Source organism: Leptospira soteropolitanensis (assembly GCF_026151655.1).
GTDB classification, from domain to species: domain Bacteria; phylum Spirochaetota; class Leptospiria; order Leptospirales; family Leptospiraceae; genus Leptospira_A; species Leptospira_A soteropolitanensis.
Genome location: NZ_JAMQPN010000002.1, coordinates 575436 through 790095, shown reverse-complemented (window position 1 = coordinate 790095; position 214660 = coordinate 575436). Strand labels below are relative to the sequence as shown.

190 protein-coding genes, 3 tRNA genes and 1 pseudogene (1 of these 194 running past the window's edge) are annotated in these 214660 nt (G+C 39.3%); 140 read left to right on the top strand and 54 right to left on the bottom strand.

The window, feature by feature from the left end; genetic code table 11:
- Positions 1-257: 257 nt before the first annotated feature.
- Positions 258-1139 (bottom strand): hypothetical protein, encoded by an 882-nt coding sequence (locus tag ND811_RS08420; RefSeq protein WP_265351600.1) that lies wholly within the window; start codon positions 1137-1139, stop codon positions 258-260.
- Positions 1140-1749: 610 nt separating this feature from the next.
- On the opposite strand from ND811_RS08420, the gene ND811_RS08415 reads away from it, so the two are divergent.
- The 3 genes from ND811_RS08415 to ND811_RS08405 all read left to right on the top strand — a co-directional run bounded on the left by ND811_RS08415 (position 1750) and on the right by ND811_RS08405 (position 3931).
- On the top strand, positions 1750-2091 hold the full coding sequence (locus ND811_RS08415; protein ID WP_265351599.1) for a hypothetical protein: 342 nt from the start codon (positions 1750-1752) through the stop codon (positions 2089-2091).
- A gap of 145 nt (positions 2092-2236) precedes the next feature.
- Entirely contained in the window at positions 2237-3127 is an 891-nt protein-coding gene (locus tag ND811_RS08410) for an LBF_1199 family protein (RefSeq protein WP_265351598.1), read from the top strand.
- Between the two features lie 141 nt (positions 3128-3268).
- Positions 3269-3931 (top strand): LBF_1199 family protein, encoded by a 663-nt coding sequence (locus tag ND811_RS08405; protein WP_265351597.1) that lies wholly within the window; start codon positions 3269-3271, stop codon positions 3929-3931.
- 61 nt (positions 3932-3992) lie between these two features.
- Here ND811_RS08405 and ND811_RS08400 read toward each other — a convergent pair whose 3' ends face one another.
- Genes ND811_RS08400 through ND811_RS08380 form a run of 5 tightly spaced genes read right to left on the bottom strand, consistent with a single transcriptional unit; the run spans position 3993 to position 11637 of the window.
- Positions 3993-6323 (bottom strand): TonB-dependent receptor family protein, encoded by a 2331-nt coding sequence (locus tag ND811_RS08400; protein ID WP_265351596.1) that lies wholly within the window; start codon positions 6321-6323, stop codon positions 3993-3995.
- Between the two features lie 47 nt (positions 6324-6370).
- Positions 6371-7693 (bottom strand): HTTM domain-containing protein, encoded by a 1323-nt coding sequence (locus ND811_RS08395; RefSeq protein ID WP_265351595.1) that lies wholly within the window; start codon positions 7691-7693, stop codon positions 6371-6373.
- On the bottom strand, positions 7683-8819 hold the full coding sequence (locus tag ND811_RS08390; RefSeq protein ID WP_265351594.1) for an imelysin family protein: 1137 nt from the start codon (positions 8817-8819) through the stop codon (positions 7683-7685). Before ND811_RS08390 ends, ND811_RS08395 begins: the two co-directional genes overlap by 11 nt.
- Entirely contained in the window at positions 8816-10342 is a 1527-nt protein-coding gene (locus ND811_RS08385) for a di-heme oxidoreductase family protein (RefSeq protein ID WP_265351593.1), read from the bottom strand. The genes ND811_RS08390 and ND811_RS08385 overlap by 4 nt, the downstream gene beginning before the upstream one ends.
- A 14-nt stretch (positions 10343-10356) precedes the next feature.
- Complete coding sequence (locus ND811_RS08380; protein ID WP_265351592.1) at positions 10357-11637, bottom strand: imelysin family protein; 1281 nt, start codon at positions 11635-11637, stop codon at positions 10357-10359.
- 227 nt (positions 11638-11864) lie between these two features.
- Between ND811_RS08380 and ND811_RS08375 the strand changes: the two genes are divergently transcribed.
- From ND811_RS08375 to ND811_RS08360, 4 genes are all read left to right on the top strand, one after another.
- Positions 11865-13160 carry a hypothetical protein gene (locus tag ND811_RS08375; RefSeq protein ID WP_265351591.1) on the top strand — a complete coding sequence of 432 codons (1296 nt, stop codon included), beginning with the start codon at positions 11865-11867 and terminating at the stop codon, positions 13158-13160.
- An 11-nt stretch (positions 13161-13171) separates the two neighbouring features.
- Complete coding sequence (locus ND811_RS08370) at positions 13172-13849, top strand: hypothetical protein (protein WP_265351590.1); 678 nt, start codon at positions 13172-13174, stop codon at positions 13847-13849.
- 105 nt (positions 13850-13954) lie between these two features.
- Positions 13955-15517, top strand: coding sequence for a HEAT repeat domain-containing protein (locus tag ND811_RS08365; RefSeq protein WP_265351589.1), 1563 nt, complete (start codon positions 13955-13957; stop codon positions 15515-15517).
- Between the two features lie 39 nt (positions 15518-15556).
- A complete protein-coding gene (locus ND811_RS08360) occupies positions 15557-16372 on the top strand; it encodes a type II CAAX endopeptidase family protein (RefSeq protein WP_265351588.1) in 816 nt (271 codons plus the stop codon).
- Between the two features lie 29 nt (positions 16373-16401).
- Here the strand turns inward: ND811_RS08360 and ND811_RS08355 are convergent, their stop codons facing one another.
- From ND811_RS08355 to zigA, 3 genes are read right to left on the bottom strand one after another with little or no spacing between them, the layout of a single operon-like run.
- Complete coding sequence (locus tag ND811_RS08355) at positions 16402-17028, bottom strand: DUF1826 domain-containing protein (protein WP_265351587.1); 627 nt, start codon at positions 17026-17028, stop codon at positions 16402-16404.
- Positions 17025-17561: a hypothetical protein gene (locus ND811_RS08350; protein ID WP_265351586.1), complete on the bottom strand. Its 537-nt coding sequence runs from the start codon at positions 17559-17561 to the stop codon at positions 17025-17027. Before ND811_RS08350 ends, ND811_RS08355 begins: the two co-directional genes overlap by 4 nt.
- Positions 17558-18790: a zinc metallochaperone GTPase ZigA gene (gene zigA, locus ND811_RS08345; RefSeq protein ID WP_265351585.1), complete on the bottom strand. Its 1233-nt coding sequence runs from the start codon at positions 18788-18790 to the stop codon at positions 17558-17560. Before zigA ends, ND811_RS08350 begins: the two co-directional genes overlap by 4 nt.
- Before the next feature lie 167 nt (positions 18791-18957).
- Between zigA and ND811_RS08340 the strand changes: the two genes are divergently transcribed.
- The 9 genes from ND811_RS08340 to ND811_RS08300 all read left to right on the top strand — a co-directional run bounded on the left by ND811_RS08340 (position 18958) and on the right by ND811_RS08300 (position 28947).
- On the top strand, positions 18958-20496 hold the full coding sequence (locus ND811_RS08340) for a methyl-accepting chemotaxis protein (RefSeq protein ID WP_265351584.1): 1539 nt from the start codon (positions 18958-18960) through the stop codon (positions 20494-20496).
- A 126-nt stretch (positions 20497-20622) separates the two neighbouring features.
- Complete coding sequence (locus ND811_RS08335; protein WP_265351583.1) at positions 20623-22380, top strand: acyl-CoA dehydrogenase family protein; 1758 nt, start codon at positions 20623-20625, stop codon at positions 22378-22380.
- Positions 22381-22423: 43 nt separating this feature from the next.
- The gene (locus ND811_RS08330; protein WP_265351629.1) at positions 22424-23380 is read left to right on the top strand and encodes an amidohydrolase family protein; all 957 of its coding nucleotides are present in this window, start codon (positions 22424-22426) and stop codon (positions 23378-23380) included.
- Between the two features lie 53 nt (positions 23381-23433).
- Positions 23434-24192 (top strand): hypothetical protein, encoded by a 759-nt coding sequence (locus ND811_RS08325; protein WP_265351582.1) that lies wholly within the window; start codon positions 23434-23436, stop codon positions 24190-24192.
- A 16-nt stretch (positions 24193-24208) separates the two neighbouring features.
- Complete coding sequence (locus ND811_RS08320; protein WP_265351581.1) at positions 24209-25564, top strand: TonB-dependent receptor; 1356 nt, start codon at positions 24209-24211, stop codon at positions 25562-25564.
- Positions 25565-25587: 23 nt separating this feature from the next.
- Positions 25588-26520 (top strand): metal ABC transporter substrate-binding protein, encoded by a 933-nt coding sequence (locus ND811_RS08315; RefSeq protein WP_265351580.1) that lies wholly within the window; start codon positions 25588-25590, stop codon positions 26518-26520.
- A complete protein-coding gene (locus ND811_RS08310) occupies positions 26498-27211 on the top strand; it encodes a metal ABC transporter ATP-binding protein (protein WP_265351579.1) in 714 nt (237 codons plus the stop codon). The genes ND811_RS08315 and ND811_RS08310 overlap by 23 nt, the downstream gene beginning before the upstream one ends.
- Entirely contained in the window at positions 27204-28058 is an 855-nt protein-coding gene (locus ND811_RS08305) for a metal ABC transporter permease (RefSeq protein ID WP_265351628.1), read from the top strand. Before ND811_RS08310 ends, ND811_RS08305 begins: the two co-directional genes overlap by 8 nt.
- 7 nt (positions 28059-28065) lie before the next feature.
- On the top strand, positions 28066-28947 hold the full coding sequence (locus ND811_RS08300) for a class I SAM-dependent methyltransferase (RefSeq protein ID WP_265351578.1): 882 nt from the start codon (positions 28066-28068) through the stop codon (positions 28945-28947).
- Position 28948: 1 nt separating this feature from the next.
- Here the strand turns inward: ND811_RS08300 and tmk are convergent, their stop codons facing one another.
- Positions 28949-29554, bottom strand: coding sequence for a dTMP kinase (gene tmk, locus ND811_RS08295; RefSeq protein WP_265351577.1), 606 nt, complete (start codon positions 29552-29554; stop codon positions 28949-28951).
- 79 nt (positions 29555-29633) lie between these two features.
- On the opposite strand from tmk, the gene ND811_RS08290 reads away from it, so the two are divergent.
- The 3 genes from ND811_RS08290 to ND811_RS08280 all read left to right on the top strand — a co-directional run bounded on the left by ND811_RS08290 (position 29634) and on the right by ND811_RS08280 (position 33232).
- Entirely contained in the window at positions 29634-29798 is a 165-nt protein-coding gene (locus ND811_RS08290) for a hypothetical protein (RefSeq protein WP_167483347.1), read from the top strand.
- Positions 29799-29989: 191 nt separating this feature from the next.
- Positions 29990-31249, top strand: coding sequence for an EAL domain-containing protein (locus ND811_RS08285; protein ID WP_265351576.1), 1260 nt, complete (start codon positions 29990-29992; stop codon positions 31247-31249).
- Between the two features lie 45 nt (positions 31250-31294).
- A complete protein-coding gene (locus tag ND811_RS08280; RefSeq protein ID WP_265351575.1) occupies positions 31295-33232 on the top strand; it encodes a B12-binding domain-containing radical SAM protein in 1938 nt (645 codons plus the stop codon).
- A gap of 3 nt (positions 33233-33235) precedes the next feature.
- Here ND811_RS08280 and ND811_RS08275 read toward each other — a convergent pair whose 3' ends face one another.
- Positions 33236-34393, bottom strand: coding sequence for a DUF1577 domain-containing protein (locus tag ND811_RS08275; protein ID WP_265351574.1), 1158 nt, complete (start codon positions 34391-34393; stop codon positions 33236-33238).
- A 97-nt stretch (positions 34394-34490) separates the two neighbouring features.
- On the opposite strand from ND811_RS08275, the gene guaB reads away from it, so the two are divergent.
- The 3 genes from guaB to ND811_RS08260 are packed head-to-tail and all read left to right on the top strand — an operon-like array spanning position 34491 to position 37484.
- A complete protein-coding gene (gene guaB, locus ND811_RS08270) occupies positions 34491-36017 on the top strand; it encodes an IMP dehydrogenase (protein WP_265351573.1) in 1527 nt (508 codons plus the stop codon).
- Positions 36018-36025: 8 nt separating this feature from the next.
- Complete coding sequence (locus ND811_RS08265; RefSeq protein ID WP_265351572.1) at positions 36026-36799, top strand: outer membrane lipoprotein-sorting protein; 774 nt, start codon at positions 36026-36028, stop codon at positions 36797-36799.
- A 4-nt stretch (positions 36800-36803) separates the two neighbouring features.
- Positions 36804-37484, top strand: a complete 681-nt coding sequence (locus ND811_RS08260) for a 16S rRNA (uracil(1498)-N(3))-methyltransferase (protein WP_265351571.1) — start codon at positions 36804-36806, stop codon at positions 37482-37484.
- 17 nt (positions 37485-37501) lie between these two features.
- On the opposite strand, the gene ND811_RS08255 is transcribed toward ND811_RS08260, so the two are convergent.
- On the bottom strand, positions 37502-37771 hold the full coding sequence (locus ND811_RS08255; RefSeq protein ID WP_238754669.1) for a hypothetical protein: 270 nt from the start codon (positions 37769-37771) through the stop codon (positions 37502-37504).
- A gap of 93 nt (positions 37772-37864) precedes the next feature.
- On the opposite strand from ND811_RS08255, the gene ND811_RS08250 reads away from it, so the two are divergent.
- The 12 genes from ND811_RS08250 (at position 37865) to carB (ending at position 61722) form a co-directional block, all read left to right on the top strand.
- A complete protein-coding gene (locus tag ND811_RS08250) occupies positions 37865-39334 on the top strand; it encodes a hypothetical protein (protein ID WP_265351570.1) in 1470 nt (489 codons plus the stop codon).
- Positions 39335-39337: 3 nt separating this feature from the next.
- Positions 39338-40486 (top strand): LIC10775 family protein, encoded by a 1149-nt coding sequence (locus tag ND811_RS08245; RefSeq protein ID WP_265351569.1) that lies wholly within the window; start codon positions 39338-39340, stop codon positions 40484-40486.
- A gap of 3 nt (positions 40487-40489) precedes the next feature.
- Positions 40490-41287, top strand: coding sequence for a hypothetical protein (locus ND811_RS08240; RefSeq protein WP_265351568.1), 798 nt, complete (start codon positions 40490-40492; stop codon positions 41285-41287).
- Positions 41288-41365: 78 nt separating this feature from the next.
- The gene (gene kdpA, locus ND811_RS08235) at positions 41366-43003 is read left to right on the top strand and encodes a potassium-transporting ATPase subunit KdpA (RefSeq protein ID WP_100717368.1); all 1638 of its coding nucleotides are present in this window, start codon (positions 41366-41368) and stop codon (positions 43001-43003) included.
- Positions 43004-43015: 12 nt separating this feature from the next.
- A complete protein-coding gene (gene kdpB / locus ND811_RS08230; RefSeq protein ID WP_407658892.1) occupies positions 43016-45067 on the top strand; it encodes a potassium-transporting ATPase subunit KdpB in 2052 nt (683 codons plus the stop codon).
- Entirely contained in the window at positions 45064-45642 is a 579-nt protein-coding gene (locus ND811_RS08225; protein ID WP_265351566.1) for a potassium-transporting ATPase subunit C, read from the top strand. Before kdpB ends, ND811_RS08225 begins: the two co-directional genes overlap by 4 nt.
- A complete protein-coding gene (locus ND811_RS08220; protein WP_265351565.1) occupies positions 45635-48208 on the top strand; it encodes a sensor histidine kinase in 2574 nt (857 codons plus the stop codon). Before ND811_RS08225 ends, ND811_RS08220 begins: the two co-directional genes overlap by 8 nt.
- Positions 48209-48223: 15 nt before the next feature.
- A complete protein-coding gene (locus tag ND811_RS08215; RefSeq protein WP_265351564.1) occupies positions 48224-48907 on the top strand; it encodes a response regulator in 684 nt (227 codons plus the stop codon).
- Positions 48908-49035: 128 nt separating this feature from the next.
- Positions 49036-50298: a porin gene (locus ND811_RS08210; RefSeq protein WP_407658888.1), complete on the top strand. Its 1263-nt coding sequence runs from the start codon at positions 49036-49038 to the stop codon at positions 50296-50298.
- A gap of 182 nt (positions 50299-50480) precedes the next feature.
- Positions 50481-56081 carry an alpha-2-macroglobulin family protein gene (locus ND811_RS08205; RefSeq protein WP_265368905.1) on the top strand — a complete coding sequence of 1867 codons (5601 nt, stop codon included), beginning with the start codon at positions 50481-50483 and terminating at the stop codon, positions 56079-56081.
- A gap of 41 nt (positions 56082-56122) precedes the next feature.
- The gene (locus ND811_RS08200) at positions 56123-58381 is read left to right on the top strand and encodes a sulfatase family protein (RefSeq protein ID WP_265368904.1); all 2259 of its coding nucleotides are present in this window, start codon (positions 56123-56125) and stop codon (positions 58379-58381) included.
- A 20-nt stretch (positions 58382-58401) separates the two neighbouring features.
- Positions 58402-61722 carry a carbamoyl-phosphate synthase large subunit gene (gene carB / locus ND811_RS08195; RefSeq protein WP_265351560.1) on the top strand — a complete coding sequence of 1107 codons (3321 nt, stop codon included), beginning with the start codon at positions 58402-58404 and terminating at the stop codon, positions 61720-61722.
- A 33-nt stretch (positions 61723-61755) separates the two neighbouring features.
- Here the strand turns inward: carB and ND811_RS08190 are convergent, their stop codons facing one another.
- A complete protein-coding gene (locus ND811_RS08190; protein WP_265351559.1) occupies positions 61756-62205 on the bottom strand; it encodes a DUF1499 domain-containing protein in 450 nt (149 codons plus the stop codon).
- Between the two features lie 341 nt (positions 62206-62546).
- On the opposite strand from ND811_RS08190, the gene ND811_RS08185 reads away from it, so the two are divergent.
- Positions 62547-63050: a TetR/AcrR family transcriptional regulator gene (locus tag ND811_RS08185; RefSeq protein WP_265351627.1), complete on the top strand. Its 504-nt coding sequence runs from the start codon at positions 62547-62549 to the stop codon at positions 63048-63050.
- 12 nt (positions 63051-63062) lie between these two features.
- Positions 63063-64145, top strand: a complete 1083-nt coding sequence (locus ND811_RS08180) for an alkane 1-monooxygenase (protein WP_265351558.1) — start codon at positions 63063-63065, stop codon at positions 64143-64145.
- A gap of 103 nt (positions 64146-64248) precedes the next feature.
- On the opposite strand, the gene ND811_RS08175 is transcribed toward ND811_RS08180, so the two are convergent.
- The 3 genes from ND811_RS08175 to ispG are packed head-to-tail and all read right to left on the bottom strand — an operon-like array spanning position 64249 to position 69260.
- Positions 64249-65487: a hypothetical protein gene (locus tag ND811_RS08175; RefSeq protein ID WP_265351557.1), complete on the bottom strand. Its 1239-nt coding sequence runs from the start codon at positions 65485-65487 to the stop codon at positions 64249-64251.
- Positions 65484-67169: a DUF2339 domain-containing protein gene (locus ND811_RS08170; RefSeq protein ID WP_265351556.1), complete on the bottom strand. Its 1686-nt coding sequence runs from the start codon at positions 67167-67169 to the stop codon at positions 65484-65486. The genes ND811_RS08175 and ND811_RS08170 overlap by 4 nt, the downstream gene beginning before the upstream one ends.
- 42 nt (positions 67170-67211) lie before the next feature.
- Positions 67212-69260: a (E)-4-hydroxy-3-methylbut-2-enyl-diphosphate synthase gene (gene ispG, locus ND811_RS08165; RefSeq protein WP_265351555.1), complete on the bottom strand. Its 2049-nt coding sequence runs from the start codon at positions 69258-69260 to the stop codon at positions 67212-67214.
- Between the two features lie 140 nt (positions 69261-69400).
- Between ispG and ND811_RS08160 the strand changes: the two genes are divergently transcribed.
- The 23 genes from ND811_RS08160 to ND811_RS08050 all read left to right on the top strand — a co-directional run bounded on the left by ND811_RS08160 (position 69401) and on the right by ND811_RS08050 (position 90734).
- Complete coding sequence (locus tag ND811_RS08160; protein ID WP_265351554.1) at positions 69401-69685, top strand: hypothetical protein; 285 nt, start codon at positions 69401-69403, stop codon at positions 69683-69685.
- Positions 69682-70752, top strand: a complete 1071-nt coding sequence (gene mutY / locus ND811_RS08155) for an A/G-specific adenine glycosylase (RefSeq protein ID WP_265351553.1) — start codon at positions 69682-69684, stop codon at positions 70750-70752. Before ND811_RS08160 ends, mutY begins: the two co-directional genes overlap by 4 nt.
- 20 nt (positions 70753-70772) lie before the next feature.
- On the top strand, positions 70773-73496 hold the full coding sequence (locus ND811_RS08150) for a HAMP domain-containing sensor histidine kinase (protein WP_265351552.1): 2724 nt from the start codon (positions 70773-70775) through the stop codon (positions 73494-73496).
- Positions 73493-73909, top strand: coding sequence for a response regulator (locus ND811_RS08145; RefSeq protein ID WP_265351551.1), 417 nt, complete (start codon positions 73493-73495; stop codon positions 73907-73909). The genes ND811_RS08150 and ND811_RS08145 overlap by 4 nt, the downstream gene beginning before the upstream one ends.
- A 21-nt stretch (positions 73910-73930) precedes the next feature.
- Complete coding sequence (locus ND811_RS08140; protein ID WP_265351550.1) at positions 73931-74206, top strand: Smr/MutS family protein; 276 nt, start codon at positions 73931-73933, stop codon at positions 74204-74206.
- On the top strand, positions 74203-75738 hold the full coding sequence (gene cimA, locus ND811_RS08135; protein ID WP_265351549.1) for a (R)-citramalate synthase CimA: 1536 nt from the start codon (positions 74203-74205) through the stop codon (positions 75736-75738). Before ND811_RS08140 ends, cimA begins: the two co-directional genes overlap by 4 nt.
- Positions 75735-76301 carry an aminoacyl-tRNA hydrolase gene (pth, locus tag ND811_RS08130; RefSeq protein ID WP_265351548.1) on the top strand — a complete coding sequence of 189 codons (567 nt, stop codon included), beginning with the start codon at positions 75735-75737 and terminating at the stop codon, positions 76299-76301. Before cimA ends, pth begins: the two co-directional genes overlap by 4 nt.
- 51 nt (positions 76302-76352) lie before the next feature.
- A complete protein-coding gene (locus ND811_RS08125; protein ID WP_004788787.1) occupies positions 76353-76937 on the top strand; it encodes a YqaA family protein in 585 nt (194 codons plus the stop codon).
- Positions 76938-77159 (top strand): hypothetical protein, encoded by a 222-nt coding sequence (locus ND811_RS08120; RefSeq protein ID WP_265351547.1) that lies wholly within the window; start codon positions 76938-76940, stop codon positions 77157-77159.
- A gap of 1 nt (position 77160) precedes the next feature.
- Complete coding sequence (locus ND811_RS08115) at positions 77161-78420, top strand: replication-associated recombination protein A (RefSeq protein WP_265351546.1); 1260 nt, start codon at positions 77161-77163, stop codon at positions 78418-78420.
- Between the two features lie 115 nt (positions 78421-78535).
- Positions 78536-78913, top strand: a complete 378-nt coding sequence (locus tag ND811_RS08110) for an NADH-quinone oxidoreductase subunit A (protein WP_004788658.1) — start codon at positions 78536-78538, stop codon at positions 78911-78913.
- Positions 78904-79464 (top strand): NADH-quinone oxidoreductase subunit B, encoded by a 561-nt coding sequence (locus ND811_RS08105; RefSeq protein WP_020777857.1) that lies wholly within the window; start codon positions 78904-78906, stop codon positions 79462-79464. The genes ND811_RS08110 and ND811_RS08105 overlap by 10 nt, the downstream gene beginning before the upstream one ends.
- Complete coding sequence (locus ND811_RS08100) at positions 79461-79982, top strand: NADH-quinone oxidoreductase subunit C (protein WP_265351545.1); 522 nt, start codon at positions 79461-79463, stop codon at positions 79980-79982. The genes ND811_RS08105 and ND811_RS08100 overlap by 4 nt, the downstream gene beginning before the upstream one ends.
- A 16-nt stretch (positions 79983-79998) precedes the next feature.
- Positions 79999-81219, top strand: a complete 1221-nt coding sequence (locus ND811_RS08095; RefSeq protein WP_265351544.1) for an NADH-quinone oxidoreductase subunit D — start codon at positions 79999-80001, stop codon at positions 81217-81219.
- Positions 81219-81707 carry an NADH-quinone oxidoreductase subunit NuoE family protein gene (locus ND811_RS08090; protein WP_265351543.1) on the top strand — a complete coding sequence of 163 codons (489 nt, stop codon included), beginning with the start codon at positions 81219-81221 and terminating at the stop codon, positions 81705-81707. Before ND811_RS08095 ends, ND811_RS08090 begins: the two co-directional genes overlap by 1 nt.
- A gap of 1 nt (position 81708) precedes the next feature.
- A complete protein-coding gene (gene nuoF, locus ND811_RS08085; protein ID WP_265351542.1) occupies positions 81709-82980 on the top strand; it encodes an NADH-quinone oxidoreductase subunit NuoF in 1272 nt (423 codons plus the stop codon).
- A 16-nt stretch (positions 82981-82996) separates the two neighbouring features.
- A complete protein-coding gene (nuoH, locus tag ND811_RS08080; protein ID WP_135632797.1) occupies positions 82997-84067 on the top strand; it encodes an NADH-quinone oxidoreductase subunit NuoH in 1071 nt (356 codons plus the stop codon).
- Positions 84046-84663: an NADH-quinone oxidoreductase subunit J family protein gene (locus ND811_RS08075; RefSeq protein WP_265351541.1), complete on the top strand. Its 618-nt coding sequence runs from the start codon at positions 84046-84048 to the stop codon at positions 84661-84663. The genes nuoH and ND811_RS08075 overlap by 22 nt, the downstream gene beginning before the upstream one ends.
- A complete protein-coding gene (gene nuoK, locus ND811_RS08070; protein ID WP_135743909.1) occupies positions 84660-84980 on the top strand; it encodes an NADH-quinone oxidoreductase subunit NuoK in 321 nt (106 codons plus the stop codon). The genes ND811_RS08075 and nuoK overlap by 4 nt, the downstream gene beginning before the upstream one ends.
- Positions 84981-84984: 4 nt before the next feature.
- Positions 84985-86913, top strand: a complete 1929-nt coding sequence (gene nuoL, locus ND811_RS08065; RefSeq protein WP_265351540.1) for an NADH-quinone oxidoreductase subunit L — start codon at positions 84985-84987, stop codon at positions 86911-86913.
- Position 86914: 1 nt separating this feature from the next.
- Positions 86915-88654 carry a complex I subunit 4 family protein gene (locus ND811_RS08060; protein ID WP_265351539.1) on the top strand — a complete coding sequence of 580 codons (1740 nt, stop codon included), beginning with the start codon at positions 86915-86917 and terminating at the stop codon, positions 88652-88654.
- Between the two features lie 3 nt (positions 88655-88657).
- Positions 88658-90100 carry an NADH-quinone oxidoreductase subunit N gene (locus ND811_RS08055; RefSeq protein WP_135743912.1) on the top strand — a complete coding sequence of 481 codons (1443 nt, stop codon included), beginning with the start codon at positions 88658-88660 and terminating at the stop codon, positions 90098-90100.
- Positions 90101-90200: 100 nt separating this feature from the next.
- The gene (locus tag ND811_RS08050) at positions 90201-90734 is read left to right on the top strand and encodes a cupin domain-containing protein (protein ID WP_135743913.1); all 534 of its coding nucleotides are present in this window, start codon (positions 90201-90203) and stop codon (positions 90732-90734) included.
- A 91-nt stretch (positions 90735-90825) separates the two neighbouring features.
- On the opposite strand, the gene recJ is transcribed toward ND811_RS08050, so the two are convergent.
- Positions 90826-92796, bottom strand: a complete 1971-nt coding sequence (gene recJ, locus ND811_RS08045) for a single-stranded-DNA-specific exonuclease RecJ (RefSeq protein ID WP_265351538.1) — start codon at positions 92794-92796, stop codon at positions 90826-90828.
- Positions 92784-93104: a bactofilin family protein gene (locus ND811_RS08040; RefSeq protein ID WP_135570249.1), complete on the bottom strand. Its 321-nt coding sequence runs from the start codon at positions 93102-93104 to the stop codon at positions 92784-92786. Before ND811_RS08040 ends, recJ begins: the two co-directional genes overlap by 13 nt.
- A 152-nt stretch (positions 93105-93256) precedes the next feature.
- On the opposite strand from ND811_RS08040, the gene ND811_RS08035 reads away from it, so the two are divergent.
- From ND811_RS08035 to ND811_RS07990, 10 genes are all read left to right on the top strand, one after another.
- Entirely contained in the window at positions 93257-93583 is a 327-nt protein-coding gene (locus ND811_RS08035) for a hypothetical protein (protein ID WP_135743915.1), read from the top strand.
- A gap of 75 nt (positions 93584-93658) precedes the next feature.
- Entirely contained in the window at positions 93659-96955 is a 3297-nt protein-coding gene (locus tag ND811_RS08030) for an efflux RND transporter permease subunit (protein WP_265351537.1), read from the top strand.
- Positions 96956-97579 (top strand): inorganic pyrophosphatase, encoded by a 624-nt coding sequence (locus ND811_RS08025; protein WP_135570243.1) that lies wholly within the window; start codon positions 96956-96958, stop codon positions 97577-97579. It abuts the gene before it with no gap.
- A complete protein-coding gene (locus ND811_RS08020; protein WP_265351536.1) occupies positions 97576-98901 on the top strand; it encodes a TolC family protein in 1326 nt (441 codons plus the stop codon). Before ND811_RS08025 ends, ND811_RS08020 begins: the two co-directional genes overlap by 4 nt.
- Positions 98902-98906: 5 nt before the next feature.
- Complete coding sequence (locus ND811_RS08015) at positions 98907-100088, top strand: efflux RND transporter periplasmic adaptor subunit (protein WP_265351535.1); 1182 nt, start codon at positions 98907-98909, stop codon at positions 100086-100088.
- Positions 100089-100138: 50 nt separating this feature from the next.
- Positions 100139-100747, top strand: coding sequence for a transcriptional repressor LexA (gene lexA / locus ND811_RS08010; RefSeq protein WP_265351534.1), 609 nt, complete (start codon positions 100139-100141; stop codon positions 100745-100747).
- 36 nt (positions 100748-100783) lie between these two features.
- Positions 100784-101074, top strand: a complete 291-nt coding sequence (locus ND811_RS08005) for an LA_1448 family UV-C exposure upregulated protein (RefSeq protein ID WP_265351533.1) — start codon at positions 100784-100786, stop codon at positions 101072-101074.
- A 1-nt stretch (position 101075) separates the two neighbouring features.
- A complete protein-coding gene (locus ND811_RS08000) occupies positions 101076-102440 on the top strand; it encodes a S41 family peptidase (protein WP_265351626.1) in 1365 nt (454 codons plus the stop codon).
- On the top strand, positions 102440-103465 hold the full coding sequence (tsaD, locus tag ND811_RS07995; RefSeq protein WP_265351532.1) for a tRNA (adenosine(37)-N6)-threonylcarbamoyltransferase complex transferase subunit TsaD: 1026 nt from the start codon (positions 102440-102442) through the stop codon (positions 103463-103465). The genes ND811_RS08000 and tsaD overlap by 1 nt, the downstream gene beginning before the upstream one ends.
- Complete coding sequence (locus tag ND811_RS07990) at positions 103462-104217, top strand: CDP-alcohol phosphatidyltransferase family protein (protein WP_265351531.1); 756 nt, start codon at positions 103462-103464, stop codon at positions 104215-104217. The genes tsaD and ND811_RS07990 overlap by 4 nt, the downstream gene beginning before the upstream one ends.
- Before the next feature lie 2 nt (positions 104218-104219).
- On the opposite strand, the gene ND811_RS07985 is transcribed toward ND811_RS07990, so the two are convergent.
- Positions 104220-104537, bottom strand: a complete 318-nt coding sequence (locus ND811_RS07985) for an STAS domain-containing protein (protein ID WP_265351530.1) — start codon at positions 104535-104537, stop codon at positions 104220-104222.
- An 85-nt stretch (positions 104538-104622) separates the two neighbouring features.
- Here ND811_RS07985 and ND811_RS07980 point away from each other — a divergent pair, with 85 nt between their 5' ends.
- Positions 104623-105579, top strand: coding sequence for an MBL fold metallo-hydrolase (locus ND811_RS07980; protein ID WP_265351529.1), 957 nt, complete (start codon positions 104623-104625; stop codon positions 105577-105579).
- Position 105580: 1 nt separating this feature from the next.
- Positions 105581-107077 (top strand): glycerol kinase GlpK, encoded by a 1497-nt coding sequence (gene glpK, locus ND811_RS07975; RefSeq protein WP_265351528.1) that lies wholly within the window; start codon positions 105581-105583, stop codon positions 107075-107077.
- Here the strand turns inward: glpK and ND811_RS07970 are convergent.
- From ND811_RS07970 to ND811_RS07940, 7 genes are all read right to left on the bottom strand, one after another.
- Positions 107074-107322: a hypothetical protein gene (locus tag ND811_RS07970; RefSeq protein ID WP_265351527.1), complete on the bottom strand. Its 249-nt coding sequence runs from the start codon at positions 107320-107322 to the stop codon at positions 107074-107076. The two genes, glpK and ND811_RS07970, sit on opposite strands and share 4 nt — an antisense overlap.
- A gap of 99 nt (positions 107323-107421) precedes the next feature.
- Entirely contained in the window at positions 107422-108600 is a 1179-nt protein-coding gene (locus ND811_RS07965) for a FliG C-terminal domain-containing protein (RefSeq protein ID WP_265351526.1), read from the bottom strand.
- Positions 108597-108842, bottom strand: a complete 246-nt coding sequence (locus tag ND811_RS07960; protein ID WP_265351525.1) for a hypothetical protein — start codon at positions 108840-108842, stop codon at positions 108597-108599. The genes ND811_RS07965 and ND811_RS07960 overlap by 4 nt, the downstream gene beginning before the upstream one ends.
- Before the next feature lie 6 nt (positions 108843-108848).
- A complete protein-coding gene (locus ND811_RS07955; protein WP_265351524.1) occupies positions 108849-110015 on the bottom strand; it encodes an iron-containing alcohol dehydrogenase in 1167 nt (388 codons plus the stop codon).
- Positions 110016-110098: 83 nt separating this feature from the next.
- Positions 110099-110425 carry a flagellar biosynthesis anti-sigma factor FlgM gene (locus tag ND811_RS07950; protein WP_265351523.1) on the bottom strand — a complete coding sequence of 109 codons (327 nt, stop codon included), beginning with the start codon at positions 110423-110425 and terminating at the stop codon, positions 110099-110101.
- Between the two features lie 21 nt (positions 110426-110446).
- Positions 110447-111169 (bottom strand): 16S rRNA (cytidine(1402)-2'-O)-methyltransferase, encoded by a 723-nt coding sequence (gene rsmI, locus ND811_RS07945; protein WP_265351522.1) that lies wholly within the window; start codon positions 111167-111169, stop codon positions 110447-110449.
- Entirely contained in the window at positions 111159-111896 is a 738-nt protein-coding gene (locus ND811_RS07940) for an LIC11073 family putative lipoprotein (RefSeq protein WP_265351521.1), read from the bottom strand. The genes rsmI and ND811_RS07940 overlap by 11 nt, the downstream gene beginning before the upstream one ends.
- A 42-nt stretch (positions 111897-111938) precedes the next feature.
- On the opposite strand from ND811_RS07940, the gene ND811_RS07935 reads away from it, so the two are divergent.
- Positions 111939-112628, top strand: coding sequence for an LIC_20245 family lipoprotein (locus tag ND811_RS07935; RefSeq protein WP_265351520.1), 690 nt, complete (start codon positions 111939-111941; stop codon positions 112626-112628).
- Positions 112629-112630: 2 nt separating this feature from the next.
- Here ND811_RS07935 and nadE read toward each other — a convergent pair whose 3' ends face one another.
- Genes nadE through ND811_RS07920 form a run of 3 tightly spaced genes read right to left on the bottom strand, consistent with a single transcriptional unit; the run spans position 112631 to position 116588 of the window.
- Entirely contained in the window at positions 112631-114574 is a 1944-nt protein-coding gene (nadE, locus tag ND811_RS07930; protein WP_265351519.1) for an NAD(+) synthase, read from the bottom strand.
- On the bottom strand, positions 114561-115838 hold the full coding sequence (locus tag ND811_RS07925) for a 3-deoxy-D-manno-octulosonic acid transferase (protein WP_265351518.1): 1278 nt from the start codon (positions 115836-115838) through the stop codon (positions 114561-114563). Before ND811_RS07925 ends, nadE begins: the two co-directional genes overlap by 14 nt.
- Positions 115839-116588, bottom strand: coding sequence for a flagellar filament outer layer protein FlaA (locus tag ND811_RS07920; protein WP_265351517.1), 750 nt, complete (start codon positions 116586-116588; stop codon positions 115839-115841).
- 69 nt (positions 116589-116657) lie between these two features.
- Between ND811_RS07920 and ND811_RS07915 the strand changes: the two genes are divergently transcribed.
- The 3 genes from ND811_RS07915 to proC are packed head-to-tail and all read left to right on the top strand — an operon-like array spanning position 116658 to position 118937.
- Positions 116658-117464, top strand: a complete 807-nt coding sequence (locus tag ND811_RS07915) for a hypothetical protein (protein ID WP_265351516.1) — start codon at positions 116658-116660, stop codon at positions 117462-117464.
- 2 nt (positions 117465-117466) lie between these two features.
- Positions 117467-118147, top strand: coding sequence for a YggS family pyridoxal phosphate-dependent enzyme (locus ND811_RS07910; protein ID WP_265351515.1), 681 nt, complete (start codon positions 117467-117469; stop codon positions 118145-118147).
- Positions 118148-118151: 4 nt separating this feature from the next.
- The gene (gene proC / locus ND811_RS07905) at positions 118152-118937 is read left to right on the top strand and encodes a pyrroline-5-carboxylate reductase (protein WP_265351514.1); all 786 of its coding nucleotides are present in this window, start codon (positions 118152-118154) and stop codon (positions 118935-118937) included.
- A gap of 6 nt (positions 118938-118943) precedes the next feature.
- On the opposite strand, the gene ND811_RS07900 is transcribed toward proC, so the two are convergent.
- Positions 118944-119016 (bottom strand) — tRNA-Met (locus ND811_RS07900).
- 167 nt (positions 119017-119183) lie between these two features.
- Between ND811_RS07900 and ND811_RS07895 the strand changes: the two genes are divergently transcribed.
- From ND811_RS07895 to mpl17, 9 genes are all read left to right on the top strand, one after another.
- Entirely contained in the window at positions 119184-120245 is a 1062-nt protein-coding gene (locus ND811_RS07895; protein ID WP_265351513.1) for a sensor domain-containing diguanylate cyclase, read from the top strand.
- 22 nt (positions 120246-120267) lie between these two features.
- The gene (locus ND811_RS07890; protein ID WP_265351512.1) at positions 120268-120495 is read left to right on the top strand and encodes a hypothetical protein; all 228 of its coding nucleotides are present in this window, start codon (positions 120268-120270) and stop codon (positions 120493-120495) included.
- Entirely contained in the window at positions 120459-121340 is an 882-nt protein-coding gene (locus ND811_RS07885; protein ID WP_265351511.1) for a hypothetical protein, read from the top strand. Before ND811_RS07890 ends, ND811_RS07885 begins: the two co-directional genes overlap by 37 nt.
- A gap of 1 nt (position 121341) precedes the next feature.
- A complete protein-coding gene (gene mnmA / locus ND811_RS07880; RefSeq protein ID WP_265351625.1) occupies positions 121342-122484 on the top strand; it encodes a tRNA 2-thiouridine(34) synthase MnmA in 1143 nt (380 codons plus the stop codon).
- Positions 122481-124733 (top strand): alpha-hydroxy-acid oxidizing protein, encoded by a 2253-nt coding sequence (locus tag ND811_RS07875; protein WP_265351510.1) that lies wholly within the window; start codon positions 122481-122483, stop codon positions 124731-124733. The genes mnmA and ND811_RS07875 overlap by 4 nt, the downstream gene beginning before the upstream one ends.
- Before the next feature lie 2 nt (positions 124734-124735).
- Positions 124736-125953 carry a PilZ domain-containing protein gene (locus ND811_RS07870; protein ID WP_265351509.1) on the top strand — a complete coding sequence of 406 codons (1218 nt, stop codon included), beginning with the start codon at positions 124736-124738 and terminating at the stop codon, positions 125951-125953.
- Positions 125954-125956: 3 nt separating this feature from the next.
- Positions 125957-126913, top strand: coding sequence for an RluA family pseudouridine synthase (locus ND811_RS07865; RefSeq protein WP_265351508.1), 957 nt, complete (start codon positions 125957-125959; stop codon positions 126911-126913).
- A gap of 76 nt (positions 126914-126989) precedes the next feature.
- Positions 126990-128147 carry a DNA methyltransferase gene (locus tag ND811_RS07860; protein ID WP_265351507.1) on the top strand — a complete coding sequence of 386 codons (1158 nt, stop codon included), beginning with the start codon at positions 126990-126992 and terminating at the stop codon, positions 128145-128147.
- A gap of 11 nt (positions 128148-128158) precedes the next feature.
- The gene (mpl17, locus tag ND811_RS07855) at positions 128159-128587 is read left to right on the top strand and encodes a cell surface protein MPL17 (RefSeq protein WP_265351506.1); all 429 of its coding nucleotides are present in this window, start codon (positions 128159-128161) and stop codon (positions 128585-128587) included.
- 14 nt (positions 128588-128601) lie between these two features.
- Here the strand turns inward: mpl17 and ND811_RS07850 are convergent, their stop codons facing one another.
- Positions 128602-129033, bottom strand: coding sequence for a lipoprotein (locus ND811_RS07850; RefSeq protein ID WP_265351505.1), 432 nt, complete (start codon positions 129031-129033; stop codon positions 128602-128604).
- Positions 129034-129723, bottom strand: coding sequence for a hypothetical protein (locus tag ND811_RS07845; RefSeq protein WP_265351504.1), 690 nt, complete (start codon positions 129721-129723; stop codon positions 129034-129036).
- A gap of 21 nt (positions 129724-129744) precedes the next feature.
- Between ND811_RS07845 and ND811_RS07840 the strand changes: the two genes are divergently transcribed.
- From ND811_RS07840 to ND811_RS07810, 7 genes are read left to right on the top strand one after another with little or no spacing between them, the layout of a single operon-like run.
- Positions 129745-131295, top strand: a complete 1551-nt coding sequence (locus ND811_RS07840; RefSeq protein WP_265351503.1) for a M16 family metallopeptidase — start codon at positions 129745-129747, stop codon at positions 131293-131295.
- Positions 131292-132695: a M16 family metallopeptidase gene (locus ND811_RS07835; protein WP_265351502.1), complete on the top strand. Its 1404-nt coding sequence runs from the start codon at positions 131292-131294 to the stop codon at positions 132693-132695. Before ND811_RS07840 ends, ND811_RS07835 begins: the two co-directional genes overlap by 4 nt.
- Positions 132695-133534: an MBL fold metallo-hydrolase gene (locus ND811_RS07830; RefSeq protein ID WP_265351501.1), complete on the top strand. Its 840-nt coding sequence runs from the start codon at positions 132695-132697 to the stop codon at positions 133532-133534. The genes ND811_RS07835 and ND811_RS07830 overlap by 1 nt, the downstream gene beginning before the upstream one ends.
- Positions 133531-134190 (top strand): O-methyltransferase, encoded by a 660-nt coding sequence (locus ND811_RS07825; protein ID WP_265351500.1) that lies wholly within the window; start codon positions 133531-133533, stop codon positions 134188-134190. The genes ND811_RS07830 and ND811_RS07825 overlap by 4 nt, the downstream gene beginning before the upstream one ends.
- A gap of 58 nt (positions 134191-134248) precedes the next feature.
- A complete protein-coding gene (locus ND811_RS07820; protein ID WP_265351499.1) occupies positions 134249-135001 on the top strand; it encodes a hypothetical protein in 753 nt (250 codons plus the stop codon).
- A gap of 51 nt (positions 135002-135052) precedes the next feature.
- Entirely contained in the window at positions 135053-136393 is a 1341-nt protein-coding gene (locus tag ND811_RS07815; protein ID WP_407658891.1) for an N-acetylmuramoyl-L-alanine amidase, read from the top strand.
- 19 nt (positions 136394-136412) lie between these two features.
- The gene (locus ND811_RS07810; protein WP_265351497.1) at positions 136413-137186 is read left to right on the top strand and encodes a hypothetical protein; all 774 of its coding nucleotides are present in this window, start codon (positions 136413-136415) and stop codon (positions 137184-137186) included.
- 8 nt (positions 137187-137194) lie between these two features.
- Here the strand turns inward: ND811_RS07810 and ND811_RS07805 are convergent.
- Both ND811_RS07805 and ND811_RS07800 read right to left on the bottom strand, forming a co-directional pair.
- A tRNA-Leu gene (locus ND811_RS07805) sits at positions 137195-137281 on the bottom strand.
- Positions 137282-137285: 4 nt separating this feature from the next.
- The gene (locus tag ND811_RS07800) at positions 137286-137690 is read right to left on the bottom strand and encodes a PaaI family thioesterase (protein ID WP_002973585.1); all 405 of its coding nucleotides are present in this window, start codon (positions 137688-137690) and stop codon (positions 137286-137288) included.
- Between the two features lie 162 nt (positions 137691-137852).
- Between ND811_RS07800 and ND811_RS07795 the strand changes: the two genes are divergently transcribed.
- From ND811_RS07795 to sufB, 4 genes are all read left to right on the top strand, one after another.
- Positions 137853-140393 (top strand): RAD23 family protein, encoded by a 2541-nt coding sequence (locus ND811_RS07795; RefSeq protein WP_265351496.1) that lies wholly within the window; start codon positions 137853-137855, stop codon positions 140391-140393.
- 181 nt (positions 140394-140574) lie between these two features.
- Positions 140575-142083, top strand: coding sequence for an ATP-binding cassette domain-containing protein (locus ND811_RS07790; protein ID WP_265351624.1), 1509 nt, complete (start codon positions 140575-140577; stop codon positions 142081-142083).
- 35 nt (positions 142084-142118) lie between these two features.
- Positions 142119-142712, top strand: a complete 594-nt coding sequence (locus tag ND811_RS07785; protein ID WP_004788801.1) for a peroxiredoxin — start codon at positions 142119-142121, stop codon at positions 142710-142712.
- A 35-nt stretch (positions 142713-142747) separates the two neighbouring features.
- Positions 142748-144142, top strand: a complete 1395-nt coding sequence (gene sufB, locus ND811_RS07780) for a Fe-S cluster assembly protein SufB (protein ID WP_265351495.1) — start codon at positions 142748-142750, stop codon at positions 144140-144142.
- Between the two features lie 101 nt (positions 144143-144243).
- Here the strand turns inward: sufB and ND811_RS07775 are convergent, their stop codons facing one another.
- The gene (locus ND811_RS07775; protein ID WP_265351494.1) at positions 144244-144546 is read right to left on the bottom strand and encodes a transmembrane 220 family protein; all 303 of its coding nucleotides are present in this window, start codon (positions 144544-144546) and stop codon (positions 144244-144246) included.
- 72 nt (positions 144547-144618) lie between these two features.
- Here ND811_RS07775 and ND811_RS07770 point away from each other — a divergent pair, with 72 nt between their 5' ends.
- Both ND811_RS07770 and ND811_RS07765 read left to right on the top strand, forming a co-directional pair.
- A complete protein-coding gene (locus ND811_RS07770) occupies positions 144619-145854 on the top strand; it encodes a PQQ-dependent sugar dehydrogenase (protein WP_265351493.1) in 1236 nt (411 codons plus the stop codon).
- A 69-nt stretch (positions 145855-145923) separates the two neighbouring features.
- The gene (locus ND811_RS07765) at positions 145924-147918 is read left to right on the top strand and encodes an LTA synthase family protein (RefSeq protein ID WP_265351492.1); all 1995 of its coding nucleotides are present in this window, start codon (positions 145924-145926) and stop codon (positions 147916-147918) included.
- On the opposite strand, the gene ND811_RS07760 is transcribed toward ND811_RS07765, so the two are convergent.
- The gene (locus ND811_RS07760; protein WP_265351491.1) at positions 147902-149221 is read right to left on the bottom strand and encodes a sterol desaturase family protein; all 1320 of its coding nucleotides are present in this window, start codon (positions 149219-149221) and stop codon (positions 147902-147904) included. The two genes, ND811_RS07765 and ND811_RS07760, sit on opposite strands and share 17 nt — an antisense overlap.
- Before the next feature lie 213 nt (positions 149222-149434).
- Here ND811_RS07760 and rlmN point away from each other — a divergent pair, with 213 nt between their 5' ends.
- The 12 genes from rlmN to ND811_RS07700 all read left to right on the top strand — a co-directional run bounded on the left by rlmN (position 149435) and on the right by ND811_RS07700 (position 162060).
- Positions 149435-150493, top strand: coding sequence for a 23S rRNA (adenine(2503)-C(2))-methyltransferase RlmN (rlmN, locus tag ND811_RS07755; protein ID WP_100717381.1), 1059 nt, complete (start codon positions 149435-149437; stop codon positions 150491-150493).
- A complete protein-coding gene (locus tag ND811_RS07750) occupies positions 150480-150764 on the top strand; it encodes a Cys-rich protein (RefSeq protein ID WP_100717253.1) in 285 nt (94 codons plus the stop codon). Before rlmN ends, ND811_RS07750 begins: the two co-directional genes overlap by 14 nt.
- Entirely contained in the window at positions 150761-152467 is a 1707-nt protein-coding gene (locus ND811_RS07745; RefSeq protein ID WP_265351490.1) for an ArnT family glycosyltransferase, read from the top strand. Before ND811_RS07750 ends, ND811_RS07745 begins: the two co-directional genes overlap by 4 nt.
- A gap of 354 nt (positions 152468-152821) precedes the next feature.
- A complete protein-coding gene (locus ND811_RS07740) occupies positions 152822-153544 on the top strand; it encodes a methyl-accepting chemotaxis protein (protein ID WP_265351489.1) in 723 nt (240 codons plus the stop codon).
- 6 nt (positions 153545-153550) lie between these two features.
- Positions 153551-153799 carry a hypothetical protein gene (locus tag ND811_RS07735; protein WP_265351488.1) on the top strand — a complete coding sequence of 83 codons (249 nt, stop codon included), beginning with the start codon at positions 153551-153553 and terminating at the stop codon, positions 153797-153799.
- A gap of 264 nt (positions 153800-154063) precedes the next feature.
- Positions 154064-154576, top strand: coding sequence for a cytochrome c3 family protein (locus ND811_RS07730; RefSeq protein WP_100790351.1), 513 nt, complete (start codon positions 154064-154066; stop codon positions 154574-154576).
- A 24-nt stretch (positions 154577-154600) separates the two neighbouring features.
- Complete coding sequence (locus tag ND811_RS07725) at positions 154601-157729, top strand: TAT-variant-translocated molybdopterin oxidoreductase (protein ID WP_265351623.1); 3129 nt, start codon at positions 154601-154603, stop codon at positions 157727-157729.
- Between the two features lie 20 nt (positions 157730-157749).
- Entirely contained in the window at positions 157750-159123 is a 1374-nt protein-coding gene (gene nrfD / locus ND811_RS07720) for an NrfD/PsrC family molybdoenzyme membrane anchor subunit (protein ID WP_002974485.1), read from the top strand.
- Position 159124: 1 nt separating this feature from the next.
- The gene (locus tag ND811_RS07715; RefSeq protein WP_265351487.1) at positions 159125-159691 is read left to right on the top strand and encodes a DUF3341 domain-containing protein; all 567 of its coding nucleotides are present in this window, start codon (positions 159125-159127) and stop codon (positions 159689-159691) included.
- On the top strand, positions 159688-160275 hold the full coding sequence (locus ND811_RS07710) for a c-type cytochrome (RefSeq protein WP_265351486.1): 588 nt from the start codon (positions 159688-159690) through the stop codon (positions 160273-160275). The genes ND811_RS07715 and ND811_RS07710 overlap by 4 nt, the downstream gene beginning before the upstream one ends.
- 8 nt (positions 160276-160283) lie before the next feature.
- Positions 160284-161534 carry a hypothetical protein gene (locus ND811_RS07705; RefSeq protein WP_135631031.1) on the top strand — a complete coding sequence of 417 codons (1251 nt, stop codon included), beginning with the start codon at positions 160284-160286 and terminating at the stop codon, positions 161532-161534.
- Positions 161535-161544: 10 nt separating this feature from the next.
- On the top strand, positions 161545-162060 hold the full coding sequence (locus ND811_RS07700; protein WP_407658887.1) for an Lsa16 family lipoprotein adhesin: 516 nt from the start codon (positions 161545-161547) through the stop codon (positions 162058-162060).
- A gap of 89 nt (positions 162061-162149) precedes the next feature.
- Here ND811_RS07700 and ND811_RS07695 read toward each other — a convergent pair.
- A pseudogene (locus ND811_RS07695) lies at positions 162150-162515 on the bottom strand (DoxX family protein).
- Here ND811_RS07695 and ND811_RS07690 point away from each other — a divergent pair.
- Positions 162412-163053: a TetR/AcrR family transcriptional regulator gene (locus ND811_RS07690; protein WP_322113454.1), complete on the top strand. Its 642-nt coding sequence runs from the start codon at positions 162412-162414 to the stop codon at positions 163051-163053. The pseudogene ND811_RS07695 and the gene ND811_RS07690 sit on opposite strands and share 104 nt — an antisense overlap.
- Before the next feature lie 31 nt (positions 163054-163084).
- Positions 163085-163738 carry an adenylate/guanylate cyclase domain-containing protein gene (locus ND811_RS07685; protein WP_265351621.1) on the top strand — a complete coding sequence of 218 codons (654 nt, stop codon included), beginning with the start codon at positions 163085-163087 and terminating at the stop codon, positions 163736-163738.
- 82 nt (positions 163739-163820) lie between these two features.
- Here the strand turns inward: ND811_RS07685 and ND811_RS07680 are convergent, their stop codons facing one another.
- Together ND811_RS07680 and ND811_RS07675 are read right to left on the bottom strand one after the other, a co-directional pair.
- Positions 163821-165647 carry an AAA domain-containing protein gene (locus tag ND811_RS07680; protein WP_265351483.1) on the bottom strand — a complete coding sequence of 609 codons (1827 nt, stop codon included), beginning with the start codon at positions 165645-165647 and terminating at the stop codon, positions 163821-163823.
- Positions 165632-166483, bottom strand: coding sequence for a tetratricopeptide repeat protein (locus ND811_RS07675; RefSeq protein ID WP_265351482.1), 852 nt, complete (start codon positions 166481-166483; stop codon positions 165632-165634). The genes ND811_RS07680 and ND811_RS07675 overlap by 16 nt, the downstream gene beginning before the upstream one ends.
- Before the next feature lie 79 nt (positions 166484-166562).
- Between ND811_RS07675 and ND811_RS07670 the strand changes: the two genes are divergently transcribed.
- Positions 166563-166718, top strand: coding sequence for a hypothetical protein (locus ND811_RS07670; RefSeq protein ID WP_165782239.1), 156 nt, complete (start codon positions 166563-166565; stop codon positions 166716-166718).
- Here the strand turns inward: ND811_RS07670 and ND811_RS07665 are convergent, their stop codons facing one another.
- Positions 166719-167549 carry a crotonase/enoyl-CoA hydratase family protein gene (locus ND811_RS07665; protein ID WP_265351481.1) on the bottom strand — a complete coding sequence of 277 codons (831 nt, stop codon included), beginning with the start codon at positions 167547-167549 and terminating at the stop codon, positions 166719-166721.
- Positions 167546-168472, bottom strand: a complete 927-nt coding sequence (locus tag ND811_RS07660; protein WP_265351480.1) for a prolipoprotein diacylglyceryl transferase — start codon at positions 168470-168472, stop codon at positions 167546-167548. The genes ND811_RS07665 and ND811_RS07660 overlap by 4 nt, the downstream gene beginning before the upstream one ends.
- A 137-nt stretch (positions 168473-168609) precedes the next feature.
- On the opposite strand from ND811_RS07660, the gene ND811_RS07655 reads away from it, so the two are divergent.
- Entirely contained in the window at positions 168610-169056 is a 447-nt protein-coding gene (locus ND811_RS07655) for a DoxX family protein (protein WP_265351479.1), read from the top strand.
- Positions 169057-169208: 152 nt separating this feature from the next.
- Here ND811_RS07655 and ND811_RS07650 read toward each other — a convergent pair whose 3' ends face one another.
- Positions 169209-170210: a M23 family metallopeptidase gene (locus tag ND811_RS07650; RefSeq protein WP_265351478.1), complete on the bottom strand. Its 1002-nt coding sequence runs from the start codon at positions 170208-170210 to the stop codon at positions 169209-169211.
- 67 nt (positions 170211-170277) lie between these two features.
- Between ND811_RS07650 and pcnB the strand changes: the two genes are divergently transcribed.
- Together pcnB and ND811_RS07640 are read left to right on the top strand one after the other, a co-directional pair.
- Positions 170278-171756 carry a polynucleotide adenylyltransferase PcnB gene (gene pcnB / locus ND811_RS07645; RefSeq protein WP_265351477.1) on the top strand — a complete coding sequence of 493 codons (1479 nt, stop codon included), beginning with the start codon at positions 170278-170280 and terminating at the stop codon, positions 171754-171756.
- Positions 171757-171820: 64 nt separating this feature from the next.
- Positions 171821-173095, top strand: a complete 1275-nt coding sequence (locus ND811_RS07640; RefSeq protein ID WP_265351476.1) for a response regulator — start codon at positions 171821-171823, stop codon at positions 173093-173095.
- Here ND811_RS07640 and thiL read toward each other — a convergent pair.
- A complete protein-coding gene (gene thiL, locus ND811_RS07635) occupies positions 173074-173982 on the bottom strand; it encodes a thiamine-phosphate kinase (RefSeq protein WP_265351475.1) in 909 nt (302 codons plus the stop codon). The genes ND811_RS07640 and thiL overlap by 22 nt on opposite strands.
- Before the next feature lie 77 nt (positions 173983-174059).
- On the opposite strand from thiL, the gene rplM reads away from it, so the two are divergent.
- The 17 genes from rplM (at position 174060) to ND811_RS07550 (ending at position 193317) form a co-directional block, all read left to right on the top strand.
- Positions 174060-174512, top strand: coding sequence for a 50S ribosomal protein L13 (rplM, locus tag ND811_RS07630; protein WP_002973943.1), 453 nt, complete (start codon positions 174060-174062; stop codon positions 174510-174512).
- Between the two features lies 1 nt (position 174513).
- Positions 174514-174909 carry a 30S ribosomal protein S9 gene (gene rpsI / locus ND811_RS07625; protein WP_015675896.1) on the top strand — a complete coding sequence of 132 codons (396 nt, stop codon included), beginning with the start codon at positions 174514-174516 and terminating at the stop codon, positions 174907-174909.
- 70 nt (positions 174910-174979) lie between these two features.
- The gene (locus tag ND811_RS07620; RefSeq protein WP_265351474.1) at positions 174980-176185 is read left to right on the top strand and encodes an MFS transporter; all 1206 of its coding nucleotides are present in this window, start codon (positions 174980-174982) and stop codon (positions 176183-176185) included.
- A gap of 49 nt (positions 176186-176234) precedes the next feature.
- On the top strand, positions 176235-178994 hold the full coding sequence (gene alaS / locus ND811_RS07615; protein ID WP_265351473.1) for an alanine--tRNA ligase: 2760 nt from the start codon (positions 176235-176237) through the stop codon (positions 178992-178994).
- Positions 178995-179023: 29 nt separating this feature from the next.
- Positions 179024-179521 (top strand): YajQ family cyclic di-GMP-binding protein, encoded by a 498-nt coding sequence (locus ND811_RS07610; RefSeq protein ID WP_265351472.1) that lies wholly within the window; start codon positions 179024-179026, stop codon positions 179519-179521.
- Positions 179522-179597: 76 nt separating this feature from the next.
- Entirely contained in the window at positions 179598-182615 is a 3018-nt protein-coding gene (locus tag ND811_RS07605) for a DNA translocase FtsK (protein WP_265351471.1), read from the top strand.
- 40 nt (positions 182616-182655) lie between these two features.
- Positions 182656-183357: a LolA family protein gene (locus ND811_RS07600; protein WP_004788302.1), complete on the top strand. Its 702-nt coding sequence runs from the start codon at positions 182656-182658 to the stop codon at positions 183355-183357.
- A gap of 17 nt (positions 183358-183374) precedes the next feature.
- Complete coding sequence (locus ND811_RS07595) at positions 183375-184475, top strand: helix-turn-helix domain-containing protein (protein WP_265351470.1); 1101 nt, start codon at positions 183375-183377, stop codon at positions 184473-184475.
- Positions 184475-185821 carry a MiaB/RimO family radical SAM methylthiotransferase gene (locus ND811_RS07590; RefSeq protein ID WP_265351469.1) on the top strand — a complete coding sequence of 449 codons (1347 nt, stop codon included), beginning with the start codon at positions 184475-184477 and terminating at the stop codon, positions 185819-185821. The genes ND811_RS07595 and ND811_RS07590 overlap by 1 nt, the downstream gene beginning before the upstream one ends.
- Positions 185821-186567 (top strand): CDP-diacylglycerol--glycerol-3-phosphate 3-phosphatidyltransferase, encoded by a 747-nt coding sequence (pgsA, locus tag ND811_RS07585; RefSeq protein ID WP_265351468.1) that lies wholly within the window; start codon positions 185821-185823, stop codon positions 186565-186567. The genes ND811_RS07590 and pgsA overlap by 1 nt, the downstream gene beginning before the upstream one ends.
- A complete protein-coding gene (trpD, locus tag ND811_RS07580; RefSeq protein ID WP_265351467.1) occupies positions 186548-187576 on the top strand; it encodes an anthranilate phosphoribosyltransferase in 1029 nt (342 codons plus the stop codon). Before pgsA ends, trpD begins: the two co-directional genes overlap by 20 nt.
- Before the next feature lie 26 nt (positions 187577-187602).
- Positions 187603-187926, top strand: a complete 324-nt coding sequence (gene yajC, locus ND811_RS07575) for a preprotein translocase subunit YajC (protein ID WP_265351466.1) — start codon at positions 187603-187605, stop codon at positions 187924-187926.
- A 1-nt stretch (position 187927) separates the two neighbouring features.
- Positions 187928-188566, top strand: coding sequence for an SRP-less Sec system protein (locus ND811_RS07570; RefSeq protein ID WP_265351465.1), 639 nt, complete (start codon positions 187928-187930; stop codon positions 188564-188566).
- A 21-nt stretch (positions 188567-188587) separates the two neighbouring features.
- Positions 188588-190522: a protein translocase subunit SecD gene (gene secD, locus ND811_RS07565; protein WP_265351464.1), complete on the top strand. Its 1935-nt coding sequence runs from the start codon at positions 188588-188590 to the stop codon at positions 190520-190522.
- Positions 190515-191453 carry a protein translocase subunit SecF gene (gene secF, locus ND811_RS07560; RefSeq protein ID WP_265351463.1) on the top strand — a complete coding sequence of 313 codons (939 nt, stop codon included), beginning with the start codon at positions 190515-190517 and terminating at the stop codon, positions 191451-191453. The genes secD and secF overlap by 8 nt, the downstream gene beginning before the upstream one ends.
- Before the next feature lie 10 nt (positions 191454-191463).
- The gene (locus ND811_RS07555) at positions 191464-192705 is read left to right on the top strand and encodes a bifunctional diaminohydroxyphosphoribosylaminopyrimidine deaminase/5-amino-6-(5-phosphoribosylamino)uracil reductase RibD (RefSeq protein WP_265351462.1); all 1242 of its coding nucleotides are present in this window, start codon (positions 191464-191466) and stop codon (positions 192703-192705) included.
- A gap of 3 nt (positions 192706-192708) precedes the next feature.
- Positions 192709-193317 carry a riboflavin synthase gene (locus ND811_RS07550; RefSeq protein WP_265351461.1) on the top strand — a complete coding sequence of 203 codons (609 nt, stop codon included), beginning with the start codon at positions 192709-192711 and terminating at the stop codon, positions 193315-193317.
- Here the strand turns inward: ND811_RS07550 and ND811_RS07545 are convergent.
- A complete protein-coding gene (locus tag ND811_RS07545; RefSeq protein WP_004788515.1) occupies positions 193314-193694 on the bottom strand; it encodes an STAS domain-containing protein in 381 nt (126 codons plus the stop codon). The genes ND811_RS07550 and ND811_RS07545 overlap by 4 nt on opposite strands.
- A 118-nt stretch (positions 193695-193812) precedes the next feature.
- Between ND811_RS07545 and ND811_RS07540 the strand changes: the two genes are divergently transcribed.
- Positions 193813-195021, top strand: a complete 1209-nt coding sequence (locus ND811_RS07540) for a bifunctional 3,4-dihydroxy-2-butanone-4-phosphate synthase/GTP cyclohydrolase II (protein ID WP_265351460.1) — start codon at positions 193813-193815, stop codon at positions 195019-195021.
- A gap of 113 nt (positions 195022-195134) precedes the next feature.
- Here ND811_RS07540 and pdxH read toward each other — a convergent pair whose 3' ends face one another.
- The 3 genes from pdxH to ND811_RS07525 are packed head-to-tail and all read right to left on the bottom strand — an operon-like array spanning position 195135 to position 197753.
- The gene (gene pdxH, locus ND811_RS07535; protein ID WP_265351620.1) at positions 195135-195773 is read right to left on the bottom strand and encodes a pyridoxamine 5'-phosphate oxidase; all 639 of its coding nucleotides are present in this window, start codon (positions 195771-195773) and stop codon (positions 195135-195137) included.
- A complete protein-coding gene (locus ND811_RS07530) occupies positions 195766-196614 on the bottom strand; it encodes a prepilin peptidase (protein ID WP_265351459.1) in 849 nt (282 codons plus the stop codon). Before ND811_RS07530 ends, pdxH begins: the two co-directional genes overlap by 8 nt.
- A gap of 41 nt (positions 196615-196655) precedes the next feature.
- Positions 196656-197753 (bottom strand): pyridoxal phosphate-dependent aminotransferase, encoded by a 1098-nt coding sequence (locus ND811_RS07525; RefSeq protein ID WP_265351458.1) that lies wholly within the window; start codon positions 197751-197753, stop codon positions 196656-196658.
- Between the two features lie 81 nt (positions 197754-197834).
- Here ND811_RS07525 and ND811_RS07520 point away from each other — a divergent pair, with 81 nt between their 5' ends.
- The 5 genes from ND811_RS07520 to ND811_RS07500 are packed head-to-tail and all read left to right on the top strand — an operon-like array spanning position 197835 to position 203932.
- Entirely contained in the window at positions 197835-200852 is a 3018-nt protein-coding gene (locus ND811_RS07520) for an AAA family ATPase (protein WP_265351619.1), read from the top strand.
- A gap of 5 nt (positions 200853-200857) precedes the next feature.
- The gene (smpB, locus tag ND811_RS07515; RefSeq protein WP_004788614.1) at positions 200858-201346 is read left to right on the top strand and encodes an SsrA-binding protein SmpB; all 489 of its coding nucleotides are present in this window, start codon (positions 200858-200860) and stop codon (positions 201344-201346) included.
- Complete coding sequence (der, locus tag ND811_RS07510) at positions 201343-202695, top strand: ribosome biogenesis GTPase Der (RefSeq protein ID WP_265351457.1); 1353 nt, start codon at positions 201343-201345, stop codon at positions 202693-202695. Before smpB ends, der begins: the two co-directional genes overlap by 4 nt.
- Positions 202692-203300 (top strand): glycerol-3-phosphate 1-O-acyltransferase PlsY, encoded by a 609-nt coding sequence (gene plsY / locus ND811_RS07505; protein ID WP_265351456.1) that lies wholly within the window; start codon positions 202692-202694, stop codon positions 203298-203300. Before der ends, plsY begins: the two co-directional genes overlap by 4 nt.
- 2 nt (positions 203301-203302) lie before the next feature.
- Positions 203303-203932, top strand: coding sequence for a hypothetical protein (locus ND811_RS07500; protein WP_265351455.1), 630 nt, complete (start codon positions 203303-203305; stop codon positions 203930-203932).
- Here ND811_RS07500 and ND811_RS07495 read toward each other — a convergent pair.
- Complete coding sequence (locus ND811_RS07495) at positions 203896-205827, bottom strand: motility associated factor glycosyltransferase family protein (protein ID WP_265351454.1); 1932 nt, start codon at positions 205825-205827, stop codon at positions 203896-203898. The two genes, ND811_RS07500 and ND811_RS07495, sit on opposite strands and share 37 nt — an antisense overlap.
- A 79-nt stretch (positions 205828-205906) precedes the next feature.
- Between ND811_RS07495 and ND811_RS07490 the strand changes: the two genes are divergently transcribed.
- Positions 205907-208690 (top strand): chromosome segregation SMC family protein, encoded by a 2784-nt coding sequence (locus ND811_RS07490; RefSeq protein WP_265351453.1) that lies wholly within the window; start codon positions 205907-205909, stop codon positions 208688-208690.
- A 106-nt stretch (positions 208691-208796) separates the two neighbouring features.
- On the opposite strand, the gene ND811_RS07485 is transcribed toward ND811_RS07490, so the two are convergent.
- The 3 genes from ND811_RS07485 to glnA all read right to left on the bottom strand — a co-directional run bounded on the left by ND811_RS07485 (position 208797) and on the right by glnA (position 210757).
- Positions 208797-209087, bottom strand: coding sequence for a Cys-rich protein (locus ND811_RS07485; RefSeq protein WP_265351452.1), 291 nt, complete (start codon positions 209085-209087; stop codon positions 208797-208799).
- Positions 209088-209106: 19 nt separating this feature from the next.
- Positions 209107-209183, bottom strand: a tRNA-Met gene (locus ND811_RS07480).
- Positions 209184-209296: 113 nt separating this feature from the next.
- Entirely contained in the window at positions 209297-210757 is a 1461-nt protein-coding gene (gene glnA / locus ND811_RS07475) for a type I glutamate--ammonia ligase (RefSeq protein ID WP_265351451.1), read from the bottom strand.
- A 360-nt stretch (positions 210758-211117) separates the two neighbouring features.
- On the opposite strand from glnA, the gene ND811_RS07470 reads away from it, so the two are divergent.
- On the top strand, positions 211118-212857 hold the full coding sequence (locus ND811_RS07470) for a PP2C family protein-serine/threonine phosphatase (protein ID WP_265351450.1): 1740 nt from the start codon (positions 211118-211120) through the stop codon (positions 212855-212857).
- Here ND811_RS07470 and ND811_RS07465 read toward each other — a convergent pair.
- From ND811_RS07465 to ND811_RS07455, 3 genes are all read right to left on the bottom strand, one after another.
- Complete coding sequence (locus ND811_RS07465; protein WP_407658889.1) at positions 212854-213567, bottom strand: hypothetical protein; 714 nt, start codon at positions 213565-213567, stop codon at positions 212854-212856. The two genes, ND811_RS07470 and ND811_RS07465, sit on opposite strands and share 4 nt — an antisense overlap.
- A gap of 61 nt (positions 213568-213628) precedes the next feature.
- The gene (locus tag ND811_RS07460) at positions 213629-214312 is read right to left on the bottom strand and encodes a response regulator transcription factor (protein WP_265351448.1); all 684 of its coding nucleotides are present in this window, start codon (positions 214310-214312) and stop codon (positions 213629-213631) included.
- Positions 214309-214660 carry the 3' portion of a sensor histidine kinase gene (locus ND811_RS07455; protein ID WP_322113446.1) on the bottom strand. It continues 512 nt past the right edge of the window, so the window shows 352 of its 864 coding nt (coding positions 513-864); its start codon lies beyond the right edge, outside the window; it ends in the stop codon at positions 214309-214311. Before ND811_RS07455 ends, ND811_RS07460 begins: the two co-directional genes overlap by 4 nt.

Here is a 214660-nt window from a genome sequence, read left to right as displayed (position 1 = left end):
TAATAAGATGGAATTAGCCTGGATGAAGGATTCATTATAATAAATTGAATTTTACTTTGCCGCATAGGAATTTGGTGAGGGATTTTACAGGATCAATTCCATAATAAAAACTTCCTAGTCTTTGCGACCAGTACCTTATTTAGAAGTTCACTGACCTAAAGGGGACTATATTTTCTATTGGTTAGTCAAATGTTCTGAAATGGGACGGTTTACTTAGAAATTTCACAAGTAATTATCTTAGAAACATTGCTAATCTACTATGAAGCAATGTTTGGATTCATGGCTGACTTTTTTTTCGAAAGATGATTTATGTTTTTGGATATTGCCCTTAAAGCATATCCGATTACAAAAACTTGAATGGGGATGAAAATCATGTCCCATTGATTTTCTTGTAGATTGGTTATATACGGATCCTTAATTTCAAATGGTAGTAAAATCGGATACCGGGTAAGCACAGTCAAAGTTGTGACTACAAGTGTGTCTGCTAAACCAAAATAATAAGGAAGGGGGTAGCGTTTTTTGTGCCATCGATAGAGGACTGTCATCGAAACAAGGCTGAGTGGTTCCAATAGAAGGTATTGGATGCTATCAAAGGTTGGCAGCGATAAGAGGGCAATTCGATAAAGAGCATGGCAATAGATCCATGATAATGGTGAAGAATTAAAAATAAAAAATTTTCTATCAGTCAGAGTCGTTTGGAAACCTACTTTTAACATTTCCTGGATTAACCAAACGAGAAGAGAAAGGCAGGCGAAACGACTGACGATTCCACGATAAGTTCCCGCATCTGGAGAGAAAACCATAACGAAGATATTGGTCAAAACAGCAAAATTGATATAACGGGTAAACCAGATTTGAAACTTTATTTGTTTTAGTTCTGATAGATTAATATATGTTAGCACAGCACCTAAGCCAAAAGGTAGAAGTAAAATTAGTTTGATAAAACCCATGATTGCAATGGAATCATAATTTGATTCAACCGTGAATTGTATGCCAGTGAATAGAGAAAATCCTACGACTAGTATGAAAAGAATCGTTTGGCGAAAACTTGCCAGGTAACAAACAAGAGAAACTGCTAAAATGGCAACAGAGTTGTTCCAAAGGAGTAAAGTGAGGTCCACACCTAGTTCGTTATACATTATAAAAGGCCTGATTGTAACATGATTTTGAAATCGATAAAAAGGGAAGCCATTTTGTATAGCACATAGTAGTGGGACTTTTTAAAAGTTTTCCAAAGTTTAATTTGCAGGGATATCCTTTCGATCCTAACGCTACCATGTCTTAAAATGCAAAGAGGTAGACTCTGATTATTTTCTTAAGAAAATATGTTAGTTTTATAGTCTTTGTATGGGTTTTATATGATGCCGCAGGATCAGGATTTATTGCCAAAGTTTTCATCTTTTAGTTGGATTAGAACCTTATCGTCAAATACTGCAGTGTTTGGGCAATAGGATGTTAAAATTTGTGTATGGTTATGTTTTATTCTAGAGTTTCCATGTTTTGAAAAATCGCACTTTTTATTTGGATCGAATGTAGAGCTAAAAAAGAGTCATATCAAAATTTGGTTCATGGTGTCCTCTTAAGTATTTTAACTTTTAATTGCTCACTTAATGATTAAGATACACTATATCTTGTGAGAAAATTGTAAAAATCAGAAAAGTAAACTCTGTTACCAAATTTGTTTGCGATTGAAAAAAGTTTTTGGCGATTCTCCGAAATAGAGTTTGAATTCTTTTTTTTGTAAAGACAATGAGATTTTTAGATTTTTTAACACCAGTTCCATTTTTTATTTTTTTATTTCTCTGTTCTGTAATTTTATCCTATAAATTCCGAAACCTGAAAACGGATGTGATCCCAAATCCGATTCCTTCCGTTGGGACAAGTGAAACTTCGCAATGGGAGGTTGCTGTTGTGGCGCCTGATGGAAGAATTTATACGATACCCGCCGATTCCGATAATTTCATTGTATTTGATCCAGATAACTTTGTTTCTGCGACCTATAACTCCGGGATATCTGGTTCAAATAAATGGGGTGATGCCGTCTTATCACCTAACGGAAAGATGTATACAATTCCTCATACTAATGATTAGGTTTTCATAATCGATACCGGGGCTAATGGTAAAATTTGCTATAATTTATTACGAAGTAGTTACTGGAATGTGTATTAATATTCACAATTGCGAATATTTCTAAAATTCAATTGACACCTCTTTTCTTTTCACATACAAAATAAATATGCTCTGGAAGAAATCTGAATTTTGGAAAAATGCTTCTCCAAGTGAATTGTTAGACTTCTTTCAATCCATAGACAAAGGCGCTGATCTAAAATCTTTAGCTGATCATATGTTGGCAGAAGAAGAGTTCTGCGATTTGGTTTTTGAATATCTGTGGCTTCTTCGTTCGGAAGAAGGCTCAAAACGTTTTCTTAATGATGAGAACTTAACGCCGGAATTACTAATGAAGTTTGTATATTTCGGATATGGCAAACAATTTTTATCGGGTAATTTTGATTCCAATGCTTATTTTTTGCAAGTGAGATCTTTATTTAATTCAGCACAAAGTTTAAGAATATTGTCTCTTGCTGAAGAAATGGACAGAGATCCAACTTTAAAGATACATTTATTGTCCAACTTGGATCCGCAAACCTGGGAAGCCTATTTTGATATATTAGAAGAAAAAAATATGACAATGCAGGCGCTGCTTGGAATTTTTTCAAACCTAAGAGAAAACGAAATTCGTAAAATTCTTTTGAATAGTCATACACTCTACTATTACCTACGAATGATGATGGTTTCTGGATTTAAAAAGTTTGGCGAAGAAAGTGAAAAAGAATCAGAAAATCGAAAACGATTAGAGTCTATATTGGATTCAATTCATGTATGGGAATCTTTTTGCCAAGGCCTAAGAGACCGATTTGATTTTAAATCAGAAGCAAAACTCGCACCGAATAAAAGAGACCCCAATCGTTTATCTTTAGTATTAAAAGAACTTAAAAAAATTCCTTCACCTGATCGTGGGGATGTTTTAGTGTATATGCGTGGTAACGGTGCCGTTTTGGATCTCTGGGAAGAAACGACGATCCTTTCTGCTTTGGGAAACTTTGATCGTGTGGGCAAATACTTCTAAAAAAAGTTTTGTTCGGATATAGTTCGTACTTAACCTTAATCTATTTTTGAATTCAGAGAAAATCTTATACTTTGTTGCGAATCCGAAACAGAGGTTCGTGTATTCATACATTTCTTTCGTCACCTTCTACTGGCTAGGAACATGAAATGCAAATATTGGTTTATGAGTTTTGGAAAATATATAAAAACCGGAAATATTACACCAGATTATTATTTTTCTATCTGGGCAAAAATTATCAGTTCCGAAAAAAGTTTGGAATTGTTACTTTGCGAGCCATTGGTGGAAAAAGATGTCACTTTCCAGCTGAACTTACTTGGAAACTTAAATGCAAAACAATGGGAAGAATATTTTGAAACTACCATGTCTGATTCTTGTGAGGGTAATACCGAATCTTTTCACGGTATCTTCGAAAAAATAGACTCAATTCACTGCAAAAGACTTCTATATAGAAATCCGAATTTGTATCAATACTTACGAATGTTAGTTGTTTTTGATAAACAAGACTCTGTTCCAAGTTTTTTATTTCAATTAGAGAATAATCTAAGAACTATTCACAGATGGGAAGCTTACGCGAATGCGAAACTTAGGGAGTTTTCTCCTAAAGAGGAAAGGGAAAAATCTCCGAGCGGACGCAATGTCAACAGGTTAACAGATATTCTAAAAGATGGGCTTTTTATTGCCGATGTCTCAGAAAGAGACGATTTCATCGAATACTTAATGATACGTGAAGTCATTGTTGATGAAAAAGAAATGGAAATTGTTCGGCAATATATTAGAATATCCGTTCCAATTCTAATTCACTAAATCACTTTTCTTGTATCTTGTATTGTTCTATTAATTTTCCTAAATCAACTGATGTTCATTATCATAACTCTAGAGTGAAACCAACATTGATTTGACGAAAAGGACCAGGTTGAATACCCGTTGGTAACCTACCTGATACGTATTGTTTATCCTGAATGTTTTTTGCGTTAATAAACACTGACCATTTATCGGGAGAACGATATCCTAAACTTGTGTTCCAGAGTTCTACTTTTGGTATAATCCCTTTGTTTCCATCTTCTGATTCATCTTTGGTATTTAATAGATCAGAATATTGTTTTCCAAAATATTGATATTCTAATCGACCGTAATACCCTTGTGGCGAAGAGACACTAATTGCCGTTGTAATGGTTTCTTTCGGTACGTAAGGTAAATAATTTCCAGTTGTATCTGTCGGTAGATATTGGTAATTATTAATTGTATATGCAGGTAGAAATTCGATTATCTCTTTGCCATCACTTGTTTGTGATACAGGAAACGGATTGAAACTTCTGGATTTTGCCTCTATGCGAGAATAAATAAGCTCAATTGGGACTCTCCATTCCGATTTCTGCATCTTGGCGGGATCCCAAACAATCACAGCTTCTCCACCTGTATGAGTTGAGTATCCAGTATTTGCTGGTCTGATTCCGTTTTCACCGCCCACTTCGTTTACGTTAATAATTTGATCACGGAAATACATTTTGTAACCTACAAGCTCTGTATACAAATAAGAAGTTAAGTCACCTCTCACGCCTGTTTCATAATTTGTGGATGTTTCTGGTTTGAGTCTATAGTCATTGCCTTGTGGACTAAAAGATGTTCCGAAGGTTGGTGGTGAAAATCCTTTGTGAGCTCCAGAAAACCAAATGAATTTTTTGGTAATATCATAAGTGATCCCAAGTCCCGGTAAAATGATATGAGTTCTAGATTCGCTTGAACTTCTTCGATTCACAGAAACATCATTTGGTAAAACAGCACCTAATCGATAATCTTCGGCTGTGGCTTGTCTTCTAGTCGTAATCGCTTTTTGTCTTACTTCTTCATAACGAACACCTGGTATCAGTTTCCAGTTTTCGGAAAGTTGGATTCTATCTTGGAAGTAAGCAGCGAAGGCTTCAATTTTTCTTTCTTGTCTATTCAAGTTAAAGTTTGGAAGAGAAGGTTGCGCCAGGTTATTGATTAAAGATTCTTCTTGAATGATTGCTTTGGAAAGATAACCTAATGGGTCATCTGTTTTTTTTAGGTTGGTTTGGGTTAAATTGTTTTCTCCATGTAATCGCACGCCAAGGTCTGTTTCATGTTTAAGTCCTAAGGTAGAAAACTTAGATTCCAGTTTGGTTTCAATTCCACCTACCATAAAAGATTGATCTCGGCTTGTATATGACTCTCGCATATAAATAGCATCACCCGGACGATTTCCAATAATTCCTGGAGAATACGTACGAAGTGTATCCAGGGGCGCATTCAAATATCCACCGGAGTTGGATTTTCCAGATAAAAAATCTTGCCTTGCCCAGTTCCTTTCTGCTTGAGAAAAATATCCTCGTATTATGAGTGTATGGTCTTCTGCTAATTTCCAATTATGCGATATAATAGTTTGGTTTCGATTTAACTTCTTTTCATCAAACTCCGCTGGGTTGATTTTGGGATCCAATCGAAAAAGGCCTTGCGACAAACCTAAATATGTCGATTGGGCATTTTGCAGGTGATAGCCTAGTTTAATTGTAGTGCTATGGTTTTCGTTCCAATCTTGAATCCATTTGATATTACCTTCCGTGACATCAAAGTTTTGATAATTTCTAAATCCATTTCCTTGTTTTCTAAGTAAAGAAACTTCGAAAGCACTCGATCCAAAACTTTTCCCATAAGAATTGTATGTAGAGAGATAACCATTTTCCCCGCCAACATTTTTGGTATAAAATGTAGATTCTGCAGGGGGACGTTTTGTGACAAAGTTAACAATACCTCCAATGGTATTGGGACCAAATAAAATAGAGCCTGATCCTTTGATGATCTCAATTCTTTCCATTCTTTCGATAGAGGGGGAATAGTAACTTTCTGGTTGTCCATAAGGTGACAGAGAAGTCAGGATTCCGTCTTCCAAAATTAATGTTTTCCTTGATTCTTCGTTACTCACTCCTCTAAAGCCAATGTTAGGTGTTAGTCCTGCGGCATCTTGAAAACGTACACTAGCACCCGGTGCGCGACGTAATGCTTCCATTGGATCCGTAGGTGAGGCTTCTTCTAAATATTTTTTGTCGATAATGTATGCCGAACCTGGGATTTTTTTTAAATCCTCTTTTTTGTTTCCAATGACATGAATTCCTTCATTCTTCGTTGGTTTAGATTCCTTTTCCTCTGACACGTTTTGTGACAGGATTTTTTTGTTCATTGTTAGTATCAGAAAAAAGAGAACCAGGAAACGTAAGTTTTGTAGATTCATCGAAGAAGTCCTTTTAATGGATAGAAGTTTATATCGATCTTTGTCAGATCTTCATTTGGTGAAAAAAGGGGGCGAGCAGGTTTTCCATTGATTGAGACATTGGATTGAACATAAACAGATACTTCCTTTAATCCTGATTGTTCTGCTTCTCTCTTTTGTAAGTATTTAGCAAATTGAAGGATATGTTCTGGTTGGATCGTCATCATTCGGTATTGGTAGTCAGTAAGTATTTCCTTTGGATCAATTGGTTTATTTTGAACCCAAAAGGTTGCAGATCCTACTTTGTCGGCAACCATCACTTGCCACGAATATTTGATAGCCTCTTCGGTCCATATCACTTGTCCTGGATAAAATATATGTCTAAATGGTATTGAGATTTGTAACAAAAGATAGGTGAGTAGAGTGTATTCTTTTAACCCAAATTTTAATTTTTCATTGTTTATATAGGAAATGCTGGTTTCTTCTATTGGTTCTTGTTTTGGTCTGATGATTTTGTATAAAATCGATTTTGGCCAATTCGGTTCAAAGAATATTAAGGAAGAAAGGCTCATAACAATAGGAAAAATTCCAATGGGAAATAAAAATGATGTAAACGTGTGAAAGAAAAGAACAACGAGCCACCCCAAAAATCGAAATCTCTTTGTGCAAAGTAAAAATGGAATCGATAAATCAAAAACTACACCAATCCAAGAGAAAACAAAGGCAGTGACCGGGAGGCCTAAAATCGGGTCTAAAAATGGAATTTTTCCTTCTGATTGGTACAACCAAAGTTTTAGGGGAAGGGCTTCGAACAACCAGTCTGGTTGTAGTTTGGCGATCCCTCCAAAAAAATAAACAAGTCCCATCTGTATTCGAAACGCATATAACCAAAGTTTGGGAATGGATTCTGCTTTTTTCATCCAACTAAAAAAATGAAAGGTAGGATGATTTGAATTACTTACAGGTGATAACCATAATAAAAAACCAAGAAGAGAGACTAGGTAATAATGATTCAGATAAATCGTTGCATCAGAAAAATGAAACCATGTAAATCCAACGGTAAATACGAACAAATTGATTTTTAAATAATAACCTAGAAATATTCCAAAAGCAGTTATGAATAGAATTCCAAATAAAAGATAAGTAAAAATAGGGGGGAGTGGATGAACCCATTCCCAACCAAAATGTTTAAAGAAGAAAGTCGGTTTGATAAAATATGTATGAATCCATCCATAATAAAAATATCGGAAGATTAGAATGGTTGTCGCAAACCCATATCCTATTCTAAAAAAGTGAAGTGAAAGTGATGAAACCGGTTGTAATAAATTTTTAATCGCCATCGTTTGAACTAACTCCGATAGTTCCACCTAGCGAACTGATTACTTCAGTGCTTATTAATATTCTAAGTTTTTTAAATTCATTTAACATAAGTTCTACTTCTGCGCCTCCTGTCGAAATAGCGGTTTGAAATGTGCCATATTTCGATTTTAGAGAATTTACAGATGTTTTTGTGGCTTGAATCTGATCTTTTAATCTTGGAACCACTGTTTCGCTTCTTAAACTCAAGAATTTATAAAATCCAGCTTCACCTATATCCGAAAATCCTTGGAGATTTTGTATTAACGATTCAAAAGATAAATTTGCATAGGGCGTTTCAACCTTCGTGATGTCTTTGACACCTAAGTTCGTTGCCCGTAAACCAGAGGGTTCTGCTATTTTTATATCTATAATAGTATTGCAGAAAAATATCATTTGGTTTGTCAGTTCCGTGAGTCCGTCTTTGGTATTGGGATAGTCGCGACTTCCTTTTCCGGCATTAGTGAAAGAATAATAGAATGAATTACTTCTTGATTTATCCCATTGGAAGGTTAAAAGTCCTGTTTGGTTTTTTATATCTTGGATTAGTTTTGTTAGATAAGTTTTTCTGTTGGCATCCGCAAAAGCAGTGTTTGTTGTGCTTACATTGTCTTTAAAAAGTAAATATTCGACAGCATCCAAACCATCCACTCGTAATCCATTTGGTGGCGAATTAGCAGTGATTTTTGATTCAATGGATGTGGTGTCAATGGGGAAAGCTCTTGAGAAACTATCCAAATATAAGTAAGCATTATTCGGAATGTTGGCCGGTCCAAAATATGCCCATTCTACTTGTTTGTAGGCTAAATAAGTTTCAGTCCAGGCATTCCTGACAGAGGTTAGGTTGGTGGCATCAGGATTTCCTGTATAAGTAGCGGCTGCCGTTTGTAACAAGGAAACTTTGTTATCAAGTTTTGCGTATTTGGGAACCATTAGATTATTGGCTATGTCTAATAACAAATTTGATGTTGTATACGTTTTTAGGTAAGTATCTACTAAGCCGAGGATTTGTGCTTTTTTTGAAGCATTGTCTGAAGGACTTCCGCAGTTAATTAACAGAATGTAAAAACAATATATTAGGAATTTGATTGGGAACTGTTTATTTTTCATAAGGATTTAAGAAAACTAATCATCTTGGTTCTTGACTCTTTGGGCAGTTGTTTGTATTTATTTTTACTCTGTTCTGCTTCGCCACCGTGCCAAAGGATTGCCTCTTGTACCCCTCTTGCTCTTCCGTCATGTAAAAGAAATTCGTGACCATTCACTCGTTCAATCAGACCAAGTCCCCAAAGGGGAGTGGTTCTCCATTCATTTCCTGTCGCTAAAAAATCGGAACGGGAATCACTGAGTCCATCTCCCATATCATGTAATAGCAAATCTGTATAGGGTCTAATTTCCTGGTTGGCAACTTCCTTGATAGAATGATCCCCTGTTTTGATTCTTGGAATGTGACAAGAGGAACATCCAATTTCGATAAACAATTCCTTTCCTTTTTTTACGTCTTCGTTTTTCCAATTCCTTCTGCCAGGAACACTAACTAAACTTGTATAGAAAGTAACTCTCGATAAACGGTCGTTAGATATTTCTGGATTCGACCCATTCCCTGTAGGACTTGCCAAACAAAGTGTTTGTCCAGTGGCACAATTTTCCGAAGGAAAAACAGAAGTAGTGAGTCCTATATCTCCAAGAAAGGCACTCGCATTTTGGTGATTCAAATTTGGTTGGTTTGCTTTCCAACCAAATCTTCCAATAAATGCTTTGGCTTGTGTAGTATCCCATACGAGATTTGGTTTTCCTGAAATCCCATCTCCATTGGAATCGGATACATCGGCAAAAGAACGAATGGTGGATTCGGGAATGGCTTCCAAAAGTCCAAGTCCTGGAACTATTGGGGCGGTTCTTGGAGATATGTAAAAAGTACCTGATGGATTGTTCGTTGGGTGATAAGGTTGTCCTGGGTTTGCAACATTGATTTGTGTCGCCCCCCCTCCCACATTCCAAGTGATCGCATAACTTGGTTTACGCAGAGAATAAGTTTCTCCGTCGGGGAAACTCCCTGCCTCTTCTGTATAAGTAATCGTAACAGTTCCTTCTTTGGGAATTTGTGTCCCTGTTCCGTATTCTAAAATTCCTTCCGTGTTCAGTTGGGTTCCAAAATTTGTCATAGCTACGGGTCCTCCCGTTGTGGGGTTGGAACCTGCTGCACTCAAACGAATGAGCATAGAAGAAAGGGTAGTGCCATCGGCAGGAGGTCTTCCTCGTCCATCTTTGACATGGCAACCTTGGCAGGAACGGTTGTTAAATACGGGACCAAGTCCTGTGACAGACGAGTTCCCCGCAGGAAGCCAAGTGCGATTGAAGTTGGCATTCCCATCTTGGAAGTCGATAGACCTTCGGGAATCCGAAACGTTGGCCGCTTCTAAATCAAAGGCTGATTCGGTAGAGTCAAAGGTAGTCGTATCACCGCCGCTAAACTGTTCACAAGGATCATTTAAAAAATCACCCGAGGAACAAGACGATGAGGATAAAATAGCCGCAAGAATCAGTGCCGTTGTTGTATCATCGTTTGATTTTTTTTTACAATCGAAAACGAGAAGTAAAATCGAAATTAGGATAAGGTGTTTTGATTTCATTTTTATATTTATGTTTATTGTAGAACTAAACCATCGTCTCCAATGGAGAATCCAAAGTTTGCTGCCGAACGTTGGAGGGATTTGGCAATTTCCTGTACGGCGGGTTGGATATCGTATCGAAAGATTTTATAGTCTGCACTTTGTGTTGAATTGACAGTGGCTATCATCGTATCAAAACGGCTGGAAATCTGAGAACTATTGCAGGTTTGGTTGAGTGAAGGGTCTTCATAAAATTCATTCAGACAAAATTGTTCTGCGGTTGTAATCCTTTCTCCGATGTAGTTTGATTCCCCACCGAGTAAATTTTTTAGTCCATTTCCGTTTATGGTTTTTGTACCTTGGTAAGTTCCATAAAAAAGATTTTCGAGTCCTTTGGCATCATAGTAAAAATCATTTTTGGTATTATCTGAGAAACAAGAATGTTCTTCTTCTTGGTCACCGCCAAACACTCCGGTCATCCTTTCTCCTCCCCATTCCCCACCGGACAATCTTGCGATTCCGCGAATGACATTTTCAAAGGATGTGGAACTTGCTTTGAACTTGGAAACATAGGAATTAGAGATAGATGGATCCCATGCATTTTTTAACTGCAAGAGATGAGATTCCAGAATTTCTGTGGCATACAATAGATAAGCGGATTGTTTTGCCTCAGCACTCCCGCTACCATTCGCTGTCGTAAAATTTGCAGCTGTAATTGTACTTCCTGGCGTTGAGTTTCCTGCTGTACCGACTCCCCATAACAGATATTCTATGGCATGCCAACCGACTGAAATGTTTTTGGCTGTATCGCCATCAGGACAAGTTCCCCCGTTACATTCTCCGGCATTTTTGTCAATTAAGTCTTGTTTGGTGATGGTTCCTGCTAGGATCACTGTATCAATATAACCTTCATCGAGAGGCCAGGCATTCATCAGTGGTTCCAATTCCACCCCGCCTGTCAAAGCCGGGTTATCGATCGGGCCTTTGCTAAATCGAAATACCTCTGTTTGTAGATAACTGCGTCTTGCCTTTCTCCAATAAGTTTTGACTTCATTGAGGTCTTGTGCACTCGGGGAAGCTTTGCCAGTAAATGTCGATACCTTTTCTCGTAATGCCACAACATCCGCATAAGCGTCGCTATAGTTTTGGAAGGCAATTTGTGCATACGTTTCTAAGAAGGCTCCTTGGTTCGGTGCGCTTGCGGCGAGGGCCAGTGCGGCTAACATAGCAGTTTCCGAATTGTCCTTTTTCGGAGTACAGAAATTAAGTAAAAGGCCTAGTGTGAGGAAGGAAGTAAGATTTCGCACCCGTGTCATGTTTAGGGATTCTCCTTGCGAATGAGTTTGGTTCTCATTATTATTTAAACAGCGTTCGTGGAGACCATTCTCAGAGCAAATGGTTTTAATTTTCTCTCGGTTGATATTTATCACAAACCAAGGGTGAGATCATACAATGAACTTTGTTCAAAAAATTGCAGAGGTTCGGAAATAAATTATTTGACACTCGTTCAAAAAGTCATGAAACTATGTCAATTGTTTGAAATATGTTAAAAATGTTTCGATTGGGAGGAAATATGAACACAAATAGAATTTTAGGGCTGGCATTGTCCTTGGTTTTCGCAGGATCTCTATCTGCGCAGACACAAAGCCAAATGTTCCAACGAGTAGGGGTTGTCGGGGATTCCCTGAGCCAAGGTTTCTTCGGGGTGACCGTTGAGAAAAAAACACAAGACTGGGCTTACCCTGTCCTTGTTAGTAAACAAGCGGGAGCCTCCGTTTCTTACAACGTTTTAAAAGGACCTTTCGTCAACTTAGAAGATGTTCTGAAATGGGACTGCGGTATTTTTTGTATTGCCGAAAGCATCATTGGTGGAAATAAATCCACTGTTTCTCTCCCTACTCACGCAGGGATTACCGGAGCAGAATACACTACTCTCTTAAAAACTTCTGGTAAATGTGAAGACATCACTGCCACCAAACAGGAAAAAGAATGGTATTGGGCAAAATGGTATTGGTATACTTATCGTTGGGTCACAGTCGCCGATTGTAAAGAACCAGACAAGTTCCATCGATTTGGTCTTCGTGATGCGGGAACACAAACCCAAGTTATGGAAAAAGTAAAACCTACTTTCCTATTTGGATCGGCTGGTGCCAACCATGTTCTTTGTACTGCCCTTCATACATCTACAGACTGTTTAGATGAAACAAGATTCAAAAGAGACATCCGTGAATTTTTCCGCAGAATGTCTGCTATGGGAAGTTTACAAGGGGGAGTTCTTTTTACGGTTCCTAACGTCACAGCGATTGCTTTCCTTGAAAAATATAACGATCCGAATGGACGTGCAAACTACAGTGGACTCAAAGCATTCTTTAGAAATTCTGTTTCCGATCCAAATCAAGTTCTTGATGCAAATGAGATCGCTACTATTTCTACCTTCCTAAGTATGTTGAATAATGAAATCAAAGCACAAGCCGCTACAATGCGTTTTGCCGTTGCAGATTTACGTGTGATTTTTGATGACCTAAAAGAAAATGGAAGACCGATTCGTAGTGCAGATGGTTGGTCTCCAGGAAATGCACGAGCAAACTGGCCTCTTCCAAACCAACCAGGTGTTTTTGGTTTAGATGGTGTTCACCCGAACATGTATGGTCATTCCCTCTTTGCTAACGAATTGATTAAAGCGATTAACTCTCGTTATGGTTATTCTATCCCACAAGTAAGTGAATATACTGCTTGGTATTACGATTCACTCAATAGAAATCCAGTGGACTTAAAGAAATTCTTAACAGAAAACATCTTTGGTCAGGCAATTTCTTGGGTCATTTCTATCTTTACATAAGAGGTTAAACGATGAGCAAACGGTTAATAGGTATCATTTCGGTTTGTGGATTTCTACTTGTGTTGTTTTCGTATGTAGTTTGGAAGTTTTCTTCCCAAAAAACAAATAAACAAGTTGATGTCACCGATTCCAATTTCGGAAAAACAGAAAGTCACGCCAAGTCGTTGTTTGACGATCCAGAATTTGCCGATGCTCCCAATCCAGAAGAATTGGAATTGGCACAGGCTGAGGTACTTTGGCCGTTTGCTTTGGAGAAAAAACCAAATCGTAAGGAAGAGATCAAAGAAGAATGGAGAGATTTTGCGGCAAAATATCCAAAAAATTTCTATATTCCTCGAGAGATCAAAACTCGTATGACAGAAGCAGAAGAGAAGGAACAATTAGAAATGTTGGATTCCTTCACTGCTATGGATGCTAGTTTTTCTGCTTCTATTTCGAAAGAAAAATGGTCGGATAAACCATCCGCTGAAGAACCGAGTTCTACAGAGAGACCTTCTGCAAAAACGCAAAAAGCATACTTTGATTTTAAAATCAATGAATTAGAGTCAAGAATCCAAATGGTTGAGTATTGGATGGAAAATAAACATCCGTCTGGAGAGGTAAAACAATCTGCAGAAAAAGACTTAAACCTTTGGAAAAAAGAACTCGCAAGTTTAAAAGAAGTGAGAAGTCAAGTTCCGAATACTTAAACCACTTTATTGAATTTTATGTTTTTGGAAAAGAGGACTCTTGGTCCTCTTTTTTTTTGAATTAAAACTTGAAGGAAGATTTTTAAATTTATAAATTTGTCTGGCATGCAAAAATTTTGGATTTTTATTTCTCTTTTTTTTACCATCACTCTCCTATTAAATTGTGATCCCGTTCCTCAAAAAGAGGATACAAGTCCCTCAGAGGAAATTGTGTCAGAAGAACAAACCACAAAACAATTGTTAGAGAATCTGGATTCTCCGGACTCTTTTCTTCGCTCCCAAGCTGCCGTACAATTAGGAAGCCGAGATCAAAAATCCGCCATTCCGAAATTAAAAAAACTTTTAAAAGATAAGGAACCAGGTGTTCGCGCAGGTGCTGCCATTGCTCTTGGTGATTTAAAAGATAAATCATCATCTACAGTCATTGCTAATTTGATGTGGTCGGATTCTGAAAATCCTAAAGATGTTTACTTGGATGCCCTCACTCGTATGAAAGACCCATCTGTGGGAAATAGAATTTATCCTTTATTAGGTGACGCTAATCCTACCCTTCGTTTGCAAGTAGTAGACGCACTCGTTCAAGTCGGGGCAAGCTCCGTCGGTCCTCAAATCTTGAGTTTGGCTTTAAAAAATAAAGATCGGGAAAAAGACAAAACTTATGCAATGGCTTTAGGAAAACTAAAAGTTTTTCTTGCCGAATCTTATTTACTGGGACTCACCAAAATCCAGGATGAATCTCCCACCTTAGCCGCTGCTTATTTGGCACTTGGACGAATCAAAGCAAAAAATGCCAATGAAGTGCTTGTGAAAGCTCTAAATCTTCCTTATAGCAAAGGAAAAGAAAATGCGTCTATTGCACTAATTGAAATTGGAAATCCTACAGTGGTTCCCAAGGTTTTTCAACTATTTAGTTCAAATGATCCTGAAACAAAACTCTATGTTACTGATGTCCTTTGTTCAATTCCATCCAAAGAAGCGGCAAAACTCGCATTTGATTTGTTAAATGGAAAAGACACACAGAATTGGGGGAATGCGGCAAAAATTGTCGGTAGACAAAGGTATAAAGAGGGAAGGATCCGTATCGAAGAATTATTAGAAAAACCATCCACACCAGAGCGGGATAGTTTTGCAGAAGCCCTTGGCTGGATTGGAGATAAAGCGTCTGTGCCTGTTCTGCGAAAGGTTTTATTATCTGGTGCAAAAGAAGGACCTTATGGGTCTGCTTGGGCTCTCGGAATCCTTGGTGCAAAGGAAGCAGTTCCTGATCTCATTAAGGCTCTTGATTTGGGAGATGCAAAACTGATGGTTTATTCCTTGGAGGCACTTGGTTCCATAGCCGATCCCTCAAGCCTTCCCAAACTTAAAAGTTTGTTAGCTGAAAGGCCAAAGATGGCTCCTCAAATTCTTTCCACAATTGCCCTCATCCCCTCTGAAGAAGCTCGTATCATCATTGAAGAGGCAACCAAGTCTAAAAATGCCGAAGTATACAGGCCAGCTATGGAAGAGATTGCCAAAAGAAAGGATCAAAAATCGATTCCCCTTTTGTTAACTTATGCAAATGGTGAGGACGCGGAAAAAAGAAAACTTAGTTATTATGCTCTCACTGCTGTGACAGGACAAAAATTCCGTACTGCCAAAGATTGGAATGATTGGGCGAGGGGGAATTGATCATTTTTTTAAAAGATTTTTTGGAGTATTAAGGAACAAGTGAAAGAAACAATAAGACCTATCGTATTATACTTTGTTTTAGCATATCTAATCTCCTGGATGATTTGGCTACCTTTGTATTTACCAAAGTTTGGCATTCATTTTTTACCTGTCCTACCTTTTCACCATGCTTGGGGGGCAATTGGGCCTTTGTCTGCTGCCTTTATTTTAAACAAATTAGAATATGGTGATATTGGAGTAAAAAATTTACTTTCGCGTATGTTTCAGTGGAGAGTCCATTGGTTTTGGTATTTCATTGCGATTTTTAGTCCCTTCGTCCTTTTAGTTTTTGCAACCACACTTAATTATTTTAATAACGGAAAGTTTAGTTTTGATGGATTGGGCAGAAGTTTAGAGTTTCCAAATTTCGGTATAGTTTCTTTCTTTTTATATAATGTTATCATCTATGGATTTGGGGAAGAGACTGGATGGAGAGGATATGCATTGCCCAAGTTACAAAAAAAATGGAATGCTTTCTCTTCGACCGTAATTCTTACTTTTTTGTGGGCCCTTTGGCATGCTCCTCTATTTTTGTATCGACCCAGTTTTATGGCAATGGACGTGTCTGGAATCTTTGGTTGGTTTATGTCTTTGTTTACAGGAGCCATTCTTTTGACTTGGCTGTATAATTCCTCAAGAGGAAGTATACTAATGGTAGCTCTCTTTCACGGAACCATCGATATCGTATTTACATCTGACTCCATCGAAACAAACATAATGAATATCACAGGGTTTTTACTTGTTGTATTTGCCCTAATCGTCCTTGGATTGACGGGTTGTAAAAATTTATCCAAGGTAGATCGGCAAACAAATTAAGTGAAGTGCCAGTTTTGTTAATAATAATTTTAAGTTAAACTTCCATCAATTCTAATAAAAATACGGGAGCCATTAAAGATTTCGGGCGATTTATGAATGCATCCATTGTTAGGGTCATTAGGATGTGTATCTCCTTTCATTAAGATAACATCAAAGTTTTCTGTTTCTCTAACTAATCTAAAATCTTTAACTAAATGATTGTTTCTACCGCAGCCAAGATGGTTTCTATCTGCGTTAAAATTAGGAATCCATTGAGTACCTGGTCCGATATATGTACAGATCATCCGGTAAGACAAAAAATCAACGTGAAATAAAGGACATTGGGTATTTTCTATAGTTGCGATGTGTAAGTTATGTTCTTTTGATCCTGTGATCATCGCAAATAAATTCGAAAGTTGGATCATTTCTTTTGCAAAATCTAATTCAGTATGGTTGTAATGAATCGGAAGATACTTATCAATTGACTCGATTTCTTTAGAGTTGACCTGAAGGGAAAAATTTTTGATTTTTGAAAGAATGTCTAAATAATTTATTATGTTTTTTGAAGGACTTCTTTTCCAAATGGCAATATTGATCCCTTTTCGGTTGATATCAAATAACACTTCTTTATTGTTTGATATGCTAAAGTTTTCTATTACTTCATACGTTGATTTCATATTTGTTTGAAATCCTTTAGATTTTGTAATCGAGTTAAGAATTTTTTTATATTTGGAACTCCATATTGCTGTTTTGGGATCATACTTGAAATTAGGATTCCATCTTGAATGGCAAACAATCCGTGAGCCAATCGATGGGAGCCAATAACTCCAATCCCTAACATATCTTTAAATGCCATAATATCTTCTTCTTTACAGCTCTTCAAAGTATATCCATGAGCTTTTAAATGTGGATGAAGTTTTTTTATGTCATCCCAAGAGGTTTCTCCGTCCGATGCAATATGAATGACCTTAGCCGAGATATTCCTTTTTTTTAATTCATCTTCTAAGTCTAAAACTTGAGTTGAACAAGCATAACTTTTAATATTTGGTAATGTTGATATTAAAAAAAAACCTTTTCTGCGTATCAAATTTGGAAACTTTGAATTTGTATTCAAAACAGGTTTAAATGGAAACGTATAGCTCCATCTAGATCCAATTTTTGGTCTTTTGCCGGTAAGTTCCACCGGCATGTCCCCTAGATAAACCTTCATACGGCTGATTCATCCGCTTTTGCTTCCGACTCCTCTATCATAGAATCCCAATCAGGAAATGGATCTTCGAACTTTGCCCAGGTTTCCGGTCCTTCTTTGTATTCTTTATCATTTAGCAGGCATTGATCGAGAGTTGTTCTCAGTTTTTTTTCATCCATATCTCTTCCTATCAAAACAATCTCTTGTCGTCTATCCCCCCAGGGTTCCAACCAATTTGCCTTTAAATTTTCCAATACATCTGGATCATCAGGAATTTCCTCCTCAGGGATACTGGCCCACCAATATCCTTCCGGTTTATAAGAAGATAAGTTTCCCGCTTGCGAATAAAGGAGCACCCAGTCCATTTTACTGGCAAGCCAGACAAATCCCTTGGCACGTACTACACCAGGTTTTTCAGAATGTAACCAGTTATAGAATCGTTCCGGATGGAAGGGACGTTTGTTTCCATAAACAAAACTTTTGATTCCATATTCTTCTGTCTCTGGCACATGTTCTCCTCGAAGTTCTTTTAACCATAAAGGGGACTGGCTTGCTTTTTCAAAATCAAACCTTCCTGTATTTAAAACTTTCGATAGAGGAACTTTGCTATAATCGGTAGTCAAAATTTCTGCATCGGCATTTAAGGATCGTAAAATGGTAAGGAGCCGATTCTTTTTTTCTTCAGATAACAAACTAATTTTGTTCACGATGATGGTATTACTAAATTCCACTTGGTCCACAAGTAAATCGACAATGTCCCGATCATCTTCATCACCTGCACCTAATTCTCGTTCTTTTAAAGAATCTAAGCTTTGAAAGTCTTTTAAAAAATTAACAGCATCCACAACGGTGATCATGGAATCCAGGTTTACTAAATCTGACAAACTAACGCCCGTCTCGTCTTCAAAAGTAAACGTTTCTGCAATGGGAAGGGGTTCTGAAATTCCCGTGGATTCAATGAGGATGGAATCAAACCTTCCTTCTTTGGCAAGTTTAGTGATTTCAAGTAGTAAATCTTCACGTAAAGTGCAACAAATACAACCGTTAGACATCTCCACTAACTTCTCATTGGTGCGACTGAGACTCCCACCAGAGGCCACAAGCCTTGCATCAATGTTTACTTCGCTCATATCATTGACAATGACTGCCACTCGCAGTCCTTCTCGGTTTGCGAGAATGTGGTTGAGTAGGGTGGTTTTTCCGGCTCCTAAAAAACCTGAGAGAACGGTCACGGGAATTTTTTTTGTCATTCGAATTTCCTTAATGCAATATAGTTGCATTTGCTTTGAACAGGAAATTCTGTCAACCGTAAACGCAATTTTGTTGCATTTGTGGCTTGGGTTCTATTTCCCTAGGTATTTCTCCGTATTCTAGCGAAATCCTTGCATTTTATGAATGAAGTTCAAATTCTTTAGAAATGCAATTGGATCCGTATTACTTAAAGGCCACAAAAACCATCAATTCGATTCGCTCCACTCTACTTGTTATCTTTATTTTAGGAATTCTCGGCAGTCTTGGCTCTCTCCATAAAGACCAACTCATCATGATGCTTTTCACGACCTTCTTTTACGGAATGGTCGCACTGACACAGTTTTTGTTATTAAAAAAAGGGAAAGATCCTCGTGCCTTTTGGTTTGTGCTTGTGGATATCCTGCTCATAGGTTCTAACACCTTAGGACAAAGTATCCTGGATTTGGATATTGCTTCTTCTGCGTTAAAGGACGGTGTGAACTATATCATTTCCTTTTTTATTCTGTTATATTCAGGTTTTCTTTTTTCTTCAAAACAAACCTATATCATTGGATTTTTCTTAACTTTAGTGCAAATCGGATCTTTGGTTTTTGCTGGTATTTCAGGAATGGAGTTTGTGGATCGAAATGATACACATAAAATGGCGTATGCAATTTCTTTACCCGTGGAAATTGTGAAGGTTTTCTTTTTAGGAATGGCTACTGTCGCGATCGCAAAAATGGTGGGTTTACTTACTTCGATTAGAGACGAAGCTGTCCAAGGGAAAAAAACTTCTGAAGAACATTCAAAAGTGATGGAAACACAAAAAGAGGCATTGGTCGAAACTGGCGAAAATTTAAATCAATCTGTTGCCGCCTTGAAAGTGTTTGCTTTTGATTTAAATAGTCTGGTTCAAAACCAAGCTGCTTCCATTGAAGAAATTTCAGCATCGTTAACCAAAATTTCACAGTCCACTGAGAACTCTTTTTCTTTTGTAAAAGATCAATACAATCGAATAGAAACCTTAAATGAAGAAAGCCACACCTTAGAGGGAATCGTCAAATCGGTTCGAGTGGAGATTGATATCATATCTGGTCAAATCAACGAATCCTCTAAGTTTAGTAATTTAGTAACGAACTCTATGGAAAACTTAAATTCTGTTTTAAGTGAGGTAAGTTCTAGTTTCCAAAAGGTGGAAGATGTAAACCAAATCATGAAAGAAATTGCCGACCAAACTAATCTTCTGGCTCTCAATGCTTCCATTGAAGCCGCAAGAGCAGGGGAACATGGCCGAGGTTTTGCCGTTGTCGCCCAAGAAGTTGCAAAACTGGCAGAAAATTCAGCGTTAAACGCAAGTGTTATTTCCAAAACGATTCTTAAATCAAAATCGGATTTATTCAAAGGAAATGCTTCGGCAAAAGAAGCAAACGAAATGGCTTTAAACCAAAAAAATGAAATGAATAAAATTCAAAGTAAGGTGATCAGTTTTAATGAAAAATTTATCGATTTGCAAAGGTTAAATGCTCGTGTTTTAGAATCACAGAAGGAATTAAAAGAGTTGTCCTCCCAGTTGGAATCCATTGCCAAAGATCAAGCCCTTGGAAACAAAGAAGTGATGCGAGCGGCTCAAAGTATAGAAAGAGATGTTCAGGTAGTCGCAGAAAACACTAGAGTCCTTGCAGAGCATATTGAAGACATTCAAGGATTAGCAAACCGTATCAAATGATCCTTGTCTAACACCATTAACTTAACGGCTGCCCATTTCGTTCAGTCGTACCGACGGGAAAACTATTTGTAATTCTTCTCGCTAGTTTGATTTATGAGTGAAAGTCCTGCTTAAGGAGCCGACTGTATGATATCCAATAACTATTTTAACGATAACGATGACCTAATTGATCATTTTGATTCCCTTACTCCTTGGAATGAGGTGGTAGACCAATATGAACAAGGTTTTGAAGACTTTGCAGAATACCAAAAATCGGGAAAGGAAGAACTAGCTTTTGCTCCAGGAAACTACGAAGATGCCATTGAATTTTACCGTTCTACTTTAGAGGCTGGTGGGGATATTGCCGGTAATAATATTTCCCAAATCGCCAAACAAATGGACGAAGAGGGACTCAAATACAAAGACGGGCAAGTCGGATTTCCAAAAGTTATGTTGGATGTGGTTGAAAAAATTAAATCGGCAGGACTTCTTCCTTACGGAATCCACAGACATTATGGTGGACTAGGGTTACCTTCTGTCGTACAATCGATGTTATCTGAATGTGTTTCTCGTGGAGACGGATCCCTTGCCATCACACTTGGTTGTATGAACCTTGCAGAAACTGTCGAACGATTTGGAACCGAAGAGATGATTCACGAATTTGTTCCGAAAATGGCAGCAGGGGAACTTTGTGGAGCGATGGCTCTGACTGAACCAAACTACGGATCGGACCTTCCTAACTTACAAACCAAAGCTGTCAAAGGAGAAGACGGAACTTGGAAGATCACAGGAACCAAACGTTTCATCACTCATGCTTGTGGTTTTGGTAACGCTCCTTCCATCATTCTTACTCTTGCAAGAACAGGAACTACGACAAGTGGTGCTCGCGGACTTTCTTTCTTTTTAGTTCACTCCAAAGATGTATTTGTAGCTTCCATCGAAAAGAAAATGGGACTTCATTGTTCTCCTACTTGCGAAGTAGTTTTTGAAAACAGTCCAGGGATTCTGATTGGGGAAGAAGGAAAAGGCCTTGTCAAATACTCAATGGCTATGATGAACCAAGCTCGCCTCAATATTGCGGCCCAAGCAATGGGGATTGCTACTGCAGCTTACTTCGAAGGGAAAAAATATGCCGAAGAAAGAGTGCAGTTCGGTAAAACCATTAACAACATCACTGCAGTGAAAAAAATGTTGGAACGAATGGAGCGAGAAGTGGCTGCCATGCGTTGTATCTTATACGAAGCTAGTTTTGCCGTAGACCAATATCGTTGGAAAGAAGAACGAGGAAAGATGAAAGGTCTTTCTGAGAAAGACATCAAAAAAGATGAGTCATTCAAAAAATGGGAAAAACTTGCCTCTCTTTTCACTCCACTTTCTAAATACTACATCACAGAAATGGCAAACCTTGTGGCTTATGATGCCATGCAGATCCACGGAGGATCCGGTTATACAGAAGATTATGATGTGGCACGACTTTACCGTGATGTTCGAATCACTAATATCTATGAAGGAACGACACAACTACAAACGGTAGCTTGTATTGGTGGGATCGTTTCTGGGATGACAGAAACAGGAATTTACCGTGAATACTTGAAATCAGAAATGGCAACTTTTGTTTCAAGCCAAGGATTAAACGATCTATTCAAACAATTTGAAACGGTTGTGACTGAATATGCTGAAATCGATTCCACTCCGCTTCGGGAAGAATTGGCTTTTGAAGTTGTAGAGTCGGCAGCGCGTTTCCACAATAGTTTGTTACTCGAAAGAAGTATTGGTCGTTCCAAGGTAGAAAGAAGAAACTATCGTAAATCGATCACGGATGCTTATATCCTTGATAGTTCGGCAATCCTTGCTGCAAACCTAACAAAGATTCGTGGAAAGAAAAAAACACCAGTCACTGCATAAACCAGTAGATACAAATTTCCTTCTTCCCTGTTACGCATGTTTTATGGAAGAAGGGGAAGGTTTGAAGTCTTCCAACAAACCGGACATTCGTCTCTCTTCTCCATTTTCTTGGAGAGGAGATTTATTTCCTCCCATTTTAGATTCCGAAAACCCTGACCACAAAACACGCATTCGTGATTTAGGAATTCCTTATATCTTCGATATCCATACTCATTTTTTTCCAGAAACGGTAATGAAACTCATTTGGCGTTGGTTTGACAATGTGAACTGGGCCATCGGGTACCGGTTACCAGAAAGAGAAAGAGTAGAACGACTTCACCATAATGGGATCGAACGATTTACTACTTTAAATTATGCTCATAAAGCAGGTATGGCTTCTTCATTAAATGATTGGACTTATGCTAATTATAAAAATTGGAAAGGAGCTGTTCCCTTTGGAACTTTTTATCCCGAAGAGGGTGTTCTTAGTTATGTAAAAGAGGCAGTAGAAAAGTATGAATTCTGTGGATTCAAACTCCACTGTGAAGTCTCCAAACTTAACTTAAACAGCCCTGAACTCACTGATACTTTTTTGTATTTGCAAAAAAAACAAATCCCCATCATCATTCACACGGGAACAGCACCCCTTCCTGGTGAATTTACCGGAATCCAATTTTTTAAACCATTTCTTGAATCCTATCCCCAGTTACGAGTCATTGTGGCACATATGGGTGCTCATGAAATTTCCGCCTATGCTTCGTTATTGGAAAGTTATCCAAATCTTGGCCTTGATACTACGATGGTCTTTGTCGATTTTCTTGCGACCGGGAAGGTAGAAGAAATGGACATGGCAATTTCCTATTTAGAAACCTATCAAAACCAAATTTATTTTGGGTCTGACTTTCCGAACATCCCGTACAACCTAAATCACCCAATCGGCCGTCTTTTGGATTTACCCATCAGCGACAGGGCCAAACAAAAAATCCTCTTTCAAAACGCAGAAAACTTATTTTTTAAATGAAACGTGGTTGCATTTGCAACAGTGTTGCAAATGATGGGCCAACAGAGGTATTTATGAAATTTGCTAAAATTCTACTGTTTTCTCTGATTGCATTTTCTTTTGTGAACTGCGTTGAGCTCTTCCAATCCAAAAAGAAAAAGGACAACACGGACGCATTGCTCGCTGCTCTTTTTGTAGCACCTAACTGTGGTTCTGGTTCTGTTTCGGATGCTGCGGGAAAAGGCACTCGTTACCAATTTTCTGGGTGTTCTGGAGATGTTACCGCAACCTTAAGAGCCTTTGGATTTACAGCAAATGGAGTTTCTTTTGGCGGTGGATTACAAGGTACAAGTAATTCTTCGACCATCCTCACCAATGCTTCTAGTCTTTCCGAAACAGGAAATGATTCCAAAGCGGGAATTGAAATTACTTATATCATGAACCAGGCCGATTCCACTGTAGATGCCTTGATTCAATCCACTCCAAGTTTTATAGGTCCGGGGGTTCAGCTTTCGCCGACTGTTGCTAAATGGTTGGATAGTGCGACTGCGGCAGATTTTGTTACCACTGCTAGTAAACCTTGGACTTCTTCTGTGGGAGTTCCGAAAACTGTTTGTTTAGAAGTGCATAAGGAAAATTCGAAAGGACATATTTTTGGATGGTCGATTCCATGTAATTTAGCAAACCGTTCTACTTATGAATTTGAAGAGGAAGATGCAACGATTAAAGGTGGCATCACCGATGGACGTATCGGTTTAAAAATCAATAAAGCAGTGATCCAATCAATCACCATTTATACAACAAAACTTGGCTTAAATAAATCGATTCAGTAATAAAAGATAAAAGAACGTGAAATCAAACTATCGTTTTTCTAAAATGAAGATGGGAGGAGTTTTATTCTCCCTTTTATTTTCCGTTTTCCTTTTTGCCCAAACTTCGGAATGGGAAAAAGAACTGGAAGATCAATCAAGGTCTGGCAAGAAAAATGTGAGTCTTCCTACTGACGCAAATTCATCCACTGTAGATTGGGAAGCCGACTTAGAAAAGGATCTCAAAGACCAAGAAAAACGGGAAAAAGGAACGGAAGGAAGTCGAGGAATCACATCCCCTGTCCAATCCAACCAACAGATCAATCGTTCCGCACAAAATCTCATGATGGATGCCTACGCTGCCATTGATATCGTTGGAGCCTGGGACAGAAACAAACCTCGCGGAACCGGAGAAAGAATCGATAACCAACTAGATATCCGCACCGCCGAATTTGGGTTCAACGGGGCCGTCGACCAATGGATGCGAGCTAATTTTATCGGGGCAGCGCACGGAGAAAATGGTAAATATTTTTTCGAAGTTCATGAAGCATGGGTTCAGTTTCCTTTTTTACCCTTTAACGCTTCACTTAAAGCGGGACAGATGTTTATCGATGTCGGTCGATTGAACAAAATTCATGCTCATGAACGTGCTTTCACAATGACACCCATCGTACATGAAAAATTTATCGGATGGGAGTCTGCCATTGATACCGGAGCAGAGTTAAGTTTTCTTTTTCCTTGGAAATGGATTACTCAGGAACTTGTGCTCGGTGCCACGAACGGTAGAAAATGGGGACATTCCCATGATGGTGGAGTGCAAAAGAACAATCCTCTACTTTATGCTCACCTAAAACATTTTTATTATTTGGGAAATAATTGGGGAACACAGTTTGGATTTTCTGGAATTCGTTTTGAGCCGACTTCGGAAAGAAAAAATCAAAGGTTGTTGTATGGAATGGATGCGGTACTTCGTTGGAACCGTTCCAATTTAAGTGAAATTATGTTAATGGGAGAAGGATGGTACCAACAAGAAGTGTTCCCTTCCAATTTAGATCCTATTACTTTTCAAAAAACAAAATCTCCCACCAAAGACCAATGGGGGGCCTATGCATTTTTAGATTTTAAATTCCATCAGTTATGGTCTGTTGGTGTTCGATATGACTATTTTACCGATAAGTCCCTTGTTGATCAAAATGGGGATCCTGCAAAAAATGCCATTGAGGCGCAATCTTTACAAATGACATTCCATAGTTCCGAATTTGGAAAGGTAAGGGGATCGGTGGAAAGAAGATTTATCCAGGACTATTCACGCACTTCTCAGGAAGAAGTAAGAGAATATCGATTCTATATCCAAACCGTTGCCGTTCTTGGGTCTCATCCAGCACATAGTTATTAAAAAGTTAGAGGGGTTTTAGTCCAATGAGTTCTATTAAGATTCATAAACATTTCCAGTGGATTGTATTGTCTTTCTTATTCGTATTTTCACCCTTGTCAGCTAAGGTTTCTCTTGTCAGTAGTCTTCCCGATATAAAATACATCGCCGAACAAGTCGCAGGTGATAGAGCTGATGTTTATGGAATGATCCGGGGGACAGACGATCCTCATTTTGTGATGACAAGACCAGATTTTCTTGTCAAACTTAGTGAAGCAGATGTTCTTTGTGTGATTGGACTTGATTTAGAAATTGGTTGGATCCCGTATCTCCAACAACAATCCCGAAATATGAAAATCCAAAAGGGGCAACCTGGTTATTGTGATACATCTTTTGGAGTAAAAATTCTTGGGGAACCCACCGTGATGATGGACCGTTCTATGGGAGACATGCATATCTATGGGAATCCCCATTATTGGAATGACCCCATCAATGCCATCCAAATGGCACAGAATATTAAAAATGCTCTCACTCGTGTGGATCCACTCAATGGGGATTATTATGAAGGTAATTTTAGTTCTTTTAAGAAACGACTCATCCAATTGACAAAAGAAGAAATGAAAAAGATGGAACCATACTTTGGATTAAAAGTTGCTGTTTTCCATGACCAATTTGTTTATTTAGCTTCTCGTTTTAAATTTAACGCCAATTTAACCATTGAAGAACGGCCTGGAGTTCCACCTTCTGTTCGTTATATGGATCAGGTCATCAGTTATATGATCGCAGAAAAGATAAAAATTATCTTGATTGGTCCCTATCACAATCCAAAGTATGCAGAGTATGTGTCTTCTAAGGTGCCAGGTTCTGTCGTTGTGACTTTACCTGTATCTGTAGGTGGTTCTTCCGAGGCATCCACATACGAAGACACTTTACGGCTGATGTTACAAAAAATACGTGATGCAAGCGACAAAACCAAATAATATCGAAATTCCTTCTACATTTATCCATACTGAAAATTTGAGTGTGGGATACAGGAAGGAATTTCCTGTAGTGTCCGACATCCATTTGCATATCCTCTCCGGTAAAACCTATGCCTTGGTTGGAGGAAATGGCGCAGGTAAAACGACACTCTTTCGCACCTTAACGGATCTTTTACCTCCTCTTTCTGGTTCCATTTCCTTTTCGAAAGAAATTAAAACTTCTTACGTCCCCCAAGCCAAACGGATGTCCTTAGAATTCCCTCTTCGAGTGGAAGATGTTCTTTTGATGCCAAAAAATATTGGACTTAGTTTTCTTCCCAAAAAGAAATTTTCGAATGAAGATTTGAATCTCATAGAAAGAACAGGTGTTAGTTCTTACTTAAAAAAACAAATTTCACTTTGTAGTGGGGGACAATTACAAAAAGTTTTGATTCTCCGATCTCTTCTCACTAAAGCCAATCTGATTTTTTTAGATGAACCGATGGATTCCTTAGACCATAACGCGAGGGAACTTTTTCAAACTGTTTTATCAGAATACTTAAAGGAAGGAAATCGCTCCCTATTTTTTATCACTCACAGTTTAGAACATGATTGGGGATTTGGTTTTGATGAAATTTTCGAAATAGACGAAGGAAAACTCTATAATATCACTAGTGGAGAAAGGCCACCTAACTGCCACCACCATGACTAATATCCTTTCTAGTTGGAATTTATTTTTACCGCAAATGATAGTGGGCAGTCTTGTTGGTGCCTTATTATCTGTTCTTGGAATTTTAATAGTTCTTCGGGGTATGACTTTCTTTGGGGTAACACTTTCGCAAGCAGTTACCTTTTCTGTCGCCTTATCATTGTTTATGGAATGGCCTGGAGAAATTTTCCCCATTCTATTCTCTTGTGTTTTAGTATTTCCTCTTTTGTATGTAAGAAAATTACGCGGAATGAAAGAAGAGGTCATCCTTGGGATTCTATTTGTATTTTTTTCTGCCGCCTCACAGTTTATGTTGGCTCTCGGTGGTAACGTACAAAATCATTTGATGGCTGCTTTTTTTGGTGATATTCTCACTTCGCAAGTGAGAGCCGATTCCTTTGGCATTTATATCGCTGTTTTCTTTTTTATCCTCTATCTCAGTTTTTTTAGAAGGTTTCTTTTTATCAGTTTTGATCGAGACGAATACAAAATCCAAGTCGGAAATCCTCTTCCTTTTGATCTTTTATTTTATATCATCCTTGCTGCATCACTTACTGTTGCGGTAAACTTACTCGGAACTTTCTATAGCATTGCACATTTGATTTTGCCAGTGTTTGCACTTTTGCCTTTCATCCGTTCTTTAAGACTATTAACCATTGTTTGTGTTTTGTTTTCCGTATTTGCGACTCTTTCCGGCTTTTTAATTTCCCTTATCGGTTTTGAAAAAAATGGAGAATTGATTTATTTTCCTACATCTTCGAGTATTATTTTAGTTCTTTGTTTTTTTGCATTTTTTCTGCATCTGATTCGTTTTCTTACTACTTCCGTTTTTTCGAAATCTGTCCGATAGATATTCTGTGGAACTTATCCCTTGTAATACCTGCGGGCAAAACCGCTTCCGTCCTATTTTTACGAAAGAAAGTCCCCTAGGTGAGTCTTTTTCCATAGTTTCTTGTGAGTTTTGTGGTCTTGTCCAAGTCAATCCGCAACCAGGATTTTTAGAGGTAAAAAAGTATTATGATGATACCTATTTTACCCAAAGGACAGAAAGGGGCTATGATAATTATTATTCGGAAAAGTTGAGAAAAGAAATCGCAAGGGTTTTCCAACTCAATTTGAATGATTTGGATTTTTTCTCTTGGGAAATGGATCGGCTCAAAGAAAAACTTCCAGGGGAAAAACTTTCTTCTTTGGACATAGGGTGTGCGGCTGGTTATTTTGTTTCTTACCTAAAGGCCCGTGGTTATGATGCGTATGGAATAGAAATCGCGGATGGTCCTGTCCGTTTTGCGCGCGAAACATTAAATCTCAATATTTTCCAAGAGAACTTTCTCGATTGGGATACTAAGTTTCAAAAACAATTTGATGTCATCACTCTTTGGGCCACCATTGAACACCTTCATAAACCAAAAGAAACCCTGGAAAAAATCAAATCCCATTTAAAACCAGGAGGAGTTCTTATTTTATCAACTTGTCGTTACGGATTTCTTGCCAAATTGGCGGGACTTAAGTGGCGGTATTTGAATGTTCCAGAACATCTTTATTACTATTCCTACCAAGGTTTAAAAAAACTACTTTTGGACTTGGGTTTTCACAAGCCCGTATCTTTTACTTATGGAAGTGGAATGACCTCTCGTCCCGGAGCTCACTTTTTTTTCAAACTCCGGAAGTGGATTATGGATCGTTTGGTGAAATGGTTTCAGTTAGGCGATATGATGGTCTATATGGTAAAGAAATAACTTAGGTTTCAAGAGACTTTAGTATGTCTTCCACACAAAAGTTTACAACTTCTTCCAGTTCCGCGGTGGCATCCACAAAGATGGTCGATTCCGGTAGGATCGCTAGATAGTTTTGATAAATTCGTTCTTGTTCTGAATCTTCATCAAAAACTTCTTCCTTTCCTCCGCGACTTTTTCTACGGTCTGCAGATTCTTCAGGGGAAAGATCTAAAAAATAAACTCGATTTGGTTCTGGAAATCCTTTGTCTTCATTTTTGTATAAGATTTCAGCAGCATGTTCTTCATCGCGGCCTTGGTAGGCGGCCGTGGAAAAGTAATAACGATCTTGGATGATCGATTTTCCATCCTTTAACGTCGGTAAGATGACCTCGTTTACAGAACACTCCCTATCAGCAATGAATGTTTCAATTTGTTCTTCTTTTGAGAGTTTTAGTTTTCCTAGTAGGAATTCTCTTATTTTTTTTCCGTACACACTGTCCGTTGGTTCTCTATGCCATAAGTTTGGGATGGATTTTGTTAGGAGTGCTTCTGATACCAAACGAGAGACGGTGGTTTTCCCGGATCCATCGATCCCTTCGAATACAAAGAACTGACTATTTTGAGGCATATCCCCTCCATTTTAAGAATGGTCGTTTTTTCCTCGACTTATTTACTAAACTCGGCAATTTAGTCTAAGGAGCAAAAACATGAAAAAAATTTCGTCTATGCTGATCATTGCTTTTTTGGCCGTATTTATGATTAACTGTGCATCCGAAGAAGTTAAACAAACGCCAGTTGTGGAAGAACCAAAACCTTCTAAAAAGCCAAAATTGAATGAAGCATTCAAACCAAGAGCTAGAGACATTAAATAATTTCTACTCAATTCAGAAACCACCTGAGGAAACTTGGGTGGTTTTTTTTATCACCTTGCCTTAAAATTCAGCAAATCTCCAGCTTTTTATTACTCCTTTACCCCTTGTGTCTTTTTTTTAAGCAGAATGCAGTAAAAATCCCTACAGTGCTTACTGGTACCGATCTTGCATTAAGATGGTAGTATCCATCTATGATTACAGAAAGAGAAAGTCATAAATTCCTAAGGGAATGGAAAGAGTGGTTGTCCGGAGGGACTCTTGTTCCCGTTTTCCAACCCATCCTCTCCTCGGAATCGACAGGCATTTACGGTTATGAACTATTAGGGCGTCTTTCCACACCAGAGGGGCTTGTGAGTCTTGGGGAATTCTTTTTGTCCCAAACCTTTGGTTATGATGAGATCTTTTATCTGAAAAAACAAGTCGATGAAGAGATTCGGCTTCTCGCTTTAGAAAAATTCAAAGAGGAAGCGCCACCAGAAACTAAGTTATTTTTAAACATTTCGCCCAATGTAATGTACCATACTCTTTTACAGTTGGAAACTACATTGCCAAAAACCATCCAAATGGTCAGGCAAGTGGGTGTGGATCCAGAACGGATCGTGATTGAAATTACCGAAGAAAGGTTTCCGCATAACTTAGAACTATTGCGACCCGTACTCAACTTATATAGGCAAGAAGGGTTTTCCATCGCAGTGGATGATGCGGGGTCTGAAGCCAGTAATCTGGATCGAATTGGACTTTTCCATCCAGAAATCATCAAAGTGGATTTACAAATGTTGCGTAGGTCTACTTTCTCTCGGAATTTTAAGGAAATTTTGCTCAACTTATCTAAGTTAGGTGAATCTCTTGGAAGTAGTTTGCTTTTTGAGGGAATCGAATCAGAGGATGAACTTTATAATGCCTTGAATTATGGAGCAAGGTACATCCAGGGATTTTATTTTGCCAAACCAGAAACTTTTTTTGCAAAACGATTTGAATACCGGATGGAGATGCAGTCTTCCTTAGAGTATTTTCATGCTCGCAAACAAGCAGAGATGAACCGCCAGATCGAATGGGAAAATCTTTGGAAGGATAAACTTTCGGAAATCATGATGGGGTTTACCGAAGAAAATGGTATTTGGGAATGGAAGGGTGGTTTTGAAACGAGCGTTTTTGGGGATGGGAATTTCTTTCGAATGTACATCACAAATCCACTGGGTTTTCAGGTTTCTCCCAACTATGCAAGAGTCCAGTCGGGACAAATGGAACCAGATTATTCGTTTCTCGGAAAAAACTGGTCGTTTCGGCCTTATTTTTTTGAACATTTACATAAATCCAAAACCAGTCGGGATGCTTGGACCCTTTCCCAAATGTATCATGATATTTCGGAACGAATGATGTTACGGACATTTGCCAGGAACCTTTCCGAAAATCTGATTTTATTTATCGATGTAGTAGCCTCTCGTTCTTGAAAGGTTTTGCGAAAAACCCTCTCTTCGAGGATAGTGACAATACCTATGGCAAAAATACAATTTTTGCAATTACCTGTACCACCACCGTCTTACTACGCAGCCACAGGAAATGTTCCTTTAGCGGCTGCTAGTTTAGCAAGTTGTCTTGCATCCAAAGACGATCCTGTTAAAGGAATCAGTCCCCAAGTTGTTTCTCCAGAAGATACAGATTCCTTAGGGGACAAAGCCCTCATCGATCGAATTGTCAAAGAAGGACCTGATTTTTTGGGACTCTCTCTCTATTTATGGAACACCGAACGAAGTCTTTATATCGCTAAGGAAGTTAAAAAACGTAGTCCCGAAACCACGATCCTCATCGGTGGACCGGAAGTAAACGAAGACAATCCCTATGTCCTCGGAGAAGAAGGTTATGATATCGCTGTATCTGGTGAAGCAGAACATAGTTTTCGAAATTTAATGCGGACATTACTTTCTCGTTCCTCATTAGAGGGATTGGAAAATGTGGCATACCGAAAAGAAAATGGAAATCTCACTTCCTTTGGAAAACCGGTGCCAGCAGATTTCCCACTCACTGATTTTCCGTCTCCTTATACTACTGGACATTTAAAAGTAGATCCCAAACGTTCCACTTATTTGGAAACGGTAAGAGGTTGTAAATCGCAATGTACTTATTGTTTTTATCCTAAATCTTCTCAGAACCTTCGGACACTTGACATTCCAGAAACCATTCGATTGATCTCCCACTTAAAAGAAAAAGGGGCTCGGGAATTAGTTTTTTTAGATCCTACATTTAACCATAGACCGGGGTTTGAAAATTTTTTAGACGCCATTGCCGAAATCAATGCAGACGGTCAGATGTCTATGTTTGCAGAACTTCGATCGGAAGGTGTGACTCCGAAACTTGCAACTAAACTTCGTAAGGCGGGATTTACTCGTGTGGAACTGGGACTCCAATCGGTTAATGAGGAAACTTTAAAACGAGTCAAAAGATATGGTAGCCCACACAAAGTAGCGGAAGTGGCGAAGATGTTAGCTGGTGAAGGGATGGAACTCCTCCTTGATCTCATCATTGGTCTTCCCGGTGACAAACCAGAGGATGTGGAAAGAGGGATACATTTTTTCTTAGAACATGGACTTGGGGAATGGGTACAAGCTTTCCCATTGTCTGTATTGCCGGGAACTGCAATGCGTAGGGATGCCGAAAAAGAAGGTCTTTCTTTTATGCCAACACCTCCCTACAGGATCATTCAGACTCCTACCTTTAGTTCCCGCGATTTAACAGAGTCATTGTATTTTGCAGAGGATCTATTGGAACGTCGTTTGGACGAATTTCCGAGACCTTTTTTATGTAGTGCCGCGCCAGACAAAAATGACCGTATTGATTTGATGTTAGGTGATATAGAAAATTCATCCGTTATGTTGGGATCTAACCCTTGGAAATCTAATTTGTCTGAGTGGTCCGGGAGCCGTCATCACAGTGTTTGGTTTCACACAAAAGATTTATCCAAGGATCTTTCTCGTATCATTGGTTTTATAGAGGAGCGAATCGCTGCGGAACCTTTTTGTACGATTGATTTTGTGATTCCCTTGGTATCTGTTCCGAAATCCAAAGAGATTCAGAAATTGGTGACTCTTTTGGAATCCAAAAGAGAATCCTATCTTTCCCGCACTTTAGCTCATAGGGGTGAGAACCTACAGCATCGATTGGTTTTTGTATTTGATGGGAATCATTTGGAACTAAGGAATTGGCGGAACGAAGAATTGGACTCCACAACATTTTTAGTTTTTGAAAGAGTATCTACTAGTAAAATACAGAGTTTGGATCCTTCGGAAGAAGTATTTTATTTGTTAGAGGGAGAGGAAATAGATCCCAATGACTTTGAATTTTTAAAACAAAATATGGATCCAGAAACCATAACCTTTTTATCAAGGAAACTCGAAGAGAGATGGTCTATGGATGTTTTGGGATACGGAGAACTTTAGATTTTAAGGTTTGTGATTTTGTTTGCGAAAGAATTCCACATTCTCCAAAAATCTCTTTTTTTCACCTGAACGAGAGGAGTGACCTGCAATCGCTAGTCCTACTGTTAGGTGACCTTCTTCGTTTTTGGAAATGGTTTTGATAGTTCCAAAAGCCGTAAGAGGGGATTGCATTTTGAAAAAAAGATCAAATTGAAATCCAGAAAGTTTGGGAAGACTTTTGATTAAATCTGGATGGTCGACGATTACCTTCAATCCTCCTTCAGAAATATCAATCACCGGAAATTTTCCGTCGGATTTAATCATATTAGAATGACGAATACGGTCTACCATTTCAAAACAAACAGTTTTCATTTCCATTGCTTTTAATAAATCAAAGGTTTCTGTTTTACTTTGCATTTGGATATAACCAATCGGAATGGACTCTTCTTCATCGTTTAGGTAAAGAATGGGTAGGATTAGTTCCGATTTAATTTTTTGGTTTCGTTTGTTATTAATTTCTTTATCTACATCATCTTCCACTTCTTCAGAAAAAACTAAAAAGTCTTCGTTTGGTGATGACTCATAACATTTCCGGTCTGTAGCATCCTCTAACAATAGGCCTTTTTTTGTTTTTTTGATTTGGCGGATGACTTCTGAGTCTTCGCTCGAGTTAAAAGTAGATATTTTGATAAAATCAACAGTATTCTTCAGTTTAGTTTCATAGTCCTGAAAGTTTACTTTTACAGCAGTGGGAACATGAAACATATCGGTTTCGATTTTGGCCTTACTAGAAACCACGTTAGTGATCCATGCGGAACCGGGAGGGACAGGAATTCGTGAACTTTCCCTATCTTTTTTGGCAATGGCAATTTTATCTAAGTGGAGAACGTATTGGGATTCCCCTTTTTCCTGTTCGACTGTACATTCCAGGTGGAGGTATCTGCCTAGAATTTTATAGAGGGTTACTTTTTGGCCTACGGACAGGGTCATCGTAGGGCGTACGCTTACTAGAACCTTGTTTCCATCTGCAGATACTTTTTTTAAAAAACAACTCTCCCCTGAATGGATATTGTCCTTTAGACTCAATTCCTGGTTTAATAAAAATTTCGTCAAAACGTGGAGTTTTTTTTCTTTGTCAGAAAAAACATCCAAAGATCGCTTACTTCTTTCTAGTGTTTCCATAAAAGGTCGTGTTACTTACTATTATCGGACGAATTTCTCCTGAAATTCTCTTGCACGGAGAGTTTTCTTGCTTAAAGTAGAAAAAGGAAGGATAATTATGTCAAATCAACCCCTACCAGGATCTGAGCTTTTCGATGGAGTCAGTGGACAAGAGCTCTTCTCGGTCAACATGGGACTCACTTATCGGGACTTTTTAGTTCTGCCCGGATACATCGACTTTAACCCAAGCGATGTTGAACTCGAAACCAAACTTTCCAAAAATATTTCACTCAAAAGACCTCTGATGAGCTCTCCTATGGACACGGTTACAGAGTCAGAAATGGCCATCGCACAAGCACTGATGGGTGGAATCGGAATTATACATTATAACAACAGTATCGATGAACAGGTAGAACTTGTTCGCAAAGTAAAACGCTATGAGAATGGATTTATCAAAGATCCTATTTTACTTTCCCCTGAACATACATTAGCAGATTTAGATGCGGTTAAGGAAAAGTATGGTTTTAGTGGGATTCCCATTACGGAAGATGGGACTGCCCGTACAAAGTTAGTTGGTATTGTTACGAATAGGGATGTCGATTTTGAAAGAGACCGTGGTATCAAACTAGGAAAGGTTATGACAACGGAACTCATTACTGCCAATGTTGGTATTAGTTTGCAAGAAGCGAACAACATCCTTCGCACCAGTAAAAAAGGGAAACTTCCGATTGTTGATAAACAAGGAAAGTTAGTTGCCCTCATTTGTCGTAGCGACTTGAAAAAAAATAAAGAATTCCCTCAATCTTCAAAAGATGATCAAAAAAGATTACGAGTAGGAGCCGCACTCTCCACCTTACCAGAGTCACGTGACCGTATGGCTGCCCTTGCGGGAGTCGGAGTGGATGCTATCATTATTGATTCCGCTCAAGGAAACTCTAGTTACCAAATGGAAATGATCCAATGGATTAAATCAAATTTTCCAAACATTGATGTCATCGGTGGAAACGTAGTCACAAAAGCCCAAGCAGCAAATCTCATTGCCGCAGGTGCCGATGGACTTCGGATAGGAATGGGACCTGGTTCTATTTGTATCACACAAGATACTATGGCAGTGGGAAGAGCGCAAGCTACGGCAGTGTTTAAAACTGCAGAGTATGCTCAGGCACATGGAGTTCCAGTGATTGCCGATGGAGGAATTTCTAATATCGGAGACATTGCCAATGCTCTTGCGATTGGTGCTTCCATGTGTATGATGGGTTCTATGTTTGCCGGAACAAAAGAAGCTCCCGGTGAGTATTTTTATGAAAACGGAATTCGTCTAAAGAAATATAGAGGAATGGCAAGTTTAGAAGCGATGAGTAAAGGTGGAGATAAACGTTATTTCTCGGAATCCCAAAAAATCAAAGTAGCACAGGGTGTTTCTGGATACGTTGTAGATAAAGGATCTGTCCTCAATCTCATTCCTTATCTCGTCCAAGGTCTCAGACAAAGTTTCCAAGATATGGGATTTCGCAATATTCCAGATCTTCATAAGGCATTAAGGGAAGGGAAACTTCGTTTTGAACGTAGAACGGAATCGGCACAGGCACAAGGCAGTGTTCATGGGCTGTATTCTTATACCAAACCATCTATGCGTGCGGAATAAAATCATACATGCTAAGAATTCTCTTCTTCTTCTTTTTCGTGAGTTTTGTTTCTTTAGAGGCGCAAGGGGCAGCTGATACCAGTTTGTCAGCTCAGGAACTTTTGGCAAGGCTTGACCGAGAGATGGATTTTGGAAAAGGCCTTGTCAAAGGGACTTACGTTCTCATTCGTAGGAACGGAACTTCGGAGACATGGAAAATCAATCGATTTTTTAATGGAGAAGATGCGCTTCTTCTTTTTGACAGGAAGGGGCGTGGACTCGAGTCCAAACTTTTGACTAAGGACGAAGGTGAAAATGTATTTTTCTTCAATGTCCTAAGTGCGAAACTTTTTCGAAAAACAGATGATGAGAAATACGAGTCCTTGATGGGGACTGGATTTTTTTATGTAGACCTTTCTGGTTATTCTTATCAGGCCAATTACAACCCACTTGTAAATGCGGATTTGGAAATAGGAGGTGAAGTGTATTACCGAGTTTCTTTAAAACCAATCCTTCCTTATTTTTATAAAAAATTAGTATTACTGGTCGGTAAAAAAGATTTAAAACCATACCGTGTCGACTTTCACGATAGAGACGGAATTTTATTCAAAACTTTGAACTTAAAATATGGCCCCGTGAAAGTGAAAGAAGTTTCCGGAAAAGTAGAAGAGATTCAAAAAGCCTCTAGGCTCGAAATGTTAGATTTGAACACAGGTAGTATCACTGTTTGGGAAATTCAAGAAGTTGACAAATCGGTAAACCCAGATCCTTCTTTGTTTGCCGTCGATAACCTAAGCCGCTAAACACTTGTTAGAACCTGGACTTATACTTTTTCGCACTGGTTTTTTAAAGAAACCTACGATCTCGCTATTTCCTGAAGAATTGGCGCACCTTCGAGCATTGAGACTTAATAAGGAAGACACCATCATCCAAATCCGTGATGGATTTGGTGGTCTTTACGATTACCAATACTCTCCGCATTCCAAAGAATTAAAATTTTTAAAAGAAACCCAAATCCCGAAAAAAATAAAACACAAATCGATTGCCATTGCTTTACCCAAAGGAAACCGGTTTGATTTCTTTTTGCAAAAGGTGACAGAGATTGGCCTGGACTCGGTGGTATTTCTCGTATTTCGCCATTCTATCCGAAAAGAGTTTAATTTGGAGAGAGCAGAAAAGATTGTAAAAGAAGCGGCGGCTCAGTCCAAACAATCGGAGTTACTATCACTTTCGATTGAACCGGCTATGGATTGGATGGAATCACATAAAGAAAGTTTGGTGGTTTTTCATCCTCACCAGTCTGTAGTATTTACTGTGAATCAACTCATGGGAAAAATTCCCGTGGTAGGTCCTGAAGGTGGATTTCATGTTGACGAAGAAAATTGGATGGAAACAAACCAAATCCCTCGGCTGACTTTGCCTGGCGGAGTTCTCCGGACGGAAACGGCAGGCATTGTGGCTGCCAGTTTCCTTGTGTATGGAACTTAATTTTTAGAACGAACTGATTACTTATTCGTAAGTAAAAGTAAGGTAGTGGAGAGATTGCAGTTTGTGGAGCAAGCACTGAAACAAGCGGAAGCAGAAGTGTAATTCACCCCAGTGATGTCTGGGTATTTTGCGGCACAATCTGCGTTACAGGCTTCTAAACTCCCTCCCGTACAACTAATGAGGAAAGTAAATAGGTTTCTTTCCAGGGTTTTGTCTTCTCTCTTTTGGCAAGATGTAGAGAAGATCATGACAAAACACAAAACAACCAAAACTAACAAACGATTCATATTCCTAAACTCCGTTCTCCCTGCATTTCGTCAATCGGTTCGTAAAAATCTTGACCCTTGTGACTTTTCCTATGCATTGGATGTGATCCTATTATGTCAGACGGTTCTAAAAAGGTTTTAGAAAAAAAAGCGCACGGGGAGTATGAATTCACCGCTTATGGGGAATTTCTGTCCTATTTCCACGCACATATCGATATTTTTAAAAAACTCCTCAAAGCCCGTAAAATGGATCCGGCCAAAGTAGAAGAGGTCGCAAAACAAATTAAATCCTACATGACAGGGAACATTAAAAAAACTGACCAGTTTTTTGAACACTTACCTCAATTTGCTACTATGTTAGGTGTTCCGCAGAATGAAGTTTCTACCTATTTAAATTCTAATTTTATCGAAGTTCTGAATAAGGTACAAGAAAAACTAAAAGCGCAGGAGTTGGAAAAAATCAATAATGCTCCTGTTCCTAGTTTTTCTTCAGCAGCGGAAGAAATCGTCGAACGGCTTCAAGTCACCCATCCGAAGGATTTTGTTTTTGTACAAAAAGGGATTTTGACTGTTTTAGAAAATCCTCTTACTGGTGAAATTATAGAGCCGAGAGGTTTAATGGCTGAGTCTGCCAAAGCAGCTCTTTCGATTCCATCTAGTGCTGAGTCAGAAAAAGAACCGGTATCTTTAACAGATGCTCTAGCTGTAGCCAATGCACCTCCTACTCCAGTAGTCAAAAAGCAGTCTCTTATCCCCGAAAGAGACAAATCCATTCTTTTGGAAATTGTGGAAACATTTGGGGAAAACCTCACCGGTGAACTTTTAGATGTAAAAATTGGGCCAGATCCCAAAGACAATCCTCTTCCAGAACCATCTTCAAAGAATCAATCTAATGCTACACAAGAAGAAGAATATGAAATTGAAGATTTAGAATTTGATGATTCTGATTCTTCAGGGGCAACCAACTCTTCTCACTCACAAACAGATGACGCCGATGATTTTTCACAGGACATCGATGTTGATTTTGAAGAAGAGGAACCAGAAACGCCCCTCGATCCCAATCTTGTCAGGTTGGAGAGTTTTAATTTAAAAGAATTTATGGATATGATCCAAACCATCACTGGTTTTCAAACCAAGTCAGATCAGGTTGGATATCAGAACTGGTTACGTGGTCTTTCTGAATTTGAAAAGGCTGTGGTTTCCCTTCGCACGCAAGTTTTGAAAGAACAAAAAAATGAGCCAGTCGATTGGAATGCTGTCTTTCAAATGATGAGTTCAAAATCGGATTTGAGTCGCGAAGTTTTAAGTGGTATTGTTAAAAAAATCAAAAACTTTCAAATCGTTAAACTTACGTTAGATCGTATGATCCAAGAGTTTAAAAAGGGAAGTCCTGAGTTTATGCAAATGGTGAAAATGGCTTGGCCTCATATCCAAAAAGCTTTTTTTGAAGTACCAAATTATACTCAGGTACAAACAATTTTAAAAGGAATACTTTCTCGAGTGAATGATGAAAACCATAAGAGAGATTTTTCAAAAATCTTTACTATGGCACTAAATTTTATCCAATCTAAATTCCAGGCATAACGTATGTTTGGGGAGAAAAACTCTCTTCATTTTCAAATTCTAAAGAGAACAGTAGGAACCCTATTGATTCTAATTTGGTTCTCACTTTTCCCTTTAAATGCACAACCAAACTCTAACATCATCGTAGATCCTTTATTACAAAGACCTTGGATTCCCGATGCAGAAGAAGAGGAGAGTCGAAGTTTTCACCGATTCCTTTCTGAGTTCAAAAACAAACAATCAACGTTGAAAAAAAAGGACATACATGGAAGAAACTATTTAGTTTCACCATCGGGACGTATCCGTTTTCTCATTGATGATGAATACCGAAAAGAATTTCCAGTAGTGGATGAAGCGGATATTGCAGCTAAGGAACTCGAGGCACTGTATGAAGTTCGAAAAGAAAAGGAAGCTGTATTTCTCGGAAAAGGCATTCATCTTTGTTATCGCTTAAAACTAGAAAAGGAACCTGGTTTTTTTCCCACTTGGTTAACAAAATCAAACGAAATTACAAACCGTGCAACTAGTGAATGGTCTGACCAAACCATCCCATTGGATTTGGTGAGCGAACCGTATGGGTGTTATGTGACAAGTTCCGAGAAGGTAGATACTCTTGTTTTGGAGTCGGAATCTTTCCGTTACAGAATTAGGTTCCCTGCAAAACTTCGGTATGAAGGATTATTTGGAAATCGACTTGGGGTTTATGGCGAAAATAAAGATTCTATATATCGAATCGTACGTTTTGTACAATTTTTAGGGAATTATTTGCCTGTTGGCCAAACAGAATGGGAGGAAGCATTAAAGTTACAGACATCTGGAAAAAAAAAGAAAAATCTTCCAAAAATCATTTTGTCTATTGGGTCTAGCTTTGATAAAACGAAACCTCTTCGCGATACAAAAAATTATTTTCGTTTTTGGGATTCAATGCGTTCGCTTACCCCCGGTCTCATGAGAAGGTTGGGATTTAAAAGAACTGAATTCCAATCCGAGTATTTGAGCGAATGGACGGAGGTAGATGAAATTGGTAATTCTGTTGCAATGGAAATGAAAGAGTATTATCTTTATAATGCACCTCGTGGTTATTTTCTTTCTTTGTCTTATCCTAAAAGAGAAAAAGAGACGGCCAACCTTTATTGGCAAACCATTCGGAGTTCATTTGAGGTTAAGGAGTAATGGATGTTTGTTGGGTTTGTTGAAAATCAAAACAGAAAAAAACCGGATCCAAGTGAAGAACCAACTTCTTCCTTTTTTGTCTTCTGGACAGGCCTTTCTTTTATTTGTGGGTTTGGTATATTTTTACTTCCCTTTGGGGCATTTTTTCCACTTTCTGTTTCTGTTTGGGCCATCCTTATTTTATTTTTGCCAGTTCTGTTTTTAGGAATTCTTCTTACTAAAAGAACAGGATTCAAAATCCTATTAGCAGTTTTTTTATCCTTACTTGCAGGAGGAAATTCAGTGTTATTTTTAGGGGACTCTATTGGTTATCACTTTGGTATCACTTCAAAAATGGAAGTTCTTCCAGAAGAGGTGTCCCAATATCTTAATTATCGGTATTTGTTCCTTCGCGATTTTTATTTGGATGATGTAGAAAAGGGCGAGTTTCGTTCCCCGTTACTTGTTCGGCGAAGATCGGGAGGTGCAGTTTATGGGCCGGTCATTCGATTCCATTACAAACGAATTCGATCTATTTCTGGTAAAGAAATCAAACCACCCTTATATGCTATTTGTTATTCGAAAGAAGATATTCAGTGTAACCTTTCCGGATTGTTTTCAGGAGGAGTTGTTCTAAAGGAACCCATATGGGATATGGCCGAGTTGCCATTTGCAAAAGATTCACTTTTTTTGGTTTGGCGAGGTCCCCTGGATGCAGAGATGTTTAACAAGGGAATTTATTCCTGTTTGTTCTTTTTGTTTTTAAACTTAGTTTGGGCAGTTATTGTTTATTTCCCTGGTTTGGGAGAAAAAGAGTCTTAATCTTTTCTTAATCCCGGATTCTTTTCTCTTAAGTAGACGACTCTTTACGGTTTGTTTCAATCGTGAGAGAATGAATCTATGAATGAGTTACTTTATTTTCCTTTTTTTGTTGGGTTACTGGTTCTTCTCTCTCCCTTTGTCGGATACTATATGGCGATCGTTTTAAATGCGAAACGATTGCCACTAGAGTCTTTGTTTCAAAGGTTCTTATTTTCTGGTGAACCACCTTCCCAAACACCAAAACAATATTTAAAAAGTATGTTTGCATTCCATTTGTTTGGAGCAGGAATTTTATTTTTAATCCTCAGATACCAAAACTTACTCCCAAAGAACCCGTTAAAACTGGTGGGAATGAATTGGGATCTGGCACTTAATACAACCATTTCCTTTATTACCAATACCAATTGGCAGGCATATTCTGGTGAAAGTCAACTTAGCTATTTTTCTCAAATGGTGGGACTCACTCCGCAAAATTTCCTGAGCGCTGGAGTTGGAATTTCCGTGTTAATGTTTGTTAGTCGATCCATTGTTTCCTCTAAGGAAACCAAGTTTGGAAATTTTTGGTTGGACTTGTTTCGTTCTACCTTTTATATCCTTCTTCCCATTTCCATAGTCGTTGCGATATTACTTGTGAGCCAAGGTGTTGTACAGTCTTTTCAAGACCCATTGCAGATTGTGGGCTTAGAGGGACAAAACCAAACCATTCCTTTAGGACCTGCTGCTTCTCAAATTGCTATCAAACAAATTGGAACCAATGGAGGAGGATTTTTTGGTGTGAATAGCGCACATCCATTCGAAAACCCAACTCCTATTTCGAACTTCATTCAAATGTTTTCGATTCTCTTTTTGCCTGCTTCCTGTGTATTTTTATACGGAAAAATCACAAACTCATTTCGCCATGCTTGGGTCGTGTTCTTTGTGATGCTGGCTTTTTTTATATTTGGTTTTCTTGGTATTTTTTATTCAGAATGGAACCATCCCGGTTTTTGGGAAGGCAAAGAGACTCGGTTTACTTTGACAGAATCTACTCTTTGGATGTCATCCACAACTGCCGCATCCAACGGATCGGTAAATTCCATGCACGATAGTTACTCGCCACTGGCAGGTGGGATTGCCATTTTTCAGATGATGTTAGGTGAAATCATCTTTGGCGGTGTGGGAACAGGAATGTATGGGATGGTTTTATTTCTAATTCTGACTGTTTTTTTGTCAGGACTCATGACTGGCCGAACCCCTGAATATTTTGGCAAAAAGATCGGGAGTTACGAAATCAAATGGACCCTTTTTGGAATCTTGGCACCAACAGCCTGTATTTTGATTGGAACTATGGCCACTATCTTTTTGGAATCGGGTTATTCCGCAAAAGGCCCACATGCTTTATCTCAGATACTTTATGCATACAGTTCTGCAGCTGGAAACAACGGTTCTGCCTTTGCTGGGTTTGGTGCTGATAATTTATGGGGAAATTTATCTCTCGGTTTATCCATGTTAATTGGTCGTTTTAGCGTGATCTATGCTGTCGTATTGGTTTCAGGTAGTTTAGGTGGGAAGGTGACAACTTTATCTTCAGAAGGGAACTTTAGATTAGATACTGTGTTATTTGGTTTTTTGACATTTAGTGTCATACTCATTGTTTGCGGACTTTCTTTTTTCCCAGTATTAGCACTCGGTCCAATACTTGAACATCTATTAGTTGAAAAAGGAATATTTTTTTAAGAGGAATTTATGGTGAATACTCAAAATTTAATATCGAAAGAACTTCTTCGCATTTCTTTCTGGAGTGCTTTACAAAAGTTTTCTCCTAAAAATGCATTTTCGAATCCAGTGATGGCTACCGTTTGGGTGGGAACACTCATTCTTTTTTTTCAAATCATCTATTACTTGGTATCAGGAACTTCATTTCAAAGTGAACTACCAATATTTTTTTGGTTAATCCTTACTTTATTTTTTGCAAACTTTGCAGAGAGTGTAGCAGAAGGGCGAGGTAAGGCTCGTGCTGATAGTTTACGAAAGACTAGGTCCTCTACAATATCTAAAAAAGTGGATTCAGTCGGGAGCCAAAACTATATGGAAGTTCCTTCCACTGATCTAAAAATCAATGACATTGTTCTTGTGAACGCTGGAGATTCCATTCCCGGTGACGGAGAAGTTGTTTTGGGAATTGCCAGTGTGGATGAGTCTGCGGTTACAGGAGAGTCGGCACCTGTCATTCGGGAAAGTGGTGGAGACCGGTCTGCTGTCACTGGTGGTACAAGAGTGATTTCTGATCATCTCTACATTCGAATCACTTCCAAACCAGGAGAAAGTTTCATCGATAAAATGATCGCGATGATTGAAGGGGCCACAAGACAAAAGACTCCTAATGAAATTGCTTTAGGAATTGTTCTCTTTGCTCTGACTATCCTTTTTTTTCTGGGTGTAGTCTCACTTGTTCCCATTGCAAGCTTTGTTGGAAATCAGATGGGTGAGAATTGGAATTTCTCTTTTTCCGTTTGGCTGGCCCTCTTTGTTTGTTTGATTCCTACTACGATCGCCGCTCTTTTAAGTGCGATAGGAATTTCAGGGATGGAAAGACTGATTCGATGCAATGTGATTGCCAAAAGTGGAAAGGCCGTGGAGGCAGCGGGTGATATTCATGTTTTGTTACTAGACAAAACTGGAACCATCACTCTAGGAAACAGAGAAGCTCATCGGTTCTATCCATCTCATGGGGTTACGGAAGAGCAATTAGCCGATGCAGCCCAGCTTTCTTCACTTTCGGATGAAACACCAGAAGGAAGATCGATTGTCGTTCTCGCAAAACAAAAGTATGCGATAAGAGAAAGAAATTTAAAATCGTTAGATGTTCATTGGATTCCGTTTTCTGCATCGACTAGAATGAGCGGTGTTGAAATTTCTGAAAATGGAAAACAAATTCGTAATATAAGAAAGGGTGCATTTGATGCGATTAGAAAACATATTGAGTCTTTGGGAGGAACTATTCCAAAAACGATGCAAATGGTTTCAGATGATATCGCAAGAAAGGGGAGTACTCCGATATTAGTTTCAGAGGGAAATGAGCTTCTGGGTATCATAGAGTTGAAGGATATTGTTAAGGGTGGACTCAAAGAACGTTTTGCGACTCTGCGTAGGATGGGAATTCGCACAGTAATGATTACCGGTGACAACCCACTAACAGCGGCGGCAATTGCAGCTGAGGCAGGAGTAGATGATTTTATTGCCGAAGCAACACCAGAAGCAAAATTAAAAAGGATTCGGGAAGAACAAGCTAACGGATATTTGGTGGCAATGATCGGCGATGGAACCAATGACGCTCCGGCTCTGGCTCAGTCTGATGTGGGTGTGGCAATGAATACAGGGACCCAAACTGCGAGAGAAGCTGGAAATATGATTGATCTGGACAGTAACCCAAGTAAACTCATCGAGATTGTTGAAATTGGGAAACAACTCCTTATGACAAGGGGTGCTCTCACCACTTTTAGTATCGCTAACGATATTGCAAAATACTTCGCCATTTTACCGGCGTTATTTTTGCCATTGGCACCGTTAAACATTATGCAGCTTTCAAGTCCAGACAATGCCATTCTGTCTGCAGTGATATTCAATGCCCTTGTGATTCCTCTACTCATACCCCTCTCCTTACGTGGAGTAAAGTATATGCCTAAATCTCCCGATGCCGCCTTACTTCGAAATTTTCTTATCTATGGTGGAGGTGGGATGATCTTCCCTTTTTTTGGAATCAAACTCATTGACTTAGTTTTATCTGGAGGTTATTTATGAAATCGAAGGAAACATCCAATCAGTTGGAAATTACAATCCGGTTCTTTTTTTTGTCCTTAGTTATATTGGGTTTTTTGTATCCGTTAGCTGTTACAGGTATCGCTCAAAGTATTTTCCCTTCACAAGCGGGAGGGAGTTTGGTGAGAATGAACGATAAAATTGTCGGTTCTGAACTTTTTTCGCAAGCGCTTAATTCGCAGTTTTTATTTCGGTATCGCCCAAGTGCCGCAAGTTTTGGCACAATACCGAGTGGTGCTTCCAATTTGAGTCCATCCAGTTTGGATTTAAGAACAACGGTAGAGAAGAGGGAAAAAGATTTGGAAAATTTGGGAATTAGCAAAGAAGAATGTTCTGAACTCTTGTATGCTTCGGCTTCCGGTCTCGATCCGCATATTTCTACTCGTTGCGCTTATGAGCAATCAAAATGGATTAGCGGACAAACAAAAATGCCAATAGAAACTATCAATGAGTTGGTTCATAAATATACGGAATATCCATTGTTTGGGTTTATCGGCCGAGAAAGAGTGAACGTAACGAAACTAAATCTTGAATGGAAACAAATGCTCCATGAATGAAGGCAAACGTCCCGAAGATTTTCTATCTCTTGCCAAACAAGAAGAGCCAAAGAAAAAAGGCATCCTGAAAGTATATTTCGGGATGTCTCCTGGTGTAGGAAAAACTTATGCTATGTTAACGGAAGCCCATCATTTAAAAGAAGAAGGAGAAGATGTACGGATTGGTATTGTCGAAAGTCATGGCAGATCAGACACAAAAGCTTTGATGGAAGGTCTAAATTGGATTCCTCTTAAAAAAATCGAGTATCGTGGCAAAGTTTGGGAGGAAATGGATTTAGAGAGTATTCTGAAAGAAAGACCTAGTTATGTACTTGTAGATGAATTAGCACATACAAATATTCCTGGTTCGATCAATAAAAAAAGATATCAGGATATTTTTACCTTACTCGATGCAGGAATCCATGTTTTGTCAACTGTAAATGTACAACATCTAGAAAGCCAAGTTGATTCGATCGAAAAAATCATCAAAAGTCCGGTAAAAGAAACCATTCCTGATAGTATTTTGGAAAGAGCCGATGAACTAGTGTTAATTGATATTATTCCTGATGAATTATTAAAAAGGTTGTCGGAGGGAAAGGTATACATTCCTGAAAAAGTAATTTCAGCAAAAGAAAACTTTTTTCGAAAAGAAAATTTAACATATCTTCGGGAATTATCTTTATCTTATACTGCGAAGTATGTTGAAAAGAGAATGCCCCAAGGTAGGGAGCGGATTATGGTTGCCATCTCAGCAAGTCCTAATTCGAAAACCCTACTCCGAAATGCGAAACGATTGGCTTTAGAAAGAAATTCTGAATTGTATGCATTCTTTTCTGAAAACGAAGAAAATAATAGTCCAGAATCGGCTCAGTCCATTCGTTCCCATATCCGTTTTGCCAAAGAGCTTGGGGCAGAAGTGGTTCATTCTTTTGAGGCTGATCCAGTGATTGGAATTGTCTCCGCTGTGAATGAAAAACGAATCCACCGTTTAGTAATAGGAGGTTCCAAAAGAAATTTATTTTTAGATTTGTTTTATCAAAATATTTCAACAAAAATTATTAAATCTCTTCGAGATGTTGAAATTATAGTAGTGCCATTTCGGGAGGATCATACATTTCATTTTGATTTTTATAAAAAATTAATTCCGTCTTCTAGCGTTCGGCAATATCTTTCGGTATTCGCATTAACTACTTTTGTGACATTCTGTAATCAAGTTTTGAATTCCTATATTGGATATTGGACGATTTCGATTCTATATTTGTTTTATGTAGCGATTCTTGGAATGTTTTTTAGTAGAGGACCAGTGCTTCTTGCTGCAATTCTTTCAGCATCTTTTTGGAATTTTTTATTCATTCCTCCTCTTTACACATTTTATATTTCCAAATTAGAAGATGCATTGATGTTTGTGATTTTTATGTTAATAGCACTCATTAACGGAGGTTTAACGGCAAAACTTAAAAAAAATGAGACAAAATTAAGGTCTAGAGAGGAGAAGTTGTCCATTTTATATGAACTCACTCATGACTTATCAAAGACTTCCTCTGCTTCAGAGATCATTAAAATCGGAGATACCTTTTTTAAAAAGATATTCCCTTTTTCAGTAAAACTTCATTTTTATCAAAATGGAGAATTTGTTCCAGCCATAGAGGATCCTAAAGATTTAGCAGTGGCTACCTGGACGATTAAAAATGGAAAACCTGCCGGTAAAAACACGGAAACTTTATCTTTATCAAATGTAACTTTTTATCCCTTGGTTTCACCGGGGGGAATTTCTGGAGTGATTAATGTTGTATCTTTATTGGAGCCGAGTTTGGAACAAGAAATTCTTCTGAATACAGTCGCCAATCAAGTTGCCTTAGCACTTGATAGAGATACACTTTCTGAAGATTCCCGGAAAAATTTTCTATTAAAAGAATCAGAAAAATTATACAATTTAGTTTTTAATTCTCTCTCTCATGAATTAAAGACACCGCTAACATCCATTCAAGGTTCTGCTTCAGCATTATTGGATCCAGAGATTGATTCTGATCCAACTGCGCGAAAAAATTTGGTTGAAGAGATCCAAGAGAGTTCCTTGGTTCTCAATTTGCTTCTAGGAAATCTTCTTGATATCAGTAGAATTGAATCAGGGTATTTGACTTTAAAAAAAGAAAAAGTACACCCTTCTGAGATCATTCATGATTCGGTATCCTACTTAGGAAAAAATAAAGTAAATCATCTTATAAAAATTCTGATTAATGATTTGGATGAGTCCATTGACCTTGACCGGGTTCTTTTCTCGCACGCCATTTTTAACTTACTCTATAATGCTTGTTTGTATACGCCGAATGGTTCCACGATTTGGATTTCCTTGGAAAAAAAGGATAACAGTCTTCATTGGATTGTGGAAGATAATGGCAATGGTCTTCCGGTAGATTCCTCTAGTATTTTTCAAAAGTTTTACCGGGGTGAATCTTCCGGAAAAATTGGCACGGGTCTTGGGCTTGCTATTTCTAAATCCATCGTAGAGTTACATGGCGGAACCATAGAAGCGATGAACCGCAAGGAAGGAGGGGCTCGCTTTCTCATTGACTTACCTTGCGGATAACGGAATAGATTTTATATGACCAAAGATTTGATTCTTCTTGTGGATGATGATAGTGCCATTCGAAAGATGTTGCGAATTGCGCTCGAAGCCAAAGGTTATGCCACCATCGAAGCGATTTCCAAAAAAGACGCAATTGAGTCTATTGCTTTGCATTCACCCAAGTTAGTTTTGTTAGATTTACAACTTCCTGATGGGAGTGGGTTGGATGTCATTAAAGAAGTCAGATCCTTCTCTGAGATTCCATTCCTTGTTTTATCTGTTATGAATTCGGAAGAAGATAAAATTGCTCTGCTTGATGCTGGTGCGGATGATTACATTACCAAGCCATTCAGTATGGGAGAACTATTGGCAAGGATTCGAACAGCGCTTCGAAGGCTCCCTGCAGAAGAGACACCTGCCAATTGGGAAAGTGGGAATTTGGTGGTGGATTTTGTAAATTACCAAGTCATTAAGAATGGTGCACTGATTCGGTTAACACCTACAGAATTCCAAATCCTTACCTTCCTTATCAAAAATTCCGGCAAAGTGATCACTCATGATGTTTTAATTAAAAAAATCTGGGGCGATCAGGCTTTAAATGAAATGAATTCGCTTCGAGTACATATCACTCAATTACGAAAAAAAATCGAAGATTCACCTAGTAATCCACTCTGGCTCCTTACGGAACCAGGAATTGGTTATCGTTGGGCTCATCATTGATGAAGAATTTAATAAATTTCAGTATTGCATTCCTTTTATTTATCTTAATAAATTCTTAAGACTGATTTCTAAATCATAATCTACGATCCATTGCTTGGAATTTTGAAACATGGTAATTTATAGATATCATGTTGTATCAAGTAAATGTTTTTTGTTTCTTTAATAAATGTCAAATTCGCTTTGTTGGAATTGTATTCTGCATAACTTTGTTTGTTCTAGGTGGAGTTTTTTTCCCGTTGTCGGCTGAAGAGACTCCAGCAGATGAAAATACAAAGAAAAATGATTCGGTTCCAAAGTCTGTTGTTTTGCCAAGTTCGATTCGTTTTGGAGGATATATTGATTCTTATTATCTATACAATCGAAATCTTCCTAAAGACACAGAACGAAATTTTACAACCCAAGGAGTGCGAAACGGCGAGTTTAATATAAACTTGGCCTACATTGACGCCAAGGTGGAAGAAAAAAACTATCGGGGACGAATTGCATTTCAATGGGGAACATCAGTAAACGCAAATTATGCGGCAGAATCCACAACGGAAAAATATTCGAACCAAAATTCTGTCAAGAACATCCAGGAAGCATTTTCAGGATTTAAAATCGGAAAAGATACTTGGCTTGATGCGGGTATTTTTTTTGGAAATATCGGACACGAGTCTTGGATTTCTCAAAACAATGTCAATTATACAAGGGCATTTGCTCTCGATTATGTGCCTTATTATTCTTCCGGAATTCGATTATCCCATAAGTTTACTGAAAAATTCAGTGTTCAATTGCAGATTCTTAATGGATGGCAAAATATTACAGATAATAATAAAGACAAAGCTTTTGGCAGTCAGATAAAATACCAATTTAGCCCCAGTTTTATTTTAACACTCAATCAGTTTGCCGGAAACGAAGCGCCTAATAATGAAAGAAAACAAATTCGATTGTATCAAAACACAATTTTAGAATGGATCGTTTCAGAAAGATTAAGTTTTATTGGGCAGTTTGATATCGGGGCACAAAAAGCAAAACAAAGGTTTGTATACGAACCATTGTTAGGTATCTATGATCCAAATTTGGGGGAATATAAAGAGACATCATCCAATGCATTTCGTCAGTGGTATCATGGAACTATTTGGCTTAGTTACAAACTCACACCAGATTACAGATTGAGTTTTCGTATCGAACGATTTTATGATCCTCTTCAAGTGATGGTAAATACTGGAACTAAGAATGGATTTATGAGTAACGGTTATACAACAACATTTGATATCCTTAAGTTTGATCCTGGATTGCTTAGATTTGAATATGTCTACCGAAGATCCGCAGATTCTGTATTTGCTTATCGAGACAAACAGAACTCGAAAAAAGAGGATTTCTTTGTCGTCGCGTTTTCGATGCATTTTTAAGTCTGGTTTAGATGGTAATTTTTTTTAGTTTTTCAAATTGAAAATTGGGAACCTTTTTGCCTTTCATTTGGTCTAATTACTGTTCATAGATGTTTCTCCTTATGATACCCGCAGGGAGGGGTTAATATCCCTGATTTTCTTTTTTTTCTTTCCAAGCCGCTTCCCTGTTTTTAAATTTTGTCATGTTTGCAAAGCGCTGGCTTTTTCTTTTCCTCTGCCTTTCCTTATTTATCGTTCGTTCGGACAACTCTCAAACCTTTCCGGCGAGCATTGAATTTTTTACTCCCAACGGATTTGTGAAACAGCCAAAACAAGTGACTGTACGGTTCACAAAACCGATGGTTTCCCTCGGGGATATTCGCCCCAAAGTAGATATTTTTCAAATCAAATGTCCACTTCCTGGATCTAGTCGTTTTCTCGATTCCACTACCTGGGTTTATGAATTTGAAAAAGAACTTCCCGGTGGAGTGGAGTGTTCCTTCCAGCTAAAAGAGGGAACCAAAACTTTAAATGGAGACCTGGTTCAGGGCGAACGTAATTTTTCCTTTCATACGGGAGGGCCATCCGTTCAATATTCGAGTCCATACAATGGAGCCTCTATCACAGAAGACCAAATCTTTGTTTTGCACTTAGATGCTAAACCGGATCTTACTTCTTTTCAAAAATATACCTACTTTCGTTCCGAGGAATTAGGAAACAGAATTCCAATCATCTTAGTCACTGGATCCGAAAGAAAATCAATTTTAAAGTCAACAGGAGATACAGATAGAGAAGAAACAGTTCTTTTAAAATCAAAACAAACTTTCTTACCGGACCGGCAAATTCAACTTGTGCTCGGTAAAGGAACCAAATCGGTTTGGGGTGGGGAAATTCGAGAGGATGAGATTTTGTCATTTACTGTAAGACCTGTATTCTCTGTTCGTTTTAGTTGCGAAAGAGTCAATGCAAAAGCAGATTGTATTCCGATCCTTCCAGTTTCGCTTTCGTTTAGTTCGGCGGTACCTCGTTCCTTATTACAAAAAATCAAATTAGTTTCTAAAGATGGAAAAGAATACCCACAATCGCCAATGGCTGAAAAAGGAAATGAATTTTATGAATGGGTGAGTTTTCCTGGACCATTCCCAGAAAATAGCGAATTTGAAATTCGAATTCCAGAACTGGTAGACGACAATAACAGAAGTTTATCGAATATTGGTTCATTTCCTTTAAAGTTTAAAACAGATGAATTTCCGCCACTAGCCAAGTTCAGTGCTAAATTTGGTATTTTGGAATCAAAAGCCAAACCGGCGTTACCTGTTACGCTTAGAAACTTAGAAGTCAGTCTTCCAATGAAATCCATTTCTCTCGGAGTTGGTGGGAAAAGCCAAAAGACGATGGATATACTGGAAATTCAAAAATGGTTTCAAATTCTTTCCTCAAGAGAAAGAGAACAATCTGTTTTTCAAAATCCTCCAACTAACGCTAGTATTTCGTCTTTATCACTTCCCAAACCCAATGGGAAAAAACCGATGGAGGTGGTAGGAATTCCTTTGGAAACACCAGGGTTTTATGTAGTAGAGCTTGCGAGTGATATCCTTGGAACGAGCCTTCTCGAGAAAAAAGGAAAGATGTATGTTTCCAGTGCTGCCTTAGTCACCAATCTTTCGGCTCATTTTAAATGGGGAAAAGATACAAGCCTTGTTTGGGTCACAAACCTTGACCAAGGACTTCCAGAATCTGGTGTACAAGTGAAAGTTCTCGACTGTAAAGGAAACTTGCGTGGAGCCGGAATCACAGGAAAAGATGGCAGTATGCTCTTTGGAAATTTAAATTTCCAAGAGATTCCCTATTGTGGTTATCATGAGTTAGGTTCCGGTTTAACTATCTTTGTTCAAAAAAATGATGATATCAGTTTTACATCAAGCACTTGGGACAAAGGGGTCGAAAGTTGGCGTTACCAGCTACCAAGTGCCACAACTGGTTATTCCAAAGAAATCAAATCTATCGTTCTCGATCGAACTCTGTTTAAAAAAGGGGAGACGGTTCACTTAAGACATGTTCGGCGTGGTTTTGGAAATAAGGGACTCATTGCTGCTGATCCCAAAGACTATCCATCGCAAGTCATTATCAAACATGAAGGATCTGGGGAAGCATATCCCGTGCCATTGGTTTGGTCTTTTCCTGGTCATTCTGAATCGGAATTTAAAATTCCAAAAAATGCAAAACATGGGGTTTATATTGTTTACTATCCATATTCAAACGATGATTCAAGTTATGGAGAAACAGTTACACAATTTCGAGTCGAAGAATTTCGTTTGCCTGTAGTAAAAGGAAATATCCAACTTTCAGGTGATAAACAGGAGTTAGTTTCTCCAAAAGAATCTAAGGTTTTATTTGGGTTAGAGTATTTGTCGGGAGGGGGTGCAGGCGGTTTTCCAGTAAAAATCCGCTCTCAAATAGTGCCAGGTCATTATTCACCAAAAGAAGAGTATTCCGCATTTTCCTTCTCACCAGAATCCATAAAAGAAGGGAAATGGAAGGCGAGTGGTTATGACGAAGAAGAAGTAGAAGAATCTAAACCGGCCGTTCTTTCTACCTCTTTAAAAACTGATGAAAAGGGTTTTTTACAATATAAATTCGATGGGCTAAAATCCGGTCCCGGTTATGGAAGTTTCCAAGTCGAAATGGAATATGCCGATCCGTCTGGCGAAATCCAAACTGTTTCTAGAAGTTTTCCCGTTTCACCTGCAGAAATACATTTGGGAATTCTTCCTGATGGTTGGTTATTTACTGAAGATAACGTGAAACTTCAGTTAGTTGCTCTTGACCAAAAAGACAAAACAATCGGTTCTCAAAAAATAAAAGTCACTGCCTATAAAAGGGAATTTTATTCCAATCGGAAACGTTTGGTCGGCGGTTTTTATGCCTATGAACATTATGAAGAGGTAACAAAACTTGGAGAATTTTGCGAAGGAAAAACAGATTCTAAAGGAATTTTAATTTGTGAAGGTAAATCGCCTGGAGTAGGTGATATCGTATTTCTTGCAGAAACAAAAGATTCTTCAGGGAACCTAACCAGTTCTAGTTATAATGTTTGGGTTAGTTCCAAACAAGAAGCATGGTTTGATGTCAGTGATCATAATCGAATGGATATCCTCCCAGAAAAACGTTCTGTTGATGTAGGTGAAACCATTAAAATACAGGTTCGTTCTCCTTTCCGAGAAGCAACCGCTCTTGTCAGTTTAGAAAGAGAAGGTGTTCTAGATTATTTTGTTACACCGGTATCGGGAAAAGATCCAATGATCTCCATACCTATCAAGAAGGAATATGCACCGAATGTTTTTGTTTCCGTATTTTTAGTTCGTGGCCGAGTAGGAGAACCCAAACCAACAGGTCTTGTCGACTTAGCAAAACCGGGATACCGTTTGGGTCTTACCATGTTAAAAGTCGGATACAAACCGTACAGTTTGTCCGTATCTGTAAATCCTGAGAAAAAACTATACCAAGTAAGAGAAACAGCAAATGTCGAAATTGAAATTAAAAATTCTGATGGAAAGGTTCCTGTGGAATCAACTGAAGTGACTCTTGCGGTTGTGGACGAAGCTCTTCTGGAACTATCTCCAAACCCCACTTGGAATTTAATAGATGCTATGATGGGAACAAGACCACATTCTGTGGGAACTTCCACCGCCCAATCACAGATTATTGGAAAACGGCATTTTGGTTTGAAGGCAAAACCGGATGGAGGAGGCGGGGGAAAACAATCCACACGTTCCCTTTTTGATACCTTACTCTATTGGAAGGGAAAGGGAATTGTTGGAAAAGATGGAAAATTAAAGCTTAGTTTTCCTTTGAACGATTCCCTCACAAGCTTTCGCATTGTAGCCATTGCGACCTCTGGAACCAAAGAGTTTGGTACTGGGATGACAAAGATCCAAACCACTCAAAAAATCCAATCCTTTTCAGGAATTCCACCTGTAGTCAGGTTAGGTGATCATCTTCGTCATGAAGTCACACTTCGAAATGCTGGTGAAAACAAAGAACAACTTCGTTTACGTCTTTCCGTGACAGATTTAAAAAATGGAACGGATTCCAAAGAAGAGTTAGAAACAAAATCGGCCATCCTCGGGCCTGGGGAAACTAAAGTTGTTTTTTGGGATTTAACGGTTCCTGAAAATACCACCAAGCGAAAGTTATATCTTGAGGTTTCCGCACCGAATGGAACGGTCCTTGACCAAATGGCTGTGGAACAAAAAGTATTACCTGTGGATACGGAAAGAGTATACCAAGCAGGTTTATTTTTATATGAATCTCAAATAAAGGAGTCGGTTCAGGTTCCAGAAGGTTCGAAGCCCGACTCTGGTAAAATGATTTGGAAAGCATCACCTACAATCTTAACGAGTTTATCTGGTATTCAAAATTATTTTCACACTTATCCTTATTATTGTATGGAACAACGTGTTTCTAAAGCGATCGGACTAAAGTCAGAGGTTTTTTGGAATGAGGTGTTCACAGATTTGAATTCATTTTTAGATTATGATGGCCTTGTTAAATACTTTGCTCGTATGGAACATGGGAGTGAAATCCTCACGGCTTATGTATTAACTTCTGCACAACTTACCAATCAAAAAGTTCCAGACGATAGTTTGGCTAGAATGATTGCGGGTTTACAAGGATATGTAGAAGGCCGAGTTAGTGGAGAAAGATATAGATTCGGTGCCGATTCAGTGATTCGAAAAATTATAGTTTGGGAAGCACTCACAAGATACCAAACTTATGAATGGGAACAAGTAAGACCAATTTTTGACGGTCTTGAGTTTTTACCAACCGCGTCCCTAATTGATTTATCTGAAATTTGGGGAAGAGTGAACGGTGGAGATAGTACTGTAAAGTCTAGGTTAACTAGTGTTTTGCGATCTAGGCTTAATATCCAAGGTTCAGAACTTGTGATTGCTGATTCTGGTTTTACCAATCCTTGGTGGATTTTGGGAAGCCGCGATTATACGATGGCAAAATTTTTACTTTGGGCTTTTTCCGAACCAAGTTATAAAAAAGATATGCCTCGTCTCATAAAAGGTTTTGTCAAAATGCAAAAAAGAGGAAGTTACGATACAACACTTGGTAATGCTTATTCCATTTTGGTTTTTGACCGAGTGAGTAAACTTTTCGAATCTGAAAAAGTCACTGGTGGAAAAATAAAGATCCAATCGGCAAAAGAAGTTTATCATTTAGAACCTAACGGAAAACAGATGGTTACACAAACAATCGGAACCACTCCTGAAACAGTTTCAGTTAGTTACGATGGAAAGGGCAAACCTTGGGTGGAGTGGTCTGTGAATTCGGTTTTACCTTTGAAGGCTCCTATATCTAGTGGTTATCGCATCAAACGAACTTTTGAACCAATCCAGGTCGCAAAATCTGGCGTGTTGACAAAAGGAGACACCATTCGGGTCACCTTGGAAATCCAAGCCGATTCTGATAAAACTTGGGTAGTCATCGAAGACCCAATTCCGCCAGGTTCCCTCCCTTTAGGGCGAGGATTTGGTCGGGAGTCTATCATGCAAGCGGAGGGAAAAACAGGAGATACATCTTATTATTTGAGTTTTGAGGAAAAAACCCTCTCCACGTATAGAGCGTATTTTGAATATCTCCCCAAAGGAACACATACCCTGGAACATAGCTTTCGTTTAAACCATTCGGGAAGTTTCAAAATGCCGGCCACCCGGGTTGAGGCAATGTATTCCCCAGAAACACATGCGGAATGGCCGAATGAAACTGTAAGGATTTCGGAAAAAGGGGACTAGGAAAAGTTTACGGAATCAGGGGTTCTGGAATTATGACTCTAATGGGTCCGAACCAAGCCCCTCTTTTCCCCATCCGAATCCTAAAAATCTCCCTTTGGTTTACAGTTTTTTTTTATCTATTTTTTTTACTTTTTAATACAAGTTTTACCATCATGGGAGTCGACGTAGGTGACTTCCTCAAACAGTATTTAGGTGCTTTTTTTGGAGTATATCTCACCACTACCCTTAAAGTATTTTCCGTTTCGTTATTTTTACACCTCTCTCTCTTTTCTCTTGTTTACTTAACATACCATTTTCTGAATCAAAAAAAAGTATCTTGGGTAGTTTTATCGGTTTGGGTCCTACTGATCGAGTGTTTGGCTCTCTGTCATTCTATGGTTAGTTTTCCGCAAATTTATGGTGAGTTTTTTTTCTTCCGATATCCTTCATTTGCTTCGTTCCTTTATTTTTTGACAGACCATACCAGTCCCTTTTATTTCAGCTTAGTTTTAGGACTTCTTCTTTTAGTTTTTATCAGCATTCTCCTTTTTCAGGTCTATCTCCATAAAAATAAAGAAACGTTTTTTGTCTTAGTGCATGTTCTTATTTTAGGACTGGTTCATTTGTCTGGATCCTATATGTTGGGTATTGTTTATTTTGCCCTTTTATTCTGGCAGGGAAAACAATATCAAAGAGTTCATATCAAATCTTATGGACTAATCATATTTCTTTTAATATTCTTTTATTTGTTACCAAGTGTTTGGAATCAGATTGAGGTATTGACTAAATCAAAAGAAAAAGACAAACCTCCTATTTTTATTTTGTCAGCGGACTCTCTTCGGTATGATAAAGTTGGTCAGATTATTGATGGAAAAAGTATCACACCAAACATTGATTCCTTTGCTAAAGATAGTTTTGTTTTTCATGACCACCATACAACGATTCCCCGAACTTTTCCAAGTTGGACAGATTTATTAACGGGCCAATATTCGATGAGCCATAAGGTTCGCGATATGTTTCCTTCCTTAGAAGAAAAACAAAGGATAGGTTCCGCTTCTTTTCCTACAATTCAACAAATGTTACAAAAGTTAGGATATAGAAGTTATGCAGTTGGGAGTTTTGCCGCAGATATTTTCCCTCGTGCTAACTTCGGATTTGATGAGGTATTTGCACCGAATTTTAATGCTCGCATAATGACCGTTCAGCGAACTGCGGAATCACAATTATTCCTTTTACCTTTTCTTACTGGTTCCTGGTTTTCTGGCGGAATGTATTTAGAGGAGATGGATGGGTTATCTACTTGGGGAGATGGAACACGTATTCTTAATCGATTTCGTTCCATAGTTAAAAGAGAGGGTGCATCTCCTTATTCGGTAACTTATTTTTCTAGTGTCATTCATTTCCCATACACTCCAGCTTATCCTTACTACAAATCATTTACAAGTCCCAACTATTATGGAAAATATAAGTATTTAAAGTTTGTAGATCCTACTAACTCGGCTCTTCCTAACGAAGAGGAGACAAAACAGATCCGTGGACTTTTTGATAGTGCTGTGTTTGCTTTTGATGTAGAGTTTGGAGAGATCATTTCCGAACTTAAAGAGCGTGGGATTTATGAGGAAGCCATCATCATATTGACTGCTGACCACGGGGAAGCATTGTATGAAGATGTACATGGTCAAGGACACGGAGAACATTTACGAGGGGAGGCGGTCACCCACGTCCCTTTATTCATTAAATTTCCAAAATCAAAAATAGAAACAACAACTGAACATGAGTTTTTTGGAATCACATCGAGTGTGGATTTATATCCAACGCTGATGGATTATTTTGGAATTCCCAGCAAATCAAAGTTTCCAGGTAAGTCTTTACTTCCGATCCTTGGAAAAACCAATTGGGAAGAAGATCGATATGTTTATGCGGAAACTGGAATTTGGTTTTCTGATACCGGGGATCACTTTTTTCAAAAACAAAGAATCCCTTATCCGAACATACTTTCTCTCCACCAAGTAGTTCCTGAACAAGATTATCAAATTATGATTACCGATCCTATTTATAGAGAAACCATTGCATTTTCTAAACATAGGTCAGTTCAAAATTCAAATTATAAATTAATATATATACCTACACGCCAAGGTGTGTTATTTGAATTGTATGATCGAAAAAACGACCCTCTCAATAGGAAAAACCTTTATCCCCTTCACCCAGTAAGTGCCAAAATGAAAGACTTACTTTATAAAACGGTGATCCAGTGGGAAGAAGCCACTCTCGCAGGAGAGTATTTAATACCGAGTTCTTTATCAGATATAAATGAAAACTAAATAGGAAAAAAGAGGAAACTATGCCGCAACGTAACGACTTAAAATCAATTTTGATCATCGGATCCGGGCCAATCGTCATCGGGCAGGCATGTGAATTTGACTACTCAGGAACGCAAGCTACCAAAGCCCTACGAGAAAAAGGGATACGAGTCATTCTCGTAAATTCCAATCCGGCAACCATTATGACGGATCCTGATCTTGCCGATGCAACTTACATCGAACCACTCACGGTTCCGGTACTCGAAAAAATTATAAAAAAAGAAAAACCAGATGCCATCTTACCAACCGTAGGTGGACAAACGGCTCTCAACTTAGCATTGGCTCTTCATAAAGAAGGTGTTTTAGAAAAATACAATGTAGAGTTAATCGGTGCGAAAGTAGACGCCATCCGTAAAGCAGAAGATAGAGAACTTTTCAAACAAGCGATGGAAAAACTGGGAATCCGGGTCGCAAAATCCTTTATGGTTTCCGATATGGATGCCGCAAGAAAAGCAAAAGACGAAATTGGATTTCCTATCATCATTCGACCTGCCTTTACCTTAGGGGGAACAGGTGGTGGAACTTGTTACGAAGAGTCGGAATTCGAAGAAATTGCGCAGAAAGGTTTATCTGCATCCCCCATCTCACAGATATTAGTTGAAGAATCGGTTATGGGATGGAAAGAGTTCGAGTTAGAAGTGATGCGAGATCTGGCCGATAACGTAGTCATCATTTGTTCTATCGAAAATTTAGATCCAATGGGTGTTCATACAGGAGATTCTATTACAGTTGCCCCACAACAAACGTTAAGTGATAGAGAATACCAACGTCTTCGCGATATGTCGATCGATATCATTAGAGAGATTGGAGTCGAAACTGGGGGTTCGAACATTCAGTTTGCCGTAAATCCAGAGAATGGAGATGTCATTGTTATCGAGATGAATCCCCGTGTATCTAGATCCTCCGCTTTGGCATCTAAAGCAACTGGTTTCCCCATTGCAAAAATTGCCGCATTGTTATCGATAGGATACACTTTAGATGAGATACGAAATGATATTACTCGAGTGACTCCGGCCAGTTTCGAACCATCCATCGATTATGTAGTGACTAAGATTCCTCGGTTTGCCTTTGAAAAATTCCCTGGTTCCGATAATACCTTAGGAGTTCAAATGAAAGCTGTTGGGGAAGCAATGGCCATTGGTCGTAACTTCAAAGAAAGTTTTCAGAAAGCTCTTCGTTCCTTGGAAACCGACCGATTTGGATTTGGCAGTGATGGTTATTTAAAAGAACTTTTGGAATGGGAATCGATTCCGAAAGAAGAAAGAAAAACTTGGCTTACTGCAAAAGTAAAACGTCCTACTGACAAACGCATTTTTTATGTAAAAATGGCTTTTGATTTTGGAATGAGCGTCGAAGAAATTTTCGAAATTTGTAAAATTGATCCTTGGTTTCTCTATCAATTTGAAGAGTTATTCCAATTAGAGAATCGGTTTCGAAAAGAAGGAAAAACGATGATTGAAGAAATGAAGAAGGCAGGTTTTTCAAACCGCCAACTTGCATTTCTAAATAAAGAAGAACAAATCTTATCTCAAGTTCGAAGCGGAGCTGCTATCGAAATTACAAAAGCCAAAGTGGAAAAAACTCTTCGTGAGGAAGAAGAGTCAATCGAAAAATATTTAGAAGAAAAAAACATCCACCCAGTCTATAAACGAATTGATACGTGTGCCGGGGAATTTGAAGCTTTTACGCCTTATATGTATTCCTCTTATGACGAAGAGGATGAAGCTGATGTCACTTCGAAAAAGAAAGTGATGATCCTCGGTGGTGGTCCAAACCGTATTGGGCAAGGAATTGAATTCGATTATTGTTGTTGCCATGCTTCCTTTTCCTTACAGGAAGCAGGAGTTGAATCCATCATGGTCAACTCCAATCCAGAAACAGTTTCCACAGACTATGATACTTCTGACAGGTTGTATTTTGAACCTTTAAGTCTTGAAGACGTAATGGCAATTTTCAAAAAAGAAAAACCTGATGGCGTTATTGTTCAGTTAGGTGGTCAAACTCCTTTAAAATTAGCTAAATCATTGGAAAAAAGGGGAGTTCCAATTCTTGGAACTAGTCCCGACTCCATCGACCGTGCAGAAGACAGAAAACGTTTTGCAGAAGTTTTAGAGAAACTAAATTTAAAATCACCTGAAAATGGAATTGCCGCCTCCAAAGACAAAGCCAGAGAGATTGCACGAAAAATCGGTTATCCTGTTCTTGTGAGACCTTCCTATGTGTTAGGTGGAAGGGCCATGTTAATTGTAAACGAAGAGTCAGAACTCGATAAATACATGGAAGAAGCAGAAGAGGTATCTGAAGACAGACCACTTCTTGTAGATTCTTTTTTACAAGATGCGACCGAAGTCGACGTAGATGCTCTTTGTGATGGAAAGGATGTGTTCATTGCAGGAATCATGGAACATATTGAAGAGGCAGGAATTCACTCTGGTGACTCAGCTTGTGTATTACCCCCACAATCCATTTCTCAACGAATGTTACAAGAAATTGAAGAAGCCACTTACCGTTTGGCTTTGGAATTAAATGTAAAGGGACTCATTAACGTTCAATATGCAATCAAAGAAGAAACTTTGTATGTATTGGAAGTGAATCCTCGTGCATCAAGAACTGTTCCTTTTGTTGCCAAATCAATTGGAATTCCAGTCGTAAAAATTGCCGTAAGGTTGATGTTAGGGGAATCTTTGTCTTCTTTTAAATTAGGAAAACGTTTTTCTGCTCCTATGATCACTGTGAAAGAAGCGGTTTTACCATTTAGTAAGTTTCCTGGTGTTGATACCATCCTTGGACCAGAGATGAGATCCACCGGAGAAGTGATGGGTGTTGCAACCACAAAAGGGGAAGCATTTGTCAAAGCACAGATCATGGCGGGTGAAGAACCACCTAAACACGGAACTGTTTTTGTGACTATCAATGATAAAACTAAAAAGGAGTTACTCGAGTCGGTAAGATCATTATCCAATTTAGGTTATAATATTATCGCCACAGAAGGAACTCATAAATTTCTTTCTGACAATGGAATTCTATCTAGTAAAATTAACAAAATTTATGATGGGTATTTTCCGAACGTGATTGATTATATCAAAGAGAAAAAAATTCATTTGATCATCAATACTCCTTTGTCAAGAGTCACCCGCGAAAATGCGTTTACGATCCGCCAAGCAGCGATTAAATATAAGGTGCCTTGTTTGACTACTTCGCAAGCAGCAAGAGCCCTCATTCATGGTTTGGTGGAGATGAAGGATAAAGGTTTTTCTGTGAATTCCCTACAGGAAATCCACAGTGGACACCAAAAAAAGTAAATGGAACTTGGGGTTTAGGAATTTAACTATCTGTTAAATTTCTAAATCTTTCAGTATGGACTCAATTCGCTTTCGATTCACACCTAAGTCTGATTTTCCCAGCCGCGATGCAGACCGAAAGTGTAAGAGTTTATTTTTTTCATCAAAATAAAATTCTACATCATCCACATAACGCATGATAAGTGATGTGAATTCTGCATAAATGTAATTCGGATTTTCTTCGATGATTTTTGTACGTGGTGAAAGCTCTAATTTTCTTTTTAATATTTGGACTGCTTCTTTTAAAGGTTTCTTGTAGGGAAGCGGGCTTCTATAGTGTTCTTTGTCTGTGGGATTTGCAAAACTGCTAATGCAGTTAGGAGTTCCTGGGCATTCAGCCAATTTCTCTGACTTAACACCTAAAAAACTTGGCCTGGTTCCGGTACAGGCTAATAAAAATGCAAGAAGGGCTATCGGAAAGAGCATCTGGAATTTTTGGTTCATTGGATACATTCTCTTGAGGTTTATCTGATTGGACGGGTCCTGTTTCCAAATAGTCATAAAAATCGCCTGTCTTTTCTCGCTTGAACTTTCCCTTCCTTACTTCTTACTGGTGCCTGTTCCCCAAAAATCCTAGGTTAAGGAGATTTGGGCTAGGGGAAGGACTAGAGTTCCATGAAAAAAAAACATAAGATTTGGGAATCAGTTGTAATTGGGAAAAAAGATTGGACATTTCATGTTGAAAGTATTTATTTATATCGATTGTTTGATATAAATAAGGGATTTTTCCGATGCCAAAGATAGTCGATCATGATCTCTACCGGGCAGAACTTTTGACCAAGTGTATGCCTATCTTTGTGACGAGAGGTGTGTCATCGGTTTCGATGCGGGAACTATCCAAGGAATTGGGAGTTTCTACAGGAACTCTTTACCATTATTTTCCGACCAAGGAGATTCTCTTTGCGTCGATGGTAAAACAACTTGTGGCAATTGATGCAAAAGAGATCACCGAACTATCTGAGAGTCACTCAGGTCTTTCGGATATAATGAATTTTGTCGCTACGCGAGAAGATCATTTTTTGAACCTGATGTTACTGGCTGTGGATGTAAAGAGGCACCTTAGTGATTCCAATGAACTTTCGCTTTTGGTGGAAGATTCTTTTACTACATATCGAACGGCTTTGGATCGATTCTTTCCAACCAATGCCAATACGATGAGTGGAAAGGCTTTTTTATCATTTTTTCTTGGAGCATTGTTTTTAAAAAATAAAGCCACGGAAAAAACAAATTGGCCAGAACTTTTTGAAGGATTGGAGAACTTGAAGGTATTGTTCCAAAATAAAGAATAAGGAGAAAATTTTATGACTCTAACAAAACGACTTAGTTTTTTACTTTGTTATATTTTGCCGGTTCTTACCGTGTGGGCCGAAACAGTTGGGGGAATCAGTTATCTTGTTGTTCCTATCACTGTTTTTATCGTTTTACCTGTTCTTGATTTCCTGATTGGGAAAGATGAATCGAATCCTTCTAAAAAATATTTTTTAGAATTGCAAAACGATTCTTATTTTCGCTATTTAACAGAAATTTGGGCCTATGTTCAGCTAATATTTGTAATATGGTCTGTTTACCGAATTAGTTTTTTCCCTCACACAACTACAGAGTTTTTCCTCTTTGCACTCGCTGTGGGTATTGTTACCGGTGGCGTTGGAATTACGGTAGGGCATGAACTTGGTCATAAAAACACCCGTTATGAACAGTTCCTTTCAAAATTGATTTATATGACAGTTTGTTATATGCATTTTTATATAGAACACAACAGAGGTCATCATACAAATGTTTCAACTCCAGGTGATCCTGCCACTTCACGAAAAAATCAGTCGTTCTATCAGTTTTATCCACAAACAGTCTTTGGTGCTTTTCAATCTGCCTGGGAATTGGAGAAAAAACGTTTATCTAAGTTGGGACTTGGTGTCATTCATTTTAGAAACGAGATGATTTGGTATATGGTCATCACTTTACTTTTTTTAACAACTATGGTGGTTTGGGGATCTATTGGGAGTGGAGAAGGATTCCGCATAGAAATACTTGGGTTTTTACTTTTGCAATCCTTTGTTGCGTTTTCCCTTTTAGAACTTACTAACTATATTGAACATTATGGATTGAAACGAAATCAAAATACGGAAGGAAAATTTGAGAAAGTGTTACCGATCCATTCTTGGAACCAAAACTATTTTGTTTCTAACGCACTTTTGTTTCAATTACAAAGGCATTCAGATCACCATGCCAATGCAGGGAGAAGATACCAAACACTTCGCCATTTCGATAATGCCCCTCAGTTGCCCTATGGTTACGAAGTGATGATTTTAATTGCTCTTGTTCCACCACTTTGGTTTTCCATGATGAATCCTATTTTAGAATCCTGGGAAAAGAAAAATTCTATTTGAATCTAATTCAAATTTTGTACTTAGGATTATCTTTTTGTAACAATCGTTTTCTACTAAATGGACTCACGAAAAGTTTTTTTCGTGAGTCAGATGTTGGTGTATTTTATGATTCGGATTCAGTGAGAACGGCTCGTTTATTCTTTAAAATAGAAAATAAAAGATACAACAAAGCCAGCACTCCTAAGTAAAAGAACCCGGTTGCCAGATATCCAGAAATCGGCGGGTAGAGGATACTAAAACTAAAGTCGGGATTTTCTGATTCTGCAAGGAGAGTTCCCATTTTTACTTCAGGTGTTTTTGTTTCTTCACCGGATGGGTAAGAGTAAGGATCAAAACTTGGCGGCCATTGGTAAGAGTTTCCGTAATACAGCGCATACCCATCTTTGGAACCATCTGCGTTTGCGTAAAAATATATTTCTTCTAATGGTTGAACGGAGATTACTTCTTTTAGGTGAAGGGTTTCGTTTTCTCCATCATAAATCTGAATTTCAAATTCAGAGGTAATCGTTTGAGAAAGTGGTATTTCTGTATAAGTCCCGTCTGATTTGTTATGAGTGACAGTTCCGTCAAATACAGTTTCCCATTCTTTTTTGTTGATTTTTCCTCGAACGGTTACCTTTCTTTCCCAATTATCTTCTTCAAAATGTAATTTCAGAATTTGAAAAGCGGACTTAGGCTCATTGGGAAATAAAAACTGACAATGGTCTTCAGTAAGGACTGGATCAGTCACTGTATGTGTTTTTTCGTAATACAAATTTTTGTTCTGTTTGGCTCGAAATGCGGACGGAAATTTTAGATCGGAGCCAGGTTCTGCTTCCAGACGAACAAAACGATGTTTTGTATTTCCTAAATCGATTTCACCTGAGGTTTGATTTCCATACTTATAAAGAAATACAGATTTGGAATCTGTAAATTGATTTGGATTGTCACCTAACTTAAGAGTGATGGATGTTTCGTAGTCATAGGCACTAGATACAGAGAGTTTGGTGTAGTTCATTCCTTCCGGTAGTTTGGGAAGTTCCAATACGTAAATCTCCAAATCATCTTTTTTGGAAAATAATAATTCCGGTTTTACTTTTTCTGTGTTTTTGGAAATTTCTTCCGCATTTTGGATATGATAAGGTATAATTTCACCGTTGTATGTTAATCGTAAATCTCCGTAATAAGAATGTTTATAAATATCTTCATCTAACATGAGTTTTACAACTCCATTAGGGGAAAGATTGTTTGAGATTTTTAATTCCTTTTTGTATTTAAAGTTTTGAATCGCAAGTGGTCTACTTGTCACCTGGGTTGTAATTGTAAAAAATAATAGAATAGGGAGTAAATATTTGAACTTCATTTTGTTTCCTTCTTGAAATGATTGTATAACGTTCCTGTAACGATGAGAGTGATGCCTAAAAATAAACCTGCCAAAATTCGATAACCCAAACTCAAATTCCAAAAATCATAAAGATAGAATTTTATGATGACAAGAGCTAAAGATCCAAATCCGACATACCTTAACGATTGAATTTTTTTTCCAAATCCAACGGACAATGCGATGAGCCCGTAGAGAATTAAACTCAGAGTATAGAGAAACAATTGTTTCTCTTCTGGAAATCCTAAATAAATTTCAACAAAGGTTCCGAGTAACCAATATGGATAAGCTGCATATAAAAATAATTTGGATAGTTCTGAAAACTTTCTACTATAGAGGTAAGAAAGTACTAAATACGCTGAACCTGTTGCAAACACCAAAAAACGACCATTTAGGAAAGGGATTTCGTTCTGAGAGCGATAGGTGAAAGCAAAGATATAAAATAGGGCAAAAAACCAAACAGGGAATGCAGCAAAATACATATACAGTTGTTTGGAGTAAGTTGAGGCAACAGTGACAAGAAATGCAAAACTGATTAGGCTAAAAGCCAAAAATTTTCCTGTAGTGCCGATGACAATCAAACTGACTATAAAAGGTAGTCCGAAAAGACCAATCAAATCATAGAGTTTTTTCTTTTCTAAATTAAGTTCTGTCCGCCGAATGGAACGTTCATACAGACCATAAAATAGAATCAGAATGAGTGTCAGTAAAAAAGGCTTTGCGATAGGATAAAAAATCGAAAAAGCCCAATATGATTGTAAAAATCCTAAACCTAACGTAAATCCAATGGTAACAAGGGTAAGAACCTGATCTTTGGATTTTTTCGATTCTAATGTTTGGAAATCACGTAATAAAAATAAAACAAAAATTCCTAGTTGGAATATGATGGGAAAAAAAGGTTTTGCTTCCTCTAATTTTTCGTTTGCCCATCCAGCAAAGATTAGGTGGTTTGCTAGAAGAAGTATTAATGGAATTACCTTCCAATCTTTATCCTTTCTTACCCAGAAAAAAAGAAAATTCCAAAGGAGTAAGTATGTGAATAGGAACGGATATGAGTTTTGACCCGTCGACAAAAGAAGGGGAACTGAAAATGCACCGAGAGAGGCAAATCCAAATAATACTTCACTTTTTTCGGCATGCGATAAGGCGACTGTGGTTAAACTGAGAATGAGTAGTCCCACAAAACAAACTTCTGTAGAATAAAGATCATACCAGAGATATCCAGAATAGTATGCTGAAAATAAAACAGCGATTCCAAGTCCAATAAGGCTTGGCGAAAGGTAAGGCCTTGAATGCCTAACACGAAATCCATAGAAGAGTATCGGGATGGCTGAGATAAGTCCAATCCAAATGCGGACAGATTCATTGATCCAATATTCTTCAATGGCTAAATAGAAAAACCAAATGGTTGCCACTAGAAGTGAAAACACTCCTAACTTAACAAATAAATTTTCACCGATCCACTGAACAAACCAATTAGGTCCTTCTTCCAAAGAAACATCTGTTTGGTGGATTTGGGTAGGAACTGGTTTAGGAACAGTGGGAACCGATTTTTGGGGAGGTTGCGCACTCGTGAGAGTTAGGACTCTTTCTTTTAGAAAAGAAAGTTCCCTTTCCATAGTTTGTATCCTTGAGAGGATTTCTTTAGATTCTTTTTCTTCCACGGAGGAAATGGTTCACATCCGTGGATAGAGGGGAACTACTTTTTATTCTGGATCGCTCCACATTCCATTTTCTCGAATGAGTTCGATGAGTTGGTCTGCCGCTTCCTCTTCGGAAACTCCTTTTTTTACAATTTCTTTCCCTTTGTAGAGGTGAACCTTACCAATACCTGCACCGACATATCCGAAATCGGCATCAGCCATCTCGCCAGGACCATTGACAATACATCCCATCACGGCAATTTTGACTCCTTTCAGATGTCCTGTTCTTTTTTTAATCATCGCAGTTGTAGACTGTAAATCAAACATGGTTCTTCCGCAAGATGGACAAGAAATATATTCTGTTTTTGTTAGGCGAAGTCTAGTTGCCTGTAAAATATCGAAACTTAAGTGAAGTGACTCTTCTGGTTCACCATCACCAAATGACAACCGAACCACATCGCCAATCCCATCTAGTAAACTTCCACCCACCTGAATGGAGGACTCGTAGAGGAGAGTTTCCTTATCTTGGGTTTGGGTGACAAGGGTTATGGGATAATCTGATTCTCGTAAATGATAGGCCAGTTTCCGAACGGAAAGTAAGTCTCCATTTTTCACAGAAAAAATCAGGTTTTCTATTTTTCTTTTTTTAGATTCTCTGACAATTTTTTCTGTTAGGTGAATTTCGTCTGCTTCGATGCTCCATTCAACACAGCGTTTGTCTTTGGCAAAGCGAGTCACAAAATCCAAAAGATCGTCCCAAGACTCTTCCGATTCCTTAAAAAATATATGAGGATTTACTACCCACTTTTGGATACGGTAGAGGTCTTCGGCTAAACTATCATATTGATAAGTCAGGTCTTTCGAGAGTTCCACAGATACCGGTAACGGAAAAGAACCACGGCGTACCATTGTTCCAAGAGAAATTAAATCTAGTTCTGAATCGATGGCAAAGTGGAGCATCTCAGGAATTCTGCCGGATTTGGTTTCCCTTTGGATGAGGTGGAGAACTTCTTCTGCAGATTCTGATCCAAAAAAGGGAAAACGGATTTCAATACGAACAGGAGATGAATCACCCAGTTTTGTTTCGCCTAAACAGAGTTCTTTGGAATAAAATCTAGAGTATTGAAAAGGATCCCGAAATTCTGTAAAAATGGTTTCTCGATTTTCTGAAATTCCAGGTTCCGATAGAGTATGAAGAGAAGGTGATTTTATTTGATCTTTTAAAAATAGATCATTATATTTACGAACTAATTCTTTTGCCACAGGGATTTCATGAATGGCATCTTCTGTCAGCGAAACACGGATTGTGTCTCCAAGGCCATCTTCAAGTAAACTGCCGATTCCAATGGCAGATTTGATCCTTCCATCTTTTCCATCACCTGCTTCTGTAACTCCCAAGTGTAAGGGATAATCCATTCCTAAATCGTAAAACCTGGAAACTAACATTCGATAGGCTTGGATCATAACTTGCGGATTGGATGCTTTCATTGAGACAACAATGTCTTTATATGAATTTTTTTCTGCAATCCGAATGAATTCTAAAGCAGATTCCACCATACCAAGCGGTGTATCTCCAAACCGGTTCATGATTCTATCAGAAAGACTACCGTGATTGGTACCGATACGCATGGCAACTCCTAGTTCCTTTGCCCGAAGGACTAAGGGTGTAAAAACTTCCTCGATTCTTTCTAATTCTTCGTTATAGTCTTTGTCCGTATATTCGATGATTTCAAATTTTTTTTTGTCTGCAAAATTACCTGGGTTGATCCGCACCTTTTCAACCCATTCTACACATTTGAGTGCCACTTGCGGTGTAAAATGAATATCTGCTACAAGAGGCACCGTAAGTCCCAATTCTTTCATTCGTTTTCGAATGTTTGGTAAATTATCCGCATCTGCCTGGCTAGGAACTGTTAGGCGAACTATTTCTGAACCCGCTTTTTCTAAATCAGCTATTTGTTTGATACTTGCATCCGTATCTCTTGTGTTAGATGTAATCATTGATTGGATGCGAATTGGATTTTTCCCTCCAATTCCCACAGTCCCAACCATCACTTCACGGGTAGGGCGTCTTTTGTAGAAAAATGGCGATTCGTTATATTTGGTGCTCATTTGAATCTTATGTTCTCATTATCTAGAAAATTAAATTCGAAATTTTGGGCAAGCAGTATGAAAAAAATCCGAGGCTTTCAATTTCCCTCCCCCTAAGACCGAAAATCTATTTAGGAAGAAAAACCGGTTTTTTGGATACAATGAATACTGAAGTAAGACAAGGATTACAGCGAAAATACCGGGTGCAGGTTACTGTGGCGATTTACCGTGAAGGTAGCTTATCTTATAAAAGTGAAATCCTTTCGCCTGCCCATTACGACAAACGTCAAGAGGCTCGCGACCATATCCGTCAGGAAATTCGAGAAAGATTGGCTCATTCCAAATTCTTCCGATCCACACGTTTAGATTATGATCTGGTTCGTTATACTGAAGAGGGAAGTTGTAATACCTTTCTTCGTTATAGTATTCAAGACTCAGAAACTTGAACCCACAAAAAAAACTACAGGACTGGTACCAAATTCATAAAAGGGACCTTCCGTTTCGAAAGAAAAAACAAGCTTATCCCATTTGGGTTTCTGAAGTAATGTTACAACAGACTCGTGTGAATGCTATGCTTCCTCTGTTTGAATCGTTTATGAAACGATTTCCCACACCAGAGTCTTTAGCTTCTGCAGAGGAAGAAGAGGTTCTTGCCCATTGGAAAGGACTTGGATACTATAGTCGTGCAAGGAATCTCCGAAAAGCCGCCATATTTCTTGTACAAAATTATAATGGATCCTTTCCGAAAGACTTAAATCTAGTTTTGAAACTTCCTGGAATTGGAAACTATACAGCAAGGGCCATTCTTTCCATCGCTTACGACTTACCACTTGCTGTTTTGGATGGAAATGTTAAACGGGTTCTCTCACGTTATTTTGGATATACTGAAAATATTTTAGGTCCGAAAGCAGATACGGACTTACAAAAAAAAGCGGACGATTTTTTATATCATGAAAGGCCAGGAGACCATAACCAAGCCTTGATGGAACTTGGAGCGACACTTTGTTTACCGGAGTCTCCGAAATGCTTATTATGCCCATTGACTGATACCTGTTATGCGAGAGTCCATCAAAAGACAGGAGAAATCCCTCTTAGAGTTAAAGAAAAAAAACAGGTCCATTTAAGCGCAGAGATTTTGGTTTTTGATTTTAAGGACAAAATCCTACTCGTAAAAGAACCAAAAATGCGTTTTCTAAAAGAGATGTTTCATCTGCCCTATGGATTTATTGGAGAAATTCCGGAAGTAGACTACGAACCTACAGCATACTTTTTAGCTTTAAAAAACTTGTTCCCCGATTTTCTTTCCATTGGGCAATTCAAACATACGATCACTCACCATAAGATGAATTTTTCTGTTCTTCGCCATTCATTGAAAGAGCAAACCCAAGTCGAAACTTTGGCAAAAAACTTTGGTGTGGAAAGTAAATGGGTCAATTTTTCCTCCTTGGATTCTGAATTTCCTTCTTCCCTTGCCTCTAAAGTAAAAAAGTTTTTGCTTTACTTAAAGTCATAGTTCGTTACCATTCATGGGCTATGGCCGAATCAATTGTTTGGATAGAACGTTTTGTTTCCAACATTCCTTTGCCCATTTTAGAAGTTTGGGGTCGGTTCTCTTTTTTATTTGGTTCTATTATTGCAATATTCGCATTTACTGGTTTTACCTTTCGGAATGGAAAAACTTTAAGAATATCGAGAGAGGTTTGGAATTGGAACCTTACCAGTTTTTATTGGTTCCTAATTACTTTTGTTAGTATTTTTATTACCGGATATTTAGGAAGTTCCATAGTTTTAATTCCAGGTGCTCAAACTTTTGAAAGTTTAAAAGATTTATCGGTTTTCCTTTGTTTGAATTTTTTTGGATTCCCGGCACTTCTTGCCGTGCCGTTTGCCTATGGGCTTTCCGATTTGATGGAAGGGGTTCCTCCCGATTTTTTATGGGATTGGTTACCTGGTTATTTTATTAATCCATCCTTATTCTGGATTTCCTACCAAATGATTGGAAAGTCACCTAACTTTCGTAAGTTAAAAGTTTGGGTTTATTATTTCCTATTTGTTATTTTGTTTTTACTTCTCGAACCTTTTTTATGGGGTTATTTATGTTCTGAACAATTCGGTGCTGAAATTTCCTATCATACCATTAGCTCTGCTCTTTTGTTTACTACAGGAATTACATGGCTTTTAGCTCCGTTTGTTATGTTCATCACCTTTCCTATTGTCCGAAAGTTTGGATTTTTTTGGGCCGAGGTTCCTGGACAAGTGAAAGAAGTTACGATCACCGAACCGCAAATGGTTTGGAAATCGGGACAAAAAGAGATCGTTTCTGTCGAATCTGATTCAGAGCTAAAAACAGGCATTTCGTTACAGTTGTTTATTGTTACACCTTTTGTTGGTTTGGTGCTCTTCCTTGTTGGTATTACGGCTTATGTAACTCTAAAAAATGCAGAGCAGTCTGCCTTCCAAATGGTAGGAGTTTTGCATCGGCAATGGTCAAAGAATATTGTTTTAAGTTTAGATCAATATTTCTCATCAGTTCCTGAACCAAATCTCGAAATTAGTGGACTGGCAAAGGTTCTTGATGTTTCCAAAGTAAATGAACAAGGCAAAGTTTTTTTGTTAGATGAAAGTTTAAGTCCGTTAGCTTTTCTATCTTCGGATCTTGGAAAATCAAGATTTTTAGAAACCGTAAGAGTCGAATTAAAAAAATTGGGTCATGAGATTAATACTACAGAAAAACGGTTTAGTTTTGCCGTTGTGACTAAAAAACCGCTTTCTCGTGAAAATTGGAATGCAATGGTCACACAGTACTCTCATCCAAAATTAAAAGAAAAAACTTATCTAATCACTTTGTTTCCCAATTCTTTTTATTTGAGTGGTGTAATCACTGGAAATAGTAAATCAGCAATGGTTTTTGCTTGGGCTATACTCCTTAGTTTAATACTTGCTGCAGTGGTTGCTGAATTTGTAACGAGGCCCGTTCTTTCTTTTGCTAAGGCATCCAAATCTTTAGCCAAAGGAGACTGGAATTACCATGTTGACGAAAGTATGATTGCCGAACTCAAAGATTTATCAGATGCCTTTCGTTTTATGTCAAAGGAACTAAAACTAAGTTTTGATCGTGTGGAAGAAAGCCAACGTATGGTCATGGAGACCAATTCAAATCTTGAAGAAAAAATTGGTGAAAGAACTGAAGCATTAATACAAAGCAATCGAAGTCTTTTAGAAATGATTGAGGCAAAGGAAAAAATTCTAATTGATTTGCACAATACTCAAGCTCAGCTACTAATGAGCGAAAAACTGGCTGCTCTCGGACAATTTGCCGCTGGAATTACTCATGAATTGAATACTCCATTAGGTGCGATTACTTCCAGTGTAAGGGCAATGTCGGAAATTATAAAAAATGATATCACTAATTTACCGGAATTTTTGGAATCATTAGATACTTCTGAACGCGAGAACTTTCAATATTTACTCCATCTAAGTTTGTCTTTTGGATCTCGTAATTCAGGCATACTCAATCGAGCAGAGAAAAAAGAAAGATTAGGAATTTTAAATTCCCATCAAATTCAAAATCCAGAAGAGGTATTGGAGGACTTAACTTCGCTAGGCATTTTACATTTTGATGAACCACTACTTAAAGTTCTAAAAAAACCTCGTTCTGGAATGATCCTACAAAATGTCCATATTTTAGGTAGCTTATATCGTTTAGTCTACGTAATTCAAACTGCGACAGAAAAAGCATCTCATGTAGTGAATGCTCTCAAACATTATTTACATACCGATCGTTTAGAAACAGAAACTGAGTTACAAAAAGTTCATATCCCTACGGAAATGGATTCAATTTTAACCTTATACCAAGCAAAAATAAAAAATGATGTCGAAGTTATCAAATTATATAATACAACTGATTATTGTTTGGCGGAAAGAGATAAACTCAATCAGGTTTGGATTAATATTATCAATAATGCATTGCAAGCGATGGATTATCGCGGAAAAATAGCAATCTCTGTGACATCCAATGCAAACTTTGTGATCACATCCATCCGGGATTCAGGTAAGGGAATTGCCCCAGAGATTCGGGATAAGATTTTTTTACCTTTTTTTACTACAAAAAAACATGGTGAAGGGATTGGGCTTGGGCTTGACATTTGTAAACAAATCGTAGAAAAAATGAAGGGCAAAATTGAGTTCGCGTCAGATGACTATGGAACCGAATTTATTGTGTATTTGCCAAAGGGAATCGAAGGGGACAAAGTTTGAATATTACCCAGCTACATCATGAGAAAAATGCAATCCTATGTGTGGATGATGAACCAATTTTACTCCTTTCCCTCGTACAAGAACTAAAACGAGAGATTGGGGGTAGTTATACCTATGAAACGGCCCAAAATCCAGAAGAGGCAATGGAAGTCATTGATGACCTTTGTCAGTCAGGCGTTGAAGTGATCCTCATTCTCTCCGATTGGCTTATGCCTGGTATGCGAGGAGATGAATTCCTCATCCAAGTCCACCAAAAATACCCTCATATAAAGTCGATTTTAATCTCAGGTCATGCAGATCGTGACGCGATCAACCGCGTGAAGGAAGAAGCAAAAACTTACGCCATTTTTTCCAAACCTTGGAATACTAGAGAATTGCTAGATGCAGTTCGTTTCTGTTGCAATTTGACCTAAGTCCATTTTTCTGGACGTAAGGTGCGTACCATCTACATCCGCAAACTCCGATTTGAAGAAGCTCGAATCAAATTAGAGCGAGAACTCCATGAAGCCTTTATGGACGGGGAATCCTATGTCGAAATTTTGCACGGGATTGGGGAAGGAATCCTCAAACGAATGGCGATTGACTACGTAGAGACATGCGGTTTTCTGAAACTAGTGGAGACCGATCCGATGTTTCGGTCAAACCCTGGAGCAACCATTGTGGAAATTCTTGCCCCATCCAAAGAATACATCAACCGATTGAAATCATGACCGAATCTAACTCTACTATAGAAATTCTGGACGTTACTTTACGGGACGGGGAGCAGACAAACGGAGTCTCCTTTTCTTGGCAGCAAAAGTTAAATATCACCAAACACTTGCTAATGGATTTAAAAGCCAATCGAGTGGAAATTGCCAGTGCTCGAGTATCTCCTGGTGAATTTGAAGCAGTTAAAAAAATTGTGGAATGGGCTAAATTAGAAAGTCTGCACGACCGAATCGAAATTTTAGGGTTCGTGGATTATGATAAAACTGTAGAGTGGATGAAGGGAACGGGAGTTCGAGTTCTAAACCTTCTCACTAAGGGATCACTAAATCACCTAACAAATCAACTTCGAAAAACTCCATCTGAGCATTTTTTAGACATCCAGAAAACTGTTGAGTTTGCTAAAGCATCAGGAATTACCGTAAATGTTTATTTAGAAGACTGGTCTAATGGATATTTGTATTCTCGTGATTATGTTTTAGAATATTTGAATGTTGTTTCAAAGTTTCCTGTTCATAAGTTTTATTTAGCAGATACTCTCGGAGTTTTATCTCCCTTGGAAGTTCGGACGGCCATTACCGATCTTGTCAAAGAATTTCCAAAACTTTGGTTTGAATTTCACGGACATAATGATTATGATTTAGCAGTGGCTAATTGTTTGGAAGCCGTCCAAGCTGGGGTTCGAGGCCTACATGTCGCAGTCAATGGACTCGGCGAACGGGCAGGAAATTCCCCTTTAGAGGCTGTTATCACAGCAATCCACGACAAAACAAAATTTAAAACTTCGATTATAGAAAAAGAAATTACCAATGCCTCAAGGCTTGTTGAAATTTTTTCAGGGAAACGAATTTCTGATAACCGTCCCATTGTTGGTGAAGATGTATTTACGCAAACGGCAGGAGTTCATGCCGATGGTGATAAAAAAGGAAATTTGTATGCCAATCCCATTCTGCCTGAACGTTTTGGTAGAGCTAGAGTTTACGCATTGGGTAAGTTAGCTGGTAAGGCGAGTATCACGGAAAATTTAAAACAGTTGGGTATGGTTCTTTCCCCTGAAATTGAAAAAAAAGTTTTGGAAAGGGTGATTGAGCTGGGAGACCAGAACAAAACTGTCACCAAGGAAGACCTTCCTTATATCATCTCTGACATCACAGGCGAAAACTTAGAAGCAAGTTTTCGAATCGAGTCGTGTATTGTGACAAGCGGCATCGGAGTAAAACCAAGAGCCGAAGTAAAAGTCAATTTCCAAGGAAAACTTTATGAAGCCAAGGGAGAAGGGGATGGTGGTTATGATGCCTTTATGCACGCCCTCGGTAAAATCTTAAAAGAATTAAACATACAAATTCCTAAACTTTATGATTATGAAGTAAGGATACCTCCCGGTGGGAATACCAATGCTCTTGTAGAAACTGTCATTACTTGGAAAGGGGAGGGTGATACTCATCCGATTCGTACCATTGGCATTGATTCCGACCAACAAGTGGCTGCTGTGAAGGCCACGGAACGACTGTTACATATTTTACTCGGGAACGTATGATTCATTTTCTCATTGTGGGCCTTGGGAATCCAGGGGATAAATACAAAAATACACGCCATAATATTGGTTTTATGATCTTGGATGCACTTGCTAGTAGCTTTGGAGTTTCTTTTAAAGATACCAAAAAGTATATGGAGACAACACATACCTTGGAAGGGGACAAAATCCATCTTTTGAAACCTTTAGAGTTCATGAATCTCTCGGGAAAAGCTACACAAACTCTTGCTAATTTATATAAAATCCCGCCGTCCAGGATCCTTGTCGTTCAGGACGAGGTGGACCTTCCTTTTGGTAAAATTAAAAATAAAATTGGCGGCGGAACTGCGGGCCACAATGGACTAAAGGATATCGTAGCAAAACTTGGTTCGCAAGATTTTCACAGGTTACGTTTTGGTGTCGGTAAACCTGAAAAAGGTGGCATGGAAGTAGCTGATTTTGTTTTACAAAATTTTAATTCGGAAGAAAAAAACAGTTTGGATGCTCTTATCAAAGAATCTGTTACCAAAGTGGAAGAATGGATTCGAACCAATCGTAATTTAATCAGAAAAGAAAATGGAGATTAAGGTAGATCACTCCAGAGAAAAAATGGTAAATATACCATCGGTCACATATTTATGACAAAAGAAAAAGAAACTTCCATCAACCTTCGTGGTCTTATTTTTCAAACCATCCTTTCGATTGTTATTGTTTTAGCCATTGTATTTGGACTTGCTTTTTTCTTTCGAAAGGAACTACTCGGATTTAGCGAACACTTTGTTCGTATTTTTGGGTATTTAGGGCTTTTTGTAGGAATGATTCTTTCTGATAGTCTTCCTGCTTTTGTTCCTCCCGATGCCTTTCTAATGCTTGCCATCACAGGAGAAATGGATCCCTTAAAAACGATTCTCTCCATGTCTTTCGGGAGTATCCTCGGTGGATCCTTAGCATACTTGATCGGATTGTATCTTATCCCCAAGTTTCATTTGGGTAGGCAGATGGTTTTACACTATGAAGATAAACTCCTTCCTTATCTACGAAAATATGGATTTGGAGCTGTGGTTTTAAGTGCACTAACTCCTATTCCCTATTCTTGGATGGCTTATACGGTGGGAACATTTAAGATGCGTTATTCGCTATTTTTACTTGGATCTCTTTTTCGATTTGTTCGAGTGACCGTTTATTTTTATGCCATGTATTTGGGGTGGATTACAGGAGGGTAAATGTCGGAAGAACGTTTATTTCCTAAAACTATCGATGAAGTCATTTTGGAAAAGGTCAGATTTTTCTTTTTACCAGATAGGACCGCTGCCTTTGTAAAAAATTTGGTAGAGGGAAAAGTATCGGAAAGGTCTCTCATTTGTTGTAATTCAGGTTGTGATGTTTGTAACGAGACCATATACAATTGTTATATGGCGGTAAAAAAAGAATTGGAAAAAAACTAAGGTGGACTCGCTTTTTTCTCAAAACAAACAAGTTCCATTGGCCCATGCCCTGCGACCCAAATCTTGGTCAGAATTTGTTGGACAGGCGAAAGTTGTACAATCACTTAGAGCCATTAACAAACCCACCTCCATTCTGTTTTACGGCCCACCCGGTACTGGTAAAACTACTTTGGCGCATCTTCTCACACAAGGTTGGAGTTTAGAAAAACGTTACTTAAGTTGTGTGACGAGTGGTGTGAAAGAGGTGCGAGAAGTTTTGGATGAAGCCAAACGCAGGGGAACCATCGTTTTGTTTTTAGATGAAATCCACCGTTTTTCTTCTTCCCAACAAGATGCACTTCTTTCAGCCGTAGAGGAAGGTGAGATTATATTAATTGCGGCAACTACTGAAAATCCTAGCTTTCGGGTCAATAAAGCACTTCTTTCTCGGATGCTTGTGTATCGACTCACCACTTTATCCGAAGAGGAAGAAAATTCCATTTTTGAAACTTGTCTTACAAAACTAAACCACAAAGGGAAATTTCCAGAGGATTTAAAAAAAGAACTTTTTCGTAGAAGTTCGGGAGATGCAAGAAAACTCCTTGGGTATCTGGAAAGGATTTTAAGTTTTACCGAAGACACTGGAAGTATCGATGAATCTAAGTTAGCTGAAATTTTAGGTGAAAATGTAATTTTTTATGATAAAAACAGTGAAAGTCATTATGACATCATTTCTGCTTTTATTAAATCCCTTCGTGGGAGTGATCCCGATGCCGCACTCTTTTATTTGGCACTGATGATCGAAGGGGGCGAAGACCCACTCTTTATAGCAAGAAGGCTTGTGATTTTTGCTAGTGAAGATGTGGGAAATGCTAGTGTTCACGCCCTTCCTCTTGCGATTGCCACCTGGCAGGCCGTGGAACGAGTGGGGATGCCCGAAGCTAGGATTCCACTCGGCCAATGTACTACTTTTCTTGCCTCTGCACCAAAATCTAACGCAAGTTATTTGGCAATTGATAAAGCCCTGCAGCTAGTTCGGGATAGAAAACGAGAGTTTCAAATTCCCAATCATTTACGAAACGCTCCGACTGCCACACACAAAAAGGAAGGAGCAGGAAAAGATTACCAATACCCCCATGATTTTCCAGGGCATTTCCTGAAAGAACGTTATTTTCCAACCAATTTTTATCCTGACATTCCTCAGTTTTACGCTCCTACAAATCAAGGTATGGAAAAGAATTTAAAAGAACAACTGGAGCGTCTCTGGGGGGACCGGTATTGAGAATTTATCTCAAATTGGATGTAAAAATTGCAAACGATCGAAATTAACACGAAAACAAAGGGGAAAATCATTCTCATCTTGACAATCGACCCTAGTCGTGAGAGCATTTTCATACATGGGTTCTGCACCAGATAGTTTTGCGCCAATCCTTCTACAACTTTTGCTCGGAGTCGGTTTCTCCGCTCTGATCTTGACCCTTGCCTTCCTCATCAACCCGAAGAAAAAATCGAAACCTCAAGATACGTTTGAATGTGGGGTTACGTATTATGGTGATGCAAGAGGACTTTTTAACATTAAGTTCTATCTTGTGGCTGTTCTTTTTATTCTCTTCGATATTGAAGCTGTTTTCCTCTATCCTTGGGCAGTGAATTTAATTGGTTTCAAAGAAGCAGGTCTTGGAACTTTCTTTTTACTAGAGATGTTTTTCTTTTTACTCATACTTGTTGTGGGTCTATACTATATATGGAAAAAGGGAGCTCTGGAATGGGATTAACAGAAACACTATCCAAACCGGGTGAGATGTTTGGCGATATGTTCCAAGTGGCTACACTCGACAATGTAGTCCAATGGGGACAAAGTTTTTCTTTATGGCCTTATCCTTTTGCCACTGCATGTTGCGGGATCGAATACATGAGTACTTCTTGTGCCGATTATGACATTGCTCGTTTCGGTGCCGAACGTCCATCCTTCTCTCCACGCCAAGCCGATATGATTTTGGTTCTTGGAACCATCACTTATAAAATGGCTCCCGTCTTACGTCAGATATACGACCAATTAGCAGAGCCAAAATTTGTAATTTCAGTAGGAGCCTGTGCTTCCTCAGGTGGAATGTTTCACACCTATGGTGTGTTACAAGGTGTGGACCGAATCCTTCCAGTGGATGTTTATGTTCCTGGTTGTCCTCCGAGACCGGAAGCACTCCTTGATGCTCTTGTTAAACTCCAAAAGAAAGTACAAAGCCAGGGATTAGAAGCGAGACGCCAAGAAGTCATGCGAAAAATCCAAGAAATCAACGAACGTAACAAACCTCTCGTAGTGGCATGAAAGAAAAAATTACCGAATACTTAAACTCGCGGTTTCCGGAAGTTTTACTCCCGCAAAGGGACATAAACACCAATTTACTTTATTTTTTGATCAAAAAGGAATCCCTTCCAATCGTTGTACAAGCGTTAAAGGATCATTCGGAATTTGCCTTCACTTATTTGAATGATCTTACTTCTGTTGATTGGCTTGGAAAAAGGGAACCACGGTTTGAAGTGGTTTATTTACTCCGTTCTCCCAAAAACAAACACTTCCGATTGCAACTCCGAGTTCCTGTGGAAGAAGGGGAAGAGGTTCCAAGCCTTGTCAGTATTTTTCCTGCAGCCAATTGGCCTGAGAGAGAAGTGTTTGACCTAATGGGGATTCCGTTTTCAAACCATCCGCAAATGGAAAGGCTCATTATGCCAGATAACTTTATTGGACATCCCCTTCGTAAAGATTATCCACTAGAAGGTCCGGGACAAGATTATCTCATTGAAGATTTACTCACCATTCATGTGAACGAGGATATTGCCAGTTAGGCGGTAGAAAATCATTATGGTAATGTACGAAAAAACTGCCGAACACTTTGGTCAAAAATTCAAAGACCTACCAGAAGGCCATTTACTTGTTAACTTGGGACCCAGTCACCCCGCCACTCATGGGATTTTGCAAAACGTAATCCAAATTGATGGAGAACGTGTGGTGGATACAGAATCCGTCATTGGGTATGTCCATCGTTGTTTTGAAAAATTAGGTGAACGTTACGATTACAATCAGTTCTTAGTTTGTACCGATCGTATGAACTATGTGTCCACTCCACTCAACAATATTGGATGGATTCTCACTGTAGAAAAAATGATGCAAATCCAAGTTCCCGATCGTGTTACTTATGTAAGAATGATCATCTCGGAACTATCTCGGATTATGGATCATATCATCTGTAATGGAATTATGGGTGTGGACCTTGGAGCTTTTTCTGGCTTACTCCATTTGTTTCACCATAGAGAAAATATTTATCAGATTTTAGAGAAACTAACGGGTGCTAGACTCACTACAACTTTCTGTCGTGTGGGTGGAATGGAACGTGATATTTATCCTGAATTTCAATCCGAAATCAAAATGGTAATCAAAGGTCTAAAACCTGCTTTGGATGAATTCCAAGACCTTCTCATTCGTAATAAAATTTTTAATGAAAGAACCGCAGGGATTGGCGGTTTATCGGCAGAACGTGCCATTGCTTATGGATTTTCTGGTCCTAATCTACGGGCGGCCGGTGTTCCTTGGGATGTAAGAAAAGATGATCCATATATGTTCTATGACAAAGTTGATTTTGATATCCCAGTGGGAGAAGATGGATCGGCCCTAGACAGAACTCTTGTTCGTATGGAAGAGATGCGTCAATCCATGCGTATTATCGAACAACTTATCGATGGAATTCCAGAAGGTCCTTATCATGCCAATGTTCCACACACTTTCCTTCCACCCAAAGATCGTGTGTATCACAATATGGAAGAACTCATTTACCATTTTAAAATCATTATGCACGGAGTGAAAGTGCCTCCGGGAGAATACTATATGTCCACCGAGGCTGCCAATGGAGAACTCGGTTTTTATGTGGTATCCGAAGGGGAAAAATCTCCTTGGAGAGTGCATGTAAGACGTCCTTGTTTTTGGTATTACCAAGCGTTCCCGGAACTTGTCAAAGGGGGCTTACTTGCTGACACCATCGCCACTATGTCTTCACTCAATGTCATTGCAGGGGAGTTGGATTGTTAATGGCCTATCAATTTTCACAAGATTCGGAAATAAGGTTCCAGAGGTTGATTCCGCAATTTCCGAGCAAACGTTCGTTAATTTTACCCTGTCTTTTTTTACTACAAGCTGACAAAGGTTTTGTGGACCAGGAAGGAATGCAATACATTGCAGACCGAATTGGAGATCCCATTTCCTTAGCTCATGTTCATGGCGTTGCTACCTTTTACACCATGTACAATAAAAAACCTGTGGGAAAGTTGCACATTCAAATTTGTGGAAATATCTCTTGTTACCTTGCTGGTTCCGATTCCATCACCGAACATGTATGTTCCAAGTTAGGGATTAAACCGGGTGAAACCACAATTGATAAAAAATTCACGGTAGATGAAGTGCAGTGCCTTGGTGCTTGTGGGTTTGGGCCAGTGGCCCAAATCAACGACAAATATTATGAAAACTTAACGCCGGAATCAATCGAAGCCATTCTTTCCGAATTGGAAAAGCAGGTATAAAATGGGATTAAAAACACTTCTCACAACTCATGTTGGTGCTGCTGATTCTCATACTTTAAACCATTACCGGTCTGTCGGCGGATACGAAAGCCAAAAAAAGGCACTGACGGAAATGACCGCAGAACAAATTGTAAACGATGTTAAGAACTCTGGTTTACGGGGTCGCGGTGGTGCCGGTTTTCCTACGGGAAACAAATGGGGCTTCATTCCAAAAACCGACAAACCCAAATACTTAATTTGTAATGGGGATGAAGGCGAACCGGGAACCTTTAAAGACCGACTTTTAATCGAAAAATTCCCCCATATGCTGATTGAAGGGATGGTCATTGCTGCCAAAGCAATCGACTCCCACCAAGGTTATATTTACATTCGCGGGGAATTCCATAAAGGAATTCGAATTGTGGAAGCGGCTGTTGAGGAAGCATACAAAGCAGGCCTTCTTGGAAAAAATATCTTAGGCCTTGGTTATGATTTTGATTTGGCTGTGTATTCCGGAGCAGGTGCTTATATCTGCGGGGAAGAATCGGCTCTTATCAATTCCCTTGAGGGAAGGAGGGGCCATCCAAGACTCAAACCCCCTTTTCCAGCCGTATCTGGTCTTTATGCTTGTCCTACCGTTGTGAACAATGTGGAAACATTTTGTAATGTTCCGCATATCATTCGTATGACGGGAGAAGAATATAAAAAAATCGGAACAGAAAAATCACCGGGAACCAGGCTTTTTGCTGTCAGTGGACATGTGAAAAAACCAGGGATTTATGAAGTCGAAATGGGAACTCCCATGAAAGAACTCATTTACGATATCTGTGGTGGGATTAAAAACGATGGAACCCTCAAAGCAGTGATTCCGGGAGGAAGTTCTTCTCCCATTCTCACAGCAGAAGAAGCTATGACTGCAACTATGGATTATGAATCCATAGCTTCTCTCAAATCCATGTTAGGTTCCGGGGCAGTCATCATTCTTTCCGAATCGGCAGATCTTGTGGAAACCACATACCGATTGGCAGAGTTTTACTCACATGAATCCTGTGGTCAATGTACGCCTTGTCGGGAAGGTACACATTGGGTAAAAGACCTTCTCCATAAAATTAAAGTCGGAGAAGGAACAGAAAAAGATGTAGAACTCATTTTTTCTTTGTCTAGGAATATGGAAGGTGGAACCACCATCTGTCCGTTAGCGGATGCTTGTGTTATGGCAGTCCGTCCAACGATGACAAAGTTTAAAGGGGAGTTCTCGGCTCGATTGAAAAAGGAAGTGAGCATCTCTCACTAAAGGTCATCGAAACATTATGGACTGGGCTCTAATACTTGCTTGGGGAATTAAAATCCTCTCATTATTTTTTATCATTTTAACGGGTGTGGCCTATTACACACTCGCCGAACGTAAGTTTGCTGGTTTTATCCAGGATCGTCCGGGTCCCAACCGTGCCGGAATTTTTGGACTTTTCCAACCACTGGCCGATGGAATCAAATTTATCGCCAAAGAGGAAATTTTTCCAAAAAACGTATCCAAAGGGATGTATCTTTTGGCTCCTACCATCTCGATGACTTGTGCCATTATGGCTTGGGCTGTGATTCCTTTTGGGGGAAGTCTTCCGGCACCGGAGTGGCTTATGGCACTTACTGGTGTCACAACGATTGATTTACAAATTGCTAATCCCGATTCAGGGGTATTGTACATGCTTGCCATCTCTTCCCTTTCTGTTTATGGGATTATGATTGCAGGTTGGTCTAGTAACAATAAATACTCATTACTCGGTGGAGTTCGTTCTACGGCTCAGATGATTAGTTACGAACTTCCTATGGGACTTTCCATTGTTGTGATTGTGATTATGACTGGATCACTCAAACTAACAGACATTAGTGATTCCCAAAAAGATATGTGGAATATTTTATCTCCCCCTGGGTTTGTTGCCTTTTTTATTTATGTGACGGCGATGTTTGCCGAAACCAATCGCCTTCCTTTTGACCTTGCGGAAGCAGAATCGGAACTTGTTGTGGGTTTTCATACAGAGTATGGGGCTTTTAAGTTTGCTCTTTTCTTTTTAGCTGAATACATGAATATGATCACCATGTCTTGTCTTACCACCTTACTCTTTTTTGGTGGATACAATGTTCCGTTTCAATTAGGTGCCGGTTCTCCTTACCAAGCATTTTATGGACTTGGGTTTTTCATTTTAAAAGTTCTATTCTTTGCCTTTTTATTTATTTGGGTTCGTTGGACTTTACCTCGTTTTCGTTATGACCAACTCATGAAACTGGGTTGGAAAAAAATGATCCCTTGGGGACTTTTTGCAGTGATGTTTGCGGCTATTTACACAGTTTATTGGAAAGAAGGATGGATGAAATTATTTATATGAATATAGAATCTTCTCCTTCCTTTTTATTATTTATTTTTTTTGGAACTGTGACTGTGGTAACTGCCCTTAGTGTCATCTTCCAAAAAAATCCAGTGGTATCGGCTGTATCTCTTGTTTTTACCTTTTTTTCTTTGGCAGGGATTTACGGAATTATGGGAGCTTTGTTCATAGCCACCATGCAGGTGTTAGTGTATGCAGGCGCCATTATGGTTCTCCTTGTTTTTGTTTTGATGTTACTTTCACAAAGAACAGAAACCTTGTCTCGATATAGAAAACACCCAATCCGTTTGGTTTTACTTTCGGTGTTTGCATTAGGATTTTTCTTTTTGTTATATAGCGCACTCACAACGGGAGTTCCTCATTCTGACCAAATGGGAAAAGGTTATGTACTTTCCGAGTATTCATTTCCTATCCAAGGGACAGGAAATGTGAAAACAAAAGGAAATGTGGCGACAGTCGGTGCCTCTACTTACTTGGACTATTTACTTCCTTTTGAAATGATTTCTATCTTACTACTTGTAGCAGTTCTTGGAGCAGTGATCCTTGCCAAAAAAAGACTCACAGAAGTGGAACAAACCAAGGACAACGTTTTATGAACCAATTCATTAATGACATTCCTGTTTCCTACATATTAGGTCTTGCTGGAATCTTGTTTTCCATTGGCGTACTTGGAATTCTTATTCGAAGAAACATCGTCATCATCTTTATGTCAGTGGAACTCATTTTAAATTCTGTGAATTTAGTGTTTGTTACTTTTTCCAAAGCCCTTTCTCATATTTCAGGGGAAACCATTGTTTTCTTTGTGATGGCAATTGCTGCGGCAGAAGCGGCTGTGGGACTGGCGCTTGTGATTGCCATTTTCCGGCATAAAAAATCCACCAATGTGGATGAACTCCAATCGATGAGATGGTAATCCTATGTTAGATTTATTCCCGTTAGTTGTCCTTCTTCCTCTCCTTGGTTTTTTACACAACGGTCTTTTAAAAGATCGGATCCCTCATAGGTTTGCCGGTGCCATTGGGACTTTGGCTGTGTTCATTCCATTCCTTATCACCTTAGGTGCGTTTAACGAATTTAGACCAATGGAAAGAACCGCACCACATTTGGTTCCTGTTTTTGACTGGATTGTCGTTGGTAATTTTAAGTCTTCTTTTGGTTACCAAATCGACCAACTTTCTCTTTATATGACTCTCATCATCACAGGCATTGGATCTCTCATCCATTTATACTCGATGGGATATATGAAAGGGAATGCAGGATATAACCGATTTTTTGCCTATTTAAATTTATTTATATTTTGTATGTTAAACTTGGTTCTCAGTGACAACCTAGTGCTTACCTTTCTTGGTTGGGAAGGGGTAGGTTTATCTTCTTATTTACTGATAGGGTTTGACTACGATAAAAGTTCTGCAGCCGAAGCGGGGATGAAAGCATTCATCCTAAACCGAATAGGGGATGTTGGTTTTATTTTAGGCACGGGTTTTTTATTTTGGTTAGGTGGTAGTTTACAATACTTACAACTCCAAACCAATTTAAGCGAAATGGGTGAGTTTGCAAATTATGCAAACATTGTAGCACTTTTCTTTTTTATTGCAGCTATGGGTAAGTCAGCTCAAATTCCTTTGTATGTTTGGTTGCCTGATGCGATGGCAGGTCCCACTCCTGTTTCTGCTCTCATCCATGCGGCTACAATGGTAACGGCCGGGATATTTCTCATTGCTAGGCTAAACTTTGTATTTTTACTCGCACCGGAAACTTCTCTTTTCATTGCCATTATTGGAGCTGTAACAGCTCTTTTTGCAGCCACCATTGGAACTTTACAAAACGATATCAAAAAAATTCTAGCTTACTCAACAGTTTCACAACTTGGATTTATGTTTCTTGCCATGGGTAGCATGAGTTATGTGGCAGGACTTTTCCACTTAATGACACATGCTTTTTTTAAAGCCTTACTCTTTCTTGGTGCCGGTTCAGTGATTCACGCCCTCCACCACGAACAAAACATCAAACATATGGGTGGGCTTTTCGGAAAAATCAAAGTCACTTCTTTTACTTTTTTACTGGGAACTCTAGCCATTGCGGGATTTTTTCCTTTCTCTGGATTTTTCTCCAAAGATTTAATTTTAGAAAAAACATACACCTACGGTGCGTTTGGTTCTATCCTTTGGACCATGGGTGTTGTTGCAGCTTTTTTCACTTCGTTTTATATGTTCCGACTTGTCTTTGTTGTATTCTTCGGAAAAGACAACACGGACCCTCATCACAAAGTTCATGAATCTCCTTGGACTATGACCCTGCCCCTTGTACTTCTTGCAACCGGCGCCGTGGTCGCCGGGTTTTTACAGACTCCACATTTCTTTTTACATATTGATGCTTTAGAAAGATTTTTTGCTCCTGTTTTGTCAAAAGGGTATGAATTGGCTTCTCTTCATGGAACTCTAGCAGAACACAAGAGTCTGGTACATGACGTAGAACTTTCATTAGCTGGGTTTTCTGTAGGAATTGCCACCATTGGTCTGGTCCTTGCCTATTTCCTTTATCAAAGAAAACAGAGCGCCATTTTGGAAGAACATACAGGATTTAGAAAGATCCTATTTCACAAATACTATATCGATGAAATCTATGATTTTCTATTTGTAAGGCCCTTTCTCTTTTTATCGAAAGGAGTGGCTTTCTTTTTTGATACCAAGATCCTCGATCGATTCTTTTTGGGAATTGGAGGGAGTTTTGGAGTAATTGCCAATGGTCTACGAAGGCTCCAATCCGGATTTATTGGCGATTACGCCTTGTATGTTGTCATTGGTACATTTTGTATTTTAGTGTATCTATTAACGAGGGGGGTGTAAGGTGCCGGAACAAATTTTATCGATCATTATCTTTTTACCAATTCTTTCCTCTTTACTCATTGTATTCCAAAAACGAGTAGGGGCAGTTGTTGTCATCTCAGCACTTTCGTCTGCATTTACAACCATCCTGTCTGTAGGGCTCTTTTTCTTTTTTGATTCCACTAAGTCAGGATTACAATTTGTCCATTGGATTCCTGATTGGATTCTATCGGGCAAACTGAGTGTTGATTACCATGTTGGGCTTGATGGAGTTTCCCTTCTTTTATTTGCCTTAACAGCCTTTATGTTTTTTCTTTCGAGTATTGCCTCTTGGTCCAACATTCCAAAGAAAATCAAAGAATTCCATATTTGTTTACTTGTTTTGGAAACAGCAGTCCTTGGGGTTTTTGCTGCCGGTAACCTTGTCCTCTATTATGTATTTTGGGAACTTATGGTATTACCAATGGTTCTTATGATTGGAATTTGGGGTGGGGAAGAAAGAACCAAAGCTGCTTTAAAATACTTTTTATTTTCTATGGCTGGCTCCTTGTTTATGTTAGGTGGTATACTCACCCTATATTTTAAAACAGGAAAAACATCGATTGAATCTTTGTCTACAGCAAGTCTTGGAATGTATTCCGAACCCCTGCAATGGTTTTTGTTTTTTAGTTTTTTTCTAGCATTTGCGATCAAAATCCCACTATTCCCATTCCATACTTGGATGCCGGATGTCCATACTCAGGCACCTACTGTTGGTTCTGTGGACTTGGCAGGAGTATTACTGAAAATTGGTGCTTATGGTTTCATTCGGTTCTGTATTCCTTTTTTCCCGGAGCCTAGTTTACTTTCTGGGAATTGGATCCAAATCCTTGCAGTCATTGGTATCGTTTATGGTTCGATGGCGGCACTTGTCCAAACCGATATCAAACGGATCATTGCTTATAGTTCCCTTTCTCATTTAGGATTTTGTATCTTGGGCCTCTTCTCTTTTACCAACGAAGGAGTTGTGGGTGGAATGTTACAAATGGTATCTCACGGGATATCCACTGGGATGATCTTTCTTATGATTGGGATGATTTATGAAAGAGCTCATACACGAAATATTGCCGAGTTTGGTGGACTTGCTAGTCAGATGCCTGTGTTCTCCACTTTTTTTCTCATAGCAGTTCTATCTTCTGTGGGACTTCCGGGAACCAATGGATTTGTAGGTGAGTTTCTCATTCTTATGGGAGCTATTAAATCCAATCTTTGGCTTGGTGGCATTGCCGCAACAGGTGTGGTTCTTGGAGCTCTTTATTTACTCTGGTTTGTAAAACGATTCCTATTTGGAGTGAGTAAAACCATCCAAGCAAAACCATATAAAGATTTAACCTTTAGAGAAGTGGGAATTTTATCGCCCCTTGTTTTCTTTATTTTCTGGATTGGAATTTATCCCAAACCATTTTTAGAAATTTTACAATCTTCCTCCCATGTATATTTGAATTCAGCATCGATACAATCCATAACAGAAAGAAAGGACATACAAAAAGATTTCCTTGGTGGAAATGTAAGTCGGCAATTTTCGGATTATACAAGTTTAGGAAAAGAACCATTATCCTTTGAAGAAAGGTTGGGATCTTTTCAATCGAAGTATGCACTTCCTACTTTTCTTTCTGTGAAAGAAAACAAACCGAATCTGAATGAAAACTTGGACAATTTGGAAAAGTCCATTGAGTCCGATTTTGACTTGGAACCAATCCAAAAAGAGACAATAGGAAACTAACCCATGTCATATACTCCATCCTCCAATGATTTAATAGCAATTTCTCCCATGTTGATTTTATGTGGGGTGGCTTTACTTTCTCTTGTTGTTCAGTTTCTTGTTCCCAAAGAAGAAGATTCCAAACCATTATGGGTTCTTTCGGTTCTGGGAATTCTTGGTGCTATGTATGCTTTGTATCATACAACAGGATCTCCTGGGTATGGTAAATTTTTTGGATCACAGATTTCGATTAGTCCCCTTACCGTTTGGCTAAGTGCAATTTATTTGATTGCGGGGCTTATCACTTTACTCGTGGCACCACCATTTCTCGCTCAACATAAAACATTGTTTCCTGAGTTTTTTCCTCTCCTTCTATTTTGTTTGTCGGGGATGATGTTTCTCACTTCTGGATATGATTTTATTGTCATCTTTGTTGGATTAGAAATCCTTTCGCTTGCATTATATGTGATGATTGGAATGGCTCGTACTTCCGTTTCTTCTTTAGAAAGTGCTATGAAATACTTTTTACTCGGAACCTTTAGTTCTGGGTTTATGTTACTAGGAATTGCTTTTTTATATGGTGGTTCAGGAACCACAAACCTAGACGGAGCACTTCGTGGTTTGTTTCTAAAAGGTTATGAATCCAATTTTTCAAAGTTAGGTTTTGGACTTTTTTTGGTGGGAGTGTCTTTTAAAGCAGCACTTGTTCCATTCCATTCTTGGACTCCTGATGTATATGAAGGTGCACAAACACCCATCACTGGTTTTATGGCAAGTGCCGGTAAGGCATCGGCTCTTGGGCTAATGATCGTATTATTCAATCATATCCCCGTGGGTGAGATGGGAGATACTTGGAAAGTATTAATGGGAGTGATTGCCCTTGTTTCCATGACTTGGGGAAATATTGTAGCTCTCAAACAAGAAAACCTCAAACGAATGTTAGCTTATTCTTCCATTTCGCATGCTGGATATATTGTGGCAGGGATCGCTTGTGGGGCTGGTCTCGAAGCCTTGTATTATCTATTTTCTTATTCTCTATTAAATTTGGCTGCTTTTGCTATTATTTCCTATTTGGAACAAGGAAAACACGAAGTGACTGTCAATGGAATCGCTCATTTGAGCGCAGAACATCCGTTAACGGCCCTTTCACTTTCGATTATCTTTTTAGCATTTGCTGGATTTCCACCCTTAATCGGATTTTGGACCAAACTTTTCCTTTTGCAAAAAATTGCTGAATCGGATTTATTATTCAACCGCATCCTGCTTTTTGGGGCCGTGGCAAACTCTTGTGTGGCCTTCTACTACTACATGAAAATCACCATCCAATCCTATATGAAACAAGAAACAGGTGCAGTGGCGGGAGTTCGTGACCTTCCGACTATGCCAACCCTAGGCTTTTTGGTATTTCTTTTGAGTTTGTTTTTTACAGTGGGTTGGGTCTTTTTCCAACCAGGAGCTTTGTTATAAAATCGCAAATCTGTTATAACAGAATTAGTTCCAGGATAGCGAAAAACGAATTGATTCATAGATAGGGATCTAGAGGGTAGTCCGTAGGTAGGTATTTCGTATGGCAACCATTCTAAGAAAGTCAGGAACTCTAGAGGATCCCTCAGCAATTAAGGATTTCCTTGTTTCCAAGGGTCTTGTTTATGAATTCTATAAAACCCCAGAAACTTTGGATCTCATCCTTGACCAAAAGGGCTTAAATGATGCGGAAAAAGCGGAAGTTCTTTCAGGATTGGAATATCGATTTGACCAACTAAAGAAAGAACATGGTTACAAAGCCAATGACCTCGTTGTCCTGCATGACGAAGTTCCTGGAATCCAGGACATGTTAGCAAAATTTGACAAACTACATATCCATACAGATGAAGAAGTTCGTTATATCATTGATGGTAGCGGAATTTTTGGATTCATCATTGATGGAGAAAGATTTGAAGTCCATGTGAGTAAAGGTGATTTTCTTTCGATCCCTGCCAATACTAACCACTGGTTCACCCTGGACAAAAATTTAAGAATCAAAGCGGTTCGTTACTTCAAAGACAATTCAGGATGGACTCCTGTTTATGTGGATGAATCAAAAGTTTTAATCAACGTTTGACGGAGAAAAGAATCTCTTCCTTTTTGAAGGGATTCCTACTTGAAAAAAAGAAACCTCGAGAGTTTCGAATCGTTTGCTTAATAAACTTTTTTTAGTTTGATACGGCAGGGTTCTCTGCCGTGATTCCAAACCACTCGACAATAAATTGAAGGGTGGTTCTTCCTTGGTAAAAATTTTCTTCCAAACTTCCTACCAAATCAAAACTTCCATGTTCTGACATAAACTTTTGGAATTCTTTACCTTTGTTCCAAATCATATACTTTAAGGAACCACTTCCAATCAAATGGAATCGAACGTGTTTTCCTCCACTAAGTGGAGTTAGGTGAATTGCCTTTGCATTTTTAATCGCTAGTTTGATATCTGGATTCCCTTGGCCAAAGGGTTCGAGGTCTTTCCATTCCTTGAGTAACCTTTCTCCGATTTCTTCGGTGAGAACAGTAAAGTCTGTATCGATGGAGTGGACTTTGGGTTTTTCTTTATCAACAGAAAGCCAATCTTTAGCAGCCGTATACAATGCCGATTCAAAGGCAGGGATTTGGTCGATTTTAATAGAAAATCCTCCCGCTTCTGGATGGCCACCGAAATGTAAAAAATGTTCCGAAAGAGATTCTAATAGTTCTAAAACATTTTCGGGACCATAGGAACGAATGCTTCCTCTCGCATCACCATTGTCAGGTGCAAGAAAAATGGCAGGTTTTTTGTAAGTATCCACCATCCTTGTGGCCACAATTCCGCTGACCCCAGGTTCCATATCAGGTTCATAACAAAATACGACTTCGTGTGCGGTTCGTTCCGGTTTTCTCTGGAAATAACGTTCGACGCGGTCCATATTGCGTTTGGTTCTTTCTTTTCTTTCTTCATTGATGGAAAGGAGTTGTTTGGCCTTGGTTTTTGCCTCTGTAGTTGTTTCCGATAATAATAATGAAACCGCTTCTTCCGTTTTTCCCATTCGGCCTGCCGAATTTAGGACGGGACCTATCGACCAACCTAAGTCTTTTGTGGTCACACCTTGGGGGCTAAGTTTCAGTTCTTTTAAAAGTTCCGATAAACCTTTTCTTTTTTTATCACCAACATAAAGTTTGGTGAGTGAGTTTAAAGCAAGTTTGACAAAATGCCTGTTTTCCCCAACAAGAGGCATCATATCGGTAATGGTTCCAATCCCGGCAAGGTCTGTTTCTTCTTCTAATCCAGAAAAAAACTCTGGGATGTTGGAACATTGGTAAAAGAAAAGTTTTCTTTCTTCATCCACTGGGATCGCTGTCGTAAAGTTCTCTGGGTAAGGAAAAATCGATTTGTCATCTAAAGGTAGTGAGGTGAGGGTTTCATTTGTCAGTTTGATTCCATTCTGAAAATAAGTGATTTGATTTTGTCCTGTTTCTTCTTTAAACTCTATTTTTTTATAAACTTTTCCAAATTCCTCACTTTGTCGGAACAAAATGGCAGATACTAATTTAAAAGAAAGCACTGCTGTGCAGATTTTTTTTTCAGGGTAAACGGAATCTGTCCTTCTCGGATTCACCAAAGCACAGTTTGTTGGGATACGAACAGGAACTTCGTGGTGGTCAAGTACAATGACTTGGATACCTGTATTTGTGAGTTCTTCGATTTCATCGGCTTGGCTTGAACCAAAGTCCAGTGTCACAAGAAGGTCAGGTTTTACTTTTTTTATTTTTACCAGGGCTTCTTTACAAAGACCGTAAGGATCACTTTCGGATGAAACCATCACTTCTAAATTGATAGAAGAAAAGCTTGGATGGGATTTTAGAAAGAATGCCAGTAAACAGGTGGAACTCACTCCATCAGAATCTCTATCTCCATAGAGGAGGATTTTTTTTCCTTCCCGTACAGAGTTGAGTAGAAGTTCCACTGCCACAGAAAGATCGGGAAGGGAGAAGGGGGAATGCAAACAAGAAAAGTCAGATGTGAGCAGTTCTTTGGGATGAATGTTGCGAAGGCCCTCTCTTTTATCGACTAAGTAACGTAAGAGGGGGCGTTTGGAATCAACTTTGGTTCTTACTTCGGAAAGTAAAGGTCCGAAGTGAACCTTGGTTACATGATGCAATTGCCAATAATTTTGGAACCGAATTCTACTTCGAGTCCCGGTGTTTTGATATCTCCAACGACCTTACCATTTTTTTTAAGTTCTACCTTGTCTTTTGCGTCCACGTTTCCTTTTAGGTTTCCGTGAACCACAAGGCTTCCTACTTCTACATCGGCTTCTACGTCGCCTGTTTCATCGATAATGAGTTTTCCTTGAGAAGTGATTGTGCCTTTGAATTGCCCTTTGATTTTTAATGTTTGGTTGAAGGAAAGGGTTCCGCGAAACGTAATGTCGTCGCTAATGATGGTGTCTATAGATTCGTCTTTCATCGGTAAGGATAGTCTTGTTTGACTCTCGAGTTTTGGCAACTACACAAGTATTTGTCATCAAAAGGAAATGGAAAAAAGTTCATATTTTCGGGGTTTTCACTTGAGTCTCTGGGTCGATTCTTGAACCTGGGTCTCAAGAATAGGAAAAAACAGTGAAAATTAGGCGCTTCTGGAAGTCAGGGTTCATCCTGCTTTTAGCGGTTTTCATCAATCTGAATCTGGTCGACGACCGGTTTGTTTCTCCTCTCGAAGATTTGGACTTTCAATACCAATCCTACGAGTTGGAAGAAACGACTCGTGTTCTGACTTCCTCTAAAGAATCCAACCAAGTTTTGAAACTGGTTCCTTCTCGAAGAATCGAAGCTCCTTTGAGAGTTTCTGTGATTCGTTGGTCTACACTTTCAACAGAACCTGCTTTTTTTCACGAAATTCTTATCTTATTTCACTTTCTATACCTCCCGCCCCCTGTTTTGGCTTAATCGTTGCATGTAGATTAGTCTAGAAGTAGAGCCTAATTTGGGTCTCTACTACGTTTTCAATTTGAAATAGGAATTATGTTAGAAAAAATCATTCAGTTTTCCATTCACAAACGAGCCACAGTCCTCGTTTTGACAGCAGCACTCACCATTGTTGGTTTTTACAATGCGCTGCACCTTTCGATCGATGCCATTCCCGATGTGACAAACGTGCAGGTGTCGGCAGTGACTTCGGTCCCTGGTCTTTCTCCCTTAGAAGTAGAACAGTTTATTACTTACCCCATCGAACTTGAGTTTAACGGGATGCCCAAGGTCACAGAGATTCGTTCCATTTCAAGAACGGGTGTTAGTTCTGTAACCGTTATCTTCGAAGATGGAACAGATATTTATTTTGCAAGGCAACTTGTGAATGAAAGGCTCAAACAAGCAGAAAACTTTATCCCCAAATCCTATGGCAGACCTGAACTTTCTCCGATTGCCACTGGTCTTGGTGATATTTATGAATTTGCTCTAGTATCAGAAAGCCATTCACCAGAAGAACTGCGAACGGTGATGGAATGGGAAGTTGCAAGACAACTTCGTTCCGTAAAAGGAATCATTGATGTAAACGTGGTTGGGGGAGATGCCAAACAGTTTCAAATTAAAATCGACCCCAAACGATTGTTATCTCATAATTTAACTCTCTCTCATATTACAGAAGCTCTGGAAGGTGCCAATGTTAACTTAGGTGGGGGGTATATCCAAAAAGGCGAAGAACAATTTGTGATTCGAGGCGAAAGCCAATTTAAGTCGATTGATGATATTGCAAGGCTTTCTGTTAGAACCTCAAGAGATGGAATTCCTTTGACACTGGGCCAAATTGCCAAAGTGGAAACGGGTCCTGCCCTTCGTTTTGGTTTGAGTACCATGAACGGCAAACGCGAAGTTGTGGGTGGGACTGCCATGATGTTACTAGGCAGTAACTCCCTCCAAGTGGTGAGCCGAGTGAAAGAAAAAATGAAAGAGATTGAATCTCGTCTTCCCCAAGGGATGAAGATCCAAGTGTATTATGACCGCTCGGAATTCATTGGCCGAACTCTTTCGACTGTATTTACCAATTTGGTAGAAGCTGCCATCATTGTTCTCGTTTGTCTTATTTTAACTTTAGGAACGGTGAAGGGAGCTTTTGCCGTTGCCCTAGCCATTCCTGTTTCCATGATGGTGGCCACAATTCTTATGAATGCCTTTGGCATTGTGGGAAACTTGATGTCTCTTGGTGCTCTTGACTTTGGTCTTCTTGTAGATGGTTCCATTGTGATGTTAGAGTCCACTCTTCATGGATTTTTACTGCGTAAAAGTTTCCTACTTTCGAAAACATCGGCCCAGGACATGGAAGATGGAATGGAAGAAGTGATTATGGAGTCCTGTATCAAAGTAGTTCGGGCTTCAGCATTTAGTGTGGGAATTATTTTACTAGTATACTTACCGCTCATGACACTTGAAGGAGTGGAAGGTAGGATGTTTCGTCCGATGGCGATCACCGTTGCTTTTGCGTTAGGTGCAGCACTTCTTTATTCGATTACTACTTTTCCTGCCCTCATGTCTTATATTTATAAAAAACCAATTTTGCATGAGTCAGCCTTTTGGGATAAATTCCAAACTAAATATGCAGAAGTTCTTACTTACGGGATGAAGTTCAAACGCCAATTTACTTATGCAGGAATTGGAGTTGTATTATTATCTTTTGCCCTAGCATCTACTCTCGGATCAGAATTTTTACCTAGGATCGATGAAGGGGAAATTGCCATTGATATCAAACGCCTTCCCTCCACCGCCATCAACCATTCTCGTGATTTGAATTTGGAAATGGAAAAGGTCATTTTAAAATTCCCTGAAGCAGTGAGCGTAGTTTCGAGACAAGGAAGGGGTGAGTCTGCTGCTGAACCCATAGGTTCGGAAGAAGGGGAGATGATGGTTAAGTTGAAACCTAGGAAAGAATGGGTTTCGGCGCATGATAGAGAAGAACTGATGGAACTCATGAAGAATTCAGTGAACAATAGTGTTCCTTCTTCCTACATCAGTTTATCGCAACCCATTGAAAACCGCGTCAATGCGTTGTTATCCGGTTCCAAAGCCGATATTGTAATTAAAATTTATGGTGATGATCTTAAAACACTCAAATCCATTGCAGACAATTATGCCTCCAAAATCAAAAAGATCCAGGGAGCCGCAGACTTACGAGTACAGAAACTTTTAGGTCTTCCGCTTCTGGAAATTAAAATGAACCGCGGAAATATGGCTCGTTACGGTGTTCGTGCTGAAGAAGTTCTTACTACCATTGAAACTTTACGTGTTGGGGCCAATGCAGGAAAAGTTTACGAGGGTTACAAACGATTTGATTTGATTGTTCGTTTGGATGCCGACGTAACAGACATTGGAGTCATTGAAAACGTTCCTGTTATGACTGAGCTTGGTGGAACGGTTCCACTTGGGCAAGTTACTGATATTATGATGACAGAAGGACCAGCGGCGCTTTATCATGAAGGGTTGAAACGTAGGATCCTTGTGGAAGTGAATGTTCGTGGACGAGATATGATTGGATTTGTGAATGATGTGCAAGCGGCCACAGAGTCTATTGAATCTGGATTACCACAAGGGTATTATGTGGATTGGGGTGGTCAGTTTGAAAACTTCACTCGTGCGAAGAATCGTCTTGCCATTGTGATTCCGATCGCTGGTGCCATTATTTTTGCGATGTTATTTATTGCCTTTGGAAGTGTCTACTATGCATTGGGAGTTTTTATTTTAGTTCCATTATCACTTTCTGGAGGAATTCTCTCTCTTGTGATCCGGGGACTTCCTTTTTCGATTCCTGCTGGAGTTGGATTTATTGCGGCTGCCGGTATATCCGTGTTAAACGGCGTTGTTTATGCCTCAGCACTTAAAGACCAATTAAAAGTCACCCGTGATCCTTCCAAAGCTGTAGTGGAAGCTGCAGTTTATACTCTACGTGCAGTGGCGACCACAGAACTTGTTGCCATTATTGGATTTTTGCCTATGGCCATTGCTTCTAGTGCTGGGGCCGAAGTGCAAAGACCACTAGCAACGGTGGTTATGGGCGGTGTACTTGTGGCGACCATCTTATCACGTTTTCTTCTTCCCATTGCCTTTGAATTTTTAGTCAAACTAGCACAAAGACAAGAAATTAGGCAGATGGAACGGGAGCGTAAGATGAATGAATACTTTGTAGAAGAAATGAAAAAATACAAAGATTTAGAAATGCACGATTCGAACGGACATACACATCATTCCGAACCAGAAGAAAATGAAATTCATAATGAAGAAGATTCTAAAACAAATCAATCAAAACAGAAATCAAAAAGAAAGAGGAATTAAATGAAACCTAATTATTACGTAGCACATCCTTGGCATGGATTGGAACTCGGACCAAAAGCTCCAGATGAGTTGGATGTTTTTATCGAACTCACACCACAGGACACTGTGAAATATGAAATAGATAAAGCTTCAGGTTTTATCCGCGTAGACAGACCACAAAAGTATAGCAACCGTTCACCAACTTTGTATGGATTTATACCGAGAACTTTTTCGGGAGAAGCTTCTGGAAAACATTGTTCGGAAGTTGTTGGTAGACCTGATATCATTGGAGACGGCGATCCTATTGACATTTGTGTGCTTAGTGTCAATCCCATCACACATGGAAATATGATTCTAACTGTAATTCCTATTGGTGGACTTCGTATGATCGATAAGGGAGAGGCAGATGACAAAATCGTCGCCGTCCTTAAAGGGGACGAAGTGTTCGGTCAAATCAAAGACATTTCAGAAGTTCCGAAAGCTCTTATCAACAAACTCCATCATTACTTTTTGACGTACAAACTTGATCCAAATTCACCTTCTACAGGAACCGTAGAGATTACTGAAGTTTACGATCGTGTGGAAGCCATAAAAGTCATCCAGTTTGGAATCGAAGATTATATAAAGAAATTTGTAACTGTATGAAATCGCAAAAGAGGTTTTTGGTTTTATTCCTTCTCGGAATTCATTCACATACTATTTTTCCAAAGGAAAAGGCGGTGTATGAACTACATTCTAAAGATGAGTTGTTCTTTCTCGGTGAAGATTCCAGAGTCCAGGATTCGAAAGAAAAATGGAATTTAGATGAATTAGAGGATTTTGCAGTCACTAGTAATCCGCTATATCTCCGAGAAAAACAAAATATCAGTATGGCTCGGGGAGATATCATTACTGCAAGTTTGTATTATAATCCTATTGTCAATATGCAACAGCAGTTTATGGGTGCTTCCGCAAATGCAGCGACGGGAAAACCAGAAACTTCTTTTATTTATAATCAACCTTTTGATATGAGTGGAGTCATTCCGCAAAGAGAAAAGGTCGCCAAACAAGAGTTTTTGGGTACAATTGCTAGTTTTCGTGATTTTGATCGTTTGTTTCGTTTGAGATTACGTCAGAATTTTTGGACCTATCTTTATGTAACGGAGCAGATCAATTACCAAAAGGAATTTTTGGAAAACTATCAAGACCTTTTGGATTTAACAAAACTCAGGGCGGAAAAAGGAGATATTTCTTTTTTGGAATATGACCGATTGGCTTTGGAGCGTGTTCAAATTGAAAGAGAATACCGAAATGCCCGGATTCTACGTGCACAAGTTGTCAAAAATTTACGAATCCTGATTGGGATATCTGATGTAAATTCTCCTCTGAATATTAAAGGAAGATTAGAATTTATCTCTACACGTGAATTTGGCATTGATTTAAATGATTTTGATATTGAAGAAAGACCTGACTTGGTAGCATTAAAAATTCGCCAACAAAGGGAACGAATGAATATCGAATTAAAAAAGAGAGAAATCATTCCACCGCTTACGTTGGGGATTGAATTTTTAAACAAAGGAAATGAAAATGTAACTGGTGTCTATGCAGCCACACCTTTACCTTTATTTGATCGCAAACAAGGGGAAATTTTAAAATCAGAGGAGTCCTATAAAAAATTAGGATTTGATGTAGATGCCAAACGAAACGAAATCATTTCTGAAATTTCTGCTGCCATAAAAGAATTACAAGCAAGGGAGTCGCAGTTACTCGACTACCAAAAAATGGGACTCCTCGAAAAGAATAAAGAAGTTCAAGAAAAGTCAAGGCTTGCTTACATTCGAGGTGCATCTAATTTAGTTACTTTTTTGGAGGCGGAGAAAAACTATCTCAGTGTCCTCAGGAGTTACTATGAAATCATTTACCTCTATTACAATGCTTTGGAAGGATACAAAGCTTCTATCGGAAAGATGGATAGCTCGGAGTTTTAAATTATATGAAAACAGAATTCAATTTTAAGAATATTCGCTCATTGAGTATACTTGTTCTTGTGGGAAGTTTAGGATACTTTGGATATACTAAATTCTTTGGCTCAGGTAAAAAAACAGAGGCCTTAACGGAAGATAAATCCAAATTTATTATCTCTCAGGAAATTCAAAAGAACCATCCATTTTCTGTTGTATACCTAGAAGAAAAAGCACTTGAGGAAGAATTGCAACTTCCTGGGACAGTTTCTTATGATATGAATAGTGTTGCAAAAGTGGGGTCTCGAGTTAGCGGACGAATTGTCCAGGTTTTTGTAAAGGAAGGTGAGTATGTAAAAAAAAGCACTGCTCTTGCCTCCATCCAATCTGTTGAATTGGGAACTACTGAAGCAAATTATTTGAAAGCGAGAGCAAGACTGGAAGCTTTAAAGGTGCAAGCTGATAGAGCAAAGGATTTATATGAAAGAAAGGTTACCTCAGCTAAAGAATATGAGATGTCCTTAATGGATTATAAATCAGTCAAAGCAGAAATGGAAACATCTCGAAACGCACTTGAAAATCTAGGTCTCAATGAAGTCGAAATTGCAAATTTGGAAGCAGGAAAATATAATTCCAAAAACTTATACATAAGAACTCCGATTTCAGGTACGGTCACAGAAAGAGAGGCTATTATTGGTCAGGCAGTTAATGCGCGTGACAATTTATTTACTGTTGCTGACTTAAGTGTGCTCTGGATCAATTTGGAAGTATATGAAAAAGATTTAGCATCGATTCGTATGGGAAATGAAGCAAAAGTGATTCCAATTGGATCTAAAGATGATTCTTTGAAAGCAGTAGTTTCCCATGTCGGTGATGTCATTGATCCAATAAAGAAAACCGCGGAAATACGTTTGGAAGTAAGAAACTCAAAAGGAAGGCTTCGTCCCGGACAAAGTGTTACTGCAACAGTAGTTGGTGCTATGGTTGAGTCATCAGTAAACAAAGCTAAGGTGATTCCTGTGAATTGTATTCACAAAATTGAGGGCGAAAACTTTGTTTTTGTTCGTAATGGGGATGGATCCTTTTCTGCCAAAAAAATTGGAGTGGGGAAAGTTTACGACAATTGGGTTGAAGTTGTGACTGGTGTGGAATCGGGTGAAGCTATTGTGGAAGAAGGAAGTTTTGTTTTAAAAAGTGAGTATTTGAAGTTATAACTCCTAGTTTTTTGTTGACATAACACCCATTTCCTAGTTATCTGTTTAGTATGAAAGACCTCACGGAAAAACAAGAATCTGTCCTGCAATTCATATCGGATACTGTCCGCGAGAAGGGGTTCCCTCCCACGATTCGTGAAATTGGGGACCAATTTGGAATTACCGCTAAAGGCGCTTACGACCATCTAAAGGCCATTGAGAAAAAAGGTTATATCCGCACTTCCAAAAACCAAAGCCGGGCCATTGAACTTCTGAAAGGGAATGGGGAAGAAGCGCTTCTCGTCCGTGCCTCTGGAATTCCACTGCTCGGCCAAGTGGCGGCGGGTTCTCCCATCCTTGCCGAAGAAAATATAGAAGATTATATTGCGGTTCCAGAAGACCTTGCCACCAAACCGGGAACCTTTGCTTTACGTGTGAAGGGTGACTCTATGGTGGATGCAGGGATTAGCGATGGGGACATTGCCATCATTCAGAAAAAAGACACAGCAAGGAATGGAGAGATTGTTGTGGCAATGATCGAAAACGAGGCTACTTTAAAAGTTTTTTACAAAGAGCCAGATATGATCCGTTTGGAACCAAGGAATGTAAAACTAAAACCCATTCGTACCAAAAAGGCAACGATAATTGGAAAACTAATCGGACTCTATCGCATTTACTGATTGACCAAAGCTTGGTTGGGAACGAGTTTTGAAGGGATGCTGAAACATCTCTTCTTTTTCCCAACGTTTCTTATACTCTCTCTCATCCTCTCTTGCGCTCCTAAAAAACAAGAAATCGATGCTTATGACCTAAAACGTGTTTTGGAGCGGTTTGCACAGAATCGAATCCAAACTGGGCTTATGGCAGATAGCAAACGACCCACTCCCACAGATATGGCACTTTTTGAAGAGGCTTGCGAAGTCTACCGGTTGTCTATCCCAGAAGCAAAAGAAATGTTAAAAAAAGAAAACAAAGCTCTCTACGAGTCAATTTATGGAAATGAATAAAATCAAAATATCCGAACGTCTGGTTTGGGGTGCCATTACCATTTGTTTGGTGGCCCTTGTTTTTTTTGGTAGCACGGATAAGGTTAAAGCTATCTCGACTGATGGGGAGAAATACTTACAAATTCTTCACGAAGTAGTTTCTTATATTGAAAACGATTATGTGGATCCTCAGGAAGAGAAAAAAATTTATACTGGAGCCATTCAGGGTGCCTTACAGAGTTTAGGTGATCCTCATACCCGTTTTTTAGATACGGATGAATTTGGTGAATTACAGAATGAAACCAAAGGTAGCTTTGGTGGAATTGGAGTTGAGATCAGTTTCCAAGAAAATGCCTTTATCATTGTGGCTCCGATCGAGGGAACTCCCGCTTGGAAAGCAGGGCTGCAACCTCAAGACAAAATTATAGAAATAAACGGAAAAAGTACAAAGTCCGTTTCATTATCCGAATCCATCGCTATGATGCGTGGGGAAGTAGGATCATCCATTTCTATGAAGATCGAAAGAAAGGGAATCAAAGATCCTTTTGTTGTTAATTTGGTGCGAGAGTTAATCCAAATTCGGTATGTAAGATCTCATTACCTTCCAGAAACAGAAACTGGTTATATCAAACTCGTGCAATTTATGGGTAAGGAAACTACTGCCAAAGAATTTGCTACTGCTGTGAAGGCAATGATGGATTCTGGTGCCAAAAAACTCGTGATTGATTTACGAATGAATCCCGGTGGACTTTTGGATTTGGCCATTGATCTAGCTGATCTTTTTTTACCTCCCGATGCCGAGATAGTTTCTGTAAAAGGTCGAGGTGGTGTTCTCGTAAAAAGTTATAAAGCCGATAAAAAAGATAAAAAGTTTTTAGAGATTCCCATTGCCATTTTGGTGAATGGGGGTTCTGCCAGCGCTTCTGAGATTTTAGCAGGTGCATTAAAAGATAACAAACGTGCTGTGGTAGTTGGAACACAAAGTTTTGGTAAGGGCAGTGTGCAGTCTATTTTCCCTCTTTCGGGAGGCACTGGGGTTGCTATTACGATTCAAAAATACTACACACCTTCTGGTGTTTCTATTCATGGAAAAGGTATTACTCCCGATTATATTATAAATCCCATAGCTGCTAGTGAAGATGAAAAATACGCATTAGAAAAACTCTTTAAGAAAAATTTAATTCGTCCCTTTTTAGAAACACATGCAGAATACAACGATTTAGCTCTTTCCGATTTTTCAGCCATTCTAAAAAAAGAAAATCTAACAATATCTGATTCGGTCACACGTATTTTTTTATTTAATGAAATGAGAGCCGGTTCTTCCAATGCAAAACCAAGATTGGATTTGGATACTCAGCTTGCAGAAGCCATCCGTGTTTTGAAGTAATGACCTATGGATTAGGAATTGAATCCAGTTGTGATGAAACATCCATTGCGATTGTTCGTGATGGACAGGAACTTCTTTCTCTCAAAGTTTATAGCCAAATAGATTCCCATTCCCCTTACCGGGGAGTGGTCCCAGAAATTGCCTCGAGAGCCCATTTAGAAAAAATCAATTCTCTTCTTGCTGTTTCGATGGAAGAGGCGGGTATTGATTTTTCTGATTTAAACTACGTAGCAGTAACCACTTATCCTGGGTTAGTTGGCTCTCTCATGATTGGAGCACAATTGGCTCGTTGTATCTCCCTTGTACATGGGATTCCTATTGTCGCGGTGAACCATCTCGAAGCTCATTTGTCAGTGATCGGTTTGGAAAGAGAACTTCCTCCTTTTCCTTGGCTTGGGGTCCTTCTCTCTGGAGGAAATTCTTCCATTTATATATACAAAGGATTTGGTGATTTGCAAATTTTAGCAGATACTCAGGATGATTCGCTTGGGGAGGCTTTCGATAAGGTCAGTGCCGTTTTGGACCTACCATACCCCGGTGGTCCTTATTTGGAGGCAAAGGCAAATGCATACAAACCGGTTCCTGGTGAAAAAAATCCATTTCCTAAACTTTTAAAAGAAGATGGAGAAAATAAGATTCGGTTCTCCTATAGTGGGCTTAAGACCGCGGTGCTTTACTACAAACGGGAAAATGCAGATTCTCTTCCTGTGGAAAAAATTGCATACTATTTTCAGAAAACGGCCTTTGAACTTGTCACACGTAACATCCGAAAGGCAATAACGAAAACAGGAATTCGAACTTTGGTCGCTGCCGGCGGGGTACTTGCCAATGGAACTCTTCGGGAAAGTTTAGAAAAAGAAAAGGAAAGATCAGGTTTTGACCTATTTTATCCTAGCAAAAAAATTTACTGCACAGATAACGGAGCGATGGTGGCATGTCTTGGATACCACCTTTGGAAACAAAAATCATTTGTGGGGCTCGACTTCAAAGTAAGCCCCAAACGAAACTTTGAACAAATAATATGAAACTAAAACTTACTTGGATTCCAAACACACTTACATTGGGAAATTTAACTTTGGGCTTTGTATCTATGCTTTTGGTAGCAGAAACAAACCCAACACAATCCAATTCCCACGAACTTTTTACCTTAGCGGGAGTGTTTATTATTTTAGCCGCACTCTTTGATGGGTTTGACGGAATGGCAGCACGCGCTCTCAATTGTACAAGCGAATTAGGCGCTGACTTAGACAGTCTTGCCGACCTTACCACCTTTGGGATAGCTCCAGGATTTTTGTCGTATAAAATGTTCTTTTACGACATCAAACTAGATATCTTCGACAAACCTGATTATTTTCCTTTAGGGATGTTTATAGCCGCTTTGTATCCTATTTGTGCGGCATATCGATTGGCACGTTTTAATGTGGCTCACGATCCTAAATCATTTAATGGCCTTCCTTCTCCTGTTGCCGGTGTTGTGATTGGGATTTTTCCTTTAGTTTTTTCTGTATCACAAGTTCCACTTTGGACGGCTGTATTATTTTTTGTAATTACCGCTCTTCTTATGGTTTCAACTCTTAGATACAGCAAACCACAGGTTGCGATTAGAGGTCTTTTTTCTTGGAAAAAATTAGGAATTAGTATTGTCGGACTTGGGTTGTTGTTACTTGCGATTGGCTTTTATCGTTGGCCTTATGTGATGTATGGCGCGGTAGGATTTTATGTATTTTCTGGGATCGTATCTTTTCTCATCCAAACCATCCAGGACTACCGAGTGTAGTCCTAGATGGATTCTTTAAGTTGAAAAATATCTAGAAGGTTTGCTACTGTAAATATGGTTCTGACTTCAGGGGATAAATGGATGATTCGAACCTGCTTCTTTTTTTCCTTTGTCCAGCTATAGGTATGCAACAAAATTCCTATCCCAGAAGAATCTAAGTAACTCAAGTTTTTAAAGTCTAAAACAAGTTCTTGGATTTCCGGAGTGTCAATGAGTGTTTTTACGTCCGACCGAAATTTTGGAGTGTCTTTCAAAGACAAGGATCCATTCAAATGCACAATGGCTTTTTCGTTTTCTCGTTTGATTTCATACTGAAACATAACTTCAGTTAAGACAACATCTGAAAGAGCCAAATACAATCAAAAAACGTTTGATTTTTCAAAAAAGGACTCTAGAAAAAGAGCAATGAAAATTAAGTTTTGGGGTGTCCGGGGTTCCATTGCGTCACCCATTCGGCCTGAAGGTGTAAAACATAAAATCGAAAAAATTCTTTCGCTCGCCAGTCCCACTGACATTCAGAATGAACAAAGTATCCATAGTTTTCTAAATTCTCTCAGTTTTTCTTCTTCATCAACTTACGGCGGTAATACGACTTGCGTTGAAATTCGTGACAAGGAAGGAAATCTTATCATTATCGATGGTGGCACTGGGCTTCGAGAACTCGGTAATCAATTGATGGCCACTGACTTTGGGAAGGGAACAGGTCATGCTTATTGGATTTTGACACATACACATTGGGATCATATCCAAGGGATTCCTTTTTTTGTACCTCTCTTTTTACCAGGAAATCATTTTGAATTCGTTTCTTGTATGAACGATGCAGAAAAAAGATTAGATCACCAATTCGTATTCACTCATTTTCCTGTTTCCTTTGATCATTATGCCGCCAAAAAGACGTTCCAATATTTGGAAGAAGGGGAAGTGATTCCACTTGGTCCCCATATCCAGGCATTTAGCAAAGCAGTCCGCCATCCGGGAGGAAGTTTTTCTTATCGGTTTACGGAAGAGGGAAAAGCAATTATCTTTGCATCCGATGCGGAATTCAATTTGGAAGAAATGGAAAATATTGATACTTATATCGATTATTTTCGTGATGCAGATGTTCTTGTTTTTGATACACAATATACGTTTGAAGAGTCCTTACAAAAAATCGATTGGGGTCATAGTTCAGCTTCCATCGCTACTGATATTGCTCTTCGTGCAAAAGTTAAAAAACTTGTGATGTTTCATCATGATCCTTCTTACGATGACGAAAAACTAGATTTAGTTTATTTACGCGCACTCAAATATAAAGAGATGTTTGATCCACATGGAAAACTAGAAATCATTATGGCTTATGAAGGTTTGGAAATAGAGGTTTAAAATGGCAAAAAAAGGTTATATCATTGGAATCGACGCAGGCACTACAGGAATCAGAACATTCTGTTTTAATGATAAAGGGAAGGTGATTTCTTCTGCTTACCAAGAATTCAAACAGTATTACCCAAAACCGGGTTGGGTGGAACATGATCCAGAAGAGATTTGGGTTAAAACACAAAAACTCATAGCCCAAGCCATTAAAAATGGGAAGTTAAATCCCAAGGATGCTGTTGCCATTGGAATCACAAACCAAAGAGAAACCTCTGTTGTTTGGGACAAAAAGTCCGGCAAACCAGTGTATAACGCCATCGTATGGCAATGCCGAAGAACCTCTGATATTTGTAAGGAATTAAAAAGACAAAGCCTTGATTCCAATTTTCGAAACAAAACAGGCCTTGTGTTAGATGCCTATTTTTCTGGAACCAAAATCCAATGGATCCTTGATAATGTAAAAGGCGCTCGTGCGAAAGCAGAGAAAGGTGAGTTGTTATTTGGAACTATCGACACTTGGCTTTTATATAAACTCACTGGTCACAAAGAACACAAAACCGATCATACCAATGCCTCAAGAACCCTTCTTTTTAATATCCAAACTAAAGAATGGGATGAGGAACTTTGTGAAATTCTACGAGTGCCAATGTCAATGTTACCCAAGGCATATAATTCTAAAAATCTCTTTGGGTTTACCTCTAATGTTAAATCTCTGCCTGATGGAATACCGATTTCTTCTCTTGTGGGCGACCAACAAGGTGCTTTATTTGGACAACTTTGTACAGAACCAGGGGAAGCCAAAAACACCTATGGAACAGGTTGCTTTTTGTTATTCAATGTTGGGGAAGAATTTAGAATTTCAAACCAAGGTCTTATCACCACACTGGCGCTCGGTCCTGAAGGAAAAACTGTTTATTGTTTGGAAGGTTCTGTTTTTATCGGTGGGGCGGTAGTTCAGTTCCTTCGTGACAATCTAGAATTTTTTGAATACTCTAAAGACTCGGAAAAATTAGTTAAGGCCATCAAAACAAAAGATGATTTGGTTTTTGTCCCTGCCTTTGCCGGCCTTGGGGCACCACATTGGGACCAAGAGGCACGTGGTGCGATCTTTGGTCTCTCTCGAGACACAACTCCTGCACAAATTACAAGAGCTGCACTGAAAGCGATTGCCCTTCAGTCGTATGAACTTGCCAATGCAATGGAAAAAGAAACAGGAAAACCTCTGAAGTTTTTGCGAGTGGATGGGGGTGCTACTTCCAATGCTTGGCTTATGCAATTCCAGGCAGATATACTCGGAACCAAAGTGATCCGTCCACAAAATGTCGACACAACCGTGCTTGGGGCCGCCTACCTAGCAGGCCTCGAACGTGGGTTTTTTAAGTCAGTAGCAAGTCTTAGAAAAGAAGAAACCAAAACCACTCAGTTTATCCCAAAAATGAAAGAGAGTGAGAGGAAAGAAGAAATCGATAAATGGAACTGGGCGATTTCTCGAGTGAAAACTGGCAACTAAGGTGAGCGTTTTTTGGTTAGGTTAAAAATTTTAATCAATGATTTTTGACCTAACCATTGTAATTCTGTGTTTTCTTTTCTAAAAGAGAAACTGTATAATAGAATTGCTAGTGCCAAAACAAGAGAGATCATATGCATGGTTCCTACTTGCAAACTGAGAATGAAAACAATTGTCTCTACAGTAAGGGGATAAACATTCATAGGATAAACCAAACGGCCAATGAGTAAATCCACAAGAACAAACATCGACACAACTAATAGGAAAGATGGCCTGGTTCATTTCTTAATGTAGATCCAAAAAAACTTTAGAGTCTAGAGAAAAAGTAAAGTGATTGTGATTAAATTTTAGTAATCAAACCACAGAAGAGAAAACTCAAAAGGTTTCCTTTCTTTGGTTATCCCTCCACCTACAAGAAAAATCCCTGTAGGGTAATAAGGAATTTCAATGATAAGATCGGGAGGTAATCTATGAAATTGAAATGTTTCGATTTCCTTTCTAGATAAAAAGAAATCAAATCTTAAACATTCGATCCAATTTTCGGTTTTAAAAAATAGTTTGGTGGTCGTCCTTCCATAAAAAAGAAGAAAGTTTCCATCGATAAAAAAATTAAATTTTTCTGCTTTTGCAAAGGGGATCTCATCTTTTTTTTCAACCTCTCCCGTCTCTTTATAGGTGAAAATGGATCCTTCTTCATAATAAATATTTCTGGCAAAACGTTTAAAGAGTTCTGTTTCAATTACAGAAATCAAATCCTCACCCTCTTCTGGTTTCTTGGTTGGTCCATTTAGAATTTGTTTCATTTTATTTTTTGAAATAGAAGTACGAACTACTTCCCATACAGGTTTCGAAAGGCTTGGTAGGATGTATTTAATAGAACGTTCATCATGATCCCGAAGGATTTCCTGTAAAAAATTTCCATGAATCAAAGGAAGCATTTCTACAGTAAACATCTGTTTGGTTAAGAATTGTGCAAATTCTGGTTCATGCCGAAACAAATTAGATACGATTATTTCTTCTTCTTTGGGAGTTCCAGAGAAAAGGATGGATACCAATCGGAAAAGATAAGTTTTACTTTCGGCATCAAAATACAAGGATTCAATTTTTCCCCGCACTAAGTCTTCTGAAAGTTCTGGATGGATGATATCTCTGAGTGATAAATACTTTGCCGATTGGAATTTGTCGCGTTTGCCACGATAAAGAGGGAAGGGTGTATTTCGAATTCCGCCTATACTTGTGTTTAAAGGAAAAAAGCCTGGTTTCGGTTTAGTTTCCTTATCTGAGGGAACTTTTATACTCCCTATGTAATTGGGTGTGATTACTGGTTTGGAAATAAAGTTTTGTCTGTTGTAGTGTAAGTCATATAAAAATTGTGGAAAAAGAATTGGGTCAGAGGTAACAGAAGGAAGTTCTGGAATCTTTTTTTGGGGAATCGGGTAGAAAGGATGAATGGAAGATTGAAACCGCGCTACCGAGTCGGCGTTTGCTAAAAAAAAATGGTAATTGTTTCCTTGTCTATAAATCAAAGGGGTGGGGATTTTTTCAGTTTTTTCTGAATTCTGATGCGAAAGTGTTCCCAATTATAATCTGTTTTTAAAATTTCCAACTCATTTTCTACACCGAATCTCATGAAGTCATAAATCTCTTCATGATCCATTCCCACCACAATCGAAAGGTCTTGGATGACTCGAAGTAGTCGTCTCGCATCGCGATCACTGAGTTTAAATGTTTCTAAAAGTTTTTGTTCGAATTCCGTAAGTTGGATCAAGAGAACCTAAAACGCAGCCACAAGGATGGTTTCGATTTCATTTTTGGGAAGTTCTCTAGGAAGACAATCAAGAAATGAGTACGTTGCCGCCAAGGTCGCAATCCCAGGAAGGTCGATTTTTTTCACTTCGTATTCGGACAACCTTTGCGGAATACGAAGTTCCAAATAAATTTTACGAATTCCTTCTACCGCTTTGATGGCAGCTTCAATCACGGAAATATTCGTGACATCTTCATCCAACGCTCTTGCAATCATCACATACTTACCTGCAGAAGAAGTCAGGTTGTATTCCATAACGTGTGGGAGAAGGATTGACATACTTTGAAAAATATCTAAATTCGTAACGGTTGTTACTGCAAGTGACAATGCATAACAGAGGCCAAGGCTACTTGTGGATTGTGCAATTCCCGCAAGGAGACTTGCAGCATAAATGGAGTTTTTAGGTCCTAAGTTTCTTGGTTCACGAATTGCGGGCACAATGTTTTTGGAGATAAGTTCGATCGAACGAAGTGCAGTGGATGAGGTAATCTCATTGGCATATTTAGAAAGGATGCTGTCTACTGCCGCTGATAAAATGGAAATTCCGGTTTTGGCAGTTTCCGAACTGGACATTCCTGCCCCAATTTTGGGATCAGAAACAATGAGTTCAGGAAAAGCCCATTCATGAGCAAAGTACTTTCGATTTTTATCTTTATCATCCACAACAGAAAAGAAAGGAGAACATTCATTGCCGAGTAGGGGTTTTGTGGGAACAACGATTAAAGGAAGACCTTTTTTCTTGGGTTGTTTTTTCCCAATTAGGAGCTCTTCTGCAAAAAGATCGTTTGTGGCAAGAAGTGCTGCCGCCTTACCTGCGTTTACCGACTCAAAAGATCCGTAGGCAACTACACAGTCCGCATTAGAAATTCTTAGGAAGTGGGCACAGGAATCTAAATCTTTAAAATGAACTCGGTCCACGATGTCATCATAAATGATCACACCTTCTGCATGTTTTTCGAGACTGGTTTTGATGATAGAAAGTTCTTCTGCGTTTTCTAATTCTTTTTGTGTTGTGATAAGAACCACCCTAGACCCTATGTTTTTAACAAATGATCCAAGTTTGTATCCACAATCGATTTCGAAGTGAATTTTTGGTGGGAATTGAAAATTGATCCATTCGGGGAGTACTGGCATACGATCCCCTAATTATGATTCGGCGGAGTAAGAGAAATCCTCGGAGAGGACAATAAAAAAGGATCCCTCACCACCCGTCCTTTTTACTGTTGTCCGAGGAAAGTTGACGCGATTTGGTCGGAGATTTTGTCCAACATCTCAGTTGAGAGGTTGTCATAGTCGCCGTTTTTCAATCGTTCTTTGATCGCTTTAATTTTTTCAGTACGATCTTCTTCTGGAGGAGCTTGTACGATTTGTTTTGCGATTTGTTTTACTTCAGCTTGTAACTTTGCTTCCGATGCAATTTTTTTAGCAGCGTCAGAGATAGAGATAGTGTCTACAGGACCCTGTGCTTCGGTTTCCCTTGGGCCTTGGGTTTTTTTGGGTTCGTACCCGTAACCACCAACTCGTCCTACTTTGTCGACGTTCATATATTTAGTCCTCTTCCTACATCACATATCGGAGGAATCCGAATTTCCCTTAAGTGTTTTTTTTCGATGATTTAAGAGAAAAACAAACTCTCCCTTGGCATTTGGCGGATCTTTTGCCAATTCCTTAGGGTTTGCATAGTAAAGTACCTCTTCAAAGGTCTTTGTCAACTCCCTTCCCACAAGCACTTCGGTTTCCGGAAAGAGCTCCTCAAGCATTGGGTAGAGTCTCGGGAGTTTGTGGACCGATTCATAAAAAACCACAAGCCCATCGATCTCGGAAGCTTTTTCTAATTCTCGGCGTTTTTTACTCGGTTTTTCAGAGAGGAACCCCAAAAAATATGTGGGATTGACCTGAAATCCAGAAACAGACAAAAGAGCCGTTAGAGCAGAGGCTCCTGGAATAGGAACCACGGGAATGCCTTTCTCTCGAGCCACTCGTACCATCTGGCTTCCCGGATCAGAAACTCCAGGGGTCCCTGCATCGGAAACGAGGGCCATCGATTTTCCCACTTTTAACTGATCTAAAACGTTTGCGTAAGGTGTTTCCGAACTATCTTTATAAAGGGCAAGGACCGGGGTAGAAATTTCTAATTTGGAAAATAAGGAACGAGTTTCTTTGGCCGATTCGCAAAGGACGAGATCCACAGTTTTAAAAATTTCCAATGCGCGCAGAGTGATGTCTCCCAAATTTCCAATGGGAGTGGCCACTACATATAAGGTGCCAACGTCTCGTTTACGGGCCAATGTATTGGCATCCTGGAGGCGTAGCACCTGCGGGGCATGTACAAGCTAGGTCATTATTTCCTTTGGTACAGGGGTTACAGGCTGTGCCCAAGGCACAAGCACTCGGTGTTGTGCAAGACGGATTCGCGCAAATGGTCGTGTTACAGCCGGCTCCGGTGGTACAAAGTGTTTGAATATCGTTTACCTTATTCGGAATGGCACAAGTACTCGTCGGTGTGGAAGGATTGGAAATCAACCCCCCTGTGATCATCGAACGAAGCGTGAATGTATAAATTTGGCATTTTTGGAAGAACTCGGCCCCAGGAGGGGGAACCGCAAAACGAATCCTTTTGGTTACGATTTTTGAAGATTCTGTAGACGCTTCGTAGGGAAGGTGAGGGAAACTCGGTTGGACCCCATCTTCCAACCACTCTCCTTGGATGGTTTGGATGATCCCCGGAAAGGAAGTGGTCACATAGAGGTTGTAACCCTGAAACTGCGGTTCCCTGTTGGTTACAAAATAACGAAGCACATACTCTGGCCTTGGATCCAAGGTCTGCGTTGCTGCCAACTTGAAGTCATCAGTAATGTTGCTATTGACGGCTACGACGGAAAGGATCTGAGGAACACTCGGTGGAACAAGGAAAATAAACGGAGCGACTGGCGTATCTGTATTGGTCCCACAATGAAAAAAGGAGAGAAAAGATATGCAGATTAAGTAAATTGGATGTAAAGAAGGAAAACGCATTCTATTTCTCGTTTCCCTTCCAAGTTTTCAGGAATTCAATCTATGGGAATCCAAAAAAAAATACTCTTTGTGTCCATTTCAATGATTGGGCTTTTTTTTCTCATTTTACTCGTAATGGGTGGTGAGGACGAAGAAGAAGCTCGCCGTAAAAAAGAAAGAAGTTCGCAGGCCCTTGCCTTATTTGGGGGAGGATCAAACACTCCGAAAGGCACCAACCGGTTGGGGGTGCGGGGAGAAGACTCTGGTTCCATCTTTGATTCTGACTATTATAGTGCTGGTGGCATGCGTTATGAAGAAGATGGGACGATTGCAAATTCAGAAGCGGGAGAAGTTCCCATCAATCCTCAAACTGGCAAACCTTATCCTCCGGAAGCCATGCAAGCCTTTGAAGAACTAAGAGAACAATTTCCAGACAATGATTTGATTCCGAAAAGACTCACTCCCGAAGAGAAAGCAAAACAGGCTGAGTTCAATCAAAAGTTAGCAAGAGCCACAAATTCTGTGTTTGGTGGGGGAGCCAATGCAACAGATGTTACTTTGTATTATAATCATGTGAAAAAACAAGGTAAGGACCGATTGGAAATTATCAATTACCTGATTGAAACACAAGGTGGTGATGATCCAGAGATGGATAAAAAGTTTCAGGAAATATTGAAAAATATTCAATTCCAAAATGAACAAATAGAAAAAGAAGCAGCGAGTGCCTTCGAAAAAGCGGGTATATCTCCTTAGGACTAATTCTCTTTCGAAAGGATGGGGAACCGGTAACTAGATTTCGGGTCCAGCCCATAATCATCCAAATGAAACGAGGGAGGGAGCCTCTCTCGTTTCCATTGTGATATAGCAAATAATTTCTTAAATTTCTTTAGATATCCCAGTAAGATATCTGTATTTTCCCAAGGAAATTCTTGTTTTAACCTTTCCAAACAATCAAGATCGTCCAAAGCCAAAAAAACAAGTTTCTTTTCGATTGATTGTAAGATGGGATAAGGCATCAGGTCCTTTTCATCTTCTTGGCTTTCTGAAAGGGGTTTTAGTTCTGCCGTTGGTTTTGTATTTCGTAACGTTTGTATGGAATCCTTCGGTGATATAAAACGATTATTACCTTTTTGGATATCATCTAAAAATTCTAATAAAAATTCTTTACTAACACCTGCAAGTGGGGCTATCGAACCTGAAGAATCTCCATCCATTGTTGTGTATCCAACAGCGGCTTCACTTCGATTGCCAGTCGATAAAAGTAAATGTCCATTTAGATTCGCAAGTAACCAAACCAAAGGAGACCGAACCCTTGCTTGGATATTTTGCAAAGGTAAATCGTGTTCTTTCCAATTGAGAGTTTTTCCAATTACAGATTCAATTAATTTTATCGAAGTTTCCACTGCCTCATCTATGGAAATAGTATAAAAAAGGCAACCGAGTTCTTTGGCGAGTGATTCGGCAATCGTTTCTGTTAGGTCAGAATTATTCACTGTTTTCTGGTAAATGGTCACAAGAAGATTTGTTTCTTCGATACCCAAAATGGTAAAAATAGAATCACCATTCTCCCTTTTGGCGATTTCTTTCATGGCAGAAACAAGAAGGGCACAAGTAGCACTGTCCGCACCCCCGGAAAGCGAAAGAGTAAATCCTTTAGTTTTGGATTTTTTTAAATAATCAAAAAGTCCTAAACATACTGCTTTTGTGAATTCTTCATAAGAGGAAAGATTTCCCGAATTCTCAGTATCTTCCTGTCCTAATTCTTTACGTCTGTCGAGAAGGGAAAAACGATTGGATTGTTTTTCTTCTAGATGATAAATCGTTTTGAGTTGGATTTTTGGAATTTCTTCTCTTGAAATTTTGGGTTTTGATTCACGAAAGGAACGTGCTTTTGCTGCACGGATCTCTAATGGATCAAAGGTGTAAGAAGTGATTTGGAAGGGAGAGAAGGAAAGCCTTGGGCCTTCTTTTACTAAATTCCCAAGTGAGGTGAAAATGGCTCCACCTTCAAAAATGATACGGCCCGATTCATTTCCAGTCAAATTAGTAAAAACCTGAAGATTACATTGGTTTCTGCTCGATTCGGTAAAAATCTGTCTTCTTAAGTTTTGTTTTCCTATCGCAAAGTGAGATGCTCCCGGTGAAAATAAAACATCAATTCCTTGGGAACTATAGAAAGAAGATGGTTTACTTACAGACCAACTGTCTTCACAAATTTCCACTCCAAAATTCCACTGATCGGCTTGGAAAATAAAATGTCCAAAAGGAACTTCTTCTGAGGCAAAGGAAATTGTTCTGTTTAAAAATTCTGATTCTGAATGAAACCAGCGCCGTTCATAGTGTACGCCAGTATTTGCTAAATTTAGTTTTGGAATTATGGCAACTACTTTACCGCCCCAAAGTAAAGCCATACAATTGTATAAGAAGGAACCTACAAAAACAGGTAGGCCAACGAGGATGATTTGGTTTGGCGAAACTGCTTTTAACTTTTGTAAAATCTCTTCCGAACGGTTCCAGACATATGGCTTATAAAAAGCATCCTCGCATCCGTAACCGGAAATAGAAAGCTCAGGAAAAAGGATACAATCTGCATTTTTTGCTTCTGGACTACCAATTGCCTGAACGATCGATTCATAATTTCCAAGAAAGTCGAGGGGAGTTGTGTTCAGTGTAACGGCGGCAATTTTAATTTTTGGCATCAGAAAAAACTCGGTTATAAATCTTATCTGATGCACCTCTGTTTTCTACAACAAAGTTTCGATTTTTGTTTCCTATCTTTTCGCATAAAGCTTTGTTTTGGACGAGGAGTTGAAATTTTTGTATAAAATCGATTTCGTTCTCCGTTTTAATGACGCCACCTAATTCCTGCATAACGATTGCTTCTGGCGCATTAGATATTTTCGGGCCAGTAATGACAGCAAGACCTAAAGCCGCAGGTTCAATCGTATTGTGAACCCTATGCGTAAAAGCACCACCTACATAAGCAAAACTTCCATACCGGTATGCAAATGCTAAGATTCCCATAAGGTCAAAAAGAAGAAATTTTGGAAGTGGTTCTCCCTTTTTTTGTTTAGAAAAAACTCCCACAGTGCCAAATTCTTTTAGTTGAGGTATCAATTGCTCCATACGTTCGTTTTCCCATTTGTGAGGAAAAATCCAATAATAGGAATCATCCGTATGTGCTTTTAAATAAGTCGTAAAATGTTTTTCACAAATTCCATAGGTCGAACCGAGAATGATTGGTTTATTTTCAGATAAAAAATCTTTTTGTTCAGAAACAAAGTTGGTAAAGACTGGATTCGGGGATTTAGTTTCTAATTTTCCAAGGACAGATTCAAACCGAGTGTCTCCTAACACCAAGAAGTCGGTATTTTCTGCTACCAAACCAGTGAATTCTTTTGCCATCAGTTCATGGCTCGGATAAATTCCCGTAAGATAACGAAATGAGGCTTTTGTGAGGGAACGAATGAGGGGGTTTTTTCTTGTGGATTGGGAAGACAAACTGGCACAGGTTAGATAAGTTTTTGTTCCCATTCGATTTGCTGTTTTTAAAAGATTGGGCCAAGTGTCCCAGGCCATTACAAAAAGAACCTGAGGTTGAAACTTTTGAAAGATGGAATCATAAGAGTAGGGAAGGTCGAGTGGGAGATAAAAATATATATCTGCCAATGGATCTGAAAATGTTGTTTCTTTAACAGACGATGAAAAAACAGATTGGATGATATAAACATCCTTACGTTTTTTTCGAATGGTTTCAGTGAGCGCACGTGCCTGATCGAGTTCGCCAACACTGGCTGCATGAAGCCAAATTACAAATTTTCCGTCAGCCGATTTGGAAAAAATTTGTTTGAGAGAAAGATCCCTTTTCTTGAATTCTTCTCTTATTGGTTTTACAAATAAAGAAAGAAACTTTAAGACAAAATAAATAGTGATTACAAAAATATTATAAAAAAAATATACCATTTAGCGTTTGTTACCCCAAGTATCGTTCACTTCCGAACCTGGGTAGATGAATGTTCTTTTATCAATCACAAAACTCAAATTGTCAAAGTATAAATGAAACTCACCTTTCTTTTGTGAACTTAGACTTTTTAAACGAAAAGAAGCAAAGGATATTGGAAATGACATGGATTGGATGAGTCTTGTGTTTTCTTTGGGAAGACTTATGGAAAATTCTAGTCTTCTCCAACCTACAAAGTTCAAAGTCCCTAAATCAAAATATAAATCTTTGGATTTTTTCTGGGAAAGTCCCAGACTCAAATTGATATGATGACCTTCTGAATACACCCAAAGGATTCCTTGGATGGGCATTCCAAGGGGGAGGAGGATGGGTTCTTTCGGGCGCACTTCCCAATGGTCGAGTCTTGGATTTTCTACATAACTTTGTAAAAGAAAACTGGTTTGGTTTTGTAACTTAGGGTATCCTGTTTCTTTCAGAAGGGTTGTCTCTTGTAAAAAGGCTTCTGATTTCGGAACAGAAGCAGCAAACTGGGTGACCGCCAAAAAAGAATCCACTCGGTAAAAATCCCACGGTCTCTCTCCTTCAAAATCTTCGACCAAATAGAGAAGGTAACTTGTATCAATGGAAAGTGCTGATTTTAGAATTTGAACTCGGCCAGATTCGTCCGGGTCATAGGGTCTCGGAAGAGACAAAAGTCCGGAAAACATGAGGAAGAGACCCAAAGAGAATGTAATTTTTTTTACCGTTTTCATGTTTTCTCACTTTTCGAAAGACGAAAAACGTGTATCCTATCCTTATCATAGGAAAGGAATCCGCACGTCATGGGCCGCCGCGACAATTTGAAAATACTCACAACTGCCATTCTAGTGGTCCTACTTCTTTCATCGTTCATTTTTGCATTTATCTATAGAAACGAAATTTACCAAAAACTCCAAACCATCGGAAAAAACCGAGATGTGGAAGTGGCGGATCGGGAAATCCAAGGAGAAAATCCAGGAATCCCAGCCCCTAAGGAAAACTTTACTCGTAATGAAAATAAAGAATCGGTGGAGGATCGTTCGAAACTTCCCGAATTACCGAGCCTCGACGATATGGAGCCGGAATCCAATCACCCGCGTTCTGTTTCCGTTGCTGCATCCACCAAAACAAAAGAAAAGGTCGATCCTTCCTCGCGTTTGCAGGATAAACTAGACCAAGTGGAAGAATCTATTTCTCCTAAAGAAGATCTTAAAAAAACAAAGAAAACTCCTCTGAAAGAAGAAGTTGTTTCTGAAGGAATGGAAACTTCGTCTTCTACAAAACAACCGAAGTTAGAGACAAAAGACTCTATGAAACTGAATCATAAAGCAGATTCAAAAGTGGTGAAGTCTTCGAAAGCAGAACCAAAGTCCTCTCGAACCAAAAAATATAATTCTGTCTCAGATAAAAAACAATCCACAAAATCTAAAAAGACATACTACTCGCAAAAAACCTCCAAAGTGAACTCCGGTGATACAAACACTTCTAGTTTGGAAGTTAGGATGCGAAATGTAGAACAAAAACTTTCCACACAAAACGATCGGAATGAGAAACGGTTTGTTGAGATTGAACGTCGTATTGAGTCTTTAGAAAAAGCGTTAGCTAAGTAATTGTGGCCGATTACGGTTCTTTGTATCTTTCCATTCAAAACTCTCTAAAGGATTTGTATCCCAACAGATCTCCCATAATCATAGCTGTTTCCAAAACGAAACCTTACGAAGTGGTGAGAGATGCTTATTTACAAGGGATTCGTGAGTTCGGAGAAAACTATATTCCAGAAGCAATTGCAAAATTTACAAAACTTACTGAAGAATTTCCAGAAGCGAAGACATCCGTCCATTTACATCACATTGGACCCGTTCAATCTGGAACCTTGCGGAAGTTATTCGGTGTTTTTTCTCATACACATGGTGTTGGAAGTATCTCTTCTTTAAAGGAACTTCTAAAACGCGCTGAAAAAGAAAAAAAACAAATTCGTTATTTGATTCAGGCCAATCTCACGAAAGAAAATACCAAACATGGAATGGATTTGGAGACCCTTCGTAATCTGAAAGATTCACTTTACGATTACCAAAACGAATTTTGTATTTGGGAAGGATTTATGGGAATGGGTCCCTCTTCGGGTGATTTGGTAGAGACAAAAGAAGTGTTTTCGTTGCTAGCAGAATTTCGAGATACTTATTTTCCTGATAAAAAGTTGTCAATGGGAATGAGTGGTGATTATGAAATTGCTGCTTCATACGGATCCGATTACTTACGAATTGGATCTAAGATTTTTGGAGAAAGGGAATAAACAAATGAATCCAATAGAAACAGTCGGTATTGTTGGTCTGGGTAAAATGGGTGCGGCAATCGCAACAGCCCTTGTCAAAAAAGGTACTAAGGTATATGGATTCGATCCAAATCTTAAGGATTCTCCAGTGGAAGGAGTGGTTCTTGTCAAAACTCTAGAGGCGGTTAGCAAAGAGGCAGCAGTCGTTGTGATCGCTGTGAAACCAAACCTTGTGGTTCCTGTTTTAAAAGAATTTTCGAAACCGGCTACTTTTGTATCAATAGCTGCCGGAATTTCTTTTTCGCAAATTTCGCAAAGTGCGCCTCAAGGATCTTTAGCTGTGCGGGTGATGCCAAATCTCCCACTTGTAGCAGAAAGAGGGGCTTTTGCTTACTTTTGTGAAGACAATGCTGTTTTAAGCGTCGAACAATTGTTTTATGGAATGGGAACAGGGATTCGTGTTATGAAGGAATCACTGATGGATGCGGTGACAGGGCTTTCTGGATCAGGTCCTGCTTATGTATTAACTTTTTTACAGGCAATGGCGGAAGGTGGTTTGCAAGAAGGACTGAGTTATGAGGAGTCTTTATCTTTGGCAATGGAAACCATAGAGGGAACCCTTGTGTATTTTCGATCTTTACGTGAAGAGGACAAAGACCTTCACCCGATGGAAGTGAAAAATTGGGTCACTTCGCCTGGTGGCACTACCATTTATGGATTGGATGCATTGGAAAGGGGAGGATTCTCAACCGCCGTGAGAGATGCAGTTCACAGAGCGACGGAGAGAAGTAAGGAATTAGGGAAAGGATGATAACGGTTGCGCGGACAGGATTCGAACCTGTGGCCTTTGGGTTATGAGCCCAACGAGCTACCAGCTGCTCCACCGCGCGGTATAAGACCATTATTTTAAAGATTGTTAAATTGTCAACGTTATTGTTATGAAATCTTCTCTATTTTCTTTCGTTCGTAAATTTATCGATTTCCATCAAAATCTTACTTTACAGTAGTCAAAAAAGACGAATGATTCCTATCTTATACAGAATTCTGGCGGTGCGTTTTGTCTTTTAAAGAAAACACTGATATCGTTTTTGAGCATTACGAAAAAAAAATCTACGACCAAAAACAACTACTGGAAATCTCTCGTGCCCTGAATTCCACGTTAGACTATAAGTACTTAATTGATGCCATTTTGAATATTTGTTTGGCCCAGTTGCAGACACTTCACGCAGCAATGTACTTAGAACCGGAAATTGATTTAGGTCTGTTCAAATTAGAACCCCAATCCATCAAAGGATTCGAGTTAAGTTCCGAAGAACAAAACTACGAAATCAAAATAGATAGTCCTCTCATTCATTATTTTGAAGAGAAACCGAAAGCCATCACAATGGACCAAATCCTCCAGATGGAAACACTCAAATCCATTCCTGACATTACTTACCTTCGTAAAATGGGGGCAGAGATCCTAGTTCCACTGAATGCCAAGGGAAAGGTCAACGGTCTTCTTGTACTCGGCGATAAAATGACTTCCGAAGAATTTTTGGAAGATGAAAAAGAATTTATGACAACCCTTGCCAACCTGGCAGGGATCGCTGTAGACAATGCGAGGTTGTATGAATTGGCCACTGTCGATATGATGACAGGACTCAAAATTCATCATTATTTCCAAACCAAACTTAAAGAAGAGATGGATCGTTGTCGTAAAAAGGGAACTAAGTTATGTTTACTTTTCACAGATGTGGATCATTTTAAAAGTTTTAATGATATGTATGGCCACCAAGCGGGCGACGTGGTTCTTATCGAAGTGGCAAAACAATTGATCAATGCAGCCCTTCGCCATCACATTCCCGCACGGTACGGTGGAGAAGAGTTTTGTCTTGTGATGCCCGGCGCTTCGGAAGAAGAGGCCATGACCAAGGGCGAAGAAATTCGAAAAGCGGTAGAATCTATGATTGTTAAAAATCCGAATGATGGAAAAGATCTTAAGGTCACTTTGTCTGTGGGTGTTTCCAGTTTTCGAACTACCGATCGAAACAACAAAGATCTGATTGAAAGGGCCGACAAAGCTCTTTACCAGGCAAAACATTCAGGTAGAAACCGCACAATTTGTTATAAAGATTAGGAAACTTGCCGATGGGTAGAATATGGCAGAGCCAGCATATCTACTCAACGACCTTTCCCAATCGGTTCCTTCCGACGTATATGAATCCATTCGCAATCGAGCCTTGGGTCTTTCTTCGTATGATTTCCAACCATACTCTTGTTTTATTGAATACAAGACAAAGGATCAAAATACGGGAATTGAGTTTCGGGATTGTATTGTAGACTATACAAGATGTTCCAACTCTCGTTGTATCAAAAAGTTAGTGTAGTCTCTTTCATTTTTTTTCTTGGCGCTTGTATTCCTGGTCCCATTCGTGTCCGCCAATCTCCTGTTCCTTTTCCTATCCTTAAAACCCAAACTTTACCGCCACATATTAGCATGTCCCTTTCCGATGAGGGGACTCATTTACTGATTACCGGAGTTGAGTCTTCTGGTCAGTCCCTATCATTGTTATGGGATACGGGATCTGATTTGAGTTTTTATGAATCACCATCAGCCGAAGAAAGTAAAGAATTTCGATTGGTTGGAAAGCGGTTTACTTTAAAAAATAAAAAAGGGGTTTTGCCAGAATCGATTCCAGGACTACTAGGCCTCGATTTTTTTCGAGGTAGTTGTATTTTCTGGATGGGGACCGAGTTAAAACAATTTCCCGAAACTTCCCCATTTTGTGAACATCCAGAAGCTTATTTATCACTTGATTTCAAGTTTTTGAATACGAAAAAGAAAGGAGAACATTTTTATGTGCAATTTGAATATCCAGAGGGCCATGTCTCGTATGGGCTTGTGGACACAGGTTCGTCTTTAAACCTTTTGCCGGGGGATACCAGGGACAGGTTTCTTGGAGAAAAGAAGGTATTTCTTGCCGGAAACAAAATCCAACGAGCAGACTTGATGGAATCGACTTCTACATTGTATTTGTTTTCCAAAACAGGAATTCGCGAAGAATATCGCAACGTTCAGTTTCTTACAGGAATTTCACTTGAGAATTTCCTTTTACCGGGGGACAAGGATAGGGAAGAGGTTTGGGTGATCGGACTCGACATCCTCCGGACTCGTCCCTTATTCTGGGACTTCTCTCGGGGGCGTCTGGGAATTGTTCATTCCAAAAACTAAGGTGAAAGAAAAAGAAAAAATCATAGTGGCAATGAGTGGTGGGGTAGATAGCGCAGTTGCCGCAGGACTTCTTATGGAAGCGGGTTACGATGTGATCGGAGTCAACCTACGAACTTGGGAATATGAAGCTCCCGCTTGTGATACCACTAAAAAATCCTGCTGTTCTCCGGAAGACATTCGTGATGCCCGTGATGTAGGTCTTTCTTTAAACATTCCTTTTTACGTAATTAAAATGGAAAAAGTATTTGGGGAACGAGTCATCGATCGATTTATTAATGATTATAAAGATGGAAGGACACCTAACCCATGTGTGGAATGTAACACTTTTGTTAAGTTTGGTGCTCTTTTTGAACAAGCAAAGATTTTGGGTATAGATAAAATTGCAACGGGACATTATGCACGTGTCGTCCAGGTAGATGGACGTTATGCAATCCGTAATGCTGTGGACATGAAAAAAAATCAGGCGTACTATCTGTACGGTTTGTCCCAAGAAAATATTAAAAATACCGTTTTTCCGCTAGGTGAAATGGATAAAGCCCAAGTGCGTGAAATCGCAAAACGAATGGGGCTTCCTGTGGCAGAAAAACCAGAATCACAAGAAATTTGTTTTATTCCTGAAAATGATTATAGATCCTTTTTGAAGAAGAAAGGAATGGAGTTCACTCCAGGATTTTTCAAACTAGCATCTGGTCAGATCATTGGAAAACACCAAGGAAAAGAAGGATTCACAATCGGACAAAGAAAGGGACTTGGAATCGCTTGGAAAAACCCACTTTATGTTTTGTCTATAGAAGATGATGGAACGGTTGTTCTTGGGGAAGAGGAAGAAACGGTTTCTGAATCTTTTGTTTTAGAAGAGATTACTTACCAAGCACTGGCTCCTATGCCAGTAGGTGCATCAAAAGAAATGAAAGTTCAAATCCGTTACAGAAGTGCACCTGTGCACTGTAAGGTGACATCTCTCGGAAACACTTGGAAAGTTGAATTTTTGGAAGATGTGAAAAGTGTGACCCCAGGACAATCGGCGACATTTTATGAAACAAATGGAGATTATCTACTTGCTGGGGGGATCATTCAAAAAGGTTCCATCACAAGAAAGATCAAAACAAATTTTGTTTTAGAGGCAGAGAGCGTTACCATTTGAAATCGGTAGAAGGTAAAACCATTCTCATCATTGGTGGAGGATTGTTACAAGTTCCCATCATCCAAACTGCAAAAACCATGCGACTCCATACAGTCGTTGCCGATATGAATCCATCATCGATTGGTTTTCAAATTGCGGATGAAGCAATCGTCATGTCTACAAAAGACGTAGAAGGAATGGTTCGGGAATCTAAAAAATTTGCCCAAAATTCTCCTATTCATGGTGTGATCACTGCCGGAACTGATGCAAGTATGACTGTGGCTGCTGTTGCTTCCGCTTTACAGCTACCAGGAATCCGATTTGTTGATGCAGAAGCGGCATCTAACAAAGTAAAGATGCGTCAAAGACTAAAAGAATTCGGAATGCCAATCCCTCGTTTTGCGGCTGTTTGGTCTTTGCAAGATGCTAAAGATGCTTTGGATTCATTGACCTTCCCTCTGGTGATGAAACCGGCAGACAATATGGGGGCTCGTGGGGTCATTAAGGTTAATCATAAAGATGACTTGCCCACAGCATTCCGACATGCAAAAAGGTTTTGTCCTACTGGAGAATTGATTTTAGAAGAATATATGGAAGGTCCTGAACTTTCTGTGGATGCTTTAGCGTTTCAAGGCCAAATTCGAATGACGGGGATTGCTGATAGAATCATTGAAAGGGAACCTTACTTTATCGAAGTAGGGCATAACATGCCTTCTGCGATGTCTAAGGAAGTTTTGGACGAAGTGGAACGAGTGATGGCTGGCGGAATGCGAGCTCTAGGTATCCATTTAGGTGCGGGAAAGGGTGATATCAAAGTCACAAAAGAGGGTGTTAAAATTGGTGAAATTGCAGCGAGGCTTTCCGGTGGGTTTATGTCTGCATTCACTTATCCTTTATCCACAGGTGTCAATTTAAACCGTGCAGCCCTACTTATCTCTCTTGGGGAAACACCAGACAATTTAGATCCTGTTCTAAGTCGTGTTTCCATTGAACGTTCCTTACTTTCAAAACCTGGAAAACTGCTTTCGATTGGTGGAGTTGAAGAGACAAAGAAAATTGACGGAGTTTCTGAAGTTTTTATCCAATCTAAACCTGGGGATATTATTAAGGAACCGACAAATAACATAGATAAGTCGGGACACGTCATTATCGTTGCGGATACTTTAAAAGATGCGGAAACTGTATTCGAAAAAGTAAAACAGACCATCCGTTTCGAAGTGGATGAACAGTTTTCCATAACAGAAAAAGAAATTAATGACCAAGCACGAATTCGTTTTGGAAAAGATATTTGTTGGGTTTGTAAACAATGTGATGGAAGTAATTGTGCTTCGGGAATTCCAGGAATGGGAGGAGTGGGTCGTATGGAAACCTTCCACGACAACAGTGTTGCCCTTTCTGAATATTCGATTTTACCGGGATATATCCGAGACCATGTATTCCCTGAGATTCAGACAAAGTTTTTGGGTTATGATCTAAAAACTCCGATTATGGCAGCTCCAATGACAGGAGTTGGGACCAATATGAATTTTGTGATGACCGATGCAGATTATGCCAATCTGGTGGTTCGCTCCTTTGTTCAAAATGGAAGTCTTGCTTGGCTTGGAGATGGTGCTTCTCCCGAAAAATATAAAATCATGTTAGATGCATTAAAAAAATCTTCTGGAAAAGGAATTTTAATCTGCAAACCAAGAGAAGATGAATCGATGTTAGTGGACCGTTTTTCGGAAGCAGAAGCGGACGGAGTGTTCGCTCTCGGGATGGATATCGACGCTGTGAATTTTAAAACTATGATTCAAAAGAATTTATCTAGTATCACAAGACCACTTGACCGTTTGATTCGTTTGAAAGAAAAAACAAAGTTGCCTTTTATTTTGAAAGGGATTATGAATCCCGAAGATGCAAAACTTGCTGTGGAAGGTGGATTTTCCGCGATTGTTGTTTCAAATCATGGAGGAAGAGTATTGGATGGGATGCCGGGAACGGCTCGAGTCCTTCCTAAAATTGCCGAAGTAGTGAAGGGTAAAATTCCTCTCCTTGTTGATGGAGGGATTCGATCTGGGATGGATGTTTTTAAAATGTTGGCTCTTGGTGCAGATGCAATTCTCTTGGGACGTCCGGTTGCTATTTCTCTTGTTGGTGGAGAAGATGCAGGAATTCGTTTTTTATTACAAAAATATTCGGAAGAGTTAAAACAATCTATGAGTGTTACCGGAGCCAAAACTTTGGTGGACATAAAGCGAACGATGTTGCTTCATAAACTTCACGGTTGACTATGGATAAGGAAATCAAAGACCCCGATGGTATTTTAAAGGTAATCACCGCACTGTTCGGTAAACTACCTGCCTATATTGTCAATTCGGACAAAGAGTACCCTGTAAAGATCATTGCCTTAAAAAATAAAGCCCTCGTTATCAATACTAATTTAAAATTTCCGAATAGGGATCGAATCCTAACAGTTGTTCATAATGGCAGTAAATTTTTGGCACATTTTCTTGTTGCAGGGGGTGATGGGAACGGAATCGAGATTTTAACGCCTGTTAAGATACAGATTACCGCAGCTACTCGACAAGGATCACGGGTAGAGGCAAGCCAAATTCAAACTGGAATGGTTGTTTCTAATATCATCAACGTAAATGATGTTTCGAAAGCAATAGGATTTGATGACAAAAAAGTTGATGCGATTCTACTTGCATACAGAACAAAACTAGCCAAAGCATTCCCTCTTTCGTCTATTTTCTTTGCAGGTCGTATGGATAATAGGTTACGGCTCATGCATCATTATGACAAAGATATTTTTATCATTGATCGTAAGGAGAAGTCGACGGCGTCTCCAGATTTTTTTCCTTTTGATGAGTATTTGAGAATTTTCGATAATTCTAAGATACCGGACTCTTATACCTCAGAAATCTGTGCCCCCATTAAGTATAAGGGTTATGTACATCTTGGATACGTACAAGTATTATCGGAAAAGCCACTTGACCTTGAGATTTATAAACAAATCCAAACCTTCGCCAATGCTGTGAGTCGAGATATCATAATTACTGGGGTGTTCCAAGAGTCGCGGGATATTTGCCAGGTTATGGATTTAAGTATGGGTGGTATTAGTTTTATTCATGCACCATCCCGTTCTTTTTCCAGATCGGTCACTATGAATGGCACGATCCTTTTTGATTTAAACTTGGAAGAGGGCAAACGGGTCACCATTCGAGGAATCATCAAAAACATCCGTAACCAAGAAACGAATTTTCGCGTTGGTTGCCAATTCTACAACTTAACGGAAAAGGATTTGGAAATCCTTGGTGAGTTTTTACAATCAGGTAAGGCAGAAGAGGAGACAACACCGGAACAAAATAATCCTGAAGAATCTCAAAGTGATCCAAAGGAAGAAGACAATTCATCAGTAGTAGGTGTTGCCGATGAACCAGGTGATCCTTTTGGAGAAACATTAGATTCAGAGTTTCCTACAGATGAATCAAAGACTGAATCATAATAAATGACCTGCTACAAATCGGCGATTCGTTATCCCTACTCGGGTAAGACGGTCATTGCATTTTTATCGACAAAATTTCCTTACCATAGTACTGAGGAGTGGCTCTTCCTTTTGGAAAAGAGTCGTGTGAAAGTACAAGATCAAATTGCGACTCCCGATTTGGTACTAAGGGAAGGTGATACTCTCACTTACGAACCCATACCAGGACGAATAAAAGAACCGGAAGTCGATACGAACTTCGTGATTCTGAAAGAAACAGAAGACTTTCTTTTTGTGGATAAACCGGGGAATTTACCGATGCATCCGGCGGGGAGGTATCGCACGCAAACTCTCTTAAACCTCCTTGAGAAAACTTATCCAACCGTAATTCCTGTTCACAGGTTAGACCGTGAAACTTCAGGGATCGTGATCTTTGCAAAATCAGATGAGAGTCGGACTTGGCTCCAAAAAAAATTTGAGTCAAGAGAAGTTCAGAAAGAGTATTTAGCTGTGGTTCGGGGTTTTTTTGAAAAGGAAATCAGTTTGGACGGGTTTATTGGCAAAGATACAAATTCGGCCGTTCGGAAAAAAATGAAGTTCTCTTTAGAAGAATTTTTGGATTCTAAATCGGTATCTACAAATTTTAAACCTCTATGTTTTAATGAATCGCAAAATATTAGTTTGGTGCTCGTGCGGCCAGTTACTGGCAGAATTCATCAAATTCGCGTGAGCCTTCTGTATTTGGGTTATCCGATTCTTGGAGATAAGCTATACGGTCCAAGAGAAACTATGTTTTTGGATTTTGTTCAATCTGGATTAACTCCTGCTTTATTGAGGGAGCTTGGAGCAGAGAGGCAACTTCTACATGCACATAGCATTAGTTATATGGATGATAGAGTCTCAAAAGAGGTAATCGTAAAATCCAATCCACTCCCGGAAATAGAATCTCTCTTCCCAAATTGGAAAGACTATGTCCCATAGCTTTTAATAAAAATCCAACTTAAGAATCGCCTTTCCTCCGATCTTTCTATAAAGAGAGAGGAGGCTTTTGCAAAGGATGGCAGGAGCAGGTAGATTATTAAAGGATTCCGATAAGATTGTATTTGGTGAGTTTTGGACTGCAAAACAACGCCAAGGACATCCGATTCACCATACTGTAAGTTATAGAGCTTCATTTAAACCGGAACTTCCTTCTTTCTTTATGAAGGAATTTTTAAAAAAGAAAAATAAAGTCGTTTATGACCCGTTTGGTGGTCGTGGAACTACGGCCATTCAAGCCAATATTGAAGGTCATGTTGCAGTTCATAATGACATTCACCCGTTGTCTATTTTTCTTGCGAGTGCAAGGCAATACGTTCCGCGGCTTGAGGAATTGGAAAAAAAGTTAAATTCTTTGGATTTGGATAGAGAAGTGGAGGATGATCCATTTGATATAAATCTTCTTCCTTTTTTTCATCCACGTACACTCAAAGAAATTAAAAATCTAAAAAAATACATGGCAGAAGATCCGTCTGTGGAAATGAAGTTCATTTCACTTATTGCTCTCTCTCGGTTACATGGACATAGCACTGGATTTTTTTCCGTGTATACTTTTCCGCAAGTCTCGATACCTCCTGAGTCACAGGCTAAAAATAATATCAAAAGGGGACAATCTCCTGAATATCGTCCCATCAAACCTAGAATTTATCAAAAAATGAAACGAGATTTAGCATTGCCAATTCCACCGTTTTATCATGAATTTTCGAAAAACAATTTGTATTCCTTAAATTCTGCAAATTCCGTTCCTGATATTGATTCGGAATCAGTCGATTTGATTGTCACCTCTCCGCCTTTTTTGGATAAGGTTGACTATGAAGGAGACAACTGGTTACGCCACTGGTTTCTTGATATTAAAAAATCAGAAGAAAGAAAACTCAGCATTTTTAGTAATTTAAATGATTGGAATGCCTTCATTCGATCAACTCTTAAGGAATCAGCAAGGGTATTAAAGAAAGGTGCCTATATGGTGATGGAAGTAGGAGAGGTAAAAAAGGGAAATTCCATTCTTTATTTGGATGAAGATGTAGTTAGGATGGCGGAAGGAACGGGACTTGTGTGGAACAAAACCTATGTCCATACACAAAGTTTTACAAAACTATCCAATTGTTGGCAGGTCTCCAACAACGAAAAAGGCACAAATTCCAATCGTTGTGTGGTTTTACGGAAAGTTTTATAAGTCTAAGTAGTATGAAGCAAACGCGAATTCTTTTCATACTTTCTGTTTTGGTATTTATGGGGTCTGTAGGGGGAACTCGGCTTTTCTCTACGCTCTCTGCAGAACCTCTTGATTCCCATCCTATCGATATTTCGATCAAACAGAAATCTCCTGGTAAGTATGAGTTGGAAATGTTTTTACCTAAAGACTTTGGATTTCAGATGGAAGCCCCTCACCGGATTTTTTTATCAGGAAATGATGGGCTCAAAGTTTTGAATGCTGATCTAAAACTAAAAGGGCCAGTGCATCCTAAAAAGCCGGAATATTTCGAATATGTAAAACCCTTAACCTTCCAAGTGGAAGGAAAAGGGAAATTGCAATTGGATGCAAAATTGTTTTATTGTAATTTTGTGAAAAACATTTGTATCCCTGCTAAAGTGAACAAATCGTTTTCCATTTAATTCAGTTACTAAGATTATTCTAAATCTTTAGTAACGAGACGTTTCAAATTGGATTTTTGAATTTGGTATAAGAAAAAATACCTTCCTCCAATAGAAACGTTTTTATCCACAATCTTTCCTTCTTTGGATATTTCACGGAGTTCTTTGCGTCCTTTGTCCGATAGATTGGGGATGGTATATGTTTTTAATAAGTTAAGAGATTTTTGTTCCGCAATGGTTTTTGCTTCTTCGACTCTAGCAGCTTCTGTTTCCAAAACACTTGATACAGCAACTTGAAATAATGTTTCCGATATAAATCCTTCTTTTGCTTTTGTAAATTCTAATACTGCTTCATTTTCTATGTCTTTAGTTGGTGGGACAACTTCTTTGGTTTCTTTGGATTTACAGCTCCAAACGAGAATAGCAAAAGCGATAGAAAGTATAATCTTTGTTAGTGTTTTATTCATCTACAATTTCCTAGGTTCTGATATGGGAGTTTTTTCCACACGTTCCATTAATTTTGGTTGGATGTTACGGAATAGGAAAGCACATTTTGTTCGGTCTGAGTAATCTTCTTTATAGAGCTCAAGGCCATCAAAAAACCAGGCAAAGTTGTGTAAGTTTTCTACATGATTTTCTTTTTTCTCTTCGGGATTCCCCCTAACTTCGCCTAGGTTCTGGCCAATGACCGACGATTGTGATGGATTTGTAGTGTTTTGCCCTTGGGTTGTTTGGGCATTTTGGAGGAGGATTGGAGTGGCCACAGTAGTAGGAGTTATTTGAGTCCCGGTTGTAGTGGTAGTGTTTTGAGAAGTATTCGTAGCCACCCTCGTCTGCCGATCCTTTCCTTCTAGGGATGCTGTATACTCAGTAAATCCTTCTCCCAACCGATGTTTTTGTCTTTGGATCTGCAGGAGGTAGGGTAAGCTGATTTTCTCCCTTTCGATGAAAGCTCTTTGTTTACAATCTTCCCGTCTAGCCAATCCAGAAACTTCTTTGTAAGTAATGGGAATTTCGACTTTGATTTGAAAAAATTCACGAGAGATAAACCCCTCATCTTTTTCATTGAGCAATGCTTGTTCCACATAATTGGGATCTGCAATGGTAAAGAGGCGACAGGAACAAAAGAGACTTAAAATTAGAAGTTTACGAACCATTTCCAACTTCAAGACTAGTAGATGATGTCGAAATTACGAATCTTTTTCCTTTGTTTCACTCTACAATTTTTACCGCTTTTTTCCGAAGACCAATTTTTTGGAACCTCTGAGTCCCAGTTTCGAGAAAAGATCAAAACCATTCGTTTGGAAAATGGACTTACTGTTGTGATGATGAAACGAGGTACTTCGCCAACAGTTGCTTTGTACATCAAATTTCTTGTGGGTGCAGTAGATGAAACACCAGAAGAAGCGGGCACAGCCCATCTTTTGGAACATATGCTCTTCAAAGGAACAAAAACTGTGGGAACTACAGATTTCGAAAAAGAAGAAAAATACCAAAAACAAATTGAAGTTTGGGGAACGGAACTTGATGACATCAAATTAAAAATTCGAGATCTCACCACAAGGGGAGAAATCATTCCACCTTCTTTGCAACAAGAAGCGGATACTTTGAATCGTAGATTAAAAAATCTGATCCAATTACAAGACAGCTTTATTGTGAAAAATGAGGATTCTTATATTTATGAACAAAATGGTGAGGTGGGTTTTAATGCTTATACTTCACAAGATGTAACCAATTATCAAATCCAACTTCCTAATAACCGAATTGAAGTTTGGGCAAAGATTGAATCAGATCGGCTAAAAAATCCCGTATTACGTGAATACTATACAGAAAGAGATGTTGTGATTGAAGAACGTCGGATGAGAACCGATGACAGTGGGGCTGGTGTCCTAAGAGAAAAATTTTTCTCTATCGCTTTTGAAAGCCATCCTTACAGAAAACCAGTGATTGGATATTCGACAGGTCTTCCTTTTTTAAAAATTGAAGATACAAAAGCCTTCTTTCAAAAACATTACACTCCCGATCGGATGGTGATTTCTGTTGTTGGGCAATTTGATTTTGAAGAAACAGAGTCCATTATTAGGAAATATTTTTCCGATTTAAAACCGGGGAAACCAAGACCAACGTATAAGGTAGAAGAAAAATCGTTCCCAGGTGAAAAACGATTTAAAGTATATCATCCCTCTGGAAGTCAAATGATGATGGGGTTTTTAAAGCCTCCTTATCCACATAAAGACAATTCTTCCTTTGATGTATTGTCCACTGTCCTTACTTCAGGAACTGGATCAAGATTATACAAGCGACTGGTTTTAGAAGAAAAACTAGCAGTAAGTGTGGGAGCGGCCAATGGTTATCCAGGAGAAAGATACCAAAACTATTTTGTATTTTTTGTGAAACCAAGGGAAGATGCCAAACCGGAACTTATTGAAAATATCATTTGGGAAGAATTATCTAAAATAAAAGAAAATGGAATCCCAAAAGAAGAATTGGATAAAGTAAAAAACCATATGGTTTCGGACTTTATCAAAACTATGGACGAAAACGCAAGTATTGCAGATCTTTTAAGTTACTATCAATTGTTATATGGCGATTGGGCAGGGCTCTTCCGACAATACACCTCCATCATGCAGACCTCATCAAAGGATATTCAATCTTTGATTCCAACTTATCTATCCAAAGATAAAGTAGTTGTTGGTGTATTGGAAGATGTAAGGAAAAAATCAGAATGAAAAGTAAGATTATATTTTTAATAGGTATTAGTTTTTTTAGCCTTTCTGCACGGGAGATGGGCGATTTTGTTCGTGATTTAAAGTTCAAACCTTTAGAGTTTGAAGTCCCCAAAATCAGTTCCGTGAAACAACCATCAGGCGTTGAAGTTTTTTCTTTGAAAAATTCTGAGTTCCCTATCGTGTATGCAGATCTTTATGTTTATCATGGGAAAAAACATTTAGGAAAACGACCAGTTGAAATTACTAGATTACTGGAAGATAGTTGGGAACTGTCGGGATCAAAAACTTATCCCAAAGAAAAGTTTTTGGAAACTTTAGAGTTTTATGGAGCAACCTTTTCTGTTACAATTGATTACGAAAAAACTATGTTTAGTTTTGCTTATCTAAAATCCACGGAAAAGGAAGTTCTTCCCGTTATACAATCCTTTTTTAATGCGCCAAATTTAGATGAGTCCTTAATGAAAACTACAAAGGGAAAACTCTCTGAAGAAATCAAACGCAGAAATGATAATCCTACGGCTCTTGGTTCTAGGAAAGCAAAAGAGTCTTTGTTTCGGGGAACTCTTTTGGGAACTTCGATGCAGCTAACTTCCTTGGAATCACTTTCGTTGGAAAATTTAGTCCAATTTCAAAAAGAGATTTTGTCTGCAGAGAAACGAAGATTCCTTGTGACTGGTGATTATGATTTAAAAGCTTTTGATAATTTTTTTCCTAAATTCAATGAGAAAACAGATGAACGCGAATCGGAACTAATTACTCCCTCCCTGTTATCAGAAAATGTAAAAAAAGAAGGTAAGGAAATTCGGCTCATAACAAAGGATGTAAACCAAACTTTTATTTCCATGATAGGAGTCCTTCCAGAACACAATCATCCTGATTTTTATGCCATTCAAGTTTTAAATTATATTATTGGCGCCGGCGGATTTAACTCCTATTATATGAGGGAGATTCGAAACAATCGAGGACTAGCTTATTCCGCAGGTAGTAATACGGAATTCCAGGAAAATTATGGAACCATTCAATTCTTTGCTATGACAAAAACGGAATCGGCAAAGGAAGTCCTTAGTCTTATGCGTGAACTGATCCAACCTAAACTGATTGATTCACTTACAGAAGAGGAATTAGTTCGTGCCAAAAATGCTATCATCAATCAATTTGTTTTTCAATTTGAGGATGATAAACGGACACTTATGAGCGAAGTGCGCAGACGTGATCATAAAATGCCTGATGGTTACCTACAAAATTTTAGAAGCGAAATTGATCGTCTGACTCTTTCTGATTTAAAGCGAGTTGGTAAATTGTATTTTCAATCAGATAAGTTGATTGTTACTGTTGTGGGACCTAAAACTTTAGAATCTTCCTGGAAAGGATCTGTTAAAGTTTTGAATCCAGAAGATTGATGTTAACAGCAAGTTTTGAATACAAAGGAACCAAGTTTGAAGGACTTTCCGAAGGAGGGATTCGGACGTCCATCATTTGTCCTTCGCTTGATTTTATGTTTGATTTCGGATTTATCAATCCTGATAAAATTCATATAGGAAGGATTTTATTATCCCATGCCCATCTGGACCATTCTTGTGGAATTCCATACTATGTATCGCAAAGAAGCCTTCGTAAATTACCTGTTCCCAAAATTTATCTTCCTAAATCTTTGGAACCAAAGATGTCCCAAATTTTAAAACTATATTCGGAAATTGAAGATTTTGAATATTCTTGTGAACTCATTGGGTTGAATTATGGAGACAGGGTTGAATTGAAACCCGGATATTTTTTTAAACCTTGGGAAAGTTTCCATAGAGTTCCATCCCAAGGTTATACTGTATATGAAACGAAACGAAAACTTAAGAAAGAATGGACGAGTCTAAGTTCCGAAGAGATCCGAAATAAAAAAGATTTGGGAGAAGATCCGACAGAAGAAGTTTCTCTACCTTACGTTTCATTTTCTGGGGATACAAAAATAGAATACGTATTAGAAAATGAAGATGTTCGTAAAAGTAAAATACTCTTTATGGAATGTACTTACTTTTGTGACAAAAGAGATGTGAACAGGGCACGGGAATGGGGACATACTCATTTTGATGAAATCGTAGCACATGCCTCCCTATTTGAGAATGAAGCCATTGTCTTGATTCACCCTTCTAAACGTTATAGTTATCGAGAGTTAAACGACCTTGTTCGTAAAAAAGTTCCGTCAATTTTAAAAGATAGAATTTCTTTATTTTTACCTCCTAAGTCATGAAACCAAGGCCAAGCATTTACATTCCAGATTTGGAGCCATATATTGATTCTAGTCTTGTATACAAACCGAATTCTGTTTTTGCAGAAATGGAAACTTATGCCAAAGAGAAAAATATTCCCATAGTAACTGCAGCCACTGGGGCAGTTTTATCTCATTTAGTTTCTCTCGTTAGGCCCAAACAAATTTTGGAATTAGGAACAGGGCTTGGATATTCTACTCTTTGGATGGCGCAAGGATCACGAGAGACAAGGTTTGTGACTGTGGATCGCCATAAAGAACAGGCGGACCTAATGGATGGATATGCTAAAAAAATGGGAATATTGGAGCAAATTCATGTTAAACGGGTGACTGACTCCGTAATGGATTATTTGGCAAAGGAATATGATGAATGGATGAATTCGGATTTATTTTTTGTAGATTGTGATAAAATCACCTATCCTGAAATCTTTCGTATTTTATGGGAGAAAGCAAAACCGGGATCTTATTTTTTATTTGATAATATGCTCTGGCATGGCCGAGTCCTTAAGCCTGATCCGAAAAAACCTTCTGATTTAGCGGTGATGGCACTTTGGGATGAGGTGAAATCCCAAGTTTCTGGATATACTTTGTATCCCGTTGGAGATGGATTACTCTTTTTTCAAAAGGATAAAAAATAGTAGTCAATCCTCCTGAATTTTTGGTAATCTGCTCCTTGGTTTAAGGAGAACAAGTTTCGTGTTAAAAAATAGTTTCATCATTCTTTTGTTTTGTTTCTTTTCTTTGTCTATCTCAGCCCAGGAGTCGGGGGGACAAGAAAAAGGGAAAGAGTCCTTCGAGGAACTAGACAAACTCGACCAAGGGAATAACTTAGAACGCAAACAATACAAAAATATCTCGGAAAATAACAAAGACCGAGTTATCAATGCAATTAAACTTCTAACTATTGTTACTGCTAATTTTGGGGACGAAGTTCCTGATTCTAAAACAGCCTTAGAAAAAATCAGAAAAGACTACCAAGTGGTATTGCGTTATTACTACCGCAGGGCTTATATTGCTTCTGGAAAAGCGATGGTCGCATTAGAAAAAGACATTACGAATCTTCTTGGAAAATTTGCAAAAAATTACGATACGAAAACACAAAACCTTCTTGCTGAATGTGCGGATGTGATCACAAACCAAGAACAAGCTCAACTTGTAGAAAATTCTGGGGAAGGATCTAAAGTCATCATTCCTTACCGCGAAATCGCGGAGGCCCAACAAAAACTTCGTATTGCCTACGGACAAATGGGACTGGCTACCGATATGTCACGCGAGGATAGATTTTACGATTCGATCGTTCATTACCGAATTGCAAAAGATTACGGAATCAAAATTCTCTCCGACTTTAAAGAATCTGATGCTGACAAAAAAGCCATCTCCGATAAATACGGAAAAGACTTAAGTGATAATAGAAACCAAATCTTTGGGCAACAGCAAAGTACAAAATAGAACATAAACTTTTTCTTTTCTCCGTTCACTAGTGAACGGAGAATGACCATCGTGGTCTTTTTATCCTCTCTAAACTTACATAAATCTATACTCATTCTCTGGTTTGCATTTATTTCCTTTTCTCTGGAAGCTGTACCTGTCTTTCGGATTGTTGTGGATCCTGGTCACGGAGGAATTGCCAAAGATCCCAAAGCACAACATGGAGACAAATATGATAGTATCACTCAAACTTACTTAGAAACTTACAAACAAGGAACAGAACACGGAAATATCACAGAGAGAAAGGTTGTTCTTGATTTAGCAAAAGAAGTCCATAAGATCCTAAAACTTACTGAAACAGAAGCCGGTTGGAAAGAATTTGAAGGTTACCTAAAACTCTTCTCTAAAAAATCAGATTTTCAAAGGGTGATCTTAGAGAGTAAACTTACCCGCGAATCATCCTTTGACGATGACCCAAACTCAGATGATCCTAATGCAGCTTACCGTTTGTATGACTTCCCTGATCCAAAAACAGGCGTGAGGCGAAAAGGTAGACTTTCCAAAATCAATGAATTAAAACCGCAACTTGTTTTGTCCTTACATTTGAATCCTGCGAGCAAAGGACAAACAGGGGGAATGGGGGCGGTTCTCACTCCTGGCTATAAAACTTTTTCTAAATTAAAAAAAATCTCTGAAAAGAAAAGTTCACCAAATGGTTTTACGAATGGTCCTTGGTCGGAGTGGCTAATTTTCCAATCGGGTTGGTCTAAATTGGAAAATGCGATTGCTGATACTTGGATTTATTTTCACGGGTATTGGTCTAAAAAAAACGGAAAAGATACAGATCTATCTAAGTTTGAAGGTTACCGTCAAAATATGATTAGTTGGCGTTATGCTGATGAATCCAATTGGGAGAAACAAATTGGAAAACCTGGGCCTTATGCCACAAACCATGAATCCTTTTTAGAGACTGGTAAATTTTGGGAGAGGGAGAAAGGTAAAAAAGAGGAATGGAGAAGGGAAGGAGGGAAAGAAGGTTTTGGTGGTGATAATCATTATGTAACTAAGGAACTGATGCGTTTTGTTCAATATGGTTTGCCTGTTCAATTGAAAGAAAAAAATTCGCCTTACCCAGAGCTTGGTCCAATTCAAAAACCCTATATTTCGACATATAGTTTACCTACCTATATCAACGCACTATGCGCCTTTATTGAAATTGGATATGTAAATCGAAGCCGAGATATGAAGTATTTAACTCAAAACAAAAAAGAAACAGCCATCTCCCTTGCTGTAGGTATTTATTCATTGTTTGTCGGTTTGGATGTTAAAAAAAACGCAAACCTCCCTTATCAACCGAAAGGTAAAAAGGTAAACTGGGAACGTTATGAAACTTATTTTGATGAGGTTTTATAATTTGTCCTTAGAAAAAAGTATGAAGCCAAAAAAAGAATCTTCCAAAGTATTAAACCATCCACTCTTTCGAGAGCTGATTGAAATGTATCAAAACTCTCTGCAAAAAAGATATTCGCCGGAAAATTTGAAACTTTATCCAGAGTTTAGTTCTATATCTCGAATCAAAATAGATCAATTACTACAATTTTTTTTGGAATATCTGTATCCAGAGTATTCCAAAAGAAAGGAGCTCGATTCCGCCTTTGATGCGTTATCTGGATTTGTGAATCATCCCACAAAAATTTGGGGAATCCTTGGGAATTTAGCAATGTCTATCTTTCGATTTGGAAAACACTTTCCTATGGCACTAAGAGCGGGACTTGCTGCTTTACATTCCTATGTAACAGCCCATCAGTTTGAAGAAGAACTTGTATTGGAGCTTGACCGTCATGAAAATCAAGTTGGTTTACTCAATTCCGAGTTTGCGATGGAATTTCTAATCTCAAAGGTTGAAAAAGAAAAAGCAGATGCTTTCAGAAAAGACATCGGTGCACTTTTTAAAGTATTTTCGGATGCAGAACTCATCCGAAAGATCATTCTGATTATGGAAGACATTCTTCTAAAGATGGAATCAAAAGGAAGTCTATATACAGAGGAAGATCGAAAAGGAATTTCGTTAGGAGTTGCCATTTTAAAAGAGGGAAGGAAAATCTTTGATGAGATGAACAAAGAGGAAATTCACCTTATCTTACAAGCCATAGACAGAATCGAAGAAGATTTTTATCTAAAGGCTTGTGAGAGGAGTTCGAACTAAATTACTGTTGGTACCGATGGCCGGAATCGAACCGGCATGATGTTACCATCGGTGGATTTTGAATCCACTGCGTCTACCAATTCCACCACATCGGCATAATCAGTCTTCAGCTTCGATATATTTACCTTTTCCGCGGGCCACTATTTTGCCGATCTCATTTTCTATTTCAGCACGGTTTTCTATGATTTTTTTATTCTTTTTCACAAACCAACCACGTAAGTGTAATGGCTCATTCACTTTTGCTGGTTGCAAAAAACGAATGGTGAGTTCACCTGTTGTGGTTTCGAAATTCATCGCTTCGTTGATCTTAACCATGATTTCATCCAAGATGGTAGAAATAATCCCTGGGTGGATTTGATCTGGTAAACCCTGGTATTTTTCGGGGCAGGTGTAATCACCGAAGGCAGTTTTTGTGTCTTCGTCGAAGGTGATTTTTAACTGCAACCCGTCTGCATTGTCCGGTGAGGAAGCAAAGCTGAGATTTTTTTTCGCAACGGATTTCATGCCACCATGAAACGCAAGAATTTCTCTTGTGTCAAGCAGAAAAAGAACTTGCGGTCATTTTGGCTGAAAATGCCCCGGAAAATGCTAGGAAATTGAATATTCTTTGATTATACCTAAAGTTACTGCATAGTAAACCTCGAAAATAAAGAATAGAACCCTTTTATGTTAACCACCCTTATGATGTTACTCGGTCTTTCCGGCACAGGTGCCGACCTCAAGGAGATCGCTGGGAGCGAGGGGGGAACACGGCCTAGTCAAGATCTAAGTCCTAGGCAGAGACGAAGACAAAAACAAAAACAGGCCGAAGAAATTGAAGAAACACAACCGAGACCAAAACAACCCAAAATAGAAAGGCAAACGAAAGGTGGTCGGGGGCAGGAATTAAATTTCCAAACAGATCCTAAAGAACCTAAATCTAAACCAAAACCTCTTTCGGAAAGAGGATTGGATTTTGAAACAGACGATGATTATGAAAAAAATGAGTCTGATGTTGCAAGTTCTGAGAAAGAACCAAAACAAGGAAGGAGTGGTAGAAGGGAAAAACAAAAAGCTCCTAAATCTCTCAGCGATCTTCCGTTAGGTGAGTTTGGAGAAGAAAGTTCCGAATCATCCTCATCCGGTGAAAGACAGAGAAGAGAAAAACCTGACATTAGTTTTTCTGCCGATGATATCATCTCCAAAAACTCGAAGTATTCCTTTCATAGAAGGCCACTTCTTAATGCAGAAGCACTTGTGGAAGCTGAACAAGTCGAAGAAGCGATTGAGATTTTTGAAAGGACAGGGAACCGGATTCCTGACCAAGAGATCAAAGAAAAAATTAAGAAGAATATTCAGGATTTAGAGGAGTTTTTAGAAGATAACCCTCCACCGGAAAAAGGAGGGGAACCTGGTAAGGTTGAGAAACCTAAAAAGAAGGATTCTAAATCCGGCGGACAAACAAAACCTGACAAAGATTTAACAGATCTTGTTTCTGCATTGAAGGAAGTTTCGGAACTATTTGCAGAATCAATTGCAAGGGCCATTCAATTTGCCCAAAGTTCGCAACCGCCTAACTTCCCTCAATCGCCCCAACTGCCTTCACAAAATGTTGGATCTCCAGCGCCCATTATCCCTCCAAATAGGATGGAAACTCCACAACAAGGAGGGAAACCACCGGTCGAGACCCCCATTTCCACTCCTCAAGTAAATCAAAATGTGGCAGGGGGAAACCAGTTAGTCCATCCCATCGTTTATCAATTTCTACAATCTTCCCCGCAAGCTCCAGGATTTGATCCCAAAGTCATCCAAAACCAAGACCAACTCTTACAATCGTTAAACCAAGGTTTGACGAGCGGTGGTCTTGCTGGCGCTCTCCCTGGGACTCCTATGGCACCGCCAGGTTCAGGAATTGTGGGACCTTTTTATGTTCCTCCTGATATACAGGGCCAACCCGGATTGCCCGGAGTTTCTGGAAGTCCTGGTCAAGCTGGATTTCCTAAAAAACCTATCGATTTACAAGCGCTAGCTGATCAAATTTCAAAAAAAGATGTATCTGAACTTGATCTTCCAGAAGATACTTTTTTCTCGAGCGACTGGAAACAGTTTAAGGATCTTCCACTAGTTGATCGAAGGTCTGGAGAAGAAAGAAGGAAAAATCCAGATAGACGAACGAATCTTGCCGGTAGGAAGGATCGAAGGTCAGGGGAAGATCGAAGGAAAAAAGACCGATTCCATGAGAGGGAAGAGTTTTTAAAAAACCAAGCGCTAAAGAAAATAGAAAAAAAAGCAAAAGAACTAGAAGCGCAAGGCGAAGAAACTTCTCTCAACGATTTACTAAAACCATACTTTCCTGACCAACCAAACTTCAAACTTTCCGAAGATTGGGGACTTGAAACAATTAATCTTCCTGATCCGAATGATTTACGTCGAGATGAAAAAGAACCGCAACTTCATCCCCATGAACGTTCGTTAGAGGAAGAACCCAATTGGTTGGAGGCAACAACTGATTCTCTCCGTAAGGAATTAGAACTCCCGGATCCTGTTGATCCCCAAACTGATAAATTAATAAAACCAAAATCTGAGCCCAAAGAACAAGCGGATTCCAATAAATCTGAAACCATCATTGAAACAGATGTACCAATCCAGGTGGAACTCACAAACCGTCCGCTTACTAGTGAAGATTTAAGGATTGGTCTTCCCGACGCTGATGAAGTCTTTCGAGAACGAAAAAAGAGAGAAGAGGCTGGATTACCAGAAGAAGAGGAAGGGCCTTCCTTTGAGGATGCAGAAGCTCCTGAAATTGAAATTGTCGATGGAAACCTAGGGGAAATTGCCGAGGAAGAATCTCCCATCCCTCTGGATGAGATGGCAGAAAAAGCCACAGAAGAGGAACCAGAAAAAATCATCCACGGGGTTTTGGAACTAAAACCTCCCGAAGCCGATGATGCACCTTTTTTAACGCTGACTTATGACTTTGGAAAGATCCCACATGCATTCCGTTTGTCGAAGAATTATTCGATTATGGAATACTCCTATTATAAATACAAACCAATGTTAATGAAGGCTCAAGAGTTTGCTCGTCGTAAGATGTTAAAAAATGCTTTGAACTATTACCGAGTCATCAAATCACAAAATATTCCTCCCGAACTTCGTAAGATGATTAACCGTAACATTCGGGACATCACTGAGTTTATGGAAAAATTCTTAATGGCCAAAGGGAAATAACTATTGACAACTTTATTATATTTTATCAGTCTAACAAACGTAGTAGAGGTACACTCCCATGAGATTGCGGCTTAAATCAAATAGGTAAGCAAAATAAAATACTAAATCCACACTTCTCCTAATCTCTTTAGGACGAGACATGCTTACCTATTCCCTATTTGGAAAAACAGGAGCTTGTCGTATGTCCCATCATATCACCATTCAAAATGTATCATACCAATACGAATCTCAGTCGGAACCTCTGTTCCAAAATCTGAACCTACATTTCGCAAAAGGTTGGACTGGGATTGTCGGAAAAAATGGAAGTGGGAAATCCACTCTAGCCAAAATCATTTGTGGAGAGATCCTTCCTGACAAAGGGATCGTTTTGGGAAACGAGTTTGTTTGTTCGATTTCGCAAGGAACCGAAATGTCAGAAGAGGAACTGTCTTATTTTCTTTACGATGATTCCAAAGAATCCGGATTTTGGAAGAGTTTACTCGAAATCAAAATGCAATCGGTAGAGGACTATGAGTTTCTCAGTTTTGGTGAAAAACGAAGGATTCTTTTGGCAATGGCTTTGTCAAAAAATTCGGATGTATTGATTTTAGATGAACCCACAAATCATCTGGATTCCAAAACTGAGCAAATCATTCGAAATGCCATTTTGTATTACCAAGGGATTGGAATCCTCATCAGCCACGACAGGTCTTTGTTAGATGAGATTGTTACCTCTTGTGTATTTTTAGAAAAAAATTTCTTTTCCCAGCGGCCAGGAAATTATTCCGAAGGCAAAAAAGAAATAGAAAGAGAAGCAGAAGAAAGGATTCACAATTGGGAAATTGCAAAAACGGAACGTAAAAAACTGGATGCCGAACTCAAACGAAGAAGGGAAGAAGCAAGTCTCTCTCATAAACATAGATCCAAGAAGGGACTTGATCTTCATGACCATGACGGCAGGCAAAAAAAGAACTTAGCCCGAGTGACTGGTAAAGATGGCCAAGCAGGCCGATTGAAAAATCAAATCGAAAGAAGAACCGAACATTCCAAACTAAAAGAAAAACAAATTTGGGACAAACTTCCAGAAAAAGAAAATTTAGGAATTCTATGGAATAGTGTTCCTTCTAAACGAAGCACCTTATTTATGTTTGATGGTGAATCGCTCTCTATGGATATTCTGTCTTTGTCACTTGCCTCCCATTTGGTAATCCTTCCTGATTCAAAAATTGCCATCACAGGCTCCAATGGTGCAGGTAAGTCCACACTTCTCAGATATTTAGTGAAAACTTTCCAAGAGAAAGGAATTTCTTATTTGTATCTGCCTCAGGAATTTTCAAAAAACGAATTAAACATTTTACTTTGGGAATTTCAAAATTTGCCGGATGAGAAAAAGGCCAAAGTGCTTTCGGGAATTCACCGACTAGGGAGTGATCCCAAACGGTTTTCGGAATCAGAATCTCTCAGTCCAGGAGAAGGGAAAAAACTTTACCTCGCACTGCATCTGGAAAAAAGTCCAGAGGTACTTTTATTAGACGAACCCACTAACCATTTAGATCTCAAATCTTTGGAAGCTTTAGAAACTTCTCTGGCCAAACTTGGTTCTGCCCTTGTGGTGGTCAGTCACGACCGGAGATTTGTAGAAACATTGGCCAAGGAAGAATGGTGTTTGGAAAACTTGTCGGTTGTTCAAAAACATCTAGACAGAATCTAATCATTGTACTTAGAATAATTCTAAGGAGTGACTTTATGCCACAAGTGACATCACATGCCCCAGATTTTAAAGCAACCGCTGTCATCGGGGACAGTTTTAAAGAAATCAAATTGTCAGATTACAAAGGAAAATGGGTGGTTCTGTTTTTCTATCCACTCGATTTTACATTTGTATGTCCGACAGAAATTATTGAATACGATGCAAAACTCGAAGATTTTAAAAAGATCGGAGCTGAAGTTTTGGGCGTTTCTGTTGATAGCGAATTTTCACACTTAGCTTGGAAAAAAACTGCCAGAAAAGAAGGTGGTATTGGAGAGATCAAATACCCACTCATCGCTGACAAAACAAAGGAAATTGCAAAGTCTTTTGGAGTTCTTATTGAGTCTGGTCCTGATGCAGGAGTTGCGTTACGCGGAACTTTTATCATCGATCCAACGGGAGTTATCCGCCAAGCAACTGTTAACGACCTACCAGTAGGACGTAACATTGAAGAAGCTCTTCGCCTGATCAAAGCTTTCCAATTTGTGGAAAAACACGGTGAAGTTTGCCCTGCGAACTGGGACGAAGGAAAGAAAACGATGAAAGCTGATCCTACTGGATCCAAAGCTTACTTCGCTTCTGTAAATTAATTTAGTATTCTCTACAAGTAGAGAAGGGAGAAACAATGGAATCAACAGCTGGCTTAGACAAGGTTTCCTTAGAATTTTACAAACCTGATAACTTTCCAAAGGGACTCACTCGTAAGGTTGTTGAATCCATTTCCCATATTAAAAATGAACCAAGTTGGCTTGCGGAATTTCGTTTAAAGGCTTTTGAAGTTTATGAACAGAAACCAATGCCGACTTGGGGATTCATTCCGCAATTTCAGATCAATATTGATGACTATGTACATTACGTAGGTTCCAACCAAAAAAAGAAAAAATCTTGGGACGAAGTGGATCCCGAAATCCTACGTAGTTTTGAAAAATTAGGAATTCCCGAACACGAAAGGAAATACCTTGCCGGAATCGAAACCATGAACGATTCCGAAACCATATATGCCAATGTCAAAAAAGAACTCACTGATTTAGGAATTCTTTTTTGTGACATTGATACCGCCATCAGGGAATACCCAGAACTGGTTCGAGAATATTTGGGAACTGTAGTCACCATTGGTGATAATAAGTTTTCGGCGCTGAACTCTTGTGTTTTTAGCGGTGGATCCTTTGCTTATATTCCTAAGGGAGTCAAAACTCCCATGCCTCTTCAGGCTTACTTTAAAGTAACAGCTGCTAGTTCCGGACAATATGAACGCACACTTCTCATTGCCGATGAAGGAGCTCATTTGGAATATAGCGAAGGTTGTACTTCTGTCCAAGACAAAGGAACTAACTTCCACACGGCAGTGGTAGAGCTTGTTGCCAAAAAGAATTCTAAAATCTTTTATACCACCATTCAAAATTGGAAAAAGAATATGTACAATTGGACTGTGAAACGGGGGATCTGCGAAGAAGCAGCTCACATCACTTGGACAGATTGTAACATCGGTGCCAATACAATCAAATACCCAGGGATCATTTTACAAGGGGATCATTCGACAGGAGATGTTTTGTCTTTAGCCTTTGCTGGAAGTGGGCAAGTGCAAGATACGGGAGCTCGGATCATCCATGTCGGAAAAAACACCCGTTCTAATATCCTAGCCAAAGGTGTGGCCTTAGATGGAGGAATCAATTCCTACCGCGGTCTTGTAAAGTTTGAACCATCTAGCAAGGGTTCGTATAGCCATATCAAATGTGATGGACTGATGATGGATAACCGTTCTCAGTCACATGCATATCCTTACAATGATGTATCAGGAGAAGAGGGCACATTGAATTATGAAGCCACTGTCTCCAAAATTGATGACGACCAATTGTTTTACCTCCAATCCCGCGGGATGTCTGAAGATGATGCGAAGTTACTCATCATCAATGGATTTTGTGAAGGGGTCACCAAACATTTAGATGTGGAGTATTCTGTTGAGATGACAAAACTTATCAAAATGATATTAGAAGATGGAAAGGTGATTGCCGAAAAATAAATTTCGGCAATCCATTTTCTCTTAGATCCCTTTTTGTATTTCTTCCCGTTCCTTTCACAAAGGAAAAAGAACTACCGGTAAAGTTGGAAACCGAATGGTTTTTATTTCTTAAAAACGAGAAGTGCTACCGCTGCACTAGCAATCAGTAATCCCAAAAATTCTCTCACTTCTTCCACTTCCATCCCAAAATACGGGCTGTGAGCAAAATAATATCCTGCTAAAACAAGATAAATGGGTATGAGAATCCATCCCACAAACTTGGGAACGGGGTAAAACAAACTGGCAAGGGCGATGAGCGCCACAAACGCATAAATGGGAAACCAAAGGTAAGGATCAGGATCGTTCAATTGCAAATAAGCAAAGTAGAGAAAAACGGGAATACAAAGGATTCGAAAGAGTTTCATAGATGCGGTTAAGTTTTTTGATTGCGGAGAGAAATCCAAGCCAATTATCTTAATGAGGGAACCTTTAGTAGTATGAAAATCCAAATCTTTGTTTTGTTTTCCTTTCTTTCCATGACTTTTTCTTGCGACGATTTGATTCGCGGTGTAATGAAAAATTACAATAAAAAGTATGAAACCGATGGCCAGGTGCTCGGATCCAAACCTCTTTTTATCGGTGTCGATTCCAGTCGCAAACAAGTTGCTATTTCCTTACAAGAAGTGGTGAAGGTAAAAGAGCCAACAGACATCCAGTTCCCACCGGGTGACAGTCCCTTTTTATTCGCACTGGAAAAAACAGGGGATATGATACTTTTTCATAGGGAGAAAAAAACAAGTAGGGTGCTTGCGAAATTTCCTGTGATCACAGACAGCGAAGAGGGTTTACTTGGCCTCACCTTTCATCCTAAATTTCCCAAACAACCAAAGTTATACACAAACTATGTAAAGTCAATTGGCAGTAAAGATGTCACCATCGTTTCCGAATGGGTAGTAGAAAATCCAACCGATTTCGATAGCATGAAACTTACAAACGAACGGGTGTTATTGCAAGTGGAGCAACCTTATCCTAACCACAATGGAGGGCAGTTGGCATTTGGCCCAGATGGACATTTATACATTGGGCTTGGGGATGGCGGTTGGAGAGCTGATCCGAAAAACAACGGACAAAATCCCAATACTCTTCTTGGTTCTATTTTAAGAATTAGTCCCATACCAGATCCAAACTTAAAAAAAACGTATTCCGTCCCTTCCGATAATCCTTTTGTTGGAAAAGCGGGATTTGCTCCGGAAACGTTTGCTTATGGGATTCGAAATCCTTGGCGGATGAGTTTTTCGCCTGACGGACGTTTGCTTGTTGCTGATGTGGGACAAGATGCATACGAAGAAGTGGATATCATTTTATCCGGTAAAAACTATGGTTGGAACCAAACCGAAGGTTTTCATTGTTTTACTGACGGTTGTAATACGGCACTATACGAACCTCCTTTTTATGAATATGGCAGAGACGAAGGTCAATCCATCACAGGTGGATACGTTTACACGGGATCTGCCATTCCTGATTTAAAAGGAATGTATGTTTTTGGAGATTTTATCCAAGGTAAAATATGGGCCATCCCTGTGCCAAAACCTGGAGAAAATACCAAGGTCACAGAAACGATCGCTCTTGGAAAATGGAACTTACTCATTCCCACATTTGGACGGGACAATGATGGGGAAATTTTTGTGGCAGATTACCAATCAGGAACCATTTATAAAATGGTAAAACCATAACTGTACAGTGATCAAAGACCTGCGGATTCATCTATTTTAGTTTTATGGAAGTTACTCTAAGTTTTATTTATGAAAAAACTATTTTCTAAATTGCCGTTTTACATTCGGTTTCATTTACTCCTTGCGGGTCTTGGGATTGTATTTCTTACCATTTATCGTGTCGCTTTTTTTACCATGTATTCCTATAGGATTCATGATAAATCAACTTGGATTCTATTAAAAGCTTTCGTAAAAGGGGCTCGGTTTGATATTTCCGTCTTATGTGTGTTACTTGGTGTCAGTTTACTGTATTCAAGTTTACATTTTTTTAATCGCAATAAAATATATAGGGCAGTTTGGCGAACCTTACCTGTAATTTTTATTATTCTGCTGCTATTTCTTCTCATTGCAGATTTGATTTATTATGAAAACGGAAACAAACATTTGGGATACGAGGCCTTTGCTTATCTTGGGTTTGAGATGTTGCCACTTGTTGGATCTGCTTTTTCCCAAAATCCTTTCCTATTTTTACTAGGAATCCTTGTGATTTCCGGAATTGGGTTTGGAATTTACAAAATCCAATCCAAGTTTCCCTATTCTCATGTAAACCTACATTACAAATGGGCAGGGCTTCAGTTTCTTGTGGTGCTTGCACTTCTTGTCCTTGGAATTCGTGGGGGAGTCCAAACGAGTCCCCTTCGCACAAGTGATGCCATCATTACCAAAGAAACCATCATCAACGATTTGGTTTTAAATCCTGGATTTACCGTCATCACGGACCTGAAGATGACCAAAGTCGATGACCGCCACTATATGAAGTTGGCAGAGGCAAGTGCCATTGTCCAAAAGGAAGTGAATTATCCTGGTGCCAGTTTCGTGAGTGTAGAATACCCTCTCCTTCGTAAAACAATGGTTAATACGACAAAACCTTTGCCACATATTGTGGTTGTGGTTCTCGAAGGTTGGACAGGAAAGTTTATCGATATCATTGGAACGGGGAAGGTGGATGGAAAGGTTGTCACACCTTACTTTAACCAACTCATTCGCCAAGGAATGTTCTTTAAAAACTTTTTTGCCAGTGGGGGAAGAACCACAAATGGCCTTATGGCACTGATGGGTGGAATTCCTGACAGGCCGGGTCTCACTGCCGTTCGCACTCCGCAAATCCTCAATCGTTTTTCAGGCCTTGGGAATATCGCAAAAACCATAGGGTATGAAACTTTATTTGTAACGGGAACCGATCTTAGTTTTAATAACAAAGGTAGTATCATGTACCATTGGGGGTTTGATACTCTTGTTGGTAAAACGGAGTTAGAAAAAAATCCGGAATACAAAACAGGGCCTTGGAGTTATTTGGATGAAGCATCACTCGATGCCATGCACAAACGCCTCCTGAATGTAAAACCAGAAAAACCGATTGTCTCTGTGATCCATACAGGAACCACACATTATCCTTATAAGGTGCCTGAAGAAAAGTTTCGTTTGTTTGAATCCACCACACAAGACAGTGAATACTTAAATGTTTTGCATTATGCGGATTTTGCATTGAACGGATATATGGAAAAAGCAAAAAAAGCTCCTTACTTTAAAGATACGATTTTCTTTTTTGTTTCTGATCATAGTCACCACCGGTTTCTAAATTATTATGAAGACAGAAATGTCCCCCTTCTGATTTATGCGCCGGGAAAAATCAAACCAGAACTTAGGGAAGATATCACTTCGCAACTTGATTTGATTCCCACAATCCTTGGGTTTATGGAAAGGGAAGTTTACTTTAGTGTGATGGGTCGTGATTTAAGAAAAGTAAAAGGTTCTTCTGCTTATTTTGCGTATGGGAATATCTTTGGATGGATTGAAGATGATTTTTTGTATTACCAATCAGTAACTGGTGGGCAAGGAGAAACAAAAACCATCAAACCACCGTTTGTGGATTTGGGGCTTTGTTACAAGGATATCAATTTATGCAAAAAACATGGGGATAAAACAAAAGCATTTTTGAACTTAGGGGACGAACTCCTGAAATCGAACAAATTGTTCCCTTCGGAGTCCGTTTTAAAAGAGATAAAAACTAATACCAAGTATTAGAAATATTACTGAGATCAAAGAAGGTCTTTCGTTTGATAACAATCCAAACAAGGGATACAAACGAGAGGCCTATGAGTGGGATGGCAAAAATTTCAATATTAGGAATATTGGAGTAAACTAAAGCCGCAACAAAAGCCAGAATAAATAATACGTTTCGTACCACTTCTGTTCTTCGTGACCATCGTTTCATTTCCATAGTTCGATCAATCGAAAACAAACTAAAGATGATGACAACGGATAGAATTCCAAGTGTCACCATATCTTTCTCCAAATTGATTTTGGCAACTTTCCAAATCACAAGACCCACAGCCATAAGAACAGCGGCCTGTAGTGCCACATAGATCATCACACCCATTGGAGGTTTGGGATCATATTTTAGAATTTTTGTAGGTTCTGGGGTTTCGTCTGCACTCGTGATTAGATAACTTGGTTTCCAACCTGGAGGTCCAAATATTGTTTTAAAAACATCACCAAAAGATTTGCATTCCAGAATTTGAAAAAACATGTCCTTAAACACATGTAAGTTGACTGTGATAGGGTTGAAAGAGTTAACAGGTTTTGTCAATCCGTAGATTGGTTCTTCCGTTTCCCATTCAAACGATCCAAACATCCGATCCCAAATGATAAAGATTCCGCCGTGGTTTCGGTCGATGTATTTTTTTTGCACACCGTGGTGGACCCTATGGTTGGATGGTGTCACCATAAACTCTTCTAAAAATCCCAGTTTGCCCACAAAACGAGTATGAACCACAAACTGATACACTTTTAGAATTCTATGGCTGAGTAAAAACATCTCCCAAGGAATTCCAAGAAGGGCCATTGATAGAAAATAAATATATTCGAATATTCTTTGGAGTCCATTTCCACGAAACGCAACAGACAAATTCATTTCTTGTGTGGAGTGGTGAGTAACATGAGTGGCCCAAAACAAATTGATTTCGTGGCAATGTCTATGAAACCAGTAATAAACAAAATCTGCAAAAACAACGGCAAAAGTCCATGCTCCCAGTGCCTGCCAGTTCACAGAAAAACTAGAGGAGAATTGAAACGGACTTTCCAAAGGAAAAAAATGATAACCTAAGGCGGAGAGCGAAAAATTTGTCTCTATTTTGTCGTAAACATAGAGAGCACCGAGGAGGATGACCACTCCAATCAATGCGAAGATCACACCTGTGCTGACATCAGCAATGAGAACGTTTAACCGGTAGTATTGTTTGCCTTTGATGTAGGAAACAAAGATTTCGATCCCTATCAGTGCGACCATGACGATAAAGGCATATTCCATAAAGGCGTCGCTATTCATTCGTAAATTTTCCTCACTAGATACTAGGCTTTTGAATCAGTGTGTGTAAGTCAATGTCCATTTGGTGAACCATTTTTCGAACAGGTTTCTTTTGGATTTCAAATTCGACTTGTATCAGGAAAGAATCTAAGGTAAGTCTAAAAGAATTGCCGGAAATCCTTGTCCCGACGGGGGGCAACGAAAAGATTGGCTAAAGGTGGATGTTCCAAACAAATGAAAGAGGAAATACCGGTTCTCAAAGGGAAAACCAAAAAAGAACTAGAAGAGATCTGTGTTTCTTTGGGTTTGGAAAAATACCGAGCGGCACAAATTTATACAGGCATTTATAAGAATCGTTACACGAATTTGGATCAGTTTACCACCTTATCCAAAGAGGTCCGCGAAAAATTAAAAGAACATACCCTCTATCCAGAAATTGAACTGGGTCGGGACCTCGCATCTAAAGAAGATGGGACTCGGAAGTTCACTTTTTATGTGGGTGAAAACAAAGAAATCGAAGCCGTTTGGATTCCCTCTGGTGATGGGGGAAGAAAGACCATCTGTATTTCTTCTCAAATTGGTTGTACTCTCAATTGTAAATTTTGTGCGACCGGACTTTTGGAATACAAGGGCAACCTTCATACTTGGCAAATCCTCGATCAAGTTTTGCAAGTAGAACGACTGGTCGGCGACCGTGCCACCAATATCGTGTTTATGGGAATGGGTGAACCCATGCACAATTATTTTTCTGTGATGAAGGCAGCCCATATCCTTAGAGACCAAGACGGATTTGGCCTCGGTGCCCTCCGAATTACCATTTCCACAGCAGGCGTCACCACAGGGATCAACCGGTTTATCGAAAATAAGGAACCGTTTAATTTTGCGATTTCTCTAAATCACCCTAACCCTAACTCACGTTCATCGGTTATGGATGTAAACGACAAACATCCGTTAGAGAAATTGATCGAATCAGCCAAACGTTTCACCAAGGAACTTGACCGAGCCATTACCTTTGAATACGTAATGATTCCGGACGTCAATATGGGTCGTGACAATGCGGAAAGGCTCGCAAAAATTTCTCGTTCCGTCAATAAATGCAAAATCAATGTGATCCCTCTCAATACAGATTTTACCGGATGGCGAAGGCCAACCGATGACGAAGTAAAAGACTTTGTTATGCATCTCAAAGCTAAAACAACGGCTCCCATCCTCAATCGCAGAAGTCCTGGTCGTGACATCAATGGCGCTTGTGGAATGTTAGCATTAAAAGGAATACGAAGTGAAACAAGGTAATTGGATTTTAACTCTAACGTTAGTCCTATTGGTAACAAACTGCCAAGATATAGTCGAAAAAAAATGCCAAGCGGCTTGTGAAGTTTTTATCTCTTGCACAGAAGAAGAACTAAAACTCACTTTAGCACCTGATGTCAAACGTACGGGTAGGATCCAATGTATGGATGGATGCACCACTCATAATAGCGATATTTTACAATGTTATGACCAAGAACCAAATTCTTGTAAAGGATTTGGACAATGCCTCATCCAAATTGGTACCTTAGAATGAAAGAAACACTGACTCCATCTGAAAGAATTATTTATCGAATTCTATTACTCCTCGCATCTCTACCTGTCTTATTTACGCTTCCCTTAGATGTGATTGATATTGACAGTTCGCAGTATGCAAGTATCAGCCGTGAACTCGTGTTATCTGGTGATTTTTTTACTCTATTTGATAACGGTAGAAGATACTTAGACAAACCTATATTGACGTTTTGGACCATTGCTACTTCATTTTCTCTTTTTGGAATCAGTAATATTGCCTTCCGAATCCCGGCCATTTTTTTAAGCCTTCTTTCTGTTTATTCCATTTACCGAATCACCATACTAACAGGTGGAAAAGAAAGGCAAGGTTACTTAGCATCTTTTGCTTATCTTTTGGCTCCTGGATTTTATGCGATGGTAGTGGATCCCAAAATCGATGTGTATCTGACCGCCTATTTGGTGTTTACTTATCATTTTTACTATTTAGGAAGAAAAAAAAATCCCAACTATTTCTACTTAATGTATCTCATGATGTCTATGGGCTTTATTACCAAAGGTCCAATTTCTGTAGTCATTCCTGCTCTGTCCATTGGTGGGGATATTCTATTTCGAAGGGATTGGAAGTTACTTCTTTCAATGCGAATACCAACGGGGATTCTGGTTCTTGCCTCCCTTCCTGCTTTTTGGTGTGTTCTTTTATACAAAAGTTTTAATTCCTATGGGCCTTCCTTCTTTTTGTGGATCCAATCCTTTGGTCGGTTCTACAAAGAAATGTATGATGTGAAGTTCGATCCATTTTACTTTTATAAATCTTTTTCATGGGCATTCTTTAGTGGAGTGGTGCCTATGATCATCTACATCGCATTTCGATCTTACAATTATATCAAATCTCTTGGTTGGAAAGAAATCCTTCGAAAAATCCGTTCGAATGAATACAAAGACATCGACTTTGTGATTCCGTTTTGGGTATTTTTATTTTTATTTTTAATTTCTTTTTCCAGATTTCCTCTCCCGCAATATACTTATTGGGTGCTTCCAGGGGCTGCACTCTATTTTGGCAAGATTGCCGAAGAAAGTTTATTTCGTTCGAGTGTAGAAAGGTTACGTCCTTCTTTTCTCATTGCAGGGCTTGTGTATTTAGTGGGTTACTTTCTCATTCCGGTTTTTGTTGCGGAAGTGGGAATTGTGTATTACGTATTCGGTGCCATTGGGATTTTACTGATTTTGTTACTGGCACAGCTCATTCCCTTGGAAGTGCTTGTGACACTTGTCGGTGCCACTCTGTTTTTTAGTTCCATTAGTTTACAATTTTATCCGCTACTCACAAGTTACCAGCCGGCCAAAGAGTTTGGTGCCAAAATCAAAGAACTGGAGCCAAACGAACCGGTTGTGTATACCTTTTGGTTGTCCAATTCCAAAAGATCTTATGGCTTTTATGCAGAGAGAAACTTCCGCAATGTCTATGATAAAGACAAATTGGACAGGCTTTGGTCGGAAAAACCAGAAAGGCTTCTCATCCTTCCGTCGGAAAAACTAAGCCAATTAAAAGAATTTGCCGGAAAAGATTATACCATTGAGCCCGTTTTGGAGAGGGAATCCTTTAAAGTAGCCACTCCAAACGTAGCTTTTTTGAAAAAAGAGACAAGAAACCTTGTTACAAAGAAAATTTCATTGGTTTGGCTAAAAAAAATTCAGGGGAAATCTTCTAAAAATTCGAAAGTATAACTAGGCTAAATTGTGTAAGTCTGGTTTTTAGGGCCCTTCGATGTCAGAATCAGGGCCTTTTTTTTTGCCCTAGGGAGACAGGAAAAAATCGATTGGTAACTCCCTCTAAATGAACATTGTTTCCATCGGAAACAGAAAAAGTGACTTGTCAGTTTGGAAATTTATTTCTATAAAACCTTCATTTCGTTCTTAAAAATTCCACCAATCCACGTCACATACAGGATATTTGAAGAGTTTAAAATACATTCTTGGTCTCTATACATTCCTTTCCATTTTAGTTTTATCCACAGTTGTATCGGCTCTCATTTTGTATTTGAATTGAGGACTTCTTCTTAATGTTTACCTGTAAGTCTTGTGTCTTTTCCTATCGAAGATAATGGGAAACTGATTGGGATTCTTTGGATTGCTTTGAACTTAGAACAAGTATCGAAACGATTGGAAGAATGGAATACTATCATTGGAGTTGTTCTTCCCAAATCTGATATGAATTCTGGGTTCATACAAGTGGCAATTTTTGCCGTTGTGGTTGTCATTTTGATTACGGCGGTTGTGGTTTTTGGTATCTTTTGGTTTCTAAAAAAACGCCTTTTGCCATTAGAAAACTCTGTGTTGATTTTGGACCAAATGGCAAAGGGAGATTTAACTGAGGCCTTTACATTTACTAACCATGATGAGATTGGTCGAAAGAATTTGGCCTTGGATGGTTTTGTAAAAAGTATTAGAAAATCTCTGGGAGAAATCCAAACAGTAGCAGAAGAGATCGCCATTTCTGCAGAAGGATTACGTGATTCCTCTTCTAGTTTTTCGGATATGGCACAAGGTACTACCGCCTCCGCGGAAGAAGTGGCAGCCAGCATGGAAACAACAGCTGTTTCAACGGCAAAACACCATAACAATATTGTTGAATTGAATCAAAAGATTTTAGAACTTTCGAAAGGTGCCATCCAGATTGAAAAGGATACCAAAGCCACCCTTGCCAATACAGAAAACATAACCAAACAAGCCAAACTAGGTGGGGAATCACTCAACCAAGCCGAAGTGGAAAACGTGATGAAGCGGCTTTCTTTGGCTACCTAGTCCCAATTGAACTATAACCGAGAGGTGGAGGAACGTTCTGCGGAAGTGGGTCGGGAATCCGAGGCCATTCGCGAGGCCATCGAAGAACAAAAACGAGCCATCGAACAAATTTCTCAGTCAGTGGTTGGAATCAATGATGAAACCATGCATATTGCTACAGGATCTGATCAGGTGGCTTCCTCTTCGCAAAAGCTTTCTCATGCAGCTGATACCCTTCGGTCGATAGCGAATCGGTTTACCATTGTAAAAAACTAGAAGTTCTGGGGGCTAGAACAGACTTTTCACAGTCTAAGGCCGATGGTGAAGGGGCTTCGGTGATTTTCTAGAAAGATAACAAACGTTTGTTGGTGAATTATCGATTAATTGAGAATCGGTTTCAATTAATAAAGTTCATGAAAAATTTCACATTATGTCTCTTTTCATGTTTTTTCGCATCCAAAACCCTTACATACTTGCTTTTTTTCTGATTTTACCTTTCCTTGTCAGAAGACAGTGTAAACGGATTCAGGAAATCTGCGAATGAATATAAAAATACTCAAGATCTCTGTGCCTATCGTTGCAATTGCAGCACTAGCATATTTGATTTTTTCACCTAGCCGTTATGTGGGCTATTCACCCGACCAGCCCATCCCCTTCAACCATAAGATACATGCCGGCGATAACAAAATCGACTGTAAGTATTGCCATACTGGTGTTGAAAATTCGGCCCATGCCACAGTTCCCCCAAGTTCCACTTGTATGAACTGCCATGGAGCAGGTAACGTAGCGGGCAACCAAGAACATGTTAAATGGCTTAAAGAACAGTACGATAGTAACACGCCAGTGTCCTGGGTAAAGGTTCATGACCAACCAGACTTCGTATTCTTTAACCATTCACGACACGTACAACGTGGTGTTGATTGTTCCACATGCCACGGTAACATGGCAGAGATGGTAAAGGTTAGACAGTCCAAGTCCCTCAATATGGGATTTTGTGTCGATTGCCATAGAGAGAACAATGCTCCTAACGATTGTTCTACGTGCCACAGATAATCGGGAGACAAGTAATAATTTATGATGAAAGACGATAGTTTCCAAAAAGAAAAAAAATCGCTTTGGCAATCTTATGAACTTCGCGGAACTTCTCGCGAACGAGAATTGCAAAAGCAAGAATTCTATAAATCGCCAGATCCCCTAATTGCAAAAATCAAAAAGGGTGATTTCGACAGAAAAACTTTCTTAAAGTTTATGGGTGCATCCGTTGTCATGACGACTGTTGGTTGTATCCAAAAACCAGCTGAGAAAATTGTTCCTTATGTAAACCTCACCATTAAGAACCCAGACAATAACGAAGTAGAACAATATGACTTCGTAAAACATGGCCATTCTTACCACTATGCATCAGTTTGTGGTGGATGTTCGGTTGGTTGTGGAATTTTAGTAAAAGCAAAAGACGGACGACCTTTGAAACTTGAAGGAAATCCAAACCATCCTATTTCGGAAGGTGCTCTTTGTGCTTCTGGCCAAGCATCTATTTTTGATCTTTATGATGCAGACCGTGCCAAAGAACCACAACAAGTGGTGAATGGAACTGCTAAGTCTAGTGACTGGTTTGTTTTAGACAAAGATGTTAAAGAGAAACTAAATGCTAACAAAGGGAAAACCATTGTTGTCACAAAACCTCTTACATCTCCTGCAACAGGAGAATTCATATCTGAATTCTTAAAATCAGTTGGTGGTGGAAAACACATCGAAGTAGCTTTTGCTTCTTCTGATGATGCGATTACAATTGCTCAAGAGAAATCTTACGGAAAGGCTGTTTTACCAAACTACCATTTCGACAAAGCAAAAGTCATCCTTTCCATCGATAGTGACTTTTTAAACAATACAAACTACCACAATGATTTCTCTAAAAGAAGAGACTTACAAGACAAAGGTGTAAAATCCTTTAATGCTTTCATTGCGGCAGAAACGCATCCGTCTATGACGGGTTCCAACGCTGACCAAAGGGTGCCAATCAAACCTGGTGACCAAAGAAAGTTTGCTCTTGTGATAGCAAAAGCTCTTTCTGATTTGGGAGTGGGTGGTGCCACAGGAGTTTCCGGAATCAATGTAGAAACGTCAGCATCCGAACTTGGAATTTCCAAAGAAGTCGTTTTACGCACAGCGAAGGCTCTTGCTTCTGCAAAGGGAGAATCCCTTGTGGTTGCCGGTGGATCAAATACTCTTACAGAAGACGCTGTGGATCTACAAATCGCAGTGAACATGCTCAACAGCATGCTCGGTAACGATGGAAAAACCGTCGATCCTGGAAATCCTTTGAAAGAAGGCCGATCCAACTACGCAGAAAATTTAAAAACTCTCGCAAAAGACTTAAAAGAAAGAAAGGCCGGTGTGGTCATTCTTTTCGGTGTGAACCCAGTATATGAAGCGCCAAACGGAGATGAGTGGAAAAAACTCCTTCATGAAGCAGCACAAGTCGTACAAGTTTCTGACCGAGTGGATGAAACGGCACTTGCTTCCAACTGGCTTGCTCCAGTGTCACACTTTCTTGAGTCTTGGGGAGATAACGAATCGGTAACAGGAATTGTATCCGTACAACAACCTACCATCCGACCAATTTTTCAATCCAAAGCGTTTGAAGACATGCTTATCACTTGGGCTGGTGGATCTCTCCTTGGTGCAAGTTCGTTATACGACTACCTCAAATCAAAATACTCTAAAAAAACAAACTGGGAAGACCTACTTAGAAAAGGTGTGTTGGTTTCTGGAAATCCAAAAGCTGACAAAGGCGCACGTTCCTTCCGTGGAACCATTGCTCCTCTTGCACCTTCCAAGTCTGGTTTAACTGTTTCTCTTTACGAAAGCACCGCTATCGGTTCTGGCGAAAGAGCCAACAACTCGCAACTCCAAGAACTTCCAGATCCAGTATCCAAAGTGACTTGGGACAATTATGTTGCGATTAGCCCACAATACTCTCGTTCGTCGGGAATCAAACTCAACGATGTCGTCACAGTCACTGTGAACGGTAAATCGTTTGAACTTCCAGCTCTCGTCCAACCAGGTCTGCATCCAGAAGCAGTGGGAATTGCTCTTGGTTACGGAAGAACCAGTGTGGGTGAGATTGGAAACGGAGTAGGGAAAAATGCATCTATCCTTGCAACAGAATTAAACGGATCTTTCGTATACTCTGGACTTTCGATCACTCTTTCCCCTACAGGAAAAAAATACAAACTCGCTACCACGCAAGACCATCATATGATGAGTCCTGGTGTAATGATGGGTGTAGAGTGGAAAGAAAGACCGCTTATCATTTCTGCAAAACTCCAAGATTATGCAAAAAATCCTGGTGCAGGAATTCCGGAACCAGAGATTCCAAAAATCTTAATCGATGGAAAACTACAACGTGCCCAAGGAGCCAACGCTCCTTCTGACCAACCAGGAAGCCAATTTGCCTACCCAGGATACAAATGGGGAATGGCAGTGGACCTTACTTCTTGTTCTGGTTGCGGTGCTTGCGTAGTCGCATGTAATATTGAAAACAACGTGCCAATGGTAGGACGTGACGAAGTGAGAATGGGTCGTGAGATGCATTGGCTTCGGATTGACCGTTACTACATCGGTGATCCTGAAAAACCAGAATCACTTGAAATTGCACACCAACCACTTATGTGCCAACATTGCGACAACGCTCCATGTGAGACAGTTTGTCCAGTAGCTGCGACAGTTCACAGTACGGAAGGAACCAACGATATGGTTTACAACCGTTGTGTGGGAACTCGTTACTGCTCGAACAACTGCCCTTACAAAGTGCGTCGTTTTAACTGGTTAGAACATTGGAATGAACACAACTTACTCGGAGAAGCAACACCTACCTTTAAGGCACGCCCTCCAAGAAACCTTGGTCTCAACCCAGATGTAACCGTTCGTTCTCGTGGGGTTATGGAAAAATGTAACTTCTGTGCTTCTCGAGTTGCTGAGAAAAAAATCGCAGCGAAAAACGAAGGAAGAACTCTGCGAGATGGAGAAGTGAAAGCAGCATGTGAACAAACATGTTCTTCTAATTCCATTGTGTTCGGTAACGTAAATGATCCTGAATCAAAAGTAGCGAAGCTCTTGAAAGACCCTAGGTCTTACAAACTTCTGGAATACCTAAACATCGGACCTGCTGTCAGTTATATGACTCGCGTTCGAAACGACGTTTAACAGGGGAGAACACAAAGGGAATGTCATTAGCACAAGCAGTTCGAGATAAATTAGATATCCCCGACCTGGTAACAGGCGGGAAGTCGCTTAAAGATGTAACCGTTGATATCGCAAAACCAAACGAAGATTTTCCTACCAAACTTTGGTGGAATACTTTTCTTTTGGTTCTTACGATCACCCTGATCGACGTAGCCATCATCGGTTATTTGTTTTATGAAGGTCTTTACTTACTCGGAATCAACAACCCAGTCGGTTGGGGATTTTTCGTAGTAAACTTCGTATTCTGGATTGGTATCGGTCACGCAGGAACATTGATTTCTGCGGTTCTATTCCTTTTCCGTCAAGGTTGGAGAACAGGGATTAACCGTGCCGCGGAAGCGATGACAATCTTTGCTGTACTCGTTGCGGCATCGAACCTCATCCTTCACGTAGGTCGTCCTTGGCTCGGATTTTGGTTGTTTCCTTATCCAAACGAAAGAGGTCCACTTTGGGTGAACTTCCGTTCTCCACTGATTTGGGATACGTTTGCAGTATCAACATACCTTTCCATCTCTATGGTGTTCTGGTATTTAGGACTCATTCCTGACCTTGCCACACTACGTGACCGTGCCACAGAAACTTGGAGAAAGAACTTATACAATGTTCTTGCTTTCGGTTGGGTGGGATCGGCAAGATCTTGGTCTCATTTGGAAATCGTTTCCATGATCTTGGCAGCTCTCTCCACTCCACTCGTTCTTTCGGTTCACACCATCGTATCCTTCGACTTCGCGGTTTCCATCCTTCCAGGTTGGCATACGACTATCTTTCCTCCATACTTTGTTGCCGGTGCGATTTTCTCCGGTTTCGCTATGGTGGTAACGCTGATGGTGATTGCTCGTGAAGTGTTCAACTTAAAGAACTACATCACCATGAAACACTTGGACAATATGAACAAGATTATGATGGTAACAGGTCTTATCGTAGGTCTTGCTTACGGAACAGAATTTTTTATCGCTTGGTATTCCGGAAACGAATACGAAGTGTTCGCATTCTGGAACAGAGCATTCGGTCCATATGGTTGGGCTTACTTCATCATGATTTCTTGTAACGTATTGTCGCCTCAGGTATTCTGGTTTCGCAAACTTCGTTACAACATCCCTGTGATGTTTGTGGCTTCGCTTGTGGTAAACGTGGGTATGTGGTTCGAACGATTTGTGATCATGATGACACTAAACCGTGACTTTTTACCATCCAGTTGGGCTATGTATACGCCAACACTTTTCGACTACGCAATGTTAATCGGAACTTTCGGTATCTTCTTTACTCTCTTCCTTCTCTGGTGCCGAATTATGCCAGTGATTGCGATTGCAGAAGTAAAAACAGTGATGCCACAGAAAGAAGGAGCACACCACTAGTATGTATCTTCCAAAATTAGAACAGTTTCACAAATATAAAGAAATGGATGAAGGAGTTCTCGGAATTTTCGAGACTCCCGAAGCAATCATGCATGCGGCTGAAAAAGCCAAAGAAAAAGACTACAAAGGATTTGATTGTATCCTTCCTTATCCTGTTCACGGGATCGATGAAGCGATGGGAACTCCAAGATCTGGACTTCCTTGGATCACTTTCTTTGCTGGTATCTTTGGTTGCACGATTGGGATTCTTTTTCAGTATCTCACTCATGCCCATGACTGGCCTCTCAATATCTCTGGAAAATCTCTCAACGCATGGTTTGCTTATGTGCCAATCATCTTTGAATTAACTGTATTTTCTGCAGGGATTTACACTGTAGCTGCCCTATGTTTTTTAAGCGGTATTCCCAAAGCAACCCGTCGAATCCTTCACCAGGATTTGACCTCTCATAGATTCGGTCTTTGGATTCCAAAATCTGCTAAAGGTTATAACGAATCAGAAGTTGTTTCTTTCGTAAAAGGCCTTGGTGGATCAGAAGTAACCGTGGTAAAACCGGAGAACCAAAAATGAAACAAAACATCTTTAGAGTTTTAGCACTAGCGGGACTCCTCGTTCTCGTGAATTGCGATTACAAAACTCCCGTTTATGAATACTTTCCTAGTATGTATGATTCTCCTGCACGTGAGTCACAGGAAGCTGATGCTTTTGCAACCAATGGATCGGCTTCTCGGATTCCTCCCAAAGGTGCGATTCCGGTAGGATACTTTCCATACCCTTATGCAGCAGAAGCAACACCAGACACTCTTCCTGGTGCTGATAAAGGATTAAAGAATCCAATCGCCAAAGCAAACTTAGGTGATTTAATGATTGGTGAAAAACGTTACCAAACCTACTGTACACCTTGCCACGGGGTAAGGGGACAAGGGAATGGAACGGTCGTTGGACCTGCTCCAAGATTTCAACAATCGCCGCCTTCTGTTGTGTCTGATAAAATCAAGGGTTGGTCCGATGGACAAATCTATCATATCATCACGATGGGTCGAGGTCTTATGGGAAGTTACGCTTACCAAATCGAACCAGAAGACAGATGGAAGCTCATTGCTTACATCCGAAAACTTCAAGAATATGAAGTTCAAAATAAAAAGGCGAACTAGGGGAAATTATGAGCTCTACAAAAGCAGCGAAACTAGACGAAAAATTACTGCAGTTCCAACTGCCAGTTACTCTTCGTAATGCCCTCATTGCTATGATCGGAGTGGGAGTGGTGAGTTTTCTCATTGCTTTCCTCGGATTTGGTCATGAAACATCTCGTCACATGGACGAAGCTGGTCATTTCCATCATACAAATTTAGGTTACCATATTTTACTGATTGGAACCTACTTTGTTGTGGGTCTTGCCATTACAGGAATCTTTTTTACAGCAATCCAACACCTAACAGGTTCCCATTGGTCTGTCACGGTTAGACGACTTTTTGAAACTTACGGTCTTTTCACACCGATTGCAGGATTATTGCTTGTGGGTGTGATTTTTGGTATGCATGATCTTTATGAGTGGGCAGATGCAAGTGTTCGTGAAAACGACCACCTCATTCACCATAAGTCAGGTTACCTAAACCCAACAGCTTTCATCATTCGTTGTGTGCTTTTCATTGGTGTTTGGTCTGTATTTGCTTACATCTTTCATGGAAAGTCAGTAGGTCAGGACAAAGATAAAGTGGTAGATACCACTAAAACTTTGGCAAAGATCTCTGGAGGATTTATTCTCTTCTTTGCCCTTTCTTGGTGTTTTATGGCATTCGACCTTCTTATGTCACTCACTCCACACTGGTTTTCCACTATGTTTGGTGTGTATGCGTTTGCTGGTGCTTTCCAAACTTCCCTTGCTTCCTACTTAATCGTAATCGCTATTCTCAAGAAAAACGGTTATCTTGGTGAAGCGGTGAATGAAAACCACTACCATGATATTGCAAAATTCCTTTTGGGTATGACCACTTTCTGGGCTTATGTTGGGTTCTCTCAATTTATGCTCATTTGGTATGCAAACATTCCAGAAGAAACCTTCTTTTACGAAATGCGTATGACAGGTGGATGGGGATATACAACTCTTGCACTTCCTTTTGTGAAGTTTGTGATTCCGTTCCTTCTTCTTCTCAATCGTCCCAACAAAAGAGACATTGATTTTCTTTGGAAAATAGCTGCTTGGATTCTAGTCACACAGTTCTTTGAACTATTCTGGTTGGTTTTCCCTGCAAACTTCGAAAAGTTTTCTATCCTTCACTTTGTTTTAGCATTCGGCGGAACTGTGGGTGTTGTGGGAATTTTCGGATTCTTTATCTTCAAAAAGTTGGAAAAACACAGCTTAGTTCCGGTTGGGGACCCTCGTTTAGATGAGTGCCTCCACCACCACCAATAGGAGTACGGAATTGAAAAACAAAATTGTATTACTCATGATCGCTTGTGCAAGTTTCACAGCTTGTTCCAAAAATGCGGAAGTTACTTGGCATAAAAATTGTGATGCCAAAACAAACAAAGCAAGTTTGGATTTTACGGTTCCTTTGTACTCGGAAGCAGATTCTAACTCGAAAGTGGTGGAATTTGTTCCTGCAGGAACGGTAGTAAAAATATTTGATGCTCGTAACCATAACGTTTGGGCACCAAAATACTTTGTAAAAGTGCAAACGGCCAAAAACGAAGGTTATATGAGCCCTCGTTGTTTTGTTGTAAACCAAGATCCAGAAGTAAGTGTTTGGAGATATTCCAAAGGCCTAGTAAAAGAGTACAATCCATTTTACAGCCCAACAGACAAAGAACACTATCCTCGAGGATATGAATATGGTAGCTTAAAAGATCTTCCGAAAGATAAGATTCCACTTTCTGACCTGACGAAAGGTTTGGAAGAAGTTCCTTATACAAACAAAAACATGTTAAAACAAAACTAAGATTATTGCTAACATCAGTTCGGTGGGAGAAAATCCCATCAACGCATTTTAAAAGACCCAAGGACACCTTGGGTCTTTTTTTATATTTATCAGAACCAAAAGAGTCCCTTTACTTTTGGATTTCGTAAGGTTAGTCCTACCCAAAGAAGAATTCCAACATAAACTGGAAATAAGGTGTGAGTCCAAAGCGGGTTATCCACGCGCAGGTGAATGGCAACGGCTCCCCCCAAATACCCGGTAAGAAGGAGAGCGCCAAGTGCCGCTGTTTGCGGAACGGCATACATCACTGTGATCACAAGAAGAAGAATGCCAATGGTAGTTGCACTAGTGGCGGGCAAACCAAGTTCCTACATACTTTTTAGGACTGGTTCCATTTTTGCTAACTTCCCTCCTGCATCAAAAAGAAGAAATGCGATCACAAGTCCGCTGAGAATCCTTCCCGCATTTGTTCTGATTTACCAAAATGGATTTCAAGGTGTAGGGGTACGTGAAATTGCACAAAAGGCAAATTTAACCATAGGTGCTTTTTTCTACCATTTCCCGACGAAAAACCACGTGGGTTATGCCATCATCGACGAATTTCTGTCTCAAGGAATTTGGGATCGGTGGATTTTACCTTTGAAAAACTTTGATGATCCTGTGGAAGGAATCATTCGAACGTTTGAAAAAACCTTTGAGGAATGGCCGGATGAGTTTGTTTCTAGGGGTTGCCCATTAAACAACTTGGGTCAAGAAATGTCCGCGATTGATCCTGAATTCCAAAAGAAAGCTAAGGAACTTTTATCAAGCTGGTTCCAAAAAACAAAAACTTACTTGGATTTGGCAAAAAAGAAAAAGATATTAAAAACGAAAACGGACACAATGAAACTTGCTGAGTTTATAGTCACTTTCCAGGAAGCGACCTTCGCTATGGGGAAAGTCATGAATGATCGAAAAGTTTATGATTCTTTGTATCTTTCTTTTCGAGATCATTTACTTAACCATTGCAATTGACATTCAAAAAAAAAGGGGTATACTCGCTCGCATGGGTCAAAAACGCACCATTGCAACCTCTGCTTCAGAAGAACGATTAGAAAAACTATTAGAAGAACGTTTGAGCCCAGGCTCCAATCAAGATATCATCGATAAACGTATTTGGGACCTCTTTGGAGAAACCTGGTGTGTGATGTTTACAGATCTTTCTGGTTTTTCCCGTGGGGTTGCAAAATTCGGTATCATTCATTTTTTACAAACCATTTATGAATCACAACGAATCCTCATTCCTGTTCTTGATGAGTTCGATGGAATCCTGATGAAAGATGAGGGGGACAGCCTTATGGTACTTTTTCGTAATACAAATAAGGCTATCCAATGTGCCATCCAAATGCAGAAGGCATGCAAACGATATAATGAAGGAAGGGTGGCTGAAGAACAAATTTTACTTTGTGTCGGTCTTGGGTTTGGAAAAATTTTAAAAATAGGGGATACTGATGTTTTTGGCGCAGAAGTTAACGCATCATCTAAATTAGGTGAAGATACGGCCAAAGCTTGGGAGATTTTAGTCACAAGTGCTGTGAAAGAAAATGCAGACGAAACCACTGACTTTGATTTTGAGCCCATTGCAGAAATCCCTCCCGGTTCTGATGGGGCTTTCCGTTTGCTTTATACTCTAGAGGAACCTAAATGGGTAGTCTTATAAATATAAATTGAGAAAACGAAAAATAGGGATGTCCAAAAGTTAAATACATCTGTTGAAGATGAATTAAATTTGTTAGGAAATTCTATTCCATAAATTCATAAATCGAACGGATTTCACCCACAGATTCAATATAGGAATAGAGTTCTTGGAATTCTTTGGTTTGGCAAAGCGTTCCGGAATCACCGATGAGAATCAGATGAGATTTAGCACGTGTTAAGGCCACATTTAATCGTTTGGGATTTAATAAGAATCCAATCTCTCCATCATTATTAGATCTGACCAAACTTAGGATCACAATTTCGGATTCCCTTCCTTGGAATGAGTCAATGGTTTGGGTAAACCAACGTCCCGAGGAAACTTTTACAAGTCTTTCCACCTGGCCCCTATAAGGTGAGATTACGGTTGTTTGTTCTTTCGGAATACCCAACCGAAACAATCCTTCGATTAGTAGGATTTCCGTTTTGTTAAAAAAACTTGGTTCTTCGCCTTCTGTTTCTTCTTCCGAGTCACTTCCTGCAGTATCAATCCAAATCATTGGTGGATTATTTCCAAATACTTGAGAGATATCAAGATTACTGTTCCACTTTGCATCGGGATGGGTTAAAATTTTATTTTCATAATAGGATTCGTTGGGAAAACCAAGAATTTCTGGTTTCATTCTAAATTGTTTTTCTAAAAAGATCACACGTTCCCCGGAATCAAATGCGATTGCTTTATCTAAAAAACTATGAATCGCTGTATGGTCGGGATGCGAGAAGTTGGCTCCGAGTTGTTTCGGATCACCAAAGAAAAAAGTTTTTTTCCCTGCATATAGTGCAAGGTAACATCCCGGATCTAAACTTTGAGTGGCTTCATCCACAAATACATATTCAAAAACTCTACCTTTTTTAAATTCATTTCCAAATCCAGAAAAGGTAGATACGATGAGTTCGGCATTGTCGAGTAACTTCATTCGAATGTTTGATTCCGCTTCTCTGATTGTGGAAAGTAAAAACTTGGCTTCTTTTCTTTGTGCCTTTCTTTCTTCCCTTTCTTCTTTCCCAAAATTTCGTTTCCAAGAATTTGCTTTTTTCTGGATGGCCTTTAGTTCCGTCTGCCAGTTATGGATTTGTTTTTGGTCAGGATGTTCTTGTATGAGATGGTCTATATGATGGGGTAGGACTTCTTCTTTGATTTTGGTAGAGTTACCCAATCGGATCACACGAATTCCTTTTTTTAAGGCAAGTTCTACAATATAATCACAAGCAAAGTTTGTGGGGCAAAGTGTTAGAACCGACTCATTTTTCGATTTGATTTTTTCGACAGCTTGCATGAGTAAGGTGGTCTTTCCTGTTCCTGGTGGACCAAAAATCATTCCGTAATCAGCAATTTGAAAAATTCGTTCTAGTGGGTTGGCTGTTTGCCCTGATTTGGGAGGATTTGGTTTGTCACCGAGGCCAAATCCCAATATCCAGTTAAGTTTTTTATGCGAAAAACTTTCTTTATCTTCGATTACCTTTGCTATGATTTCGTTATACAAATCATAAGTTGATTCTTGAAACCATTTTGAAATTTGAAATTCCTGATCTTCCCATTCATAATCCCCACGTATTTGAACTGTCAACTGGTTATCACTTGCTCTGTAGATATTGCCAAATATGGATTCGGAATTCCCTTTTAATAGGACAGGGATTCCTGGTTTTAACCATTCCTTTGTTTTCAATGAAGGTGAGATTTTAAATTCTGCTCTCCATGTATTTCCTACTACAAATTTTAGATCTTCCAATTCTGCAGATGGAATGGCTTTTGATCCTTCCCCTTTTTCCAAAAATAAAGAACGTTCGTATTCACGTTCTTTTGTTAAAATTGATTTTACATTTAGAATTTCTTCTTCTAGTGAACCAAACTCTTGTTTTATGGTTCTTCCCATTCAATATTCTCCAAGGTAGTAAAAAATCCGTTTCTCAGTAGTGGTGCAAAATCGATAAAGTCAGTTGCCTTTAGGTATAAAGAATCTTCAATAGAATATGCTTGGATTAGATTGTTAGCGGCTTCTTCCAATTTTCCTAAGCGGCAATGGGCTCTTGCTAAAATGATGAGTGTCTCTGGATCAATTTCTTTGCAATATTCAATATGAGTTCTAATCGACGTTAAGGCATTTTCAGGATCTTCCGCTTCCAAATAACACAGAGCGAGTAAATCATAATGTAGGAACTCTTCTGGTTCCACCATTTTTAAAGACTTTTTTAAAGAGGCAAGAGCTGAATTAAAATCACCACGAGAAAAATAAAGTGATCCAAGTTCTGCCCAAATGTCTTTTCTGTCTATCCCGCGACCATTACTTAAATGTTCTTGTGATAGAGCTTTTTTTAATACCTCAATTGCTTCTTCTGAACGTTCCATATCTTTTAAGAGAGAAGCAAGGAGCAGGTAGTTTTCTAAATAGGATGGAAACTGAAGGATACTTTTTTGGAGTAATACTTTTGCTGATTTGAATTTCTTTAATTTGATCAGATAACGCGAGTAAACGGTAATACTTAAAGGATGAGAGGGGTAGTTTTGAATGATATCCTGAAAAAGGGATTCCGTTTCTCTTGGATTTCCCACCGCATACAAACACCAGGCTTTTTTGGCTTTGATTTTGATGAGGGCCGATTCGTTTTTCGTATGGGATTCGCTCTCTGCATAAACATTAAAAGCTCGAGTGAATTCCTTTTCCTCTTCCAGGAGTTTTGCTTCGCGGATTAGAGAAAAAAAAGAACTCATAAGAAGTTTTTTACTTCAGGAAATGCTGGAATTGTCGATGGGTAGAACAGGGAGTAAAGATTGTAAAAGGAGGTCCTTTATGGTTCCATCTACACCTATTAACTCAGTCGTCAATTTGCCGAAGGAAATTTTCCAGGCACAAAACCAACTCACAGAAAAACTCATGAAGTTGGCTGTGGAGGAAAAAGTTGGTCCAGCAGCAAAAAGCGAAAGGTTACTCGACATCTACTGCTAATTAGTTGATCCGGGTTTCTGGATTGAATACAGGGCGTTTTCTTTCCATAAACCCACCAATGGCCGAACGGAAGTCCTTGGAATCGAGCATACTTGCATTCCAAACTGCTACGTAGTCTAGACCTTCTTCAATGGTTTTTCCTATTCCATGATTTAATACTTGTTTGACACCTCGGATAACAATCGTTGGATTCTCTGCAATTTCTTCAGCAGTTTTTAATCCTGCTTGGAGTAATGAATCAAAGTCTTCAGTGATTTTAGTGACAAGTCCCATTTGAAAGGCTTCATCGGCACTAATGTCTTTTCCTGTTAAGGCAAGCTCCCTTGTATGCGCATTTCCAATCAGATGGGGGAGTCTTTGAAGTGAGCCCATATCGGCAACAATGGCAACTTTGGATTCACGAAGAGAAAAAACTGCATCACTAGTCGCATAACGAATATCACAGGCAGATACCAAATCAAGTCCACCACCAATACAATGTTTTTGAACAAGAGCAATGGATGGTTTTTTAGAATTGTAAACTGCATTGATCCCTTTTTGCATCGTAAGAATGAGTTGGTAGAGTTTTTCCCGACCATCGGCTAATTCCCCTTGCACCACAGGTTTAAATTCTTGGAAAAACTCTTCCAAATCAAGACCTGTTGAGAAGGATTTTCCTTTTGCGGCGATCACAAAACAATGAATTTGTGGATCTGCATTGATTTGCTCTACCATATCTGGCAGGTCTCGCCAGAAAGGCCAATTCATAGCATTTCTTTTTTCTGGACGATTTAACCAAAGGATAGCTACGTTTTTTCTCTTTTCTATTTCAAAAAATGGAGATGGGTTCATGCTTTTGTTTCTTCCTTTAACCAAAGTTTTTTGGAAACCATCAGATACACTCCAAAAAGGATGAGTGCAATGGAGATATACTGAGACTGAGAAAACCCATGCCAGTAATAACCAGTGAGAAAACTTGGATTCCCGTTGGCGTCAGGAATGTTTACAAGAGTCGGTGGATCAATAAAAGGAATCACCGCTTTGTTCACTCGCAAAAATTCAATGATGAGTCTTGCAAATCCGTGGATGATGAGAAACTGCGCACCGATACTCCACTTACGAAAGTTTTGGTATCTTGCCCAAAATTGAAAATATGCAAAATATCCAAATGCCATAATCGATTCCATGACTGGGGTGTTCCAAACAGGTACGCCGGAAGGATGGGCACCGTGGAAATCAAAAACAAAAAAAGGAATCCTAACATCGGTGGCAAAACCGTAACATCCATCCCCACTGACAAAACATCCAAGTCTGCCGATGGCATAACCCATGCTAATCGCAGGGATCACCGCATCATAATAAGCACCGATGTCTAGTTTGTGGTGGCGGAAGTAAAGTGTGATGAAGAGCCATCCAAAAAGGAGCCCCCCAAAGAATACAAGGCCTCCGCCGCTAAAAAGGGAAGACCAGAGTCCTGGGTGTCCAGGAAATCCATTCCAATGTGTCAAAGGATAAGAATACTTTCCATCATATCCTGGGACATCAATAAACACTTGGTCCCAAATTTCAAAAATAAAGAATATTTTGGCACCCACTAAAGTGCCCAAAATCCCAAGAAAAATTAACCAATCCGAGTGGCTCGGATCCAATTTCTTTCGCTCTAATTCCTTCGGGAGAAGGTAGGAACCAACAAGAAAGGCCAACATCATAAGGAGGCTGAAAGTGGACAAACCTTCCCAGCCAAAGGGATTCGGAATCGGAATTCGATCTAACATAGGGGAAAGGGTAAAATTTAGGCTTAAAGGGGAAAGGAGAATTTAGAATTTAGGAAACCTGGAAATTCAGTAAAAAATTGCCTTGACTCTGGATAGTTTAATATTAAACTATCTAATATCGATTTAAGGAGAACCAAATGTTCGATTACCTATTTTCTACTTCAGGGGATATCATTCCTCTCATCTTACGCATCACGGCTTTTGTTGTGATTTTCCCACACGGTGCCCAAAAACTACTCGGTTGGTTCGGTGGTTACGGATTCAAAGGAACTTACGGATTTTTTACAGGGCAGATGAAGTTTCCTGGATTACTTGCTGTTCTTATCATCCTTGGAGAATCCTTTGGACCCGTTTTACTTCTCGTGGGATTTTTGACTAAGTTTGCTGCGGCATCCATTGCCATCATTATGATTGGTGCGGCTTATATCGCTCACAGACAAAATGGTTTTTTTATCAATTGGAATGGAAACCAAAAAGGGGAAGGATATGAGTTTCATATTCTCGCAGCAGGACTTCTGATTGCTCTAGTAGTGGGTGGTGCTGGTGTTTATTCTGTTGATTTTAATTTAATCGGAAAATTTTAAGTTGAATTAATATTTCGAACTGGTTCGGCCTTTGTCCCTGAATTACAAGCAAACAAGGGTTCGAACCAATCCCACCCAAACATGGTTAAAATTTTAAAAGCCAAGATGGATCTTTTGATCTATCCAAATCCTATCGTTAGTTAGTTAAATAATTAATCTAAGTTAATATATTCTTCGGGATCAAGAGGAGCATCAAGCCCGATCCGCACTTCATAGTGAACGTGAGCACCAGTCGCTTTTCCCGTTTGGCCCACAAGGGCAATTTTATCTCCTCGTTTGACCCTGTCTCCTGGATTCACCAGAATGAGGGAGCAGTGCCCATACAAAGTAAAAAAGCCATTTTCATGATTGATTCGCACTGATTTTCCAAGCCCACCCACAGCTGTATCGACAGCAATGATTCCAGGGCCAGTCGCATAAATGGGAGTTCCTTCTCCAGCGGCAAAGTCAATCCCTGAGTGGGATTCCCCCACAGGTAAAATTCCAAATGGATCGCTTCTATACCCGAAGGTGGAGGTAACAACACCCACCCCAGGCTTTAAGGGGCGCCCTCTAGGCATGGAATAAAAAATACTTTCACGCATGGATAGATAATCAATGGCATTTTGGAAATTGGGGACCAGATTGCCTAATTTAACACCAAACTGAGTGTAGGTGGTAACAACTTGTTGGAATAACAAGAGGTTTGAGTCGAGTTCACTTGCATCTTTGTGAAACTCTTCTTTTAAGAGGTAATCTTGGGTGATCATTTCTTTTTCTGGGATTTCTTCCCAAGCAAGTAAATTTAAAGACTCTGTAGTGGACTCTAGTTCTTCCACGGATTCTTTTAGATCCTTGGAAAGTAGGTCGTAAAACAAAAAGGAAACTAATTGGGTCTCTGTTTTTTTCTCCAATGAATGATCCCGTTCAAAAAGGAAGGAAAAATAAAACAGAAGGCCAAAGGAAAGAAAGACAAGTGATAGGGAAAGTCCGAATAAAAAAACAAGCATTCCCACAGAAATTTCGATCTGTGCCAATGGTTTTTCATCGTTTGGGATGAGAACAAAACTCACCTTTTCCCGGCTACGGGAAATCCACTTCTGGAGGCGTTTTCTCCAGCGTAAGTTTGCAATTTGAAGCCTTTCAAAGGCGGTTGTGACGTAAGTTTCTGCCAATGTTCGTTATTCAGCCAATTTTTTCCTTGCCCATGCCATTTTTCAGGGGAAAGTGGATGAATCCAATATGTTTAAATTTCTCACTTCTCTTTTCAGAAAGAAAGCCGACTCTGTCGATTCCTTTTTGATGTACCCCGAGGGAAAGAGATACTATCGAGAATCCCATTCCATACGCAGGGCCAATATCGATGAAGATGCTATAAAAATCATCAATCGATTGAACAAGTTTCGTTACAAGGCCTATTTAGTCGGTGGTGGGGTCAGAGATCTGCTTATGGGCAAACGCCCAAAAGACTTTGATATAGTCACAAGTGCGACTCCAAACCAAATCAAAAGGATCTTCAATAACTGCCGAATCATCGGTAAACGATTTAAAATTGTACATATCATTTTTAAAGGCAAAATTATTGAAGTCTCTACGTTCCGATCACTACCGGAACATCGTTTGGAAAAACACAAAGCAGATAACGATTATCTCATCAAACGGGACAATTCCTTCGGTACAGCAAAGGAAGACGCGGCAAGACGCGACTTTACCATTAACTCCTTGTTTTACGATCCTAAAAACGATTCCATTCTGGATTACGTTGGGGGATTTGAAGACATTCAAAAGAAAATTGTTCGGGTCATTGGTGATCCAGATATTTCCTTTAAAGAAGATCCTGTTCGTATGTTACGAGCGGTAAAGTTTTCTGTTTTACTGGGACTCGATATCGAGAAAAAAACCAAACTGGCGATTAAAAAGAACCGTTTGGAACTCGAAAAATCTTCCACAGCAAGACTACTCGAAGAGTACAACAAAATGTTCCGTACTTGGAAAACTTCCATCATCTTTGAAGGGTTAGCTGAAAACCATCTACTCGATGTTTTATTTAAAGAACCTGCTGACAAACTAAAGAAAAACGATCCAGAGTGGCGTGAACATTTTATGGAAACACCACTTGGGAAAAGACTCGCAGTCACTGACAAACTCCTCTCGGCAAGAGAAGAGATGACACCTGCGATTTTTTATTCGTTAATTTTCTATGATATCGTTAAAGACTTGTATGAAAATGATAGGGGACACTTAGCTCATAACATCAAAGAAAATCTCCAACCTGTTTTTGAACGGATGGGAATTCCTAAACGGGAACAAGACAATTTGGTAAAGATCTTTATCAGCCAACCTCGTTTCCAAGTCACTGACGATGAAAAAGAAAGACAAAACTCTTTCTTTAAAAAGAAGGACTACTTCTATGATGCGTTTATGGTTTATAAAATCGTGGCCATTTCGGAAGGAAACGAATCAGCAGTGCAAACAGCATTTTTTTGGGAAATTTCTTTACGCCAAAGACCGAAACCTGATAGCCATCAGTTCGGACAACAAAACCGTAAAAAAGAAGGGAACAAAAAACGCCCTCCCCGAAAGAAACATAGGGACAGAAGAGGTGGTGGCTCGCAAAACCAAAACCAGAACATGAGTGCAGAGGGAAATCAGTTAGAGAAAGACCAACCTCGATCCAATGTTGATTCTATGAATTCTGAATCAGATTCAGAAAATACCTAGTCATCAAAAAAGGTAAGGATTTCAAATCCTTACCTTTTTTTCTATTTTTTCGTCGAATTTTAAGATGGGAAAACAGAAATCTTTAACAAAAGTTCTACTCCTCGAAGATGATCCTACTATATCGTTACTGTATAGTGGTTTACTCCAAAAACATGGAATGGAAGTCACTAGTTTTGCGGAGATCAAATCTGCCTTAGAATACTTCGCCGAAAACCACCTACATACGGAAAACATAGTTATAACCGACCTTCAATTACCAGATGGAAATGGGTTGGAATTTGTTAGAGAAATACGAAAAATTAACAAACACATTCCGATCGTAGTAATTACATCAACGGAAGATCCTAAACTCATTATCGAAGTGATGAAGGAACATGTACAAGAATATATCATTAAACCGATGATTCCTGATGAACTCATTTCTAGAATTAAATATCAACTTTCTAATAAAGAAAATGATTATGAATACTCCGAGTATGAACGGGAAAAGATTTTATCGCTCGAGAAACTCTTAGATTGGTACGCTTATAAAAATAGTCGTATCAAAAAAGGAGATTTAAACACCCAAGAAATGCACAAAAATCTGTTTTATGGTTTGCGAACTAGTTTAGCACAAGGGGCGGGATTTGGAGTACTCACGCAGCTCATTGATTTGATTAAAGCAATGCCAAAAGCGGATGGAGGGGGAGTCATTTTAGATGCAGATATTCTTAGTATTTTGGAAGAAAATGCTCTGTATTCAAAAAAGGTATTAGATCGATTTACTGAGATCGAGGACGTGATTTTTGATCGAATTGAATTGCAGCTTGTTTCTCCTTTTGTTATTTTTAACGAAATGTTAAGTCTGAAAGAAGAATTAAATTCTATTTTAGCATTAAGAAACCAGACATTATTAATACCTGAATATAAATTTAAAGACCTTGGATCGCAAAAGATATTATTAAACAAAAGTTTTTTTCGCAAAGTGCTACATGAACTTCTGCTAAATGCGATGCGGTTTTCGCAAAGCTCAAGCAAAATTTATGCAATGTTGAATTTAGATTCTGACGGTATATATTTATCGATTGTGAATTCTTTAGGAGATGAGCAGTTTGTGAAAAACGGAATTCCTAATGAGTATTTGGATTTAATATTTGAACCATTTTTTAGATTAAACAAAAACATTTATGAAAAACATGGTTCTCTGGACTTTGGTATCGGTTTGAGTTTTGTGATGCAGACCATTCTGCGTTTTGGTGGTTCTATCTCTGCGTTAAATCTAATTGACCATACCAGTGATGAAAAAGAAACGAAAGTTGAATTTAAGATTTTTCTTCCTTATTCCTCTTCTGAAAAGTGAAGGTAACCTCTGGTTTTGGGGAGATAGTTTTTTCCATCTTTCAAAAATAGAACCCCTGGCTTTCCTTTTTCTAACTTTCCAATCATGGTTACCGGAACTCCGGAAAGTTCTGTTGGCAAAATCTCTGGAGATAAAAACAAAAGTTCCAATTCTTCTCCAGATCCTAAACATAAATCAATGCCAAGTTCTTTGACTGCCAATGGATGGAGGGGAATGGATTCAATTTGGATTTTTATTTTACCTTGGGAGGCTTTAGCTAATCTTTCACTGTCTTGGATGAGTCCATCGGTAATGTCCATACATGCATGGATTTTGAAATCTTTTAGATTGCTTAGGATCGCATAACGAGATTTAGGAGAAAGATGGCGCTCCACTGCTTCTTTGTAAACTTTGTTTTTGGATTTTTTTTTGAGGGTTCGGTAACCCAATTGACTTAGACCCAAGGTACCCGTGAGATAAAGGTAATCTCCCAATTTGCCACCAGAACGTAGCCAGGGTTTATCCACTATACCCACAACGGTGAGCGCCAATTGGGTTTTCGATGCGGAAAAGGTGTCGCCTCCCGCTAGTTTCATTCCATATTGGTCTAAGGATTTTCGTAATTCCTTGGAAAAACTACGAACCCATTCTTTTTTCTGAGAAAGAGGAGATAAACCCAGGTTTAGGAAACATTCTTTGGGCTTTCCGCCTGAAGAGGTGATGTCTGAGACATTCACTTCGACAAGTTTTCTTGCCAATATTTTTGGAGAGGACCACTGGTGAAGGAAGTGGGTACCTTCTGATAAAGAATCAGTTGTCACAAGCCGGTTTGGGGCTAAAAAATAACAATCATCCTCAGGTGGCGGGGTCGTTCCAAACAGAGTTCGTATAATTTCGGATTCTTTCAAAGCTTTGATCCAATAAATTTGTTTGACCCAGTGTGAAAACCGAAAATCCTGACATAAAAGAGGAAAATCTCGTACTTATGGAACTATTGTCTAAAGCCCACAAGACCCCTTCTATTGCAAAAGAAGCCGTACAAAAACAGTGGTTTGTTGTGGACGCAACTGATAAGACTCTCGGAAGATTGGCAAGTCAAGTAGCTTCCCGACTTCGCGGAAAACACAAATCTACCTTCACTCCTAACCAGGATTGTGGTGATAATATCATTATCGTTAATGCATCTAAAGTGGCTGTCACAGGTCGCAAAAGAGAACAAAAAATTTACTACCACCACTCACGTTACCCAGGTGGTATGACTGCTATCGCTTTCCACAAACTCATCCAAGAGAATCCGGAAAGAGTGATTATGGAAGCAGTCAAAGGAATGTTGCCTAAATCTAAGTTAGGTGATCAAATGTTGAGAAATTGCCGCGTTTTTGCTGGTAATGACCACAACTTGGGAGCTCAAAAGCCCCTAAAACTGGAGTTGAAATAATATGGCGCAAAAAGCAGTTTGGGCAGTAGGCCGACGCAAAACATCCGTTGCACGTGCAAAAATCGCATCTGGAACTGGTAAAATCACAGTAAATCATAAAGATGTGAAAGATTACATTAAAAACGGTGAACACTTGGTTCGTCGAGCACTTGAGCCTCTTCTAGTTTTAGAAGCTCGTGACAAATACGACATCGCACTCAATGTAACTGGCGGTGGAGTGATTGGTCAAGTGGGAGCGATTCGTCATGCTGTGGCTCGTGCCCTTGTCGCTTTTAATGAGTCACTCAAACCTACTTTGAAAAAAGAAGGGTTTCTTACTCGTGATAGCCGTATGGTGGAACGTAAAAAATACGGTCTACACAAAGCTCGTAGGGGAACTCAGTTCTCTAAACGTTAATCGGAAAATCCTCTTTTTTTCGATACAGAGAGCCTCCTTTTCCGGGAGGCTTTTTTTTTGGTAGGTAACCTTGAACCAACTTATATTTTATTTTGCCTTCGCCATCGGTACCTTTGCCAGTAGTTGTTTTTTGTATTCGATTGTTATCTTTTGCCAAACCTTAGATACAGTAAAAGGTTTCTCAGGGATTGTTTTCTTTTTCCTCTTTTTGCCCTTTCCTATTTTCTTTTTATACACAGGATACTTACTCGATCATTATTCCAAAAAATGGGTAGTCGTTAGTTTTCAATTTTTTCTTTTTATCTCCTCTTTTTCGTTAGGTGCCTTGAATCACTACTTTTTGGATCATCCACTTTTACTTTTGCCCTTAGCTTTTGTGAATGGAATCGGAATGACAACAGTACTTCCCGGGCGGATGGCTATTTTACGCGAAGTGATGGAGTCACATCGGCTGGTTTTTCATACCATTGCGGGAAACTTACTGCTCATTTTTGCATTTGGGATGAGTCCTCTCGCTGTAGGTTGGTTCAGAGAAGGCAATAGTTACCCCAGTTTATTTTTGATTTTGGCGTTATTTCATTTTTTTTCCATGATCGCCTTTACATTGTTAAGATATGATGGCAAAAAATGGAACCCAGAATCCAATTCCAAAAACTTAAATTTTAAAACGATACCTTCCTTCAGAGCTAACCTCCAAATCGTTTTGGAATTTCTAAAAGTAGATTCGGTATCTCGGCAAGTGATGTATATGGCAATTCTCAGTATGTTAGCTCTTGGCCCCATCCAAGTCATCCTACCGAAATATGTAAGACATGAACTGGGCCTTGGAGAACTAGCACGAGGCAAGGTCTTAGTATTTCTCGGGCCGGGTCTGTTTCTTGGTGGGATTCTCACCATCCTATTTCACCACCTAGAAAGAAAGGGACTTGTATTACTCATTGTTTTTACTCTTTCTTCTATTTTCTTTTTAGGATTTGTTCCTTTTGGAAAACCAGAAGCCACCTCTTTTTTTCTGTTTTGTTTTGGGGTTACGGGAGGAATTGTTTCGAGTCTCCTCCCGGCCATTTTACAAAAACGAGCGGAAGACGGACTTCGGGGAAGAATCCTTTCGCTCTATACTGTGTGTTTTCAGTTCACACCAGCAGTTTCTGGCTTTCTTTCCGCCCTCCTTGCGGACACCATTGGGTCGCAACTGACCTTTGGTATTCTCGGTGGGATGTTTCTCTGTTTTGCCTTGTTTTCTTTTCTCCAATACCGGGAATTAAGGCAGAGTTAACTTCGAATTTCCTTGCCCTAGGAGGCAAACCCGATTTCGCTGTAAGTGTATGATGTCGAAAACCGTCCGCGAAATTGCAGAGTTGTATACTAGTTACTTCAAAGGGAAAGGCCACACCATTGTGCCTTCCTCAAGCCTTATCCCAAAAGGGGATCCAACACTTTTATTCACGACTGCTGGGATGGTTCAGTTCAAACCTTTGTTTACTGGAGCGGTGGAGTTGCCATACACCCGAGCCGCTTCGGTTCAAAAATGTGTTCGCACTACCGATTTAGAAGTGGTTGGGAAAACGGAAAGGCATTGTACCTTCTTTGAAATGCTCGGTAATTTCTCCTTTGGAGATTATTTTAAAAAAGAAGCCATTGAATACGCATTAGATTTTTCATTAAACCATCTTCATATTCCCAAAGAGAAAATCTGGGTCACCATTTACCTCGATGATGATGAAGCCAAAAAAATTTGGATGGAAGCCGGAATTCCAGAAGAACGAATTGTAAGGCTTGGGAAAAAAGATAATTTTTGGGGACCAGCCGGAGACAGTGGGGCCTGTGGTCCATGTTCGGAATTGTATTTGGATCGTGGCCCTGAAAAAGGGGGTCCAAATTGTGGCAATAACCCTAGTTGTAAACCCGGATGTGACTGTGATCGTTATTTAGAATATTGGAATTTGGTGTTTAACCAATTCAATCAAACGGTTTCAGGAGAACTCCTCCCTTTAAAACAAACAGGAATTGATACTGGATCTGGCCTCGAACGAGTGGCTATGTTACTGCAAGAAGTGGATTCTGTTTACGATACAGATGAACTAAAATCCATCATTCGTAAAATCGAAGAGTTATCTGGAAAAACTTACGACGAATCCACAAAACAATCTTTCCGAGTAATCACCGATCATTCTCGTTCCGTATTTTTTTCGTTAGGGGATGGAATTTATCCTGATCGTACGGGCCGTGGTTATGTCATCCGCAGGCTCATTCGTAGAGCCTCACTTTTTGCGAGGAAATTGGGAATCCACGAACCGTTTTTATACAAACTGGTTGGGACACTTCGCGATTTATATTCAGTACGTTATCCAGAACTGAAAGATAAAGCAAAAGACATCGAATCCGTCTTAAAAAAAGAGGAAGAACTTTTCCTTCATACTTTGGAAGTGGGGTTGGAAGAGTTGGAATCTCTTTTGAACCATATGAAATCAACCAATCAAACTGTTGTTACCGGGAAAGAAGGATTTCGTTTGTATTCCACCTACGGATTTCCTCGGGAAATGACAAAGGAACTTGTGGAAGATCGCGGGTTCGGCTTTGATGATAAAGGCTTTGAAGAGGAACTTGAGAAAGATCGGGATCTATCGCGCGCTAGTTGGAAAGGAAAAAAAGTCCAATACCTAACAGGCCTTACTGCTAGTCCCGAACTCAAAACGGAATTTTTAGGATACACCGAAATAAAATCTAAGGCTAAAGTTTTATATCTTTTTGTGGATGGAAAGTCTGTGAAAGAGGTTAACCAAGGTATGGAAGCCGTTGTGGTTTTAGATAAAACTCCGTTTTATGCGGAAGGTGGAGGCCAAATTGGTGACTGGGGCTATCTCAAAAAGGAAGGATTCCAGTTTCAGGTCCAAGACACTCAAAAGGAAAATGAAACTTTTTTACATCTCGGAATCATTTTGAAAGGTAAAATTTCTGTCGGAGAAACCATTGAAGCAGAGATTGATACCACACGTCGCCAAAAATTAGCAAACCATCACTCCGGCACACATTTGTTAAATGGAGCCCTTCGCCGCATTTTAGGGACTCACGTGGCCCAAAAAGGTTCCATTGTTTCCTCTGATTATTTACGATTTGATTTTTCACACCCAAAAGCACTTTCGGAAGAAGAAATTATCTCTATCGAAAAAGATGTGAATGAGGCGGTGAATGATCAAATTCCTGTAAAAACAGAAGTTTTGGACATTGAAGCTGCGAAACAATCTGGTGCCTTATCCATGTTTGATGAGAAATATGGAAGTTCTGTTCGCGTGATTTCTATGGGGGAAAAATCCAAAGAATTTTGTGGCGGGACTCATGTATCGAACACAAAAGAAATTGGATACTTTGCTATCATCAAAGAAGGAAGCCCTGGGGCAGGAAACCGAAGGGTTGAAGCTATTTGTGGGGATTCCGTCATTGAATACTTTTTGTCCCAGTTCCAAACACTGGCAGCAAAAGTAGAAACACATAATTTATCGGCCAAAGAAAACTTTGGTGATTTAAAAGAGTATGGAATTACAACGGTGGTTCCTGCACCGGAAGATTTACAGAATCTTTTTTCCAAAGAAGGAAATTCTGCCGTTTTGATTTTACGAAAACTTCGGGAAGATTTAGAAACTGAACTAGAAGAAAAGTCTAGCGCTCTTTTTAAAGCCAAAAAGAAAAAAGAACAAATGAGTTTTCAAATGAATCCAGAGCTTGTGGATGGACTCTTAAAAAAAGCACATTCACTTTCTAAGGGAAAGGTGGTAACGGAAGTGTTTGAGGCTGTAGATGCAAAATCACTCAAAGATTTGGCAGATAGTCTTAAAGCCAAAGAACCAGAAGTTCTCTGTTTATTTGGAACCAGGGACGGGGAAGCCAGTACCCTTGTTTTTATGTGTAACAAGGTTTTGAATGAAAGAGGAATTCATTGTGGGGATCTATTAAAAGAAACCTTGGTGATGTTAGATGGTAAGGGCGGGGGAAGGCCCGATATGGCACAAGGTGGTGGTAAAAAACCGGAAAGTCTTGGAGCCGCTTTGGAATTTGCCTTGGAGCTTTCCAAAAAGAAATTAGGATAATAGAAATAAGAGTTAGTAAGGAGTAAAGTATGGCACAAGATCCATCATTTGACATTGTATCCAAAATCGAAAGACCGGAATTACAAAATGCCGTGGCTCAGGCCATGACTGAAATCCAAACAAGGTTTGATTTTAAAGGATCCAACTCAGAGATCAAACTGACAGAAGATAGTTTGGTTTTGACTTCTGAAAACGATATCAAACTCAAACAGGTGATTGATGTCCTCACCACCAAAATGGCCAAACGGGGAATTAGTTTGAAAGCTTTCGATTTTGACTCCAAAATCGAACCTGCCACAGGCCAAACGGTCCGGCAAAAGGTGAAAATCCAAAACGGTTTGGACAAAGAACAAACCAAACAAATCACGACTCTCATCAAAGACCAAAAACTAAAAGTCCAGGCCTCCATCCAAGGGGATTCGGTTCGGGTGGTTGGTAAAAAAAAGGACGATTTGCAAGAGGTAATGGCTGCCATCCGCAATGCCAATTTCAATTTTGATGCTAATTTCACGAATTTTAAGGGTTAAAATTTTGGTTTAAGGAAAGCCTTTCGGCTTCCATTTTTTTTCATCCTATGTCTCAAAACCGGCCGATATTTCCGGTATGGACCCTAAAAAATCCGTATGGGGATGGACTTTGCCGCGCAAAGACTTCCTTCCGTATCTATTAGTATTTTCCGGTGTGTTTTTACTTCTTTCTCTCTTTTCGTTTCAGGAAGGAGAGGACGGATCGCTTTTCAATTGGTTTGGAAGGCTTGGTCATTACATTGCCTTCACATTACTTTATATTTTAGGAAAGTCCTCTTTTTTACTCGCAGGATTTGTTTTGATGTTAGGGGTTCTATCTCTCCGTAACCCTGATTTTGATCGACTCAGTAAGGCACTTTTTTTCCCTCTCTTTCTTGTTGCAACAACGGTAAGTTTGAATCTTTTGGAAACTCCACTAGGCCATGTAGGAGATAGTGGTGGGATTCTTGGGCAATTTTTCTCTTGGGTTTTTTCTTATCTTTTTGGTGAGACAGGACGTATCCTTGTTGTTTTCTTTTTATACTTATACTTTGCCGTAATTTGGTTAGAAGACGGGGCTTGGTCTTTTACCTTTGCTGCCATTAACAAATATTCCAATGGAATCTATAAAATGTTAGGTGGTAGAAATGACCTTCCTCATTTAAGACTTCCTCAGTTTTTAGAATCGGTTGTTTCCACTAGACGCGGATCAGCAGAGGAAATTCGTAACAAACAATGGTTTGCAGTCCAAACGGAAGAAGAATCAAAAGAGGATTTGGCCCATCATTTTTGGAATGTTGTGGCAGATGAAAAAAGGGAGGGAAATCGAAACTCTCATTCTCGTTTTGAGAGATCGTCTTCTTTTTCTGACCCCAATTTTTCTCCGGAAAAAAAGTTTATAAGTAAGGATGGATTAGAGAATCGTTTTCATCAAAATCCTTCCTCAAAAAAAACACCATCCGTTCGTTATCGCAACACCTCTCATTTTGAAGGATTTTTTGATGAGGCGGGAAAAGTATTTCGATTCCAAAAACAAGAATCCAAATTAGATTCTCTTGCCGAATTTGAAAAAAATGAAATTTTGATTTCCAGATTAAAGTTAACGGACAACAGGCGAGCACAAGAAGAATTGGAGGAGATTGAAAGTAAAAGAGAATCTAAAATTCTTTTCCAATTTCCAGAGGCCAAATGGAAACCAAAATTGGATGAGGGTCTGGGATTAGAAAATCTAGAACTTCCAAAATTAGACCCTGTAAAACCTGCTTTTGCTCGTGATACCCAAATTCTTGAGAGCTCTAGTCTTTCTTCTTCTTTTGTTTATGATGAGGACTATGATGATTTGGAAGAAGATCCTGCTTTGGAAATAGGATCTGAGAATGAAAAACTCGAATCCAATTCTTCCCTTTATGAAAAGGGAGAAGATAACAACCCATCGGAAGCCGTCGCCATTCCGGAATCGGTTCGTTTGTCTTTAGTGGAAGAAACCGGTTGGGATGTGAGTGAAGAAGAATCTTCCGAAGAAGAGGACGGAGAGAACATAGAAGTGTATGAAGAGGAGACTCTTGAAACTTTGGCGGTAGAAACAAACTCACCTCTCATAAAATCTAACTTAAGTTCTGGGAATTTCGGAAAGAAAAAACTGGCTCCTAAGGAAGAACAACAGGAACTGATGTTTGGTTCTATGGTTCCGAAACCAAAACTAAAAAAAGGAAAGTATTATATCTCTCCACGACTTCTTGTCTCCCACCAAGTTCCTGTGGCCAATATTTTAAAGAACGATAGTGAACTGGATCTGATCTCTCGTAAAATTGAAGAATCCACAGGGCATTTCGGAATTGAATCCAAAGTGATTACCAAAGAAAGAGGACCCATCATCACTCGTTATGAAATCACTATCCCAAATGGAATCAAACTGAATCGGATTGTTTCGCTTTCTGATGAAATCAGGGCCTATTTAGAGGTAAAAAATATTCGGATTGTGGCACCTATCCCTGGTAAGGCGTCGATTGGAATCGAAGTTCCGAATCGAATTAGGGAAGACGTATTTTTGTCCGAGATTTTAAAAGATACCATCCTCCAACAAAAGGCCAAAGACTTATCCATCTGTATCGGGAAAGATATTTCGGGTAAACTTGTGATGATTGATATCGCCAAACTCCCTCACTTACTTGTTGCGGGAACCACGGGTTCTGGTAAGTCGGTGAGTATCAATGCGATGATCACAAGTTTGATTTGCACTCGCTCACCCGAAGAAGTGCGTTTCATTATGATCGATCCAAAGATGGTGGAGATGACTCTTTATGAAGGAATCCCACACCTACTTATGCCAGTGATTACAGATCCTAAAAAGGCAACGAAGGCACTTTCTTGGGCCATCCAAGAAATGGAGAGTCGTTACCAAATGATCTCTCAATTGAAAAGTAGGGATTTCAAAAGTTTCAATGAAAAGGTAGATGAATATGCTCATGCCAAGGGTTTTCAAAAACTTCCGTACATTGTGATCTTTATTGATGAGCTTGCAGATCTTATGATGGTTTCGGGAAAGGATTTGGAAGAACAGATCCAGCGTATTTCCCAAAAGGCAAGAGCCGTAGGAATCCATTTGGTGATGGCAACCCAAAGGCCTTCTGTGGATGTGATCACCGGAGTCATCAAAGCCAACTGTCCGGCACGCGTTGCCTTCCAAGTGGCCCAAAAAACAGACTCTAGAACCATTCTGGATACCAGTGGTGCCGAGACCCTCCTCGGAAAAGGGGACTTTTTATACCGGTCTCCCACTTCCAGTGATCTCCAAAGGATCCAAGCTCCTTTTATCGAAGAGAAAGAAATTGAGTCCATCGTGGAAGAGGCAAAAAAACAGGGTGCTCCTGCGTATGTCGAAATGAACTGGGACGATGAAACGAGTATCGAGATGGCTTCTGACGAAGATGAAGAACTTTTTGATGAGGCATGGAATATCGTTGTGACCGAAAAAAAGGCGAGTGCTAGTTATTTACAAAGAAGGATGAGAATCGGTTACAACAAAGCGGCAAGACTTATGGAGCTCATGGAAATGAGGGGATATGTTTCGCCTCAAGTGGGGGCCAAACCCCGGGAAATCCTGCGTTCAGCGTAAATCATCGACAAGAGAAGTTTGTCTGAAAAACTGGGAATCTATGAAAGTATGGATCGGATCTTTGTTACTTGTTTTGGGTGTTTCTCTTGGTGCCCAAACAAGTCCGGCTCACAATTGGCACTCACCCTCAGAAGTGGTGAAAAAGATAAAGAAGAACTTTAGTGATATTAATTCCTATTCGGCTGATTTTCTCATCAAAACAGAAGACAACAAAAAGGAAAAACAAATGCGCGGGAAATGTTTCTACAAACGTCCCGGAAAAATCAGATATAATTTTGCTGAACCAGAAGGGGACGAAATTGTATCCGATGGAAAAACACTTCATATCTTTATCAAAAGGTTAGGTGCTGTTGGAAAACAGGATTTAACCCTCGATCGTAAAAATACTTCTGGCCCTATCTTTACAACAAACAGTCCTGATGGACTCAACCGCCTCTTTCGTAAATACCATTATAAATTTGATACCATTGAACAACCGCGTTCGATGGGGGACACGACCAAATACTTTGTGTTAGACCTTGACCAAAGAGAAAAGATTGGTGGATTCGAAAAGATGAAACTCTTTGTGGATTCTGAATCCTACTTAATCAAAAAAGCAGTGGCTACCGATGGTCGCGGAAAAGTCACCACCATCTCATTTTCTAATATTAATTTTTCTGAAGAAATCCAAGACGGAGTTTTCAATTTTCACATGAGCGGTAACGCGAAGATTGTTAACAACCCTCTTGTCTCCGAGAACTAAGCAAAGAGGATATCATTTTGAACACAAAACGAGTCGGTCAAATCATTCGAGAAGCCAGAGAAGATAAAAAACTTTCCGTGAAAGATGTTGCGAAGGAAACAAATATCGCAGCAAAGTACATCATTGCTTTGGAAACTGAAGATTATTCTCAATTTCCTGCCGAGACATTTGCCCTCGGTTTCTTAAAGAACTATGCAAGTTATTTGAAACTAGATACAGCAATGCTTCTCAATCTCTATCGTGGAGAACAGATTGAAGAATCCCAGGCTCCTTTAGAGGAACTAACTCGACCAACAACCACTCCGTTTAGTTTAGATAGAAATAAAATCATAAGCCTTATTTCTATTTTTCTTTTTGTGATCTCAGCTTATATTATCTATATTAGTTTTGAAGATTCTAACTCTGGATCGATGGATGAAGAAACCGCTGAAGTTGGTTCGACCGTTGAAACAGTAGCAAGCTCCGACATTCCTTCTGGAATTAATTTTGTTTCCCAAAGTGTTCCAGAAAACGCAAGTGTTCCTTTTATTTTAACAGAAGACCGTGGTGTGAGTTTTAGCGTCAATAACCAACAGTGTAAGATGTTTATCAAAGGTGTTTCCAATGGAAAAGCAAACCTTGGATTCAATATCTTTCCTGAAAAAAATGTATATTTTTTTCAAACTGCAGAAGGAGAGGAAACCATCCTTTCTTATCGAATCGAGGAATTGGCTTCTCTTCGTCGTGACATCCGAGTGGTGACCCAAGCCGTGACTGAAAAATCCGCCAAAGTTCTTGTGACTTTGAAAGAAGAGAGAGAAGGTGTTGCTGTAAAATCTCCGGTTGGCGATGTTCCGATCCAGGTCACACTCTTTTTCTCCAAACCAAGCTACGTTGAGTTTGTGTTAGATGGTCAAATGGGGGAGAGGGGACTTGTTTCCGCAGGAGAAGTCAAACATTTAGAAGCCCGTGATCGCCTTGAAATTAAAGTGGGTGATGGTGGGGCCGTGGAAATGGTCCAAAACGGAAAAGAGCGTTCTGTCCTTGGAAAACCAGGAAAACTCGTCAAAAAAATCTTCATTCGTAAACCAAATCCTTATGATTCGACTCAGTCCATCATTGGAGAGTTAGGCGAGTAATGCCGAAATTAAAAGAAAAAACGGAAGAGACGCCGAAGTCGTTTTATATTACGACTCTCGGTTGCCCGAAAAACACCGTAGATTCGATGGCCATGCACCAGTCGCTTCTAAAGGAAGGTTTACTTCCAGCGGCAGGTCCTGAAGCCAGCGACTTTCATTTAGTCAATACATGTACTTTTATTCAAGATGCCACCAAGGAAACCATTCAAACCATTTTGGATTCCATTGATATTAAAAAGAAAAACAAACAAAAGTTAGTGGTGGTTGGTTGTTTTGCAGAACGTGCTGGAAAAGAAATTTCCGACGATCTTCCTGAAGTGGATCTACATTTTGGAACGGGAAAGTATGATAAAGCAGGGGAGATTTTAAGAAAAAGTTTTCCTTTGGAATTCAAAGATCTTTCCGAATTCAATGAAGACCTTCTAGAAAGACTCACTACAAGTAAGGGAATTGAAAACTATTCCAAACCATACTCCTACGTAAAAATTTCTGATGGTTGCAACCGCGGATGTAACTTTTGTATCATTCCTAATTTACGTGGTAAATACCGCGATACAGATATCTCCGATGTATTATCACAAACGAAACTGGCTGTCAAAGCTGGTTCTAAAGAAATTTGTCTTGTTTCTCAAGATACTGTGTTCTATGGAAAGGATACGGAAAAACTATTGGATTTAGTTCGTTCAGTAGCGGATGTAGATGGTGTGGAACTTCTTCGCCTCCTCTACCTTTATCCAGATAAAAAAACAGAAAAGTTACTAGATCTCTACGGAGAAATTCCGAAAATTGCCCCGTATTTGGAAAGCCCCTTACAACATGTTTCCAAATCGGTTTTGAAATCGATGAACCGAACCGGTGAATATTCTTATTTCAAATCTTTATTCCAAAAAGCAAGGGACATCCGTCCAGATTTGGAAATTCGTACTTCCTTTATTTTGGGTTTTCCTGGCGAAACGATGGAAGACGTGGAAGAGATCATTCGGTTTGTAGAAGATGTAAAACCTGAAAAGGTAAATTTATTTCCCTATTCTCCGCAAGACGGAACCAAAGGTGCTACAATGGATGGCCAACTCAAAGACAAAGAGATTGCTCGCCGTGTGAATCTTGTGCGAGATGCCTATCTTGGAACTTTGAAGTCCATCCACCAAAATCGAATTGGAAAACTTTATCCCGCAGTAGTAGATGAAGTATTGGAAAAGGGGGCCATTGTCCGCCGTTTTCAAGATGCTCCAGAGATTGATGAAGTGGTTTATGTGGAAGAGGATGGTCTAAGGCTTGGTCAGTTTGGTCAGGTAAGAGTGGATTCTTTTTATGAATTAGATATGTCGGGGACTTGGGTGGTTTAGTGGAAGATTGGAAAACCATTGCCAATATCCCGAATTTACTGACTGTCCTTCGGGTTCTTGCACTTCCTTTTTTTATCTTTGCTTTATTCCAGAAGGAATGGGAATACCAAATTTTCGCATTTGTTCTCTTTGCTCTTGCCTCTCTCACGGATCTTGTGGACGGATACTTAGCACGTAAGTGGAACCAACAAACGGAATTTGGAAAGTTTCTCGATCCACTCGCTGATAAATTTTTAGTGATTGGATGTTTTGTTACTTTTTTATTCATCCACGAACCTATTGAAGTTTGGATGGTGGTTCTCATCATTGGACGCGATATGCTCATAACTTTTTTACGTTATATTGCTGTGCGTTCCGGAAAGAGCCTTCGCACTACTATGATGGGGAAAGTAAAAACTGCCTTCCAAATGGGTGCTATTTTAATGATCCTTGTCGTGTTTATGCTCATCTCTGGGAAAAGAAGAGCTATGATCAACGAAACCTATGCAATGGGAAAACTTTCTGGTTATTCTACCTTTGAAGTAGCATCACAACATGCCTATGAGTTTTATACTTTGGCCAAAACCACAGAGTCTTTAAGTTTTACAGACTTTTTTGATTCCATTGCATCGTTTGTTCCTTATTTTGGAATGTTATTTACAACGTTCATTACTGTTATTTCTGGGCTTCGTTATATTGTGACCAATTATCAGTTGTTAAGTTTTTATAACCTCAAAAGGATTTTTTATGACCGCGCCAACAATTAAAGAAATACTTGGGCAAGTTGTTTCTGGACACCATCTAGTGGATGACCATGCCGAACTTTTTTTAAGTGAGGTGATGGATGGAAAAGTCCCTGAACCTGTCCTTGCTTCTTTTCTCACCGCCATGAAAATGAAGGGCGAAACGACGGATGAATTATACGGATTTGTTCGTGCGATGCGTAGTCATGCCATCAAACCTTCCAAACATTTTGATTTTGATTTTTTAGACACTTGTGGGACAGGGGGAGATGGAAAAGGAACTTTGAATGTTTCGACTCTGTCGGCTCTCACTCTGGCAAGCCTTGGGTTCAAAGTCGCCAAACACGGAAATCGTTCGGTTTCCTCTCTTTCTGGAAGTTCTGATATTCTATCGGGACTTGGTTACAAACTAGACCAGTCCACTGCAGATTCGGAATCTGAATTCCTACGCACAGGGTTTGTATTTTTGTTTGCTCCCGCTTGGCACCCAGCGATGAAATATGCAGGCCCGGTTCGTACTGCCTTAGGTTTTCGCACATTTTTTAATTTAATTGGGCCTCTCTCCAATCCTTTTTCGCCTACCCACCAAATGGTCGGTGTTTATGATAAATCTCTCTGTTTACCGATGGCGGAGATTTTGGGAAGACTTGGCTCTAAACGTGCGATTGTCTGCCATTCACGAGACGGATTGGATGAATTTTCTATCTTTGAAGAAACCGATTATGCATATTTTGACGGAAAGGAAACCAACGAATTTACCTTTACACCTGGAGAACTTGGCCTAAATTCCAAAGAATTGGACAGAAACACCGTTTTCTCTTCTTCTAAAGAAGGGGCAGAAAGCCTATTTCGTGCAGTTCTTGACCCAAAAGAACCTACGGGGGGAACGGCAATGGTGGCTCTCAATGCTGGGGTGGCTATGTTTTTGCTAGGTGCCACAAACGATATAAGAACAGGGTACGAAACAGCAAAAGCAGCTCTCCTCGAGAAAAAAGTTCTCCGATTCGTTCATGAAACATTGAATTTAAGATAAGGCCTATAAACATTGGATAAATAGCTATGCTCAATTTTAACTTTTTAACACCAGAAATTCTAATCCTTGCCCAAGAAGAGGGTGCAAAGTCGTCTCTACAATCTCTCATCATCATTCCGATCATGTTAGTTGCTATGTACTTTCTTGTGATTCTTCCGAATAAAAAAGAAGAGAAAAAACGTAAAGAAATGATCACTAACCTCCAAAAAGGGGATAGTGTTGTCACAAGTAGCGGCCTTCACGGAAAGATTGTTGAGTTCAAAGACAATAACGAAACCGTTGTTTTGAGTGTTGCTGCGAACACGAACATAACTTTTGAAACTAGCGCTATTCTGAAGAAGAAAGCCTAAGATGAAGAGACTCTTCTTAGTTACCGTAACACTTTGTTTTTCTGTTTCCCTCTTTGCACAGGAGGGTTTGGATTTTTTAGATAAGGTAAATGATAAACCTAAATCGACAACCACCAAACCCAAAGAAGAAACAAATGTAATCACAACAAAAAAACAAACAAACATTGTGACTACAACTGGAACCACTACAGGTAAAAAGAAGAAATCGAAAAAGAAATCCAAACAAAACCAACTCACAGGGGAGACTCTTCCTCAAAACACAAACCTAGTTTCAAATCCCAATCAGAATACAACTGTTCCTGTAACAGACAAATCCCTTCCTGGTTTAGACAAACAAGTAGCGGTTGTGGAAGAAGAGGAAGTAGCGAGTAATGGTCTGTGGATGGATTCTACTGTATCTGTGGAACCAACGGGACTTCCGGGTTTTGCTTCGGATTTAAAAATGGGAAAAACAGAAACTGGAAGTGTGGAAACAAACCTCTCTTCCAACAAAGAAACGGGAAAATCTCTGTTTAGTTTCTCTGATTTTTTTGCTAAATATAAAAAAGCAATGATGATCCTTGGGATTATCATACTATTTGCTTTTTACAGACTTAGATCCGCTCGCCCGGGATCTAGCAGTCGTTCTTATAGAAGATAATAATTTTAGGAGCAAACTAACTTGCAATCGTATCGACTATTGATTCTTCCTTTTTTGATTCTGGCGGTTTCTTTTACAATATTGTATCCGAACTTTGCCGATCGCACTTTAAAGATCGTTGTGAAAGAAGACGTATATAATTTACCAGAAGCTGATCAAAAAGTTTTGGTAAATGCTCTTTTTGAACGTTGGGCTAAAGATTATGGCAAAACTTCTGGATGGACCATTGAACCACAAGGAACCCTTCCTCCCAAAGAGAATCCTTTTTACATAGTCAAAGGACGATTCATTACTTCTGCAAAGATCAATCAAATCTCCCAAGAAAATCAATCTTTGGTCAGTGAATCCAAAAACAAATTAGAACCTACTTGGATTGAAGAAACGATTCGCGGTGGAAAATCTTTATCCATTAAGTTAGGTCTTGATTTGCAAGGGGGAATGCGAGTAGTCCTTAAAGGTGACTTTGATGATTATACTTCTAAGCTGAAAGACCTCTACGCAAAAGAATTAGCGGAACTGAACCTAACACTCAGTAACCCAGCAACTAAACCAGAAGAAAAAGAAAAAGCAAAATCAAGACTCACGGAAATTGAATCTAGTTTTGATCTTTCTCCTATGCGTAAAATTGTGGAATTAGAAAAAGCGAAGATGATTATCGACAATCGTCTCACGACTCAAAACCTAACAGAACCTCAAGTTCGTATCCAAAAAGAACAAGATGCGATCGAAGTTTCGCTTCCCGGTGTTGCTAACTCAGCCGCTATTTTAGAAATTTTACAAAATACCGAAACAGTTGAATATCGTTTGGAAGAGCCAACACCTTTCCTTTATAAAAGCCAAATTGCGGACAACGAACGTCGTATGATGGATTTAGGAAAAAGAGAAAATACTGATATTTTCTTATTCCAAGAACTTGTAAAAAATAAAGCAGGGAAAAAGGCCCAAGATGAGTTCTTGGAAGGTTTGGAAAAGAAATACAACATTCCAAAAGACTTTAAAGTTTATGCTATGTGGGCTCGCGGAAATGCGGCAAAGTCTGCACTTCTTCCTCGTAGTTTTGTGGTTTTGGAACGTAAAATTGCTTTATCCGGCAATGATATGACCAATGCCCAACCGTCCTATAACTCCAATTCTTATGGTTGGATGGTTAGTTTTACACTCACTCCTAACGGAGCCGAAAAGTTTTTTGATCTTACTTCGCAAAACCGTGGCCGAAACCTAGCAATTGTTTGGGGAGATAAAGTAATCTCTAATCCAGTGATCAACGATCCAATTGCAGGTGGTAGGGCAGAAATTTCGGGAAGTTTTTCTGAACAAGAAGCCATTCGATTGGCAAACGTAATTTCAGAAGGAGCACTTCCCATTCCACTTTCTGTTTTGGAGATGCGATTCATTGGACCAACTCTGGGAATTGAATCAATCGAAGTGGGTGTGAAGGCGGTAGCAATTGGGTTTTTCCTGGTAATGATTTATATGATCTTCTATTACAGGTTAGGTGGATTTATTGCTGATATTTCCCTTCTTATCAACCTCGTCATTTTAGCCGCACTTTTAACTCTTATGGATTTTACATTAACACTTCCAGGGATCGCAGGGATCATTTTGACTGCTGGTATGGCGGTCGATGCGAACGTGATCATTTATGAAAGGATCAGAGAAGAGATTGAGGAAGGTAGAGCGCTTTCGATTGCGGTCACACGTGGTTTTGAAAATGCATTTTGGACCATTATGGATGCAAACGTTACTACACTCATAGCGGGGATTTTAATGATTCGACTTGGAAATGGACCTATCAAAGGTTTTGCGATCACTCTTTGTTGGGGGATTGTCACAACTCTCTTTACTTCTCTTTTCCTCTCCAGATTATTTATGGAACTTACCGTAAACAGAATGGGTGTTCATCATTTAAATTTAAGACCTTTCTTCTTTGGAAAAAAGGAGACAAAAAATGCGTAATATTAATTTCACAAAGTATAAATATTTTACTCTTAGTTTTTCCTTTTTAGCAATAGTTCTCGGGTTTGCCATCACCTTTGGTAAATACGGTGGATTTGCTCACTCACTTGATTTTAATGGTGGGCTCCGCACTGTTGTGGAACTTCCTGCTGATAAAACTCGTGCTGACTTAGAAGGATATTTTCAATCGAAAAATATCGAAGCTGTTGTGATCCTTCTAGAGAAAGAAAAGAACATATATCAGTTAGATATCGGACTTGGATCACTAGATACCATAGAAACTTTGTACAAAGAAATTCCAGAGGCGAACAGGGAGTCTTCTACTTCTGCGATTGATCGTTTTGTCCAACTCCTAAGATACGAATACAAACTTCCTAAAGAAAAAGTTCTTTCGGCTGACCAAGTGGGAGCAGTGGTAGGTGGTGAGTTGACGGAAGTGGGAATCACACTTCTTCTCACAACACTTGCTATCATTCTTTTGTATTTGAGTATTCGTTCACAGTTTAAGTTTGCATTGGCTTCTTCCATTGCTCTGGTTCATGATATTCTCATGACTTTGGCCCTTATTGGTTTTTTACAAATCAAACCAAGTGTTCCGATCATTGCCGCACTTCTCACTCTCCTTGGTTATTCCATTAACGATAAAATTGTGGTGTTTGATCGAATTAGAGAAAATGCACATGGAAAAGACAATTTAGCTCTTTCTAATATCATTAATGTTTCCATCACTCAAACCTTGGGTAGAACCATCAATACTTCCTTTACAACAATGATTTCTGTTGTGGCAATCATCGTAGGTGGGGCAGTGGAATTGTATGATTTTGCCTTTGTTCTTCTTTTTGGTGTAATTGTAGGAACATATTCTTCCATCTATATTGCAGCGCCTATTTCTGAGATTTACGACCAACTCAGGAAAAAACGATTCGCATAACAAAAGTATTATGAATGCAGAGAAAAGAAAGGAAACTTATTCTCTGCATTCGCTACTTGGGTTTTTGGCAATGGGAAAAACCGGTGCCAACCCTCCCGTTTCGGCTGTATTAACGGATGAAACTGGCTCTATTCTTGCCAGTGCCCATACCCAAAAATTTGGTGGCAATCATGCGGAGAGGGAACTTTATTCTCGTTATACGAGTGTCAATGAAAACCAAATTCTTTCTGTCAGTTTAGAACCTTGTACACATTTTGGAAAAACACCACCTTGCCGTGATTTGGTGATCGAAAAAAAACCAAAAGAAATCAAACTAGGATGGAAGGATCCTAACCCCTTAGTGACTTCTGGGGATTGGGAAAAATACTCTGAGTCTGGAATTTCTGTAGCCTTAGATCCCATGCTTGCAAAGGTTTCCCTTCCTTTTTTACAAGGTTTCTTGCATAGAATCCAAACGGGGCGCCCTTGGGTCTGGATCAAAGCAGCCACATCGATCGAAGGAAATTATGCTTCGAAAGAAAAAGAGAAGGAACGGGTGAGCTCAGAAGAGATGGATCTATATTTGCAAATCTTTCGAGCTAAAATGGATGCGATTGCTGTTGGACCTGGAACGGTCTTTATCGATTCGCCTTCTCTCCATTTTCGAATTACGGATGAGATGGTTCAGTCACAAAAACCTGCAAAAAGAGTTACGGAATTAGAACCTTTTTTTGAAGCGGGTGCTGGACTCATCTCTTCTGTATTACTTTACACAAAAGAATCTGAAAAATTGCATCGCCTAGAAGAAGAGGTTTACCAACCATTTCGTATCTTTTTTTTGGATCTAAACCATCTCCCAACTGATGCTTTTTTTGCAAAACAAAGGGAATTAACTGAAAAGTTTGGAATCAAAAAATGTATTTTTTTTATTCTAATTGATGATGATTCAAAACCTATCTCAAATGAACTAGAGGATCAAATCAAAATCCTTTCCCCTTATGAAGCTGTATTTATTTATTCAGATGAAGGTGATAAGTTTTTAGAAATTCTCGGAGACCTTGGCATTAATACTTTGTTATGTGAAGCAGGAAGTTTTTTTCCTAGGTTCCTTCAAAATGAACTTACTGAAGCGGATCGAATTTTAGAAATTCGAAATGAGAATAAATCCATTCCGAATGGAATTCCTTTTTTATATCATAATGAACCATTGGTTTCTGAATATCTAGTCGGAACAAACCGTATTTTTATCAGGAAACTCGGGAGGAGTATTTAGCGTATGTTTACTGGTCTTGTCGAAACCCTCGGAAAAGTCATCACGATCGAACCAATTGATTCGGGAATCCAATTCACAATTGAAACAGAATGGGAAAATCCGGATTTAAAAATAGGAGATTCGATTGCCATCAATGGTGCTTGTATGACGGTCACTGAATTTAGCGACCTAGGCAATTTATTCAAATTTTATGCTTCGTTTAAATCACTTGAACTTACCAACTTGTCTAGGTTAGGGGAAGGTTCTACTGTAAATTTAGAACGAGCGATGGCACTTGGACAACGTTTCGGGGGACATATGGTTCAGGGCCATGTGGACGGAATGGCAAAAGTAATCAGTCGAAAAAAAATCGAGACGGAAGTGGAAGAGTTTTGGGTGGAGATTCCAAAAGAGTTACAACGTTATTTTGTAAAAAAAGGGTCGGTGACATTGGATGGGATCAGCTTAACTGTGGTTGATGTTAAAGATGGAAATATCCAACTCATCCTGATTCCAGAGACAATGGAAAAAACCAATGCAAATACTTGGAAAAAAGACCAGAGGCTAAATGTCGAAGTGGATGTACTTGCCAAGTACATTGAAAACTATTTGGAACAGAGGTCTGGGTCTTAGTTCCGTTTTAGAAGATCGTCAATTTCGGAATCGGTATCGTCATCGGAAATATATTTGGTACGAAAATCCATTTCATTCATAATTTCAAAAAACATATCTAATTTTGCTAATTTGAATACGTTTAAAATCATTGGCTTCATACCAACAAGGATGAGTTTGCCTTTTTTGTTTTTGAGTGAATTGAGGCTTTTGATAAGAGACCCAATTCCAGAAGAATCAATATAGTCGAGGCGGCTCATTTCGATGGAAACGATACTTGGGTTTGGTTCAATGAGTTTTGCAAAGATTGACTCAAATTCCTCTGTGGATTCGATATCGAATTTTCCTGCAATTTCAATGGTTTTGATCTTTCCCGTTGCGTTTAGTTTCAGTTCCACATGACCTCCGATCCGGAATATTTAGACAAAAGAAAGGGGAAAAATCAATGACTTTCTTTGGGAATCTTCTTTAATTCGGAACGGCTTTCAGAGTTTTAGTATATAGAGGCCTTCCCCAATGATACGTCCGATCGAAGAAGCAATCGAAGAAATCCGCCAAGGCAAAATGATCATTCTTGTCGACTCTGAAGACAGAGAAAACGAAGGAGATTTGGTCTGTGCTTCCCAATTTGCAGACAAAGACAAAATTAACTTTATGGCAACTCACGGTCGCGGACTCATTTGTGTCCCGATGGAAAGGGAAAGGTTACAAACACTTGGTCTCGGAAAGATGGTGGATGATCTTTCCTTGGGAGATAAACACGGAACAGCCTTTACCGTTTCTGTGGATGCTAAACACGGAACGACTACGGGAATTTCGGCACCAGACAGAGCTAAAACGGTGGAAGCGCTCCTCGATCCAAAGACCAAATCGGAAGATTTGATGCGTCCCGGCCATATGTTTCCGTTGCAAGCTGTTACGGGTGGAGTTTTACGAAGGGCTGGCCATACGGAAGCCGCAGTCGACTTGGCAAAGTTAGCGGGTCTTTACCCGAGTGGTGTCATTTGTGAAATCATGAATGACGATGGATCGATGGCAAGAATTCCAGATTTGGAAAAATTTGCAAAAACCCACGGACTTAATATTTACACCATTGAAGACTTAATTCGTTACAGAAGGCATAAAGAGAAATTAATTCATTTGGAAGTGGAAGCAAATTTACCAACTGAGTTTGGTGATTTTAAAATCAAAGCTTATTCCACCCAAATTGATGATAAAATTCATATGGCTCTTGTGAAAGGTGAGATCGATCCTGAAAAACCAGTGCTTGTTCGAGTTCATAGTGAATGTTTGACAGGAGATATTTTTTCTTCGCAGCGTTGTGATTGTGGTCCCCAACTCCACAATGCTCTGCGTATGATTGAAAAAGAAGGAACAGGGGTTCTTCTTTATATGCGCCAAGAAGGGCGCGGGATTGGAATCATCAACAAACTGAAAGCTTATTCTTTGCAAGAGGGTGGACTCGATACAGTCGAAGCCAATGAAAAATTGGGATTTGCTCCTGACCTAAGAGAATACGGAATCGGGGCTCAGATTTTACGGGATATTGGGGTGAAACAAATGAAGCTCATCACGAATAACCCTCGTAAGATTGTGGGTCTCGAAGGTTACAATTTACATGTAACAGAACGAGTTCCCATTGAGATTGATCCCGTGGAAGAAAATACTCGTTACTTACAGACGAAAAAAACAAAGTTAGGTCATTTACTCAACCTACACGGTTGATCGCGATCGATCGATAGAATCAAACGAACCGTATGTCCGCTAAAAAGAAAAACTTTTTTAGCGGATCTGTGGTTTGCGAAATTGATAGAATATTTCTTTTCAATCTAAGGGACTTACGGAGATAAACGGCTTCGTTTCCAACCCGATTCGAATCTTTCAAAAGAAATCCGATCATGTAACCTTCCCACCCTTCCTTGCCAAAATTCGATTTTGGTAGGGAAAACAGAATACCCACCCCAATTTTCTGGTTTTGGAATTTCTTTTCCTTCCCACTCTTTGGTGAGAGAGGCAAATTTCTCTTCTAAAAATTCTCTAGAGGGAACCACCGAACTTTGGTTTGATGTTAAGGCTCCAATTTGGGATTCTCTTGGCCTGATTGCAAAATAACTTTCCGATTCTTCTTTGGATATGCGTTTTGCCCTTCCTTCGATACGAATTTGCCTTTCGAGTTTGGGCCAAAAGAAACCCAGAGCTACAAGGTGATTTTCTGCAATATCTCTCCCTTTGTCCGAATCATAATTGGTAAAAAACTGAAACTCGTCACGAATCAGACCTTTGAGTAAAACGATGCGTACTGATGGTTGGCCCGTTTTGTCTACTGTTGCAAGGCTCATCGCGTTTGGTTCTGGTTCTCCTTCTTCTTTTGCTTCAGAAAACCAAAGACTAAATAACTTCAGAGGATCAGAACCGGCAGTTTCTTCCGAAAGAACAGAGCGAGTGTAGAGTTTTCTCATATGCGGTAATTCATTCAATGGTTCCATAGATTGGAAATCCCTCCAAGTTGTAGTAATGGACAAGTAGTCTTGCAAAATAAGTAAAAAATAATCCGAGAGAAAAATAAAGACCCATCGGAATTTTTTTTCCTTTTAAGGGTTCCCCTTTTTTTCGTAAAAGAAAACTAAATCCGACGGCAAGTAAGTAAGCAGAATTAAAATACAAAATCCAAAAGGGATTTCCGGCAATAGCAGCAAAAATCGGTGAAAAGAGAACATCCCCAAGACCCGTGCCACCACGGAACAAAAGATAAATCAAAAGATAAAAAACTAAAAATCCTAAAAAGACCCAAAGTGATTCAATGTTGCCAGCTTCACCAAACAAAAAGTAGTTGGATAGGAACCCAAATCCGATGAGAAAGGGAAGGTTTTCATAATCGAGGGAAAATTTTGCCACATCTGTCATCATAGAGATGAGTAGATGTCCAAATAAAAAAAGAAGAAATATGGTCCCCGCTATATCTTCAGAAACAAAAAATACAAAGATAGCAGCGAGACCAAATAGAAATTCCGTGAGTGGGTAGAGTTTGGGTAGATCAGTTACACAAGAGTCACATTTCCCATTTGTCAAAAACCAACCAATAATGGGTATCAGGTGGTTTTTTTTCACCAAATGCCCGCAAGACGGGCAGTGGCTCGGTTTAGAAAAGATTACCTTCCAGCGAAGGATTCCTTTAAACTCCTTTCTCTTTTGGCCATAGCAGTAGAGAAGGATTCTTTCCCCAAGAGTTGTATAAAAACTAGCAAGGCTTGCTCCAAAAAAAAATAGGATTCCATAAGTCGAGAGGGTCCAAAGAAATAACCAAATCGATTCGTCCATAAAATCCTAAGTTTTCCTTATCTAATCTGACTAAAAAGAATTTAACTTTCCTTAGAAAGTTCCTGTAATGCTATCATCCCTCGTTTCAAAGTATCCCATTCGGTGGCAAAGGAAAGTCGCACAAAATTCTTTTGATCACAAAAGATAAATCCAGGAACTAAGATCAGATCTTTTTTAACGGCTCTCTGGATGAATTCTTCGTCGGTGACAGGAACTTGGAAAAAGGTATAAAAGGCTCCACCAGATTTTTGGATGGGGTAGTAGTCTTTTAACGATTCATAAACAAAGTCACGTTTTTCTTTATAGTCTTGGATATAAGCACTCATATCTGTTTTGAGTGCTTCGATTCCGGCCCATTGGGTGATGGAAGGGGCACAAACAACCGTATACTGTTGTAAGGTGGTGAGAGCCTTAATCACCTTGTCTTCGGCAAGGATGGTGGCAAGCCTAAGACCAGTCATATTGTAGGTTTTAGAAAATCCAGTGAGAGTGATGGTTTTTTCATATTCCGAACCAATCGAAAAAAACTGTTTATCATAATCAAAAAGTTCGTAAATTTCATCACTGATAAGATAGGCTCCCGTGTTTTCCGCTAAGTTTGCAAGGGCCTTTAGTTGTTCTTTGGAAAGAACTTTTCCTGTAGGATTAGAAGGATTGGAAAAAATGATGAGTTTGAATTTTCTAGATTTTAACGATTCTAAATATTCTGGTTTGAAACTTTCTTCTAAGGGAACTACTTTGCCACCATAGAACTTTAACATTGCCGGATACATTAAAAAGTAAGGAGAGACCACCAAACATTCGTCTCCTTCGTTCACCAGTGCATTGAAGAGTAAAAATAGAGCAGAGGAAATTCCTGAAGTGACAAGGATTCGGTCTTCATGTGCATAAGAAATTTGATTTTGGGTTCTGTATTTTTCAGCCATTGCTGATTTTAATTCAGGAATCCCACCAGTTAAGGTATAAGAGGTTTTCCCATCACGGGCCGCTTTCGTTAAAGCCTCAATGATGTTAGGTGGGCAAGGGAAATGTGGTTGCCCGATACTCAGATTGATCGGGTTTTGGATAGTCCGTGCGAGCTCAAAGGCCTTGCGGATGGGGGAGGAATCAATCCCATACATTCTATTTGCGAAATCCATGAAATCATCATGGTTTTTGGCGGAGGTACCGGTCAATAGAATTTGGTTTACACCTAGGAAATGGATAGAAATCTGAAGGATATGGAATTTGTTACCATCGCTGATGTGAAAGTGCCGGTCCTCCCGCACACGAGTAAGTTTCCCGTTTTCCCTTCTAGCCTTGTCGAAACTGACTCGGTCAAACAAACCTTACAAAAAATTCTATACCCCATGCTCGAAGGGATTCCTGTCCTTCTCGTGGGAGATGCGGGTGTTGGAAAAAACGCGCTTATCTATTATATCAATTCACTTCGCAAACAACCCACACTAAGGTTTAGTTTTAATGAGGACACATTGCCAGAAGACCTAATTGGTTCTTACCGCATCCTTTTGGATGGGAAAGGATTTACCTGGTCGAATGGGCCTCTTACCAACGCTTTGTCAGAAGGACTGAGTTTTGTGGCCGATGAGATGAATCTCTGTGCACCAAACATCATCAAACGATTTTCTTCTGTTTATGAATCCAATTACTTAGATCTTTTGGAAGGGAGTGGGGAAAGAGTGGGCGGAAAAACTGGATTCTGGTTTATCGGAACCCAAAACCCAAGTGAAGGATTTGAAGGAAGAAAACCCCTTCCTTTTGATATCACCAAACATTTTGCAGTTGTATATGTAGATCCTTATTCCCCTGACGAAATGTTTTTTATTTTAAAAAAACTTTACCCTATGCTCGGGGAAGATGTCTTAAAACAAATCATTCGTATTAGTTTGGAATCAGAAGCTAGAATTAAGTCAGGTGAGATTGGAAAGGGTGATTTAGAAAAGTATCATTTTAATTTAAGGACCTTACAAAAGTATTGTAACCGTTTGGTTCTATTTGGTGCCAAAGACAAAACGGTAGCGGCAAGAGAAGCCCTCTATTTATTCGAAGAACCTTTCCGTAAAAAAGAAGACAAAGCAAAACAAAGAGAACTCATTGAATCCGAGTTTGGTGGGTCCGTGAAACTGGTTCCTACCAAAGGATATGTACAAGGTTCTACCATTTTTTGGAACGATAAGGAAATCAAAACTTGGGATGAGAAAAAAACAATCTCGCTTCTTTCTACTTATCCTACACCGGAGCCTGTGTTACAATTCCTCGACCAAGTATTCACTGCCATCCAAGCCAAGGAAAATATCTTAATTGAATACAGGGAAGACCAAGACCCACAAGAATTTTTACCATTATTTACAGAACTTACGGGAATCGAACTGGAATCAGTGATGTTATCCAAAGGGATGCATACCTCCGATGTAGTGGGTGCTTTAAAACCGACAGAAGAAGGAAATATTGAAAGTGTTACTTGGGTGGACGGGCCCCTAACAAGATCCATTCGAAAAGGTCATATCATTCTCATCTCAGGACTGGAATCTGCTGGTGCTGAACTTGTAGAGAAGATGAATATGTTAACGGACGATGCTCGTTCCTTAACTTTGCCGCCAGAGTCAGGTGAGTATCTTCCCATCCAACTCACAGAAAAATCCATTGTGTTTGGAATGAAATCTTTCCGTGCCTCTAAATCGGTAACAACGATTTCTCGTGCCTTTCGGAATCGTTTTACACCCATCCTTTTTCCTGAACTAGAAGATATAAAAGTTTTAGAAGAGATTTTGGAATTTTATCTACCGGAAGGGGTTCTTCCTCGTTCCCTCGCGCGTTTCCATCTCAAAGCCAAAGAGTTGGCAGAAAAACGCACGATTGGTTCAGCAAATCTAATGCCTTACCGATTTGGAATCTCGAATCTTTTGAAATGGAAAAATCATATCTATCGCCACAACCAAACAGATGTAAAAGACATTGCCATTCGTGGTGGAAAGATTTATTATACGAACCAAATTGCTGATCCAAAAGAAAGAAAGGAACTCGAAAGACTCCTCGAAGGATTTCTTTCTGGTGTAGAAGTTGTCTCAACACTCTTCGAGGAAATCGAAGAGAAAAAAAAAACGTTTACCGTTGAATCAGGATTAAATCGCAAAAATTGGTGGGACCCAGAACTCCATAAAAGAGACCCCCTAACAGGTGTTGCAAAAAAACTGAACTCGGGTGCCGAAACCAAACGTGGAATCGAGATCAATACTCCTGAAACCGGAGGCAGCACCAAAGAAGGTCCTGATGCTTGGTATGGACAAGACACCCAAGGAAACCAAGGCCAAGGAGAACCACAAGGAGGAGGTGGTGCTTGGGGGTACAGGACCGATGAACTCTATAAACAATTTTTAAAGAAACGACGTCTCCTTTGGGATTATTCCATTATGGTGGGTCTTGAAGAATTTAAATCCGTGTTTGGAAAAGAACTGGAAGAAGTAGAACTTAATTTAGAACAGCTATTTGATCCTGAAATTGACATCCACCGGATGTACAAAAACGAAGGCTCACGGGTGGATGCAAGAAAATACATTTCGTACAAAAGTGGTAGAGGAGATACAAAAATTTTCGATAAAACCACAATCGAAAAAAATGATGAAAAACTAAAAGGTGTAGAAGTAACCTTCCTTGTTTCAAAATGCCGCCGGATCTTTAACTTCGAATATTCAATTGCAATGCTTTCGGCTCTCCTTGTGAGTTTACATATCCTAAATGAACACGATATCAAAACAAGTGTTCATACGTTTTGTGATATCAAAAACTCCAAAGACACTGTGGACATTTTTAACCTAAAGTCAGCAGAAGAAGATTACACCGCAGAAAAGGAAGAAGAGGTTTTTAGTGCTCTTTGTAAAAATTGGCATGGGGACAGCATCCCGGAATACCAAGTTCTTTCGAATTCGGAGCGGTTTTTCTCTCCGGACGCCCAAACCAAGATCATTGTGATCCTTTCTGACTTCCGAGGCCAAAGGGCCAAAACCTATATCGAGGACGAACTGGCATCTTTTGACACCAGAAAATTGAAAGAAGCTGTAATGAAAAACCAGGAGAAAAATTATGTATTTTTAGGGGTGGGACTTGGATCTCGCTACATTGCGGAACATGTGTTCCACGACTCCCTTCAAATTACGGCAGACAACTTCTATTCCATGCCAAATTTGATTGGAGCTGAAATTGCAAGATTGGTGCAAATCCACCATTCCCTTAGGCAATAATTAGTATGGGCAAAACCAAAAAAGACGACAAACCTCGCGGAACTGATCCTTTAATCAATAAAAAGGCAAAGTTCAATTTCGAACTATTAGATTCGTTCGAAGCTGGTGTTGTACTCACAGGATCTGAGGTAAAATCTCTTCGCGAAAAAAAGGGAAACCTTACCGATTGTTTTGCAAAAGTAAGGAATGGGGAAGTGTTTTTGGAAAACTTTCAAATCCCTCCTTACAAAAACGGAGGTTATGCGAACCATCCAGAAATTCGTCCTCGTAAACTCCTCTTAAAAGCAAAAGAAATAGAAAAAATAGATAGATCGATTAAAGAGAAGGGACTTGTTCTCGTTGCCACTCGATGTTTCTTTAAAAACAACCGTTTGGTGAAGATAGACATTGCTCTTGCCAAACCTAAAAAACTTTACGACAAACGTGACGACATTCAAAAGAAGGAAGCCAAAATCGATATGGAAAGAGCCATGAAGGAACACCTACGCAAATGAAAGGACTTCCAGTGGTCACCATTGTTGGTAGACAAAACGTGGGTAAGTCCACACTATTCAACGCAATTCTTCGCGCACAAAGTGCCATCACAGAAAATACTGCTGGTGTCACAAGAGACGTTTTACAAAAAACGGTGGAAAGGTCCGAATTTAAAATTCCGTTCACTTTGTCCGATACACCAGGTTTAGATATTGAAAACATCGATGAAATTTCAAAAGAAATCATCGACATTGCTTTTGAACATTTACGAAATTCAGATCTCATCCTTCATGTGATCGATCATAAAGACTTACGTAAGTATGACCATAAACTCATTGATCTATTCAAAAAAGATGAAATCTTGAAAGATAAAATGGTTCTTACCCTTATCAATAAGGTTGATACCGAACAAGATGAATATGATTTGGAACCGTTTTACAAATTAGGGTTAAACGAACTTTTGCCCATCTCCGCTCTTGGGCGTAGAAATTTTGATCTCCTTTACCAAAAGATCAATTTTTTCCTTCCAGACAAAATCAAAATGCCAGAAGATCCGTATTGCAAAATTGCGATCATAGGAAAACCTAACTCGGGTAAGTCGTCACTTCTTAATACCTTTCTTGGTTACAAACGTGCTGTGGTGAGTGATGTGCCGGGAACCACTAGAGATTCTGTTTCCGATCAGTTCTATTTTCAAAACCATAAATTAGAAATCATTGATACAGCCGGGATTCGCAGAAAATCCAAAACCGGTGAAAGTTTAGAATTTTATTCCTATAAACGAACTCTTCACAGTTTGGGAGAAGCGGATGTAGTGGTCCTTCTTGTTGATGCTATGAAAGGCCTTGGTGAATTTGACAAAAAGATATTTGGGGAAATCCAAGAGCTTGGTAAACCCATGATTGTGGCTGTGAACAAATGGGATTTGGTTCCTGAAAAAGAATCCAATTCTTGGAAACACTACAAAGACCGGATGGAAGCCAAACTTTCGATTTTGAAGGAACGCCCCCTTATTTCCCTTTCTGCCAAAGAGAAGGTCCGTACCCACAAACTCCTTGAATCTGTGGTCGCACTTTATGAAAAGTCCCAGAAAAAGCTCACCACTCGTGCCTTAAATGACTGGTTAAGCAAATGGGGGGGCAAAAATAAGGTTCAGAAGGCATCGAACCGACCTCCGAAGGTGTATTACGCCACGCAAGTTTCCCAGATTCCTTTTAAAATACTTTTCTTTGTTAACGATACGAAGCTCTTTCCGTCAAATATTCTAAGCTTTTACCGAAAGAGTATAGTAGCGGAGTTTGGACTGGATGGCCTGTCTGTCGAGATCGAACTTCGGAACAGAAACGAGGGTAAGGAGGGCAAGGAATGATTCTTGCTGCGATCCTATTGAGCTACCTTTTGGGTGGCATTCCGGTTGGGTTTCTCCTGACCAAAAAAGTTCGGGGGATAGATATCCGTGAACATGGCAGTCGTAATATCGGTGCTACCAATGTGGGCCGTGTTATCGGTTGGAAGTATGGAATCATTGCTCTCATTTTGGATGCCCTCAAAGGTGCCATCCCCGTCATCGCCGCATCCTATATTGAATCGCCATATACTCTGACAACTACTGAGATTTTACTTGGATCTGTTGCCATCCTTGGGCATACTTTCACACCTTTCCTTCACTTCAAAGGAGGAAAAGGCGTGGCCACTGCTCTTGGTGTGTATATGATCCTTGTGCCTATCGTTACTGTTTGTGCGGTTTTGATCTTTTTGATCGTCTATAAAGTTTCTGGATTTGTTTCTCTTGGATCCATTCTCGGTACCCTCTCCATGCCCATTTGGTATTTTGGAACTACAAAATTCATTCCTGATTCTGAATACCAACCAGTCATCTTCTTTGTGTTAGTTGCTACTTTTTTCCTTATTTCCTATTCTCATAGAGAAAACATCAAACGTTTGGTGTTAGGCAAGGAACTGCGAGCAACTTAGGAATGCAAACTGAACGCGAATCGATCATTACACAGAAAGAAAAACTTTTTCTTCTGACTAAGTTTGTAGAAGACCATCCAGAAGCAGAGATCCAGGACTTCTATAAATGGTTGTATTATGGAGAGTTTGGAATGGAAGAGTCTTCCCTCATTATGACAGGTAGACAATCTTTTCCTGAGTTACATGTTGTCCTAAGCGAAATCAAAAAAGAAGAATCGGAGAACCGCGAATCTGAACTCATTTGGGAACCAATGGGACTTGCTGCTAGGTTTGTAAAAGTTTATGTAACCAAATACTATCATATGGATTGTCCAGTGAAACGACTTGTCAATTTGTTAGAAAGATCTCCTGCGTTTCGGGGAGCCCGGATGAGTTTTAAATTGGATTGGAACTTACTGAAGGAAACCGTTTTAGAATTACGACCAGAGCTTAGCCGTCGTGACTTTATCAATTTTGAAGAAAGAATCAACTTTCATCAATTGCCAGCACTTCCATATACAGAAGGTTATGCGGAAAAAAATCCATTTGCCTATCGTGTGGTTTCGCAAAAACTTTTTTTTGATTATTTTCCTGAATTTGAAGACAATTCTGTTTTTCATCCATTTTCTGGAAATGAATCCATCATTGGATAAAGACTTCGTTTTAAATAGCGGATCTCTTTTTTGATGGATTGGATCATGAGTTGGTTTTTTCTCGATGGTTCTAAATCCTTGTGCCGCAAAATATAGATTTCCGTTTTACGTACCATCCTTCTTAGATAAGACTCTTCTCGCATCCAAATCCAAATGTCCGAATCTTGAAAGGAAGAAACTGCCGTTTCCTCTTCAAACTTTTTCAAACCATTTTCCATAAACTCCAAATCTTTTCGAATTCTTTGGTATAGGTTTTCTGAACCATTCGGGAGTAGGTAGGAAGGAATTTCGTTTTGTTTCTTTGTTTTTTCCCACTTTGCCCCAGAAGGTGAGGATTCTTTTGCTGGTATTTTCTCGATTCCACTCTCATCCATTGAGTCCCATTTCCAAATCGAAAGTTCTCTCCAAGGGTAGTTATGGTTTGGGGTCCCCATTAGATTCTCTCTAGCTTTCTTTGGAGAAAGGGACTGAATCCCTGCTATTTCCGCCCCATCTTCATTGACATTGAAAAGTTTCATTTGCGAGACGCTATTGGCAGACTCTTCAAACCAGTGTCTATATAAATCTAAAACATAATCGGTAAGAACAGAACCTTTCCCCCCAGCTTTTGGAACAAAACGAGTTTCCCTTTTACGAATGATGACTTCATTGATCCGCTCTAAACTATTCTTTCGACTGAGAAGGGTCAGCCATTTTTCATTATGATGCGTTCCTGTGGAATGAATTTCTCTTCCTGAATACGCCAAGTCTTGACCAAGAAAATAAACAGAGGTAAATCCCATAAAACGCAACATATCAAAAGCAGTGGTGGCCACAGATCCTCCGGATTGGATATCACCCACTTGCGTAAATACTTCATCAGCAAGTTCACCGCCAGCAGTCACTTCCCGAACGAGTGATCCTTCTGCATCGACTTGGTATTTGGCTGTCACTGAATGGACAACGGAATGAAACATGGGTTCCCTAAGAAGTGTGGGAGAACTCACGAGGTCGGCAAAGAGCGGAATTTGTGTAAGGGACTCTCCCATAAAATGGAAGAACGAGTTGGTCTGTGCATCGAGTGTGACAACTCCATCCGCTTCGATCCCTGCTTTGATGAGAACTTTGAGGGATGTATCACAGGAGAGAACGAAGACTTTGTCTCTCACTGATTGTAACCAAGATAGATTTTTTCGTAAGCTGGGACCAGCTGACACAAGTACGGCGGTAAGACCTTGGAATTTATCCTTTAGTGAGGAAATAGGATAACGAATTGGAGACTTCTTTCCTACATGTACCAAATTCCAAATGGAGTTTTTAATCCATAATCTTTCAAATTCAAACTTAGTGAGTAGATCACTCATTTTTGCTGAAAATACCGTTTGGGTTTTTTCTTCAAGTTCTCGAAAAACTGGGTTTCTATTGGTATCTGTTGGGTTACGAATGACTTTTAGTCCACTCACTCGTTCTATCGGAAGGGATTCCAAATAGTTAAAAAACAAAGGAAAAAAAGCTTCTCCAGAAAACAAATGCCTTCCTGGGACTTGTAAAACAGGGATTAGTATTTTGTCCCAAATAACAGGGATTAGTGTTTCATCATCACCGATGAGAATCAGGATTTGTCCCGGGGCTAATGTTTCACTGATTTTTTGAATGAGATGGGGGTTGCCAAGCCCAAACAAAATTACGATATCAGTAGGTCGTAAAGAATAAGTATCCAAAAGTCGAATGGCTTGCGTTAGGGGGGAGAAAGAGGAAGAGAGTGGTTCCCCATTTAATGAGACATAATATTCCCCTGGTTTCTTTGCAGACCCCAAATCCCAACGGTTCTCGGATGTGAAGTTTCTGAAATAATTTTGTAAGTAAGGCTTTCTTTCAAAAATTTCACTGGAAATCGGATCGATAATTTGGGACATAATACTATCTAAGGTTTTTTCTTATGTCTCCCAAGTGGTGTCAACTGGGAAACTTAAGGAATCGAACGGCGAAACATATATGCATTTAAAGAGCCTAAGTATTGTTGGATTTAAAACGTTTGCAGATGAGACGGAGATTACTTTTGATCCCGGGTTTACTGCTGTCGTCGGACCGAATGGTTCGGGGAAATCAAATATCGTCGATTCTGTCAAATGGGTCTTTGGAGAAAAAAGTGCCAAAGGACTTCGAGGCGAGAAGATGGATGATGTCATCTTCCACGGAACAGAGAGTAGGCGACCAGCTGGGTTTTCAGAAGTTTCTATTCTTTTTGATAATGATGACCATTTTTTCAACATAGATTATCCATCGGTAAAAATCACTCGCCGTTTATATCCGGATGGGGAAAACGAATATTACCTCAATGATATCAGAACCACAAGAAAGGATATCGAAAAAACCCTTCTTGATACAGGAATTGGTAAATCCAGTTATAGCATTTTAGAACAAGGTCGTGTGGACCAAATTCTCAATTCCAAACCGGAAGAAAGAAGGGCCATTTTTGAAGAAGCTGCCGGTGTGTCCCGCTTCAAACTTGATCGTAAAGAAGCCACAAAGAAGTTGGATGATACCAACCAAAACCTTTTGCGAATCCAGGATATTATGAACTCTATGGTCAAAGACCTAGAAGTTAAAGAAAAACAATCGGAAAAGGCAGAACAATATTTCAAACTTAAATCCGATTTGGATGAGTCTGACAAAAACCTTAGGTTTTTAAAACTGCGAGATTTCAAACGCAGAATGAAAAAATCGGATGAGGAATTATTAGAGATCCGAGAAAAAAACAAATCAATTCTATCACTTATCCAAGACGAAACCAATTTGATTTCAGAAAAAGAAACAACTAAAGAAATCAAAGAAAAAGAAATCGCAGAGATAGATAAAAAATTATTTGATCATTTATCCAAAAGCCAAATCCAAAAAGAGAAAATAGCCAAAAACAAAACGTTTATTTTGGAGTATGAGCTTCGGATTGGGGAAATTCTTTCAGCACTAGAAACGGAAAACCAGGCCACAATCAAATTGGAAGTGGAAAAACGTGCCATTGAACTGGAGAACGAACGCCAAAGAGAAATCCAGTCCACTCTAAAGGAAGAGATTCAAACTTTGGAATCTACGCGTGTTTCCTTAGAACTTTCCATCAAAGAAGAAGAAAAGTCTATCGAAGAAAAAGAAGGTAGGATTAAGGAAAATGAAAAACGCCATATCACTCTTCGGGATAAACAAAAAACAGTAATCTTTGAACTCATCCAAGAGTTAGAAAATAAAAAAAGAGAATCGAAGGAAGGAGAAGAGCAGAGAAATGCTGACAAAACAATCCTTCTTTCTGATTTAGAGCTTTATACGAATAAACTTAAATCGGCACTTTCTCATTTAGAGTCTTCAGAAGTTTCTAGCGGAGTTTCTGACCTCAGAGAAATCCAATTAGATCTTTATAAAGAAAAACTCACAGGGTTTTTGAAAAAAGAAGATGAATTCAGAAATTTACTTTTTGATAAAGATGGAATTTTATCTAAAAAGGAATCCATAGACCAAGAAATTGAAGATTTAATTTTAGAAAACGAAAACCTAACGCGCGGTATCCGAGACAACCAAAGTAATATTATTTTGCATAGAAGCCATTGGGAAGAAACAAGAACGCATATTGTGGAGTTAGAGAAAAAACTTCTCGAATCCAATTCTCGTTTGGAAAACCAACAAAAGGAAATTGCTGTCCTTGATGAAAGGATTGGCGAAATTGAAAAACGAATTTCGGGTGCAAAAGAACAAGAGTCAGTCATTCGCGAAAAAAAGGAAAGTCTCGAAAGAGAAGTCGAAGTTCTTGAAATAGAAATTGCAGAATCTTACCAAGAGTTTCTTTCTATGAGTCGTATTTTGGAATCGGAAAAAGAAACCTTACAAACTCTTGTAGAAGAAATTTCCGGGATCAAATCTAATATTACGAAAAACCAGGAAGTATTCCAAAACCTCCTTCCGCTTTTGTCAGAAAAGGAGAGAACTAGTTCTGCCCTCAAAGTGCAGATAGATTCCCTTGTAGAAGAGTTATACAATGATTATTCTTTAACCGATTCTGAATTAGAAACAGAACGTGGGGGACTCGAGTTAGACCAAAAAGCAGAAGAAAGAAGACTTCGTTCAGCAAAATCAGAGATTCAACTTCTAGGTTCTATCAATCCGCTTGCAATTGAAGAATACCGAAATATCAAAGAAATCTACGAACACAACCTCAAACAAAAAACTGATATTGAAAGTTCGAAAAAAGATATTGAAGAAGTTTTGAAACGAATCAACGAAGAGTCAGAAAAACTCTTCCAAGAGACTTTTGAAAAAATTAAACAGAACTTTCAAGAAACGTTTTCTACGCTTTTCAACGGGGGAAGGGCTACACTAGAACTCACAGAAAAAGAGGATTCCCTCAATTCTGGAGTAGAGATTATGGCGGAACCTCCAGGAAAACACGTTCAGAACTTGCGATTGTTATCTGGTGGGGAGAAATCTCTCACAGCGATAGCACTTCTATTTGCTATCTACATGGTCAAACCAAGTCCGTTCTGTTTCTTGGATGAGATTGATGCCGCCCTTGACGAAGCAAATAAACTAAGGTTCTGTCAGATTCTCGACAGATTCAAAGATAAAACACAATTCATAGTGGTTTCCCATGCGCAGTCTACCATTTCAAGAGCCAATGCCATTTTTGGAGTTACCAATGAAGAACCTGGAATTTCAAAAATCCTTTCTCTTCGTTTGGATGAAGCAAAATCTCTCTCAAAACAAATCACACAAAAAACCGGAACCGACAACTAGTCGGTTCCAGGTCTGCCCATTCCGAGAATAGTAAAAGTACATAAAAAACAAAGACGATACATACGGATCGCCTTTGTTTATGTTTCTTATAGAGTTAAGTCTTCTTTTATTTGTTGCCTTGCATTTCTTTTAGAATGCAAGAGGAGAATGCTTTGCAGGAATCACCACTGGTAAGGCAGCCCGCAATTTTATTGTAGTATTTGGGACGGTTGCAGTTGAATTCACAACCCCGTTTCAGAGTGTTTTTTTGCTCTTCCGAAGCGTTCGGATTCACTTGCACCGTACAGCTATAAAACTTATCGCAAGCCTCTTTACATTTAGGAAAATCGGCTGCTTGGATGGATCCGGTAAATAATACCAGAGCCAAAATTGAAAACAAACGGTTTGTTTTTTTCATACCTTGTCCTCTCGATCTTTGGTAGCGAAGACGGGAGTCGAACCCGTGACCTCAGGGTTATGAATCCTGTGCTCTAACCATCTGAGCTACCTCGCCCTATCACCTTAGATCGTTTGGTTGAACTAAATCTTTAGTTCTTTTGTCATTTTTTGAATGGATGGGGAATGGTAAACAAAAAAAAGCCCCGACGGTTGCCGGGGCTTTCTCTCTTAGCAAGAGTAAGTAGTGAGGAATTCGTATGGGTGAGGGCGACCTTCCCACGGCCAAATTTCTGTTTCAAACTTATAGTGTTGGTATGTTTGCAAAAAGTTTTCTGTAAACACATCACCTTGTTTGAAAATTTCTCTTTGAGAGAGCATTTCTTCCATTGCTTCACGAAGTGTGTGAGGCATTTGACGAATTCCTTTTTCACGGATTTCATCCAAAGAAAGTTCAAAAAGATCTTCTTCACGTGCAGGACCTGGATCGATTTTTTCGGAAAGTCCCGCCATACCAGCCATAAGTAACGATGCGAACGCCAAATACGGGTTAGCTGTTGAGTCTGGGAATCGGAATTCAACACGTTTTGCTTTTTCGCCGCTTACAAATGGAATACGGCAAGAAGCAGATCGGTTCTGAGCAGAGTATGCTAAAATTGATGGAGCTTCGAATCCTGGGATGAGTCGTTTGTAAGAGTTAGTGGATGCATTGGTGAATGCAGCACAAGCTCTAGCATATTTTAATACTCCGCCTACAAAGTTAAAAGCGAAATCAGACAATCCTTGGTATTTGTCTCCAGCAAAAAGGTTTTTACCGCCTTTCCAGAGAGAGATATGAACGTGCATACCGTTACCGTTATCACCAAATAGTGGTTTTGGCATAAAAGTAGCAGTTTTTCCGTGTTTATGAGCTACCATCTTAACGATGTATTTTAGCTTTTGAACGTTATCAGCCGCTTCAATCAAAGTTCCAAACTTAACTCCGATCTCTCCTTGAGCTTGTGCTACTTCGTGGTGAACCACAAAAGTTTCCATCCCGATTGCTTCCAAAGTTTTCACAAATTCAGCACGGAGGTCCACTTGTGAGTCAATAGGAGCTACTGGGAAGTATCCACCTTTTGTTCCTGGGCGGTGTCCAGAGTTAAAGTTGATCTTTCCTGTGTTATTGGAACCAGGAATTTCTGAATGTGTGTTCCAGATCCCTTCGTTTGAATCCAATTCGTAGTATTGGCAGTTGATCTCATCACGAACTTTTAAACTATCGAAAACAAAAAATTCATTTTCAGGTCCAAAGAAAGCAGTGTCAGCGATTCCGGATTTATTCATGAATTCGAGTGCTTTTTTAGCAATGGAACGTGGACATTTTTCGTAGTATTGTTTTTTGTAGATGTCCCAAACATCGCAAAACATTACGAGTGTTTTGTCTGCAGTAAACGGATCTAAAAATGCCGTAGAAATTTCTGGATGTAATTGCATATCGGAAGCATTGATTGGCTGCCAACGAGCAATCGAAGATCCATCAAAAGGAATTCCTTTGAATGTATCTTCATCTACGGAATTCACATAATAAGAAACGTGGTGCCACATTCCTTTGATATCCGTAAATCGGAAGTCATAGAAAAGGACTCCATTTTTTTTGGCATACTCAACCACTTCCTTTCCGGAAGTAAATTTTGGGGTTGCGAACTGCATTTGATTCTCCTTCGTTCAGAGGTCGGTCTGATTGTTGTAATCTGTTACCATTTTAAATGCAAGATTTATACCAAGGCATTTCGACCGAAATATAAGGGTTTCGTGGAGTTTCTAAGCAATATGAGTTTAAATTCATGCCTTGAAACTGCGCGAACTGCATCCAAAAAGGGCTTAATGCTTAAATGTTGAGCAAAATTGCTTCATTTAGACTTCCACCATTCCTAAGTAATTTCTATGATAGGGGATTTTTGGTCAACGGAATCGAATCATTTTCGAAAAGAATTCAGAAAATTTTCGGAATCAGGATGGATTATGTTTTTTTGTGGCAGAGTCAGTAGATTCTTAGAGCTTAGAATCTAGATGATTTCTCGAAAACCCGATTATGGTCGCTACCAACATTTAGAGAGCTTCATCCACCTTTCCAAAGATGCCATTTGGTGTTACGAATTAGACATTCCTATGCCCATTTCCCTGTCACAAGAGGAACAGTTGGAATACATTTGGAATCATAGTGTGATCCGGGAATGTAATTTAGCTATGGCGAAGTTTTATGGATATCAGGCAGTCCAAGATATCTTCGGTAAGTATTTAAAAGACCTGGTTACTTTGAAGAGCGTATTTTTGCTACGAAGGTTTATCGAAAGTTCCTACCAGTTAGAAAATTATGAATACTTTTTAGAATTGTCTGACGGGCATAAACGTGTTTTTTTAATGAATTCCCACGGCCAAGTAGAAGAAGGATTTCTCTTGCGTATCTGGGGACAACAAATAGAAATTTCTTCCATCCGCGAATCTGAATTTAAACTATCTGGTTTATTGCAGTTTTCACAAATTGTGACAGAAGTTTCCAAAACTTTTGTTCATACAAAAGCTGAATTAGTATCCGATGCGATTCAATTTGCCTTAGAAGAACTCGGAAAGTATTCTAGGGCCGATAGAGTTTTTGCTGCCGAAATTTCTTCAGACAAACAATTTTTATCAGTCACACACGAATGGGTTTTAGTAGGAATGCCTTCTTTATTTAGCGTAGGTACAAAACTTTCCATTGCAAAAATGAATCCAGAGCGATTGGGAATTCTTGCAAGCGATGGAGTCATTCATATTGCCGATACGACTCAAATGGTTGATGAACCTTGGCATTTGGATCTATTTAAGAGAGCGGAAGTCCGGTCTATTTTGGTTGTTGGTTTAAGAGATGAAGGTAGTGTGATTGGAATCCTTGGGATCACAACTTATGATCGAATTGGATTTTGGTCAGAAGAAACAAAGCGGTTGTTAGGTTTGGTTGCTGGATTTGTATCTCAGGGTTTGGTTCGTGCTAAAAACGAAATCAAACTTATGAAAAAAGAAAAAATATTACAAAGGTTTTATTCTGATGTCAAAGAAGATTTGGCCTTAGCTAAACTAACTCAAGAAGCATGGGTAGCTAAAGATTTTGGTGAAATTCCAAATGTGAAAATCCAATCTCGATTTTTACCTTATGATGAAATCGGGGGGGACCTCATCCTATATGAAAAACACAGCGAAGAATGTATTGATATTTTCTTCGGTGATATTTCTGGTCATGGAATTTCTTCAGCACTTGTCTCTGGAATTGCTGCAGTTTCTTTTAAAAAACACTCTAAATTAGAATCTAATCCTTCTGCAATTCTTTCAGCCATGCATTTGGATTTGAAAACCATTATTTTTAAACATCATATTTCGGCTTGTGTGCTTAGGTTATTTCCAAGGGAAAGAAGGATTGAGTTCAGTTTTGCGGGACATCCTCCTGTTGTGTTTTGGAAAGAAAATGAACGAGTGATGAAACTCGTGAAGGATGAGATGTATCCAATTTTACTTCTTGATTTTTGGGAAGGGAAAACAATTTCCAAAACTTTTGAACCTGGGGATCGTTTGCTTTTATATTCGGATGGAATTTATGAATTAGAGGAGGAGGGTGGTGGTTATATAGGCCTTGATGTTTTTTTACAAGAACTATCCGAGATGATTTCTGTATCTGAATCCACAGATACTTTAATCCAAAAAATGATCACCAATTGTCTGATTGATAAAGATCGAATCATACATGATGATATTGCTGTATTGTCGATTGAGTTTTAATTTTCCCGATCCGCAATATCGAGAGCTTTTGCATCTGCTTCTGGATACTTAGCCAGATATTCAGAAACAATTTTCTTTTTTCCATCAAGTCTGTCTAAATGGTTTTCAATGATATGTCCAAAATCTAATTTACCAGTTACTATTTCGTAACGTTCTGTTTCAATAGTTCCTAAATCTAAATCAATATGAACTTCATTGGCTTTGTCCGCATATTCTTTTGCTTTTTCCCAGTAGGGTATGGCTTCTTTATAGAAACTTTCTGCAACGCTAAAACTTTCTTTGAGTTCGTGGGCAAAATCTAAATTGTAAAAATATACGTGTCTTTTGTCAAATTTGGAAGCAAGTCTCATGTAAGAGCGCATAATTTGAATGTTGATATGCATGAACATCAAATTTCTATATTTATAATACTCCTTTTCTGTTTTGGTTTCGCATAAAGAATGTTTAGGATGACGGAATCGTTTCCCAAGAGCAATTTTTAACCAATAAATATTTTTTCTAATTTCGTTATCGTTGTAATGTTGTTTGAGATTGTATAATTCATAAAAATCTTCTAAATATTTGGGTTCCCATTTATGGAGTTTGTATGGCACCCAATCGGAAAATTTAGTATAAGGACCATTTTTTTCGTATTCGTAGTTGTAATCGATATCGGTTTCCCAAGCACCGAGAGGATGGGTAAACAAGGATAGAACGAGTAGAATGATAATGAGAGATCCTTGTTTCACCTTAAAAGTATCGGTAAAACAAAGAATTTCCCTAATGGGATTCTTATTTTAAAGGGAAGACCTCTGCCACCCATTGGTATCCCACCCCTCGTACATTGCGGATGGATTCCTCTCCCAGAGCATCCCTTAGTCGGACAATGGCATTGTCTATGGTCCTTTCTGTGGGGAAACTTTCTTCACCGACGAGGAAGTCCAAAATTTCAGAACGACTAAATACCTTACGAACATCAGAGAGTAAAAGGGCAAGTAGGGCGCAGTCACGTTTGGATAGTAAAACCAAAGTACCGTCTTCTTTTTTTATTAGGAAGGAATCCAGGTGGATTTCGGCTTGTTCCATCTTCCATTTTCTCCCAAAATGAGGGCGAGTTTGCGCTACCACACGTTCCAATCGGATGAGGAATTCCTTTAAGTGGAAAGGTTTGGGGATGAATTCCGCAGCACCAAGTTCAAATCCGCGTAGCCTTTCCTGGGCTCCGGCCTGTGCAGTTAAAAATAAAAACGGGATGTCCTTTTCTTTTGATAAAAAGTTCTCTGCCAATTGAAATCCATTTCCATCAGGTAGTCTTAGGTCAAGGACAACCAAATCAAATTGGTTTGGTGAAAAGAGGGTCTCTGCTTCTGACGCAGTTTTTGCCCATTTAACTCTGTATCTGTCTTGTTCCAACCTTTCTTTTAAGGTTTCGCCGAGTCCCTCATCGTCTTCGACAAGTAAAATCCTTGGTTTCATGGAACCTCTTTTAAGAGAAGTTTTACTTGGAAACCGGACGAAGTGTTCGGAAATTCTAGGGAACCTTTCATTTTTTCGATTAATTTTTTCACAATGTATAATCCAATGCCACTTCCGCTTGTTTTAGAATGACGTAAAAAAGGAAGGGTGAGATTTTTTTTATTACCACTAAACCCTATGCCATCATCTTCCAAAAGAAATAAGATTTTCCCATTTTCTTTTGTAATCGTGAGTTTGATCATATTTGCTTTGCCGTGCCGTTTTGCATTTTCACTTAAATTCTTTAACATAGCAAAAAATGCCTTTTTATCTATAAAAACTTTTGTTTCTTTGGGAACCAAAATTTTC

Bases quoted from the DNA above. Each gene is read 5' to 3' on its own strand.
- ND811_RS07745 (WP_265351490.1), top strand. From the start codon at position 150,761: ATGAAAGAAACACTGACTCCATCTGAAAGAATTATTTATCGAATTCTA.
- ND811_RS07775 (WP_265351494.1), bottom strand. From the start codon at position 144,546: ATGAAACTCTTTCGAATCCTTTGTATTCCCGTTTTTCTCTACTTTGCT.
- ND811_RS07640 (WP_265351476.1), top strand. From the start codon at position 171,821: ATGGGAAAACAGAAATCTTTAACAAAAGTTCTACTCCTCGAAGATGAT.
- nrfD (WP_002974485.1), top strand. From the start codon at position 157,750: ATGTCATTAGCACAAGCAGTTCGAGATAAATTAGATATCCCCGACCTG.
- ND811_RS07525 (WP_265351458.1), bottom strand. From the start codon at position 197,753: ATGGATTTCGCAAATAGAATGTATGGGATTGATTCCTCCCCCATCCGC.
- ND811_RS08390 (WP_265351594.1), bottom strand. From the start codon at position 8,819: ATGAAAAATAAACAGTTCCCAATCAAATTCCTAATATATTGTTTTTAC.
- lexA (WP_265351534.1), top strand. From the start codon at position 100,139: ATGAAAGACCTCACGGAAAAACAAGAATCTGTCCTGCAATTCATATCG.
- ND811_RS08340 (WP_265351584.1), top strand. From the start codon at position 18,958: ATGCAATTGGATCCGTATTACTTAAAGGCCACAAAAACCATCAATTCG.
- ND811_RS07570 (WP_265351465.1), top strand. From the start codon at position 187,928: ATGAAGAGACTCTTCTTAGTTACCGTAACACTTTGTTTTTCTGTTTCC.
- ND811_RS08335 (WP_265351583.1), top strand. From the start codon at position 20,623: ATGATATCCAATAACTATTTTAACGATAACGATGACCTAATTGATCAT.
- ND811_RS07835 (WP_265351502.1), top strand. From the start codon at position 131,292: ATGAAAAGTAAGATTATATTTTTAATAGGTATTAGTTTTTTTAGCCTT.
- ND811_RS07885 (WP_265351511.1), top strand. From the start codon at position 120,459: ATGTTCCAACTCTCGTTGTATCAAAAAGTTAGTGTAGTCTCTTTCATT.
- ND811_RS08210 (WP_407658888.1), top strand. From the start codon at position 49,036: ATGTTGTATCAAGTAAATGTTTTTTGTTTCTTTAATAAATGTCAAATT.
- ND811_RS08205 (WP_265368905.1), top strand. From the start codon at position 50,481: ATGTTTGCAAAGCGCTGGCTTTTTCTTTTCCTCTGCCTTTCCTTATTT.
- cimA (WP_265351549.1), top strand. From the start codon at position 74,203: ATGACCGAATCTAACTCTACTATAGAAATTCTGGACGTTACTTTACGG.
- ND811_RS07600 (WP_004788302.1), top strand. From the start codon at position 182,656: ATGAAAGTATGGATCGGATCTTTGTTACTTGTTTTGGGTGTTTCTCTT.
- pth (WP_265351548.1), top strand. From the start codon at position 75,735: ATGATTCATTTTCTCATTGTGGGCCTTGGGAATCCAGGGGATAAATAC.
- ND811_RS08400 (WP_265351596.1), bottom strand. From the start codon at position 6,323: ATGAACAAAAAAATCCTGTCACAAAACGTGTCAGAGGAAAAGGAATCT.
- ND811_RS07660 (WP_265351480.1), bottom strand. From the start codon at position 168,472: ATGTTAGATCGAATTCCGATTCCGAATCCCTTTGGCTGGGAAGGTTTG.
- ND811_RS07830 (WP_265351501.1), top strand. From the start codon at position 132,695: ATGTTAACAGCAAGTTTTGAATACAAAGGAACCAAGTTTGAAGGACTT.
- ND811_RS08090 (WP_265351543.1), top strand. From the start codon at position 81,219: ATGGCCTATCAATTTTCACAAGATTCGGAAATAAGGTTCCAGAGGTTG.
- ND811_RS07605 (WP_265351471.1), top strand. From the start codon at position 179,598: ATGGACCCTAAAAAATCCGTATGGGGATGGACTTTGCCGCGCAAAGAC.
- ND811_RS08200 (WP_265368904.1), top strand. From the start codon at position 56,123: ATGGGTCCGAACCAAGCCCCTCTTTTCCCCATCCGAATCCTAAAAATC.
- ND811_RS07795 (WP_265351496.1), top strand. From the start codon at position 137,853: ATGTTAACCACCCTTATGATGTTACTCGGTCTTTCCGGCACAGGTGCC.
- ND811_RS08025 (WP_135570243.1), top strand. From the start codon at position 96,956: ATGAAACCTAATTATTACGTAGCACATCCTTGGCATGGATTGGAACTC.
- ND811_RS08015 (WP_265351535.1), top strand. From the start codon at position 98,907: ATGAAAACAGAATTCAATTTTAAGAATATTCGCTCATTGAGTATACTT.
- ND811_RS08125 (WP_004788787.1), top strand. From the start codon at position 76,353: ATGACAAAAGAAAAAGAAACTTCCATCAACCTTCGTGGTCTTATTTTT.
- ND811_RS07865 (WP_265351508.1), top strand. From the start codon at position 125,957: ATGACCTGCTACAAATCGGCGATTCGTTATCCCTACTCGGGTAAGACG.
- ND811_RS07500 (WP_265351455.1), top strand. From the start codon at position 203,303: ATGCAAACTGAACGCGAATCGATCATTACACAGAAAGAAAAACTTTTT.
- ND811_RS08150 (WP_265351552.1), top strand. From the start codon at position 70,773: ATGGCCGAATCAATTGTTTGGATAGAACGTTTTGTTTCCAACATTCCT.
- ND811_RS07825 (WP_265351500.1), top strand. From the start codon at position 133,531: ATGAAACCAAGGCCAAGCATTTACATTCCAGATTTGGAGCCATATATT.
- rplM (WP_002973943.1), top strand. From the start codon at position 174,060: ATGGAACTATTGTCTAAAGCCCACAAGACCCCTTCTATTGCAAAAGAA.
- ND811_RS07590 (WP_265351469.1), top strand. From the start codon at position 184,475: ATGCCGAAATTAAAAGAAAAAACGGAAGAGACGCCGAAGTCGTTTTAT.
- ND811_RS08370 (WP_265351590.1), top strand. From the start codon at position 13,172: ATGAGCAAACGGTTAATAGGTATCATTTCGGTTTGTGGATTTCTACTT.
- ND811_RS07850 (WP_265351505.1), bottom strand. From the start codon at position 129,033: ATGAATAAAACACTAACAAAGATTATACTTTCTATCGCTTTTGCTATT.
- ND811_RS08380 (WP_265351592.1), bottom strand. From the start codon at position 11,637: ATGACACGGGTGCGAAATCTTACTTCCTTCCTCACACTAGGCCTTTTA.
- ND811_RS08160 (WP_265351554.1), top strand. From the start codon at position 69,401: ATGAATACTGAAGTAAGACAAGGATTACAGCGAAAATACCGGGTGCAG.
- glpK (WP_265351528.1), top strand. From the start codon at position 105,581: ATGGCAAAAAAAGGTTATATCATTGGAATCGACGCAGGCACTACAGGA.
- ND811_RS07555 (WP_265351462.1), top strand. From the start codon at position 191,464: ATGAATGCAGAGAAAAGAAAGGAAACTTATTCTCTGCATTCGCTACTT.
- nuoL (WP_265351540.1), top strand. From the start codon at position 84,985: ATGTTAGATTTATTCCCGTTAGTTGTCCTTCTTCCTCTCCTTGGTTTT.
- ND811_RS08305 (WP_265351628.1), top strand. From the start codon at position 27,204: ATGACTAATATCCTTTCTAGTTGGAATTTATTTTTACCGCAAATGATA.
- ND811_RS07490 (WP_265351453.1), top strand. From the start codon at position 205,907: ATGCATTTAAAGAGCCTAAGTATTGTTGGATTTAAAACGTTTGCAGAT.
- ND811_RS07950 (WP_265351523.1), bottom strand. From the start codon at position 110,425: ATGAACGTCGACAAAGTAGGACGAGTTGGTGGTTACGGGTACGAACCC.
- ND811_RS08280 (WP_265351575.1), top strand. From the start codon at position 31,295: ATGGCAAAAATACAATTTTTGCAATTACCTGTACCACCACCGTCTTAC.
- nuoK (WP_135743909.1), top strand. From the start codon at position 84,660: ATGAACCAATTCATTAATGACATTCCTGTTTCCTACATATTAGGTCTT.
- ND811_RS08315 (WP_265351580.1), top strand. From the start codon at position 25,588: ATGAGTTCTATTAAGATTCATAAACATTTCCAGTGGATTGTATTGTCT.
- ND811_RS08245 (WP_265351569.1), top strand. From the start codon at position 39,338: ATGTTTGGGGAGAAAAACTCTCTTCATTTTCAAATTCTAAAGAGAACA.
- ND811_RS08395 (WP_265351595.1), bottom strand. From the start codon at position 7,693: ATGGCGATTAAAAATTTATTACAACCGGTTTCATCACTTTCACTTCAC.
- ND811_RS07520 (WP_265351619.1), top strand. From the start codon at position 197,835: ATGGAATTTGTTACCATCGCTGATGTGAAAGTGCCGGTCCTCCCGCAC.
- ND811_RS07760 (WP_265351491.1), bottom strand. From the start codon at position 149,221: ATGAATAGCGACGCCTTTATGGAATATGCCTTTATCGTCATGGTCGCA.
- ND811_RS07470 (WP_265351450.1), top strand. From the start codon at position 211,118: ATGATTTCTCGAAAACCCGATTATGGTCGCTACCAACATTTAGAGAGC.
- ND811_RS08095 (WP_265351544.1), top strand. From the start codon at position 79,999: ATGGTAATGTACGAAAAAACTGCCGAACACTTTGGTCAAAAATTCAAA.
- proC (WP_265351514.1), top strand. From the start codon at position 118,152: ATGAATCCAATAGAAACAGTCGGTATTGTTGGTCTGGGTAAAATGGGT.
- ND811_RS08420 (WP_265351600.1), bottom strand. From the start codon at position 1,139: ATGTATAACGAACTAGGTGTGGACCTCACTTTACTCCTTTGGAACAAC.
- ND811_RS08185 (WP_265351627.1), top strand. From the start codon at position 62,547: ATGCCTATCTTTGTGACGAGAGGTGTGTCATCGGTTTCGATGCGGGAA.
- ND811_RS07540 (WP_265351460.1), top strand. From the start codon at position 193,813: ATGATACGTCCGATCGAAGAAGCAATCGAAGAAATCCGCCAAGGCAAA.
- ND811_RS08225 (WP_265351566.1), top strand. From the start codon at position 45,064: ATGAAATCGAAGGAAACATCCAATCAGTTGGAAATTACAATCCGGTTC.
- ND811_RS07785 (WP_004788801.1), top strand. From the start codon at position 142,119: ATGCCACAAGTGACATCACATGCCCCAGATTTTAAAGCAACCGCTGTC.
- glnA (WP_265351451.1), bottom strand. From the start codon at position 210,757: ATGCAGTTCGCAACCCCAAAATTTACTTCCGGAAAGGAAGTGGTTGAG.
- ND811_RS08040 (WP_135570249.1), bottom strand. From the start codon at position 93,104: ATGAAAGACGAATCTATAGACACCATCATTAGCGACGACATTACGTTT.
- ND811_RS07675 (WP_265351482.1), bottom strand. From the start codon at position 166,483: ATGAGTTCTTTTTTTTCTCTAATCCGCGAAGCAAAACTCCTGGAAGAG.
- ND811_RS07770 (WP_265351493.1), top strand. From the start codon at position 144,619: ATGAAAATCCAAATCTTTGTTTTGTTTTCCTTTCTTTCCATGACTTTT.
- ND811_RS08275 (WP_265351574.1), bottom strand. From the start codon at position 34,393: ATGGAAACACTAGAAAGAAGTAAGCGATCTTTGGATGTTTTTTCTGAC.
- ND811_RS07920 (WP_265351517.1), bottom strand. From the start codon at position 116,588: ATGAAAACGGTAAAAAAAATTACATTCTCTTTGGGTCTCTTCCTCATG.
- ND811_RS07980 (WP_265351529.1), top strand. From the start codon at position 104,623: ATGAAAATTAAGTTTTGGGGTGTCCGGGGTTCCATTGCGTCACCCATT.
- tsaD (WP_265351532.1), top strand. From the start codon at position 102,440: ATGACCTATGGATTAGGAATTGAATCCAGTTGTGATGAAACATCCATT.
- nuoF (WP_265351542.1), top strand. From the start codon at position 81,709: ATGGGATTAAAAACACTTCTCACAACTCATGTTGGTGCTGCTGATTCT.
- secF (WP_265351463.1), top strand. From the start codon at position 190,515: ATGCGTAATATTAATTTCACAAAGTATAAATATTTTACTCTTAGTTTT.
- ND811_RS07460 (WP_265351448.1), bottom strand. From the start codon at position 214,312: ATGAAACCAAGGATTTTACTTGTCGAAGACGATGAGGGACTCGGCGAA.
- ND811_RS08415 (WP_265351599.1), top strand. From the start codon at position 1,750: ATGAGATTTTTAGATTTTTTAACACCAGTTCCATTTTTTATTTTTTTA.
- ND811_RS07485 (WP_265351452.1), bottom strand. From the start codon at position 209,087: ATGAAAAAAACAAACCGTTTGTTTTCAATTTTGGCTCTGGTATTATTT.
- ND811_RS08020 (WP_265351536.1), top strand. From the start codon at position 97,576: ATGAAATCGCAAAAGAGGTTTTTGGTTTTATTCCTTCTCGGAATTCAT.
- ND811_RS07935 (WP_265351520.1), top strand. From the start codon at position 111,939: ATGGGAATCCAAAAAAAAATACTCTTTGTGTCCATTTCAATGATTGGG.
- ND811_RS08375 (WP_265351591.1), top strand. From the start codon at position 11,865: ATGTTAAAAATGTTTCGATTGGGAGGAAATATGAACACAAATAGAATT.
- ND811_RS07655 (WP_265351479.1), top strand. From the start codon at position 168,610: ATGTTCGATTACCTATTTTCTACTTCAGGGGATATCATTCCTCTCATC.
- rlmN (WP_100717381.1), top strand. From the start codon at position 149,435: ATGAAAGAGGAAATACCGGTTCTCAAAGGGAAAACCAAAAAAGAACTA.
- pcnB (WP_265351477.1), top strand. From the start codon at position 170,278: ATGTTTAAATTTCTCACTTCTCTTTTCAGAAAGAAAGCCGACTCTGTC.
- ND811_RS08355 (WP_265351587.1), bottom strand. From the start codon at position 17,028: ATGAAATCAACGTATGAAGTAATAGAAAACTTTAGCATATCAAACAAT.
- ND811_RS08030 (WP_265351537.1), top strand. From the start codon at position 93,659: ATGTTAGAAAAAATCATTCAGTTTTCCATTCACAAACGAGCCACAGTC.
- ND811_RS07860 (WP_265351507.1), top strand. From the start codon at position 126,990: ATGGCAGGAGCAGGTAGATTATTAAAGGATTCCGATAAGATTGTATTT.
- ND811_RS08240 (WP_265351568.1), top strand. From the start codon at position 40,490: ATGTTTGTTGGGTTTGTTGAAAATCAAAACAGAAAAAAACCGGATCCA.
- guaB (WP_265351573.1), top strand. From the start codon at position 34,491: ATGTCAAATCAACCCCTACCAGGATCTGAGCTTTTCGATGGAGTCAGT.
- ispG (WP_265351555.1), bottom strand. From the start codon at position 69,260: ATGAGCACCAAATATAACGAATCGCCATTTTTCTACAAAAGACGCCCT.
- ND811_RS08410 (WP_265351598.1), top strand. From the start codon at position 2,237: ATGCTCTGGAAGAAATCTGAATTTTGGAAAAATGCTTCTCCAAGTGAA.
- ND811_RS07915 (WP_265351516.1), top strand. From the start codon at position 116,658: ATGGGCCGCCGCGACAATTTGAAAATACTCACAACTGCCATTCTAGTG.
- ND811_RS07670 (WP_165782239.1), top strand. From the start codon at position 166,563: ATGGTTCCATCTACACCTATTAACTCAGTCGTCAATTTGCCGAAGGAA.
- ND811_RS08175 (WP_265351557.1), bottom strand. From the start codon at position 65,487: ATGAAGTTCAAATATTTACTCCCTATTCTATTATTTTTTACAATTACA.
- ND811_RS07665 (WP_265351481.1), bottom strand. From the start codon at position 167,549: ATGAACCCATCTCCATTTTTTGAAATAGAAAAGAGAAAAAACGTAGCT.
- ND811_RS08385 (WP_265351593.1), bottom strand. From the start codon at position 10,342: ATGAAATCAAAACACCTTATCCTAATTTCGATTTTACTTCTCGTTTTC.
- ND811_RS08110 (WP_004788658.1), top strand. From the start codon at position 78,536: ATGGGTTCTGCACCAGATAGTTTTGCGCCAATCCTTCTACAACTTTTG.
- ND811_RS07840 (WP_265351503.1), top strand. From the start codon at position 129,745: ATGATGTCGAAATTACGAATCTTTTTCCTTTGTTTCACTCTACAATTT.
- ND811_RS08055 (WP_135743912.1), top strand. From the start codon at position 88,658: ATGTCATATACTCCATCCTCCAATGATTTAATAGCAATTTCTCCCATG.
- ND811_RS07680 (WP_265351483.1), bottom strand. From the start codon at position 165,647: ATGGGAAGAACCATAAAACAAGAGTTTGGTTCACTAGAAGAAGAAATT.
- ND811_RS08405 (WP_265351597.1), top strand. From the start codon at position 3,269: ATGAAATGCAAATATTGGTTTATGAGTTTTGGAAAATATATAAAAACC.
- ND811_RS07550 (WP_265351461.1), top strand. From the start codon at position 192,709: ATGTTTACTGGTCTTGTCGAAACCCTCGGAAAAGTCATCACGATCGAA.
- ND811_RS07925 (WP_265351518.1), bottom strand. From the start codon at position 115,838: ATGGTATATTTTTTTTATAATATTTTTGTAATCACTATTTATTTTGTC.
- kdpA (WP_100717368.1), top strand. From the start codon at position 41,366: ATGAATGAGTTACTTTATTTTCCTTTTTTTGTTGGGTTACTGGTTCTT.
- rpsI (WP_015675896.1), top strand. From the start codon at position 174,514: ATGGCGCAAAAAGCAGTTTGGGCAGTAGGCCGACGCAAAACATCCGTT.
- ND811_RS08330 (WP_265351629.1), top strand. From the start codon at position 22,424: ATGGAAGAAGGGGAAGGTTTGAAGTCTTCCAACAAACCGGACATTCGT.
- ND811_RS07955 (WP_265351524.1), bottom strand. From the start codon at position 110,015: ATGCCAGTACTCCCCGAATGGATCAATTTTCAATTCCCACCAAAAATT.
- ND811_RS07990 (WP_265351531.1), top strand. From the start codon at position 103,462: ATGAAACTAAAACTTACTTGGATTCCAAACACACTTACATTGGGAAAT.
- ND811_RS08350 (WP_265351586.1), bottom strand. From the start codon at position 17,561: ATGAAGGTTTATCTAGGGGACATGCCGGTGGAACTTACCGGCAAAAGA.
- ND811_RS07685 (WP_265351621.1), top strand. From the start codon at position 163,085: ATGGGTCAAAAACGCACCATTGCAACCTCTGCTTCAGAAGAACGATTA.
- ND811_RS08265 (WP_265351572.1), top strand. From the start codon at position 36,026: ATGCTAAGAATTCTCTTCTTCTTCTTTTTCGTGAGTTTTGTTTCTTTA.
- ND811_RS07800 (WP_002973585.1), bottom strand. From the start codon at position 137,690: ATGAAATCCGTTGCGAAAAAAAATCTCAGCTTTGCTTCCTCACCGGAC.
- plsY (WP_265351456.1), top strand. From the start codon at position 202,692: ATGATTCTTGCTGCGATCCTATTGAGCTACCTTTTGGGTGGCATTCCG.
- zigA (WP_265351585.1), bottom strand. From the start codon at position 18,790: ATGACAAAAAAAATTCCCGTGACCGTTCTCTCAGGTTTTTTAGGAGCC.
- ND811_RS07970 (WP_265351527.1), bottom strand. From the start codon at position 107,322: ATGTTTGTTCTTGTGGATTTACTCATTGGCCGTTTGGTTTATCCTATG.
- alaS (WP_265351473.1), top strand. From the start codon at position 176,235: ATGATGTCGAAAACCGTCCGCGAAATTGCAGAGTTGTATACTAGTTAC.
- trpD (WP_265351467.1), top strand. From the start codon at position 186,548: ATGACCGCGCCAACAATTAAAGAAATACTTGGGCAAGTTGTTTCTGGA.
- der (WP_265351457.1), top strand. From the start codon at position 201,343: ATGAAAGGACTTCCAGTGGTCACCATTGTTGGTAGACAAAACGTGGGT.
- ND811_RS07530 (WP_265351459.1), bottom strand. From the start codon at position 196,614: ATGGACGAATCGATTTGGTTATTTCTTTGGACCCTCTCGACTTATGGA.
- mpl17 (WP_265351506.1), top strand. From the start codon at position 128,159: ATGAAGCAAACGCGAATTCTTTTCATACTTTCTGTTTTGGTATTTATG.
- ND811_RS07940 (WP_265351521.1), bottom strand. From the start codon at position 111,896: ATGCGTTTTCCTTCTTTACATCCAATTTACTTAATCTGCATATCTTTT.
- ND811_RS08215 (WP_265351564.1), top strand. From the start codon at position 48,224: ATGACCAAAGATTTGATTCTTCTTGTGGATGATGATAGTGCCATTCGA.
- ND811_RS08120 (WP_265351547.1), top strand. From the start codon at position 76,938: ATGTCGGAAGAACGTTTATTTCCTAAAACTATCGATGAAGTCATTTTG.
- ND811_RS08050 (WP_135743913.1), top strand. From the start codon at position 90,201: ATGGCAACCATTCTAAGAAAGTCAGGAACTCTAGAGGATCCCTCAGCA.
- ND811_RS07890 (WP_265351512.1), top strand. From the start codon at position 120,268: ATGGCAGAGCCAGCATATCTACTCAACGACCTTTCCCAATCGGTTCCT.
- ND811_RS07790 (WP_265351624.1), top strand. From the start codon at position 140,575: ATGTCCCATCATATCACCATTCAAAATGTATCATACCAATACGAATCT.
- ND811_RS08100 (WP_265351545.1), top strand. From the start codon at position 79,461: ATGAAAGAAAAAATTACCGAATACTTAAACTCGCGGTTTCCGGAAGTT.
- ND811_RS07495 (WP_265351454.1), bottom strand. From the start codon at position 205,827: ATGTCCCAAATTATCGATCCGATTTCCAGTGAAATTTTTGAAAGAAAG.
- ND811_RS08310 (WP_265351579.1), top strand. From the start codon at position 26,498: ATGCAAGCGACAAAACCAAATAATATCGAAATTCCTTCTACATTTATC.
- ND811_RS08290 (WP_167483347.1), top strand. From the start codon at position 29,634: ATGAAAAAAATTTCGTCTATGCTGATCATTGCTTTTTTGGCCGTATTT.
- ND811_RS07730 (WP_100790351.1), top strand. From the start codon at position 154,064: ATGAATATAAAAATACTCAAGATCTCTGTGCCTATCGTTGCAATTGCA.
- ND811_RS07765 (WP_265351492.1), top strand. From the start codon at position 145,924: ATGAAAAAACTATTTTCTAAATTGCCGTTTTACATTCGGTTTCATTTA.
- ND811_RS08005 (WP_265351533.1), top strand. From the start codon at position 100,784: ATGCTGAAACATCTCTTCTTTTTCCCAACGTTTCTTATACTCTCTCTC.
- yajC (WP_265351466.1), top strand. From the start codon at position 187,603: ATGCTCAATTTTAACTTTTTAACACCAGAAATTCTAATCCTTGCCCAA.
- ND811_RS07705 (WP_135631031.1), top strand. From the start codon at position 160,284: ATGAGCTCTACAAAAGCAGCGAAACTAGACGAAAAATTACTGCAGTTC.
- ND811_RS07710 (WP_265351486.1), top strand. From the start codon at position 159,688: ATGAAACAAAACATCTTTAGAGTTTTAGCACTAGCGGGACTCCTCGTT.
- ND811_RS07610 (WP_265351472.1), top strand. From the start codon at position 179,024: ATGGCACAAGATCCATCATTTGACATTGTATCCAAAATCGAAAGACCG.
- nuoH (WP_135632797.1), top strand. From the start codon at position 82,997: ATGGACTGGGCTCTAATACTTGCTTGGGGAATTAAAATCCTCTCATTA.
- ND811_RS08250 (WP_265351570.1), top strand. From the start codon at position 37,865: ATGTCAGACGGTTCTAAAAAGGTTTTAGAAAAAAAAGCGCACGGGGAG.
- ND811_RS08075 (WP_265351541.1), top strand. From the start codon at position 84,046: ATGGATGAAATTATTTATATGAATATAGAATCTTCTCCTTCCTTTTTA.
- ND811_RS08220 (WP_265351565.1), top strand. From the start codon at position 45,635: ATGAATGAAGGCAAACGTCCCGAAGATTTTCTATCTCTTGCCAAACAA.
- ND811_RS07870 (WP_265351509.1), top strand. From the start codon at position 124,736: ATGGATAAGGAAATCAAAGACCCCGATGGTATTTTAAAGGTAATCACC.
- ND811_RS08190 (WP_265351559.1), bottom strand. From the start codon at position 62,205: ATGAACCAAAAATTCCAGATGCTCTTTCCGATAGCCCTTCTTGCATTT.
- ND811_RS08325 (WP_265351582.1), top strand. From the start codon at position 23,434: ATGAAATTTGCTAAAATTCTACTGTTTTCTCTGATTGCATTTTCTTTT.
- sufB (WP_265351495.1), top strand. From the start codon at position 142,748: ATGGAATCAACAGCTGGCTTAGACAAGGTTTCCTTAGAATTTTACAAA.
- tmk (WP_265351577.1), bottom strand. From the start codon at position 29,554: ATGCCTCAAAATAGTCAGTTCTTTGTATTCGAAGGGATCGATGGATCC.
- ND811_RS08255 (WP_238754669.1), bottom strand. From the start codon at position 37,771: ATGAATCGTTTGTTAGTTTTGGTTGTTTTGTGTTTTGTCATGATCTTC.
- ND811_RS08180 (WP_265351558.1), top strand. From the start codon at position 63,063: ATGACTCTAACAAAACGACTTAGTTTTTTACTTTGTTATATTTTGCCG.
- ND811_RS07985 (WP_265351530.1), bottom strand. From the start codon at position 104,537: ATGTTTCAGTATGAAATCAAACGAGAAAACGAAAAAGCCATTGTGCAT.
- ND811_RS08365 (WP_265351589.1), top strand. From the start codon at position 13,955: ATGCAAAAATTTTGGATTTTTATTTCTCTTTTTTTTACCATCACTCTC.
- nadE (WP_265351519.1), bottom strand. From the start codon at position 114,574: ATGCCAAAAATTAAAATTGCCGCCGTTACACTGAACACAACTCCCCTC.
- ND811_RS08285 (WP_265351576.1), top strand. From the start codon at position 29,990: ATGATTACAGAAAGAGAAAGTCATAAATTCCTAAGGGAATGGAAAGAG.
- ND811_RS07845 (WP_265351504.1), bottom strand. From the start codon at position 129,723: ATGGTTCGTAAACTTCTAATTTTAAGTCTCTTTTGTTCCTGTCGCCTC.
- ND811_RS08105 (WP_020777857.1), top strand. From the start codon at position 78,904: ATGGGATTAACAGAAACACTATCCAAACCGGGTGAGATGTTTGGCGAT.
- ND811_RS07725 (WP_265351623.1), top strand. From the start codon at position 154,601: ATGAAAGACGATAGTTTCCAAAAAGAAAAAAAATCGCTTTGGCAATCT.
- ND811_RS07810 (WP_265351497.1), top strand. From the start codon at position 136,413: ATGAAGCCAAAAAAAGAATCTTCCAAAGTATTAAACCATCCACTCTTT.
- ND811_RS07715 (WP_265351487.1), top strand. From the start codon at position 159,125: ATGTATCTTCCAAAATTAGAACAGTTTCACAAATATAAAGAAATGGAT.
- smpB (WP_004788614.1), top strand. From the start codon at position 200,858: ATGGGCAAAACCAAAAAAGACGACAAACCTCGCGGAACTGATCCTTTA.
- carB (WP_265351560.1), top strand. From the start codon at position 58,402: ATGCCGCAACGTAACGACTTAAAATCAATTTTGATCATCGGATCCGGG.